General features: G+C 63.8%; 193 protein-coding genes, 2 pseudogenes and 1 riboswitch (1 of these 196 only partly in view). Of the genes and pseudogenes, 106 read left to right on the top strand and 89 right to left on the bottom strand.

Translation table 11 applies throughout. The annotated features are described in order from the left end of the window. Together C84B14_RS05320 and C84B14_RS05315 are read left to right on the top strand one after the other, a co-directional pair. Positions 1 to 1,360: AMP-binding protein (locus C84B14_RS05320; RefSeq protein ID WP_353222411.1), on the top strand; the 1,360-nt coding region annotated here is incomplete at its 5' end. A 133-nt stretch (positions 1,361 to 1,493) separates the two neighbouring features. Beyond that, positions 1,494 to 3,152: an AMP-binding protein gene (locus C84B14_RS05315; RefSeq protein WP_353222409.1), complete on the top strand. Its 1,659-nt coding sequence runs from the start codon at positions 1,494 to 1,496 to the stop codon at positions 3,150 to 3,152. Between the two features lie 525 nt (positions 3,153 to 3,677). On the opposite strand, the gene C84B14_RS05310 is transcribed toward C84B14_RS05315, so the two are convergent. The 4 genes from C84B14_RS05310 to minC are packed head-to-tail and all read right to left on the bottom strand — an operon-like array spanning position 3,678 to position 7,187. After that, positions 3,678 to 5,309 carry a GMC family oxidoreductase gene (locus tag C84B14_RS05310; protein WP_353222407.1) on the bottom strand — a complete coding sequence of 544 codons (1,632 nt, stop codon included), beginning with the start codon at positions 5,307 to 5,309 and terminating at the stop codon, positions 3,678 to 3,680. 36 nt (positions 5,310 to 5,345) lie between these two features. Next, on the bottom strand, positions 5,346 to 5,612 hold the full coding sequence (gene minE / locus C84B14_RS05305) for a cell division topological specificity factor MinE (protein WP_348766823.1): 267 nt from the start codon (positions 5,610 to 5,612) through the stop codon (positions 5,346 to 5,348). A gap of 6 nt (positions 5,613 to 5,618) precedes the next feature. Further along, positions 5,619 to 6,425 (bottom strand): septum site-determining protein MinD, encoded by an 807-nt coding sequence (gene minD / locus C84B14_RS05300; RefSeq protein WP_348766824.1) that lies wholly within the window; start codon positions 6,423 to 6,425, stop codon positions 5,619 to 5,621. A gap of 3 nt (positions 6,426 to 6,428) precedes the next feature. Next, positions 6,429 to 7,187, bottom strand: a complete 759-nt coding sequence (gene minC / locus C84B14_RS05295; RefSeq protein ID WP_353222405.1) for a septum site-determining protein MinC — start codon at positions 7,185 to 7,187, stop codon at positions 6,429 to 6,431. Between the two features lie 406 nt (positions 7,188 to 7,593). Here minC and C84B14_RS05290 point away from each other — a divergent pair, with 406 nt between their 5' ends. The 8 genes from C84B14_RS05290 to C84B14_RS05255 all read left to right on the top strand — a co-directional run bounded on the left by C84B14_RS05290 (position 7,594) and on the right by C84B14_RS05255 (position 17,858). Next, a complete protein-coding gene (locus tag C84B14_RS05290) occupies positions 7,594 to 9,051 on the top strand; it encodes a circularly permuted type 2 ATP-grasp protein (RefSeq protein ID WP_353222403.1) in 1,458 nt (485 codons plus the stop codon). A gap of 2 nt (positions 9,052 to 9,053) precedes the next feature. Further along, positions 9,054 to 9,980 (top strand): alpha-E domain-containing protein, encoded by a 927-nt coding sequence (locus C84B14_RS05285; RefSeq protein WP_353222402.1) that lies wholly within the window; start codon positions 9,054 to 9,056, stop codon positions 9,978 to 9,980. 42 nt (positions 9,981 to 10,022) lie between these two features. Then, complete coding sequence (locus tag C84B14_RS05280; protein ID WP_353222400.1) at positions 10,023 to 11,093, top strand: zinc-binding metallopeptidase family protein; 1,071 nt, start codon at positions 10,023 to 10,025, stop codon at positions 11,091 to 11,093. Between the two features lie 37 nt (positions 11,094 to 11,130). Then, on the top strand, positions 11,131 to 11,484 hold the full coding sequence (locus C84B14_RS05275; RefSeq protein WP_353222398.1) for a hypothetical protein: 354 nt from the start codon (positions 11,131 to 11,133) through the stop codon (positions 11,482 to 11,484). A 34-nt stretch (positions 11,485 to 11,518) separates the two neighbouring features. Beyond that, on the top strand, positions 11,519 to 12,013 hold the full coding sequence (locus tag C84B14_RS05270) for an EamA family transporter (RefSeq protein WP_353222397.1): 495 nt from the start codon (positions 11,519 to 11,521) through the stop codon (positions 12,011 to 12,013). Then, positions 12,010 to 12,891: an alpha/beta fold hydrolase gene (locus C84B14_RS05265; RefSeq protein ID WP_353222395.1), complete on the top strand. Its 882-nt coding sequence runs from the start codon at positions 12,010 to 12,012 to the stop codon at positions 12,889 to 12,891. Before C84B14_RS05270 ends, C84B14_RS05265 begins: the two co-directional genes overlap by 4 nt. Before the next feature lie 500 nt (positions 12,892 to 13,391). Then, positions 13,392 to 16,850: an Ig-like domain-containing domain gene (locus tag C84B14_RS05260; RefSeq protein ID WP_353222422.1), complete on the top strand. Its 3,459-nt coding sequence runs from the start codon at positions 13,392 to 13,394 to the stop codon at positions 16,848 to 16,850. Positions 16,851 to 16,928: 78 nt separating this feature from the next. Further along, positions 16,929 to 17,858, top strand: coding sequence for an OmpW/AlkL family protein (locus tag C84B14_RS05255; protein ID WP_353222393.1), 930 nt, complete (start codon positions 16,929 to 16,931; stop codon positions 17,856 to 17,858). Positions 17,859 to 18,290: 432 nt separating this feature from the next. Here C84B14_RS05255 and C84B14_RS05250 read toward each other — a convergent pair whose 3' ends face one another. From C84B14_RS05250 to C84B14_RS05220, 7 genes are read right to left on the bottom strand one after another with little or no spacing between them, the layout of a single operon-like run. Continuing rightward, positions 18,291 to 18,845: a PqiC family protein gene (locus C84B14_RS05250; protein WP_348766304.1), complete on the bottom strand. Its 555-nt coding sequence runs from the start codon at positions 18,843 to 18,845 to the stop codon at positions 18,291 to 18,293. Then, positions 18,842 to 19,825 (bottom strand): MlaD family protein, encoded by a 984-nt coding sequence (locus tag C84B14_RS05245; RefSeq protein ID WP_353222391.1) that lies wholly within the window; start codon positions 19,823 to 19,825, stop codon positions 18,842 to 18,844. The genes C84B14_RS05250 and C84B14_RS05245 overlap by 4 nt, the downstream gene beginning before the upstream one ends. A gap of 25 nt (positions 19,826 to 19,850) precedes the next feature. Continuing rightward, a complete protein-coding gene (locus tag C84B14_RS05240) occupies positions 19,851 to 20,648 on the bottom strand; it encodes an ABC transporter ATP-binding protein (RefSeq protein WP_353222389.1) in 798 nt (265 codons plus the stop codon). Between the two features lie 3 nt (positions 20,649 to 20,651). After that, the gene (locus C84B14_RS05235) at positions 20,652 to 21,797 is read right to left on the bottom strand and encodes an MlaE family ABC transporter permease (protein ID WP_353222387.1); all 1,146 of its coding nucleotides are present in this window, start codon (positions 21,795 to 21,797) and stop codon (positions 20,652 to 20,654) included. A 31-nt stretch (positions 21,798 to 21,828) separates the two neighbouring features. Further along, the gene (locus tag C84B14_RS05230; protein WP_353222385.1) at positions 21,829 to 23,385 is read right to left on the bottom strand and encodes an efflux transporter outer membrane subunit; all 1,557 of its coding nucleotides are present in this window, start codon (positions 23,383 to 23,385) and stop codon (positions 21,829 to 21,831) included. Beyond that, a complete protein-coding gene (locus C84B14_RS05225; protein ID WP_353222383.1) occupies positions 23,378 to 26,533 on the bottom strand; it encodes an efflux RND transporter permease subunit in 3,156 nt (1,051 codons plus the stop codon). Before C84B14_RS05225 ends, C84B14_RS05230 begins: the two co-directional genes overlap by 8 nt. Positions 26,534 to 26,535: 2 nt before the next feature. Then, a complete protein-coding gene (locus C84B14_RS05220) occupies positions 26,536 to 27,897 on the bottom strand; it encodes an efflux RND transporter periplasmic adaptor subunit (RefSeq protein ID WP_353222382.1) in 1,362 nt (453 codons plus the stop codon). 204 nt (positions 27,898 to 28,101) lie between these two features. Between C84B14_RS05220 and C84B14_RS05215 the strand changes: the two genes are divergently transcribed. Beyond that, on the top strand, positions 28,102 to 28,788 hold the full coding sequence (locus tag C84B14_RS05215; RefSeq protein ID WP_353222380.1) for a TetR family transcriptional regulator: 687 nt from the start codon (positions 28,102 to 28,104) through the stop codon (positions 28,786 to 28,788). Here the strand turns inward: C84B14_RS05215 and C84B14_RS05210 are convergent. The 7 genes from C84B14_RS05210 to tkt all read right to left on the bottom strand — a co-directional run bounded on the left by C84B14_RS05210 (position 28,782) and on the right by tkt (position 36,216). After that, the gene (locus C84B14_RS05210; protein ID WP_353222378.1) at positions 28,782 to 29,585 is read right to left on the bottom strand and encodes a SanA/YdcF family protein; all 804 of its coding nucleotides are present in this window, start codon (positions 29,583 to 29,585) and stop codon (positions 28,782 to 28,784) included. The two genes, C84B14_RS05215 and C84B14_RS05210, sit on opposite strands and share 7 nt — an antisense overlap. A gap of 153 nt (positions 29,586 to 29,738) precedes the next feature. Then, entirely contained in the window at positions 29,739 to 30,917 is a 1,179-nt protein-coding gene (locus tag C84B14_RS05205; RefSeq protein ID WP_353222376.1) for a vWA domain-containing protein, read from the bottom strand. A gap of 30 nt (positions 30,918 to 30,947) precedes the next feature. After that, on the bottom strand, positions 30,948 to 31,793 hold the full coding sequence (locus C84B14_RS05200; RefSeq protein WP_353222374.1) for an AAA family ATPase: 846 nt from the start codon (positions 31,791 to 31,793) through the stop codon (positions 30,948 to 30,950). After that, entirely contained in the window at positions 31,790 to 31,912 is a 123-nt protein-coding gene (locus C84B14_RS05195; RefSeq protein ID WP_348766315.1) for a hypothetical protein, read from the bottom strand. Before C84B14_RS05195 ends, C84B14_RS05200 begins: the two co-directional genes overlap by 4 nt. Positions 31,913 to 31,924: 12 nt before the next feature. Beyond that, positions 31,925 to 33,106: a phosphoglycerate kinase gene (locus C84B14_RS05190; protein WP_353222372.1), complete on the bottom strand. Its 1,182-nt coding sequence runs from the start codon at positions 33,104 to 33,106 to the stop codon at positions 31,925 to 31,927. A 28-nt stretch (positions 33,107 to 33,134) separates the two neighbouring features. After that, positions 33,135 to 34,142 carry a type I glyceraldehyde-3-phosphate dehydrogenase gene (gene gap / locus C84B14_RS05185; protein WP_353222371.1) on the bottom strand — a complete coding sequence of 336 codons (1,008 nt, stop codon included), beginning with the start codon at positions 34,140 to 34,142 and terminating at the stop codon, positions 33,135 to 33,137. Positions 34,143 to 34,215: 73 nt separating this feature from the next. Beyond that, positions 34,216 to 36,216 (bottom strand): transketolase, encoded by a 2,001-nt coding sequence (gene tkt / locus C84B14_RS05180; RefSeq protein ID WP_353222370.1) that lies wholly within the window; start codon positions 36,214 to 36,216, stop codon positions 34,216 to 34,218. Between the two features lie 471 nt (positions 36,217 to 36,687). Between tkt and C84B14_RS05175 the strand changes: the two genes are divergently transcribed. Continuing rightward, positions 36,688 to 37,866 carry a ferritin-like domain-containing protein gene (locus tag C84B14_RS05175; protein WP_353222368.1) on the top strand — a complete coding sequence of 393 codons (1,179 nt, stop codon included), beginning with the start codon at positions 36,688 to 36,690 and terminating at the stop codon, positions 37,864 to 37,866. A 110-nt stretch (positions 37,867 to 37,976) separates the two neighbouring features. Here C84B14_RS05175 and C84B14_RS05170 read toward each other — a convergent pair whose 3' ends face one another. Then, positions 37,977 to 39,128 carry a pyridoxal phosphate-dependent aminotransferase gene (locus C84B14_RS05170; RefSeq protein WP_353222420.1) on the bottom strand — a complete coding sequence of 384 codons (1,152 nt, stop codon included), beginning with the start codon at positions 39,126 to 39,128 and terminating at the stop codon, positions 37,977 to 37,979. A 110-nt stretch (positions 39,129 to 39,238) separates the two neighbouring features. Next, a riboswitch (FMN riboswitch) is annotated at positions 39,239 to 39,384 on the top strand. A 73-nt stretch (positions 39,385 to 39,457) separates the two neighbouring features. Between C84B14_RS05170 and ribB the strand changes: the two genes are divergently transcribed. The 5 genes from ribB (at position 39,458) to C84B14_RS05145 (ending at position 44,025) form a co-directional block, all read left to right on the top strand. Then, a complete protein-coding gene (ribB, locus tag C84B14_RS05165) occupies positions 39,458 to 40,099 on the top strand; it encodes a 3,4-dihydroxy-2-butanone-4-phosphate synthase (RefSeq protein ID WP_353222366.1) in 642 nt (213 codons plus the stop codon). Between the two features lie 66 nt (positions 40,100 to 40,165). Beyond that, positions 40,166 to 40,963 carry a MerR family transcriptional regulator gene (locus C84B14_RS05160; protein WP_353222364.1) on the top strand — a complete coding sequence of 266 codons (798 nt, stop codon included), beginning with the start codon at positions 40,166 to 40,168 and terminating at the stop codon, positions 40,961 to 40,963. A 201-nt stretch (positions 40,964 to 41,164) separates the two neighbouring features. Continuing rightward, a complete protein-coding gene (locus C84B14_RS05155) occupies positions 41,165 to 42,121 on the top strand; it encodes an alpha/beta fold hydrolase (protein WP_353222362.1) in 957 nt (318 codons plus the stop codon). Between the two features lie 10 nt (positions 42,122 to 42,131). Next, positions 42,132 to 43,028, top strand: a complete 897-nt coding sequence (locus tag C84B14_RS05150) for a metal-dependent hydrolase (RefSeq protein ID WP_353222360.1) — start codon at positions 42,132 to 42,134, stop codon at positions 43,026 to 43,028. A 76-nt stretch (positions 43,029 to 43,104) separates the two neighbouring features. Then, positions 43,105 to 44,025 carry a metal-dependent hydrolase gene (locus C84B14_RS05145; RefSeq protein WP_353222359.1) on the top strand — a complete coding sequence of 307 codons (921 nt, stop codon included), beginning with the start codon at positions 43,105 to 43,107 and terminating at the stop codon, positions 44,023 to 44,025. 162 nt (positions 44,026 to 44,187) lie between these two features. Here the strand turns inward: C84B14_RS05145 and C84B14_RS05140 are convergent, their stop codons facing one another. Then, positions 44,188 to 44,859: a TetR/AcrR family transcriptional regulator gene (locus tag C84B14_RS05140; RefSeq protein WP_353222357.1), complete on the bottom strand. Its 672-nt coding sequence runs from the start codon at positions 44,857 to 44,859 to the stop codon at positions 44,188 to 44,190. 154 nt (positions 44,860 to 45,013) lie between these two features. Between C84B14_RS05140 and C84B14_RS05135 the strand changes: the two genes are divergently transcribed. Beyond that, positions 45,014 to 45,826 carry an SDR family NAD(P)-dependent oxidoreductase gene (locus C84B14_RS05135; RefSeq protein ID WP_353222355.1) on the top strand — a complete coding sequence of 271 codons (813 nt, stop codon included), beginning with the start codon at positions 45,014 to 45,016 and terminating at the stop codon, positions 45,824 to 45,826. A gap of 169 nt (positions 45,827 to 45,995) precedes the next feature. Here C84B14_RS05135 and C84B14_RS05130 read toward each other — a convergent pair whose 3' ends face one another. The 5 genes from C84B14_RS05130 to fadI all read right to left on the bottom strand — a co-directional run bounded on the left by C84B14_RS05130 (position 45,996) and on the right by fadI (position 53,916). Further along, on the bottom strand, positions 45,996 to 46,559 hold the full coding sequence (locus C84B14_RS05130) for a thioredoxin family protein (protein WP_353222353.1): 564 nt from the start codon (positions 46,557 to 46,559) through the stop codon (positions 45,996 to 45,998). Positions 46,560 to 46,622: 63 nt separating this feature from the next. Then, positions 46,623 to 47,828, bottom strand: coding sequence for a CaiB/BaiF CoA transferase family protein (locus C84B14_RS05125; protein ID WP_353222351.1), 1,206 nt, complete (start codon positions 47,826 to 47,828; stop codon positions 46,623 to 46,625). A 153-nt stretch (positions 47,829 to 47,981) separates the two neighbouring features. Continuing rightward, positions 47,982 to 50,228, bottom strand: a complete 2,247-nt coding sequence (locus tag C84B14_RS05120) for an acyl-CoA dehydrogenase (protein ID WP_353222349.1) — start codon at positions 50,226 to 50,228, stop codon at positions 47,982 to 47,984. An 87-nt stretch (positions 50,229 to 50,315) separates the two neighbouring features. Beyond that, positions 50,316 to 52,559: a fatty acid oxidation complex subunit alpha FadJ gene (gene fadJ / locus C84B14_RS05115; protein WP_353222347.1), complete on the bottom strand. Its 2,244-nt coding sequence runs from the start codon at positions 52,557 to 52,559 to the stop codon at positions 50,316 to 50,318. 46 nt (positions 52,560 to 52,605) lie between these two features. Further along, on the bottom strand, positions 52,606 to 53,916 hold the full coding sequence (gene fadI / locus C84B14_RS05110; protein WP_353222345.1) for an acetyl-CoA C-acyltransferase FadI: 1,311 nt from the start codon (positions 53,914 to 53,916) through the stop codon (positions 52,606 to 52,608). Positions 53,917 to 54,174: 258 nt separating this feature from the next. Here fadI and C84B14_RS05105 point away from each other — a divergent pair, with 258 nt between their 5' ends. Further along, complete coding sequence (locus C84B14_RS05105) at positions 54,175 to 54,789, top strand: TetR/AcrR family transcriptional regulator (protein ID WP_353222343.1); 615 nt, start codon at positions 54,175 to 54,177, stop codon at positions 54,787 to 54,789. Positions 54,790 to 54,868: 79 nt separating this feature from the next. On the opposite strand, the gene C84B14_RS05100 is transcribed toward C84B14_RS05105, so the two are convergent. After that, positions 54,869 to 55,720, bottom strand: coding sequence for an SDR family NAD(P)-dependent oxidoreductase (locus tag C84B14_RS05100; RefSeq protein ID WP_353222341.1), 852 nt, complete (start codon positions 55,718 to 55,720; stop codon positions 54,869 to 54,871). Between the two features lie 385 nt (positions 55,721 to 56,105). Between C84B14_RS05100 and metK the strand changes: the two genes are divergently transcribed. The 3 genes from metK to metF all read left to right on the top strand — a co-directional run bounded on the left by metK (position 56,106) and on the right by metF (position 59,798). After that, entirely contained in the window at positions 56,106 to 57,281 is a 1,176-nt protein-coding gene (metK, locus tag C84B14_RS05095) for a methionine adenosyltransferase (RefSeq protein ID WP_293627391.1), read from the top strand. A gap of 83 nt (positions 57,282 to 57,364) precedes the next feature. Further along, entirely contained in the window at positions 57,365 to 58,786 is a 1,422-nt protein-coding gene (gene ahcY, locus C84B14_RS05090; protein ID WP_293627392.1) for an adenosylhomocysteinase, read from the top strand. Between the two features lie 136 nt (positions 58,787 to 58,922). Then, entirely contained in the window at positions 58,923 to 59,798 is an 876-nt protein-coding gene (gene metF / locus C84B14_RS05085) for a methylenetetrahydrofolate reductase [NAD(P)H] (RefSeq protein ID WP_293627393.1), read from the top strand. Between the two features lie 43 nt (positions 59,799 to 59,841). Here the strand turns inward: metF and C84B14_RS05080 are convergent, their stop codons facing one another. Continuing rightward, positions 59,842 to 60,330: a MarR family winged helix-turn-helix transcriptional regulator gene (locus tag C84B14_RS05080; protein WP_293627394.1), complete on the bottom strand. Its 489-nt coding sequence runs from the start codon at positions 60,328 to 60,330 to the stop codon at positions 59,842 to 59,844. A gap of 207 nt (positions 60,331 to 60,537) precedes the next feature. Between C84B14_RS05080 and C84B14_RS05075 the strand changes: the two genes are divergently transcribed. Further along, positions 60,538 to 61,491, top strand: a complete 954-nt coding sequence (locus C84B14_RS05075) for a 2-hydroxyacid dehydrogenase (protein ID WP_353222338.1) — start codon at positions 60,538 to 60,540, stop codon at positions 61,489 to 61,491. A gap of 133 nt (positions 61,492 to 61,624) precedes the next feature. Here C84B14_RS05075 and C84B14_RS05070 read toward each other — a convergent pair whose 3' ends face one another. Both C84B14_RS05070 and C84B14_RS05065 read right to left on the bottom strand, forming a co-directional pair. Then, on the bottom strand, positions 61,625 to 62,236 hold the full coding sequence (locus tag C84B14_RS05070; protein WP_353222336.1) for a DUF938 domain-containing protein: 612 nt from the start codon (positions 62,234 to 62,236) through the stop codon (positions 61,625 to 61,627). Further along, a complete protein-coding gene (locus tag C84B14_RS05065) occupies positions 62,233 to 62,874 on the bottom strand; it encodes an O-methyltransferase (protein WP_502949891.1) in 642 nt (213 codons plus the stop codon). Before C84B14_RS05065 ends, C84B14_RS05070 begins: the two co-directional genes overlap by 4 nt. A gap of 87 nt (positions 62,875 to 62,961) precedes the next feature. On the opposite strand from C84B14_RS05065, the gene C84B14_RS05060 reads away from it, so the two are divergent. From C84B14_RS05060 to C84B14_RS05015, 10 genes are all read left to right on the top strand, one after another. Beyond that, entirely contained in the window at positions 62,962 to 63,720 is a 759-nt protein-coding gene (locus C84B14_RS05060) for a metallophosphoesterase (protein WP_353222332.1), read from the top strand. A gap of 517 nt (positions 63,721 to 64,237) precedes the next feature. Continuing rightward, a complete protein-coding gene (thiD, locus tag C84B14_RS05055; protein WP_353222330.1) occupies positions 64,238 to 65,017 on the top strand; it encodes a bifunctional hydroxymethylpyrimidine kinase/phosphomethylpyrimidine kinase in 780 nt (259 codons plus the stop codon). After that, positions 65,014 to 65,631 carry a thiamine phosphate synthase gene (gene thiE, locus C84B14_RS05050; protein ID WP_348766159.1) on the top strand — a complete coding sequence of 206 codons (618 nt, stop codon included), beginning with the start codon at positions 65,014 to 65,016 and terminating at the stop codon, positions 65,629 to 65,631. Before thiD ends, thiE begins: the two co-directional genes overlap by 4 nt. 42 nt (positions 65,632 to 65,673) lie before the next feature. Then, complete coding sequence (gene hemL, locus C84B14_RS05045) at positions 65,674 to 66,996, top strand: glutamate-1-semialdehyde 2,1-aminomutase (RefSeq protein WP_353222328.1); 1,323 nt, start codon at positions 65,674 to 65,676, stop codon at positions 66,994 to 66,996. Between the two features lie 162 nt (positions 66,997 to 67,158). Then, on the top strand, positions 67,159 to 69,204 hold the full coding sequence (locus C84B14_RS05040) for a VTT domain-containing protein (RefSeq protein ID WP_353222326.1): 2,046 nt from the start codon (positions 67,159 to 67,161) through the stop codon (positions 69,202 to 69,204). A gap of 75 nt (positions 69,205 to 69,279) precedes the next feature. Further along, positions 69,280 to 70,248, top strand: coding sequence for a signal recognition particle-docking protein FtsY (gene ftsY / locus C84B14_RS05035; RefSeq protein WP_348766156.1), 969 nt, complete (start codon positions 69,280 to 69,282; stop codon positions 70,246 to 70,248). A gap of 19 nt (positions 70,249 to 70,267) precedes the next feature. Then, positions 70,268 to 70,933 carry a cell division ATP-binding protein FtsE gene (gene ftsE, locus C84B14_RS05030; protein WP_348766155.1) on the top strand — a complete coding sequence of 222 codons (666 nt, stop codon included), beginning with the start codon at positions 70,268 to 70,270 and terminating at the stop codon, positions 70,931 to 70,933. 4 nt (positions 70,934 to 70,937) lie between these two features. After that, positions 70,938 to 71,933 carry a permease-like cell division protein FtsX gene (gene ftsX / locus C84B14_RS05025; RefSeq protein WP_348766154.1) on the top strand — a complete coding sequence of 332 codons (996 nt, stop codon included), beginning with the start codon at positions 70,938 to 70,940 and terminating at the stop codon, positions 71,931 to 71,933. A 117-nt stretch (positions 71,934 to 72,050) separates the two neighbouring features. Beyond that, a complete protein-coding gene (gene rpoH, locus C84B14_RS05020) occupies positions 72,051 to 72,929 on the top strand; it encodes an RNA polymerase sigma factor RpoH (RefSeq protein ID WP_348766153.1) in 879 nt (292 codons plus the stop codon). Positions 72,930 to 73,030: 101 nt separating this feature from the next. Beyond that, positions 73,031 to 74,578, top strand: a complete 1,548-nt coding sequence (locus tag C84B14_RS05015) for an OpgD/OpgG family glucan biosynthesis protein (protein WP_353222324.1) — start codon at positions 73,031 to 73,033, stop codon at positions 74,576 to 74,578. A gap of 35 nt (positions 74,579 to 74,613) precedes the next feature. Here the strand turns inward: C84B14_RS05015 and C84B14_RS05010 are convergent, their stop codons facing one another. The 4 genes from C84B14_RS05010 to C84B14_RS04995 all read right to left on the bottom strand — a co-directional run bounded on the left by C84B14_RS05010 (position 74,614) and on the right by C84B14_RS04995 (position 80,830). Continuing rightward, positions 74,614 to 78,087 carry a mechanosensitive ion channel domain-containing protein gene (locus C84B14_RS05010; RefSeq protein WP_353222323.1) on the bottom strand — a complete coding sequence of 1,158 codons (3,474 nt, stop codon included), beginning with the start codon at positions 78,085 to 78,087 and terminating at the stop codon, positions 74,614 to 74,616. A 197-nt stretch (positions 78,088 to 78,284) separates the two neighbouring features. Next, complete coding sequence (locus C84B14_RS05005) at positions 78,285 to 78,599, bottom strand: hypothetical protein (protein WP_353222321.1); 315 nt, start codon at positions 78,597 to 78,599, stop codon at positions 78,285 to 78,287. Continuing rightward, complete coding sequence (locus C84B14_RS05000; protein WP_353222319.1) at positions 78,583 to 79,701, bottom strand: fatty acid desaturase family protein; 1,119 nt, start codon at positions 79,699 to 79,701, stop codon at positions 78,583 to 78,585. Before C84B14_RS05000 ends, C84B14_RS05005 begins: the two co-directional genes overlap by 17 nt. A gap of 67 nt (positions 79,702 to 79,768) precedes the next feature. Then, positions 79,769 to 80,830, bottom strand: a complete 1,062-nt coding sequence (locus C84B14_RS04995; protein WP_353222317.1) for a ferredoxin reductase — start codon at positions 80,828 to 80,830, stop codon at positions 79,769 to 79,771. Between the two features lie 168 nt (positions 80,831 to 80,998). Here C84B14_RS04995 and C84B14_RS04990 point away from each other — a divergent pair, with 168 nt between their 5' ends. Then, a complete protein-coding gene (locus C84B14_RS04990; protein WP_348766147.1) occupies positions 80,999 to 81,673 on the top strand; it encodes a TetR family transcriptional regulator in 675 nt (224 codons plus the stop codon). Positions 81,674 to 81,711: 38 nt separating this feature from the next. Continuing rightward, entirely contained in the window at positions 81,712 to 82,644 is a 933-nt protein-coding gene (locus C84B14_RS04985; protein ID WP_353222315.1) for a dihydrodipicolinate synthase family protein, read from the top strand. Between the two features lie 18 nt (positions 82,645 to 82,662). On the opposite strand, the gene C84B14_RS04980 is transcribed toward C84B14_RS04985, so the two are convergent. Genes C84B14_RS04980 through C84B14_RS04970 form a run of 3 tightly spaced genes read right to left on the bottom strand, consistent with a single transcriptional unit; the run spans position 82,663 to position 86,858 of the window. Beyond that, positions 82,663 to 83,241, bottom strand: a complete 579-nt coding sequence (locus C84B14_RS04980) for a DUF2059 domain-containing protein (protein ID WP_353222313.1) — start codon at positions 83,239 to 83,241, stop codon at positions 82,663 to 82,665. Continuing rightward, positions 83,210 to 84,958 (bottom strand): assimilatory sulfite reductase (NADPH) hemoprotein subunit, encoded by a 1,749-nt coding sequence (gene cysI / locus C84B14_RS04975; protein WP_348767598.1) that lies wholly within the window; start codon positions 84,956 to 84,958, stop codon positions 83,210 to 83,212. Before cysI ends, C84B14_RS04980 begins: the two co-directional genes overlap by 32 nt. A gap of 58 nt (positions 84,959 to 85,016) precedes the next feature. Beyond that, positions 85,017 to 86,858, bottom strand: a complete 1,842-nt coding sequence (locus tag C84B14_RS04970; RefSeq protein ID WP_353222310.1) for an assimilatory sulfite reductase (NADPH) flavoprotein subunit — start codon at positions 86,856 to 86,858, stop codon at positions 85,017 to 85,019. Positions 86,859 to 87,225: 367 nt separating this feature from the next. Here C84B14_RS04970 and C84B14_RS04965 point away from each other — a divergent pair, with 367 nt between their 5' ends. Together C84B14_RS04965 and C84B14_RS04960 are read left to right on the top strand one after the other, a co-directional pair. Next, the gene (locus C84B14_RS04965) at positions 87,226 to 87,831 is read left to right on the top strand and encodes a transglycosylase SLT domain-containing protein (RefSeq protein WP_348767596.1); all 606 of its coding nucleotides are present in this window, start codon (positions 87,226 to 87,228) and stop codon (positions 87,829 to 87,831) included. Between the two features lie 45 nt (positions 87,832 to 87,876). Then, positions 87,877 to 88,206, top strand: a complete 330-nt coding sequence (locus tag C84B14_RS04960; protein WP_353222309.1) for a YqcC family protein — start codon at positions 87,877 to 87,879, stop codon at positions 88,204 to 88,206. Here C84B14_RS04960 and cyoE read toward each other — a convergent pair whose 3' ends face one another. From cyoE to C84B14_RS04940, 4 genes are read right to left on the bottom strand one after another with little or no spacing between them, the layout of a single operon-like run. After that, positions 88,207 to 89,127, bottom strand: coding sequence for a heme o synthase (gene cyoE, locus C84B14_RS04955; RefSeq protein WP_353222307.1), 921 nt, complete (start codon positions 89,125 to 89,127; stop codon positions 88,207 to 88,209). Then, positions 89,120 to 90,124: a COX15/CtaA family protein gene (locus C84B14_RS04950; RefSeq protein ID WP_353222305.1), complete on the bottom strand. Its 1,005-nt coding sequence runs from the start codon at positions 90,122 to 90,124 to the stop codon at positions 89,120 to 89,122. Before C84B14_RS04950 ends, cyoE begins: the two co-directional genes overlap by 8 nt. Before the next feature lie 14 nt (positions 90,125 to 90,138). Beyond that, on the bottom strand, positions 90,139 to 90,711 hold the full coding sequence (locus tag C84B14_RS04945) for an SCO family protein (protein ID WP_348767592.1): 573 nt from the start codon (positions 90,709 to 90,711) through the stop codon (positions 90,139 to 90,141). Then, positions 90,708 to 91,385, bottom strand: coding sequence for an SURF1 family protein (locus C84B14_RS04940; RefSeq protein WP_353222303.1), 678 nt, complete (start codon positions 91,383 to 91,385; stop codon positions 90,708 to 90,710). The genes C84B14_RS04945 and C84B14_RS04940 overlap by 4 nt, the downstream gene beginning before the upstream one ends. Positions 91,386 to 91,448: 63 nt before the next feature. On the opposite strand from C84B14_RS04940, the gene C84B14_RS04935 reads away from it, so the two are divergent. Then, a complete protein-coding gene (locus C84B14_RS04935) occupies positions 91,449 to 91,655 on the top strand; it encodes a twin transmembrane helix small protein (RefSeq protein ID WP_353222301.1) in 207 nt (68 codons plus the stop codon). Between the two features lie 89 nt (positions 91,656 to 91,744). Here the strand turns inward: C84B14_RS04935 and C84B14_RS04930 are convergent, their stop codons facing one another. The 8 genes from C84B14_RS04930 to bioB all read right to left on the bottom strand — a co-directional run bounded on the left by C84B14_RS04930 (position 91,745) and on the right by bioB (position 100,241). After that, positions 91,745 to 92,623: a cytochrome c oxidase subunit 3 gene (locus C84B14_RS04930; RefSeq protein WP_353222299.1), complete on the bottom strand. Its 879-nt coding sequence runs from the start codon at positions 92,621 to 92,623 to the stop codon at positions 91,745 to 91,747. A 221-nt stretch (positions 92,624 to 92,844) separates the two neighbouring features. After that, complete coding sequence (gene ctaD / locus C84B14_RS04925) at positions 92,845 to 94,476, bottom strand: cytochrome c oxidase subunit I (protein WP_353222297.1); 1,632 nt, start codon at positions 94,474 to 94,476, stop codon at positions 92,845 to 92,847. A 34-nt stretch (positions 94,477 to 94,510) separates the two neighbouring features. Then, entirely contained in the window at positions 94,511 to 95,941 is a 1,431-nt protein-coding gene (gene coxB, locus C84B14_RS04920; protein WP_353222295.1) for a cytochrome c oxidase subunit II, read from the bottom strand. A gap of 9 nt (positions 95,942 to 95,950) precedes the next feature. After that, positions 95,951 to 96,439, bottom strand: a complete 489-nt coding sequence (locus C84B14_RS04915) for a DUF2244 domain-containing protein (protein ID WP_348767873.1) — start codon at positions 96,437 to 96,439, stop codon at positions 95,951 to 95,953. A 94-nt stretch (positions 96,440 to 96,533) separates the two neighbouring features. Beyond that, the gene (bioD, locus tag C84B14_RS04910; RefSeq protein ID WP_353222294.1) at positions 96,534 to 97,217 is read right to left on the bottom strand and encodes a dethiobiotin synthase; all 684 of its coding nucleotides are present in this window, start codon (positions 97,215 to 97,217) and stop codon (positions 96,534 to 96,536) included. Continuing rightward, positions 97,214 to 97,999 (bottom strand): pimeloyl-ACP methyl ester esterase BioH, encoded by a 786-nt coding sequence (bioH, locus tag C84B14_RS04905; RefSeq protein WP_348767871.1) that lies wholly within the window; start codon positions 97,997 to 97,999, stop codon positions 97,214 to 97,216. The genes bioD and bioH overlap by 4 nt, the downstream gene beginning before the upstream one ends. Next, the gene (bioF, locus tag C84B14_RS04900) at positions 97,996 to 99,174 is read right to left on the bottom strand and encodes an 8-amino-7-oxononanoate synthase (protein WP_502949893.1); all 1,179 of its coding nucleotides are present in this window, start codon (positions 99,172 to 99,174) and stop codon (positions 97,996 to 97,998) included. The genes bioH and bioF overlap by 4 nt, the downstream gene beginning before the upstream one ends. Before the next feature lie 8 nt (positions 99,175 to 99,182). Then, entirely contained in the window at positions 99,183 to 100,241 is a 1,059-nt protein-coding gene (gene bioB / locus C84B14_RS04895) for a biotin synthase BioB (RefSeq protein WP_353222292.1), read from the bottom strand. Between the two features lie 70 nt (positions 100,242 to 100,311). Here bioB and C84B14_RS04890 point away from each other — a divergent pair, with 70 nt between their 5' ends. Next, positions 100,312 to 101,016 (top strand): ComF family protein, encoded by a 705-nt coding sequence (locus tag C84B14_RS04890; protein WP_353222291.1) that lies wholly within the window; start codon positions 100,312 to 100,314, stop codon positions 101,014 to 101,016. A gap of 59 nt (positions 101,017 to 101,075) precedes the next feature. After that, entirely contained in the window at positions 101,076 to 102,194 is a 1,119-nt protein-coding gene (corA, locus tag C84B14_RS04885) for a magnesium/cobalt transporter CorA (RefSeq protein WP_353222289.1), read from the top strand. Between the two features lie 48 nt (positions 102,195 to 102,242). Here the strand turns inward: corA and C84B14_RS04880 are convergent, their stop codons facing one another. The 7 genes from C84B14_RS04880 to C84B14_RS04850 all read right to left on the bottom strand — a co-directional run bounded on the left by C84B14_RS04880 (position 102,243) and on the right by C84B14_RS04850 (position 112,064). Then, positions 102,243 to 104,210: a CASTOR/POLLUX-related putative ion channel gene (locus C84B14_RS04880; protein ID WP_353222288.1), complete on the bottom strand. Its 1,968-nt coding sequence runs from the start codon at positions 104,208 to 104,210 to the stop codon at positions 102,243 to 102,245. Between the two features lie 284 nt (positions 104,211 to 104,494). Beyond that, on the bottom strand, positions 104,495 to 106,627 hold the full coding sequence (gene recG, locus C84B14_RS04875) for an ATP-dependent DNA helicase RecG (protein WP_353222286.1): 2,133 nt from the start codon (positions 106,625 to 106,627) through the stop codon (positions 104,495 to 104,497). Continuing rightward, positions 106,605 to 107,000 (bottom strand): RidA family protein, encoded by a 396-nt coding sequence (locus tag C84B14_RS04870; protein ID WP_353222284.1) that lies wholly within the window; start codon positions 106,998 to 107,000, stop codon positions 106,605 to 106,607. The genes recG and C84B14_RS04870 overlap by 23 nt, the downstream gene beginning before the upstream one ends. A 349-nt stretch (positions 107,001 to 107,349) precedes the next feature. Then, positions 107,350 to 109,512 carry a RelA/SpoT family protein gene (locus tag C84B14_RS04865; RefSeq protein ID WP_348766536.1) on the bottom strand — a complete coding sequence of 721 codons (2,163 nt, stop codon included), beginning with the start codon at positions 109,510 to 109,512 and terminating at the stop codon, positions 107,350 to 107,352. Between the two features lie 679 nt (positions 109,513 to 110,191). Continuing rightward, a complete protein-coding gene (gene rpoZ / locus C84B14_RS04860; RefSeq protein WP_348766535.1) occupies positions 110,192 to 110,509 on the bottom strand; it encodes a DNA-directed RNA polymerase subunit omega in 318 nt (105 codons plus the stop codon). A 75-nt stretch (positions 110,510 to 110,584) separates the two neighbouring features. Then, complete coding sequence (gmk, locus tag C84B14_RS04855; RefSeq protein ID WP_353222281.1) at positions 110,585 to 111,193, bottom strand: guanylate kinase; 609 nt, start codon at positions 111,191 to 111,193, stop codon at positions 110,585 to 110,587. A 7-nt stretch (positions 111,194 to 111,200) separates the two neighbouring features. Continuing rightward, entirely contained in the window at positions 111,201 to 112,064 is an 864-nt protein-coding gene (locus C84B14_RS04850) for a YicC/YloC family endoribonuclease (protein WP_353222280.1), read from the bottom strand. Between the two features lie 136 nt (positions 112,065 to 112,200). On the opposite strand from C84B14_RS04850, the gene rph reads away from it, so the two are divergent. From rph to C84B14_RS04805, 9 genes are all read left to right on the top strand, one after another. Beyond that, positions 112,201 to 112,926 (top strand): ribonuclease PH, encoded by a 726-nt coding sequence (rph, locus tag C84B14_RS04845; RefSeq protein ID WP_348766537.1) that lies wholly within the window; start codon positions 112,201 to 112,203, stop codon positions 112,924 to 112,926. Positions 112,927 to 112,932: 6 nt separating this feature from the next. Beyond that, entirely contained in the window at positions 112,933 to 113,550 is a 618-nt protein-coding gene (gene rdgB / locus C84B14_RS04840; protein WP_353222278.1) for an RdgB/HAM1 family non-canonical purine NTP pyrophosphatase, read from the top strand. Next, positions 113,534 to 114,715: a radical SAM family heme chaperone HemW gene (gene hemW, locus C84B14_RS04835; RefSeq protein ID WP_353222276.1), complete on the top strand. Its 1,182-nt coding sequence runs from the start codon at positions 113,534 to 113,536 to the stop codon at positions 114,713 to 114,715. Before rdgB ends, hemW begins: the two co-directional genes overlap by 17 nt. Then, positions 114,715 to 114,903 (top strand): CPXCG motif-containing cysteine-rich protein, encoded by a 189-nt coding sequence (locus C84B14_RS04830; protein ID WP_353222274.1) that lies wholly within the window; start codon positions 114,715 to 114,717, stop codon positions 114,901 to 114,903. Before hemW ends, C84B14_RS04830 begins: the two co-directional genes overlap by 1 nt. A 292-nt stretch (positions 114,904 to 115,195) precedes the next feature. Further along, positions 115,196 to 116,467: a malic enzyme-like NAD(P)-binding protein gene (locus tag C84B14_RS04825; protein WP_353222272.1), complete on the top strand. Its 1,272-nt coding sequence runs from the start codon at positions 115,196 to 115,198 to the stop codon at positions 116,465 to 116,467. Between the two features lie 36 nt (positions 116,468 to 116,503). Further along, positions 116,504 to 117,796: a citrate synthase gene (locus C84B14_RS04820; protein ID WP_348766528.1), complete on the top strand. Its 1,293-nt coding sequence runs from the start codon at positions 116,504 to 116,506 to the stop codon at positions 117,794 to 117,796. A gap of 107 nt (positions 117,797 to 117,903) precedes the next feature. Beyond that, a complete protein-coding gene (locus C84B14_RS04815; RefSeq protein WP_353222270.1) occupies positions 117,904 to 119,163 on the top strand; it encodes a PqiA/YebS family transporter subunit in 1,260 nt (419 codons plus the stop codon). Beyond that, positions 119,160 to 120,806: an intermembrane transport protein PqiB gene (gene pqiB / locus C84B14_RS04810; protein WP_353222268.1), complete on the top strand. Its 1,647-nt coding sequence runs from the start codon at positions 119,160 to 119,162 to the stop codon at positions 120,804 to 120,806. Before C84B14_RS04815 ends, pqiB begins: the two co-directional genes overlap by 4 nt. Beyond that, on the top strand, positions 120,803 to 121,402 hold the full coding sequence (locus C84B14_RS04805; RefSeq protein WP_353222266.1) for a PqiC family protein: 600 nt from the start codon (positions 120,803 to 120,805) through the stop codon (positions 121,400 to 121,402). Before pqiB ends, C84B14_RS04805 begins: the two co-directional genes overlap by 4 nt. A 389-nt stretch (positions 121,403 to 121,791) precedes the next feature. On the opposite strand, the gene rho is transcribed toward C84B14_RS04805, so the two are convergent. Both rho and trxA read right to left on the bottom strand, forming a co-directional pair. Next, entirely contained in the window at positions 121,792 to 123,048 is a 1,257-nt protein-coding gene (gene rho, locus C84B14_RS04800) for a transcription termination factor Rho (protein ID WP_293627539.1), read from the bottom strand. A 374-nt stretch (positions 123,049 to 123,422) separates the two neighbouring features. Beyond that, entirely contained in the window at positions 123,423 to 123,749 is a 327-nt protein-coding gene (gene trxA / locus C84B14_RS04795) for a thioredoxin TrxA (protein WP_348766524.1), read from the bottom strand. Positions 123,750 to 124,082: 333 nt separating this feature from the next. On the opposite strand from trxA, the gene C84B14_RS04790 reads away from it, so the two are divergent. After that, positions 124,083 to 125,396, top strand: coding sequence for a DEAD/DEAH box helicase (locus C84B14_RS04790; RefSeq protein ID WP_353222264.1), 1,314 nt, complete (start codon positions 124,083 to 124,085; stop codon positions 125,394 to 125,396). 73 nt (positions 125,397 to 125,469) lie between these two features. Continuing rightward, positions 125,470 to 126,279 carry a 3'(2'),5'-bisphosphate nucleotidase CysQ gene (gene cysQ, locus C84B14_RS04785; protein ID WP_353222262.1) on the top strand — a complete coding sequence of 270 codons (810 nt, stop codon included), beginning with the start codon at positions 125,470 to 125,472 and terminating at the stop codon, positions 126,277 to 126,279. A gap of 20 nt (positions 126,280 to 126,299) precedes the next feature. Here the strand turns inward: cysQ and C84B14_RS04780 are convergent, their stop codons facing one another. The 3 genes from C84B14_RS04780 to C84B14_RS04770 form a co-directional block, all read right to left on the bottom strand. Beyond that, positions 126,300 to 126,776 (bottom strand): universal stress protein, encoded by a 477-nt coding sequence (locus C84B14_RS04780; RefSeq protein WP_348766521.1) that lies wholly within the window; start codon positions 126,774 to 126,776, stop codon positions 126,300 to 126,302. 317 nt (positions 126,777 to 127,093) lie between these two features. Beyond that, positions 127,094 to 127,729 carry a hypothetical protein gene (locus C84B14_RS04775; RefSeq protein WP_353222260.1) on the bottom strand — a complete coding sequence of 212 codons (636 nt, stop codon included), beginning with the start codon at positions 127,727 to 127,729 and terminating at the stop codon, positions 127,094 to 127,096. 128 nt (positions 127,730 to 127,857) lie between these two features. Beyond that, complete coding sequence (locus C84B14_RS04770) at positions 127,858 to 130,236, bottom strand: penicillin-binding protein 1A (protein ID WP_353222258.1); 2,379 nt, start codon at positions 130,234 to 130,236, stop codon at positions 127,858 to 127,860. A 287-nt stretch (positions 130,237 to 130,523) separates the two neighbouring features. Here C84B14_RS04770 and pilM point away from each other — a divergent pair, with 287 nt between their 5' ends. The 18 genes from pilM (at position 130,524) to C84B14_RS04680 (ending at position 151,565) form a co-directional block, all read left to right on the top strand. Further along, complete coding sequence (pilM, locus tag C84B14_RS04765; protein ID WP_348766518.1) at positions 130,524 to 131,603, top strand: type IV pilus assembly protein PilM; 1,080 nt, start codon at positions 130,524 to 130,526, stop codon at positions 131,601 to 131,603. Beyond that, entirely contained in the window at positions 131,600 to 132,214 is a 615-nt protein-coding gene (locus tag C84B14_RS04760; RefSeq protein WP_348766517.1) for a PilN domain-containing protein, read from the top strand. The genes pilM and C84B14_RS04760 overlap by 4 nt, the downstream gene beginning before the upstream one ends. Further along, positions 132,211 to 132,852: a type IV pilus inner membrane component PilO gene (locus C84B14_RS04755; protein ID WP_353222256.1), complete on the top strand. Its 642-nt coding sequence runs from the start codon at positions 132,211 to 132,213 to the stop codon at positions 132,850 to 132,852. The genes C84B14_RS04760 and C84B14_RS04755 overlap by 4 nt, the downstream gene beginning before the upstream one ends. Then, the gene (locus tag C84B14_RS04750) at positions 132,849 to 133,361 is read left to right on the top strand and encodes a pilus assembly protein PilP (protein WP_353222254.1); all 513 of its coding nucleotides are present in this window, start codon (positions 132,849 to 132,851) and stop codon (positions 133,359 to 133,361) included. The genes C84B14_RS04755 and C84B14_RS04750 overlap by 4 nt, the downstream gene beginning before the upstream one ends. A gap of 14 nt (positions 133,362 to 133,375) precedes the next feature. Continuing rightward, a complete protein-coding gene (locus C84B14_RS04745; protein WP_353222252.1) occupies positions 133,376 to 135,463 on the top strand; it encodes a type IV pilus secretin PilQ in 2,088 nt (695 codons plus the stop codon). A gap of 61 nt (positions 135,464 to 135,524) precedes the next feature. Then, the gene (locus C84B14_RS04740; protein WP_353222250.1) at positions 135,525 to 137,222 is read left to right on the top strand and encodes an Ig-like domain-containing protein; all 1,698 of its coding nucleotides are present in this window, start codon (positions 135,525 to 135,527) and stop codon (positions 137,220 to 137,222) included. 177 nt (positions 137,223 to 137,399) lie between these two features. After that, a complete protein-coding gene (gene aroK / locus C84B14_RS04735; protein WP_293627501.1) occupies positions 137,400 to 137,930 on the top strand; it encodes a shikimate kinase AroK in 531 nt (176 codons plus the stop codon). Continuing rightward, positions 137,927 to 138,436: an RDD family protein gene (locus C84B14_RS04730; RefSeq protein ID WP_353222248.1), complete on the top strand. Its 510-nt coding sequence runs from the start codon at positions 137,927 to 137,929 to the stop codon at positions 138,434 to 138,436. The genes aroK and C84B14_RS04730 overlap by 4 nt, the downstream gene beginning before the upstream one ends. Next, entirely contained in the window at positions 138,433 to 139,542 is a 1,110-nt protein-coding gene (aroB, locus tag C84B14_RS04725) for a 3-dehydroquinate synthase (protein WP_353222246.1), read from the top strand. Before C84B14_RS04730 ends, aroB begins: the two co-directional genes overlap by 4 nt. Before the next feature lie 248 nt (positions 139,543 to 139,790). Then, entirely contained in the window at positions 139,791 to 144,248 is a 4,458-nt protein-coding gene (gene gltB, locus C84B14_RS04720; RefSeq protein WP_353222245.1) for a glutamate synthase large subunit, read from the top strand. Between the two features lie 80 nt (positions 144,249 to 144,328). Next, positions 144,329 to 145,765: a glutamate synthase small subunit GltD family protein gene (locus tag C84B14_RS04715; RefSeq protein ID WP_353222243.1), complete on the top strand. Its 1,437-nt coding sequence runs from the start codon at positions 144,329 to 144,331 to the stop codon at positions 145,763 to 145,765. Between the two features lie 72 nt (positions 145,766 to 145,837). Then, positions 145,838 to 146,557 carry an orotidine-5'-phosphate decarboxylase gene (gene pyrF, locus C84B14_RS04710; protein ID WP_353222241.1) on the top strand — a complete coding sequence of 240 codons (720 nt, stop codon included), beginning with the start codon at positions 145,838 to 145,840 and terminating at the stop codon, positions 146,555 to 146,557. Positions 146,558 to 146,662: 105 nt separating this feature from the next. Further along, positions 146,663 to 147,709 carry a uroporphyrinogen decarboxylase gene (gene hemE, locus C84B14_RS04705; protein ID WP_353222239.1) on the top strand — a complete coding sequence of 349 codons (1,047 nt, stop codon included), beginning with the start codon at positions 146,663 to 146,665 and terminating at the stop codon, positions 147,707 to 147,709. A 92-nt stretch (positions 147,710 to 147,801) separates the two neighbouring features. Beyond that, on the top strand, positions 147,802 to 148,737 hold the full coding sequence (yihG, locus tag C84B14_RS04700) for a 1-acylglycerol-3-phosphate O-acyltransferase, YihG family (RefSeq protein ID WP_348766060.1): 936 nt from the start codon (positions 147,802 to 147,804) through the stop codon (positions 148,735 to 148,737). Further along, positions 148,734 to 149,486, top strand: coding sequence for an SDR family NAD(P)-dependent oxidoreductase (locus tag C84B14_RS04695; protein ID WP_353222237.1), 753 nt, complete (start codon positions 148,734 to 148,736; stop codon positions 149,484 to 149,486). Before yihG ends, C84B14_RS04695 begins: the two co-directional genes overlap by 4 nt. A 280-nt stretch (positions 149,487 to 149,766) precedes the next feature. Then, the gene (locus C84B14_RS04690) at positions 149,767 to 149,964 is read left to right on the top strand and encodes a hypothetical protein (RefSeq protein WP_353222235.1); all 198 of its coding nucleotides are present in this window, start codon (positions 149,767 to 149,769) and stop codon (positions 149,962 to 149,964) included. Between the two features lie 126 nt (positions 149,965 to 150,090). Further along, entirely contained in the window at positions 150,091 to 150,960 is an 870-nt protein-coding gene (locus tag C84B14_RS04685; RefSeq protein ID WP_348766057.1) for a cytochrome c oxidase assembly protein, read from the top strand. Continuing rightward, positions 150,957 to 151,565 carry an SCO family protein gene (locus C84B14_RS04680; RefSeq protein WP_353222233.1) on the top strand — a complete coding sequence of 203 codons (609 nt, stop codon included), beginning with the start codon at positions 150,957 to 150,959 and terminating at the stop codon, positions 151,563 to 151,565. The genes C84B14_RS04685 and C84B14_RS04680 overlap by 4 nt, the downstream gene beginning before the upstream one ends. Before the next feature lie 234 nt (positions 151,566 to 151,799). Here the strand turns inward: C84B14_RS04680 and C84B14_RS04675 are convergent, their stop codons facing one another. The 4 genes from C84B14_RS04675 to C84B14_RS04660 are packed head-to-tail and all read right to left on the bottom strand — an operon-like array spanning position 151,800 to position 156,395. Continuing rightward, positions 151,800 to 153,131, bottom strand: a complete 1,332-nt coding sequence (locus tag C84B14_RS04675; protein ID WP_353222231.1) for an MFS transporter — start codon at positions 153,129 to 153,131, stop codon at positions 151,800 to 151,802. 7 nt (positions 153,132 to 153,138) lie between these two features. Then, positions 153,139 to 154,359, bottom strand: a complete 1,221-nt coding sequence (locus tag C84B14_RS04670; RefSeq protein WP_353222229.1) for a class I SAM-dependent methyltransferase — start codon at positions 154,357 to 154,359, stop codon at positions 153,139 to 153,141. Between the two features lie 4 nt (positions 154,360 to 154,363). Further along, positions 154,364 to 155,137, bottom strand: coding sequence for a DUF1365 domain-containing protein (locus C84B14_RS04665; protein ID WP_353222418.1), 774 nt, complete (start codon positions 155,135 to 155,137; stop codon positions 154,364 to 154,366). Further along, on the bottom strand, positions 155,130 to 156,395 hold the full coding sequence (locus C84B14_RS04660) for an NAD(P)/FAD-dependent oxidoreductase (RefSeq protein ID WP_353222227.1): 1,266 nt from the start codon (positions 156,393 to 156,395) through the stop codon (positions 155,130 to 155,132). The genes C84B14_RS04665 and C84B14_RS04660 overlap by 8 nt, the downstream gene beginning before the upstream one ends. A gap of 271 nt (positions 156,396 to 156,666) precedes the next feature. Between C84B14_RS04660 and C84B14_RS04655 the strand changes: the two genes are divergently transcribed. Beyond that, positions 156,667 to 157,641: a malate dehydrogenase gene (locus C84B14_RS04655; protein WP_353222225.1), complete on the top strand. Its 975-nt coding sequence runs from the start codon at positions 156,667 to 156,669 to the stop codon at positions 157,639 to 157,641. 136 nt (positions 157,642 to 157,777) lie between these two features. Here the strand turns inward: C84B14_RS04655 and C84B14_RS04650 are convergent, their stop codons facing one another. Beyond that, on the bottom strand, positions 157,778 to 157,933 hold the full coding sequence (locus C84B14_RS04650; protein WP_353222223.1) for a hypothetical protein: 156 nt from the start codon (positions 157,931 to 157,933) through the stop codon (positions 157,778 to 157,780). 28 nt (positions 157,934 to 157,961) lie between these two features. Here C84B14_RS04650 and C84B14_RS04645 point away from each other — a divergent pair. Then, positions 157,962 to 158,450, top strand: a pseudogene (locus tag C84B14_RS04645) (FkbM family methyltransferase); the annotation flags it as partial. 34 nt (positions 158,451 to 158,484) lie between these two features. On the opposite strand, the gene C84B14_RS04640 reads toward C84B14_RS04645, so the two are convergent. Continuing rightward, positions 158,485 to 159,384 carry a glycosyltransferase family 2 protein gene (locus C84B14_RS04640; RefSeq protein ID WP_353222221.1) on the bottom strand — a complete coding sequence of 300 codons (900 nt, stop codon included), beginning with the start codon at positions 159,382 to 159,384 and terminating at the stop codon, positions 158,485 to 158,487. Positions 159,385 to 159,428: 44 nt separating this feature from the next. After that, positions 159,429 to 160,190, bottom strand: coding sequence for a glycosyltransferase (locus C84B14_RS04635; protein ID WP_353222219.1), 762 nt, complete (start codon positions 160,188 to 160,190; stop codon positions 159,429 to 159,431). Between the two features lie 131 nt (positions 160,191 to 160,321). Between C84B14_RS04635 and C84B14_RS04630 the strand changes: the two genes are divergently transcribed. Continuing rightward, on the top strand, positions 160,322 to 161,635 hold the full coding sequence (locus C84B14_RS04630; protein ID WP_353222217.1) for a hypothetical protein: 1,314 nt from the start codon (positions 160,322 to 160,324) through the stop codon (positions 161,633 to 161,635). Between the two features lie 27 nt (positions 161,636 to 161,662). On the opposite strand, the gene C84B14_RS04625 is transcribed toward C84B14_RS04630, so the two are convergent. Together C84B14_RS04625 and glpK are read right to left on the bottom strand one after the other, a co-directional pair. Beyond that, positions 161,663 to 162,589: a glycosyltransferase family 2 protein gene (locus tag C84B14_RS04625; RefSeq protein ID WP_353222215.1), complete on the bottom strand. Its 927-nt coding sequence runs from the start codon at positions 162,587 to 162,589 to the stop codon at positions 161,663 to 161,665. Positions 162,590 to 162,642: 53 nt separating this feature from the next. After that, a complete protein-coding gene (gene glpK / locus C84B14_RS04620) occupies positions 162,643 to 164,127 on the bottom strand; it encodes a glycerol kinase GlpK (protein WP_353222213.1) in 1,485 nt (494 codons plus the stop codon). Positions 164,128 to 164,311: 184 nt separating this feature from the next. Here glpK and C84B14_RS04615 point away from each other — a divergent pair, with 184 nt between their 5' ends. After that, on the top strand, positions 164,312 to 165,268 hold the full coding sequence (locus C84B14_RS04615; RefSeq protein WP_353222211.1) for an alpha/beta fold hydrolase: 957 nt from the start codon (positions 164,312 to 164,314) through the stop codon (positions 165,266 to 165,268). A 25-nt stretch (positions 165,269 to 165,293) separates the two neighbouring features. After that, entirely contained in the window at positions 165,294 to 166,124 is an 831-nt protein-coding gene (locus tag C84B14_RS04610; protein ID WP_353222209.1) for a DUF547 domain-containing protein, read from the top strand. 235 nt (positions 166,125 to 166,359) lie between these two features. Here the strand turns inward: C84B14_RS04610 and C84B14_RS04605 are convergent, their stop codons facing one another. From C84B14_RS04605 to arsS, 3 genes are all read right to left on the bottom strand, one after another. After that, entirely contained in the window at positions 166,360 to 167,127 is a 768-nt protein-coding gene (locus tag C84B14_RS04605) for an anti-sigma factor (RefSeq protein ID WP_353222207.1), read from the bottom strand. Further along, positions 167,127 to 167,690, bottom strand: a complete 564-nt coding sequence (locus C84B14_RS04600; RefSeq protein WP_353222205.1) for a sigma-70 family RNA polymerase sigma factor — start codon at positions 167,688 to 167,690, stop codon at positions 167,127 to 167,129. The genes C84B14_RS04605 and C84B14_RS04600 overlap by 1 nt, the downstream gene beginning before the upstream one ends. A 190-nt stretch (positions 167,691 to 167,880) precedes the next feature. After that, complete coding sequence (gene arsS, locus C84B14_RS04595; protein WP_502949890.1) at positions 167,881 to 168,837, bottom strand: arsenosugar biosynthesis radical SAM (seleno)protein ArsS; 957 nt, start codon at positions 168,835 to 168,837, stop codon at positions 167,881 to 167,883. A 108-nt stretch (positions 168,838 to 168,945) separates the two neighbouring features. Between arsS and hemB the strand changes: the two genes are divergently transcribed. Genes hemB through C84B14_RS04580 form a run of 3 tightly spaced genes read left to right on the top strand, consistent with a single transcriptional unit; the run spans position 168,946 to position 171,430 of the window. Then, complete coding sequence (gene hemB, locus C84B14_RS04590) at positions 168,946 to 169,947, top strand: porphobilinogen synthase (protein WP_353222201.1); 1,002 nt, start codon at positions 168,946 to 168,948, stop codon at positions 169,945 to 169,947. Between the two features lie 54 nt (positions 169,948 to 170,001). Beyond that, positions 170,002 to 170,691: a lipopolysaccharide kinase InaA family protein gene (locus tag C84B14_RS04585; protein ID WP_353222199.1), complete on the top strand. Its 690-nt coding sequence runs from the start codon at positions 170,002 to 170,004 to the stop codon at positions 170,689 to 170,691. After that, positions 170,681 to 171,430: an O-methyltransferase gene (locus C84B14_RS04580; RefSeq protein ID WP_353222197.1), complete on the top strand. Its 750-nt coding sequence runs from the start codon at positions 170,681 to 170,683 to the stop codon at positions 171,428 to 171,430. Before C84B14_RS04585 ends, C84B14_RS04580 begins: the two co-directional genes overlap by 11 nt. Before the next feature lie 11 nt (positions 171,431 to 171,441). On the opposite strand, the gene C84B14_RS04575 is transcribed toward C84B14_RS04580, so the two are convergent. From C84B14_RS04575 to C84B14_RS04565, 3 genes are read right to left on the bottom strand one after another with little or no spacing between them, the layout of a single operon-like run. Then, on the bottom strand, positions 171,442 to 172,593 hold the full coding sequence (locus C84B14_RS04575) for a glycosyltransferase family 4 protein (protein ID WP_353222196.1): 1,152 nt from the start codon (positions 172,591 to 172,593) through the stop codon (positions 171,442 to 171,444). Then, a complete protein-coding gene (locus tag C84B14_RS04570) occupies positions 172,593 to 173,825 on the bottom strand; it encodes a glycosyltransferase (RefSeq protein WP_353222194.1) in 1,233 nt (410 codons plus the stop codon). The genes C84B14_RS04575 and C84B14_RS04570 overlap by 1 nt, the downstream gene beginning before the upstream one ends. Beyond that, a complete protein-coding gene (locus tag C84B14_RS04565; protein WP_353222192.1) occupies positions 173,822 to 175,063 on the bottom strand; it encodes a glycosyltransferase in 1,242 nt (413 codons plus the stop codon). The genes C84B14_RS04570 and C84B14_RS04565 overlap by 4 nt, the downstream gene beginning before the upstream one ends. Positions 175,064 to 175,351: 288 nt before the next feature. On the opposite strand from C84B14_RS04565, the gene C84B14_RS04560 reads away from it, so the two are divergent. The 6 genes from C84B14_RS04560 to C84B14_RS04535 all read left to right on the top strand — a co-directional run bounded on the left by C84B14_RS04560 (position 175,352) and on the right by C84B14_RS04535 (position 180,050). After that, positions 175,352 to 176,203, top strand: coding sequence for a hypothetical protein (locus tag C84B14_RS04560; RefSeq protein WP_353222190.1), 852 nt, complete (start codon positions 175,352 to 175,354; stop codon positions 176,201 to 176,203). After that, positions 176,200 to 177,312 carry a lipopolysaccharide heptosyltransferase II gene (gene waaF, locus C84B14_RS04555; RefSeq protein ID WP_353222188.1) on the top strand — a complete coding sequence of 371 codons (1,113 nt, stop codon included), beginning with the start codon at positions 176,200 to 176,202 and terminating at the stop codon, positions 177,310 to 177,312. Before C84B14_RS04560 ends, waaF begins: the two co-directional genes overlap by 4 nt. Further along, positions 177,309 to 178,151, top strand: coding sequence for a shikimate dehydrogenase (aroE, locus tag C84B14_RS04550; protein ID WP_353222186.1), 843 nt, complete (start codon positions 177,309 to 177,311; stop codon positions 178,149 to 178,151). The genes waaF and aroE overlap by 4 nt, the downstream gene beginning before the upstream one ends. A 19-nt stretch (positions 178,152 to 178,170) precedes the next feature. After that, positions 178,171 to 178,665: a manganese-binding transcriptional regulator MntR gene (gene mntR, locus C84B14_RS04545; RefSeq protein ID WP_353222184.1), complete on the top strand. Its 495-nt coding sequence runs from the start codon at positions 178,171 to 178,173 to the stop codon at positions 178,663 to 178,665. Positions 178,666 to 178,669: 4 nt separating this feature from the next. Then, the gene (gene nfi / locus C84B14_RS04540; RefSeq protein WP_502949892.1) at positions 178,670 to 179,368 is read left to right on the top strand and encodes a deoxyribonuclease V; all 699 of its coding nucleotides are present in this window, start codon (positions 178,670 to 178,672) and stop codon (positions 179,366 to 179,368) included. Positions 179,369 to 179,477: 109 nt separating this feature from the next. Then, positions 179,478 to 180,050: a hypothetical protein gene (locus tag C84B14_RS04535; RefSeq protein WP_353222180.1), complete on the top strand. Its 573-nt coding sequence runs from the start codon at positions 179,478 to 179,480 to the stop codon at positions 180,048 to 180,050. Between the two features lie 948 nt (positions 180,051 to 180,998). On the opposite strand, the gene C84B14_RS04530 is transcribed toward C84B14_RS04535, so the two are convergent. The 6 genes and pseudogenes from C84B14_RS04530 to hisI all read right to left on the bottom strand — a co-directional run bounded on the left by C84B14_RS04530 (position 180,999) and on the right by hisI (position 184,144). Continuing rightward, positions 180,999 to 181,775 (bottom strand): EF-hand domain-containing protein, encoded by a 777-nt coding sequence (locus tag C84B14_RS04530; protein ID WP_353222178.1) that lies wholly within the window; start codon positions 181,773 to 181,775, stop codon positions 180,999 to 181,001. A 70-nt stretch (positions 181,776 to 181,845) separates the two neighbouring features. Continuing rightward, the gene (tatC, locus tag C84B14_RS04525; protein ID WP_348766827.1) at positions 181,846 to 182,619 is read right to left on the bottom strand and encodes a twin-arginine translocase subunit TatC; all 774 of its coding nucleotides are present in this window, start codon (positions 182,617 to 182,619) and stop codon (positions 181,846 to 181,848) included. Then, a complete protein-coding gene (gene tatB, locus C84B14_RS04520; protein ID WP_353222176.1) occupies positions 182,616 to 183,038 on the bottom strand; it encodes a Sec-independent protein translocase protein TatB in 423 nt (140 codons plus the stop codon). The genes tatC and tatB overlap by 4 nt, the downstream gene beginning before the upstream one ends. 182 nt (positions 183,039 to 183,220) lie before the next feature. Then, positions 183,221 to 183,359 (bottom strand): annotated as a pseudogene (tatA, locus tag C84B14_RS17995) (twin-arginine translocase TatA/TatE family subunit); the annotation flags it as partial. Between the two features lie 16 nt (positions 183,360 to 183,375). Then, positions 183,376 to 183,717, bottom strand: coding sequence for a phosphoribosyl-ATP diphosphatase (locus C84B14_RS04510; RefSeq protein ID WP_353222174.1), 342 nt, complete (start codon positions 183,715 to 183,717; stop codon positions 183,376 to 183,378). Beyond that, positions 183,710 to 184,144 (bottom strand): phosphoribosyl-AMP cyclohydrolase, encoded by a 435-nt coding sequence (hisI, locus tag C84B14_RS04505; protein WP_348766831.1) that lies wholly within the window; start codon positions 184,142 to 184,144, stop codon positions 183,710 to 183,712. Before hisI ends, C84B14_RS04510 begins: the two co-directional genes overlap by 8 nt. A 208-nt stretch (positions 184,145 to 184,352) precedes the next feature. Here hisI and trkA point away from each other — a divergent pair, with 208 nt between their 5' ends. The 10 genes from trkA to C84B14_RS04455 all read left to right on the top strand — a co-directional run bounded on the left by trkA (position 184,353) and on the right by C84B14_RS04455 (position 193,095). Continuing rightward, positions 184,353 to 185,732 (top strand): Trk system potassium transporter TrkA, encoded by a 1,380-nt coding sequence (gene trkA, locus C84B14_RS04500; RefSeq protein WP_293624581.1) that lies wholly within the window; start codon positions 184,353 to 184,355, stop codon positions 185,730 to 185,732. A 51-nt stretch (positions 185,733 to 185,783) separates the two neighbouring features. Then, positions 185,784 to 187,253, top strand: coding sequence for a TrkH family potassium uptake protein (locus C84B14_RS04495; RefSeq protein ID WP_348766832.1), 1,470 nt, complete (start codon positions 185,784 to 185,786; stop codon positions 187,251 to 187,253). Between the two features lie 28 nt (positions 187,254 to 187,281). Beyond that, positions 187,282 to 187,611 carry a tetratricopeptide repeat protein gene (locus C84B14_RS04490; protein ID WP_502949889.1) on the top strand — a complete coding sequence of 110 codons (330 nt, stop codon included), beginning with the start codon at positions 187,282 to 187,284 and terminating at the stop codon, positions 187,609 to 187,611. After that, positions 187,611 to 188,567 carry a homoserine kinase gene (locus C84B14_RS04485; protein WP_353222171.1) on the top strand — a complete coding sequence of 319 codons (957 nt, stop codon included), beginning with the start codon at positions 187,611 to 187,613 and terminating at the stop codon, positions 188,565 to 188,567. The genes C84B14_RS04490 and C84B14_RS04485 overlap by 1 nt, the downstream gene beginning before the upstream one ends. Further along, positions 188,564 to 189,004 (top strand): D-aminoacyl-tRNA deacylase, encoded by a 441-nt coding sequence (gene dtd / locus C84B14_RS04480; protein WP_348766834.1) that lies wholly within the window; start codon positions 188,564 to 188,566, stop codon positions 189,002 to 189,004. The genes C84B14_RS04485 and dtd overlap by 4 nt, the downstream gene beginning before the upstream one ends. A 111-nt stretch (positions 189,005 to 189,115) precedes the next feature. After that, positions 189,116 to 189,709, top strand: coding sequence for an imidazoleglycerol-phosphate dehydratase HisB (gene hisB, locus C84B14_RS04475; RefSeq protein ID WP_353222170.1), 594 nt, complete (start codon positions 189,116 to 189,118; stop codon positions 189,707 to 189,709). Positions 189,710 to 189,739: 30 nt separating this feature from the next. Next, positions 189,740 to 190,384 carry an imidazole glycerol phosphate synthase subunit HisH gene (gene hisH / locus C84B14_RS04470; RefSeq protein ID WP_293624589.1) on the top strand — a complete coding sequence of 215 codons (645 nt, stop codon included), beginning with the start codon at positions 189,740 to 189,742 and terminating at the stop codon, positions 190,382 to 190,384. A gap of 60 nt (positions 190,385 to 190,444) precedes the next feature. Then, entirely contained in the window at positions 190,445 to 191,200 is a 756-nt protein-coding gene (gene hisA / locus C84B14_RS04465; RefSeq protein ID WP_293624591.1) for a 1-(5-phosphoribosyl)-5-[(5-phosphoribosylamino)methylideneamino]imidazole-4-carboxamide isomerase, read from the top strand. Next, complete coding sequence (gene hisF, locus C84B14_RS04460; RefSeq protein ID WP_348766836.1) at positions 191,197 to 191,982, top strand: imidazole glycerol phosphate synthase subunit HisF; 786 nt, start codon at positions 191,197 to 191,199, stop codon at positions 191,980 to 191,982. The genes hisA and hisF overlap by 4 nt, the downstream gene beginning before the upstream one ends. 402 nt (positions 191,983 to 192,384) lie before the next feature. Continuing rightward, positions 192,385 to 193,095: an SIMPL domain-containing protein gene (locus C84B14_RS04455; RefSeq protein WP_353222167.1), complete on the top strand. Its 711-nt coding sequence runs from the start codon at positions 192,385 to 192,387 to the stop codon at positions 193,093 to 193,095. A 71-nt stretch (positions 193,096 to 193,166) separates the two neighbouring features. Here C84B14_RS04455 and C84B14_RS04450 read toward each other — a convergent pair whose 3' ends face one another. From C84B14_RS04450 to def, 4 genes are all read right to left on the bottom strand, one after another. Then, positions 193,167 to 193,733 (bottom strand): type 1 glutamine amidotransferase domain-containing protein, encoded by a 567-nt coding sequence (locus C84B14_RS04450; protein WP_348766838.1) that lies wholly within the window; start codon positions 193,731 to 193,733, stop codon positions 193,167 to 193,169. A 109-nt stretch (positions 193,734 to 193,842) separates the two neighbouring features. Continuing rightward, entirely contained in the window at positions 193,843 to 195,135 is a 1,293-nt protein-coding gene (rsmB, locus tag C84B14_RS04445) for a 16S rRNA (cytosine(967)-C(5))-methyltransferase RsmB (RefSeq protein ID WP_353222414.1), read from the bottom strand. Positions 195,136 to 195,166: 31 nt separating this feature from the next. Continuing rightward, a complete protein-coding gene (fmt, locus tag C84B14_RS04440) occupies positions 195,167 to 196,087 on the bottom strand; it encodes a methionyl-tRNA formyltransferase (RefSeq protein WP_353222165.1) in 921 nt (306 codons plus the stop codon). 3 nt (positions 196,088 to 196,090) lie between these two features. Further along, on the bottom strand, positions 196,091 to 196,612 hold the full coding sequence (def, locus tag C84B14_RS04435; protein ID WP_348766840.1) for a peptide deformylase: 522 nt from the start codon (positions 196,610 to 196,612) through the stop codon (positions 196,091 to 196,093). 294 nt (positions 196,613 to 196,906) lie between these two features. Between def and C84B14_RS04430 the strand changes: the two genes are divergently transcribed. The 9 genes from C84B14_RS04430 (at position 196,907) to C84B14_RS04390 (ending at position 208,445) form a co-directional block, all read left to right on the top strand. Next, positions 196,907 to 198,043, top strand: a complete 1,137-nt coding sequence (locus C84B14_RS04430) for a LysM peptidoglycan-binding domain-containing protein (RefSeq protein ID WP_353222163.1) — start codon at positions 196,907 to 196,909, stop codon at positions 198,041 to 198,043. A 28-nt stretch (positions 198,044 to 198,071) separates the two neighbouring features. Next, entirely contained in the window at positions 198,072 to 199,193 is a 1,122-nt protein-coding gene (dprA, locus tag C84B14_RS04425; RefSeq protein WP_353222161.1) for a DNA-processing protein DprA, read from the top strand. Positions 199,194 to 199,242: 49 nt separating this feature from the next. After that, the gene (locus tag C84B14_RS04420) at positions 199,243 to 199,713 is read left to right on the top strand and encodes a Smg family protein (RefSeq protein ID WP_353222159.1); all 471 of its coding nucleotides are present in this window, start codon (positions 199,243 to 199,245) and stop codon (positions 199,711 to 199,713) included. A gap of 152 nt (positions 199,714 to 199,865) precedes the next feature. Then, on the top strand, positions 199,866 to 202,385 hold the full coding sequence (locus tag C84B14_RS04415; RefSeq protein ID WP_353222157.1) for a DNA topoisomerase I: 2,520 nt from the start codon (positions 199,866 to 199,868) through the stop codon (positions 202,383 to 202,385). A gap of 30 nt (positions 202,386 to 202,415) precedes the next feature. Further along, complete coding sequence (locus C84B14_RS04410) at positions 202,416 to 203,015, top strand: L-threonylcarbamoyladenylate synthase (RefSeq protein ID WP_353222155.1); 600 nt, start codon at positions 202,416 to 202,418, stop codon at positions 203,013 to 203,015. Positions 203,016 to 203,017: 2 nt separating this feature from the next. Then, positions 203,018 to 203,941 (top strand): oxygen-dependent coproporphyrinogen oxidase, encoded by a 924-nt coding sequence (hemF, locus tag C84B14_RS04405; protein ID WP_353222153.1) that lies wholly within the window; start codon positions 203,018 to 203,020, stop codon positions 203,939 to 203,941. Between the two features lie 36 nt (positions 203,942 to 203,977). After that, positions 203,978 to 204,940: a hydrogen peroxide-inducible genes activator gene (locus C84B14_RS04400; RefSeq protein ID WP_353222151.1), complete on the top strand. Its 963-nt coding sequence runs from the start codon at positions 203,978 to 203,980 to the stop codon at positions 204,938 to 204,940. A 319-nt stretch (positions 204,941 to 205,259) separates the two neighbouring features. Further along, positions 205,260 to 207,209 carry a transglycosylase SLT domain-containing protein gene (locus tag C84B14_RS04395; RefSeq protein ID WP_353222149.1) on the top strand — a complete coding sequence of 650 codons (1,950 nt, stop codon included), beginning with the start codon at positions 205,260 to 205,262 and terminating at the stop codon, positions 207,207 to 207,209. 12 nt (positions 207,210 to 207,221) lie between these two features. Continuing rightward, positions 207,222 to 208,445 (top strand): multifunctional CCA addition/repair protein, encoded by a 1,224-nt coding sequence (locus C84B14_RS04390; protein ID WP_353222147.1) that lies wholly within the window; start codon positions 207,222 to 207,224, stop codon positions 208,443 to 208,445. Between the two features lie 24 nt (positions 208,446 to 208,469). Here the strand turns inward: C84B14_RS04390 and C84B14_RS04385 are convergent, their stop codons facing one another. The 4 genes from C84B14_RS04385 to tsaD form a co-directional block, all read right to left on the bottom strand. Beyond that, complete coding sequence (locus C84B14_RS04385) at positions 208,470 to 209,276, bottom strand: undecaprenyl-diphosphate phosphatase (RefSeq protein ID WP_353222146.1); 807 nt, start codon at positions 209,274 to 209,276, stop codon at positions 208,470 to 208,472. Positions 209,277 to 209,395: 119 nt separating this feature from the next. Beyond that, a complete protein-coding gene (gene folK, locus C84B14_RS04380) occupies positions 209,396 to 209,896 on the bottom strand; it encodes a 2-amino-4-hydroxy-6-hydroxymethyldihydropteridine diphosphokinase (RefSeq protein WP_353222144.1) in 501 nt (166 codons plus the stop codon). Further along, a complete protein-coding gene (gene folB / locus C84B14_RS04375; RefSeq protein WP_348767407.1) occupies positions 209,893 to 210,249 on the bottom strand; it encodes a dihydroneopterin aldolase in 357 nt (118 codons plus the stop codon). The genes folK and folB overlap by 4 nt, the downstream gene beginning before the upstream one ends. Positions 210,250 to 210,374: 125 nt before the next feature. Then, on the bottom strand, positions 210,375 to 211,436 hold the full coding sequence (tsaD, locus tag C84B14_RS04370; RefSeq protein WP_353222142.1) for a tRNA (adenosine(37)-N6)-threonylcarbamoyltransferase complex transferase subunit TsaD: 1,062 nt from the start codon (positions 211,434 to 211,436) through the stop codon (positions 210,375 to 210,377). A gap of 81 nt (positions 211,437 to 211,517) precedes the next feature. Here tsaD and rpsU point away from each other — a divergent pair, with 81 nt between their 5' ends. The 4 genes from rpsU to rpoD form a co-directional block, all read left to right on the top strand. Next, complete coding sequence (rpsU, locus tag C84B14_RS04365; RefSeq protein ID WP_006915178.1) at positions 211,518 to 211,733, top strand: 30S ribosomal protein S21; 216 nt, start codon at positions 211,518 to 211,520, stop codon at positions 211,731 to 211,733. Between the two features lie 88 nt (positions 211,734 to 211,821). Next, positions 211,822 to 212,271 (top strand): GatB/YqeY domain-containing protein, encoded by a 450-nt coding sequence (locus C84B14_RS04360; RefSeq protein ID WP_348767409.1) that lies wholly within the window; start codon positions 211,822 to 211,824, stop codon positions 212,269 to 212,271. A gap of 116 nt (positions 212,272 to 212,387) precedes the next feature. Next, positions 212,388 to 214,151, top strand: a complete 1,764-nt coding sequence (dnaG, locus tag C84B14_RS04355; RefSeq protein ID WP_353222141.1) for a DNA primase — start codon at positions 212,388 to 212,390, stop codon at positions 214,149 to 214,151. Positions 214,152 to 214,205: 54 nt separating this feature from the next. Further along, positions 214,206 to 215,456 carry the 5' portion of an RNA polymerase sigma factor RpoD gene (gene rpoD / locus C84B14_RS04350; RefSeq protein ID WP_353222140.1) on the top strand. 615 nt of this gene lie beyond the right edge of the window, so 1,251 of the gene's 1,866 nt are visible here — the first part of the coding sequence; it begins with the start codon at positions 214,206 to 214,208; its stop codon lies beyond the right edge, outside the window.

Genomic DNA, 215,456 nt, shown 5'->3' with positions numbered 1-215,456 from the left:
TGTGGTGGTCAACATCAACCCGCTCTACCCCGCGCGCGAGCTCGAGCATCAGCTCAAGGACGCCGAGGTACGCCCCCTCGTGGTGATGGAGAATTTCGCCGCGACGCTGGAAAAGATCTACGACGGGGTGCCGGTCGAAACCGTCATCACCACCCAGCTCGGCGATATGCTCTCGCCGATAAAACGCGCCCTGACCAACTTCGTGGTCAAGCGCGTGAAGAAGATGGTGCCCGACTGGAACCTGCCCGGCGCCACCGACTTCAATACGGCTCTCAGCGCCGGACAATCGCAGCAGTTCGAGCCGGTGGAACTGGGCGGCGACGACCTGGCTTTCTTGCAGTACACCGGCGGCACCACCGGCCCGGCCAAGGGCGCCATGCTCAGCCACGCCAACGTGGTGGCCAACGTGTTGCAGTGCCAGGAATGGTTCAAGCCGGAAATGAGCGACGACGGCGAGCTCATCATCACCGCCCTGCCGATGTATCACATCTTCGCGCTCACGGTGAACACGCTGGTGTATTTCTCCGTGGGCGGGCAGAACGTGCTGATCACCAACCCGCGCGACATGCCCGGCTTCGTGAAGACGCTCAAGCAGTACCCGTTCACGGCGATCACCGGGGTGAACACCCTCTACAACGGCCTGCTCAATACCGAGGGCTTCGCGGACCTGGATTTTTCCACCCTGAAGTTCTCCATGTCCGGCGGCATGGCCACGCAGGAACCGGTGGCTCAGCGCTGGGCACAGGTGACCGGCAAGCCCATCATCGAAGGCTACGGACTGTCTGAAACCTCGCCGGTGGTCACCTGCAACCCCCTGGACATCAGCGAGTTCAATCACTCCATCGGGCTGCCCCTGCCCTCGACCGAGGTCGATATCCGCGACGACGACGGGCGCAGCCTGGATGTGGGCGAACCCGGCGAGCTCTGCGTGCGCGGCCCGCAGGTCATGGCCGGCTACTGGCGCAAGGACGACGTCAACGCGGAAGCATTCACCGACGACGGCTTCTTCAGAACCGGGGATATTGCTCGCCAGGACAACCAGGGCCGGTTCTATATCGTCGACCGCAAGAAGGACATGATTCTGGTGTCCGGTTTCAACGTCTATCCCAACGAGATCGAGGACGTGGTGGCCGGCCACCCGGATATTCTGGAAGCGGCCGCCGTCGGCGTCCCCGACGAGAAATCCGGCGAAGCCGTGAAACTGTTCGTGGTGAAAAAGCGGGCCGACCTGAGCCTGGACTCGGTACGCGAGTACTGCCGTGAGAACCTGACCGCCTACAAGGTACCCAAGCACTACGAGTTCATCGACGAAGTGCCCAAGTCCAACGTCGGCAAGATACTGCGCAAGGAATTGCGTTAAAAGCAATAAAAACGCAGCGATCGCGCCGCGATAATGCATTCGGCAATGCATTCGCGGCGCGACTGCGATACCTTAGATTCCATCCGCGTGCTAGCGCGCGCCGATGAATATTGCCGTTCCATGAGGAGAATTCGTGAATAAAATCTGGCTGGACCGCTACCCGGAAGGCGTTGCCGCGGAGATCGACGTCGAATCGAGCCAAACCCTGGTTGACCTGATCGAAGAAGGCTGTCGCGAGTTCAACTCCGCCGTTGCCTTCAGCAACATGGACTGCGAGCTCACCTATGCGGACATCGAGTCCCGCAGCCGCGATTTCGCGGCCTATCTGCAGGACGAGCTCGGTTTTTCCAAGGGCGATCGCGTCGCGATCATGATGCCCAACCTCCTGCAGTACCCGATCGCGCTGTTCGGCATCCTGCGCGCGGGCATGGTGGCGGTCAACGTCAACCCGCTCTATACGGCGCGTGAACTCGAGCACCAACTGTCGGACTCCGGCGCCCGCGCCATCGTGATCGTCGAGAACTTTGCCGCCACGCTAGAGGAAGTAGTGGACAAGGTGCCGTTGGAGGCGGTCATCACCACGCAGATTGGCGACTGTCTGCCTACCGTGAAGGGCGCGATCGTCAACTTCGTGGTCAAACGCGTCAAACGCATGGTGCCCAGCTTCAAGCTGCCGGGCGCGATCAAGTTCAACGACACCCTCGGCAAGGGCGCCAAGCAAACGTTCAAGCCCGCCAGCGTCAAACCCGACGATATCGCGTTCCTGCAGTACACCGGCGGCACCACCGGCCTGGCCAAGGGCGCCGTGCTGCTGCATCGAAACATGGTCGCCAATATCGCCCAGGCACAGACCTGGCTCGACCCTTGGACCGATCCGGGCAAGGAAGTGATCATCACGCCGCTGCCGCTCTACCACGTGTTCGCGCTGATGGCGAACTGCCTGGTGTTCTTTCAGCAGGGCGGCAAGAACGTGCTGATTACCAACCCGCGCGATATCCCGGCGCTGGTCAAGGAATTCGAAAAACACAGCCCGACCGCCTTTACCGGCGTGAACACCCTGTTCAACGCTCTGGTCAACGATGACGGTTTCGCCAAGCTCGACTTTTCCAAGCTCAAGATCACGCTGGGCGGTGGTGCCGCCGTACAGCGCGCGGTGGCCGAAAAGTGGAAGAAGATCACCGGCATCCCGCTCATCGAGGCCTACGGACTGACCGAAGCCTCGCCTGCGGTGTGTATCAATCCGCTGGATCTGGACGACTACAACGGCTCCATCGGCCTGCCCGTGCCCTCCACCGAAGTCTCGATTCGCGACGACGACGGTAACGAAGTGGGCGCCGGCGAGCCGGGCGAGCTGTGCGTGAAAGGCCCGCAGGTCATGGCCGGCTACTGGAACAAGCCGGAGGAGAACGAAAAGACGTTCTTCGGCGAACACCTGCGTACCGGCGACGTGGCCAATTACGACGAGCAGGGCTTTTTCTATATCGTCGACCGCAAGAAGGACATGATTCTTGTGTCCGGCTTCAACGTTTATCCCAACGAGATCGAAGACGTCGTGGCCCAGCACCCCAAGGTGCTCGAAGCTGCCTGCATCGGCGTGGAGAACGAAAAGACCGGCGAGGCCGTGAAGGTCTTCGTGGTCAAGAAGGACGACAGCCTGACCGAGAACGAACTCATCGAGTTCTGTCGCAAGGAGCTGACCGGCTACAAGGTCCCCAAACAGGTTGCGTTCATCGACGAGCTGCCGAAATCGAACGTCGGCAAGATCCTGCGCAAGGACTTGCGCGACCGTTAAGATACTCGGGCTGCCGCGTGCCGGCGGCCCTGCTGTCGATCAGGCCGCCGTGCGTTACGCGCCGGCGGCCTTTTTTGTCGCGACACCGGCAACGCCAGTGGCAACGACGCGCCACGCTTCCGGCCCATCGATAGATGCCTGTCCGGGTGGGACGCTCGCGTATGTAGACATGCCTGCCGCAGCGCGTGAACGCGAAACCGTCGAATACAACCGGGCAAGCCAACTCTTCGGGTTCCGGACTATTTTATCGATCCGGTAACAAAATCGATGACTTTTCCTGATTGGTAGCCCGCGTCGGTGAAAGCACGCGGGCTACAGCCAACGGCCGTGAAGGCATTGGAAGAAACGACGGACAGGTGCCGGCGTTAGTTTTTCGATGCGTTGAAAACAGCCACGTGGCCGGCGGGTTTGGCGCCCGATCAATAGTATCGTGTCAGCACCCACCAAACAGTGACGTGATCGGCCGCCCCAGCCCCACCGCGGGTCGACGCCAAGCCGAACCCGGGCCAAGCATGGCCGCCGTGCTCAGGCCGTGAGGCGATCCTCGCGGATCATATCGGCGGCTTTTTCCGCGATCGCGGTCGTGGGCGCATTCGTGTTGCCGCCAACCAGAGTGGGCATGATCGAGGCATCGACCACGCGCAGTCCCTGCATGCCGTGTACCCGCAGGCGATCATCCACGACCGCTTCGTCGTCGTGCCCCATCTTGCAGGTGCCCACCGGATGGTAGATCGTTTCGGCGCGATCACGTACGAACGCCTCGACCTCGGCATCGTCCTCGACCTTTTCGCCCGGTTCCAGCTCGCGATCGCGGTGGCTACCCAGAGGCTCGGCGCGCATGATCCGCCGGCCGAGCCTGACTGCTTTGACCAACTGGGCGAGATCGTCCGGATGATCGAGATAGTTGGGATCGATCAACGCATCGTCCATGGGGTCGGCGCTTTTCAGGCCGATATGGCCACGCGACTTCGGACGCAGATCGCACACCCGCAGCGTATAGCCGTAATGCTTGATCGTGTTCCAGAGATTGTGCCCGTGATCCTGCTCGATAGTGGCGATGAAGTGCAGCTGCAGATCCGCGCGCTCTTGGCTGTCGTCGCTGCGCGCGAAGCCGCCGGACTCTGCTACGTTGCTCGCCAGCTGGCCACGGCCATGTACAAAATACTGATAAACCGCGACAGGCCCATCGACCAAGAGGAACTTCGGCCCCAGGCGCAGGCTGAGCTTGGTTTTCTCGATATCGATGATGCTGACGTCGAGATGATCCTGCAGATTCCGGCCCACGCCCTTGAGCTCGTGAACCAGCGGAATCCCGTGCGGTTCGATTTCGGACTTCGGACCGATACCCGAAAGCAGCAACAGCTGCGGCGAATTGATCGCACCGCCGCAGAGCAATACCTCCTGCTTCGCCCGCAGCGAACGATCGCCGCCGAACCAGCCCTTTTTGTATGTCACGCCGACCGCTCGCTTGCCTTCGAGCTGGATCTTCTTCGCCCGCGCCCGCGTGATCACCGTGAGGTTCTTGCGATCGGCGACCGGGTGCAAGAACGCATCGGCGTTACTGCAACGACGGCCGTTATTCTGGGCCACGCTGTAGAGACCCACCCCTTCTTCGGTCGCGCCGCCGAAATCGTCGTTGCGCGGCAGACCACAGGCCTGGGCGGCCTCGATGAAGGCATGATTGAGCGGGTTCACATGCCGCGGCGCGCTTACACAATAAGTGCCGTCGCTGCCGTGATACTCGCTCGCGCCGGCCTCGAATTTCTCCGAACGGCGAAAATAACCGAGCATCTCATCGAAGCCCCAGCCACGGTTCCCCAGCTCTGCCCAGTGGTCGTAATCCCAGGCGTTGCCGCGGGTATAGCACTGTGCGTTGATCGAACTGGAACCGCCCAGCGTCTTGCCGCGCGGCCAGAACATCTCGCGCGAATTCATGTGCTTCTGGGGCGCGGTGTAATAGGCCCAGTTGAACATCTTCGACCACATCAGGCCGATGATGCCAATAGGGATATGAATCAGCGGGTTCCAGTCCGCCGGCCCGGCCTCGAGCATGCACACCGAGACATCGGGATCGGCGCTGAGCCGATTGGCCAGAACACAGCCGGCAGAGCCGCCGCCCACGATAATATAATCGAACTCCTGCTCTTTCGTGGGCATGCGGCTCCTCCGGCGGCTTTGGTTTTTCGCTATGGTCTAGTGACGGGCGTCGTCGGGCAGTGTGATATTGAGTTCGAGGACTTCGAGGTCGCCCTCGCGCTCGATTTCCATCTGCACCGCGTCGTCGCCCACCTGAACATACTTGCGCAGAACCGCCAGCAGATCCTGCTGCAACTGCGGGAAATACGCCGGATGATCGCCGCCGCCACTGCGTCGGTGTGCGACAACCACCTGCAAGCGCTCCTTGGCGGTTTGTGCCGAGGTCTTCTTGTCGTTGCTACGAAATACGTCGAGCCAACCCATGGTCCGTTACCTCCCCATCAGCCGGTCGAGAAACTTCTTCTTGGCCTCGGTGAAACGCATCGGCCGATTTTCACCCAGGAATCGTGCGACCAGGTCCAGATACGCCTGGCCGGCATCGGCGTTGTCTTCCATGGCCACCGGCGTGCCCGAGTTCGATGCATTGAGCACCTTCTCGGATTCCGGAATCACGCCCAGCAGCGGAATACCCAGAATATCGTTGATGTCGTCCAGCGAAAGCATTTCGCCCTTGCCCACGCGGCTGGCCGCATAGCGGGTGACCACCAGATGCTCCTTGACCGGCTCGCCGCCTTCCTTGGCCCGCTTGGTCTTGGACGAAAGCATGCCCAGCACGCGGTCCGAGTCGCGCACCGACGACACTTCGGGGTTGGTCACCACCAGCGCTTCGTCGGCAAAATACATCGCCATGATCGCGCCGGTTTCGATGCCGGCCGGCGAGTCGCAGATGATGTAGTCGAAATCTTCCGCCAGCTTGTTGAGCGTACGCTCGACGCCTTCCTGATTCAGCGCATCCTTGTCGCGCGTCTGCGACGCGGCCAGGATGTAGAGATTCTCGTGCCGCTTGTCACGGATCAGCGCCTGCTTGAGGTTGGCCTCACCGCTGATGACGTTGATGAAATCGAACACCACCCGGCGTTCGCAGCCCATGATCAGATCGAGGTTGCGCAGACCGACATCGAAGTCGATGACCACGGTCTTGTTTCCCCGCATGGCAAGGCCGGCCGCAAAAGAAGCGGCGGTAGTGGTCTTGCCGACCCCGCCCTTGCCGGACGTGACGACGATGATCTTTGCCACTCTTTACTCCTGCAATTCGATGCTCAAGTTATCGTTGTCCAGGCGAACCGCTACGGCCCTGGAACGTACCCCCTCTTCAATCGCATCGGCGACTTTATAGCAGCCAGCGATGGCGATCAGATCCGGTTCGAAGCGCCGACAGTAGATTCGTGCTTCTGTATCGCCGGTCGCACCGGCCAGTGCACGGCCGCGCAGCGCCCCGTAAATATGAATATGCCCGTCGGCCAGAACTTCGGCGCCTTCCGATACCGATGTCGCAATCACCAGATCGCCGCCGCGTGCATAAATCTGCTGGCCCGAGCGTACCGGCTTGGTCACCAGCCGCGTGGGCGTGCGCGGCGGCTGTTCGCGGCGCACCGGTTCGCCAGCGTGCTGCGCGTCGGCCGCCGGCTCTGCGGTTGACTCACCGCTCGGCTCGGCTTCGGTGGCGGCCTTGGCCGCCCCGCGCGCCGGCGAGTCCATGGTGGCCATGTCTGCCGCTTGCGCGGCCTCGCGCGCCTGCGGGCCGGGGTCGAGCACGCCGACCGGAATCATGCCCGCCTCGCGAATGATGGCGCTCAACGCGGCCAGATCGGGCACGCTTTCCGGCAGCGACAGCAATACCGGCATACGCTCGAAAAAACCGGGCGCCCGCGCCATTTGTGCGTCAATCTGTTCGGCAATACGTGTACTGTCGGTCTCGCGAATCTCAAGAACCGTGAGGGTCATCATACGACCCTTGAACACGACGCCGGCACCGGCTGCGGTTGTTGTATCCGCCATGCCCGAATAACTCCCGAAAACAAGCCGGGGAGTCTAGCACGCTGTTTAAGGAATCTCTGCATAACCTCTTGCGGCTCGCGTTCGAGCCCTCAACTGCGTTGCGCCACGGCGTGCAAGCGCCGCATCTGCGTTGTGGGCAGATCAAGCTCGGCAACGCGGTCGTACCACTTTCGAGGCCGAACGCCTTCGAGGCCCGGGCTTTGCGCGACCACGACAGGTTTTGCAGAGATTCCTCAGGGCCTGTCGTCGCGGGATATACATCGCATTGCCGGTGCCGGGCGTGTCAGGCAAGACGCGGGCCGCCGATGCGACGGCTTATCTCGTGACGACAGGCTAAGCATTTCGGTCTGTGTCTTGCATGGAAATACGTGGCGCGCGTTGTTTCGCCGATAGGAAGCATCTACTCATGAATGACTTGTGGCGTGATTATCGAAGCCCGGGCTTTTTCGACGAAGCCTTTGACGATACCGGGCAACCACGGCACGCCGCCGAGGCGCTGGTGCGCTATCTCGGCGAATTCGGCCGCGACGAGCTGGAGACGCGGCGCGCGGCCGCCGATCTGGCGATCAAGTCGATGGGCATCACGTTTACGGTGTACTCCGACGCGGGGATGATCGACCGCGCCTGGCCTTTCGACGTCCTGCCGCGCACGATCCCCAAGCAAGAATGGGATCGGGTGCGCGAAGGCCTGCAGCAGCGCGTGACCGCGCTGAACATGTTCGTCGCTGATCTCTATGCCGATCAGCGGATCGTCGCCGACGGCGTGTTCCCCCGCGAGGTGCTCGCACAGTCGGTCAATTTCCGTCCCGAGTGCGTGGGTATGCGTCCGCCCGGCGATATCTGGGCGCATATCTGCGGCTCGGACCTGGTACGCGACGGCGCCGGCGATATCTATGTGCTCGAGGACAACCTGCGGGTGCCGTCGGGCGTGTCCTATATGGTCGAGAACCGGCTGGTTTCCAAGCGCGTGTTTCCGGAACTGTTTGCCCAGCATCACATCCTGCCGGTGGATGATTACGCCAGCGAGCTGCTGGATTCGCTCAATGCCCTGTCTCCGCGCCAGGATGTAACGCCGAATGTGGTGGTGCTGACCCCTGGCGTATTCAATTCCGCCTTCTTCGAGCACGTATGGCTGGCCGGCCAGATGGGCGCCGAACTGGTTCAGGGCAGCGACCTGTTCGTGGGCAACGACGACTGCGTGTATGCGCGCAAGATCGACGGCCCGCAGCGCGTGGACGTGATCTATCGCCGCGTGGACGACGCCTTCATCGACCCCGAGGTTTTCCGGGCCGACTCCCTGCTCGGCACGCCGGGGCTGATGCGTGCCTGGCGGGCCGGCAAGGTCGCCATCGCCAACGCCCCGGGGGCAGGCGTGGCCGACGACAAGGTGGTCTATGCCTTCGTCCCGCAGATCATCCGCTATTACCTCGACCAGGATGCAAAGCTGGCGAACGTGCCCTCGTGGTTGTGCATGAACGACAGCCATCGCGAGCACGTGCTCGCGAATCTCGACTCTCTGGTGGTCAAACCGGCCAACGAATCCGGCGGTTACGGCATGCTCATCGGCCCCCGGTCGAGCGCGGCCGAACGCAAGCAGTTCGCGGATCTGATCCAGCGCAACCCGCGCAACTACATCGCCCAGCCCACGCTCGCCCTGTCCACCGTGCCCACGCTCGTCGAAGGCCGCGCCCGGCCGCGCCATGTCGACCTGCGGCCGTTCATCGTCTCGCGGCCGAACGACGACGCCTTCGTGACCATGGGCGGGCTCACCCGGGTCGCCCTGCGTGAAGGCTCGCTCGTGGTCAACAGCTCGCAGGGCGGTGGTAGCAAGGACACCTGGATTGTCGCGGACGAGGGGCTGTAAGCATGCTTTCAAGACTCGCACAGAATCTGTTCTGGGCCGGGCGCTATATCGAGCGCGCCGAGTCCAGCTCCCGCCTGATCAATGCCACCAGCCTGCTGTTGCTGGACATGCCGCGGGCTACCGCCTTCGACTGGCGCGCGCTGGTTGAAATCGTCGGCGCGGAGGATCTGTTCGCACAGCGCTATCCCGACGACAGCGAGGGCAGCGTCATGCGCTTTCTGGTGGCCGACCGGATGCACCCGAGCTCGATCGCGAGCTGTCTTGCCAACGCCCGCGAGAATCTGCGCAGTGCGCGCGATCTCGTCCCGAGAGAGGTCTGGGAGGATATCAACGGCCTGCACCTGTTCATCGCCGATGAAGGCCAGCACATCGAAAGCCGACTCGCCCGGTCGCGGGTGATGGACCACGTCGTACGCAATGCACGCCACATGGCCGGGCTCATCGAGTCCGGAATGAGTCGCGATGCTGCCTACGACATGTTCATGCTCGGCCTGCAGATCGAGCGCGCGGACATGACCACCCGGATCATCGATGTGCGCAGCGCCGACCTGCTGCACGAAGCGGCCAGCGAGCTGCGTCCCTACCAGACCGTGCAATGGATCAGCGTGCTGAAATCGCTGAGTGCGTTCCAGATGTACCGCCGCCACGTGCGGGTGCGGGTCACGGGTGCCGGCGTCATCCGCTTTCTGCTCGCCGACAGCGCCTTTCCGCGCTCGGTGCGCTTCTGTCTCAACGCGGCGGCCGACCATCTGGCGCGCCTGCCGACGTCGTCGGATTGCGTCGCCGCCATCGACAGCGCCGTGCAGCGACTCGACGATACCGATCCGGGCACCCTGACCGGCTACCGCCTGAGTGAATTCCTCGATCGCATGCAGATCGAACTCAATACAATCGGCGAAACGATCCAAAGCCGTTATTTTCAGCAATGATAGCGATCTGCTGTTCCAGCCGGCGAGGCGGCTTACCAGGCCATGCGTGACTTCTACTGTCAGTGCGGCAACTCGATCTTTTTTCGTAACACCTACTGCCTGGTGTGCGAGCGCACCCTCGGCTTCGCCCCCGAAGCCATGCTCATGACCGCGCTGGAAGCGACCGGCGACGGCCGCTGGCAGGTGCCGGCGTCGGGCAGCGTGAGCGGACGCGTCTATCGCCTGTGTCAGAACTACAGCCAGCACAACGTCTGCAACTGGCTGGTGCCGGACGAGTCGCCGCACCATTTTTGCCCATCGTGTCGTCTCACCCGCACCATTCCCGACCTCGACGTACCGCGCCATCTGGAGTTATGGGCGCGACTGGAAAACGCCAAGCGCCATCTGATCTTCAACCTGCGCCAGCTCGGGCTGCCCATCGTCGGCCGCGATGAAGACCCGGATTTCGGCCTGTGCTTCGACTTTCTGGCCGACGCCGATGCCGAAACCGAGTTCACCGAACCCCTGGCTGGCCAGGCCCAGGTCACGACAGGGCACGCCAATGGCGCCATCACCATCAATATTGCGGAGGCCGATGACGTCGCGCGCGCGCGCATGCGCGAACAGATGGGCGAGCACTATCGCACCCTGATCGGCCATTTCCGGCACGAAGTCGGGCACTATTATTGGGCACGACTGATCGATAACAGCGCCTGGATCGACGAATATCGCGCCCTGTTCGGCGACGAGCGAGCCGATTACAGCCAGGCGCTGCAACGCCACTACGCCAACGGCGCGCCTACCGACTGGCAGGAACACTTCGTCACCCCCTATGCTTCGTCCCACTCTTGGGAGGACTGGGCCGAATCGTGGGCACACTATCTACATATTCGCGATACGCTGGACACCGCGACCGAATATCAGCTGGTGGCGCGTCCGCCCTGGCAGAAGCAGCACCGGGATTTCGACGGGCTCATGCATCGCTGGACGCACCTCGCCATTGGCATGAACGCGGTCAACCGCAGCATGGGCCTGGCCGACGCCTATCCGTTCGTGCTCAATGCCCTGGCCCGTCGCAAGATCGAGTTCATCCACCGCGTGGTCGAGCCTTACGAAACGGCGGCGAACGCGTAGCGGTTGGCGTACGCGTCAGCCATGCCGGCGATCGGCCTTGAGCACACGCGCGCGCGGTATCCTCATCACCGGCTGTGGCGTGCTGGTGCTCAGTCCAGACACCTTGCTCATCCGCCTGCTGGACGCCGACATCGCAACGACCCTGTTCTGGCGCGGAACCGCCCTGGCGCTGGGCTTGGGCAGCTATGTGTTCTGGCGCGAGCGCGGCGCTGCCCGCGCCGCGCTCATGCCGCTGCGCCGACCACTGGGCTGGTGCCTGGGTCTGCTATTCGCGCTCAGCAACATACTGTTCGTGTTTACCGTAGCGCATACCACCACCGCCGATACCCTGGCCTGTCTGGCCACGGCATCGATCTTTTGCTGCGCTTTTCAGCGTCATTTTTCTTCGTGAGCGGGCCCCGCTGCGCACCTGGTTAACGGCCGCCGTGATCGCCGCCGGGCTGCTGCTTATCGCCCTGGGCGGTGCCGGCAGTACCGTCGGCCGGTTGGCCGGTATCGCGACCGCCATGGTTTTCGGCGCCATGTTCGTGGTCATGCGTGCCACCGGCGAGGGCGACACCCTGCCCGGTCTGGCCCTGGGCGGGCTGATGATCGCACTCACGACGGCCGTGTTCGCGCACCCGTTTTCGCTTACCGGGCCAGGCATGGGCGCCCTCGCCGGCCTGGCGATCGTACTGCCGCTGGCCTTTGCCCTGATCGGTGTCGGCCCGCGTTATCTGCCGGCGCCCGAGGTCAGCCTGTTGATGCTGCTGGAAACCGTTTTCGGCACCCTGTGGGCGATTCTCTTTCTGGGCGAGATCCCGACCACGACAACGCTCGCGGCAATCGCGATCATTCTGGGCGCCCTTACGGTTTTCTATTCGCGCCAGGCCTACGTGCATCGACGGGCCACGCGCCATTCGCTACAGGTCGAATCATGAATTCACACGACTCCGTTCAATCGCTGCGCATCGGCGAACTCGATTACGCGATTCGTGACACGGGCGACCCCAACGGTAGACCCATCGTATTGCTGCACGGGCTCATGGATACCGGGGCCAGCTTCGAACCGCTGGTCGAGGCCATGCAAGCCCTGGCACCGGGGCGCTATCGCTATATTGCACCGGACTGGCGCGGCCACGGCGACAGTGACGCGACCCACGACAGCTACTGGTTCCCGACCTACCTGCTCGATCTGGAGCGGCTGCTTAACGAACTGATCGACGGCGACACGCCCGTTACCCTCATTGCCCACAGCATGGGCGGCCAGGTGGCCAGCCTGTATGCCGGCACCCGGCCGACGCGTGTTTCCAACCTGGTCACGCTCGACAGCCTGAACGTACCGGACAGCGACACGCGCGAGGTGCCCAGCCGTTATCGGCGCTGGCTGGACGCCCACGCCACGCCCCCGAGTGCGAAAGTCTACGACGATATCGAAACCGCGGCTTCGCGCATCGCTGCACGCTACCCGGAACTCGACGAGTCCACGACTCGCCGGCTCGCCGAGCAATGGACTGCTGCCATAGACCCACAGGGCAGACGGCGCATACGCGTCGACCCGTGGCATCGGGTGCCCCTGCCTTATGCCTTTCGTGCTGCCGAAGCAAAGTCGCTATGGCGCGAAGTCAGCGCCCGGGTGCTGTGCATCGACGGCGGCGACTCGCCGGCGAAATACTTCTGCGGCGAGGCCGAAATGGCCGAACGCAGGGCCTGTTTTACCGACCTGCGCCATATCGTGGTCGACGGCTGTGGGCATATGCTCCACCTGCAAAAACCCCAGGCCATTGCACGTCATATCTGCACGTTTCTGGACGCCTGATTCTCATCGTGGCCGCCCTGCCCGCGACGTCGCGACCCACGGCGCGCAAGGTTCATCGCACGGTCACGTTCGCAACCACGGCAGATCCCCCTAACGCCACCGGCGGCATTCAAAACAGGGGTTTAGCGCGCCTTTCTCGATACTCTCGCAGAACACCATCGGAAACAGCTATTACCGGCGAGGTTTTGCGCGTTTGCGCGCGTGAAACCGGATTTCACGGCGAACGAGGCGCCCGGCAGCGGCTGCGATAAAACCCGCGCCTGCATAACCCGTGAGTATCGGCAACGGGCTGCAACCCTTGAAACACGTACGATTCGGCAGGGCAAAGGGACACCCTGGCAGCATTGCTGCAATGCCGCAAAAGTCGAGTGTGTTCAATATATTCCCGCGCTGTATGGCGCGCCGTTCCAATCTCGTTTATCGTCCTCGAACGGGGTATTCTAAAAAGAACGCGTGTCGTAATGATGCGCTCACAACTAGGGAGACAAGCCGTGCTATCGATGCATTCTCTTCGGATGCGTTGTGCCGATTCCGTTCAGGACTCGGACACGACGCCCACCGGCGCGTACAACGCGCGCCCACCGCGCCGTAGCCGCCTCGCCGTGGCCGCGCTTTTCATCGCGGCTGCAGCCGTTCTGCCTGCCTGTTCGAGCGGCGGTGGCGGCGACAACGGCGAGTCCAATCCACGAAGCGAAGTCACCGCCGGTGGCTTGAACTTCACCTATCCGTTCAACGGCCAGCAGGATGTGCCGCTGGATACGTTGATGGTCGTCAATTTCGACGGCAGCGTTTCCGGCGACGTGAGCGATGCGCTCGAGCTGCAGGTCGACGGCAACACCGCGCAGCCGGGCATTACGGTGGAACGCGACGCCGACCGACCCAATATTCTGCGCCTGGTGCCCAACGGGCCGCTGTTGCCGAACCGTGACTATTCGGTCGTGGCAACCCAGGCTCTGTCGGGCGGCAATACCCGCTTCGACGCCGGCGCTACGCTGTTTACCTTCCGCAGCCGTCCGGCCGAAGGCCGCCCGGCCGAAGGCGCCTTCCAGGTCACCACCGTGACCCCGGGCGAAACGAACCCCGAGACCAATCGTCAAAGCGTGTTCACGCAGTTCAACGCGATTCGCGTGATTCTTAACGAACCGGTCGACCCCGCCACGGTCAACAACCAGACCTTCACGGTTGAAGGCCCCGACGGCGCCGTGACGGATGCGCGCTTGACCGCGCTCGGCCGCTATATCGTGTTCGATCCCAACGAGGATCTTGCACCTGGCAACTATACCGTCAGCTGGACGGACGGTATTACGTCGGTATTCGGAAAGTCTCTGACCGCAGGCAGCCAGCAGCGTACGGTGCTGACTCTGGGCGATCAGCCGACCGACCAGACGCTGGTCATCGAAGACGACAGCTCGGCCGCTGACGTGGACGATCTGCCCGACAACCTGCTGACCGGCCTGCCGATCAACAACATTGACATCGACTCGCAGCTGATCGGCAGCAACGACCAGCCGGTGCTCGGCTCGGGCGACGCCAACGCCAACCCGCCGATTCGCAACCGCGTTGCCACCACGCTCGCCACCCCGGGCACCGCTGGCTACGGCGACGTCATTCCGGCGGTGATTCGCGCCGGCCAGAAATTCCAGCTCAAGGGCCTCAAGCTATTCCTCGGCGGCGAGGAACTGGGCGTTGAAACCCCGATCGACAGCGGCCCGATCGACGTCAACTTCATTAACGACGTCAGCGTCTATCTGATGAGCAACGACTACCGCAACGTGGAAACCCCCACCGCGGTACAGCTTCGCTTCGATCTGGGTATCGGCACGCTGGTGACCGCCGCCCTGGCCTCGGATTCGCGAAACTTCGTCATTCAGCAGCTGGCCAACGGCGTGTTCAACCAGAGCGTGCTCAATATCCAGGCAGCAGGCCTGGCCATACCGCGCGACAACGGCGATCTGGAAATCAGCACCCTGGGGACCTTCCCCATCAACGTTAACCGTACCGATAACGCCACCGTCAACTTCCAGTTGACGCTTGTCCTGCCGGCCAATCCGACCGATGGCGAAGGCGGCAGTGGCACCGAGGATTCGGTGGGCCCGGTCATCACCGCGCGCTCGCCCAGTGCCTGTCTGTATGCCTTCGGCTCGGCGGGCTATAACGCCATTTACGCGAGCCAGGGCGTCGCGCCGACCGTGTTGCCCGAACCCCTGTGTATCGACGGCAATATCCAGACCGACAACAGCGCGGCGATCAACAGCTTCCCGATCGAATCCAGTCCGGCGATCGTCTTCTCGTCGCCGATCGATCCGAACACGGTCAACGCGCAGAATATTCAGCTCACCGGCGGTGGCACCACCGTCGAGGCGACCTACCGTGTCGAAGGCTTCAGTGTGGTCGTGGGCCCGGTCGGCTTGCTCACGCCGGATACGGACTACACCCTCACCCTCAACACCGCGATTGAAGATCTCGACGGCAACCCGCTCAGCGGCAGCAACGCGGCCGGCCCACGGCTGACCATGAACTTCCGTACCGAGCCTCAGGTGACCACTGACAGCGCGCCGCCGCTGCTCGGCACCCTATCGCCCGGTGTGCCTTGTGCACTCGAGACGGATAACGTGAACGACTCCTTCCTCACGGGTGGCGATACCGCCGGCAACTGCGTGGGCAGCTCGGCCAGCAATGCCGCGTTCAACTACCCGGTGTTCGAAAGCCCGGTCAATGTCCCGGTCGATGCCGTTCTGTCCAAGTTCGTGGACGCGAGCACGATCGTGCTGGCCGACGGCTGCCTGACAGCTGGCAGTGGCGAACCCAACGCCGTGGAAGGCGCGAGCGTTGCCCTGCAGCAGATGGATGCGAACGGACAGTGCGTGGGCGCGGTCGACGCGGCCATCGCCCTGGCCAACCCCGGCGACGCCCAGACCCGCTCCTTCACGATTCGTCCGAACGAGTATCTTGATGAGGGCACGCGCTACTGGATCGTGGTGTGCGGTACCGAAGGCGACCGTTGTACCCAAGGTGCACCCGGCGTGATTACCGACCTCGAAAATGTGGCCGTCAATACCGACCCGCTCAACGGCACCGGGTCGACCGACTCGTCGACCGGCACCGCGGGCGGCCCGGATATCGTCATGCCCTTCGATGCGATTGCGGCCAACAACGACTACTACACCACCCAGTTCACGCTGCCGGAAACCGACACCAACGGTAACGGCCGCGTCGACGCTGGCGAACGGCCGCAGCCGGGTAATCGCACCCTGCTGACGCTGGATGCGGCTGTCGGTACGGTCGAGAACCCGGATCGCCCTGACGGCAAGTATGCGAACTATCTGTCGCTCGCGCGCCCGATTGCCATTCGTGAAGCGACCACAGAATGCGCGCGCGTAGACGCCGTTCAATTCGGCGAGGGCGACACGCCCAATGCCGGATCGGCCGTGGGCGAAACGCCTGAGACGTGTGTACCCGTGTCGTTGCTGCCCGGCGGGATCACCAGCCTGACGGGCGTTGAGGCCACGGCGACAGTCGTCGGTCTGCCGGCGCTGACGATCAACACCGGCCGCATACTGCTGCGCTTCCCGAACGATGAGCAGGCCAATCCGACCGGCACGCCGAATCAGACCGGCTATATCGTAGAACGCTGTACGGGCCAGTTCCCGAGCGGCGTTGAATACGACTTCGAGCCCTGCTTCGCGGCGTCGCTGAATCTGGTGGCCAACGCGCCGGACGGTGACAACGTCAGCCTCGACCAGCAGCAGTTCGTTGCCAACCTGGTAGGGCCGGTGACGTTCGAACAGAACGGGCGGCTGGTCATTTCGCTGCGGAATGCGAACGAAATCGAGCTAGAGGCCGAAGCCAGCCTGGCGGGGTTACCGATTCCCGCAACGGCCACCATCGAGCCTGCTGAACTCACGTTCCAGCTCGTAGGCAATGCGGTCCATGGCGGCCGCGCGTTTCCGAATCGCTAGCAACTGAGTGCCGCCGCGCCGGGGGAGACCGGCGCGGCGCCCTCCAACACGAACAAGAATCTAACAGGGAGACGGGAGATGATTCACCAGAACAAGCCAGCGCGCCGGCGGTTGAGCCAGCACGCGGCAAAACTGCTGGGCGGCGCGAGCCTTATGCTGCTGGCCGGCACTGCATTTGCCCAGACCACAACCCAGAACGCCGAGACCGATACCGTCGACGACAACGGCGGCTTCTTCCACCAGGCGCTGGAGTATACGAAGGAAAACACCTACTACCGCGTCGGCGTACTGCACCTGAGTTATCAAGGCGACAGTTCGCGGTTGAGAATTGATAATGCGAACGGTCTGGCGGCCCAGCCGTTCGGCGTGGGCTCGAGCGAACTCGAAGGCACCGGCTCATCCGTCGGCGACAAGACCACGCTCGGCGGCACCATCGGCATGTATATTCCGAAGACCGGTCGTCACCTGGCCGCGGAAGTCACGCTGGCACCGCCCTTGAAGCTCGACTTCGAAGTCAGCGGCCGCGCGATCAACGAGTCGATCGCACCGGAAACGCAGAGCGGCATTCCGACCGGCGTGCCCGCACTGGGCCGCAAGATCGGCACGCTCAAGGCGCTGCCGCCGAACCTGACGATCATCTACCGGCCGTGGGTGGATACCATGTTCCAGCCCTACATCGGTGCCGGCGCGATGTATCTCTATACCTTCGATACCGACGTCACCAATGAGGTTCTCAACGCCTACGGTAACGAACCTACGCTCAACCTGACCAAGCCGGTGGCCTGTGTCGGTCAGGTCGGCATGGACGTGAATCTCAGCGAGAAACTGTTCGTTACCGCCGACGTGAAGTACGTGGGTTGCGCGGAAGTCGAAGCAACGGTCAACAACGTCGTCGTGAACGCGCCGGCGCTCAGCCCGACGGTCGGCCCGGTCAACGTGGGCTCGGTAAGCTCGACCAACGATTTCAAGGCCGTTCTCTATCAAGTGTCGATGGGTTTCCGCTTCTAATAGAACAGGACCCCACCGGCGAGCCGGTAACAAGCCGCCCCTCGGTCCCGAGGGGCGGCTTTTTTTGTCTGTACCGCCGGCTACCAGCGCGGGCAGCCAGACGTAGAGCAGCCGCAGTGCCACTGAGGCGCAAAGGCCCGAGCTAAGCTATCTGCCTGCGCGCGCCCAGGAACGCGACAGCGCGAAGAGTGACCGGCATTCGGCTGCCCTGCATCTCGCAAGCCTGTGTCGACCGTCATCGACAATACGGTCACTCCCGCGCCCCGAGCCTCCGCGTGCGCCCCGCGCCCTGGCCCATGGTCGCGCAAGCCGAGCTGTACGGCCAGTCTGCCTAGTTGGCAGTCGCGAGCACGGCGACGTCATGCCAGCCAGGCGTCCACCCTCGCCCCGATCAACCGTAGGGTCGATTTGTCCGCCCCCAGGCGGCTCGGCTCAGTGCCGGGTGTTAGCGACGATCTCGAAGGCGAGTTCACGCACCGCGTCCGACATCGCCTGCCCGACCGCCGCGGGGTCGCGCGGTCGCGCCGGCAGGTTCTGCTGGATGACCGTGTTGTCGCGGGCGACCACCGTTTCGCCCTTGGACTCGGTGACCTTCCACCGCGCGGCAAGCACGACCTGGCCCGACGGCTGCGGTTCGAACGCATCGACCGTCACATCCACCTCGTAGTCGCGCCCGCGATTGCCGACGAGTTTTTCATCGATCGTCTGTTGCAGCAGACGGGTCATGGCCACCGGCAGGCGTTCGGCCCATTTCGCGTTCGGCATGCGCGTGAGCACGTATTCGTCGGTACGCAGTTGAATATCGTAGTTATCCAGATACTCCGGCACGCGTACCCGACGCACCTCCCAGCTGCTGGCCTCGCTGTTCGCGCGTGCGGTCTGGGGCGGCGAGAGCAGCACCTGCTGCAGCGGTGCAACGCTGCTGCAAGCCGTCGTAGCGGCTACGAATACCAGGGCAATACTGCCCCGCATGAGCTTTTTGATCATCGCTGGCCTCCACCGAACAGCAGGGCATTGGGGTCGCGCTCGAGTGTTTCGGCAAAGCGTCGCATGGACGACGCACCCGCCGACAGATCCCGAATGGTGCTTTCGAGGTCGCGTCGAGTATCCGAGTTGGGGTCGGTCAGGTTCTCGAGGTTCTGCGAGAGCTGTTGCAGATTGGCGCTGGTGGCCTCGGCGTTGTCGAGTAGCCGCGTGAGCTGCTCGTCACGCGATTCGATCTGCGTATTCACGTTGGTCGTAAGCGCGCGCACGCTTTCCAGCGTTTTCTCGAACTGGCGCGAATTCATGTAGACCGCATCGCGAGCGGCGGCGATCGCCTCGCGGGTGGTATTGGTGGTCTTTTCCAGATTCGGGCCCATGCGCTTGATCAGATCATCCATGCCGTTGGCCAGGGTGACCACCGATTCCATGGTTTCGTTCACCGTTTCCAGCGTTTCCTTCCAGGGCAGGCCGGTGACGGTGTCCTTGATCTGCTCGATCTGTGAGGGCACCGCCGGAATTTCCGGCAGGTCCAGGGTGTCGCGATTGATCGCGAACTGCGGCTCTGTATCAGGCTGGAAATCGAGGTTCACCGCCAGCTGCGAAGTGACATAGCTCCATACCACGAGCTGGGCACGGAGCCCGCGCCGGACCAGCTCTTCGATGCTGAGCTGTTCGCTGGTGGGCGCCCCGTTCATCATCACGGTGTTGTTACCGGCCATTTCGATGGTCACACCGATCCGTGCCTTGCCCACCTGCGGGTCCAGACGCAGCTGCACGTTCTTGACCGTACCCACCTGCACGCCGCGAAACAGCACTTTCGACCCGTTGGTGAGCCCGAGCACGGACTGATCGAAGAAGATGACTGCCTGGCGGCTGTTCGAAAAGATGCGGTTGCCGCCCAGCACGAGAATACCGACCACGGTCAGTACGATCGCGCCGAGCATGAACAGCCCGATCACCGTATAGCTGCGGTTGCTTGCCATTAGAGAACCTCGGGTCGAGATGACGTCACGACGGGCCGTCGTCCGCCGCAATCGGCTGGCGATTGAGAAAAGCACGTACGCGTGCCTGCTCGGCATGCTCGGCCAGCGTACGCGGGTCGCCGTGCGCGATGGCACGCCGACTTTCGTTGTCGAGATAGATACTGTCGTCGGCGATGGTAAAGATGCTGGGCAGTTCGTGGGTGACCGCGATCACGCTCAGCTGCAGCGCATCGCGCAGGTTCATGATCAGGGAATCCAGGCGCTGCGACGTAATCGGATCGAGCCCGGCGCTGGGTTCGTCGAGAAACAGATAGTCCGGATCCAGGGCGATCGCCCGGGCCAGACCGGCGCGCTTCTGCATCCCGCCCGACAGTTCACTGGGCATGCGCGACTCCTGGCCGGCAAGGCCCACGAGCGCGAGCTTGAACGCGACCTGATCGCGAATTTCCGCCGCGCTCAGTCGCGTATGCAGCTGCAGCGGCAGGCCGACGTTCTCGCCCACGCTCATCGAACTCCAGAGCGCGGTGCTCTGGAACAGTACGCCGATCCGTCGCTGCAGCGCGGCGCGTTCGACGCCGTCCTCGGTCCAGAGACGATGGCCGTCGAACACGATATCGCCCTGCTCGGCCTGCTCCAGATCGATCATGTGACGCAGCAGCGTACTCTTGCCACAGCCCGATACCCCCATGATCACGAAGATACTGGCCGGCTGCACATGAAAGGACAGCTCCTGTTGCACCACGGTATCACCGTAGGCCAGCGTGAGGTCGCGTACGGCAATACCACGCTCGGGCAATGGCTGCGTCGAATCAAGTTCGGCCACTGCTCACACCCCCAGCGCGTTGGTGCAGAGCGCGAAAATGGCATCGATGACGATGATCCCGATAATCGAGACCACCACCGTGCGCGTAGCCGCGCGCCCGACTTCGGCGGCATTGCGCCCGGCGCGCATGCCCAGATAACAGCTGGCCAGCGCAATCAGCACGCCAAAACAGACCGCCTTGATGAAGCCGATCACGAAGTGCCGAACGGCCACCGCATCCTGCAGCCGGCCCAGAAAACTCGCCGGCGAGGTGTTAAGCACCAGCTCGGCCACGATCATGCCGCCGCCAATACCAAGTGCTGCCGCATACAAAAACAATAGCGGCATCATCAAGGTCAGTGCGGTCAGCCGTGGCAACACGAGGAATTCGAACGGCGACACCCCGATCATGCGCAGCGCGTCGATTTCTTCGTTCGCCTCCATGGTGGCGAGATGGGCCGCAAACGTCGCGCCGATACGGCCGGCCATAATGAAAGCGGTCATGATGGCAGCCATCTCGCGCGCCACCGCGATACCGACCAGATCGGCCAGATAAAGCCCTGCCCCGAACGTGGCGAGCTGGACCGCGCCGACGAACCCGAGCACCGCGCCAATCAGCAGGTTGACGATGGTAACCACAGGCAACGATGACGCGCCCGTTTCGCGGATGAGTGCCATGAAGTCCACCCAGCGTGCCTGGGCGCGGCCCACGGCCAGCTTGGGCGTGGCGGCAAAGGCATTGCCGATCAGCTCTGCGGTATTGCTCACCGAGCCCAACCGGTTGCGGCCGCGTTCGCCGAGCCGGGTGAGCCAATGTGCACGGCGGACCGTGGTATCCGTGGCGGCCGCGGGACGCGCCAGTGTCACCAGCGCCTGTACGCTCTCCGGCAGCCCTTCGTAGCGCAGCGCGACGTCGCGCTTGCGCAGTTGTTCGTTGACGCCGTACACGAGTGCCGCCACACGCGGGTGCGCGCTGACCAGTTCCCTGCCATCTACGACGGCCTGACCGCTCGCATCGGCGCCGGTAGCGCCGAGCAGCTCATCGACTACGCGTGACGTGGTCGGCAGATGCGTGGCCGCGCCCCAGTCGCCCGCGAGCACGAGCGCGACCCCGTCGGGGCGCGCTTCGATACGATAGAGATTCGAGGTGGGCGACGCGGTTTGCGGCACGAAGGCTCGATAGCGAAACGAACGGATTTCCCTATTCTGACACGTTGCGGGCTTCGGGTTGTGCGCGATCGTTTTGTTCGGGCGCATACGAGTCGCGCACCGCTTCCAGACCCTCGTTCAGCGAATCGCTGTTTTCCGTCCAGCCGCCGCCCAGGGCCTTGAACAAGTCGGCCGTGGCGGTAAAGCGATCACGGATGGCCTCGGCCAGATCCAGCTGTGCCGAATAGAGTTGGCGCTGGGCGTCCAGTACGTCGAAGAACGCGGTCCGGCCGACGTCGTAGCGAATCTGGGCGAGATCCACGGTTTCTCGATAGGCCTCGACCTGCCGTTGCACCGATTCCACGCGCTCGTCGGTGAGATTCACCGCGACCAGCGCATCGCGGACTTCCGAGAACGCCTGTCGCAACGTCTGGCGATAGGAAATCTCGGCGGCGTCCTTCTGGGCGATGGCGGTTTCATAGTTGGCTTGTCGCCGCCCGAAGTCGAGAATCGGTGCCGTGATGGTGCCGGCAATGCTCTGTGTTTCGGAATACGGCTCGAACAGATCGTCCACGTCGATCGCTTCGGTGCCGATCATGGCGGTCAGGTCGAAGGTCGGGAAGAACTGCGCCTTGGCAACACCGATATTGGCGTTCGCAGCAATCAGCTGCGCTTCTGCGGCACGGATATCGGGTCTGCGCTCGACCAGCAGCGACGGGATCACCACCGGCAGGTCGTTGGGCAGATGCAGATCCTCGAACGATCCGTCGCGAATCTCGGCGCCCGCGAGGATCTCGCGCGGCGAACGGCCGGTCAGAATGGCCAGCGCCGAGCGCAATTCGCTGGCCTGCTGCTCGAGCGGCGGCAGCTGGGAACGCGCGGTTTCCAGCAGCGAGCGCGTCTGCAAAAGCGTGAGCTTGTCGATTGCGCCGTACTTGTAGCGCTGCTGATCGAGCTCAAGTCCGCGTTTGCGGGTGTTGATCGTTTCCCGAGTGACGCGAATCTGGCGCTCAACGGCGCGCAGCGACATGTAGTTGGTGACCACATCGCTGACCACGCCCAGACGAATCGAATCCTGCGTATAAGCCGACGACAGCAGCGCGGCGCGCGCCTGTTCGCTGGCACGACGCAGCCCGCCGAATACGTCCAGCTCATAGCTGAGGGTGGCGGCCACCGAGAAGTAGTCGGATCGACGTCCGGCGCTCTGGCTGGCCGCAGAACCACTGCCGCTGCCACTGCCAACACCGGAGCCCGAACCGGCCCCGCCCTGGCCAATATAACTACTCTTCTGGCGGGCCGCCTGCGCCTGCGCGGAAATGGTCGGATACAGATCGGCGTTGGTCAGGCCGAGCTGGGCACGGGCTTCGCGAAAACGCGCGGCCTGCAGGGCCACATCCAGATTGTCGTCCAGCGCGTCGTCGATCAGTTCGTTGAGCACGGGATCGCGATAGCGCGTCCACCAGTAGGCCAACGCATCCTGCTGGCTTTTGCTGAGCAGCGTCGAGTCGAACGCCGAATCCGGCAGGTCGAGCTCCGGGCGCTGGTAATCCGGGCCGAGCGTACAGGCCGAAAGGCCTGCCACCACGAGTAGCAGCAGGGCCTTACGCATTGGGTTTGCCTTCATCATCATGTTTTCTATTGAACAAGCGTCCGACCCGTTCCGAGCCGCGCTCGACCAGATCGTAGAACATCGGCACGAACAGGATCGCAAAGAACGTGGCTGCGAGCATGCCGCCGATCACCGCCGTGCCGATGGCGTTACGGCTGTTGGCCGAGGCGCCGCTGGCCAGAGCCAGCGGCACGCAGCCAAGGATGAAGGCCAGCGACGTCATTACGATCGGGCGAAAACGCAGCTTGGCCGCCTCGTAGGCCGCCGCCGCCGGCGACTTGCCCTCTTCTCGCGAGATCACCGCGAACTCCACGATCAGAATTGCGTTCTTGGCGGACAGGCCGATTAGCACCAGCAGGCCCACGGAGAAGTAGAGGTTGTTGTCGATACCGCGCAGCCATACGGCCACGAAGGCGCCCAGTGCCGCGAACGGCACCGCGGTAATCACCGCCAGCGGCAGCGTCCATTTCTCGTACTGGGCCGCCAGGATCAGAAACACCATGAGCATGCCGAACAGCACCGCGATACCGCCCGAACCGGCGGCCGTTTCTTCCTGATAGGCAGTGCCGGTGAAACTCAGCTGGTAATCGCTGCTGCCGAGCACGTCGGACACCACCTGCTGGATCGCCGCGTTGGCCTGACCGGAGCTGTAGCCGGTCGCTGGCGAGCCGATGATCTTGGCCGCCGGGAAGATATTGAAACGTTCCACCACGTCAGCCGCCAGCCGACGCTCGTAGCTGACCAGTGAGCTCACCGGAATCATGTCGCCGGTGGTATCGGAACGCACGAATACGTCGGCCAGATCTTCCGGCTTTTCCCGGTACGGCGCATCGGACTGGATGTTGACCTGCCAGCTGCGGCCCAAATAGGTGAACTGGTTGACGTAAAGCGAACCGAAGGTGGCCTGAAGCGTGGCAAACAGATCGTTGATCGGCACGCCCAGCGTCTTGGCCTTTTCGCGATCCACGTCCAGACGGTAGCGCGGCACGTTGGTGGTGAGCGTGGTGCGAACCTGCGACAGCTCCGGCCGTTTATTGGCTTCGGCCACCACTTTGCCGGCCGCTTCACGGATTTCGTTGAAGCTGGCGCCGGAGCGGCTTTGCAGATAGCCCTCGAAACCGCCGGTCGTCGACAACCCGATGATCGGCGGCGGATTGAAGGCAATGATCTGCGCATCGGGCATCTGTGCGCCAAGCCCGAACGTCTGACCCACCAGTGAAAACGAGTCCTGCCCTTCGCCGCCGCGTTCGCCCCAGTCCTTGAGCGTCAAAAACGCGATACCCGCATAGGTACGCTGGGCGCTGGCCAGGAAGTCGTAGCCGGCAACGCCGACGATATCCTCAACCGCCGGCATGGATTTCAGGCTTTTTTCGATCAGTTCGTCGCGAACGTCTTCGGTGCGTTGCAACGACGCCGCCGGTGGCAGGGTATAGGTTGCGAAGATATAGCCTTGGTCTTCCTGCGGTAGCAGGCCGCCCGGTACCTGGGTAGACAAGAACCAGGTCGCAAACAATACGCCAACGAACAGCACCAGGCCCAGAATGAAGCGGCGCAACAGAAGGTCGACGCCCCACAGGTAGGCGCCGGTGGCCTTGTTGAACATCGCGTTGAACTTGCGGAAGAACCAGTTCGGCGCCTTCTTGCGCGGCTTGAGAAAGACCGCACACAGCGCCGGAGTCAGCGTAAGCGCAACCAGCCCGGAAATGCCCACCGAAACGGCGATGGTGATCGCGAACTGTCGATACATCTGGCCGGACAAGCCACCCAGAAAGCCGACCGGCACGAATACCGCCGCCAGCACCAGCACCACGGCAATCACGGGCCCGCTGACCTCTTCCATTGCCTTGAGCGCGGCCTCCTTAGGCGACTTGCCCTCCTCTTCCATGATGCGTTCGACGTTTTCGATCACGATGATCGCGTCGTCCACCACGATGCCGATCGCCAGAATCAGACCAAACAGGGTCAACAGGTTGATTGAAAACCCAAGCGCATACATGCCCGCGAAGGTACCGATCACCGATACCGGAATGGCGAGCAGCGGGATCAGCGTGGCGCGTACGTTCTGCAGGAACAAAAACACCACCAGCACGACCAGGATGATCGCCTCGATGAACGTGTGCTCCACGTCCTTGATGGAGGCATCGACGAACTGGGTGGTATCGAAGGGGATCTCGTATTCCATGCCGTTGGGCAGATCCTGGCCCAACTCTTTCATCCGCGAGCGGATACGCTCGACCGTGGCCAGCGAGTTGGCGCCCGGCGCGAGGTAGACCGCGAACGGCACCGCCGGATTGCCCGAGAACGAGCCGCTGGTGCTATAGCTCTGTGCGCCCAGTTCGATACGCGAGACGTCGCCCAGACGCAGCACCTGGCCGTTGTCCTCGGTACGCAGGATGATGTTCTTGAACTGCTCGGCGCTGGAGAAACGGCCCTCGGTACTCGCGGTATAGGTGAAGGCGATTTCGTTGTCGTTGGGCATGGCGCCGAAGCTGCCCGCCGCGAACTGCGAGTTCTGCTCCTGAAGGGCCGCCTGCACGTCCGCCGGGGTCAGCTGGTAGCGTGCCATCTTGTTCGGGTCGAGCCAGACCCGCATCGAATAGTCTTGGGTACCGAACAGTCGTGCGTCGCCCACGCCCTCGATACGCTTGAGCGCGTCGATCACGTTTACCAGGGCATAGTTGCTGATGTACGTCGTATCGAACGTCTGATCCGGCGAGAACAGCGTGAGCACCGTCAGGATGTTGCTCGAGCGTTTGTCGACCTGGACGCCGGTGTTGCGTACGGTCTGCGGCAGCTGCGATAGCGCTGCCTGTACCCGGTTATTGACGTTGATCGTGTTCTGGTCGGGATCGGTACCGATCGCAAACGACACGGATATCTGCAGGGTGCCCGCATCCGACGCCGTCGACGTCATGTAGAGCATGTCCTGAACGCCGTTGATCTGCTGCTCGAGCGGCGCGGCCACCGTCTCGGCGATATCCTCGGCGCTGGCGCCCGGGTAGGTGGCCTGGACCACGACTTCCGGCGGCACGACGTCCGGATACTGCGCGATCGGCAGCCCGCGCATGGCCATCAGGCCGGCGAGCGTGATCACGATCGACAGAACGGTGGCGAATACCGGCCGCTCGATGAAAAAGCGAGAAATCATCTTCAGCTGCCCCGACCGACGTTGGCGGCATAGGCGTCATCGGTGCGATACGCCTGGCGCGCCCCCGACGAAGCACGCGGTTGATTCATGCCCTGGAGCGGTTCGCGCGGGCTCAGGCGCAGGTCCTGCGTGTCGATACCGACCACCGCGTTGTCGTTGTCGCCGTGGCGCACCTCGGCGGACTGGCCCACGGGCTGATCGTCATCGTTCGACTGCGACTTCCCGGCGTCGTCCTTTGCACCCTGGCCCGGCGCATTCGCCGGCTCTTCCTGCTCGGATTTGACCTTGACCGGCGCACCCGGCTTGAGCTGGCCCAGCCCGGAGACGATCACCTGCTCGCCCCCCGACAGACCCGACTCGACCAGGCGGCCGTTTTCCACATCCGGGCCGAGCTGAACCTTCACGGCCTTGGCCTTGCCGTCGTCGCCCACCACAAACACCTGGGTCTGCTGCTCGCCGTCTGATACCGCCACGTTGGGTACCACAACCGCGTTATGACGCGTATCCAGTCGGATGCGTGTGCGCACATAGCGCCCCGGCATGAGCGCATTGTTGGCATTTTCCACCACCGCCCGCAGCTGTACCGTGCCGGTTTCGGGGTTGATGGTGCTCTGGGTGAAGTCCACCACGCCCTTGGCCGGAAATTCATCGCCGTTGGGCAGGATGATTGTGGCCTCGCGGGTTCGTTCGCTGGTGCGCTGCGCGCCCATGGCTGCCAATGCCTTGTTACGGGCGATGGCGTCGTCTTCGGGCAGAGCGAACAGTACCTGCACCGGGTCGAGCTGCGTAATGGTGGTCAGCTGGGTGCCGCTGCTCACAAGCGCCCCCTCGTCGACGTCACGCAGGCTGGTAACGCCGGTCAACGGCGCTTCGACCCGGGTATAGCCGAGGTCGATCTGCGCCGCGTCGAGATTGGCCTGCGCCTGTTCAACCGAGGCCCGCGCCGTTTCCAGCTGCGACAGCGAATCGTCGCGCTCGGCTTCGCTGACCGCGTCCACTTCATACAGGCGACGCACGCGTGCCCAGTTACGCTGGGCCTGATTCAGCGAGGCCTTCGCGCTGGAAAGCTCGGCCTTGCGTTGGTTGACCACGGCCTGAAACGGTCGTGGATCGATCGTGAAGAGCATGTCGCCCTGCTCGACGATCTCGCCTTCGTTATAGAAGCGCTTTTCCAGAATGCCCTCGACGCGTGCACGCACTTCCACGGTACGGCGCCCGCGCACGCGGCCCGGATATTCGGACATGATATCCACGGTGTGCGGAATCACCGTCTTAACGTCCACGGAGACAGGCGGCTGCTGTTGCTGGCCTGCCTGCTGACCGCCGCCTTCGCCGTCACCGCCGCTACCACAGGCAGCGAGCACGCAGGCAAAAACGATTACACAAGAAAAACGCAGGCCAATCGAAGCTCGGCGCGCGGGCGCAGACAGGGGGTAGCGCATAGAGGTATTACCGAAGGGGCCGGAAGAGCTAGCTGAATATAGCATTAAGTATACATACATTCGCGTATGTATGTTCAAAACTTTTCGGGTATGATTTCCATATGATCACGCCGGGATGACGCCCCCATGGCAAGACGGACCAAGGACGAATCGGCCCAGACACGAGAAACTATACTCGACGCGGCCGAAGTCGAGATGCAGGCACGCGGCGTGTCTCAGACCTCGTTGAACCGCATCGCCCGGCGCGCGCAGGTCACCCGCGGGGCGATCTACTGGCATTTTGCCGACAAACGGGCCCTGCTCGAGGCGATGGTCGCGCGCACGCATCTTCCGCTACGAGATCTGCGCGAGTGCCTGAGCCAGCATATCCCGGGCAACGAGCCGTTATGGCTTCTGCGCGAGGTCATGCGTCATGGCCTGGAACGGTTGGGCAACGACCCGCGCCACCGGCGAGTCTGTCATATCGTCATGCACCGCTGCGAGGTCACGGACGAAGGCCATCCGGCCGATGCGCTCATGCGGGCAATGTTCGAGGACGCCCGCGAGGTCATTCTGTCGCTATGCAGCGAAATCGATCAGCTCGACCTGCTGCATCCGCCGCTGTCCGCACGCGACGCCAGCGATATGGTGATGGCATTCGTAGCCGGCCATTACGAGTGCGTGCTGCGCCACCCCGAAACCCATAGGGCCGATCGCGACTGGGCTCCCCTGGTCGACGCGGCGCTGCGTGGCCTTATTACGGAGACCGCAGCGCGAAGGCTGGCCCGAGAGCCGGCGGCCAAGCCCCGGGAACTCGAACCCGCCGATCACTGAGGCGATTGTTCGGCGCGTTCGCGGGGTTCAGTGTCGGCGTTCTCGCGCGCCTGGGCGCGCTGGTCCGGATAGGCCATTGGCGGGCGCGGCACGACCAGAATGCTGGGCCAGTGGCGTGGCACTCCGTAAACCGGCGCGATCTCGTTATCGCGCACGACGAAATCGAACACCGGTTCGGCCTCGTTGATGTCGATATGCCGCTGCGGCCCGAGAAAACGTGGCCCCTTGGCCAACAGGAATAGATCCACCACGGCCTTGAATCGGGCCAGATACTCGCGGGCCTCGGCACGCAGCGGCTGACGCCGATCCTCCTGGGGCCGGATATAGGCCATCGCCTCGACGCCGTTGTAGCGGGCGATGAAAAGCGCCCGATAGACGTGATATCGCTGCGACACGATCACGAAGCGATCGAGCCCGAACACCTGTTGCGCGCGCACGATCGAATCCAGGGTACGAAACCCGGCAAAATCGAACGTCAGCGCAGAGTCCGGCACGCCCAGGCGACGCAGGGCCTGGTACATCTTGCGCGGCTCATTATAGGTGCGATCAGGATTCGCGCCGGACAGCAGCAGATGGCGTACCCGCCCCGCCGCGTACAGTTCGGCCGCAGCCATCATGCGATGGGTAAACAGCAGATTGCGGTTGCCGTGGCGGGTGAACGGGCTCGTACCCAGAACCACGCCCACGTCGTGCACGCTCAGCCGACCCATGTCCTCGACAATGAAGGCACGGGTGGCCGAGACCACCCAGGCGTTGGCGGCGAGCACCAGCAACAACGCCGCCCCGATCGCGCTCAACGCAATCTTGACAATGCGGCGGCCGACACGGCCAAACGATGGCGATTCAGATATGGCGGTCATCACGACGAAAGCAGCGCGCAGGCGCGGGCAAGGATAGCGCGAAAACGATGTCGATAGCGCGACTTATCGACAGTCGCCGAGCCCGCGGCTTCAGTCGGCCAGCTGCTCGATCGCCGCTTCGAGCCCGTCCAGGGTCATCGTGTACATACGATCGTCCATGAGTTCGCGGGTCATCTGGATCGACGGCGTGTAGTCCCAGCGCTGACGCGGCTCCGGGTTCAGCCAGACCGCGTTCGGGAAACTCTCCAGCAGCCGTTGCAGCCAGACCGCGCCTGCTTCGGCGTTCCAGTGCTCTACCGAGCCGCCCGGATAGGCGATCTCGTAGGGGCTCATGGTGGCATCGCCGACAAAGATCGCTTTGTAGTCGGAAGTGTAGGTATGACAAACGTCCCAGGTCGCGTGCTGCTGGGTACGACGGCGACGGTTATCGCGCCACAGCCCCTCGTAGGGGAAATTGTGGAAATAGTAGTATTCAAGATGCTTGAACTCGGCCCTTGCGGCCGAGAAGAGCGACTCGACGGTGGCGACGTGGTCGTCCATTGAACCGCCCACGTCGAAGAAGATCAGCAGCTTGACCGCGTTGCGCCGCTCGGGGCGCATATGCAGATCGAGATTGCCCGCATTCTTGGCGGTCGCACGAATGGTGCGCTCCATATCCAGCTCTTCGTCCGCGCCGGTGCGGGCGAAGCGCCGCAGCTTGCGCAGCGCCATCTTGATATTGCGGGTGCCGATCTCCTGGGAGCCGTCGAGATTGGCGAATTCGCGCTTGTCCCAGACCTTGACCGCGCGCCGATGGCGCGAGCCGTCCTGGCCGATACGGATGCCTTCCGGATTGTAGCCATAGGCGCCGAACGGCGAGGTGCCGGCCGTGCCGATCCATTTGCTGCCGCCTTCGTGGCGTTCGCCCTGCTCTTCGAGACGCTTCTTGAGCGTTTCCATGAGCTTGTCCCAGCCGCCCATGGCCTCGATCTGGGCCTTCTGCTCGTCGCTAAGCTCGAGCTGCTTCATGCGCTCGAGCCATTCGTCCGGAATATCGGTGGTCAGGTCCTCGGTCGCGGCCTGGATACCGTCGAAGTAATGGCCGAACACTTGATCGAAGCGATCGAACTTGGTCTCGTCCTTGATCAGGGTCGCTCGCGACAGATAGTAGAAATTCTCTACGCTCATGCCGCCGACGTGGCGATCCAGCGCCTCCAGCAGCGTCAGGTACTCGGTCACCGACGGCTTGAGGCCGGCGTCGCGCAGTTCGTAGAAGAATTCGATCAGCATGGCAGGCCGCGGATTCGGCGCGCGCGGCTTTTAGCCGCGGCGCGTCATGAACGCCAGGCGCTCGAACAGATGCACGTCCTGCTCGTTTTTCAGCAGCGCGCCGTGCAGCGGCGGCAGCGCGTCGCGGGCATTCTTGGAATGCAGTGCCTCGGCCGGAATATCCTCGGCCAGCAGCAGCTTCAACCAGTCGAGCAGCTCTGATGTCGACGGCTTCTTCTTGATGCCCGGTACGTCGCGCACGTCGAAGAACAGGTCCATCGCATCCGAAAGCAGGTTCTTCTTGATGTTCGGGAAGTGGACATCGACGATTTCGCGCATCGTGCCCTTGTCCGGGAACGAAATGAAATGGAAGAAGCAGCGACGCAGAAAGGCGTCCGGCAGTTCCTTTTCATTGTTCGAGGTGATGATGATGATCGGACGATGACGGGCTTCGATGGTCTGATGCGTCTCGTAGACATCAAAGGCCATGCGATCGATCTCTCGCAGCAAATCGTTCGGGAACTCGATATCGGCCTTGTCGATCTCGTCGATGAGCAATACCGGCTGCGTGTCGCAGGTGAAGCATTCCCACAACGGCCCCGGCACGATGTAGTTGGCAATATCGTGCACCTTCTCATCGCCGAGCTGCGAATCCCGCAGCCGCGAGACGGCGTCATATTCGTAAAGCCCCTGCTGGGCTTTCGTGGTCGACTTGATATGCCACTGGAAAAACGGCTTGTCCAGCGCTGCCGCGACTTCTTCGGCCAGCATGGTCTTGCCGGTACCCGGCTCGCCCTTGATCAGCAACGGCCGTTGCACTGTCGCGGCCGCATTCACCGCAAGTTTGAGGTCGTCTGTGGCGACGTAGCGGTCGGTGCCGGTGAATTGCGTGGTCATAAACGTGAATCGCGGTTGTAAATCAGATCGATCGCGGTAGCGACCAGACCTTCAGTGTCGTGGAAATGAAACGCCTTTTCAATAAAAACGCCCGGCGCAGGGGCCGGGCGTTGCTTCATTGCGCCGGCCGTTCAATCGGCGGCGCGTTGCTCCAGCACAGCGATCGCGGGCAGCGTCTTGCCTTCCAGAAACTCGAGAAAGGCGCCGCCGCCGGTGGAGATATAAGACACCTCCTCTTCGATACGGTATTTCTCGATCGCCGCAAGCGTGTCGCCTCCGCCGGCGATCGAGAACGCTTCGCTGCGTGCGATCGCCCGTGCCAGCACGTGTGTGCCGCCGCCGAACTGGTCGATTTCGAATACGCCCAGCGGCCCGTTCCAGACGATGGTGCCGGCGTCCTTGAGAATCTCGGCGATACGATCCCGACTTTCCGGGCCGAAATCGAGAATCATCTCGTCATCCTCGATCTCGGTCACCGGGCGCACCTCGGGATGGGCCTCGGGCGAAACCTCCGTGGCCGTGACCACATCGGTCGGCAACGGAATCTCGCCGCCGCGGCGACGTATTTCGCGATCCACCATACGCGCCGCGCCCACCAGATCCGGCTCGTGCAGCGACGCCCCCACGTTGTGACCGGCCGCTGCAAGGAAGGTGTTGGCGATACCACCGCCCACGATCAGCTGGTCGGCGACGTTGGCGAGGCTTTCCAGCAGTTCGAGCTTGGTCGAGACCTTGGACCCCCCCACGATCACCACCAGCGGTCGCGCCGGATCGCCCAGCGCCGCCTCCAGCGCTTCCACCTCGGCCGATAACAACGGCCCCGCACAGGCCACCGGCGCGTAACGGGCCACGCCTTCGGTCGATGCCTGGGCCCGATGGGCGGTACCGAAAGCGTCCATCACGAACACGTCGCATAGAGCGGCCATCTTGCGCGAGAGTCCTTCATCGTTGGCTTTTTCACCGACGTTGAAGCGCACGTTCTCGCACATCACGATCTCGCCCTCGCCGACGTTCACGCCGTCGAGCCAGTCGCTGACCAGCGGCACGTCGCGGCGCAACAATTCGCCGAGATAGCGGGCCACCGGGGCGAGGCTATGGTCGTTGTCGGGCTGCCCCTCCTTCGGACGACCCAGGTGCGACATGACCATCACCCGGGCGCCAGCATCGAGCGCGGCCTGAATGGTCGGCACCGACGCCTTCAGGCGGCCGGCCGAACTGACCTCGCCGTTGGCGAACGGAACGTTGAGATCCTGTCGGATCAGCACCCGTTTACCGGCCAGATCCACGTCCTGCATCTTGAGCATGGCAGTCATGTCGCGCTCCTGCGTCTCGTAGTCCTGCTTAACCGGCCTTGGCCAGGGCCAGCGCGGTATCAAGCATGCGGTTGGAGAAACCCCATTCGTTGTCGTACCAGGAGCAGACCTTGATCAGCTTGCCGCCGGCGACCTTGGTCAGCGGGCCGTCCACCGTCGACGAGGCCGGATCGTGGTTGAAGTCGCTGGAGACCAGCGGCGCTTCGCTGTAAGCGAGCACACCCTTGAGCGGTCCTTCGGCAGCCTTCTTGAGCACGGCGTTGACTTCTTCGACCGTGGTGTCCTTGGACACCTGCGCGGTCAGGTCGACCATCGAGACGTTGATCGTGGGCACGCGCACGGCGAAACCGTCGAGCTTGCCGTTGAGTTCCGGAAGCACCAGGCCCACGGCCTTGGCCGCACCGGTGGCGGTCGGAATCATGCTCTGGGTGGCACTGCGGGCACGACGCAGATCCTTGTGATAAACGTCGGTGAGCACCTGGTCGTTGGTATACGAGTGGATGGTGTTCATCAGCCCGTATTCGATGCCGAAGGCGTCGTGCAACGGCTTGACCAGCGGCGCCAGGCAGTTGGTCGTGCAGGAGGCGTTCGAGATCACCTTGTCGTCGGCGGTAATGGTGTCGTGATTGACGCCGTAAACCACGGTGGTGATATCGCCGGCCGGCGCAGAAATCAGCACCTTCTTGGCGCCGCCTTCCAGATGTGCGCTGGCCTTTTCCTTGCTGGCGAACAGGCCAGTGCATTCCATCACGATATCGACGTCGAGCTCGCCCCAGGGCAGATCGGCGGGGTTGCGCTCGGCCAGCACCTTGATCTTGTCGCCGTTGACGACCATGTGCTCGCCTTCGATCGACACTTCGCCCGGGAAACGACCGTGGGCGGTGTCGTACTGGGTGAGATGGGCGTTCGCCTCGGCGTCACCCAGATCGTTGATGGCAACGATCTCGATTTCGCCATTGCGGCCCGACTCATACAGCGCACGCAGCACGTTGCGCCCGATACGACCGTAACCGTTGATCCCGACTTTGACTGCCATAGCTACCTCTTTACTAACGGTCTGGCCGCTTCGGTGCGGCCAGTAAGAACATGAATTGAATACGGGCCGGGCTTCAGCCCAGCTGTGCGCGCACGGCGTCGACCACGCTGTCGACGGTCACGCCCATATCGGCATAGACATCGCCGGCCGGGGCCGACGAGCCGAAATCGTTCACGCCGACCACATGCCCGGTGGCGCCAACAAAGCGATACCAGCTGTCGCTGACCCCGGCCTCGACCGCCACGCGCGCAGCGATCGTCGCCGGCAGCACCGATTCGCGATAGTCGGCGCCCTGGGCATCGAAGGCTTCGATACAGGGCATGGAAACCACGCGTACAGCCACGCCCTCCTGAGCCAGGCGATCGGCGGCAGCGACGGCCATTTCCAGCTCGGAGCCGGTACCGATGATCAGTGCCTGCGCTTCGCCCTCGGGCTCGCTGAGCACATAACCGCCGCGCGCAATGGCGGCCACCTGGGCGGCATCGCGCGGCTGGTGATCGACGTCCTGGCGCGACAGCGCCAACGCGGTCGGCCCGTTCTCGCGCTCGATCGCGGCCTGCCAGGCGACCGCGGTTTCCACATCGTCGCCCGGACGCCAGACATGCAGGTTCGGTATCAGGCGCAGGCTGGCAATATGCTCGACCGACTGATGGGTCGGCCCGTCTTCACCCAGCCCGATCGAGTCGTGGGTATAGACCAATATGTTGCGCGAGCGCATGAGCGCAGCCATGCGCACCGCGTTGCGGGCATAGTCGGAGAACGTCAGGAAGGTCGCGCCGAACGGTGTGAAGCCGCCGTGCAGGCTCAGGCCGTTGGTGATCGCGGTCATGGCGAACTCGCGTACGCCGTAGTAGACGTAGTTGCCGCTGTAGTCGCCGGCGCTGATCGGCACATGGCCCTTGAAATCGGTGCCGTTCGACCCGGATAGATCGGCCGAACCGCCGATCAGTTCCGGCAACAGGGCCGCATAGGCTTCGATAGCCGCCTTCGACGACTTGCGCGTGGCCGTACGCTTGCCCTCGGCCTGTACCTTTTCTATGAAGGCACGGCACTGTGCCGGCCAGTCGCGCGGCATCTGGCCTGCCATGCGACGCTCGAACTCGGCCATGTCGTCGGCGTATTTGGCCGCATAGGCCGCACGGGCGTCCTGCCAGTTCTTCTCGGCGGTCGCGCCTCGATCGTGCTTGTCCCAGGCCGCATAGATATCGTCCGGCACGGCAAAGCGCGTTTCGTCGGCCCAGCCGATCTGCTTACGCGCGGCGGCAATCTCTTCGTCGCCTAGCGCGGCGCCGTGCACGCCGGCGGTGCCCTGCTTGTTGGGCGAGCCCCAGCCGATCACGGTCTTGCAGCAGATCAGGGTCGGACGGCCGGTTTCCTGGCGCGCGGTTTCAATGGCGGTCTTGATCTCGTCGGCGTCGTGGCCGTCCACGTTACGCACCACCTGCCAGCCATAGGCTTCAAAGCGGGCCGGCGTGTCGTCGGTGAACCAGCCCTGGGTTTCGCCGTCGATCGAAATGCCGTTGTCGTCGTAGAAGACGATCAGCTTGCCCAGCCCGAGCGTGCCGGCCAGCGAACAGGCCTCGTGCGAGATGCCTTCCATAAGACAGCCGTCGCCCGCGAAGCACCAGGTGTAATGATCCACGAGCGTCGCATCGGCGTGATTGAAACGCGCTGCCAGCGCGGCTTCACCCAGCGCCATGCCCACGGCATTGGCCAGCCCCTGGCCCAGCGGGCCCGTGGTGGTTTCCACACCCGGGGTCATGAAATTCTCCGGATGACCCGGGGTCTTGGAATGCAGCTGACGAAAATTCTTGATGTCGTCGAGCGATACGTCATAGCCGGTCAGATGCAGTAGCGCGTACTGCAGCATGGAACCGTGCCCGTTGGACAGAATGAAACGATCACGATCGACCCAGTCCGGATTGCCCGGATTGATCTTCATGTAGTCGTTGAACAGCACCTCAGCAATATCGGCCATGCCCATGGGCATGCCCGGATGGCCGGAGTTGGCCTGCTGGACGGCGTCCATCGACAGAATACGGATGGCGTTGGCGAGATCACGGCGTGCAGGCATCGACAATCCTATGACGCGGCTTGACAAAGGCCGTGCATTGTCTATTAAAGCGCCCATGTGGGCAACACAGGATTAAGTGCCCGCACGGGCACGAATTGCCGAGCACCTTGCCCTGCACCGGCGCTGGACGCGGGCATAAATCGCGCAATCGCAGCCATCCCGCAGGCAATCCACGCCCCGTCACGAATATTTAATCGACGCCGAGATGCCTGACGACGCGTCTGCAAAAATCTTAATTATCATGCGCTTGGTAAATAATGCCCAAATGGGCGAGCGTAGAATCGCCTAAAGACAGCACCCGCGCATCCCGCCCTGCCCTCGACTCGCGGATTGGCTGTGCTAGCGTCGGTCATGGGGCTATTGCCGTTACCGTACGCTGACACCCAGAGCAAGTATTAACACGGCGCACGTCGGCCATGCCTTGTCCATCGGTTGCAACACCGATTTCCACAAACCAGAGGGATTCAGCTCATGGCAGACCAAAACGCTAAGACAGAACAACAAAGCCCGGTCGAAATCATCAGCGGCACGACGGGCAAACCCATCAGCAACTCGCGGCGGCGGTTTCTGAGCAATGCCGGCATGTTCTCGGCCGGCCTGGTCGGCAGTTCGCTGCTGGCAGCCTGCAGCGACAACGACGGCTTTGCGAATGCCCAGTCCAACAACGCCGGCAATAACGATCTGTTTGCGAACGCACCCAGCGACGCTGCCGTGCTGCAGTTCGCGCTCAACCTCGAATACCTGGAAGCCGAATACTATCTGGGCGCCGTGACCGGTTCCGGCCTGCAGGCCTCCGATACGAGTGGCAGCGATGGCGGCATGCCCGCCGGTACCGTCACCTTCCCGCAGCAGGGTGCGGTCAACTTCACCGGCGAAGGCCTGATCGGCCGTTATGCCGCCGAGATCGCCTCCGACGAGCTCGATCACGTGCAGTTCCTGCGCTCGGGGCTGTCCCAGGCCGGCGGGCTGATCGCCCGTCCGACGATCAACCTGAGCAGCTCGTTCGACTTCGCCGCAACCGCGGCCCTGCGCGGCGCCGGCGTGATCGGCAGCGGTGCGACCGCGACGTTCAACCCGTACGCCAGCCCGCTTGGCTTCCTTATCGGGGCCTTCATATTCGAGGACGTCGGCGTGACGGCTTACAAGGGCGGCGCCCAGTTCCTGCGTAATCGCGACTTTTTGACCGCAGCCGCCGGCATACTCTCGGTCGAGGGTTATCACGCGGGCCTGGTGCGCACGATTCTTACGGCGCGTGCGGAAGACGGCGAAACCGTGACCTTCAATACCAGCGAAGGCGACCAGACCCTGCCGCTCGGCGCCGTGATAAACGCCATTTCCGGGGCTCGCGACAGCCTCGACGGCGAAGACGATCTCGACCAGGGCATCACCGGTGACGGCGTTAACAGCGTTTCGATCTACGGCATGAATTACGATGCAACCAACATCGTCCCCACCGACGGTAGCGGCATCACGTTCTCGCGCACACCGGCACAGATCCACAATATCGCCTACCTGACGCCCAACAGCGTGAGCCCGATGGCGAACAACGTGCCGTCGACGAGCTTTTTCCCGGAAGGCACGAATATCGCGGCTGCCGAGGCGCTGGAAGCCAGCGGCGGTGCCACACAAAGCAGCAACACCACGACCTGAATTCCTATAACCGCGAAATAAAAACCTCCATACCCGTTCAACGAGGGCGCCCCTCGTGAACTTTAGCCCCGGCCTCGGCCGGGGCTTTTTTATGGGCATGCAAACCGGCTTTATATCTCGATCGCGGCAAGCCGTTGGGCACCGGCGACGAGCGTGGCATCGCTCTTGGCAAAGCACAGGCGCAGCAGGCGCGTGTCCGGAGGCGTTTGAAAAAACGGGCTCAGCGGCACCCCGGCCACGCCGACCTCTTTAACCAGCCATTGCGCGAACGTTGCATCGTCGACGTCGCGCACCGCGGAATAGTCGACCAGCTGAAAATAGCCGCCGGGCACGTCGCGCAGCGTCAACGGCGTGTCGGCAAGCAGCGCCCGGAACCGATCCCGCTTGGCCTGATAGAAATCGGCCAATTCCAGGTGGTGAGCCGGCTCTTCGGCGAGCATGTCGGCCAGCGCCCATTGCGCGGGTGCAAAGCTGGCAAACGTCAGATACTGATGCACCTTGCGCAGCTCCGCGGTCAGCTGCGGCGGCGCCACGCAGTAGCCGATCTTCCAGCCGGTGCAGTGATAGGTCTTGCCGAAGGAGCTGATCACGAAGCTGCGCGCGGCCAGCTCGTCGTGACGGGCCACGCTCTGATGGGCCTGGCCGTCGAAGACCATGTGCTCATACACCTCGTCCGACAGCACGATGATGGACGTATCGCGCAGCAGCTCGGCGAGCCGATCGAGATCGGCCGCACTCATCACCGCACCGGTGGGATTATGCGGTGAGTTGACGATGAGCATCCGGGTACGCGGGCCGATGGCATCGGCGACCCGCTGCCAGTCGATCGCGAAATCGGGCCGGGTAAGCGGCACCCGGATGGCACGTGCGTTTTGCAGTTCGATGGCCGGCACATAACAGTCGTAGGCCGGGTCGAGCACGATAACCTCGTCGCCGGCGCCCACCGTGGCCGCAATGGCAGCGAATATCGCCTCGGTGGCCCCGGAGGTCACCGTGACTTCGGTGTCGGGGTCGGTGGCCCGCCCGTACAGGGCGTTCGTCTTGGCCGCGATCTGCTCACGCAGCGCGGCCACGCCGATACCGGGCGGGTACTGGTTACGGCCGTCGGCCACCGCACGGGCGAGCGCCTCGCGCAGGCGTAGCGGCGGCTCGAAATCGGGAAAGCCCTGGCCCAGGTTCACGGCATTGTGCCGGACGGCGAGTTCACTCATCACGCTGAAGATGGTGGTGCCCACGGCCGGCAGTTTGCTGGCGAATTGCATGCGCATGATTGCAGTGGTTGAACGAGGCGAAATAGTAGGGCCTGTGGATGGCGCATGCGACCCGGCGCCCAACCGATCTGTCGGACAACGGCGCGATCGGCTATACTTGCGGCCGTCTTCAGGGCGGGGCGAAATTCCCCACCGGCGGTATGTCGTTAGCGACGAGCCCGCGAGCGCCTCGACCGATGGTCGAGGGTCAGCAGATCTGGTGCGATGCCAGAGCCGACGGTCACAGTCCGGATGAAAGAAGACGCACGGCGGCCACCGCGCAGGGGCACGCCTATCGCGCCTGTCGCCCTGAAACGTTGACTCAGCAAAGAGGACGTTTCATGCCCCAACACGACTTCCACAACCACCCGCGCCTGGCCGCCGCTATCGCCGCGTTTCGTGCCGGCGACCCGGTGCTGCTGCTCGACGACGCCGATCGTGAAAACGAAGCCGATATCGTCGCCGCCGCCGACAACCTCAAGACCGAAACCATGGTCCGCATGATCCGCAACGGCAGCGGCATTGTCTGTCTGTGCCTGGATCAGGCCAGCGCCGATGCGCTCGAACTCGAGCCGATGGTGCGCGACAACCAGGCACGGCATGGCACCGGCTTTACGGTATCAATCGAAGCCGCGGAAGGCGTGACCACCGGCGTTTCCGCGATCGATCGCGTACGCACGATCACCGCCGCGCTCGAGTCGATCGACGGGCCGCGCCGTATTGTCAGCCCCGGCCATGTGTTTCCGCTGCGCGCGCGCGCCGGTGGCGTGCTGGAACGCCGCGGCCATACCGAAGGCTCGCTGGATCTGGCGATCCTGGCCGGCCTGCGCCCGGCTTCGGTGCTCTGCGAACTGATGAACGACGACGGCACCATGGCCGGCAATGACGATATCCAGCGCTATGCCGAAGCCCATGGCCTGCCGATTCTGACCATCGAGGAAATCGCGGCCTATCGTGCAGCACGCACCGCGCGCTGTGCCTAGCCCGACGCGAGCGCGCTACAGCACGCCGCGGATGACGGCAATCGCCTGCCGGGCTATCCTTTCGTCATGACAAGTGCCTCCAAGACCACCGACGACGGCGAGGCGAGCGACCAGGTGCCGCCGGAATTCTCGATCGACGCACTCGCGCGCGAGACTGGCAGCACCGTGCGCAACATCCGCGCCTATCAGGATCGAGGCCTGCTGCCGCCGCCGGAGCGGCGCGGGCGCAAGGGCATCTACAACGATGCGCACCTGTCGCGTCTTCGTATCATCAACCGTTTGCTGGAACGCGGCTATACGCTGGCCAATATCGGTGAGCTGATCGGCAGCTGGGAACGCGGTAACGATATCGGCAGCCTGCTGGGGCTGGAGACGGCCGTGGCCAGTCCGTGGACCGACGAAGTCCCCGACTACGTCACCATGCCGCAGCTGCTCAAGAAGTTCGGCGGCCAGTTCTCGCGCTCGGCGCTGAAAAAGGCGATCGATCTGGACGTGATCCGCCCCGAGGGCATGCGTTATCGCGTGCCCAGCCCGCGGATGCTGCATGCCGGCGCCGAACTCGTAGCCGTCGGCATTCCGCTGGAAGAAATGCTGGACGTAGTGGCCTACCTGCGCCGCAACGTCGAACAGGCCGCCGACGAAATGGTGCGCCTGGTCGCCATCCACGTATTCGATCGCTACGGCGAAGGCCAGCTGCCGCCCAAGGAAGACATGCCGGAACTCGCCGATATCGTCTGGCGCTTCCGCCCGCTCGTGGAAATGGCCGTGTTGCCGGAGGTCGCCCGCGCCATGGGCAAGGCCGCCGATCGCCACCTGGGCGATCGCCTCGCCCTGCTCATGGAACACCTGCACGACGCGCGATAAGCCCGGCGTTTTACTGGCGCGCCCACGGCCGCGTGCCGGCGCCCCAGGCTGACCTGCAAAGCATTTCCTGATCGATTTGAAACAGCGCGGCCCCGCCGAGGGGTGCTTGCGCTTGTCGGTTCTGGCTGTTGTGCGGGCGTAGTTGCTTTCACCCTGCCTTTGTGACACCGTTTGATGTAACTATTACATCGGACGTGGCCAATGCCGCATCATGACAGCAGCGCCAACAATGCCGACGAACCCGTCTGGGTTCGGGGTGACGGCGTGGATCTGGCCTGCCATGTCGCAGGCCCAGCGGATGCGCCCGTACTCGTGTTTGTGCACGGCTACCCCGACAACCACGCCGTCTGGGACCGCGTCGTTGCTCACCTCGCCGGGGATTACCGCTGTATCCGCTACGACGTGCGCGGCGCCGGGGCCTCGAGCGCGCCGGCAGCGACCCGTGCCTACAGGCTCGACCACCTGTCTGCCGATCTCGCAGCCGTGATCGAATGGGCCAGCCCGAACGCGCCCGTTCACGTTATCGGCCACGACTGGGGCTCAATCCAGAGCTGGGATGCGGCAACCGATCCCGCATTGGCCGCGCGTATCGCCAGCTTCACTTCAATTTCCGGGCCCTGCCTGGACCACGTCGGGCACTGGCTGCGCCAGCAGTGGCAGCGCGATCGCGCCGGCCTGTTCAAGCAGCTCGGCAAATCCTGGTACGTGTTCGCGTTTCATCTGCCTGGCCTGCCCTCGCTGCTCTGGCGTGCGGGTCTGGGGCGTCGCTGGCATTCCATCGTCGAACGCATGGAAGACTCGCAGCTGCCACGCAACCCCAGCCAGGCGAACGACGGCGCCCGTGGCATCGCACTGTATCGGGCCAACGTTGTTGCCCGGCTGCGCGCTCCGCGAGCTCGACATGCCCAGATGCCGGTCCAGGTGATCGTGCCCGAGCGCGACCCCTTTGTCGGCCCCGGATTCGTGGCCGGGCTCGAACGCTGGGTTGACGCGCTCACCGTCAAAACCATCGATGCAGCGCATTGGGCCATTCAGAGCGAAGCCGAAACGATTGCCGCGCACTGCCGCGCATTTGTCGAGTCCAACCACGCCTCGCTGCCGACGGCCGGTCGCGGCAATAGCCACTCGCCCACCGAAGCAGCGCGCGCCCGCGCTTGAGGAGGTTCTCATGAGCCAGACTACTATCGATCTGCAGCAGGAATTTACCGGCTATAGCGGCCCGGTCATGCCGGAGCGGCGCGACCTGCATTTTCTCCCCCCGGGCGATCGGATCTGCGACTGGCATCAGGCCGGTCCGAACGTGACCCAGTTCATGAACGCGCTGAGCCTGTTCTTTCCGGCGGGCGAACGTATGTTCATCGATGCCGTGCGTGCCTATCGCGACGAGATTCCGGACCCCGATCTGCGCAAGGCCGCGACCGCATTCATTGGCCAGGAAGCCATGCACTCGCGCGAGCATATCGAATACAACCGGCTCATGGACGCTGCCGGGCTGCCGGCCAGCGAGCTGGATGCACAGGTCTGGGCGCATACCGAGTACGTGAAGAACAACAGCGCGAAGGTCACGCCGCTGCTGATGACTATCGCGCTCGAGCATTTTACTGCGCTCATGGGCGATACCCTGCTGCGCTACCCCGAACAGATGGCCGGCTCGCAGCCGGACTACGAACGCATGTGGCGCTGGCATGCGCTCGAGGAAGTCGAGCACAAAGCGGTGGCCTACGACGTCTATGAAAAATGCGTCGGCCGCGGCCCGAAGGCCTATGCCATGCGCAGCGCTATCATGCTGACCACCACCGCCACATTCTGGCCGCACGTGATGCTGTTCTACCGGCGGCTGGCCGCGGCCGACCCGGCCTGCGTGAAGGCCGGCTGGCGCGGCCACCTGAAGCTGGCGAACTTCATGCTCGGCCGGCCCGGCTATCTGCGCAAGCTGCTGCCCGAGTATCTGGCCTATTTCAAATACAGCTTTCACCCCTGGCAACAGAACAACGCGCGCCTGCTGGCCGAAATCGACCAGCTTGTCGACGACGCCGAAGCCGCCTATGCCAGCCACGCCGCCTAGTTCGTTCAGGCCTGGCCGGTTTACCAACAACACGCCGTTTCAAACGGCTTAGCGACCCCGATCCAAGGAGGGCACCATGAGCAAGAACGCATCCGATGCCGTAAACAATCCCGCGAGTGCCGCACAGCGCGAATTCCCGCACAGCGAGAATGTCGCGGTCATGCCCGAGCGGCGCGACCTGCACTTTCTGCCGCCGGCCGATCGTATCTGCGATTGGCACAAGCATGGCCCGAACGTCACCCAGTTCATGAACGCAATGAGCCTGCTGTTCCCGGCCGGTGAGCGGATGTTCATCGACGCCGTTCGCAGCTATCGCGACCAGATTCCCGATCCCGACCTGAAGAAGGCCGCGACCGCGTTCATCGGCCAGGAAGCCATGCACTCGCGCGAGCACATCGAATACAACGAGCTCATGGAGCAGGCCGGCCTGCCGGCCCATAAGCTCGACCAGTTCACCTGGAACCTGCTCGACTGGATCAAGCAGCGCAGCCCGAAATCGCTGCCGCTGGCGGCGACCATCGCGCTGGAGCACTACACCGCGCTGATGGGCGACATGCTGCTGCGCTATCCGGAGATGATGTCCGGATCGCAGGAAGATTTCGAACGCATGTGGCGCTGGCACGCGCTTGAGGAAGTCGAGCACAAGGCCGTGGCCTACGACGTCTACGAAAAATGCATCGGCCGCGGCCCGCGCAACTGGGCAGAACGTACCTTCGCCATGACCCTGGCCACCGCCCTGTTCTGGCCGGTGCTGCTCAGCTTCTACTGGCAGATGACCCAGGCCGACGAGAAGTGTCGCAAGGAAGGCTGGCGCGGCCACCTGAAGATGCTCAACTTCACCCTGGGCAAGCAGGGCTTCATTCGCCGGATGGTTCCGGAATGGCTGAGCTATTTCCAGTACAGCTTCCACCCCTGGCAGCAGAACAACGCGCATCTGCTCGCCGAACTGGACGGGCTGGTGGATGACGCCGAGGCGGCCTACGCCACCCACCACTGATTTCACGACCGGTCGCAATACCGGTATCGAGACACAACGGCGCGGTCATAACCGCGCCGTTTTTTTTGCTTACTACCAGTCCGCCACGAGATCGATGAGTGATGGCTTGATGAAGCGCCTGCGCGAACGCAACAAGCGCCGCGGTCCGCGGCGGCGAAGCGATTAGGGCCTGGCGCTACCCTGATCGGCCTGACGCGCCATGGCGACATACAACGCCAGACTCGATTCCACGATCACGTCCAACGGTTCGCTATAGCGATTGAGCGTCCAGTACATGGCGATATGAATGGTCGAGCCCACGAGGCCTGTCGACAGCACGCCGGCATCGGTGCCGCTGTCTTCGCCGAGGACGAAGATATTGCTGACCAGGGCTTGTAGCGTACGCGTGAAGTTCTGCGTGGTTTCCCGATACAGGCGGTCGATCTCGCCGCTGATACCGAAAATCTCGATCAGCAGAATTCGCGCCGTGCCGGGCTGGTGATACATCGTTTCGAAAAACACCCGCAGGCCGGCCCGCGCGGTCGCCTCGGCATCGCTGGGCGCATTATCGATGGCCGCAACGACGTTCTCTTCCAGGCGCTGCACAAGCGTGCGATAAACCTCGGCGAAAAGCGCTTCGCTGTTGGCGAACGACTCGTAGAAATACCGCTCCGTGAGCCCGGCCGCACGGCAGAGCGACTTGACCGTGGCCCCGCGAAACCCGTCACGACCGTAAACGGCGATACCGGCATCGATGAATTGCGCACGTCGCCGGCTGCGACGCTCGTCGAGACTGCGGCCCCCGTAGGCACGTCCGTTGCCGTCGGCAGGCGACGATGAAGATGCATTGCTCATTGCTTCATATTGACATTATTTGTTGTCAAACGTAATTTGACATCGACCGTTGTCAGTTCTCCGGTGGCGCATGCCCATCGTGAGCGCCATACCGGCACGACGCGCGCACAAAGGCATAACGGCCACCGCCGACGGCTCAAGACAAGGAACAGGCATGAAGGATTTGAATAACAAGGTCGTGGTGATCACCGGCGCCGGCTCCGGCATCGGTCGCAGTCTGGCCACCACCTGCGCGCAGCGCGGCGCCCGGCTGGCGCTGTGCGACGTCGACATGAGCGGGTTGGAGCAAACGCGCAGCAAATGTGCCAACGCCGCAGTGCTGACCGCCTCGGTGGATGTATCCGATCGCGCCGCGGTCGAGGCCTTTCGCGACGAGGTGATCGCCGAATATGGTCAGGTGGATCTCGTCGTCAACAACGCCGGCGTCGCCCACTCCCAGACGATCGAAGACGCCACTTACGAAGACTTCGAATGGATCATGGGCATCAATTTCTGGGGCGTGGTCCATGGCACCAAGGCTTTTCTGCCGGCGCTAAAGAAAAACCGGGGCAGCGCGCTGGTCAACGTCTCCAGCGTGTTCGGTCTGATCAGCCTGCCCACGCAAGGCACATACAACGCCACCAAGTTCGCGGTTCGCGGTTTTACCGAGGCATTGCGCCACGAAACCGCCGACAGCGGCCTGCACGTGATGTGCGTTCATCCGGGCGGCATAAAAACCGGCATCGCGCATTCGGCGCGTTTTTATGTGGGGCCCGACGGCAGCGATGATCAGGAAAAGGCCGCCGGCGACTTCGTCAACAAGCTCGCCCGTACGACCCCTGACCAGGCCGCGCGCAAGATTCTCGATGATTTGGCCAAGGGCAAGGGCCGTTGCCTGATCGGGATCGATGCCCAGATTATCTCGGCGATCTCCCGACTCATGCCGGTCAACTACTGGCGGGTGATGAATCGGCTGATGCCCGGCTGAAACCGCCGGAGACTCAAACGCCGGCCCGCGTCGAGCAGGCGCATGCATCGACGCCTGTCGTAAGCCGATAAAAAAACGCCGGTCGCATCAAGCGTACCGGCGTTTTCGCCTGCGACCAGGCCTCACCCGCGACAAGACCCGTTCACGGATGGCCGTTCCTTTCAGAGGATCAGGCGGCCTTCCACTTGATGCTGCAGCCCTGGCTGGGCACCTGGACGTCTTCGGGGATCATGTCGCCTTCGAGCAGCGCATCGAGCGACGCACGCAGTTCTGCGCCCGTGACCGCCACGCCGTTCTTCGGCCGCGACTCGTCGAACTGGCCACGATAGGCGCATTTGCCGTCGCCATCGAAGACGAAGAAGTCCGGCGTACAGACCGCGTCGTAGGCCTTGGCCACGGCCTGGCTTTCGTCATAGAGATAGGGAAAGGCGAACTCGCGGCTTTCGGCAAACACCTGCATCTGTTCCGGGCCGTCCTCGGGACGCTCGGCGATATCGTTGGACGAAATCGCCACAAAGCCGATGCCCTGCGGCTGGTAGTGGTTGGCCACGGCCACGATCTCGTCGATGATATGCAGCACGTAGGGGCAGTGATTGCAGATGAACATCACCACCGTGCCTTTCTCGCCGGCGACGTCCTCGAACGAAACCGTCTGCCCGGAGACGGTATCCGGCAGTGAGAAATCAGGGGCCTTCTTGCCCAGCGGCATCATCGTCGAATCAGTAAGCGACATGAGCGATCCTTGTTGAATAAGTGCTGGCCGGCAGTTTAGCCACTGTGTCCAGCCAACCCAAACCTAGAGCAGCCGCTCGTTGTCCGCGCCGAGCGCAGGACTCGGTGCAAGCGCATCCCGGGCCGTGCCGTCGAAACGCAACGGGCATCCCAACGCATCGCCCTGCTGCATGTCGCGTGCCTGCACCTGTGGGTGGGCCAGCGCTTCTTCGAGCGTAAGCACCGGCGTGGTACAGGCATCGGCGCCGGCGAGCAATTCGAGCCAGGCATCGCGTGTGCGGGTACGAAACAGCGCGGCCAGGCCCCAGTGCACCGGCTTGCTGAGATGGCGCGCCCGGCGCGGATCGGCCAGGGCCGCGTTGATGCGATCAGCCCAGCCGGCCATACGCGGGGCGCGCTTGTTTTTCGGCTTGGCCGAGCTATCCGGTTTCGAGTCGGACCTGCGTGCCTGCCTGTCCCCGACCGGGTTAAGCCGGTCGAGCAGCCGCGCAAAGAATTTGGGCTCCAGCGCGCCCACCGCGAGATAGCGGCCGTCCCGACATTTATAGACCCGATAATTGGGCAGCGCGCCGGTGAGCGTATCGGCCCCGCGTGGCTGGGTCTGGCCGAACTGGTTGCGCGTGGCCATGGCGACCGATTGCAAGGCCAGCGAACCGTCGAGCATGGCCGCATCCACGAAGGCCCCCTGCCCGCTGGCGCGCGCACCAATCACGGCGGACAACACCCCGACCGCGCAGGTGAGCGCGCCCCCGGCCAGATCCGCAATCTGCACATTGGAAATCGCGGGCGGTCCGCCGGCATGGCCGATCTGATCGAGCACGCCCGACAGCGACAGATAGTTCAGATCATGCCCGGCCGCCGCCGCCAGCGGCCCGTTCTGGCCGTAGCCGGTGAGCGCGGCATAGACCAGCGCCGGATTGTTCGCCTTGAGCGTTTCATAGCCGCAGCCAAGCCGCTCCATCACGCCGGGACGAAAGGATTCGATGACCACGTCGGCGTCGGCGACCAGGCGCTTGAACGCCGCCACACCGTCTGCCTTACGCAGATCCAGCGTCACCGATGCCTTGCCGCGGTTGACCTGCTCGAACAACGCGGGCGACAGCGTGCGCGCATAGTCGCCGCCGCCCGGCTCTTCGATCTTGATCACTTCGGCGCCGAGCTGGGCCAGCAGCTGGGTGGCATGCGGACCGGGCAACAGGCGGGTCAGATCGAGTACGCGAACGCCGGCCAGCAGCGTATTCGCGGGGCGAGCCTTCGTGTCGTCTTTCATCCGTGCGCCTGCGTTGCCTTGTTGCATGTCCGAGTCATCCAGGATCGCATCGGGCCGAATCGCCGCCAAGACACGTCGCGCCTATGTGCTTCGGCTCGAATCCGCTCGATGCGGCTGCTAAGCGTGCCATCGTTGCCAGCCGCGGCTATGGGCTCAAGCGGCCTGCCGTCGATCATCGGCCGTCGACTGCTGGGCGCGGTCGAAGAACTGTGCGTCGGTGAACACATCGACGTCGATGGCGGCCAGCCGTGCCTGGCGTGCCGCGGTAACGAGCGCGGCCTCTTCGCCGTCGAGAACACCCACGTCACGCGCGGCATCGGCCAGACTGTCGGGGTCGCCTGCCGGCAGACGGTTTTCTTTCTGTGCAGCCTTGATGCGCTCGACCAGTGGCGCGGCCTCGCTGACCCGATGAAAGGCGTCGAACAGACGCCCGACGCCGGATTGGCTGTTTTCGGGCATGAAAATATCGGCGTTGAGGCGCTCGCTCTGTGCATCCAGCCGTTGAGACACGCCGGCACAGGCCACCGCCAACCGATCGTCGGGCAACCGTGCCAGCCGGTTCACCCGCAGCAGTGGCAATGCCACCCAACGCAGCACCGTGCCGAGCGGCCCCTCGAAGTTTTCATAAATGCCTTCAAACGCGTCCTGGACCCTGGCCAGGCTCAGCCGCAGTGCATAGTCGACGAGCACACGATCTTCCGGCTGGCGGCCTTCGGCCTCGTAGCGCTTGAGCGTGGAAAAGCCCATCAGCATCCATGCCAAGGCATCGGCATAGCGGCCGGTGAGATTGCCGCGCATCTTGAGCTTGCCGCCCACGAAGAACAGCGCCAGATCGGTAAACAGGGCAAAGCGCGAGGCCGCCCAGCCGAGTTTCTTGTAGTAGCGACGGGTCGCCTTGTCGACGTCCGGCACGCGTACGAACAGGCCGCGCGTGAGGCCGTGGCCGAGCGTGCGGCCCATATTGGCGAAGAAGTGGCCGATCCAGCCGCGCATGCCTTTCGCGAAGGCGGCCGAATCGTCGTTTTCGACCGCGTGCACGACATCGAGTGCATGCGGGTGGCAACGGATCGCGCCCTGGCCGAACACCATGAGCGTACGGGTCATGATATTGGCGCCTTCGACCGTAATCGCCACCGGCGCGCTGCAATAGCCGCGGCCGATGATGTTGTTCGGCCCCTGCATCACGCCGGCGCCGGAAAACACATCCATCGCATCGGTTGCGCACTGGCGCGCCAGCTCGGTGGTGTAGGCCTTGAGCACGCCCGAGACCACCGGCGGATTGATGCCGTCGTCGACCGCGCTACAGCCCAGCACGCGCGCGCCCTCGGTCATATAGGCCAACGCGTTGAGCCGCCCGATGGGCGTGGCCACGCCTTCCATACGGCCGATCGCCAGGCCGAACTGTTGGCGCACCATCGAATAGGCGCCGGTGGCGGCCGCCACGGTCCGCATGCCGCCGACCGCCGATGCCGGCAACGACACCATGCGCCCGCCTGCGAGGCTTTCCATGAGCATGCGCCAGCCGCCGCCAGCCTGATCTCTTCCGCCGAGAATATTGTCGGCGTTGACCACGACGTTCTCGCCGATCAGCGGTCCGTTGGGGAACGCCTCGCCGATCGGCTCGTGGCGATCGCCCTGCTTCAGACCCGGCGTGCCGGCATGAATGAGCACCACGGTTATGCCCGGTGCTTCGCCCTTGCCCAGCAGGTTGTCCGGGTCGCGCAGCCGACAGGCCAGCGATATGATATTGGCGACCGGGCCGAGGGTGATATAGCGCTTGGCGAAGTTCAGCCGCAGCGATACGTCGCCGTTGTCGTCGCGAAACGCCTCGGCGTCGGCCGTAATCGAAGCCGCATCCGAGCCGGCCGTGGGTTCGGTCAGCCCGAAACACGGCAGATACTCGCCGCGCGCGAGCCGCGGCAGATAGTGGTCTTTCTGATCATCCGTGCCGTATTCGACGAGCAGTTCCGCTGCGCCCAGCGTGTTGGGAATCACGACATAGGTCGACAGAATCGCCGAGTGCGGCGTGACCTTGGCCATGACCGCCGAGCGCGCCAGCGTCGAAAAGCCCTTGCCCCCGTAGGCCTTGGGAATGATCAGTCCGAAAAAGCCCTGCACGGCCATAAAGTCGATAATGTCGTCGGGCACGCGCCGGCTCAGGGCAATCTCGTTGCAGTCGGCCCGCGAGAGCAGCTCGTTGACCGGGCCATCCATGAACGCCTGTTCTTCGGCGCTGAGCTGGCCATAGCGAGAGTCCAGCATGCGTTTGAAGTCTGGATGCCCGGAGAAAAATTCGCCGTCGATCCATACATCGCCGGCTTCCAGCGCCTGGCGCTCGGTATCGGAAATACGCGGCAACACGTTGTTGGCCTGCATCCAGTGCATGAGTTTTTCAAACATTTTTGGGGCTCCCGAGCCTTGGTGGCGTCGTTGGGTAAAGCGTGTCTGCGCTGATTTCACAAATTGAGGCAACGCGCACAGCGGTGCTTACGGATAAAATCTTTGATGGGAATCGGACGTGGCCTGGGCCATGGTCTTGAGGATGGGCGCCGGCCGAAAACGCGGGCCGTGGCGCTCGGCAAGCGCTTGCAGGCGATCGACGATTCGACGCACGCCCACCGTATCGACATAGCGAAACGGGCCGCCGGTGAACGGCAGAAAACCAAGGCCGAAGATCGCGCCGATATCGCCCTGCATGGGGTCGTCGATAATGCGCTCGGACAGACAGTGCGCGGCTTCGTTGACGAACAGCAGCGTGCAGCGTTCCACGATCTCGGCCGCGCCTGGGGCAGGCCCGCCGTTTTCATCGTCCGCCAGCAGCGTAGCCAGCTCGGCATTGACCGGACGCTTGCCGCCCTGCTTCTTTTTCGCCGTGTAGTCGTAAAAACCCTTGCCGGATTTACGCCCGAGATAGCCCGCATCGATCATCTTGGCCGAGGCATCGGGGGCAGCCATGCGCTCGCCGAAAGCCGCTTCCAGAATGGGGCCCACCTTGACACCGACATCCACGCCCACTTCGTCCAGCAGGGTCAGCGGGCCGACCGGAAAACCGTAGTCGACCAGCGCTTCGTCGATGGCACGAACGCTTGCGCCCTCGGCCAGCAACCGGGCCGCCTCGTTGAGATACGGCGATAGCGTGCGCGTGGTATAGAAACCCGGCCCATCGCGTACCACGATCACCGTCTTGCCCTGGGCCTTGCCGAAGGCGACCGCGGTGGCAATCGTCTTCTTCGACGTCTTGTCGGTAGCGATGATCTCGAGCAGCGGCATCTTCTCGACTGGCGAGAAATAATGCAGGCCGATCACGTTCTCGGGCCGTTTGGCATGGGCAGCAATATCGGCGATCGGCAGCGACGAGGTATTGGTCGCGAAGATGCAGTCCGGGTTACCCCGTGCATCCGCCGCGGCTTCCACATCCGCGAGCATGCTCTGCTTGAGTGCGAGATCCTCGAACACGGCTTCGATGACGATATCCGCGGCCCCGATCCCGCTGTAGTCGGTCGTGGCCGTGACCTGATACAGGCAGCGATCGGCCGCGGCCTGCGTCATCGCCTTCTTCGCCACCCGCTTGTCGTAGAAGGAGCGGACCTGCTGCATGCCACGGGCCAGTCCGTCGTCGCTCACGTCCTTGAGCCGGACCGGCAGACCGGCCTTGTCCACGGTGACCGTGGCAATCCCGGCGCCCATCAGTCCCGCGCCCAGCACGCCCGCGTGGCCCACCGCACGCGGCTTGACGTTGCGGGCCACGAAGCTGGCTTTCTTGAGCGACTCGGTGGCGTGATAGACATGGCGCAACGCCTTGGACACCGCCCCCAAGGCCAGCTCACCCAAGGCGCGCGCCTCGGCCGCATAGCCGGCCTTTATGCCCTGGGCATAGCCGGTCGCGACCACGTCGATGATGCGCTCGGGCGCGGGATAATGGCCGTGCGTCTTCGCACGCAGCGTCTTGCGGGCCTGGTCGAACAACACACGCCGGCCGGCCGGGTTGTCTTCCAGGGCGGCATTCGTCAACCCGCCGAGGCCACCGCTGACCCGGTCACGGGCACGCTGAAGCAGCGAGGCTCGCGCGGTCGACGAACGCTTGCCGGCCATACGAGCCTGTCGTATCGCCTCCAGAAGCAGTGCTTCCGGGGCGACCACGGAATCGACCAGGCCGATTTTCTTGGCCTGCATGGCCCGCAGCTTGCGCCCGGTAAGCATGAGATCGAGCGCGGTCGCGATCCCTACCAGCCGGGGCAGACGCTGGGTGCCGCCGCCTGCCGGCAGCAGGCCGAGCATCACTTCCGGCAGGCCAAGCGTCGTCGCGCGGCTTTCGGCCGCGATACGCACATCGCAGGCCAGCGCCAGCTCCAGACCGCCGCCCAGACAACTGCCCTCGATCGCGGCCACCACCGGCACATGCAGTTTCGACAACCGGGTGAAGCTGGCCTGGCCGCGTTTCGACAAGCCTTCCACTTCGGCCGCGCTTTCGACCTGATCGAACAGACCGATATCCGCCCCGGCCAGGAACGACCCTGGCGTGTCCGAGATGAGCACCACGCCGATCACTTCCGTGTCGTGCTCGATGGCGTCCAACGCACGATCGAAGGAATCGGCAAAATCGGCCGTGATGGTGTTCTGGCGTGCGCCGGGTACCGCGAATCGAAGAATGACGATGCCGTCGTCGCGTTTTTCCAGCGTGAAGACTTCGTCGGTCGCGCTGGACGATACGTGTTGGGGGGTGTTGCTCATGACGCTGTGCTCGCAGTCGTATCGTGGACGGGGGCCGATGGGCCGCTCAGTCGCGTTCCAGAATCATCGCGGCACCGATGCCGCCGGCCGCACAGGCGGTAGTCAGCGCCAGCCCGCCGCCGCGACGTTTGAGCTCGTGCGCGGTCTGAATGAGGATGCGCGCGCCGGTGGCGCCGAACGGATGGCCAAAGGCAATCGAGCCGCCGTTCACGTTGAGGATGTCGCGATCGATCGTGCCCAGCGGCCCGCGCCCGGTCATGTCCTTGAGATAGGTCTTGGATTCCATGCCGCGGATGTTGGCCTCTACCTGCGCGGCAAAGGCTTCGTGCATATCGATGAGCGTGAGGTCGGATAGCGACACCCCGGCCCGCTCGAGGGCCAGCGGCGCGGCCAGTACCGGGCCCATCAACAGATCGAGCTCGGGCGTTTTCGCAGCGAACGCATAGCTGCGGATATAGGCCAGCGGCTCGTAGCCGAGCGCCTTGGCCCGCTCTTCGCTCATCAGAAGCATCGCCGCCGCGCCGTCGGTCAGCGGGCTGGAGTTGGCCGCGGTCACGCTGCCGTTGGCCCGGTCGAATATCGGCTTGAGCCGGTCGTAGCCGGACCGCTCGCTGTTCGTTCGTACCAGGTTGTCCTCGCTGATCGGCACCGTTTTGCCGTTCGCGGCTACGAATGCGGTCATGCGCTGTGCGTCGAGGCGACCGTCCGCCAATGCCGCCGCCGCGTTGCTGTGCGACGCATGGGCCAGGTCGTCCTGCTCGGCACGGGTCACGCCCCAGGTCTTGGCCATCTGCTCGGCGGATTCGCCCATGGTCTTGCCGGTCGAATACTCGGTAATCGAGGGCTTGCGCGGAATGAGATCCTTCGGGCGCAGCCGCGACAGAATACGCAGGCGCTCGCCGTTGCTCTTCGCCTGCGACGCATCGCGCAACGCATCGGCCAAACGCTTGGACAGCGGCACCGAAATATCGGAGGTGGAATCGGTGCCGCCGGTCATCACCACGTTCGCATGGCCGAGTGCGATGGCCTCGGCGCCGCTGGCGGCGGTCTGAAAACTGGTCGCACAGGCACGGGTGATGGAATAGGCATCGGTACGCGGATCCATACCCGACGCGAGCACGATTTCACGGGCAATGAACGGCGCTTCCGGCTTCATGATCGTCATGCCGAAAATCGCCTGTTCGACTTCGCTGGCCGCCAGCCCGGTACGAGCCAGCACTTCAGCCGCTGCCATCGCGCCCAGATCCACCGCGTCCAGATCACGAAACGCGGTCGCGATCCGTGCAAACGGCGTTCGCACACCAGCCACGATGGCAATACGACCGCTGGCGCCGCGTAGGCCGCGCGCCGATTTCACCGATTTCGCCGATTTCGCCGATTTTGATGCAGCCTTCGGCCCGGCGGCGCTCTGTGTCCTGTCGTCTGTCATCGAACTGTTCCGTGTGCAAAGAAGCTATGCATGTAATTTTATTTACACTCTGGCACCACCTCTCGATAGCACCATTCACGTTATACAGTTAGTCTTTGTCATCAGCCGATGTCAACAAAACTTTCACTTTCTATTCTGTCAGGCGTACTTGCGTAATCTCGTGTACACCCTGAAAATGCAGCGCTCATGAGCGATTCCACGTCGTCACCACCAAGCCGGAAGCAACCCGCGACCGCTGCCGCCCGGGCTCGGATCGAGCAGGCTGCGCTCGATCTGTTCGCCGATCGCGCGTTTCATGAAGTGCGCCTCGACGAAATCGCGCGTGCGGCACGCGCCTCGCTGCAGACCATCTATCGCCACTACGGCGACAAACAGGCCCTGCTCGATGCCTGCGTGCTGAATTGGGCGAATGCGCTGGCTGCGCGCATGACCGATCACCTCGTCGGTATCGAGACCTACAAGGACCGGCTGCGAAAGGTGTTCTGGGTGGTGCTCGACTTCTTCGAACAGCATCCGAAGGTCGCACGCATGATTCTGGGCTCGGTCTATCCGGGCGCGATGCGGCGCGACGTCACAGACCAGCAGCGGCGGCTGACCAACCTGTTCCTCGAAGTGCTCGCCGAAGGCCGCGAACGCGGCATTCTCAACGACCAGGTCAGCGAGACCATTCTGCTCGACTATTTCTACGGCGTACTCGCGCGCCTGATCCAGATGCAGAGCCTGCGCCAGCAGGAGCCGCCGCTGACCGACCAGGTCAACGTGCTGTTCGACATGCTCTGGCGGGCGATCGCGAAGCCTTGAACGCATGGGCAACGCCCGGCGTCGCGCAGCGGGCAATGCGGCACCGCCTGCCAGGCGTCGCCGACGTATCGGCACGCGCTCAGTCGCGGGCGGTCGTGGCCGACGGATCCTGCGCGGTGAAACGATTGATGAAACCCAGGCCTTTTGTATAGCCGGTCGGCAACAGTCGTTTGAGCCGCCATACGACACGCGCATCCAACTGCGGCAGCACATAGAGCTGGCCGCGGTCGAGTCCGGCCAGCGCGCTCTTAACGACGCTTTCTGCCGACACCCCGCCCCAGCGCATCAGGTTGTCGGCGATCTTCGACGAAGACGCGCTGATCCGGCCCGCCTTCATGATGTTGGTCTGTACGAACGTCGGGCATAGCGCGGTCACGCGAATCGGCGTATCCGCGAGTTCGGCGGCCAGGGTTTCGGTCACCGCCAGTACCGCGGCCTTGCTCGCGTTATAGGCGCCCATGCGCGGCGCGGCGGCAAAGCTGGCAGTGGAAGCCACGTTGATGATGCCGCCCTGGCCGGCTTCGCGCAGGATCGGAGCAAATACGTGACAGCCGTGGATCACGCCCCACATGTTGATGTCGAGCACCCAGCGCCAGTCGTCCATGGACATGTCGCCGATCGCATCCCCGCCGGCGCCCACGCCAGCATTGTTGATGACCAGATCGGGCCGGCCGTCGAACCAGTCGATCGCGGTGTCGGCAAGTTTTTCGACGTCGCTGAGTCGGGTGACGTCGCAGACCGTGGCCAGCGCACGCCCGCCCGCCGCCTCGATCTGGGCGACGGTGGCCTCGGCCAGTGCGGCATCGATATCGGAACACACCACCGCACCGCCGCGGGCCGCCAGCGCTACTGCAAAGGCCTGACCGATACCGCTACCGGCCCCGGTGATCACGGCATGGGCGCCGTCGGAAAGTCGCTTGGATCGAAACATGCTGCTCCCGCTGGCCGTTGCAACGACCTGTTTATTCTGACATCAATCGATGTCACATTAACCTTAGCGACCGCGGCCCGCAACGCCGCACCTTGCGATGTCGCCACATCCCGAGCCTGCCTATATCCCACCACGAGCCAAAACACCGTTTTCAGCCAACGCTTCGAGCGCTGGGCAGCCCCACGGCCGATCGCGCGCAAGCGCACGCCGTGAAAGCATTTTTTCAAACAAGCAATTCATCGGTGGAAGCCGGGTTGCCACACGCCCACCATGACAACGGCCGAACATCGGCGACGCGCTACGCTGATCGTCGATTTGTCGTGGAAACCGCAATAACGCTTGCGTATACTTTCATCCGTTCATCCGGATAGAGAGATAACGTCTTATGAGCCGATACCTGTTCACCTCAGAGTCCGTCACGGGCGGCCATCCCGACAAACTGGCCGATCAGGTCTCGGACGCGATCCTCGACGCCTACCTGGCCCAGGATCCGAGCGCGCGCGTGGCCTGCGAAACCGCGACCAAAACCGGGCTCGTGATGGTGTTCGGCGAGATCAAGACCGACGAGAAGAAAAACGTCAACGTGCCGGTCGAAAAGATCGTGCGCGACACCGTGCGCAGCATTGGCTACACCAGCTCCGAGATGGGCTTCGATGCCGACAGCTGTGCGGTCATGAACGTGCTCGGCGAGCAGTCGGCCGATATCAACCAGGGTGTGGACCGCGGCGACCCGAAAGAACAGGGTGCCGGCGACCAGGGCCTGATGTTCGGCTATGCCTGCGACGAAACCGATGTGCTCATGCCGGCCCCGATCACCTATGCGCACCGCCTGGCCCGGCGCCAGTCCGAATTGATGAAATCCGGCGAACTCGACTGGCTGCGTCCGGATGCGAAATCGCAGGTGACCTTCGAATACGAAGACGGCAAGCCGGTCGCGATCAACGCCGTCGTGCTCTCCACCCAGCACGACCCGAGCATCTCGCAGGCCGACCTGAAAGAAGCGGTCCACGAACAGATCATCAAGCCGGTGATCGGCGAATGGCTCACCGACAACCCGACCATTCATATCAACCCGACCGGCAAGTTCGAAGTGGGCGGCCCGCTGGGCGATGCCGGCCTGACCGGGCGCAAGATCATCGTCGACACCTATGGCGGCATGGCCCGGCATGGCGGCGGCGCCTTTTCGGGCAAGGACCCGTCCAAGGTCGACCGCAGCGCGGCCTACGCGGCCCGCTATGTGGCCAAGAACGTGGTCAAGGCCGGCTTGGCTTCCAAATGCGAAGTGGCGGTTTCCTATGCCATCGGCGTGGCCGAACCGACCTCCATCTGGGTCGAAACCTTCGGCACCGGCAAGGTCGAGGACGAACGCCTGACCCAGCTCATCCGCGAGCACTTCGACCTGCGCCCCTACGGCATTCTCACCATGCTCGACCTGCAGCGCCCGATCTATGCGCCCACCGCAGCCTATGGCCACTTCGGCCGCTCGGACATCGACCTGCCCTGGGAGCGCACCGACAAGGCCGAAGCCCTGGCCAAGGACGCCGGCCTGCAGGCGGCGTAAACCCGACAACCCAAGGTCGGGCCGTTCAACGCGTGGCAGCACGCGCCGGCTCGACGACTCCCCCGACTTAACAGGAAACGAACATGAGCACCCCCGCAGAAAAGATCGACCAGGACTACGTCGTCGCCGATATTTCGCTGGCCCCCTGGGGCCGGCGCGAAATCGAGATCGCCGAAACCGAAATGCCGGGCCTGGTGGCCCTGCGCGAAGAATTCGGCGAATCGCAGCCGCTCAAGGGTGCGCGTATTGCCGGCTCGCTGCACATGACCATTCAGACCGCGGTGCTGATCGAAACGCTGGTCGCCCTCGGCGCGGAAGTGCGCTGGGCCTCCTGTAACGTGTTTTCGACCCAGGATCACGCCGCCGCCGCGATCGCCGAATCCGGCGTGCCGGTGTATGCGTTCAAGGGCGAATCGGCCGAGGAATACTGGGAGTACTGCCACGCCATCATGGATTGGCACGACGGCGGCCTGCCCAACCTGATCCTCGACGACGGTGGCGATGCCACCACGCTGGCCACCTTCGGCGTGAAGGCCACGCAGGACCCGTCGCTGCTCGACAACCCGACCTCGAACGAGGAAAAAGCCCTGTTCAAGGTGATGAAGAAGCGCCTGGCCGAACAGCCGGACTTCTATACCAAGCTCGGCAAGGCAATCACCGGCGTTTCCGAAGAAACCACCACCGGCGTGCATCGTCTCTATCATCTGGCCAAGGAAGGCGGCCTGACCTTCCCGGCGATCAACGTCAACGACTCGGTGACCAAGTCCAAGTTCGACAACCTATACGGCTGTCGTGAATCGTTGGTGGACGGTATCAAGCGGGCCACCGACGTGATGATCGCCGGCAAGGTCGCCATCGTCTGTGGCTACGGCGACGTCGGCAAGGGCAGCGTCCAGTCGCTGCGCGGCCTGGGCGCGACCGTCTGCGTGACCGAAATCGACCCGATCAACGCCCTGCAGGCGGCCATGGAAGGCCTGCGCGTGGTGGATATGGAAGACCCGGGCGTGGTCGAACAGGCCGACATCTTCGTGACCGCCACCGGCAACTACCACGTGATCAACCACGATCATCTCAAGCGGATGAAGAACGAGGCGATCGTGTGCAACATCGGTCACTTCGACAACGAGATCGACGTGGCATCGCTCGAACAGTACGAGTGGGAAGAGATCAAGCCGCAGGTCGACCACATCACCTTCCCCGACGGCAAGAAGATCATCCTGCTGGCCGAAGGCCGTCTGGTGAACCTCGGCTGTGCCACCGGCCATCCGAGCTACGTGATGTCGAACTCGTTCACCAACCAGGTGCTGGCCCAGATCGAGCTCTGGAAGCATCCCGAACGCTACGAAAACAAGGTCTATGTGCTGCCCAAGCATCTGGACGAGAAGGTCGCTGCCCTGCATCTGGCGCGCGTGAACGCCAAGCTCACCAAGCTGACCCAGGAACAGGCGGACTATCTAGGCGTACCGGCCGAAGGCCCGTTCAAGCCGGATCACTACCGCTACTAAAACGCTAGCGACCCAATAAACCGGGCCCTGAGCAGACCCGGCCCGCCGACCACGCGGGCCGGGTCTTTTCATGTCACGGCAAACACGCCGCAGCAGCCGGTCGAGGGATCGACGCACCGACAGTGGACGTATCGGCATGACGCACGTATCGCAGAACTCTTTCAGTATCGAATTCTTTCCGCCCAAGGGGCCGAAAGGTGCCGCACGGCTGGACAAGGCACGTGCCCGGCTGGCGACTCTTGGCCCGGATTTCTTTTCGGTGACCTTCGGCGCCGGCGGCACCACCCGCTCGGGCACCCTCGAAACCGTGGCCGCAACGATGAAGGCCACCGGTATCGCCGCGGCCCCGCACCTGTCCTGTATCGAAGGCACGAAAGAGTCGATTAACGAGCTGCTCGACAGCTACAAGGCGGCCGGGGTCGATCGTATTGTTGCTCTGCGCGGCGATCTGCCGAAGGGCATGGACGAGCCCGGCGTGTTCAGCTATGCCAACGAACTGGTCGCCCATATCAAGCAGCGTCACGGCGACGATTTCCATATCGAGGTCGGCTGCTATCCGGAATACCATCCGCAGGCGCCCTCGCCCGCTGCCGACATCGAGAACTTCGTGCGCAAGGTACGCGCCGGCGCGGATTCGGCGATGACCCAGTATTTTTACAACGCCGACGCCTATTTCAATTTCGTAGAAGAGGTCGCCGCTCAGGGCGTGGATATCCCGATCGTGCCCGGCATCATGCCGATCACCGACTTCGGCCAGGTATCGCGCTTCTCGGCCATGTGCGGGGCCGATATCCCGCGCTGGATACGCCAGAAGATGGAGGGCTACGGCGACGACCAGACCGCGGTCCAGGCTTTTGGACGCGAGGTGGTGGCACGCATGTGCGAACAGCTGCTGGCCGGCGGCGCACCGGGGCTGCATTTCTACAGCCTCAACAAGGCCCAGCCAACGATCGATCTATGGCACGACCTCGGCCTGCCGTTACCGGCAGGCCGGATCGTCGAAACCGGTTGAAGCAGTCACCTTCGCGGGGCAGCCGCGAAGCTGATCGGGTCGATCAGGCTTCGTTGAGCGCGTCCCGCATGGCGTCGTTGAAGCGGGCGGTCAGCCGTGCGAACTCGGCGCGCTCGGCTTCCGACCAATCGTCGAAACCTTTTTCCACGCGCTCCAGGCGGCGATCACGCACGCGCGCGGCGGCATCGCGTCCGGCTTCGGTGATGGTCACGAAGCCGCCGCGACGGTCGTCGGGGTTGTCGAGCTTGTCGACCAGTCCAGCCTGCTTCATCGCCGCGACCTGACGCGTGACCGTCGACGCATCCAGGTTCACCTGCTCGGCCAGAGCGCCCACCGACTGTCGGTCCTTGCGTTCCAGCAGGATCAACAACAGATAGTGAGCGCGCTCTAGACCGAAATTGAAACGCCGGCGCGCGGCTTCGAGGCGACGCACCAGAAAGGCGAGTTCATATTCCAGCGCTTCCACGGATGGGCAGGTCTGAGGCAGATGCTTGCCCAGAGATTCATCTTGCTGTTCTGTCCTGCGGATCATGTGATTCTTCAGCCTTGGTTGAGAACCCGATAGGGAACAGTCGCGCCACAAAGCGCGAACCCATGCATCTTACACGTTAGGTATAAAACCGCATTTTACTCACAACAAGTCTATGTTGTCCGAGAAAAATCGCTACCCGTACCACGCATAGACGGTTCGTCGGTTAGGCTATCGCTCATATATATCGATAATTAAGAAGGAATTACCATGCGAGGCTGTTTTCTGGATGTCGGCTCGATGGGCGACGGGCTCGACTGGGACGCGCTGACCGGCGCCGTTGACGATTGGCAGTGTCACCACAACACCACGCGTGAACAGGTGGCCGAACGGGTCGCCGGAGCGGATATCGTGGTCACCAACAAGGTGGTACTCGACGCAGACACTCTCGAGAACGCCGACAAGCTCAAGCTGGTCTGCGTTGCCGCGACCGGCTTCAACAACGTGGATGTCGACGCTGCGGCACGCTGCGGCATTGCCGTAGTCAACGTCACCGGCTATGCGACCCCGGCCGTTTCCCAGCATGTGCTGGCGCTAATGCTTGCCCACGCCACCCGCTGGGCCAGCTACGACACGGCGGTCAAGCGCGGCGACTGGGCGGCCAGCGAATTTTTCTGCCTGCTCGACTATCCGATCGAAGAGCTCGCGGGCCAGACGCTGGGCCTGATCGGCCACGGCGAACTCGGCCAGGCGGTCGGCCGCCTCGCCGAGGCCTTCGGGATGAGCGTGCTGGTTGGCGAACGACCGGGGGCAACAAGCATCCGCGACGGCCGGGTGGCGGTCGACGAGCTGCTCGAGCGCTCGGACATGATCAGCCTGCACTGCCCGTTAACCGACGACACCCGCCACCTCATCGATGCCGATGCCCTGGCACGGATGAAAAACACCGCGTTCCTGATCAATACCGCCCGCGGGGCGATCGTCGACAGCGCGGCGTTGATTGCCGCACTCAAGGACGGCGAGATCGGCGGCGCGGCACTGGACGTGCTCGATCAGGAGCCGCCGCCGGCCGATCATCCTCTGCTGGATCCCGCTATTCCGAACCTGATCGTGACCCCGCATAGCGCCTGGGGCAGCCGCGGCGCGCGCCAGCGTATGCTCGAAGGCGTGACCGCCAACATTCAGGCCTTTCTGGACGGCGAGATTCGCAACCGGGTCAACTAGCGGCGCTTTTTGCCCCGGCACGAAACAGATAATGCCCGGGCCGAGCAAGGGCTTCGGCGCACGCTTACGCGCTTTCGCCACGGGCGGCGGGTGGCTGCAAGCGGCTGACATGGACAGCCGCTGCGATGCCGAATCAAAAACTGCGGTCGCCGCTTTTCTGCCAGATCAGCAGGCGGTTGTCGCTGGGCATGGCGATATCGTCGAGCGCCACCAGGCCTTGCTGTTGCGCGAGCGCGTTGAGCGCCTCGATCTCGCGCAATCCCATGGCCGGGTCTCGATCGCGTAGCGCGGCATCGAAAGTCGCGTTTCCGGGCCGGGGCGTTTCACCCCGGCGCAGAAACGGGCCGTAAAGACATAGGCGCCCGGCGGGTCGCAGTACCGTCGCCGCCCCTGCGAACAGCGCTTCGACCGCGGCCCAATCCATGATGTGGGCCACGTTCGCGCCGAACACGGCGTCGTACGGCCCTCGCGGCCAGGCCGCGCGCACATCCAACGCCAGCGGCCGTGGCAGCCTGTGGTCGGCGCTATCGGCCAGCGCGGCCACCAGACGCCGATGATGGCCCGGGGCTTCGCTGGTTTGCCACACACAGTGCGGGAGGCGTTCGAGCGCATAGCGGGCATGCGTGGCATCGCCTGCGCCAACCTCGAGCACCTCGCGCGCGTTGGCGAGATGCTCGAGCAGCGCATCGAATATGGGCTCTTTATTGCGCTCGGCCGCGCTGCAGTCGCCTATTCGTTTGCTCATCGCTTGCGCGCCACGGTCAAACCGTCGCCGATGGGCACCAGGCTCATGTCGATCCGGTCGTCGGCGTGCAGGTGCCGATTGAACGCCCGAATCGCCTGGGTATCGGTGCTGTCGTCAGCGGCATCGATCACGCGCCCGTGCCATAACGTATTGTCGGCGATGATCAGCCCGCCCGCATCCACCAGCGCCAGCGCACGCTCGTAGTAGTCGATATAGTCGGCCTTGTCGGCATCGATGAACATGAAATCGTAGGCGCCTGCCATGCCGGCCGCGATTTCGGCATCGAGGGTCTCAAGCGCCGGCCCGATACGCAGCTCGACGATATCGGCCACGCCCGCCCGGGCCCAGTCGCGCCGGGCACGTTCGGTGATGTCGGGATCGTTGTCGCAGGCCAGCAGGTGGCCGTTGTCGGGCAGACTATGGGCAATCGACAGGCTCGAATAGCCCGCATATACGCCTATCTCGATACCGCGCCGCGCGCCTGCCAGGCGTAGCAACAGGGCGATAAGCTGACCCTGCTCGGGATTGATCTGCAGGTTGGCGTCGGCCGACTGCGCGGTCTCGTGGCGGTTGGCCGTCATGACCGCTGTTTCGCGCAGGCTGACGTTGCGCAGGTAAGAAAGCAGTTCCGTATCCATCATCGGGCGCTTTGGGTCGCTCGTTGTCGTTGCAGTCGTGGCCTGCACTGTGCCACATGGCAGCATACCCCCAGACCAGAAAAATCGATGCCCGCTACATATCAACTCCTTCATCTGACCGATCTGCACCTGCTCGCCGACCCGGAGGCGAACCTGCACGGCTGGCCGGTCGAACGGGCGTTCCAACAGGTGCTCGCTGGCGCGCTCGCCGAAACGCCCCGGCCCGATGCGATCATTCTCGGCGGCGACCTGGTCGATGACGAAAGCGAGCACGGCTATGCACGCCTCGATGCCACACTCGCGTGCCTGTCCTGTCCGGTGCTGGCCATGGCCGGCAACCATGACGACCCGGCCCGTATGGCGCGCATGCTCAAGCACGCCGTGGTGCATGACCGACTCGAGCTCGGCGGCTGGCAACTGATCGCGCTCGACAGCCATATCCAGGGCAGCGACGCCGGCATGCTCGGCCACGCCCAGATCGAGCGACTGGACGGCTGGCTGCACGCCAATACCGCATCCACCCTGGTATGCCTGCACCATCCGCCGGTCGACGTAGGCGCCGCCTGGATCGATGCGATCGGCCTGCGCGATCGCGATGCGCTGGAAGACGTCATCGCCCGTCATTCACAAGTGAACGCGCTTGTCTGTGGCCATGCGCATCAAGCCGCGGAACTGGCGTTTGCCGGACGTGCCTGCCTGATCACCCCGAGCACGATGCGACAGTTTGCCCCCGGCTCTTGCGATTTTGCCGAAGACGCAGCCCGCGCCCCGGGCTACCGGCATATCCAGCTCGACTGCAACGGCCGCATGACGAGCACCGTCCGGCGCGTTCCCTGGCCGACCTAGCCTGTGGATAAGTCCGTGGACAAATTGGGGAAGCGCAGAGCCATCGCATAAAGCCCATGGCGGGGCATCGGACGTTTTTTGTCACCCGAAGAATTTATCTTTTATTATCAAACGGATACAAACCGATCAGCAGTGACTCTGGTCGGCATAACAAACTGCTCCCCCGACGACAAGCGGGTTGACACTGTGTATAACCCGCCGCGTAGAGCAGGCGATTCCTGAAGTAATCGTGCTAAACGATTGAGCGGAAACGCGAAAGCGAAGAAATACACAGAGCCTGTGGATAACTCTGTGGAAACAGTTTCTATAACCCCTCTCAAGCGGCATATATTCAACGGTTTCGCCAAAGCGGCGATTTCGTAACCATACCGACACACACATTTAATATCAGTCACTTGCCTTTGAAGCCGGCCTGGGCAATAGCAGCTGCAAAAAAATTTTTGCAGGCCAATGCACGACCGCATTTTCCGTTGTGCATAACACAAAGCGGTTCGCCACGAATGTTAGACTCGCTTGCATGAAACGACCCAATATTCTGGTCATTGCGGGGCACGATCCGAGCGGCGGCGCGGGCATTCAGGCCGACATCGAGGCGGCAGCCGCACACGGGGTACACGCAGCCACGGTGATTTCCCTGCTCACCTGCCAGGACACACACAATGTGTATGGCGTACAGCCGGTCGCCTCCGACTTCTTTGCGCAGTGCCTGGATGCGGTCGTTGCGGATATGCACATCGACGCCGTCAAGCTCGGCGTTATCGCGAGTGCCGAACATGTTGCGATCGTCGCCAGACTGATGGATCGGCTGGGCGATACGCCGCTGGTGATCGACCCCGTACTGGTCGCCGCCGGCGGCGGCACCCTCGCCGACGACACGGTGGGCCAGGCGCTACAGGACATACTGTTCGAGCGCGCCTGCGCGATCACGCCCAACGCCCGCGAGGCGCGCGCGCTGTGCGCTGGTGAAACCGATCTGGATCGCTGCGGCGAAGCTCTGAGCGAACGCACCCCCAACGTGCTGATTACCGGCGGCGACGAAGGCGGCGTTGAAGTCGTCAACCGCCGCTACGCGCGCGGTCGCGCGATGCAACGCTATCAGTGGCCACGCATCGACGGCGTATTTCACGGCTCCGGCTGTACCCTGGCCAGTGCCGTAGCCGCCCGAATCGCGCTCGGCCACAGCCCCGATGAAGCCTTGCAGCATGCCCAGCAGTACACCTGGGAAACCCTGGAACGAGCCTTTGCCGCCGGCGGCGGCCAGCGTATTCCCGCGCGTATCGTGACTGGAACTCCGTGAGCGTGCGCGGGCTGTATGCCATTTACGACCGCACCACGCTCGCCGACAACGCGCTCGAACGCGTGGAGGCGGTGCTCGCCGGCGGGGCCGTCTGGCTGCAATACCGCGACAAGCGCGCCGGCGCGCCCGATGCCAGGCTGCTCGGCGAGCTACGTGCGCTGACACGGGCCTATGACGCAGGCCTGATCGTCAACGACGACTGGCGTCTGGCCCAGGCCGTCGCCGCCGACGGCGTACACCTGGGCCAGAGCGACGGCAGCCTGGCGAGCGCGCGCGCCGCCCTCGGCGACGATGCGATCATCGGCGTCAGCTGTTCCGGCGCGATCGAACGGGCTCGTGCGGGCATCGCCGAGGGGGCCAGCTATGTCAGTTTCGGTCGCTTCTTCGATTCGGCCACCAAACCCGATGCGCCGCGGGCCGACCCGGCCGTGCTTGCACAGGCGCGCACGCTCGGCGTACCGGTCGTGGCGATCGGCGGTATAGACCAGGAGAACGCAGCCGATATCATTGCCGCCGGCGCCGACCTGATCGCCGTGTCCGGCGCGCTGTTTCATGCCCCCGACAGCGGCGCGGCGGCGCAGGCCCTGGCGGCTCTTTTTCAGCGGGCCGGCTAACCGGTCAGCTCGCATGGTTCAATCTTCGCAGGAGTATTTTCGATGAGCGCATCCGAGACACAGTGGCAGCGCCCCGGTCCGCGTTCAGCCCAACTGTTCGAACGCGCCTCGCGGGTAACGCCCGGGGGCGTGAATTCGCCGGTGCGCGCCTTTGCCGGCGTCGGCGGCACCCCCGCCTTCATCGAGCGCGCCAGAGGCGCCTATATCTACGACGTCGACGGCAATGAGTACGTCGACTATGTAGGCTCGTTCGGGCCCATGATTCTCGGCCATGCCCATCCCGACGTGGTCGACGCGGTACAAAAGCAGGCGGCCAAGGGGCTGTCCTTCGGCGCGCCCACCGGTCTGGAAACCGAACTCGCGGAACTGGTGTGTTCCATGGTCGACTCGATCGAGTCGGTACGCATGGTCAACTCCGGCACCGAAGCCGCCATGACCGCCCTGCGCCTGGCGCGCGGCTATACCGGCCGCAAGAAGATCCTCAAATTCAAGGGCAACTACCACGGCCACGTCGATGCCCTGCTGGTGGATGCCGGTTCCGGCGCACTCACGCTCGGCATTCCCGGCTCGCCGGGCGTGCCCCAGGCGGTGGTCGAAGACACCCTGTCGGCGACCTATAACGATCTGGATTCGGTCGTACAGGCATTCGATGCGCACGGCGACGATATCGCCTGCGTGATGGTCGAGCCGGTCGCCGGCAACATGAACTGCGTGCCGCCGGCCGAAGGCTTTCTCGAAGGCCTGCGCGAACTGTGCGATCGCTACGGCGCGCTGCTGATCTTCGACGAGGTCATGACCGGCTTTCGCGTGCATCCCGGCTGTGCCCAGGCACATTTCGGCGTCACCCCGGACGTGACCGCGCTGGGCAAGATCGTGGGCGGCGGCATGCCCGTGGGCGCGGTCGGCGGCCCGACCAAGGTCATGGAAACCCTGGCACCGACCGGTCCGGTCTATCAGGCCGGCACGCTGAGCGGCCATCCGCTCGGCATGGCCGCCGGTATCGCCACGCTGTCGCGACTCAAGGACGGCGCCGTCCACAATGCCATCGAGCCGCAGCTGGACACGCTGCTCGCCGGCCTCGACGAACGTGCGGCCAAGCACGGCATCCCGTTCATGACCCAACGCGTCGGGGCCATGTTCGGCATGTTCTTCACCGACGCCAAGCAGGTCAGCCGCTTCGACGACGTGGCCGCCTGCAATACCGACGCCTTCTCGCGTTTCTTCCACGAAATGCTCGATCACGGCGTATATCTGGCCCCGTCGGCGTTCGAGGCGGCCTTCATCTCGCATGCCCATGACAACGTTGCGATCGCGCGTACCCTGGATGCGGCCGATGCAGCGTTCGCCGCGCTCGCGCGCGATTGAACGGGCCGGCATCCTGAAATGTCGCGCATGGGCGCTGCCTGGTTAACGGCCGTCTATAAACCGGCACAGCCCAGGCACAGGCGAGCCGGCGACCGGCCGCCGATTGGCCGGTCGCGAACTATAAGGGACGGTTTTTTGCGCTCGGCTGGCCGGGGCTGACGCATGGGGCACGAGTTGTTTGCCGCCCTGCTTGCCTGGGTGCAGGCCCATCCGCTGGCCGCACTTGCACTGGTTTTTGCAGTTGCTCTCGGCGAGTCGCTGTTTCTGTTTGGCCTGCTGGTGCCCGGCGCGCTGTTCATGTTCGCCTTCGGCGCCCTGATCGGCGCCAATCTGTTGCCGCTGGGCGCCACCTTCGCGGTGGCCATCATCGGCACGCTGGTGGGCGACGGCACCAGTTTCGCCCTCGGCCGACGCTATCGCGGGCGGATATCGTCCCTGCCCGGCTTCGCGCGTGCCCCGACGTTGGTGGCACGCGGCGAACGTTTTCTGGCCGATCATGGCGGCAAAGCCATCATCATGGGGCGACTGATCGGCGCGCTGCGTCCGGTGGTGCCCACCGTGGCAGGCGCGGCAGGGCTGTCGACGACCCGCTTCGTAATCATGGACCTGATCGCGACCGCGATCTGGGCGCCCTGCTATATCCTGCCGGGCGTGGTGTTCGGCGCATCGCTGGATCTGGCTGCCCAGGTCGCCACGCGCCTGGCGATCCTGCTGGTTGCGGTGGTCGCCATCGTGTGGATCACCACCGTCGGCGTACGCTTCGTGCTGGTCGCCGGTCGTGTGGCCCTGCATCGCTACGCCGGCCGGCTGCTTGCCTGGAGCCGGCGCCATCGACGACGCGGGCGCCTGGGCAACGCCCTGGCCGACCCGCGCCAGCCCGAGATCCCGGCCCTGGCAATCGGCGCCGGCGTGTTGCTTTTGGCGACCGCCCTGGCCTATCTGCTGATGTGGGGCTGGCAACGCCCGGTCTACCCCGGCCGCTTCGATGCGCTGGCTTTCTACATCGTTCAGAGCCTGCAGACACCGATATCCGACCAGATCGCCTTTGCCATCGCGCAGATGGGTTCGCCACTGATCTATGTGCCTTTCGCGATGGTACTGGCGGCGGTGCTCGCGGTGATGGGCAACGGCCGTGCGGCCACCCACTGGGTCGTGGCACTGGGCTTTTCGGCGCTGGTCACGCTGGGGCTGCGCTGGTGGCTGGCCATTCCGGCCCCCAGCGATTATTTCCACGGCGATGCAACCGACCCGCTGTTTCTGGCCGGCGGCGGTCAGGATCTCATCCTCTGTGCCACCGTCTACGGCATGGCCGGGCTCATGATTGCGGCCGGCCAGCCGTTGACCGCACGGCCCTACTATCACTCGCTGACCGTGGCCGGCGTGGTGCTGCTGGCCCTGGCACGCCTCTATCTGGGCCTGGACTGGGCCAGCGATCTGCTCATCGGACTGGCGATCGCCTTCGTCTGGCTGAACATGCTGGTGCTCAGCTATCGCCGCCAGCGCCCGGCACGCGTCGGCGGTGCGCCGGTACTTACCGTGCTCGCCGGCTTTGGCATGATCGCGGTGGTCGCCGGCATTCTGCCGGATACCACCTATCGCGCCTGGGCCAAGGCCGAAGCCCAACGCACCCCCGATCTGGTGGCGCGCTGGGATATCGACGGGTATCACCAGCTTGAGGCCCGTATCAAGGATATTGCCGGACGCGACAGCGCGCCCCTGAATGTGCAAGTGGCCGCGCATGCGCCGGAACTTCGCCGCCTGCTCGGCAAGGCCGGCTGGCAGCCCGCGCCCGCACTGGGCATGAGCCAGCCGTTGCACTGGCTGGTCAGCGATAGCGATATCCGGCAGTTGGCGGTGCTACCGCGTATCCACGAGGGGCGACAGCCGACGCTGACGCTGGTACACGACGCGCCCGATACGCAGCACAGCCGCCGGGTTCTGCGGCTCTGGCCGACCGGGCGCGAGCGGGACTCCGACCGGCGGCCCCTGTGGGTGGGTATGACCGATATCCAGCGTGTCACCCAGCGCTTTCACCTACTCGCCACCGCGGCCGACCAGCATCGCTATGCCGCGGCCCAGGCCGCCCTGGTCGCCGATCTCGACGCGGCCGGCGTAGAGTCACGGGTCGTCAAAACCGATGAAGACACGATCGTACTCATCGACACGCCCCGAGCCGCGGGCGATGCTAAAGTAACGCCCGATCCGTAACCTGCGCCGTCGTTGTTCGCAGCGATTGCGTGCAGCGTTTCGTCCACGTTTCACAGCCCAAGCAGCGCATTCTCCATGGCCAACGTCGATCCCAAGGCGCGCAAGTCCTCCAAACTCAAGCAACCGGGCTTTTTCACCCGTATGCGAGCCAGCCTCAACAAGGGCGACTCGTGGCTGACCTACGACCTGCGCAATCTGCTGCCCGGCGAAACCGTCGACCAGGACGCGCTCGACGAACTCGAAACCCAGCTGCTGCTGGCCGATGTCGGCGTCGAGGCCACCGGTCAGGTCATGCACCGCCTGCAGGTGATGTTCGACGGCGGGCGCCTGCGTACCGGCAAGGATCTGGGCAAGGCGCTGCGCGAACACCTGGGCGCGATTCTCACCCCCTGCGAAGAGCCGCTGACCATTCCCGAGCACACGCGCCCGTTCGTGATCCTCATGGTGGGCGTCAACGGCGTGGGCAAGACCACCACCATCGGCAAGCTGGCCAAGAAATTCCAGGACGCCGGCCAGTCGGTGATGCTCGCCGCCGGCGATACCTTTCGCGCGGCGGCGGTCGAACAGTTGCAGGGCTGGGGCGAGCGCAACCATGTGCCGGTGGTCGCCCAGGGCAGCGGCGCGGACTCGGCTTCGGTGGTGTTCGACGCGTTCGCGCGCGCCAAGGCGCGCGGTATCGACGTATTGATCGCGGATACGGCCGGACGCCTGCATACGCAGGGCCACCTCATGGACGAGCTCAAGAAGATCAAGCGTGTGCTGGGCAAACAGGACGAATTCGCCCCGCACGAGGTCATGCTGGTGGTGGATGCCACCACCGGCGGCAATGCGTTGCAGCAGGCGGTCGCCTTCCATGAAGCGGTCGGCCTGACCGGCATTACCATCACCAAACTCGACGGCACCGCCTCGGGCGGCATCGTGTTCGCGATCGCCAAGCGTCTGGGGCTGCCGTTGCGTTTCATCGGCATCGGCGAGAAAGTCGAGGATCTGGGGGTGTTCGAATCCGAGCACTTCATGGACGCCCTGTTCGATCGCAGCAAGTAGCGCTGCCCGTGTTTCGCCCATGACCGATATCGTCGCCTTCAAAAACGTCGTCAAACGCTATCCCGGCGGCAAGATCGCGCTCGATGGCATATCGCTGCATCTGGAGCGCGGCGAGATGGCGTTTCTGACCGGCCATTCCGGGGCCGGCAAATCGACGCTGATGAAACTCATCGGCCTGATCGAGCGTCCGACGCGTGGCCAGGTGGTGATCAACGGTACCAACCTGGCGGCGGTCAAGCGTCGTCAGATCCCGCGCTATCGTCAGCGTCTGGGCCTGATCTTTCAGAACTACAATCTGTTGTTCGATCGCACCGTATTCGACAACGTGGCGCTGCCGCTGGTCATTCGCGGCCTGGGCCGTGCCGATATCGCACGGCGGGTGCGAGCCGCGCTCGACACGGTCGGCCTGCTCTCGCACGAGCGCAAGTTCCCGATCACGCTTTCCGGCGGCGAACAGCAACGGGTGGGCATCGCCCGCGCCGTGGTCGACCGGCCCTATCTGCTGCTCGCCGACGAGCCGACCGGCAATCTGGACCCCGCTCTGTCGGCCGACATCATGCGCCTGTTCATGCGCCTGAACGAGGCCGGCACCAGCATCATGATCGCCACCCATGCCATCGACCTGGTCGAACGCATGGGCCATCGCCGGATTCGCCTGGATCACGGTCACCTGGAGGACGGCTAGCCCCATGGCACGCAGCAGCGACCAACCGACCCGCAGCGCGGCCCAGAGCAACCGCCGGCGCAGCCTGCCCAGCACCCTGGCCGCACCGGCACAGGGATGGATGAGTTCGCATGCGCGCTGTCTGATCGAAAGCCTCGGCCGGCTTTACCGGCGCTGGCTGGCAAGCCTGCTCACGGCCACCGTCATCGGTATTGCCCTGGCCCTGCCGGCCGGGCTGTACGTGCTGATGAGCAACCTCGACACGCTCTCCCAGAGCTGGCATCGCGCGGTACAGGCATCGCTGTATCTGCAGGACGATCTGTCGATCAGCGACGGGCAGGCCCTGGCCGAGCGACTGGGCGCGCGCGACGATGTCGATGCCAGTACCTATATATCCGCCCAGGCGGGCCTGGAGCAATTTCGAGAGTCGTCCGGCTTCGGCGCGGCCCTGGATGCGCTCGAGGACAACCCGCTACCGGCCGTGATCACCATCAATCCGCGTTCGGATATGTCGCGCGCCGAGATCGGCGCACTGCTGGTATCGCTTGAGGACGAACCCGGCGTGGCCCGCGCGGAACTCGATCAGGCGTGGCTCGAGCGCCTGTATGCCATTCTGTCCGTGATCGAGCGATCGGCCTGGGTGATCGGCCTGCTGCTGTCGGCGGCAGTGCTGTTCATCGTTGGCAACACCATTCGGCTGGATATCGAAAACCGGCGCGAGGAGATCGAGGTCATGAAACTGCTTGGCGCCTCGGATGCCTTCATTCGGCGGCCGTTTCTCTACAGCGGCTTCTGGTACGGGCTGATCGGCGCCGTGCTGGCACTGGTGCTGCTGGGCATCTGTTTTCTTGCCCTGGCCCAGCCGCTGGGCGCACTCACCCGCTCCTACGACGGCGCCATGGCGGTGCACGGACTGGGCTTCGATGGCGTGCTGATGCTGCTCGGCATCGGCGTGGCCCTCGGCTGGCTGGGCTGTGTGCTCACCGTGAACCGCCGTCTGGCGGCAATTGAGCCGCGATAGAGGGAACCTAACGTTTGCGCCGAGGTCTTAACGTCATTCCTATGATTGCAGCATCAACAGCCGCCAATTTTTGCTAGACTGGCTGTAATACGCAAAAGTCCCAAGGAGGCTTTGCACATGGCTAACGATATCTCTCTTTCCCCCGCAAAGATGAACCTGCCGACGCTTTCGTCGGGCAGTATCGATTCCTACCTGCAGGCCGTTTCGAGTATTCCGGTGCTGGAGGTCGACGACGAGCAGCAGCTCGCGCGCAAGCTGCGTGACGACGGCGATATCCAGGCGGCCCAGAAGCTGATTCTGTCCAACCTGCGTTTCGTGGTACACGTTGCCCGCGGCTACTCGGGCTACGGCCTGCCGCTGGCCGATCTGGTCCAGGAAGGCAACATCGGCCTGATGAAGGCAGTCAAGCGCTTCGACCCGGACGTCGGCGTACGCCTGATTTCCTTCGCCGTGCACTGGATTCGTGCCGAAATCCACGAGTTCATCCTGCGCAACTGGCGTATCGTCAAGGTCGCCACGACCAAGGCCCAGCGCAAGCTGTTCTTCAACCTGCGCAGCTCCAAGAAGCGCCTGGGCTGGATGAACGACAAGGAAGTCCAGGCCGTGGCCGGCGATCTCGGCGTCAAGCCGGAGACCGTGCTGCAGATGGAGCGTCGCCTGTCGGGCGGTGATACGTCCTACAACGCGCTGCCGTCGGCCAACGATGAAGACAGCTACGCGCCCGAGGACTATCTGGCCGCCGACGACGGCTACGACCCGGCTTCGGATATCGAGAACGGCGACTGGCAGACCTACCAGCACGCAAATCTGTCGCGCGCCATGACCCAGCTCGACGATCGTAGCCGGGACATTCTCGAAAGCCGCTGGCTGCGGGAAGACGGCAAGATCGGCCTGCAGGAGCTTGGCGACAAGTACCAGGTCTCGGCCGAGCGTATCCGCCAGCTCGAGGTGGCGGCAATCAAGAAGCTACGGGGCGCGATGGTCACTGCGGCCTAGTTGCCCGATACGGCCTTCGTGCCGGGCCCGCACGCATGACAATTGATCGCAGCAGAAGACGCCTGCTTGTGTCGGCAACGGCACTCGCAGGCGTTTCTTTTTTGCCAGCCTGGGCCGGGGCCGACCCCGTGGCGGCGCTGCCCGCTGACGGCGAAGCCTTCGATTTCGAGGCCCTGGTTGCGCATGCACGCGCCCTGTCGCAGCAGCCGTATCACGCGCCCGAAGAGCGCTATGGGCAGCTGCTGGACGAGATCGGCTATGAAGCCTTCATGGGTATTCATACCCGCAAGGAGGTCGCACTCTGGGCCGATGCCGCGACGCCGGTTACGGTCGAATTTTTCCATCTGGACCAGAACGCCCGCACGCCGGTGGCGATCCATGTGGTCGAGTCCGGCCGCAGCCGACGTATTGCCTACGACAGCGATCTGTTTCGCTACGACGACCCGGCGCTGGCCGAACGCCTGCCGGCCGATCTCGGGTTCTCGGGCTTTCGCATGCTCGGCCGCGGCGATCCAGCCGGCGAATGGCTGGCGTTCAAGGGCGCCAGCTACTTTCGCAGCCCGGGCGGCCTTGATCAGTATGGCCTGTCGGCCCGAGGCGTGGCGGTCGATACCGGCTACGGCAATGACGAGGCGTTTCCCGACTTCAGCCAGTACTGGCTGATAAAACCGGAGCCGAACGCGATGACCATTACGATCTGTGCGCTGCTCGAAGGCGAGCACGTCACGGGCGCGTATCGCATCGTGCTGAGCCGGCCGAACGACGTGATCCTTGATATCGAGACCCGGCTGTTCCAGCGTCGCGATGTCCAGCGCCTGGGCATTGCCCCTTTGACCAGCATGTTCTGGTTTTCCGAAACCAACGCCCGCCGCGGCGTCGACTGGCGCCCGGAAATACACGACAGCGACGGGCTTGCTATGACCACCGGCGACAACCAGCGACTCTGGCGTGCCCTGGTGAATCCTCCGCGCAGCCAGTACAGCGCTTTTCAGGACAACAGTCCGAAAGGCTTTGGCCTGCTCCAGCGCGATCGCGTGTTCGATCACTATCAGGATCCGGACGTCGCCTTCGAAAACCGCCCCAGCCTCTGGGTCGAGCCGCTGCACGACTGGGGCCGTGGTCATGTCGGCCTGCTCGAACTGCCCACGGACGAAGAGGTCTACGACAACATCAACGTTTTCTGGGTACCGGCGGGCAAGGCCGCAGCGGGCCACGCGTGGCATTTCGACTACCGCCTGTACTGGGGCGCCGATCAGCCCGATCCGCCGGCCCTGGCCCGGGTCATGGCCACACGCACGGGCCGGGCCGGCGCCCCGGGCACCTATGAAGACCAGTCGGTGCTGGCGCGCAAGTTCGTCATCGATTTCGCGGGCGACACACTCGACGAGCTTAGCGACGACGACCCGCCGCAGCCGAGCGTGCATGCCAGCCACGGGCGGATCGAGAATCCCTATGTCCAGCATGTCGAGCAAACCGGCCGCTGGCGGGTATTCTTCGACTGGAAAGGCGCCCTGCCACCCGACAATACCCCGGTCGATCTTCAGGCAACGCTACGCTACGGCGATCGCCAGATCGCCGAAACCTGGTTGTATGCCTACTATCCGGAGGCGCTGCCTCGCCAGCTTCATTCCGAAGACGCCACCGGCTGACGCGCGTCTGCCCCGGCCCCGCCCTCTGAGACGGCTCAGCGACTACCGCGGGGCGTCGGGTCGTTCTGGTACGCCTCCGACGATGACGCCTGGGCCTGCGGCGGCCCCTTGAACACCTTGGCAAAGGAATCGTCGACCGAGCGCAGGTGCAGATCCTGCTGCGGAAACGAAACCACCACGTCGTTGGCCCGAAACGCGGCGTGCATGCCTTTGTAGATGGCATGCTGCAGCGGCAGCAGGTTGTACAGATCGTGGTAGAAGATACGCGCTTCGTAGATGAGCGCGCTGTCGTCGTAACCCACGAAAAACACCGTGGGCGCAGGATTCTCGAGTGCCACCGGCTCGTCCTTGATGACGTCCATGATCAGCCTCTCGGCGAGCTCTGTGTCGGTGTCCAGAGCCAGATGCACGCGCAGGATCAGGCGCGTGATGTCGTCGGTGAGCGTCCAGTTGATCACGGTTTCGGTGATGAACGTCTTGTTGGGGATCACCACTTCCTTGTTGTCCCAGTCGGTCACCGTGGTGGCACGAATACGGATACGCGACACCGTGCCCGTGAGCGTGCCGACGGTCACGGTGTCGCCCACCCGCACCGGGCGTTCGAACAGAATGACGATACCGGAGACGAAGTTGGCGAAGATTTCCTGCAAGCCGAAACCCAGGCCCACGCCGACAGCCGCCACCAGCCACTGAATCGACGACCAGCGAAAGCCGATCAGCGCAACCGCGCCGAGCATGCCGATGATTACGATCGCATACTGGAAAAGCGTGGCCATGGCATAGCGACTGCCCGCGTCCATGGAAAAGCGCCGCAGGACCGTGATTTCCAGAAAACCCGGCAGGTTGCGCCCCGCCAGCGCCGTGACCACGCCCAGCGCAAGCGCAAGCAGCAGCGCGCCGAGGGTGACCTGGGTGAGCTGGGTCCGCCCATCGACCTCGTTGGCGTACTGCCACAGGGTGACGTTATCCAGCAGCTGGAGGGCCGGCAGCGTATCCGACCAGATCAGCCATAGCGCGGCCATGGCCAGTAGTGCGATCACCACCTTGATCAGGCCACGGGTCTGCTCGCTGATCTGGACGAGATCGATTTCCAGCGTATCGAGGTTCTCCGGAGTGCTCTCACCGGCCGCGGCGGCGGCATCGCGGGTGGCCCTAGCCTCCCGTGCTTCTTCACGCCGGCGTAGCGCCCGCGTGAGTGCCAGGCGGCGCTCGGCGACCGTCAGCCAGCGTACGATCAGCGCATACAGCACGAAGCCGCCGCCCAGCAGACCTGCCGAATAGAAGAAGCGACTTTGTAGCTGTAACGCGGTGTAGTAGTAGCCCATGCCCGCCAGCCCGAACAACAGCAGCGGCAGCCCCACCGCGATCGGCAACCAGAGATAGCCGAGTCGCCAGGACGAGCCCTCTTCCGGATTGATCACCCCGGCGAGTTCACCGCGGGTGGGATGCAACAGGCGCCACGAGAAGGCCGCGATCATCAGCGAACTTGCCATGAACGCACCGCGGCCGATCGTTTCACGCTTGCTGTCGTCGTCGAAGGCTTCGGTAAAGCTGATCAGCATCGTGGGAATGAGCAGCATCGCCAACAGCCAGCGCAACATCCGATACAGGCCGTGCCGGGCCTCTTCCGGCCACTGGAAATGGCTCTCGGCCAGACCGTACTTGCGACAAACCTGGGCAAAGGGCTCGAGAAAGAGCACCAGAATCGCGACCCGAATGAACACTTCCGCCACCGCGGTGGTAAACACGTCACCGTTGGCGGATGTGCGCACCAGATAACCGGCCAGCAGGAGCGTCGCCACTGGCGGTATGAACAGCAAGACGGTGGCAAGCGCCGCGCGCAGCGTGACCCAGAAGGTATCGTGCTGGACCTTGCCGACCGGCTCGGCCAGGCGCCGCAGACGGCTGCGCAGCGGCCTGCGCAGCAGCAACAGGGCAACGATCAGCGTCGCGCCGATCGCGGTAACGAACGGCCGCGCCCGGACACCGTCGACCAGCCGTTGCAGCACCCCTGCCCAGGACGACCATTTGAATGCCCAGGGCAGGTCGTTGATCGCGCGGCCGAACCAGTCGAGGCCCAGGGTGCCGAACGACGGTAGCCAGAACAGACGCTCGTTGAGCAATCGGTTGAATGAGTCGACGGTCTGGTTGTATTCCGACGACAGCCGTCGCAGATCCCGTCCGATCTCGATGAAACGACCTTCGGCACTGATCAGCAGATCAAGAATCTCGCGCCGATGGCGTAGCAGCGCGGCCAGCGATTCCTGCTCGCCTTCGCTGAGATCGGGGTTTTCGGCTATGAGCTGGGCCACACGCCGGTCGATATCTTCCAGATCCGCGCGCTGCTGCTGCAGCTGAAAGCGCTGCAGTTCGGCCGAGGCGATCTGCGGCTGGGTCGTATCCGTCGTGCTACGACTGGTCGCCGAGAGCAGCCCGGGGCGCGCGACTTCACGGCGCTGGGCACGCAGGACGTCGCCCAACGCCACCGAGGATCCGCCTATCTCCAGCTGGCGCTGAACCAGGCTCAGCCGCCGCTGGATATCGTCGACCCGGGTGTGCTGCCGCACCTGTTCGTTGGTCAGCGACTCCGTTTGCGTGGTCAGCTGAGTCAGTTGGTCGGCAAGCTCGACGTTGCGCTGCGCGGCGTTGCTGACCGGCTCGGCGGCGGTACGCAGCTCGCTGAGCTTGTCTTCGCTGGCCGAGCGCAGCTCGATGGCGCTTTGATTCTGGCGCTGGCCGAGCGCCAGCTGAAGCGAGGCCAGCAATTCGGTGTCGTAGGCCTGACGCGCTTCGGTGAGCGCGCGTCGCGCTTCGAGTTCGCGCTGGCGCTCATCCTGGCTGCTGATCTCCTGCTGAAGGCGCTCGATTTCGGCGGTCAGCGCTTCGCGACGCGCGGCCAGTGCCGCGCTCTTGGCCTCCACCAGCAGACTGGGTTGGTCGCGCTCGATGGGGCTGCTTTCGCCGTCCAGCGACCGCAGCGCCTCTCGTGCGTCAGCGAGTGCTTCGCGCGCGGCATCCGGGCGCTGCGCAATGCGATTGAGCTGGTCACGCAGATCGGTCAGTCGCGCCTGGTTATCGGCCAGGCGTGAACTGGTCGCATCGACCCGGCTGGACAGCGCGCTGGCCGACAGGTCGCTGAGCGTTTCGCTCGCCGGCGGCGTCTGGATCTGCTGGAGTTCGTCCGTCAACTCGCGAATACGTGCCGGGGCCTGTTCGGCCTGGGTACGCATACGTCGCGTTTCTTCTCGCGCGTTGCGCGCGGTTTCCAGCGACGAGATCGCCTCGCGGTAGGTATCCACCACCTGCTCGCGCAGCGCGGCATCCATATTGGTTTGCGAGGGCACGGTATCGACGCGGCTGCGCAGATCGTCGATTCGCTTGTCGATGCTTTGCTGGGCGTCGGCAACCTGGGCGACGGCAGACGCTGCCATGCACCACAACAACGCGCACAGCACGAGCCCGGACAGCCGCATGGCCCCGTATCGACGCTTAAACACCGTTATCGCCATTGGGGTTCCCGCTCGGCTATCACTGGCGGGCGATTTTACGCGTTCGCATGCAGCACCGCGAACCGAAAAGCGCTCACCCTTTGGTTGCGCTTTTCGGCGTGGCCCGCCGACGTGTTCAAACGGCGCGCCGCGAGACAGTCGCCGCCAACGCCGCGCAATCTACGCCGAAGCCGCACGCCTGGGCCTCTGCTTGACGATCAGTCGTCGCGGTCCGACGACTTCGAGGACGCCTGCTTTTCTGCCTCGCGACGGGCACGGGCATCGTCGATGATCTCGAACATATCGGTGCCGAACTCTCCGATTTCCCGGTTCACGCCGCGAATCACATCGTAGATGCTGACGTCGTCAGGGCTTTTCGCCGGTGTCGCTTCGGACTTTGTCTGGCCACGCAAACGCCGCGCCCTCGCGCCGACGTAACCGCCGATCAGGCGATGCACGTTTTCCACGCGCAAAGCGGCCGAGTCGAAGCTCGACTCGGCCGAGTCCTTGAGTGTTTCAAGCAGCTTCAGCATAAACCGGCGCATCCGTGGATGTCGTTGGCTCCAGCGTATTGCGTTTACGACGATGCGGCAACGACATGCGCAGAATGCGCTTGACCACGCCGCCGAACTGCTTGGTGAGCGGTCCGGTGTTGTAGTTCAGGCCATAGCGCTCGCAGATTTCCTGAATCTTGGGCGCGACCTCGCGATAGCGGTGCGACGGCATGTCAGGGAACAGATGATGTTCGATCTGATAGCTCAGATGGCCCGACAGGATATGAAACGGCACGCTGCCGGTCAGGTTGGACGAACCGAGTAGCTGGCGCAGATACCACTGGCCGCGGGTTTCGTCGCGCGTTTCTTCCACGTCGAACATTTCCACCTCGTCGGTGAAATGGCCGCAGAAGATGATCAGAAACGACCACAGGTTGCGGTTCAGGTTGGCGGTAACATTGCCTGCCAGCACCGGCGCGAACATCGGCCCGGCCAGCGCGGGGAACAGCAGATAGTCCTTGAGCACCTGCTTGCGGGCCTTGGCCCAGATCTCGCGCGCCTGAACGGCGGCTTCCTTGAAGGTCTTGTCCTTGCCCAGGCGCTCGACTTCCAGATCGTGCAGCGCAACGCCCCACTGGAAGAAGGTGGCCAGCGTGGCCGCGGTCAACGGCTGGGCGAGATGCTGGGGCCGCCAGGCCTGGTCCTCGCTCATGCGCAGAATGCCGTAGCCGACATCGCGATCCAGATCGACGATGTTGGTGAAGGTGTGGTGCATGTAGTTGTGCGAATGCTTCCACTGATGGGCCGGGCAGGTGTTGTCCCAATCGTAGGTCGCCGAGTCGATGGACGGATCGTTCATCCAGTCCCACTGACCGTGCATCACGTTATGCCCGATCTCCATGTTTTCGAGAATCTTGGACAGCGACAGCAGTCCGACGCCGCCGAGCCATGCGGGCGGCAGGAAACCCGCCATCAGCAGCGCCCGACCGGCGACTTCGCTATAGCGCTGGGTCTTGAGAATATTGCGGATATAGCGGGCATCGCGCTCACCGAGATCATTCATGACCTCGTCACGAACCGCATCGATTTCGCGGCCGAAGGCTTCGATATCGGCCTTGCTCAGGTGTGTGGGCTTACCCATGTGATACTCCATGACGCCGTGGCGTCGATCGTGAGAATTAGTTAAAAACCGCGGCCGAACGCGTGATCTAGAGTTCGACCGCCACGTCGCCCGCGGCGGCGTGGATACAAAGCTGTATGTCGCTGTCGCGTACGTCGCGAATCCGGTTGGTGCGCAGATCGCGCACGCTGCCTTCGGCCACGCGGCACTTGCAGGCATGACAGATGCCCATGCGACAGCCATAGTTCGGATTCAAGCCCGCGCCCTCGGCCACTTCCAGCAGCGAACCGCTTTCGCCCGAGGCGGCGATGTCGCTCTTGAGAAAACGCACCGAACCTTCGCCGTGGGCGGCTTCGCGACGGGTCGCCGCAAACTGTTCGCGATGCAGCGGCCATTCGCTGGCGGCTGCCACCAGCGGGTCGGCTACGTCCATGAAGCCCGCCGGGCCGCACAGCCAGGTTTCGCGCGTAGCCAGATCGGGAACCAGCCGCCGCAGCGACGCTGCGTTAATCCGGTCGCCCCCGTCGGCGGTGAATACCGTTTCGACCCGCAGCCCGTGCTGGCGCTGTGCGAGCGCTTCGAGTTCAGCCGCATAGATCATGTCCGTGCGCGTACGGGCGTAGTGAACGAAGACCACATCGCGCAGCCGGTCATTCGCGATCCAGTGGCGCAGCACGCTCATCACCGGGGTAATGCCGCTACCGGCGCTGAGCAGCAGGGCCGGCTGGGCCGTGCCCGGCTCGGGATAGAAGTCGCCCTCGGCCGGGCTTAAATAGACCAGCTGACCGCGCGCGGCGTTGTCGACCAGATAGTTGCTCACCCGACCGTCGCCGTTACGCTTGACCGTAATTTCCAGCGTTTTCTGATCCGGCGCGCTGACCACGGAAAAACAGCGGCTGTGGCGCACGCCGTCGAGATCCACGCCGAGCAGCACGTGCTGACCCGGCCGATGGCCTTGCCAGTTGTCGTTCGGCTCGATGTACAGGGTCACGCTATCCGGCGTCTGGCGCACGGCATGGATCACCCGACCCCGGGGCTCGGAGAGCGACAGCCGCTCGTCGATGAGGGCCAGATAGTCATCCACGGACAGCGGGCTGGTCAATGCACCGACCACCGAGCTACCGAGGACCTTCTTCACGACCGGGTTCATCGACGCTTCCTCATGAATGTGAACAGGTGTACACTTTAGGTCGGTCGCCACCCCAAGTCAACACTTGTTCACAACCCGTTCTGCGATTCTGTTCAAACGCGCCGCTGGCTGCTGTTTTCAAGCGGCCCACAAGCGGCTAAGGTCGCTCCCCATGCGCGTAATGCATCCATGCCCCGACCCTCGCCCGTCATGAGCCGCGACGAGAAAGTGCCCTATTCACGTGCGCGCGGCGCACCGCGTCGCGGCGAAGCGCGGGAAGCGCTCATGCACGCAGCCCTCGAGCTCGTCTCCAGTGAAGCGAACTTCTCGGCCATTTCCCTGCGTCGTATCGCACGCCAAGCCGGCGTGGTTCCTACCGCTTTCTATCGGCATTTCGAGGATCTTGACGCGCTCGGTCTGACCCTGATCGAGGACACCTTCCGTTCGCTGCGCCAGATTCTCGGGGATGCGTCGCTCGCCTCCATGCCGCTGAAAGGGCTGGTACGCTATTCGGTGGAACTGTTCGCCCACTACGTGCGCGACAATCGGCTGCTGTTCCAGTTCGTGGTCAAGGAGCGATTCGCGGGCACGGTGGCCATGCGCGAGGCCATTCACAACGAAATCGTGCTGCTCACCCATGCCCTGGCGTCCGATCTGGCCCGCTTCGACGAGTTTTCGCATATTTCGCAAGACGACCTGCGCGTGATCTCGGACCTCGTGGTCAATACGGTCATCACCCTCTCCGAGCGCATTCTCGACGTCGACCCGGACAATGCGGAAGACGATGCCCTGATGCTGCGAGCAGAGAAGCAGCTGCGGTTGATCTTCATGGGTGTCGGTCGCTGGGAAAGCCAGCCTGGCTGAACGCCCGCATCAATGAGCCTATGCAACGAGGCCCGCGCATGGACACGCGGAATCGCAATGGCAGGCATACCGATCGCACCGCAGGTGTTTTCGAAGGTCTGATCGCTTTTCCCATCACGCCGCTGGATCGTGCGGGCCGGGTGGATACCGAGGCACTCGCGGCGATTATCGAGCCACTCGTCCAGTCCGGTGTCGATGCGATTGGCGTATTGGGCAGCACCGGATCCTACGCCTATCTGAATGCCGGGCAGCGCCAGCACGTCATCGAAACGGCCGTAGCGCATGTGGGTGGGCGCCTGCCCATCATCGCCGGTATCGGCGCCCTGACCCAGGCCGACGTTCACCATCACGCGCAACAGGCATGCGCGCTCGGCGCAGACGGTCTTCTACTGGCGCCGGTTTCCTATATCCCGTTGCGCGGGGTGGAGGTCGAGCACCTTTTCCTGGCGGTCGCCGATGCCGTCGATCGCCCGATCTGTATCTATAACAATCCTAGTACGACCGGGTTCGACTTCACCACGACCTTGCTCGCACGGCTGGCCGAACACCCGTCTATCACCGCGCTGAAACAGCCGGCACCGTCGCATGATGCACAGGCGGGTCATCTGGCCCTGCAAAAGCGGTTCGGCGAGCACCTGCAAATCGGTTACAGCGGCGACGAACTGGCCCTGGAGCCGCTGGTCGCCGGTGCCCGCAGCTGGTATTCGGTCATGGCAGGCGTATTCCCCGGTGCGTTCTGTCGAATCATGCAGGCGATCCAACAGGCCGATTACGCGACCGCCCGTTCCTGCCATGCCCGGCTGCAACCGTTTTGGGATGCATGTCGCGCCTATGCAAGCTATCGGGTGGCCCATGAGGCCATCGCCCTGATCGAGCGCGCGGCGCCGGTCATGCCGGCGCCACTACAGCCGCTGTCGACCGACGAACGTGAAACAGTACGGCGCGCACTTGCAGCCAGTCAGTTGCTCTGAACAGGTTCGAGCCGAGGGCTACTCGGACAGACGCGACTGCACGCGTTCCATGATCTCCGGCACCAGCGACAGGCCCCATTCGCGGCCGAGCGCGAGTGATTCCGTGAGCAGCTCGGGCGATACCCGTACCAGTTTCTGGCCCACGGGCGACTGATAGAACTCAACCAGCTGGTTGAGCTCGAAGATATTGAAGTGCTTTTCGTACACCGGGTAGAGCACGGAATACAGCGCATCGCCGGACTCGATACGCTCGCGGATGACCGCCGTGGCTTCCTGGCGGATCACGCGCATGGTGGCCGGGTCCATATCCGGGCGAAACAACGCCACGGCGTTGGCCACGCGATCGATGAACTGGCGCGAGAAGATCGCCTCCAGCTGCTCGGCATCGGTGAGCGCGATCAGCTCACGGATGACGTCGTCCTTGTCCTGTTGCGCGGCCGCGCTGCCCGAGGAGGGCGCATGGCCCGCCGCCGGGGTTCCGCTCTGGGCCAGCACGGGCGGCGCACACAGCAGCAGGAACAGCGCGGGCGCCAGCCATCGGCCCACGCCGCGCGGACGATGGGTGCTAGGCAGCTTCAGGGGAGCCGACGTTTTCATGGAAGAATCGTCCTTCGGTGGTTTCGGCAATAATACCGGCCCGAATGACGAAATCCCCGAACGGTTCGCCGGCCTCGCGCTCGGCGGCGTACTGCTCGATGATCGGAGTCAGCTCCGCCAGAATTTCCTGCTCGTCGATGTTCTCGCGGTAGAGCTTGTTCAGGCGCGCGCCATCATGACCGGCGCCGAGATACAGATTGTATTTGCCCGGTGCCTTGCCCACGAAACCGATCTCGCCAAGGAAGGGGCGCGCACAGCCGTTCGGGCAGCCGGTCATGCGGATGACGATCGGCTGATCCTTGATGCCGGCATCGGTGACGATCTTCTCGATCTTGGTCACCAGTGTGGGCAGATAGCGTTCGGACTCGGCCATCGCCAGCGCACAGGTCGGAAACGCCACACAGGCCATCGCGGAATGACGCAGCGTCGAATATTTCTGGCCGTCGTCGAGGCCGTAGTGGGCCACCAGTTCCTCGACCGCGGCCTTGTCCTCGGGCTTGACGTTGGCAACAATCACGTTGTGATTGCCCGTCAGCCGGAATTCGCCGGTATGAATCTTGGCCAGTTCGCGCAGCGCGGTCATGAGCTTGTAGCCGGGCGGGCCCTGATACTGACCGTAGTGGGCAGTGCCGTTGTCGTCGAAATCGGCGATACGGCCATTTTCGATGAACAGGGTGAGGTGCCAGTTGCCGTTATCGCCCTCGGCCCAGCCAAGCGGATCGCCGTTGCGCTCGAACTTGTACTCGCGTGCCGGCTTGAGCTTGATGCCCGCGCGTTCGTCGAGCTGCTCGTGGATCCAGCCCAGGCCGTGGTCGTCGATGGTGTACTTGAACCGGGCATGCTTGCGGTTGACGCGATCGCCGTGGTCGCGCTGGATCTTGACCAGTTCCTCGACCACCTCGAGCGTGTCTTCCGGCGTGGCGAAACCGATCACCGAACCCAGGCGCGGATAGGTCGCCTCGTCTCCGTGGGTCGAGCCCATGCCGCCGCCGATGGCGATATTGAAGCCGACCAGCTTGTCGTTATCGACGATGGCGATCAGGCCGATATCGTTGGCAAAGACGTCGACATCGTTTTCCGGCGGAATCGCAATGGCGATCTTGAACTTGCGCGGCAGATAGGTCGTGCCGTAGATCGGCTCGTGGTCCTCGCCCTGCGGCGGCTGCTGCAGGAAGATTTCTTCATAGGCACGGGATTTCCAAGCCAGATGTTCGGAAATCTTCACCGACCAGTCGTGCACTTCGCGATGCAACGCGGACAGATCGGGGTTGGCCGAGGCCATGACGTTGCGATTGACGTCGCCACAGGCACCGCGGGCATCCACGCCTACCTCGTAGGCGCCCTGGAGCAACGGCCGCAGGTGCTTCTTGAGCACGCCGTGGTACTGAAACGTCTGACGGGTGGTCAGGCGCAGCGTGCCATTGGCGTAGCGATGGGCCAGTTCGTCAATCTTGAGCCACTGCTGACCCGTGACCACGCCCGCCGGTAGACGCAGACGCAGCATGAACTGGTAATGCGGCTCCAGCTTGGAGGCCTTGCGCTCGGAGCGCAGGTCGCGATCGTCCTGCTGGTAGAAGCCATGGAACTTGGTCAGCTGGGTATCGTCTTCGGCGATCGAACCCGTGAGTTCATCGGCCAGCCCTTGCGCGATGGTGCCCCGCAGGTAGTTGCTGGCGATCTTGATGTGTTCGACGGCGGACAGTTCTTTATCGCTCATGATGGCACTCGGAATCGGTGGTGTCGGTAAAGCAGAGCGCGTAACGCGCGGGCGCTGCTTAATAGACGTCGCGCTGGTAGCGTTTTTCTTTCTGCAGGTTCTTGAGATAGTCGGCGGCGCCGTCGGCGTCGAGACCGGCGTTCTCGCCGATCAGCTCGAGCAGCGCTTCATGCACGTCGTGGGCCATGGCATTGGCATCGCCGCAGACATACACGGTCGCGCCGCGCTCGATCCACTCGAAGACCTCCTTGCCGGCGGCCCGGATCTTGTCCTGTACGTAGATCTTTTCTTCCTGGTCGCGAGAAAACGCCACGTCCATGCGCGTAAGCAGGCCTTCCTTGCGCCAGCGCAGCCAGTCGGTCTGATAGTAGAAGTCGGTCAGAAAATGCTGGGCGCCGAAGAACAGCCAGTTGTCGCCGCCGGCCTCGCGCTCCTCACGCTCTTCAAGAAAGGCGCGAAACGGTGCCACGCCGGTACCCGGGCCGATCATGATGATCGGCGCATCGTCGTTGTCCGGCAGCTTGAAGTTCTTGTTGTGATCGATATAGATCGGCAGCTTCACGTCTTCGCTGCGATCGGCCAGCTGGATCGACGCCACGCCGCTGCGGGCCCGTCCGAAGGTTTCGTAGCGCACCGCCGCCACGGTGAGATGGATCTCATCGGGGTTGGCGGCATGGCTGGAGGCGATCGAATACAGCCGGGGCGGCAGTTTGCGCAGCAGGCGTACGAAATCCTGGCCGGTCATGGCCGCAATCGGGTAGTCCTCGACCAGATCGATCAGGAATCGCCCGTGCATGTACTCCGCCAGCGCTTCGCGCTGATCCTCGGCGAGCAGTGCGTCCAGCGATTCATTCTGGGCCTGGACGGCATACTTCTCGATCAGCGGGCGGGTAAGCGTGGTGATTTCGTACTGATGCGTAAGCGCGTGCTGAAGCGTGACTTCGCCATCGATCCCGGTGACCTTTTCCTCCGGCGACAGATTCAGCGCGGCGATCAGTTCCTCCACCACGGCCGGGTCGTTCTCGGGAATGATGCCCAGCGAATCGCCCGGCTCCCAGACGAGGCCGGAGTCTTCGGTGTCCATCTCGATATGATGGACTTCCTTGTCTGACCCACGGCCGTTGAGGACGACGTTCTCGAGCACTTCCGCCGAGTACGGGTTCTTGCGCGAATAGCTCGTCGTGCCGGCATCCGGGGCCGCAATGGCGCCGGGCATGGCCGTAACCGTGGGATGCGGCGTCTCGCCGCCGCCCAGCTCCTGCTTGTACTTGTCGATCGTGCTTTCGATCCAGGCTTCGGCGGCCTCGTCGAAATCCACGTCCAGATCCACGCGATCGGTCAGGCGCGTACCGCCCAGCTTCTCGAGCTGGGCATCGAAATCCTTGCCGGTCTGGCAGAAGTGCTCGTAGCTGGTATCACCGAAGGCCAGCACCGAAAACTTCAGGCCGTCGAGCTTCGGCGCCTTCTTGCTATAGATGAAGGCGTGCAGCTCCTCGGCGTTGTCCGGCGGATCGCCTTCGCCATGGGTCGAAACACAGACGATGACGTTCTTCTCTTTCTTGAGATCCTTCGGCTTGTAGTCGAGCATGTCGTAGGCGGTGGCATTCAGCCCCGCCGCCTCGGCGCGCTCGCGCAGGGTCTCGGCGATGTCTTCGGCGTTACCGGTCTGCGAACCATAGAGAATGGTCAGCGGCTCGCTGGCATCGCCCTGGGCTGCGGGCGCGGCGGCCTGCGCCGGCGCTGCCACCTCGCCGGCGACGGCGGTGGCGTTAATGCCGGCCAGATAACCGCTGATCCAGGTCACCTGCATCGGCGTAAGCGTCTCGATCAACGCCGACAGTTGCTGGGCCTGCTGGGCATCGAGCGGGCTGGTGTGTTCTTGAATGGGGGTGACCTTCATCAACAATCCGCAAAAGGTGGGTTCTTCAGACCGCCGGCCTGAGCCGCGCAGGGTAGCCGGCTGCGATCTATCTTAAAACGTCTGAATTTTTATTTTCTTATAACTTTTCAACATAGGCATACCTGCCGCAGTCGTGCTCGCTGCTCGCAGGGCGCCGCATTATACCCGTCGCGGCCCTCTCGGTCTTAGTGTGGGCACGCAGGGGGCGTGCCCAGGCTGACACGCGAGCGCACGGCCGGTAGATGCAGGCCCGGCCCACCGCAGCGCGTGCTCAACGCGACGGCTGCCGGCGCGCGGGCGCGTTCCCGGGCTGTGCCGCGCTGCGCCACGGGCGACCTGTGCCCCACGGCTCTGCTACGCTTCGCGCATGCACCGTCTTGTCCTGATCTGCGTGGCCGTCGTACTCAGCGGCTGTGTCACCGCGCCGCCGCGCTCGCCCGGCAACGTCTGCGATATCTTCTACGAGAAGAACGGCTGGTTCGATGCGGCGGACTCCGCCTTCGATCGCTGGGGCGCGCCGATTCATGTCCAGATGGCGATCATCTATCAGGAATCGGCCTTTGTCGGCGATGCACGCCCGCCGCGCCGGCGGCTGCTGTGGTTCATTCCCTGGACGCATATCACCTCGGCCTACGGCTACACCCAGGCGCTCGACAGCACCTGGGACTGGTACAAGACCGACACCGGCAACGGCTGGGCCAGTCGCGACGATTTCGGCGATGCGACCGACTTCGTAGGCTGGTACGTGGCCAAGAGCAACGCCATGCTCGGCATTTCCAAATGGGATGCGTATAGCCAGTACCTGGCGTATCACGAAGGCCAGACCGGTTTTAAACGCGGCAGCTATCGCCGCAAACCGTGGCTCGAGCGTACCGCCGGCCGGGTCAACGCCCGCGCCGATCGCTATGCCGGCCAGCTGCGCGGCTGTCGCGCCGATCTGGAAAATCCCGGCCACTGGTGGTGGCCTTTCTGAGCCGGGTCCTGCCCGATCTTGCCTGCCCTTATGCCAGAAAACGATATGCAGCAATTACACCAGTTGGCCGACCTGATGCTCGCGATCGAACAGAGCATGCGCGCCGCCGATCTCTGGCATGCGAACGCGCCCTCGCCGGCCGCAATGGCCAGCCGTACGCCGTTTTGTGCCGATACGCTCGCGTTCAGCGAATGGCTGCAGTTCGTATTCATTCCGCGCATGCGCGAAATCATCGAACACAACGGCCAGCTACCCGGCGTGAGCGCAATCGCGCCATTGGCAGAAGAAGCGCTTGCCGAACAACCGGGCAAGCAGGCGGTGGTGGATCGGCTGCGCGAATTCGACCGCGCCATCGGCGGGCCGGAACGGGCCTGATCAGACGCCGAAGATTACCGGCACGTAGTGGTCGACGAGCAGCGCGCTGAACAGCGCCATGAGATAGAGAATGGAGTAGGCGAAGGTACGCATCGCCAGCCCCGGCTTCGGCGCGTACTTGAGCCGAATTGCATAGACCAGAAACCAGCCCGATAGCCCGATCGCGCACAGCAGATACAGCGGACCGCTCATGCCGGTCACGAAGGGCAGCAGCGACACGATGAACAGCAGCACGGTGTAGAGCAGCACCTGCGTACGGGTGTACTCAAGACCATGGGTGACGGGCAACATCGGAATATCCACTTCGGCATATTCGCGGTGGCGCTCGATCGCCAGCGCCCAGAAGTGCGGCGGCGTCCAGATGAAGATGATCAGAAACAGGATGAGGGCATGCGCGTCGACGCTGCCGGTCACCGCGACCCAGCCCAGCAGCGGCGGCGCCGCACCCGCAGCCCCGCCGATCACGATGTTCTGGGGAGTGGCACGCTTGAGATAGACCGTATAGACGCCCGCGTAGCCGACCAGCGTGACCAGCGTAAGCCAAGCCGTTAAGGGGTTGACCAGCCAGAGCAGAATCGCCATGCCCAGAAGGCCGATCGCAGCGGCGAAGCGCGCCGACTGGGCCATGTCCAGATGGCCGGTAACCAGGGGGCGCTTGCGCGTTCGCGCCATGCGCTGGTCGGCTTTGCGATCGAGCATCTGATTGACCGCAGCCGCCGAGGCGGCCATCAGTCCGATGCCGAGCGTACCGAACAGCAGCGCATCGATCGGCACCATGCCGGGCGTGGCCAGGAACATGCCCACCATCGCCGTAAACACGATCAGCAACACCACGCGCGGCTTGCACAGCTCGTAGTAGTCCGACAGCCGCTGGGACAGCGTCGAACGATCGAGCGTTGTTGAGCCGGAGGAGCTAGACATGAGCGCGCGCTTTCCAGACTGCGTGGTTGATGGCAACGAGCGTCAATAATAACAGGGCAGCGCCTCCGTTGTGGGCCACGGCCACCGGCAGCGGCAGGTGGAACACCACCACTGAAATACCGATCGACACCTGCAGCGCCAGCGCCGCGATCAGGGTCGCGGCCATACCGCGCCAGCGCCGGTCGACCCTGCCCTGCTGCCAGAGCAGGCCGGCGAGGCCCAGCATGACCACGGTGATGGCGACTGCGCCCAGCCGATGCGCCCAGTGAATGGTTGCACGCGGCACGCTGTCGAGGATGCCGTATTCGTAGTTGATCCCGAGGCCGTGCCAGAGGGTGAAGGCGGTAGACCAGTCGGTCGGCGGCCACCAGTAGGTCTGGCAGGTCGGGAAGTCCGGACAGGCCATGGCGGCGTAGTTCGTGGAAGTCCAGGCGCCGAGGAATATCTGGCCTATCAGCAAAGCCAGCGCGGCGCCGGCCGCGACACGCAGACCGCGCCGCATGGCCAGGCCATAGCCTTCGAACAAGGCGCCCTCGCGAAACAGGCACCAGCCCAGCAGAGCGAACGTCGCCATCCCCCCAAGCAAGTGAGCGGTCACAATCAACGGCTTGAGCAACAGAGTCACGGTCCACATGCCCAGCAGCGCCTGAAATACCACAAGCGCGAGAATCACCCAGGGCAGTCTTCGTTGCTGGTGCGGGTTGCTCGTGCGTTTGAGGGTGAGCAGCGCCATCGCCAGAATCAGCAGACCGAGGGTGCCGGCCGCATAGCGGTGAATCATCTCCTTCCAGGCCTTGGGCGCCTCCACGGGGCGATGAGCAAAGCGTTCATTGGCCCGGGCGACGTCGGCCTCGGCGGTCGGCACGTCGAGATGCCCGTAGCAGCCCGGCCAGTCCGGACAACCGAGCCCGGCGTCGGACAGCCGCACGAAAGCGCCAAGCGTCACCACGACGAAGGTCAGGCAGATCGTAATCAAAGTGAGACGAAAACGCGTCATGACAGTGTCCCGGTCTAACCGATATGGGAGAGCTTGAGCAGGTGCTTGACGTCCTTGAACAGCGCCGAGCCATCGCCGCCGGGCGGATAGTAAAGCATCCAGTTGCCCAGCGGATCGACCAGGTAGACCGTGCCCGGCGTGGCTGCATCCTGGCTTTCGAACATCGCACGAAAGTCATCCAGCGGCCCGCGATAGAGACTCAGGTCGGGCTGTTCCGGCATGGCCGGCAGGGTCTGTGAATCGGTAAGCAGTATCCGCTGCACCCGCGTGGCGCGGCGGTGCAGCAGCGCGCGGATCTGGCGCGTTTCCTTCAACGACTCGACGCATGCATCGTCGCAGCCACCGGGGGCGACCTGCAGGATCGTCCATTTCTGCTCGAACAGGGCACCGCTGGGCACGGTTTCGCCGGCCGCATCCGTAAGCGTGATGTTGGGCACGCGCTTGGCCGGGTCGATCAACGTACCGCCGTTGGTGCCCGCCGCGCCATACGACAGGCCGTAATAGAGCACATAGGCCAACGCCAGCGGGCCCACGAAAACCATCATCACGCCAAGCAGCTTGAGACGCGCGCGTGTCTTTGTCGTCATCGGATACGCCTTAAATTCAGAACCACGAAAATCACCGCCACCGCGCACGCCATGGCGAACCACTGCAGCGCATAGCCAAAATGACGCACGGGCGGCATCTGCTCGAACTGGTTCTGCCAGTTGCGGGCAAATCCGCGCGGATCCGCCTCGTCGAGCAGCAACAGCCCGTTGGCAACATCGCCTTCGTACTGGCAGCGCAGCTGCTCGATGTCGGGATAGTTGAGCACCCGGGGCCAACCCTCGAGCCGACACGCCGCGTCGCCGCCCAAGCGCATGCCCGGCCGCGGCAGATCGCGCCAGACACCCTTCATCGTGACTTCACCGGCAGGCGCCGCCGGATCCGGGGGCTCGGCGCGCCCGCCGGGGCCGAGCGGCACCCAGCCGCGGTCGACCATCACCCGTCGACCGTTGGCCAGTACCAGCGGTGTCCACACGTGATAGCCGATTCGCTCGTTGCGCACCTGATTATCGAACAGCACCTGCCGGTGCGCATCCAAACGCCCGGTCAGCGTGTAACGAAGCCCATAGGCTGGCGTCGCGCCGTCCAGGCCACGCTCGACCTCAAGAAAGTCCCGTGCCGGGCTTTTGCCGGCAGCCTGGCGCTGCGCTAGCATCGCCTGCTTGCTCTCGCCGCGCTGTATCTGCCAAATGCCGAGGCTGGACAACGCGGCCATGCCTAACAGTACGATCACCCAACCCCACAAAGGGGGCGCGAACCGATAGCGCCCTAAGCGCATATGGTCAAGATATTCATCGTCGTGTTCCTGTTCGCCATCATCGCGGCCCTGGGGTCGGGACTGGTGTTTCTCGTACGCGACAGCGGCGATACCAGACGCACGGTCAAGGCCCTGACGTGGCGAATCGGCCTGTCGCTGGCGCTGATCGGCCTGCTGGTGCTCGGTTATTTAACCGGTATCGTACAGCCGCACAATCTCGGCCAGTAGCCGACCTTGCATCGCAACGACAACGGGCGGCCCGCGTCGGGCCGCCCGGATCAGGCTGCGATTGCTTCGGCGAGGTTCGCCCTATCCGTTCAAAGGATATAGACGAAGATAAACAGGCCGAGCCAGACCACGTCGACAAAATGCCAATACCAGGCGACGGCCTCGAAGCCGAAGTGGTCATGGGAACTGAAGTGGCCCTTCAGACAGCGCAGAAGAATAACGATGAGCATGATCGTGCCCAGCGTCACATGCATGCCGTGAAAGCCGGTCAGCAGGAAGAAGGTCGAGCCGTAGATGCCCGAACCCAGGGTCAGACCGAGATGCTCGTACGCCTCGATATACTCGACCGCCTGCCAGTACAGAAAGAAGGCGCCTAGCGCGGCCGTGGCAGCCAGGCCCAGGCAAAGCTTCCAGCGGTTGTCCTCTTTCAGGCCCCAGTGGGCCCAGGTGATGGTCACCGACGAGGTCAGCAGCAGCAGCGTATTGATCAGCGGCAGGTGCCAGGCGTTGACGGTTTCGAACTCGCCGCCAATATTGCCCGGGCCGTTGGTCGGCCATGCGCCCTCGAACTGGGGCCACAGATAGACGTTGGTGAAGAACTTCTCGCCCTCGCCGTTCAGCCACGGCAGCGCGATCATGCGGGTATAGAACAGGGCCCCGAAGAATGCCGCGAAGAACATCACCTCGGAGAAGATGAACCACATCATCGCGTAGCGGTAGGTACGATCTTCCTGGACCCCGTAGGCGCCCGTGCGGTTTTCATGCACGACGTCCCGAAACCAGATGAACACCATGACCAGCACCATCGCCAGGCCAATGGCGGCCAGGTATGGCGCCACCCCGGTATGGCCGTTCAGCCAGAAGCCGGCCGCGCCCAGCATGAGGAACAGCGCAACCGTGAGCATGAACGGCCACGGCGACGGTTCCGGTACGTAATACTTGTGGTGTTCGCTGGTATGCGTGGCCATAACGATCGATCCTTGCTTCTATTCTTGCTGCCTTACGCCCGGTTGAAGGGCTCGGCCGTTGCAGGGCACGCCGCAGCGCGCCCCTCTCCCCTGACTACTTTCGGCTAGCGTGCCGCCATCTCGAAGAAGAAGGCGACGTACACGCCGACCGCGATGCCCGCCAGGGCGATCGCGAGCAGCGCGTTCTTGCGTTTGGGCGACATGACGAGCAGCCCGCCCGCTTACGCCAGCTCGCGCGGGTCGATCTTCGGCGGCTGCTCGAAGGTGTGGTACGGCGCCGGCGAGGGCACCGTCCACTCGAGCCCGCGGGCGCCTTCCCAGACGCGACCCGTGGCTTTCTTACCCGAACCACGCATACACATGATCATGTTGTAGATGAACACGAACTGCCCGAGAAAGAACATCAGCGCGCCGATCGACGAAATGACGTTGAAGTCGGTGAACTGGGTGGCGTAGTCCGGGATACGGCGCGGCATGCCGGCCAGACCCAGGAAGTGCTGCGGGAAGAACAGGACGTTGATCCAGATCGCGCTCCACCAGAAGTGGAACTGGCCGAGCTTTTCGTTGTACATCACGCCGGTCCACTTCGGAATCCAGTAGTAGATCGCGGCGATGATGGAGAAGATCGCACCCGGCACCAGCACGTAGTGGAAATGGGCCACCACGAAGTAGGAATCGTGATACTGGAAGTCCACCGGCGTGAGCGCGAGCATCAGCCCGGAAAAGCCGCCGATGGTGAACAGCACCACGAAGCCGAGGGCAAACAGCATCGGCGTTTCGAAGGTCATCGAGCCGCGCCACATGGTGGCGACCCAGTTGAACACCTTCACGCCCGTGGGCACGGCGATGAGCATGGTCGCGAACATGAAGAACAGTTCGGCCGAGACCGGCATGCCCACCGTGAACATGTGGTGCGCCCAGACGATGAACGACAGGAACGCGATCGAGGCCACGGCATACACCATCGAGTCATGCCCGAACAGCGGCTTGCGCGCGAAGGCCGGGATGATCGTGGAGACAATGCCGAAGGCCGGCAGAATCATGATGTAGACCTCTGGGTGCCCGAAGAACCAGAAGATATGCTGGAACAGCACCGGGTCGCCGCCGCCGGCGGCGTCGAAGAAGGTGGTGCCGAAGAAGTGATCGGTCAGGATCATGGTGACCGCCCCCGCCAGCACCGGCATGACCGCGATCAGCAGATAGGCGGTGATCAGCCAGGTCCATACGAACAGCGGCATCTTGAGCAGCGGCATGTCCGGCGCGCGCATGTTCAGGATGGTGACCACGATATTGATGGCACCGGTGATCGACGAAATACCGGCCAGATGGATGGCGAACACCATCAGCGGCAGCGCGTTACCGGTCTGCATGACCAGCGGTGGGTACATGGTCCAGCCCGACGCCGGCGCCCCGCCGGAGACGAACAGCGTACCCAGCAGCATGGTGAAGGCGAACGGCAGGATCCAGAAACCCCAGTTGTTCACGCGCGGCAGCGCCAGATCGGAGCAGCCGATCATCATCGGCACCATCCAGTTGGCCAGGCCCACGAAGGCAGGCATGACGCCGCCGAAGATCATCACCAGCGCGTGCAGGGTGATCATCTCGTTGTAGAAACCGGGATCGACGAACTGAATGCCCGGCGCGAACAACTCGGCACGAATCACCAGCGACATCAGGCCGCCGATAAACAGCATCGTGAACGAAAAGATCAGGTACAGCGTACCCAGATCCTTGTGGTTGGTCGTACCGATCCAGCGCTTCATCCAGGGCCACACGCCGTCGGCCAGGGTAACCGGACCGTGGTGGTGATCGTGATGATCGTGGTGGGTATCAGTCGGATTGACAGTGCTCATCGCAAACTCCTGAACCGCCGTGCGGGCGGTCTACTTATCGCTGCGCCGCAACCTGGGAAGGCTGCACCACGTCGCCGGTATCGTTACCAAATGCGTTGCGCTCATACGTCACAACCGCTGCTATCTGCTTGTCGTCGAGCGTGCCCTTGTACGGCGGCATCGCGCCCTTGCCATTGAGAATCTGACTAATGTGCGTGTCGACATCGCCGGTCGCGACCGCACTGCCCTTCATCGCCGGGAAACCGGCCGCGGGCATGCCGCTGCCGTCCGGCTGATGACAGGCGGCACACAGGTTGCCGTAGACTTCCTTGCCCTGGCTCATGAGCGCATCGCGCGACATTTCGTCGCCCGCGGCGGCCGAGCCATCCTGCTGTTCGCTATCGCTCGCCGACGACTGGTCCTCCTGATCCGGATCCGGCACCTTCGGCGAACCACGGTCGTCGGACGCTTCGGCCTCGCGTGCTTCGGCGTCGTCGGCACCTTCGTTATCCGATTCGCCGGTGCCGACGATGCTCTCTTCGGCGGCCTGCGGATCGTTGGTGCTGCCGTCCTCGGTCCGCGCTTCGGTCGCATTGCCGGCGGTCGCACTTTCGTCGGCCGAAGTCTGCGCCTCGGCGTTGGCTTCGTTCGTGCTCGGCTGACCGGTGGCAAGCTCGGAATCGGAATTCGGGTTACCGCCCTGTTCACGTACCCAGGCATCGTAGTCGCTCTGCGATACCACCTTCACCACGATCGGCATGAAGGCATGGCCGCGGCCACACAGCTCGGCGCACTGACCGCGGTAGACGCCCGGCTTGTTGGCCTGGAACCACATATCGTTGATATAGCCGGGGATGGCGTCCTTCTTGCCACCGAGCTCCGGCACCCACCAGGAGTGGATGACGTCGCTGGCGGTCAGCAGCAGGCGCACCTTGGTATCGACCGGCACCACCATCGGGTTGTCGACGTTGCGAAGGTAGTTCTCGACCGTGTTCGGATCGATACCGGAGTTGAGACGACGCGCGTTGTCGCTATCACGGTCGAGACGGCTGAAGAAATGCACGTCGGCATCGACGTAATCGTATTCCCACAGCCACTGATGGCCGGTCACACGAATCGTCATGTCGGGATTGCTGGAATCCTCGATCTGAAGCAGCGTTCCGGCGGCCGGGATCGCCACCGCGATGAGAATGATGAACGGCACGACGGTCCAGGCGATTTCCACCACCGTCGACTCATGGAAATGCGATGCCTCGAAGCCGCGCGACTTGCGATGCACGATCACCGAATAGAGCATCACGCCGAATACGCCGATGCCGATGACCACGCAGATCCAGAAAATCAGCATGTGCAGGCCAAAGACCTTGCTCGTCAGGTCGGTCACGCCCTCGTTCATGTTGAGCGTCCACGCCGCATGCGCCGGCGACATGGCCAACGCCCCCAGCGCGACCAGGCCCGATCGAGACAGAATGCTGATTTTATTCATAATCGCTCTCTATAAAACACGTTGCCGGCGGTCGTCGCGCGATGACGACAGCTGCGGCGCGGTCACCCACGACTTGAGCCTCTGGGCAACCTTCTCCCGTTCTTCCTCGCTCAGGCAGCGACCCAGCTCACAGCCGTGGCCATGACGGGTTAACAGCAAGCGTGACGGACTGTTCCGATACACGCCCGGACTCAGCCGGACTTGGGTCAGCAGGCGCGGGAACTCCCAGCGCCGCTCGGGTTCGTTCAGGCCAGCTTCGACCTCGATACGATCCTCGAATACCGATATGACCTCGCGGTAACCATTGTCGCGCAAACTCAGGTAAAGACCCGCCCCAAGCGCGGCCATCTCCAGCCCGGCGAACGGCCATATCAGCCATAAACCGAACACTGTCATGAAGGCCGCGATACCGAATGACACGCTACACATGCCGATAAAAAACCATTGAGCCTGCGCGACCGACAGCGACCCGTTCGGGGCGATGACCAACCGGCGCATGGGTTCGTTGGTTTCGTATCGACTCGACATCCCGCCGTGTCCTCCGGCCGAGAGTTTATGCGAAGCGCTATTGTGCTGGCAAACGATTCAGCCTTTATTCACGCTCTCTCATACGCACGAGCCACGGCAAGGGATTCAGCGCCAGATCAGCGCGCGGATCGCAGGCCACGCGCGCGCAAAGCGGCGCGGTGATCGCCTGTTCCAGGCAGGCGATGTTTTCTTCGAGGCGAGGCTGAATCGGCGGCAACGTATTCGCGACCCAGCCCACCAGCGGCGTAGCGGCGCCGATCGCACGGGCGCTGAGCACGGCATGATTGACGCACCCCAGGCGCATGCCGACCACCAGAAGCGTCGGCCAGCGGTGGCCGCTCACCCATTCGGCGAAATCGGTATGCGCGCCCAGCGGCACGTGCCAGCCGCCCGCGCCTTCGACCACCACCCAGTCGCTGGCCGCCGCCAGACGCGCGTGGCCGTCGTCCAGTACGTCGCTATCGATCATCACCCCGGCATCGGCCGCGGCGATATGTGGAGCAATGGGCTCGGCGAGCGCGATCGGATTGATGGCGTCGTAGCCCCAGCCCGGCGTGCTCGCGGCCTGTAGCGCCAACGCGTCCTCGTTGCGCAATCCCGCGGCCGTGGCTTCACAGCCGCTGGCCACCGGCTTGTAGCCCACCGCAGAAAAACCCGCGGCCCGCAGCCCGTGCAGCAGGGCGACCGCGACACGCGTCTTGCCGATACCGGTGTCGGTGCCGGTCACGAACAACGTTTGTGCCGTCATTCGGCCTTCTCGCCGTCAATGCAGGCATCGACAAACGCAGACAGCCGCTCGGCAAACGGTTTTTCGTGCGAGATGAACGGCGCATGCGCGGCGCGCTGCACCCGCCAGAACCGTGCATTCGGCATGGCATCGGCCATGGCAGCCATGCCGTCGGGGTGGGCCATGCGATCACGCGCGCCGGCGATCACCAGCGCGGGCGCATCGATAGCGGCCAGCGCATCACGGAAATCGGCCTCGAAGAGAATATCCAGGCCGCGCTCGAGTGCGGCCTGTGCCGGCGGCTGGTCCATGAGATCGTTGCGCAGGCTGCGCACCGCGCGTGCCGCCCCCGGCTCGCCGAGCACCTGCTGCATCAAGAACTCGCTCAACGTGGTCGAAAAATCCTCGCTGAGCCCGCGGCGGGTGGCTTCGATGGCACTTTGCTTCATGCCGTAGTCGTTGCCCGGCTCACGAATGAAGCGTGCCAGGGTGGCCACCAGTACCAGCCCCTGGACGCGTTCGGGGTGGCGACGCGCGGCCCCCATGGCGACGAGGCCGCCCAGCGACCAGCCCACGAAAACCGCAGGCCGGTCGATCTGTTCCATTACGGCGTCAACCCAGTTGTTGAGCCCGGCCGGGCCCACCGCGCTTTCGCCGTGACCGGGCAAATCCACCAGATGACAACGAAAACGGCTCTTGAGCCGCCCTGCCAGCGATTCCCAGATACGCGACGACAGCCCCCAGCCGTGCAGAAAGACGATATCGGGGCCCTGCGTACCCACGCTTTGTACATGCAGGCTCATGCGCTGCGCCGGCTATCGGCTGCGGGCCGCACCGCCGCGAGCGCGGCCAGCAAGGCATCGACCTGTGCTTCGTCGTGGCCCGCAGTCAGGGTGATACGCAGCCGCGACGTGCCGGGCGCCACGGTCGGTGGACGAATCGCACCGACCAGAAAACCCCGCGCCAGCAGTGCATCGCTGACCGCCAGGGCCTGGGCTTCGTCACCCAGCATCAGCGGCTGAATGGGGCTGTCCGACGGTTCGACCGGCAGCCCAAGCTCAAGCGCGCCGCGCCGAAAGCGCTCGATCAAAGCCATGAGATGTCTACGCCGCGCGTCGCCCGCCCGCGCCAGCGCCACGCCTTCGCGTGCGGCAGCGGCGAGCGCCGGCGGCGGCGCGGTCGAAAAGATCAGCGAACGCGCGCTTTGCAGAATCGCTTCAATCACGTCATCGTCCCCGGCCACGAAGGCGCCGGCCGCGCCCACCGACTTTCCCAGGGTTGCCAGCAGCAGCGGCACGCGATCGCTGCCCAGCCCGGCCTCGGCAACCCGCCCGGCGCCCTGGGCACCGAAAACACCCAGGCCGTGGGCATCGTCGACCGTCAGCCAGGCGCCGCGCACCGCGGCAAGTTCGGCCAGCGCACACAGCGGCGCGGTGTCGCCGTCCATTGAAAACACGCTGTCGGTGAGCAGCATACGATTGCCGCTATCGCAGGCGGCGAGCTTGTCGGCTGCGTCCACGGCATCGGCGTGGCGATAGACATGCTTGGAGGCGCCCGATAGCCGGGCGCCGTCGATCAACGAGGCATGATTGAGCGCATCGGCGACGATATGGTCGCCGCCTGTCATCAGCGCACTGACCACGCCCACATTCGCCGCGTAGCCGGTCGAGAATACGAGCGCGCGTTCGCGCCCGACCCAATCGGCCAGTTCGGCTTCCAGCGCTGCGTGCTCGACGTTGTGGCCGGTCACCAACTGGGAGGCGGCGCTGCCGGTGCCCAGGCGTTCGCCGGCACGGGCCATTCGCTGCGCCAATGCCGGCTCTGCGGCCAGCCCCAGATAGTCGTTGCTGCAGAAATTAACGCAGCGCTGGCCGTCTGCGACCACTTGCGGCGCATGCGCGCCCTCGATCACGCGCCGACGGCGAAAGCGCTCGGCCGCCCTGACCGCGGCCAGCCGTTCGCGACAATGCGCTGCCAGCGTCTGCGTCACGATGCGCCGGCCGTTGCCGCCGCTCGGCAGCCCTGCGGTGCGGCTTCAGCGCTGGGCGCCTGCCCGGCCTCGATATCGCTGTATTTGGGCGAAGCCTCCGGCTTCATGCCAAGCTTTTCGAGCAGCGCGAGATCCTTCAAGTGGGCCGGATTCGACGTGGTCAACAGCTGATCGCCGTAGAAGATCGAGTTCGCGCCGGCCAGAAAGCACAGCGTTTGGGTGGCCTCCGACATCTGCTCACGCCCGGCGGACAGCCGCACATAGGAAGCCGGCATCATGATCTTGGCCACGGCGATCGTGCGCACGAAGTCGAGCTCGTCGATGGGATCCACGCCGTGCAGCGGCGTGCCTTCAACCTGTACCAGATTGTTGATCGGCACGCTCTGGGGGTGTTCCGGCAGGTTCGCCAGCTGGCACAGCAGCTCGGCGCGATCCAGCGGTGTCTCGCCCATGCCCACGATGCCGCCGCAGCAGACCTTGATTCCCGCGTCGCGCACGTGCCCGAGCGTATCCAGCCGATCCTCGTAGGTCCGCGTGGTGATGATGTCCTGATAGTACTCGGGCGAGGTATCGAGATTGTGGTTGTAGTAGTCGAGCCCGGCGGCCTTGAGTTTCTCTGCTTGGCGGGCCTTGAGCATGCCCAGCGTCACGCAGGTTTCCAGGCCTTCGTCCTTGACCGCCTGCACCATGTCGATGACCTTTTCCAGGTCGCGATCCTTGGGGCTGCGCCAGGCCGCGCCCATGCAGAACCGCGTGGCACCGGCCGCGCGTGCGCGCTGGGCCGCGTCTCGGACCTGCTCCAGCGGTAACAGCGCCTCGCGCTCCAGTCCGGTGTCAAAACGCACGCTCTGCGGGCAGTAGGCACAGTCTTCCGGACAGGCCCCGGTCTTGATCGACATCAGCGTCGACAACTGCACCTCATTGGCGTCGAAATGCGCGCGATGCGCGCTCTGGGCACGATAGATCAGGTCCGCGAACGGCAGCGCGAACAAGGCCTGTACCTCGTCGGCGCGCCAGTCGTGGCGAAGAACGGCGGTATCCGCAGATTCGGGCATGGCAGTATCGACTCAGGATTCAAGAGCGTAAAAGGGTTGGCCAAGCGCCAGCCACTGTCAAGCAGGAAAAATGCCTTTCCTTTACAGATGGTCACAAAATATACAGTCACTTCTGCTCGGGCCGGCCTGCGTGCTGTGCCATGCCCCGGCATCGCTGGAACAGGATATCTGTGTGGAGTGCAAGGCCGAACTGCCCTGGCTTGGCTCGGCCTGCCGGCATTGTGCGCTGGCGCTATCGGAGCTGACCGCTGATCGGATATGCCCGGATTGTCGAAAGCGTCCGCTGGCCGAACGTGCCATCGCGTCGCTGCACTATCGCCCCCCGGCGGACTGGCTGGTCACCCGGCTTAAATTCAGTGCGCGTATGCCGCATGCGCGGCTTTTGGGCGATCTGCTGGCCGAGCGTATCGGGGCAGCCGACATGTGCCGTCCCGACTACCTCGTGCCCGTTCCCCTGCACGCAAAGAACCTGCGCAAACGCGGCTTCAATCAGGCCGAACGAATCGCCCGCCGTCTGGCCGAGCCACTGGCCGTGCCGATCGCGGCACGCGGTATCGAGCGACGCCTGGCCACCGAGCGTCAGAGCACGCTGGCGGCCAGCGCGCGCCGTGCCAACGTGCGCAACGCCTTCGTATGCCGTCGTGGCTTGCACGGTGCGCATGTCGCCATCGTCGACGACGTGGTCACCACCGGACATACCGTGCGCGCCCTGGCCGCCTGTTTGCGCCGCGCTGGCGCGCAGCGCGTTGATCTGTATGCGGTCGCACGTGCATAGGCGGCGTGCGCGAACTCTGGCACTTGACGCGCGCGCGGCGGCATTGAAGGCTTGGCGCCATGCTGCGCCATATCCATATACGCCACCCCAAGCCGGGTACGCGCCCCGGTGCGCTCGTCGAACATGCCGACCCGGCCAGCAACGATACGCTGACGGTTCATGCCCTGTCGCTTGACGCCGGCCGGCCGACCCGTGAACGCATGGCCACCACCCTGGACGAAGCGCTGGGCGCCCTGGTCGAGGGCAGCGCGCTGCACTGGCTGCATTTCGAGGGCGACGTGCCGCCCGCGGATCTCGCCCGCCTGGGCGAGCGCTTTCATCTGCACCCGCTCGCCCTGGAAGACGTTCACAACCACGGCCAGCGGCCCAAACTCGACCCTTATCGCAACCTCATCTTCATTACCCTCGCCTTGCCGGTGGTGCCGGCAGCCAGCGGCTACGGCCAGCCGGAGACCCGGCTGACCATCGAGCAGGTCAGCCTGTTCATCGGCGACGGCTTCGTACTGAGCTTTCATGCCGGCCGGCACGATCTGTTCGCCCCGGTGCGCGAACGGATGCGCCTGGCGACTGATCCAATCACGATGGGCCAGAGCAGCGCCCGCGCCGAGCATCTGGGCCATGCGCTGGCCGATGTCGTGGTCGACAGCGCTTTCGACGTGGTCGCGGCCTACGGCGAGCGCCTCGATCGCCTGGAAGACGAAATATTCGAAACGCGCACGCACGATCTGATCGGCACCATTCACGACCTGCGCCGTGCCCTGAGCACGCTGGGCAAGACGATGCGTGCCCAGAACGAGATGATCCAGCGCTGGCTAACCAGCGACCACCCCGCGATCCATATCGAAAACCGGCCCTATATCCGGGACATACAGGACCACGCCCGACGCGTGGTGGATCTCATCGACAGTTATCACGATGCCACGGGCGCCCTGCTGGACACGCATCTGTCGTTGGCCTCCATGCGGCTCAACGACATCATGCGCGTGCTCACGCTCATTGCCACCGTCTTCATGCCGCTGTCGTTCATCGTGGGCGTCTATGGCATGAACTTCGATACCGCCAGCCCCTGGAACATGCCGGAGCTGGGCTGGCGCTACGGCTACCCGATCGTGCTCGGGCTCATGGGCGCGCTGGTGGTCGGCATGCTGGTATTTTTTCGGCGCAGGCGCTGGCTCTGAGCAGCGATGACGCCAACCCGGGCGTGCAATGCGGCCGACACGGCTCGCCTAACCCACCTCGCCAGTGCTGAGCGCCGCAGCCGGCACCGCCAGCACCACCAGTTCGTCGCCGGCCTTGAGGTTTAGCGGCACATGTTTATCGCGCACGTTGAGCTGCAGCCGCGGCTGAGCCGTCTCCGGGCCACGCATGACGCCGAGCAGAATTTCGTCTTCGCCGGCGCGGGCACGGCGCAGCGTTTCGAAACTGTCCTCGCCACCCGCCAAGCCCAGACGGGACGCGTCGCGAAATACCACTTCGGCGCCGCCCGCGCCGAACAGCTCTTCCATCACCCAGTGCAACTCGCGGCGTAGCGCTACCTGGGTCAACAGGCTGGACTGAATAGCGGGCGAGATCAGGCGCTCGACGTGCGGCGCATCGAACAACGCCGCGTTCTCGGCCGACATGGTTTCGACCAGCGTAAACGGCGGCTGATCGACCTTTTCGAGCTGTTGGGCCAGCACCAGATAGCCCATGACCATACGCGCGTCCGCGGCCTCCGCCGACCCCAGCCAATCGCTGGCCAGCAGGATGATGTTGTCGTAGTCGGCAAGCGAGAGCCGACCCAGGTCGTGGTAGGACGTGAAATCGCCCTCGATCTGGCGCACGCTGGCATGCGCGAACCGTACCCCCTGGCGGGCCAGCAGCGTTTCGCGCTCGGCGATCGGGCGCAGCGAGAAGACATCGATGGTCACGCTTTCCCGCCGATAAGCCTCGAACTCGGCCAACAGCGACGGCAGCTTGCGGTTCCAGCCCAGCACCAGCACGCGCCGATGGCCCCGGCTGCGCGCGGCCCGCTCGCGCCGCTCGACCGGGCTGGCCGTAATCACCGTCTCCGGCGCGCCGGTAGGCGCGCAGTCATCGAAGGCGCGGGCGATAAACGCAAGCCGGTCGCCGTCGCGAACGCGTTCGCCATCTTCACGATGAACCGGGATGAGCGCACCGTCGCGCGCCGCGCCGAGTAATACCGCCTTGTCGAAACAGCCGGCCACGTCGACCAGGCGCTCGCCGACCAGACTTGGGCATTCGCGCACGAATATCTGTTCATCCTTGCCGTTGAGCAATTCGCCATAAACCCACGACAGGCCGCGATTACGGGTGTTCTGGGCGAGCAGTCGGGCGACGATGCGCCCGGCGCCGATGAGCTCGGCTTCGCCGGCATAGGCACGGGCCGCGGTGGCCAGATGGTTGGCGTCGAAGACTTCGGCCACCACCAGCGGCAGCTTGTCTTCGCTGCTGCCGGTGGCGTTGATCAGGGTCTTGATGGTGGCTTCGTCGCCCGCGCCGTCGCCGTCGAACTCGCGGCCGGCAAGGATGACCGCGGCGGCATGCTCGAAATCGACCCGACGCAGATGATCGGCCCGCAGCGGCGTACCCGACCGCAGCGTGATGCGCCGCGCGTCGTAGCGCCGCCCCAGGCGGTCCTTGAGCTCCTGGGCCATGCCGGTATTGACCCGCTCGGCCAGAATCACGATATGCAGACGGCCACCGCCGTGCCGGTCCAGAAAGCGCTTGACCCGCGCCTGTGACTGCACGAGGTTCTCGACCATACCCGCGGTACGACTGCTCCAGCCGAGAATGAGGATATGGTTGTTCTTGGCAATGGGCGTATAGCCGGCCTCGAGCGTTTCGATGGTGTCGTCGAGCCACTGCGTCATGGTCGCAATCAGCGCACCGACAAACAGCACCACGCCGAGTATGGTGAGCGTGGTCGACACCGTCCGCAGCAGGGTTCCTTCGTCATCGCCGAGATAGCCGGAATCGGTGAGCCTTAGAAACGCCCACCAGATTGCGGAACCGGGATCGCCCTCTTCGCCGGCCTCGCCGATATGCGGCACGTTGTAGACGAGCAGCCCGGCGCTCACGGCGATAAGCACCATCGCACAGGCGATGACCAGCAGCCGCGAGAGCACCCCGCGCAGCATGAATTGCTCGAGCTGGAACTGAAGCAGATTACGTAGGCGAACGAGCAGTTTCACGCCGGGCTTTTCCCGTCTCGATTATGGCTAAAGGGGAGTATGGGCTGCAGGCGCGGGTTGCCCACGCGCCAGCCTATCCGCGGTTTCGATTATGAATGAAACGCCGTCGGCTGTGTTCAAGCAGGCAGGGTGTCCGGCAAGGAATACGAACAAGACGACAGACCGATCGTTCGATGGCCAGGTGGCTCGATGCTCACGCCGCATGCTGAACTCTTTTCATAAACAAGTCTTTGCTTTAACGCGGCCGGCTGCGTTTCAGGTGCGCTCATGTATGGCGTAAGTTGTCAGACGCCGGCATAGCCACCGCGACCGCCCGCCCAGCGCTCGATGAGCGTGGCCGCCTCGCGGGGGTGATAAGCCAGCACATCGTCGGCTGCGGTCAGCGCTTTTTCTACCCACACCCCGTCGCGTACCAGATCGGCAATACGAAAACTCGCCGCTCCGGTCTGGCGCGTGCCCAACACCTCGCCCGGCCCGCGCAGCTCCAGGTCGGCCCGTGCAATGGCAAAGCCGTCACCGGTTTCACGCAGCGCGGACAGGCGTTTGCGCGCCGTCTCCGATAGCGGCGGCTGGTAGAGCAGCACACAATGACTTTCCACCGAGCCCCGCCCTACGCGCCCGCGCAGCTGGTGCAGCTGGGCCAGACCGAGTCGTTCGGCGTTTTCGATGATCATCAGCGAGGCATTGGGCACGTCCACGCCCACCTCGATCACGGTGGTGGCCACCAGTACATCGATCGCACCTTTCTTGAAGGCCTGCATGGCCTTTTGCTTGGCCGCGGCCTTCATACGCCCGTGCGCCAGCGACACCTGCACCCCCGGCAGGGCCTCGGACAACGCCTCGGCCGCCGCTTCCGCCGCCTGGGCCTCGAGCTTGTCGCTGGCCTCGATGAGCGTACATACCCAATAGACCTGGCGCCCGTCGGCGACCGCGCGGCCGATGCGTTCGACCACTTCGTCGCGGCGGGTGTTGGGAACGGCCACCGTCACCACCGGGGTACGCCCGGGCGGCAGCTCGTCGATCACCGAGGTATCCAGGTCGGCGTACGCGCTCATCGCCAGGGTGCGCGGGATGGGCGTGGCGGTCATGATCAGCTGATGCGCGGTCAATCCGCCGGCGGCGGCCTTGTTGCGCAGGGCCAGGCGCTGATCCACCCCGAAGCGATGCTGTTCGTCGATCACGCACAGGCCCAGCCGCCCGAAATCCAACGACGCCTGAAACAGCGCATGGGTGCCCACCACCGCCACCGGCTCGCCGTCGCGTATGGGCGCGAGCAGCGCGTCATCGCGGCGGCGCCGGCCGGTCACCAGCAACACCTGTACCCCGAGCGGCTCCAGCCAGCCGGCCAGATTCGCATAGTGCTGTTCGGCCAGCAGTTCGGTCGGCGCCATGAACGCCGCCTGCCAGCCGTTCTCGATCGCGGTCAGCACCGCGGCTGCAGCGACCACGGTCTTGCCCGAGCCGACGTCGCCCTGGATCAGGCGCAGCATCGGATGGGCCACGGCCATATCGGCCAGAATTTCGCCAATCACCCGGCGCTGGGCATTGGTGGGCGAAAAGCCCAGCTGCTCGAACAGCGGGCTCAGCCCGCGGCCCGCATCGCCGAGCACCGGCGCGCGTTCGGTCTTGACCTCACGGCGTCGGCTGCGCAGCCCCAGTTGATGGCCCAGCAGTTCCTCGAATGCCAGCCGGGTCACCGCCGGGTGGCGGCCCTCGATCAAGGCGGCCAGATCCTCGTTCGGCGCGGGCCGATGGATACAGCGCAGCGCCGCGGCGATATCGATATCGATTCCCGCCGCGGCCAGCTCGCGACCCAGATCGGCGGGTAGCGCATCGGGCCAGAAACCGGGCGTATCCAGCAGGGCCAGCGCCTGGTCGGCCATATCACGAAGCCGCGGCTGGGTGACCCCGGCGGTGGCCGGATACACCGCACGCAGCTCGGGCGTGAAATCGTGGCCCGCGGCTGCGTCGTCCACGATCTGGTACTCGGGATGCACGATCTCGAGGCCATATACCCCGGGGCGCGGCTCGCCGAACACGCGCAGCCACGTGCCGGCCACCAGCCGCGCCTGCTGGGCCGGCGCAAAATGAAAGAAGCGCAGCCACAGGCGCGCCTGCCCGTCGGTGGTACTCACCAACAGGCTGCGCCGGCGGCCGTGGCGCACCTCGGCGGCCTCGATACGAACCACCGCTACCACGGGCAGGCCCTGCGCGATCATCTCGCCCACCGGGGTGACGCGGGTACGGTCTTCGTAGCGCGTCGGCCGGTGCAGCAGCACATCGCCGATACTGGCAATACCCAGCGTCGCGAGCTTGTCGACGAGCTTGGGCCCGACGCCGTTCAGGCGTTTGCAGGAATCGCTCGCGCTGTAGCGCGTTTTCTTGGCGGCCTTGTCAGCCGAGCACGAGGATGGCATCGGCCTCTACGGCAGCGCCCTTGGGCAATGCAGCCACGCCTACGGCAGCACGGGCCGGATAGGGCTTGGCCAGCTTGCGCTCCATGACCGCGTTCACGGCGCCGAAGTTGTCCATATCGGTCAAATAGATGGTGAACTTCACCACGTGCGCGAACGTACCGCCGGCCGCCCGGGCCACGGCTTCGATATTGTCGAATACCCGCTCGATCTGGGCTTCGATATCGCCGTCGACCAGGTCGCCGGTCGCCGGATCCAGCGGAATCTGGCCGGAGATATAGACCGTATCGCCGGCCTGCACGGCCTGCGAATAGGCGCCGATGGCACCCGGTGCTTCTTCGGTCTTGATGATCTGATGCGTGGCAGGTTGAATCATGACGTCGCACGGTTGAAAAGCCTGACCGGCATTGTCCCACAGCGGCGCGGCTGCGCGGCAGCCCCGGCGCCCTAGGGAAGCTCTGCATAAACCTCTCACGGATCGCGTTCGAGCCCTCACAGACGGTGCGGCAAGGCGTCCAAGCGCAGCGCCTGCCTTATTGGCAGGTCAAGCTTGGCAACGCGGCCGCGGCGTCTGTGAGGCCGAACCCCTTGCGGGCCGGGGCTTTGCGCGCGCTTGATCGGCGTCAGTGTTCGCTACCGTGCAACGAGCACGCTACGCTCTCACTTCCTTGTCAATCACGCGCAAAGCACGCCGGCGCGACCGTGACAGGTTATGCAGAGCTTCCCTAGCTGCGCTCCACTCTCTCTACCGCGTTGATGCGCCGCAGCCGCCGGATGATGTTGGCCAGATGGTGGCGATCGCGCACGTCGATGAGAAACCGAATGGTGATCAGCGCACCGCTGCTTTCCGGGAACACGATGTTCTGGATATTGGAGTCGGCGTCGGCGAACTTGGCGGTGAGCGTGGCCAGCAGCCCGCGCTTGTTCGAGGCGGTCACCCGCAGCTCTACGTCGTATTCGCCGGTCACGTTATCGGCCCAGGTCAGCTCGACGCGATCGGCCGAGGCGCCTTTACGGGTGGAATAGGCACAGCCGAAGCGATGTACGACCAGGCCGCGGCCGAGGCTGGCCTGGCCATGGATCGCGTCGCCGGGCACCGGGTGACAGCATTTGGCGAACTCGACCACCAGCCCTTCGGTTCCCTCCACGGCCAGCGGCTTGGCCCGCCGGCCCTTGGCCACCGGTGCGTCGCCGGCCAGAAAATGTCGTGCGACCAGCGGCGCCAGGCGCCGACCCAGGCCGATGGCGGCATACAGCGCGGGCAGGCTCGGTTCGTCCATTTCCGCCAGCCCGCGGTCGATATCCGAGCGCGACAGACGGCGCAGCGACAGCCCCAGGTCGCCCAAGGACTTGTCCAGCAAACGCTCACCCAGGCGCTGCGCCTTGTCTTCGCGCTGGTTCTTGAGGAAGTTGCGCACCCCGGTGCGCGCTTTCGCGGTCTTGAGAAAATGCAGCCAGGCCGCGTTCGGGCGCGCATGCTTGGCGGTGATGATTTCGACTGTCTGCCCCGACTGGAGCTGGCTGTTGAGCGGCGCCAGATGGCCTTCGACACGCGCGGCCACGCAGCGATCACCAAGCTCGGTATGCACCGCATAGGCGAAATCGACACAGGTCGCGCCCTTGGCCAGGCGGATGATCTGGCCCTTGGGCGTGAATACATAGACCTCGTCGGGAAACAGGTCCATGCGCAGGTTGTCGACGAAGCGCAGCGAATCGCGCTCGCCTTCGTGCATTTCGGCCAGATGCGCCAGCCATTCCTCGGCGTCGAGATTGCCAAGCTTGCCGGCCTTCTCGCCGAGCTTGTACTGCCAGTGCGCGGCGATGCCGGATTCGGCAATCTGATCCATCTCGCGGGTCCGAATCTGGACCTCGAACTTGATCCCGCCACGTGCCATTACCGTGGTATGCAGCGACTGGTAGCCGTTGAGTTTGGGGTTGGCGATGAAGTCGTTGAACTGTTCGGTGATCGGGCGATAGCGGTGATGAACGATGCCCAGCCCGCGATAGCATTCGTCCACCGCGTCGACGATCACGCGTACGCCGTAGAGGTCGAACACATCCAGAAAACGGCGGTGCTTTTCGCGCATTTTCCGATAGATGCTGTAGAGATTCTTGCGCCGGCCTTTCACGATCGCGCCGATTCCCTCGGCGGCCAGAGCCCGCGACAGCGTCTCCTCGATTTCGCGCAGCAGGCTGCGCCGATCGCCGGTCACCGATTGGCTGGCGCGGCGCAACACCTCGTAGCGGCGCGGGTACATGTTCTTGAAGCCGAGTTCCTCGAGCTCCTGACGCATGCTGTTGATGCCCAGCCGTCGGGCGATCGGTGCATAGATCTCGAGCGTTTCGCGGGCAATCGAAGCCCGCTTTTTCGCGGTCATGCCTTCGAGCGTGCGCATGTTGTGCAACCGATCGGCCAGCTTGACCAGAATGACGCGAATATCGCGCGTCATCGCCAGCATCAGTTTGCGAAAACTTTCGGCCGTGGCCTGCTCGCGGCTATGGAACTGGGCCTTGTCGAGCTTGCTGACACCGTCGACGAGATCGGCCACTTCCTTGCCAAAGCGTCGGGCCACCTCCTCACGGGCGGCGTCGGTATCTTCGATGACGTCGTGCAGGATTGCGGCGATCAGCGTCGTGGCGTCCAGCCGCATCTCGGCCAGAATCCGGGCCACCGCCAGCGGATGATAGATATAAGGCTCGCCGGTCTTGCGAAACTGGCCACGATGCTGGTGCTCGCCAAACTCGTAGGCAGCCCGCACCCGCGCGATCGCCGGCTCCGGCAGATAACTTTCCAGATGCTCGGCGAGCGTATCGATACCGAACTCGCGCGAAATACGCGAGGTCCGAATACGCGTTTGCAGCCGATTGATACCGCTTGGCAATTCCATGATCCAAGAGTACTGCTAAAACGCCGTTTTGACGACTCGCTACCCGGTTCGTCCTCGCTTGCGAAAATTCGCCCACGCGACCGGTCACCCGGCCGGCATTTCGCGCGCAAAGACATGTACCAGGTAACTGCGACCCAGACGGATAGCCCACCTTGCCCATAATCAGGAATACCGACCGGCGCCAAGACCGCCGTGTAATCGCGAGTTTTTCTATCGGTTTGAAGGCAGAAACCGCAGATTACGCTGATTGCGCAGATGTATTGATTCGGCCGTGGTGGGCGATCGATACCATCGTTGCTTCGGCTTCGGTGGTCGTCGCCGGCCGGAGAAAGATCGAAAGATCAACGCAGCTCAAAGACAGGAGATCGCGGTCGCTCGCTCTCGTCCGGCGCATGCGCCCGCGCGCTTCCTCATCTGTTTAATCTGCGAAATCTGCGGTTGTTCTTGAAGAACGTCGCCATCAGACGCTCGATTACCGAATCCGCATCGAGCGGAGCCTGTCTGCAAACCGCCTTGAGCGCCCGGCGCGAACATAAACTTGCCCAGCCTTTGGGCGATCGGTCCTTTGCCTTTGTCGCGTTTATTCGCGTACAACCGGCTTGCAAGCATCCGACACAAAAAAAGCCGCTGAAGACAGCGGCTTTTCGTAACGCGTGCCGGCGTGGCCGGCTACGTTCGCTTATTCGTCGGCGTCGGCCGCGGGCTTGGCGGCTTTCTTCTCGCCTTCGGCTTCCAGATCTTCTTCGCTCGGCTCGGCCGGCTGCGGCGCATCCATGCCGGTGCTCACCGGCGGCAGGTCCGGCTCGTCGAGAATGGCGATGGTGACTTCACCAGCGGCGATCTCGCGCAGTGCCATCACCGTGGGCTTGTCGTCCTCCCAGGGCAGGCGGGCGTTGGCGCCGCGGGCAAGCTGGCGGGCGCGCTTGGCCGCGATCGTGGCCAGTTCGAACTTGTTGTTGACGTGCTCAAGACAATCTTCGACGGTAACTCGGGCCATGACGATACTCTCGCGACGAGGGTGGCAAACCGCGCAGTATAACCATGCGCATCCGCGTCGGCCAGCCCTGTGTTGCTACGATGCGCCCTGCGCGCCCGGGTCGGTGGCCCAGAAGATCTGTTCGAGCGCCTCCACGGCATCGTCGAACACATCGTTGACGATCTGATAGTCGTATTCGTCGGCGCGGGCGAGTTCGTCGTCGGCTTCCGCCAGCCGGCGCTGGATCTGGGCGTCGTCATCGGATGCACGCGAGCGCAGCCGCCGCTCCAGCTCTTCGCGCGATGGCGGTCGGATGAAGATGGTGACTACGTCTTCGCTACGGGCGCGCACCTGTCGGGCGCCCTGCCAGTCGATATCCAGCACCACGTCCTGTCCGTGCGCGAGCCAGCGCTCGGTCTCGGCCGCCGACGTGCCGTAATGGCGATCGAATACGCGGGCGTGTTCCAGAAAGGCGCCCACCGCGATCATGGCCTCGAAGTCGGCCACCGACACGAAGTGATAGTCCTCGCCGTCGACCTCGCCCGGCCGCGCCGCGCGGGTGGTATAGGAGACCGAAAACCGGGCCTTGCGCCCGCGCGCGGCCAGGCGCTCGATCACCGCGTGGGTGAGGCTCGTCTTGCCCGCGCCCGAAGGCGCGGAGATCACGTACAGCTGTCCACGGCGTTGGCTTTGGCAATCGTTCACGCGTGCCCTATTCGATGTTCTGAACCTGTTCGCGCATCTGCTCGATGAGCACCTTCATCTCGACCGCATGGGCGGTGAGCTGCGCGTCCTGCGATTTAGAGCCGAGAGTGTTCGCCTCTCGATTGAATTCCTGCATGAGGAAATCCAGCCGACGACCGATCGGTTCCTTTTTCTCCAACGCTTTCTCAAGCGCCTCGACATGGCTGTGCAGGCGATCGATTTCCTCGGCCACGTCCATGCGCTGGGCGGTGAAGATCAGTTCCTGCTCGACGCGGGCGGGGTCGGCCTCGCTGTCCAGTTCGGCCAGACGGGCTCGCATCTTGTCGTACCAGGCATTGCGTGCCTGGGGTACGCGCTCGGCGGCGGCATCGGCATGCTCGCGAATCTGGCGGGCGCGTTCGACCAGCATCGTGGCCAGGCGACCGCCCTCGTCCTCGCGCATGGATTGCAGCTGCCCTAGCGCCTCTTTCAACGCAGCCAGCGCCTCACGCTGGATGGCGTCGGTGTCGGGCTCGCGCTCGCGCTGCACGCCCGGATAGGTCAACAGCCGCAGCGCGTCCGGCGCACGACAATCGATCACCGTGGAGCGAACCTGCGACAGGGCCTCGCCCAGCGCGGCCAGGCGCTGTTCGTCGATCTCGATGGCCTGGGTATCGTCGGTGGTGACGAGCTTGGCGCCAATATCCACCTTGCCGCGCGACACCACCTTGGCCACCGCTTCGCGAATCGACGGCTCCAGCGCACGCAGGGCATCCGGCAGACGCAGATGAATATCGAGATAGCGGTGATTGACGCTGCGCAGTTCCCATACCACTTCGCCCCAGTCGCCCTGGGCCTGGCTGCGCGCGAAACCGGTCATGCTCCGGGTCATGGACTGTCCGTGGTCGTCATCGATATGGCAAGCCGCGCAGTATCGCACAGCCATGCGCGTTCACGCTGCCGCCGGGCATGCCGCAGGCGCCACGCTGTTACACTGCACGGCCAGTTTATAGACGACCAAAGGCCCGATCTTGACCACGCGACCCAGCGCACGCGCCGCCGACGAACTACGCGACGTACGCTTCGAACGCCATTTCACCAAGCATGCCGCCGGCTCGGTCCTGGTGAGCTTCGGCGATACCAAAGTGATCTGTACCGCCAGCGTGGAAGAACGCGTGCCGCCGTGGCTGCGCGGCCAGAACAGCGGCTGGCTGACGGCCGAATACGGCATGCTGCCGGGCGCGACCGGCAGCCGCAACGGCCGTGAAGCCGCCCGCGGCAAACAGGGTGGACGCACCGTGGAAATCCAGCGTTTGATCGGGCGCAGCCTGCGCGCGGTGGTCGACATGAACGCGCTGGGCAGCCGCACGGTCACCATCGACTGCGACGTGATCCAGGCCGACGGCGGTACCCGCACCGCGTCGATCACCGGTGGCTATGTTGCCCTCGTCGACGCCATGGATTCGCTGGTCAAGGCCGGCAAGCTCAAGAGCAGCCCGATCCATGGCCAGATCGCGGCCGTGTCGGTCGGCATTTATAACGGCATGCCGGTGCTCGATCTCGACTATGCCGAGGATTCGCAGGCCGAAACCGATATGAACGTGGTCATGAACGAGGCCGGCGGCTTCGTCGAGATCCAGGGCACGGCCGAGGGCCATGCCTTTGCGCGCAGCGAACTCGACGCCCTGCTCGGCCATGCCGAAAAAGGCATCGGCGAGCTCATCGAGGCCCAGCGCGCGGCCCGCGAAGGATAACGCCCCATGGCTTCACCGCATCGACGCTGGGTGCTGGCCTCGGGCAATGCCGGCAAGCTCGCCGAAATGCGCAGCCTGCTGGAAGTGCTCGACATCGAGCTGGTCAGCCAGAGCGAATTCGACGTGCCCGATGCCGAGGAAACCGGTATCGGCTTCGTCGACAACGCGCTGATCAAGGCTCGCCACGCGGCCGCACTGACCGGCCTGCCGGCGATCGCCGACGATTCCGGCCTGGCCGTGGACGCACTCGACGGCGCGCCCGGCGTGTATTCGGCACGCTATGCGGGTAGCCACGGCGACGACGCGGCGAATAACGCCAAGCTCGTGGCAGCTCTCGACGGGCTCGCCCCGGCGCGGCGGGGCGCTGCGTTTCACTGTTGTCTGGTCGCCACCCGATCGGCCAGCGACCCGGTGCCGGTGATCGCCCACGGCGTATGGCGTGGCCGCGTTCTGGAAGCAGCCCGCGGCGAACACGGTTTCGGCTACGACCCGTTGTTCTGGGTGGAAGAAGAAAACGCCAGCGCCGCCGAAATGGGGGCCGAGCGCAAGAATGCGATCAGCCATCGCGCCCGCGCCATGCACCAGCTCGTCGAGCAACTGCGCGCCGATGAGCACGACGGCTGAACAACCCGCCCCGGCGAGCGCACAACGCAGCGGCATACCGTTATCGGTGTATGTGCATCTGCCCTGGTGTGTGCGCAAATGCCCCTACTGCGACTTCAACTCGCATCGAGCACCGGCCGAACTGCCGGAAACCGCCTATATCGACGCCCTGCTCGCGGACTGGGCGCTCGCCGCGGCCGACGAAAAGCGGCCGATCGACACCGTATTCTTCGGCGGCGGCACGCCGAGCCTGTTCTCGGCGGGAGCGATCGGTCGAATACTCGCCGCGCTGGACGCCAGGCTCGGTTTGTCGAGCGACTGTGAAATAACGCTCGAGGCCAACCCGGGCACGACCGAACGGACCCGCTTTGCCGATCTGCGGGCGGTGGGCGTCAACCGGCTTTCGCTGGGTATTCAGAGCCTGGACAACGACTGCCTGAGCGCGCTCGGACGCATCCATGGCGCAACCGAGGCCCTGGCCGCGATCGACGATGCCCGCGCCGGCGGCTTTACCGCGATCAACTGCGATCTGATGTTCGGGCTGCCCGGCCAGACCCATGCCCGGGCCATGGCCGATATCGACGGCATCATCGAACGCGAGCCGGGCCATATCTCCTATTACCAGCTCACTCTGGAACCGAACACGCCGTTCTATCGACAGCCGCCGGCCCTGCCGGACGACGATGCGGTGGTCGAGATATTCGAACACGCTGGCGAGCGGCTGCGTAGCGCCGGTTACACGCAATACGAAGTCTCGGCCTGGGCACAGCCCGGCAAGGCCTGCCGCCATAACGAAAACTACTGGCGCTTTGGCGACTACCTGGGCATCGGCGCGGGCGCCCATGGCAAGCGCACGCGCGTCGACGGTCATATCGAACGCAGCGCGCGCCAGCGCTGGCCCACGGGGTACATGAGTGTGGCCGGCAGGCCGGCATCGATCGCCGAGTCCCGCCTGCTCGACAAAGACGACGCCTGCTTCGAATTCCTGCTCAACGGCCTGCGACGGCGCGCGGGCGTGACGCGTAACGATTACGAACAGCGCACCGGCCTCGACTGGCAAGCCCTGGGCACGACCCTCGCAGAACCGATCGCCCAGGGACTTGTAGCCTTCGATCGGCAAACGCTGCGGGCCACCGAGCGCGGCTGGCGGTTTCTGGATACGATTCTGGCCGAGGTACTGCCCTGATGCTCGAAGAACAGACGGTAACCTGTCCCTACTGCGGCGAGCCGATCGTGATGGTGGTCGACTGTTCGGTCGGCGATCAGACCTACACCGAAGACTGTTTCGTGTGTTGCCAGCCCATACTGGTGAGCGTGAACGTCGCCCCCGACGGCAGCCTGGCGCATATCGATACCGCGGCCGAAAACGACTAGCCCGCCCTGCGCTATTGCCTTGTATGCAGCCCTCCCGGGCGCCCGGCGCGCCGATCGCGGCTCGACTGCCAGACTGGCTGAACGGGTCCTGGACAAGCCTCGAGTTCGACGTTCGTCGTAGCTGTTTCGATAAAAAAACGGCGTCGTGACAGCGACTTGCCGGGGCAAAGCCGCGCTATCGCTGGTCGCAGGGCCAACGCGCCGGTATACTCGCGAATTCATCGATCAATGCCCGGGTGCGCCGGATAGCGCACCGGCGGGCTCCTTACGCTTCAACGCAAAGCCAAGCTGCATGGCCGATTACTCGCGCAAACAGGAAGCTCTGGACTACCACGCAAAGCCCAAGCCCGGGAAACTTGCGATATCGGTCACCAAGCCTTTCACCACCTACGAAGAGCTGTCGCTGGCGTATACGCCCGGCGTGGCCGAACCGGTAAAAGAGATACGCGACGATCCGGAAGCGGCGTTTCGCTACACCTCGAAAGGCAATCTGGTCGCGGTGATTTCCAACGGCACCGCAGTGCTGGGGCTGGGCAATACCGGCGCGCTGGCCAGCAAGCCGGTGATGGAAGGCAAGGCGGTTCTGTTCAAGAAGTTTGCCGACGTCAACGTCTTCGATATCGAAGTCGATGCCGACAATCCCAAGGATTTCATCGACACGGTAGTGCGTATCGCGCCAACGTTCGGTGGCATCAATCTGGAAGACATCGCGGCGCCGCACTGTTTCGAGATCGAGAACACGCTCATCGAGCGTCTGGATATTCCGGTCTTTCACGACGACCAGCACGGCACCGCGATCATCGTCGCGGCCGGGCTGATCAACGCGCTTGAGCTTCAGGGCAAGCGTCTTGCCGATGCGAAAATCGTATGCATGGGCGCAGGCGCGGCCGGCGTGGCCTCGATGAACCTGCTGCTGGAAATGGGCGCACAGCTCGAAAACGTGTTCATGTGCGATCGCAAGGGTGTGATTCATTCCGATCGCGACGACCTGTCCGAGCAAAAGGCCCAGTTCGCCACCAAGACCGACCTGCGCAGCGTCGACGACGCCATGAAGCAGGCCGACGTATTCATCGGCCTGTCCGGCCCGGGCACGGTGTCGGCCGAACAGATCGGCATGATGCCGGCCAAGCCGGTGGTATTCGCGCTGTCGAACCCGACGCCCGAGATCACGCCGGAAGAAGCCAAGAGCGTGCGCGACGACCTGATCATGGCGACCGGCCGCAGCGACTACCCGAACCAGGTCAACAACGTTCTGGGTTTTCCCTATATCTTTCGCGGCGCGCTGGACGTGCGCGCCCGCCGCATAAACATGACAATGTGCGTGGCTGCGGCCCGGGCCATGGGCGAACTCGCCCGTCAGCCGGTGCCCAACAGCGTACTCGAGGCGCACAGCCAGGACGCGATGTCGTTCGGGCCGGACTACATCATTCCGAGCCCCTTCGATCCGCGCCTGATCGATTTCATACCGCCCGCCGTGGCACAGGCCGCCATCGCCACCGGCGTTGCGCGGACCGAATACCCTTCGCATTATCCGCAGCCGGTCGTCGAGCCCGACCAGGGCTGAAAAGACTTGAGACGGACAACACCCGGGAGATCGTAGATGAGTCAACCCTTCAAGATCAGCAATCCGCAGGACGACAGCAGCACCGAGCTGCCGCTCGTCGAAGGCACGCTCGGCACCCCCGGCGTGGACGTGCGTGGCCTGAACACCAAGCAGGGCGTATTCACCTACGATCCCGCGTTCACGGCGACCTGCAGCTGCAAGTCCGATATCACCTTCATCGATGGTGAGAACGGCATCCTCATGTATCGCGGCTATTCCGTACAGGAACTGGCCGAGAAGTCGAGCTACCTCGAAGTCTGCTACCTGCTGCTCAACGGCGAACTGCCCAACCCCACGCAGATGGAAGACTTCCGCCACTCGATCACGCATCACACGATGCTCAACGAGTCGCTGGTGAAGTTCTACGACGGCTTCCACTACGACGCGCACCCGATGGCCATCCTCACCGGCATCGTCGGTTCGCTGTCGGCCTTCTATCACGACACCACCGATATTCGGGATCCCGAGCATCGCGCGATCTTTGCCCATCGCATGATCGCCAAGATGCCCACGATCGCCGCGGCTGCCTACAAGCACTCCATCGGCCAGCCCAAGATCGGGCCGAAGAACCATCTCGATTACGCTGCCAACTTCCTGCGCATGTGCTTCGCCGTGCCGGCCGAGGAATACGAAGTGGATCCGGTCGCCGCCAAGGCCCTGGACGTGCTGTTCATCCTGCACGCCGACCACGAGCAGAACGCCTCCACCTCGACCGTGCGCATGGCCGGCTCCACCGGCGCCAACCCCTATGCCGCGATTTCCTCGGGCATCGCGGCCCTTTGGGGGCCCGCGCATGGCGGCGCCAACGAAGCCGTGCTGAACATGCTCGCCCAGATCGGCGACGTGTCCCAGGTGCCGAAGTACCTGGAAAAGGCCAAGGACAAGAACGATCCGTTCCGCCTGATGGGCTTCGGCCATCGCGTCTACAAGAACTTCGACCCCCGTGCGAAGATCATTCGCGGCTACTGCCACGAGATCCTCGAGCACTACGGCATGCAGAACAACAAGCTCTTCGAGCTGGCGCTGGAGCTGGAACGCATCGCCCTGGAGGACGAGTACTTCGTCGAGCGCAAGCTGTATCCGAACGTCGACTTCTACTCCGGCATCATCTATCAGGCGCTGGGCATTCCGATCAACATGTTCACCCCGATGTTCGCCATCGCGCGTACCGTCGGCTGGGCCGCGCACTGGTCGGAAATGATGGCCGACCCGGGGATGCGCATCGCGCGGCCGCGCCAGGTCTATACCGGTTACGAACTGCGTGACTACGTCGATATCGACAACCGCTGAGCGTAACGGTCGCTAAGGCGATCGCTGGCATGCGATGAAAGCGGGCTGCGGCCCGCTTTTTTTTGCTGCTGCATCTACCGCCGCGCCCGCAGGCTATGGTTGACGACATGAGTAACGAACAGGTCATCGGCGAAGCCGTCGCCGTATGCGGTGAATGCGACTGGGTCATGCGTGTACCGCCGCGTGCCGCCGGCGAAGCCGCTCAGTGCCCGCGCTGTGGCCATCATGTCGCCCCGCCGGCGCAGCCCGATCACCAACGCCCGCTTGCCTGGGCGCTGGCGACGCTGGTGATGCTCGGGCTGGTGTTTGCCTTCGACTTCCTGAGTTTTTCCACCCGCGGCGTCGCCCACAGCATGAGCTTCTTCGATGCGGCACGGGCGATGTCGGGCCACGACTATCCGAGCCTGGGCGTGCTGTTGTTCATGACCACCGCCGGCCTGCCGGCGGCGTATCTGCTGGCGCTGGTTTGCCTGCTCGTCCAGGCTGCACGCCGCCGGTCGGGCGCCATGTCCCGAGCGCTTGCGCGCACTCTGCGCCCGCTGGAACCGTGGATGATGGCCGACGTATTCATCGTCGGCGTGCTCGTGAGCCTGATCAAGATCGTCACCCTGGCCGATGTCGCTATAGGCACCTCGTTCGTCGCCTTCTGCATTTATGCCCTGCTGCTGTTGCGCACCTTCACGCTCATCGACTGGGTTTCTCTCTGGCAGGATCTCGCCCCCATGCCGGTAAGCGATCCCCATCTGGAAACCGCCCGTACCGGCGCGAGCCAGAACGCCGTGGCCTGTCGCGGCTGCGGCATGGCCTACCAACCACACCGACATGGGCGCTGCCCGCGCTGCAACCGGCGCCCGGTCAGCAACGCATTGGATCGTATTCAACTGACCTGGGCGCTGCTGGTCACCGCGGTCATCCTGTATATTCCCGCCAATATCTATCCGATCATGTCGACCACCAGCCTGGGGTCGACCGACCCGCAGACGATCATTGGCGGCGTCCTGCATCTGGCCCATACCGGCTCGTGGCCCATTGCCACGGTCATCTTCGTGGCCAGCGTGGTGGTGCCGATCAGCAAGATCGCAGCCCTTGCCTGGCTGTGCCTGGCCGCCACCCACGGCTGGCACGACGACTCGCGATCCCAGATGCGCCTGTACCGGATCACCGAGAAGATCGGGCGCTGGTCGATGATCGACGTCTTCGTGGTCGCGGTGCTTGTGGCGCTGGTGCGCGCCGGCGCACTGATGGCCATCGAACCCGGCCCGGCCGCGCTTTGTTTTGCCGCCGTCGTGATCATTACCATGGTGGCCGCGCACACCTTTGATACCCGCCGGCTTTGGGGCGCGACTTTCGAACGAGACAGCCCATGACCCAAGATCCGAACACTGCCGTCACCCATGGCCCGCGGCGCCGGCGCATTTCGCCGGTATGGTTCATTCCACTCGGCGCGGCGTTGATCGGCCTGTGGCTGATCTATCAAAACGTCATGTCACGGGGCCCGGAAATCACGCTCGCGCTGGATACCGCCGACGGTCTGGAGGCCGGCAAGACGCTGGTCAAGGTACGCAGTGTCGAGGTCGGACATCTGGAATCGGTGCGACTGGCCGACGATTACGAGGGCGCGGTGGCAACCGTGCAGATGAACCCGGACACCTCCGAACTGCTGGTCTCCGACAGCCGTTTCTGGGTGGTCAAGCCCCGTGTCGGGCGTCAGGGCATCAGCGGTCTGGGCACGATCCTGTCGGGCGCCTATATCCAGCTCGAACCGGGCAACGCCGACAAGCACCGGCGCGAGTTCAAGGTTCAGGATACGCCGCCGGCCACTTCGTCCAGCGAGCCGGGCATCGCGGTGCGACTGACCAGCGACGGCGACAATTCGCTGGCGGTCGGCGATCCCATCATCTATCAGGGCCAGACGGTCGGCCAGATCGAGGACAGCAAGTTCGTCGTCGAGGACCAGCACATGCAATACCGGGTGTTCGTGCGCGAGCCCTATGCCCAGCTGATCACCCAAACCACACAGTTCTGGCTGCGTTCGGGCATCGATTTTCATCTCGGCTCGGACGGCGTGGACGTGCATACCGGCTCGCTGCAGAGCATCCTCGCGGGCGGGGTCACCTTCGGGCGGGCCGATGGTGTCGAGCCGGGCAAGCCGGCCACCGCCGGTCAGGCGTTCAAGCTTTATGCCACCCGCAGCGCGGCCAATCAGGATCGCTTTGATGAGAAAATTCGCTACGTGATCTTGCTCGACGACTCGGTGCGCGGCCTGTCGCCCGGTGCGCCGGTCGAATATCGCGGCCTGCGTATCGGTACGGTCGAACAGGTGCCGTTCTTTCGCGACGACTTCAACCTGCAACGCCTGTCCGATTTCAAGATCCCGGTGCTGATCTCCATCGAGCCGCAGCGTCCGGCCAACAGCTGGGCCGACTGGAGCGACGCCGAGTGGCGCGCCAACAACAAGCGCTTTTTCGCCAACGGACTCCGCGCCACTATCAAGTCGGGCAACCTGCTGACCGGCGCGACCTTCATCAACCTGCAGTTTGAGAGCAACGCCGACGACTACAAGCCGATGACCCTCGGCGAATACGAGGTCTTCCCCAGCGTGCCGAGTAGCATCACCAGCATTCAGAGCCAGCTGTCGGACCTCATGGACAAGCTCAACGCCATCGACGTGCGCCCGATCGCCAACGACCTCAAGCATACGCTGGAAACCTCGAACGCCACGCTCGACGAGCTGCACCGCGCCACCCGCAATATCAATCAGCTGCTCGAAGCCCAGGACACCCGAGAACTACCGGGCACGCTGCGCGCGACACTCGCCGAGCTGCAGGACACGCTCGACGGCTTTCAACAGGGAGCGCCGGCCTACGGCGAATTCAGCCGCTCGCTGGACCGCCTCAATCGCGTACTCGACGACGTCGCGCCGCTGGCGCGTACCCTGCATGACCGCCCCAACGCGCTCATCTTCGGCCGCCCCGAAGACGGCGATCCGACCCCGAAGGCCGCCCGATGACAACACGTACTCTGTTCTACCTCGCCCTGGCCGTCTTGGTGACCGGCTGCGCCGGCAGTGCTTCATCGCCGTCGCTGTTCGTGCTCGATCCGGGGACGGCCCGCCAACCCATGCCGGCCGCAGCCGCGGCGCGTACGCAGCTGCTGGTCGCGCCGGTCGAGATCGCGCCGTTGCTCGACGAACGCGGCATCGTCTATCAAACCGACCCCCACCGGGTGGTCATCGCCAACCACAATCGCTGGGCCGCGCCGCTGGGCGAACAGCTGCGCGAATCCCTGGCTGCGACGCTCGCCGGCGCGCTCGACGATGTTCAGATCGTACGCCGTGGAAACGCCGGCACCGCCGATCGCTATACCCTGCACACCCGCGTCGATCAGTTCATGGGCCATTACGACGGCCATGCCCATATCGCGGGCGAATGGCAGCTCGAAGATCCAGACGGGCATACCGTGGCACGCCAGCGTTTCGCGCGCGAAGTGGCGCTTGCGAATGACGGCTACGAGGCGCTGGTCGAAAGCCTTTCCGAGGGTTGGCAGGCCACAGCCCAGGGTATCGTCCCTGCAATCAGCAGCGCCACGGCCGCTCGGCAACGCTAGGGCGTGTTACAAGCCCGGCAGCAAAACAGCTGACTGCGTCAGCTGTTTTCAACGCCATCGAAATCGCTGCGCCGCCGCACATTTTTGTGCGACACAATGCGCGCTGAGCGGGGTGCCACTTTGCGACATGAGCGCGCTGCAATACCGGATTGCGCGCCTTGCATGATGACGCGCTGGGCTCGCCTGCCGACGGGTTGCGTGCGACAAATCCACCATGCCGCGTTGCGCGTCGTTCATTTGCCTTACCCAACGTCTCGGCTGGCGCCTTGCCGGGCGAATTTCTACAAGGCAACGCCACGAGTGGCGTTCGCGTTACCAGGCCCTGACGTCCGCCCATAAAAAAGCGGGCCACGAGGGCCCGCTTCTGTATACCGCTTTCGAATTCAGCCCTAACGCTTCATCGATTCGAAGAACTGGGCATTGGTCTTGGTCTGCTTCATGCGATCGATGAGCAGCTCCATGGCTGCCAGGTCGTCCATGCCGTGCAGGAGCTTGCGCAGCACCCACATGCGCTGGAGCTCGTCCTGGGGCACCAGCTTTTCCTCGCGGCGCGTGCCGGAGCGATTGACGTGGATGGCCGGGTAGATGCGCTTTTCGGCAATGCGGCGATCCATATGGACCTCCATGTTGCCGGTACCCTTGAACTCTTCGTAGATGACCTCGTCCATCTTCGAACCGGTTTCGATAAGCGCGGTGGCCAGAATGGTCAGGCTGCCGCCCTCTTCCACGTTACGGGCCGCGCCGAAGAAGCGCTTGGGTTTCTGCAGCGCATTGGCGTCGACGCCACCGGTGAGCACCTTGCCCGAGGACGGCGCCGTGGTGTTGTAGGCACGGGCCAGACGGGTCAGCGAGTCGAGCAGGATGACCACGTCCTTCTTGTGCTCGACCAGACGCTTGGCCTTCTCGATCACCATGTCGGCGACCTGCACATGGCGCGACGCCGGCTCGTCGAAGGTCGACGACACCACTTCACCGCGCACGCTGCGCTCCATCTCGGTGACTTCTTCGGGCCGCTCGTCGATGAGCAGCACGATCAGATGACACTCGGGATAGTTATGCGCGATCGACTGGGCGATGTTCTGCATCATCATCGTCTTGCCGGCCTTGGGCGGCGACACGATCAGGCCACGCTGGCCCTTGCCGAACGGCGCCACCAGATCGATCGTACGTGCGGTGATGTCTTCGGTGGAGCCGTTGCCCAGCTCCATGACCATACGCTCGGTCGGGAACAGGGGCGTGAGGTTTTCGAACAGTACCTTGCCCTTCGACTTCTCCGGCGGATCGCCGTTGATCTCGTCGACCTTGAGCAGGGCGAAATAGCGCTCCGATTCCTTCGGCGGACGAATACGCCCGGAGATGTTGTCGCCGGTACGCAGCGAAAAGCGCCGGATCTGGCTGGGCGAGACGTAAATATCGTCCGGCCCGGCCATGTAGGACGATTCGTTCGAGCGCAAAAACCCGAAGCCGTCCGAGAGAATTTCAAGCACACCGTCGCCGTAGATGCGCTCGCCGGATTTCGCATGCCCCTTGAGCATGGCGAAGATCAGATCCTGCTTGCGCATGCGCGAGATGTTCTCGAGCTCCATCTCCTGCGCCATATCCATGAGCTCGGCAGCGGTCTTCTGCTTGAGCTCACTCAGGTGCAGAATCGGCCCGTCGCCGGCGACACCCGCATAGGCCTCGAACTCGGCCTCGTCGATGTCCTCGTTGGGCGGATTGTTGCCGCCCTTGTTCGGGCCGCCGCCCTTGCCACGGTTGTTGCCGCCGCTGTTGCGCGGCTTGTTCGGCCCATTCGGATTCTTGCGGCGCCGGCCGCGGCGGTTGTTATTCCCGCCGTTGCCATTGTTGCTGCTGTTGGAATCCTTGGACTGGCGTTCGTCGACTGTTTCTTCAGACACGGCTATCTATGAGTTGCAGCGAAACCAGCGCCAGACAGGCACCTATTCGCAGTGGGAAGGCGTTCGACTTCTTGCAAGTCAAACGAAGACCGCCGGCAGATACGCCGGCGGTCTGGAGCGGATCAAATATGTTGATCGACGAATTCGGTCAGCTGGGTCTTGGAAACCGACCCGACCTTGGTGGCCGCCACTTCGCCGTCCTTGAACAGCATCAGCGTCGGAATGCCCCGAATGCCGTATTTGGGCGGCGTATTGGGGTTGTCGTCGATATTGAGCTTGGCGACGGTCAATCGGCCGTCGTATTCGTCAGCGATTTCGTCGAGGACCGGGGCGATCATCTTGCAGGGGCCGCACCATTCGGCCCAGTAATCGACCAGCACCGGTCCGGAGGCAGACAGCACGTCCTGTTCGAAGCTGTCATCGCTGACTTTAACGATATTTTCACTCATGAGCGTCCTCGAAAGAATACAAGCGGGACAAATGAAGGTTCACGCGCATCGACACTGGCCGACACGGCGCCGCTGAGCCGGTAGTTAAGGGCGCGAAAAGATGTTTGCAAGCTGCGCGAAAGGTCGCGGCCCGACAACCGTGGAGACCACAAGCTGTTATAGTGCGGGCTGCAAAAAAACAGTGCCGGAATGCGAGTCGACCTGACTCGGGCAGTGCAGCGAATATCCGTATTCGCAACGTTCGGGCTATTGGAGCCTATCTCGGCGCGTTTTTCAACCCCTGTGTGAACCGGCCGCCATCGACGCGATCTTTCACCTTTTCCAAGGGCCAATATGACCGAAACCGCATCCGCCAGCGACGCCGCCCAGCAAAAGCTACTCACCGATACCCGTCTCGACGCGCTGGGTCTTCACGACACCATTCTTTCCGGCCTTATCAAGCGTGGTTTTTCCCATGCCACGCCGATTCAGGCTGAAACCCTGCCGCTCGCGCTCAAGGGCGAGGATATCGCCGGCCAAGCCCATACCGGCACCGGCAAGACCGCGGCCTTTCTTCTGGCGACCATGCACCGGCTGCTCAAGGACGACCCCGAGCCCAGCGACGAGGCGCCCAAGGGCGCGAGCCAGCCGCGCGCTCTCATACTGGCGCCGACGCGGGAACTCGCGGACCAGATCTATAAGGATGCCCTGCCCCTAGCGTCGGGGACCGGCCTTAAATGTGTGGTCTGTTACGGCGGCACCGGCTACGAGGAACAACGCCAGGCGATTATCGACGGCGTGGACATCCTCATCGGCACGCCGGGGCGGCTGATCGACTACTACAAGCAGAAGGTCTATACGCTCAAGGCGATCGAGGTGGCCGTACTCGACGAAGCCGACCGCATGTTCGATCTGGGCTTCATCGACGATATCCGCTACATGTTCCGCAAGATGCCGGCACCGGAAAATCGTCAGAACCTGTTGTTTTCGGCAACGCTCAGCCACCGCGTGCTGGAACTGGCCTACGAGCACATGAACAGCCCTACGCTGGTGCGCACCGATACCGAAACGGTCAACATCGGCGCGATCACGCAGAAGCTCTATCATGTATCCAAGGACGACAAGCTCGCCCTGCTGGTAGGCACCCTGCGCCGTATCGAGAACGGGCGCACGCTGATCTTCATCAATACCAAGCGTACCGCCGAGTTCATCGAGGACGGCCTCAACGCCAACGGCTTCACGGCTGCCACCCTGTCCGGCGACGTGGCCCAGAACAAGCGCCTGCGCCTGCTCGAAGACTTCAAGACCGGCCAGCTGCCGATCATGGTCGCCACCGACGTGGCCGCACGCGGGCTGCATATTCCCGACGTCACCCACGTGATCAACTACGATCTGCCCCAGGACGCCCAGGACTACGTGCATCGTATCGGGCGTACCGCGCGTGCCGGCAATACCGGCGACGCGATTTCGTTCGCCTGCGAGGAATACGTCTATTCCCTGCCGGACATCGAAGCCTATATCGAGCACAAGATCGACGCCGAAATGCCGCACGGCGATGATTTCGCCGACGACGTGACCGTGCCGGCACGCCGCAAGCGCAAACCTCGCGGCGGCGGCCGGCGCAACGGCGGGGGCGGCGGTCGCGGCAAGCCGCGCTCCGGGCGATAGCACGCCTCGGCAGCAACGGTCTGCGCGCATCGAAACGGTATGATGCGCGCAACGCCCGACCCAACCGACGCTCATGCAAATCAACCGCGAACTGCTCGACCACGTCTGCGATATAGCGATCTCCGCCGGCCAGAAGACGTTGCCGATCTATAACAGCCACTTCGAAGTCGAAACCAAGGACGACGACAGCCCGCTGACCCAGGCCGATCTGGCCGCGCATCGCAGTATCAAGCAGGCGCTGGAAGCGCTCACGCCGGATGTCCCCCAGCTCTCCGAAGAAGGCGCGGATATCGATTTTGCCACCCGCAGCACCTGGTCGACCTACTGGCTCATCGACCCGCTCGACGGTACCAAGGAATTCGTGAACAAGAACGACCAGTTCACGATCAATATCGCGCTGATCGTCCATCACGAACCGGTACTGGGCGCGGTGTATGCGCCGGTGCTGGATACGCTGTGGTTCGCGGCTCGGCCGCTCGGTGCCTTCCGGCAGCAGGGCCAGACCGCGGCCGAACCGATCGCCACGGTGCTAGCAAAGCGCGACAAGCCGCGCGTGCTGGTATCGCGCTCGCACCGAACGCCCGACATCGATGCCCTGCTCGACCGGCTGCCCGACTACGAACCCGTCACCATGGGCTCATCGCTCAAATTCTGCGTGATCGCCGACGGCGGCGCCGATTTCTACCCCCGCCTGGGGCCGACCAGCGAATGGGATACCGCGGCCGGGCATGCGGTGCTCGCCTGCGCAGGAGGCCAGGTCACCGATCTGGACGGCGAGCCGCTACGCTACAACGTCACCGAAAGCGTGCTGAACACGCATTTCCTCGCCTTCGGCGACGTCACCCACGACTGGCGCGCCTATGTGCCGGAGTCGGCCGCCTAGCGCGCTCGATCCGCCGATGGTCAGGGCGCAGGGGCGTCGGCGACGCCCTGTTCGTCCTCGCCGGGCGCCTGTACGACCAGCAGGCTGCAGGTCAAGCGATCGAGCAGCGATGCGCCGACCGAGCCCTGCCACCAGCGCGCAAGTACGCCGCGGCGCTGATGGCCGACGACCACAAGATTCACGGCCAGATCCTCGGCAAGCTTGGCGATCTGGTGGGCCGGCTCGCCCGCTCGCAAATGGCCCTCGGCATCCACGCCGCGACTCTTGAGCAGAGTCACGCCTTCATCGAGGATGTTTTCGATACGTTCGCGCTCGGCTTCGTACATGCTTTCGGTATAGAAGCCCTCGGCCGCGGCGACCGCGCCGGTCAACGGCACCACCGCAAGAAGATGAACTTCCACCTCACCGGCCCCCAACAGCGGCAGCGTGCGTCGTAGCGCGATACGACCGTTTTCACTACCGTCGTACGCCAGCAGAACCTTTTCGAAGTTTTCCATAAACACCCCCATCCGGGCAGCAGATTTGACCCGCGGCGCCACGCCGCTCGGCCCAATGAAGGGCCTACCGGCGCCCCGTGTCAACGGCAATCGGGCACCGACCGCGCCACAAGCCTATTCTACAACCGACCCCGCGCCGATGCGCCAGTCATACAGGCCCTGCTGACACAACGGGTTTGCGAGCGTGCCATACCCGCCTTATTCGGATCGCGGCACGCTTGCTGCGTGCGTGCGGTTACCCCTTCCCACTGCGCTACGACCGCATCCTACGACGCCCAGCCGGCGCGCCCGGGCCGGTGTATTCAACAGCCGAGCGATCAAAGGCCGGCGAGGCGGGCTTCCAGCTCTTCGTCGGCGATGAGCCGCTCGACCTGTGCCAGGCTCGCGCGCGGCATGGGCTGACCATCGACCAGGCTACGCGGTGCCTCGCGAATTTCGGTCGCCGCGAATAGCGTCGCCTCGAAGCGGTGCTCGCCGGCAACGAAACGAAACGCAGGATAGAACCGATGCGCATCGCGAGCGACCTTGTAACGCCGCTCGACGATTTCGAAGGGAATACCCTGCGCCTGCAGGAAAAAGTCGAAGCTTTCCGAGTGTTCGGCGAATACGTGCAGCTGAATATCGGAGTGGCCATCTGCCAGACCGGAAAGTACGTCGCCGACCAGACGCGGCTTGAAGTCGGCAAACAGCGCCATCGCCTTCAGTGCGGCTTCGCGCATGGCGCGCAGCTGGGCCGGCTGCTCATCGCCGGCAAACAGGCGCTGGTGTTCGGCGAGCGCCGCTTCGATTTCGCTGTTCTTGGGCAGAATGCTGTTGCGCACGTCGATACCCAGATGCTGCGCGGCTTTCTGCTTGGCAATACGAAAATCGCGAATGCCCTGCTCGGCCATGAGCCGGGCCGCCAGCTGGGCCATATGCTGGCGCTGTGCGGCCTGTTTGCGTGCGCTCGCCATGGCGCTGTTCTCCGGGGCGGTCCCTGCGACTCACCCAGCTGAATAAACCCACACACGACAGCGCGCCGGGCAGCCTGCGGGCGGCACGACCAGAGCACCGACCCGCGCCGTGTCCGGCGCTCCGACGACTAGAAAAGCTGCTCGACCTCGTTGGACGGGGCATTCTTGCCCGAGCGGCGTGCCTCTTCCACCGACGGCACGTTGTCGGACCGGAAATACTCGGTCACGCCCTCACCATCGAGCGCGCGCTGGCCCGACTCGGGGTCGATAGTCACCGCCACCAGATCGGACGGACGCGGCGGAATGGCTTCCGGCGTGCCCTTGAGGGCGACGCGCATGAAGTCGATCCACATCGGCAGCGCCGCCTGGCCACCCGTTTCGCTATGCCCCATGGGCGTGAGCTTGTCGAAGCCGACCCAGCTTATGCCTACCAGGTCGGCGTTGAAGCCGACGAACCAGGCATCGATCTGGTCGTTGGTGGTGCCGGTCTTGCCGGATAGATCATTGCGCCCGAGCGTCATCGCGCGCTGGCCGGTGCCGCGCTTGACCACGTCGCGCATCATGTCGCCTACAAGCCAGGCGTTGCTGGCATCGACCACGCGCTCGGCCAGGCGCGACGCATCACGCTGGCTGCCGGTGTTTTCCAACGCCGGGCAGTTGCTCGTGCTGGCACAGGCCACCTTCGGCTCGGCCTCGAACTCGACCTCGCCGCGCCCGTCCTCGATCTTGGCAATGTAATAGGGCTTGACCTGAAAACCGTCGTTGGCGAACACGGCATAGGCCTGTGCCATCTGCAACGGGGAGAACGATGCGCTGCCCAAAGCCATCGACAGATTGCGCGGGATCTGATCCTTGGGCAGCCCGAATTTGGCGATATGCTCGACCGCGGCATCGATGCCGATGCTGCGCAACAGCCGGATCGAAACCAGGTTGCGGGAATGCACCAGGCCCTCACGCATGCGCGTGGGCCCGTAGATGCGCCCGCTGTAGTTCTGCGGGCGCCAGGCATCGCTTAGATCCGGGCTGTCGTAAACCACCGGCGCGTCGTTGATCAGAGAAGCCGTCGTGAACCCGTGTGCCAGCGCCGCCGAGTACAGAAACGGCTTGAACGAGGAACCGGGCTGACGCTGGGCCTGTACCGCGCGGTTGTACTTCGACAGCGAGAAGTCGAAGCCGCCGGCAAGCGCTTCAATACCGCCGGTATGAGGATCGAGCGCGACCATGGCGCCCTGTACCTTCGGGATCTCGGCCAACGTCCAGGCCTTGTCTTCCTCCTTGCTGCCGGTATAGGCCAGCCGCACCACATCCCCGCGCGAGACAAGCTTGCTGGCCGGGTCGTTGCTGCCCAGCCAGGGCATCTGCTGGGCGTTCAGGGTGACCTCGCCGTAGCGTTCCGTCATCAGCGTGGCGCTGCGACGTGCCACGTCCGTCACCACTGCAGGCACGAGGCCGCCGGCGACCCGCATTTCCTCCAGCGCGGCCGTCAGCGCCTTGGCGTCATCGAGCGTGGCGCTATCGAGCGTATCTTCGGGGCCGTGCCATGCATGGCGGCTGTCGTAGGCCAGCAATGCCTTGCGCAGCGCGTTGTTGGCAGCGCGCTGGCGTTCGGCATCGAGCGTGGTGGTGACATCGAAGCCAGAGGTATAGGCCTTGTCACCAAAGCGCGCCACCATGTCCTGACGCACCATTTCGGCCACGTAGTCCGCTTCATAGCGGTCGTCGGTAACGCGCGCGGTGGCCGTGACCGGCGCCTCGCGAGCACTGTTGTAGGTTTCGTCGTCGATTTCACCCAGCGCATGCAGCCGCGACAGCACATAGTTGCGCCGCTGTACCGCACGCTCGGGGTTGGCCATCGGGTTGTAGCGCGAAGGCGCCTTGGGCAGGCCGGCGATCATCGCCATCTGCGCGATGCTGAGCTCGTTGAGCGGCTTGTGGTAATACACCTCGGCGGCCGCGCCCACGCCATAGGCTCGGTTGCCCAGGTAGATTTTGTTCAGGTAGATCTCGAGGATCTGTTCCTTGGTGAGCTTCGACTCCAGGCGCAGCGCAAGGATGATTTCCTTGATCTTGCGCACATAGGTTCGGTCGTTGGTGAGATAGAGATTGCGCGCCAGCTGCATGGTGATGGTGCTGCCGCCCTGGGTCTTGCGCCCGGTGGTGGCCAGCACATAGGCCGCACGCGCGATACCCTGATAGTCCACGCCGGGATGCTGGAAAAAGCGGTCGTCCTCGGCGGCGACGAAGGCCTTGACCAGCGCCGGCGGAATTTCGTCGTAGGTGCGCGGCAGCCGCCGCTCCAGGCCGAACTCGCCGATCAGCTTGCGATCCGCGGTATAGACGCGCAGTGGTTCATTAAGCTCGGGGTCGCCGATATCACCCGCGCTGGGCAGCTGCGGGCCGAAATACAGGTAGACGCCCGCCACCACCAGCACCGCGAGGGTCGCGGCCGACAGCAAACCGGCAAACAGAAATACAATAATACGGGCGGCGCGCGGCATCGCTTTCATCGAGAATGCGCGGCTCGCGGGCCGCGGGTCGGGAAAAACTGGGGTCATGATACCGGCCCCAATCTTTTTTTGCCGGAGACGTTGCGGAATCGCGATAAGCTGCCGATAACCGTTAGACACGCGGATTCAAACGCTTAAACCTGCAATCATGGATTGCCAAGCGGGCCGCCATGAGTATAGTTAGACCCGGCATTTCGCGCCGCGGCCAACACCGGGCCGAGGGGTAGCGGACACGGGGGTGTTCCGCAGGCCTGAAACCGTTGCGTGGGCCGATCAGGGGGAGTCGGATGGGGCGATTCGAGCAAATCTTCAAGCCGAGAACGCGGCCTTTTCTGGGCGTGGACATCAGTTCCACGCGGGTGAAGGTGCTCGAACTCGACGGCAAGCCCGGCGCCTATCGCGTACTCAGCTATGCCAGCGAGGCCCTGCCCGCCGACGTGGTGGCCGACGACCAGGTCGTCGACCCCGAGGCGCTGGCCGCCACCATGACCCGCGTGCTCGAGCGCGCCGGCACCCGTACGCGCGACGCCGCGATCGCGGTATCCGGGCCGACCGTGATCAGCAAGATCATCGACATGCCGGCCGACCTGTCCGACGAGGACATGGAACAGCAGATCGGCTTTGACGCCGAGCAGTACATCCCGCACGCCATCGATGAAGTGAACCTGGACTTTCAGGTGCTCGAACGCGACCCGACCAACCCGGACGTCAACCGGGTTCTGCTGGTTGCCTGTCGTCGCGAGAACATCGAAACCCGTATCGGCGCGCTCGACATGGCCGGGGTCAAGGTCAAGATCGTGGACGTCGAGGAATACGCGCTCCAGAACGCCTCGACCCTGCTCATCGAGCAGACGCCCGCCCTGGCGCATGATGCCAGCGTTGCGGTGTTCGACGTCGGCGCGCATCAGACGCGGCTGAGCGTTCAGCATCGGGGCCGCCATGTCTATTCACGCGAGCTGTCGTTCGGCGGCCATAGCCTGGCCACGCGCCTGATCGAGCACTACGAACTCAAGGACACCGACCAGCTGCGCGCACGTCTGCGCACCGGCGAACTGGACGGCGCCGCGATTGCCGGCGACGTATCGGACTTCGCCGAACGCCTGGCCGGCCAGATCGAACGCGCGCTGCAGTTCTACATTTCCGCCAGCTCGCGCGACGAGGCGGTCGGCCAGGTGGTGCTCGTAGGCGGGGCAACCCTCTACCCCGGCCTGGAAAGCGCGGTGGCACGGCATATGTCCCGGCCGGTCGCCCTTGGCAACCCGTTGGCCGGCATGCTCGCCAGCAGCCGAGCCCGACGTAACCACGTCGATCACGAAGCCGCATCGTTGATGGTGACCACCGGTCTGGCGTTGAGGTCGATCCGATGAGCGCTTTGATTCGAATCAATCTTCTGGACTGGCGCGCCGCCGCGCGCGAACGTCGGCGCAAGCAGTTCCTCGGTGCGCTGGCCCTGGCCGCACTGGCGAGCCTGATGCTCGTGATCGTGCTGCCGACGCTCTACTACGATCATCTCACCGATATCCAGCAATCGCGCAACCGCTATCTCGAAGAACAGATCGCCATCGCCGACCGCCAGATCGTGGAGATTCGCGCGCTGCAGAAGACGCGTGAAAGCCTTATCACGCGCATGCGCATCATCGAACAGCTGCAGCAGTCACGCTCCGGCATCGTTCATTATTTCGACGAACTGGTCGACACCATTCCCAACGGCGTCTATCTCACCGCCCTCGCCCAGAAAGGCAACGTCACCAACCTCGATGGGGTCGCCGAATCGAACGCGCGCGTGTCCGACTACATGGTCAACTTCGACGCCTCCGACTGGTTCACCGACCCGCGCCTGATCGTGATCAAGTCCAGCGAGAATGGCCCGCAGCGCTATGCCGACTTCACCCTGAATGTCCGGGGCGATAGTCCCCAGAAGAATCCGAACGACGACGTCCAGGCCGATACCACCAACCCAGTGGCGCCGCGCTCATGAAGAGTCTCAGTGAATACGTCGAAGAGCTGCGCAGCCTCGATCAGAACAATATCGGCAGCTGGCCAACCTGGGCCTACGGCTTCGCGATCGCGCTGGTCTGCGCGGTCATTATCGGTATCGGCACCTGGTATTTCGTACTGCCCAAACAGGAAACGCTTGAACGCGTGTCGGCCCGCGAGCCTGAGCTCAAGCAGACCTTCGAAGCCAAGCAGCGCCTGGTCGCCAATCTCGATGCCTACCGCACCCAGCTGGAGGCCATGGAGCTGCAGTTCGGCGCCCTGCTCCAGCAGCTGCCCAGCAAGACCGAAGTACCCAGCCTGCTCAACGACATTTCGCAGACGCGAATTGCCAGCGGTCTGGAAGAGGAACTGTTCAAGCCGCGTGCCGAGGTACCCCAGGACTTCTACGCGATTCTGCCGAACGACCTGATCGTGACCGGCACCTATCACGAACTCGGACGCTTCGTGTCGGGGGTGGCCGCGCTGTCGCGCATCGTCACCATCGAAAACGTCGAGATCAAGCCGATCGAAGAAGGCGATGACAGCGGCGATCTGCGCATGAGCATGACCGTGAATACCTATCGCTATCTTGAGGATGCCGGCGATACCACCCAGCCCGCCGGGAGCCAGTCACAATGAGGGCATACAAGCGAGTGGGTGCGATCGCCGGGCTGTGTCTGGTGCTCGCAGGCTGTGGCGGCGACGATCGCGACCTTCGGGATTTCGTGGCCGAGGTCAAGCAACGCCCGGCCCCGCCGATCGAACCGATACCGGAAATCGCGCCCTATACGCCGTACAGCTACGAACCCGGCGGGCGACGTACGCCGTTCACGCCCACCGCACCGCGCCGCGACTTCGATCGCAACAACGATCTCGCGCCCGACGTGGATCGCCCGCGCGAAGCGCTGGAAGCATTCCCGCTCGATGCGCTGCGTCTGGTCGGCACCATTTCCAGCGGCGGCGTGACCTACGCGCTCATACAGGCGCCCGATGGCGTGGTGTATCGCGTGACCCATGGCGCCCATCTCGGCCAGAACTACGGCGAAATCGACGGCATTTCCGAAAACGGCGTCCTTCTAACCGAAATCGTACCTGACGGTCTCGGCGGCTATATCCGTCGCCCGGCCACGATCGCCCCCTCGCGGTGAAAGAGAACCAGACTATGAGCAGACCGATTGCACGCATTTCCTCGCTCACGCGTCGGGTATCCCGGCAGTGGCTGGTCCTTGCCCTGCTGTGTGCCGGGGCCACAACAGCACAGGCGGCAACGAACACGCTCACGGCCGTCGATGCCGCTTCCACCGGGGGCAGTCAGGTCAGCATCCGTCTGACGATGGCGACAAGCGCGCCTATTCCTTCGGTATTTACCGTCAATGAGCCGGCCCGTCTTTCCATCGATCTGCCGGACACCGAGCTCGGTGTCGATCAACGCTATCAGCGCATCGACCAGGGCGCGGTAGAGGCCGTCGCGATGGCCGAAGGCGACAACCGCACCCGCGTGGTCATCGAACTCACCTCAATGACCGACTACACCGTCAACCGCGACGGCAATGCGATCGTGATCGGCGTCGGCGGCGACGTTGCCCCCCAGACCGCGTCGGCGGCCGCACAGTCGGCGGGCAACAGCAGCTATCAACCGGCTCCTGCCTCGGTACGCGGGCCGCGGGTGCGCGATATCGATTTTCGTCGCGGCGAGGACGGGGCCGGACGCGTCGAAATCGCGCTGGACGGGGTCAACGGCGCGGTGGACGTGAGCGAACGCGGCGGCCAGGTCATCGCGACCATACCCGGCGTACAGCTGCCGGCCGCCCTCGAGCGCCGCCTGGACGTGCTGGACTTCGCCACCCCGGTTAAAACCATCGACGCCACGCAACGCGACGGCGACACCCGTATCGTGATCACCCCGGTATCGGGCGCGGATTTCGAACAGGTGGCCTACCAGACCGGCGACCGGTTCTTCATTGAGCTCCAGCCGATCACCGCGAGCGACAAGGCCGAAAGCGAAGCGCAGGAGCCCCAGTACACCGGCCAGCGCATTTCCCTGTCGTTTCAGAACATCGACGTGCGCGCCGTGCTGCAGATCGTGGCCGACGTGGCCGACGTGAACATGGTCGTCTCCGACAGCGTGAGCGGCAATATCGCGCTGCGCCTGGAAGATGTGCCCTGGGATCAGGCGCTGGATATCATCCTGCAGGCCAAGGGCCTGGGCATGCGCCGTGAAAACAACGTGATCACGGTCGCGCCGCTGGCCGAGATCGCCGCCCGCGAACAGGCCGAACTCGCCGCCCAGCAGGCCACGACCAACCTCGCGCCGCTGCGCTCGGAAATCATCCAGATCAACTACGCCCGGGCCGGCGAACTCGCCGCCCTGTTGCGCAGCACCACCGGCGAACTGTCGCTGCTCTCCGACCGCGGCCAGGTCACTGTGGACGAGCGCACCAACAGCCTGCTCATCAACGAAACCCGCGACAAGCTCAACGAGATACGCAACGTCATCAACCGCCTGGATATCCCGGTCCGCCAGGTGCTGATCGAATCGCGCATCGTGGTCGCCAACCGGGAATTCTCGCGCAACCTGGGCGTGTCGTCCTCGGCCACCGACAACGCCGCCTTCGAATCATCCAGCGGCGGCAACTATCTGGTCGACAACGGCTATACCATCAACCTGCCCGTCACCAACCCGGCCGGCACGATCACCACCAGCATTGTCGGCGACACCTTCAACCTGGATCTCGCCCTGTCGGCGCTGGAATCGGAAAATCGCGGCGAAATCATCTCCGCGCCGCGGGTGATCACCGCCAACGCCAAGGAAGCCAAGATCGAGCAGGGCGTGGAAATCCCCTACCTCGAAGCGGCCTCAAGTGGCGCGGCCACGGTCCAGTTCAAGGAGGCGGTGCTCGGCCTGACCGTCACCCCGCAGATCACGCCCGACGAGCGCGTGATCATGGATCTCTACGTCACTCAGGATACCCAGGGCGACACGATCGCCGTGCAGGGCGGCGGCAGCGTGCCATCAATCAACACCCGCAGCCTGACCACCCAGGTGCTGGTCGATAACGGCGATACGGTGGTGCTCGGCGGCATCTACGAACAAGAGAACCGCAACCAGGCGGATCGGATTCCGATCCTGAGCGAGATTCCGCTGGTCGGCGGTCTGTTCCGTCGCACCCAAAGCCAGCGCGACAAACGCGAACTGCTGCTGTTCGTCACACCCAAGATACTCAAAGAGCAGCTATCGCTCGGCAACTAGCCGCGCTGCGGGCCGAATGAACCGATAGCGGTTACGATTTCAATATTTCTAGGGGGAATACATGTCGGGGAAAACCATTTACCAACTGCTCGCCGTCACGGCGCTCGCGGCTACGCTCGCCGCCTGCGGCGGCTCCACGTCCGGCGGCGACGACGACAACGGCGGCGGTTCGTCGGGCGGCGGCTCGGGTAGCGGTGGCGGAGGAACGACCAATCCTGATAATCCATCGTCTACCACGCGTATCGGTTCGTTCGATGGCAATGGAAACTTTCAGGAAGGCGTTATAAACGCTTCATCCCGCCAACTTGTTTCTGGGGCGACAAGCGAATTACGCGTCGCGCTGGTCGATGGGCAAGACAATCGGCTTGCAAGCGACGTCGATGTGCGATTCACCTCACCGTGTATTGCGGATGGCTTGGCCGAGGTGGATCCTGCTAGCGCAAGTACCACCGGCGGCTCGGCTCGCACTACATACACGGCGCGTGGATGCGATGGTGCCGATACCGTGACCGCGTCCGCGGTCATCGAACAAACAACTTACCGTGCAAGCACTTCAATCGAAACCGAATCGGCAGCTCCGGGCACCCTGAGCTTTCAGTCGGTGAGCAATACGCTACTCGGGATCCGCGGCGCAGGAAGCTCGCTACCCGAGCAGTCGGAAGTCTCATTCCAAGTGACCGATGATAACGGCAACGCAACGCCGAACCAGTCGGTGAACTTTTCTCTAAGTAGCGATACCGGCGGGATCTCGCTTGGCGCCCAGTCAAGTCAAACCGACACGAACGGGATCGCTCGAACTACGATCACTTCGGGGACAGTGGCTACGACCGTACGCGTCAGGGCTACCGTCACTACAACTGGCGGCCGGGACCTAACCTCCCAGTCCAGCAGACTTTCGATTACCACAGGCGTTCCCGATAACGGCAGCATGACGCTAGGCGCCGAAACCCTGAATATCGAAGGCCTCCGGTTCGTTGACACACCCACCACTCTGACCGCCTTCCTAGCCGACCGATTCAACAACCCGGCACCTGACGGCACCTCGGTCAATTTCACCAGCGAAGGCGGAACTGTGGAAGGAAGTTGCGAAACCGAAGGCGGATCATGCTCGGTTTTGCTGACCTCGACGAACCCAAAACCGGCAGACGGTCGGGTCACCGTGCTAGCGACCGCTACAGGTGAAGAGGACTTCGTGGATACCAACGGCAACGGCCGTTTTGATTGCGATAGCGCAGATACGTTCACTGATCTTGGCGAAGCGTATGCGGACGAGAACGAAAACGGCCGCTATGATTCCGGCGAGTTTTTCATAGATCTAAACGGCGACAACAGCTATTCGTCCGGCGATGGTCGTTACAACGGTATTTTCCGCGGCGAAGGGTGCCCCGATAGCGGAGCTTCTTCGGTTAACGTGCGCGACTCAGTCGTAATCGTATTTTCAGGCTCCAGCCAAACAATCAACATCTCTCCAGCAAACATAGCTCTCTCGGATACTCCGGTCACAGTGCTGGTGTCCGTAGTAGATCAAAATGGTCAGCGCCCGCCTGCGCAGACGACGATTGCCGCGACTACATCGCAGGGTGAGATCGACGGGCCAACCAGCTACACTGTCGACAGTTCCAACGCGCCTGGGCCATACGTTGCGAACTTCACGCTTGAGCCGGGTACGGAAGGCGGAACTGGAACGTTCCGGATCGCTGTGACCACACCGCGTGGGATCGTGACCCGCTCGAATACCCAAGTAACCCAGGAAAACTAAGAGCTGGCTAATATAAGCCGCCCTCTCAGCAGGGCGGCTTTTTGTTGGCCGCATTTTTGGTACCGCGGCGCGCAGCATCGGACTGCGTTACACTAACGTACTGGCCACTCTATTCGCCGTCAGCCAGGGCGGATGACGGCGTCGCGATCTGTTTTCTACCGAGATTCAAGTCGTTCAATGGCAGCAAACCCAAACATTTATCTCGTCGGCCCCATGGGCGCCGGCAAAACGACGATCGGCCGGCGCATCGCCGAAATCAAGGGCATGACCTTCGTGGATTCGGACCACGAGGTCGAAAAGCGCACGGGCGTCGATATCTCCTTCATCTTCGATATGGAAGGCGAAGACGGCTTTCGCAAGCGCGAACGCGAGATGATTGCGGAGCTGTCGGAGCAACCGAACACGGTCATGGCCACGGGCGGCGGCGCGATTCTGGATGAATCCACCCGCGACCTGCTCTCGGCCCGCGGCGTGGTGGTCTATCTGCAGACCTCGCTGGAACAGCAGATCGCGCGTACGCGCAAGGCCAACAACCGGCCGCTGCTGGAAGGCAGCGACGATGTCGAGGCCACCCTGGCCCAGCTCATGGAAGAGCGCGATCCGCTTTATCGCTCGATCGCCGATGTCGTGGTCGCCACCGGCGACCAACAGGCACGCCGGCTCGCACGCGAGATCGTCGAGCAGCTCGAGGCCATCGGCACGGCGTGACGGCCCCGGCCGCCAACGCGCCGGCCTATGCCGGCTTCTGGATACGGGTATTCGCCTCGCTGGTCGACTCGATCCTGATCGCCTGCATCACCGCGCCCATCATGCGCCTAGTCTATGGGCCTGCCTTCTTTGCCGCTGAAGGGCCGTTGATCATGGGCCCGGCCCATGTGCTGGTCGTCTACGTACTGCCCGCGTTGGCCGTGGTTCTGTTCTGGATCTATCGCCAGGCCACGCCCGGCAAGATGATGTTGGGTATGCGCGTGGTCGACGCGCGCACCGGCGGCCGGCCTGGTAACGGCCAGCTGGTGATTCGTTACCTGGGCTATTTCGTTTCCTCGCTGCCGCTCGGCCTGGGCCTTCTCTGGGTCGCTTTCGACCCGCGCAAGCAGGGCTGGCACGACAAGCTCGCCAAGACCGTGGTCATCCGCGAGCAGACGGGCAGCGGCCAGGCCGATGACGAAACCGTTCACGGTCAGTTACAACAATCGGAGCGCTGGCAGGCATGAGCGTCGCAATCGAAAACACCGGGCGTGCCGAGCTGCGCGTCGATCTGGGCGAGCGCAGCTACGAGATCGTCATCGCTCGCGGCATCATCGAACAGGCCAGTGCCTACGCCGGCGCGATACGCGGCCAGCGCGTGCTGATCGTGACCAACGAAACCGTGGCCCCGCTCTACGCGGCTGCCATGGAAAAAGCGCTAGCGGCCGAACACGACGTCGATACGCTGGTATTGCCCGACGGCGAGCAGTACAAGACGCTGGCCACGCTCGACAAGATCTACGACCGGCTGCTTGAGAACGGCTACGGCCGCGATGCCACCATCGTGGCGCTGGGGGGCGGCGTGATCGGCGATATCGCCGGCTTCGCGGCGGCAAGCTACCAGCGCGGCGTCGATTTCGTGCAGCTGCCTACCACCCTGCTCGCCCAGGTCGATTCGTCGGTAGGCGGCAAGACCGGCGTCAATCATCGCCTGGGCAAGAACATGATCGGCGCCTTCCACCAGCCCACCCGCGTGCTCGCCGATGTGGGCGTACTCGACAGCCTGCCAAACCGCGAATTCGCCGCCGGCATGGCCGAGGTCATCAAATACGGTCTGATTCGCGACCGCCCGTTTCTGGACTGGCTGGATGCGAACATGGCCGCGATCAATGCCCGGGATGCCGATGCATTGATCGAGGTGATCCGGCGTTCCTGTGCCAACAAGGCCGAAGTCGTGGCGGCCGACGAACGCGAGGCCGGCCAGCGCGCCCTGCTCAATCTCGGCCATACCTACGGGCACGCGCTGGAGGCCGAACTGGGTTATGGCGAATGGCTGCACGGCGAAGCGGTCGCGGCCGGCATGTGCATGGCCGCCGACACCGCCCGCCGGCTGGGCTGGCTCGATGAGGGCCAGTGCGAACACATCGAGCGCATCATCGCCGCTGCCCAGCTGCCGACAGCACCGCCGCGCGAACTCGAGCGCGCGCGTATTCGCGCGCTCATGGCGCGCGACAAGAAGGTCACCGCCGGCACGCTGCGGCTCGTGCTCATGCGCGATATCGGTCATGCCGTGGTCACGCGCGACTACGGCGACGCGCTCGATGAAACCCTGAAACGGTATTTCGAAAATTAACCGTTTCTATAACGTTTCTTCGTCGTTGCCTGTGCGGGCCGATTGATTGCGCATCGGCCGCCTTTTATACTTTTGTTCAACGTGGGTTCGTTACCGGCGCTCGAAACGGGCTGCGACATCAGAACGGCCCGTTGCGCCGTATAGTGTGACCATCCAGGCGGCGAAAGCCGCGGCACATGATTTCCGATACGGCATTCGGCATCCGGGAATTGCCCTCGATCGCGCCGAATCTGACCCGAGGACTTAAAATGCACCAGTTGAAAGGCGGACTCTATTCTCCGGAGTTCGAGAGAGATGCCTGCGGCTTCGGCCTGATCGCGAATATGGACAACCAGCCGAGCCATTGGCTGGTCGAAACCACCATCGGCGCGCTCGAACGGCTGACCCATCGCGGCGCGGTCGCAGCCGACGGCAAGACCGGCGACGGCTGCGGCATCCTGATGAAAAAGCCGGATGCCTTCCTGCGCACCATCGCAGCCGAAGCCGGCATCGAACTCGCGGATCATTACGCCAGCGGTATCGTCTTCTTGAACCCCGACGCCGAGCTGCGCGAGGCCGCCAAGACCGAGCTGGGCCGCCAACTCGAGGCCGAGGGGCTGAAGGTTGCGGGCTGGCGCGAGGTGCCGATCGATGCACAGTCCGCCTGCGGCAACGAGGCCCTGGAAACGCTGCCGCATCTGGAGCAGCTGTTCGTGAACGCGCCGGCCGATATGGACCACGCGCTGTTCGAGTCCAAGCTGGTCTTCTCGCGTCGGCGTACCGAAAACGCCCTGCCCGACGACGACGTGTTCTACGTGCCGTCGCTGTCCGCGCATGTGCTGTCGTACAAGGGCATGGTCATGCCCAGCTATCTGCCGGTGTTCTACAAGGACCTGGCCGACGAACGCCTGGAAACCTCGCTGTGTGTTTTCCACCAGCGTTTTTCCACCAATACGCTGCCGCAGTGGCGTCTGGCCCAGCCGTTTCGCTATCTGGCCCATAACGGCGAGATCAACACGGTCACCGGCAACCGCAACTGGTCGACCGCGCGCGCTAACAAGTTCGCCTCCGACAAGCTGCCCGATCTGGAATCGATCCTGCCGCTGGTATCTACCACCGGCTCGGATTCGCAAAGCCTCGACAACATGCTCGAGGTGCTGCTTGCCGGCGGCATGGACATCTTCTATGCCATGCGCCTGCTGATGCCGCCGGCCTGGCAGAACGTCGACTACATGTCGGCCGACCTGCGCGCCTTCTACGAATACAACTCCATGCATATGGAGCCCTGGGACGGCCCGGCCGGCATCGTGCTCACCGACGGACGCTATGCCGCCTGCTGCCTGGATCGCAACGGGCTGCGCCCGGCGCGCTATGTGATCACCGAGGATCGCCATATCACCCTGGCGTCGGAAATCGGCGTCTGGGACTACAACCCGGCCGACGTGGTCGCCAAGGGCCGCCTCAAGCCCGGCGACATGATCGCCGTGGATACGGAAAACGGCGAACTGATCAAGCCCCAGGAAATCGACCGTCGCCTGGCCAGTCGTGCGCCCTACAAGCAGTGGCTGAAAAAGAACGCGCGCATGCTCGAATCGCGGTTGGCCGACACCCGCGACGAAGCCTGGATGGAGCGCGAGCAGGTCAAGGTCTACGAAAAGCTGTTCCATGTCTCGTTCGAAGAGCGCGACCAGGTGCTGCGTCCGCTCGCCGAGGCCGGCCAGGAAGCCACCGGCTCCATGGGCGACGACACGCCGTTCCCGGTGCTCTCGCGCGTGGACCGCGTGGTCTACGACTATTTCCGCCAGAAGTTCGCCCAGGTCACCAACCCGCCGATCGACTCGCTGCGCGAGCGCATCGTCATGTCGCTGGAGACCTGCTTCGGTCGCGAACGCAACGTGTTCGAGGAAAACGAGGAACGCGCCAAGCGCCTGGTCGTGGACTCGCCGGTGCTGTCCACGGGCAAGTTCCGGCGCCTGCTGTCGATCGACGACGAAGACTACGCGCACACCCTCATTGACCTGAACTACGACGCGAACACCGCACTGGCCGACGCGATCGCGACCATCTGCGATCAGGCGGTGGATGCGGTCAAGGCAGGCAAGACGGTCATCGTGCTCTCCGATCGCGAGATCGAACAGGGCAAGCTGCCGATTCAGGCGCTGCTGGCCACGGGTGCGATCCATCATCGCCTGACGCGCGAGAATCTGCGCTGTGACGCCAATCTGGTTGTGGATACCGCGAGCGCGCGCGATGCGCACCACTTCGCCTGCCTGATCGGCTACGGTGCAAGCGCGATCCATCCGTATCTGGCCTACGAAAGCCTCAACGATCTTGTGCGCTGCGGCCAGGTCGACAGCCGCGACCCGGACGAGCTCTGTGCGACCTATCGCAAGGGCATCAACAAGGGTCTGTACAAGATCATGTCCAAGATGGGCATTTCCACGGTCACCAGCTACCGCGGCGCCCAGCTGTTCGAGATCGTCGGCCTCGATGAAGAGGTCACCGAAACCTGTTTCAAGGGTACGGTCAGCCGTATCTCGGGCGCCGGCTTCGCGCATCTGCAGGCCGATATCGCGCGCCTGGCACAGAACGCCTGGAATCCGCGCGTGGCGATCAACCAGGGCGGGCTGCTCAAGTTCGTGCACGGGCAGGAATACCACTGCTACAACCCGGACGTGATCGCCACCCTGCACGACGCTGTATACACCGGCGACTACGACAAGTATCGCGAGTACGCCGATATCGTGCAGGGCCGGCCCGTGTCGGTGCTGCGCGACCTGTTCAAGCTGCGCGACGATATCGAGCCGATCTCCATCGACGACGTCGAGCCCATCGAAGACATCACGCCGCGCTTCGACTCGGCCGGCATGTCGCTCGGTGCCCTGTCGCCGGAGGCGCATGAATCGCTGGCCCAGGGCATGAACCGCATGGGCGGGCGCTCGAACTCGGGCGAAGGTGGCGAGGACGCGGCCCGCTACGGCACCGATAAGATGTCGAAGATCAAGCAGGTGGCTTCGGGCCGTTTCGGCGTGACGCCGCATTATCTGGTCAACGCCGAAGTGCTGCAGATCAAGATCGCCCAGGGCGCCAAGCCCGGCGAAGGCGGCCAGCTGCCCGGGCATAAGGTCAACGAAATGATCGCCCGCCTGCGCTATTCCAAGCCGGGCGTGGCACTCATCTCGCCGCCGCCGCATCACGACATTTACTCGATCGAGGATCTGGCACAGCTGATTTTCGACCTCAAGCAGGTCAATCCGCAGGCGCTGGTATCGGTCAAGCTGGTGTCGGGCCCCGGTGTGGGCACGATCGCAGCCGGTGTGGCCAAGGCCTATGCCGACCTGATCACCATTTCCGGCTACGACGGCGGCACGGGCGCCTCCCCGCTCACCTCGGTGCGCTATGCGGGCACACCGTGGGAGCTCGGCCTGTCCGAAACCCAGCAGACGCTGCGCGCCAACGACCTGCGCGAAAAGGTGCGGGTGCAGACCGACGGCGGCCTCAAGACCGGCCTCGACGTGATCAAGGCCGCGATTCTGGGTGCCGAGTCGTTCGGCTTTGGCACCGGCCCGATGGTCGCCCTCGGCTGTAAATACCTGCGCGTGTGCCATCTCAACAACTGTGCGACGGGTGTCGCGACCCAGAACGAGGTGCTGCGCGAGCGCCACTTCATCGGTATCCCCGAGATGGTGCAGAACTTCTTCGGCTTCATCGCCCAGGACACCCGCGAACTGATGGCCAAGATCGGCGTGCGCTCGCTGGGTGAACTGATCGGGCGTACGGACCTGCTCGAGATCCTGCCCGGCGAAACCGCCAAGCAGCAGGGTCTCGATCTGTCGCCGATCCTGTCTAAGGGCGGCCTGGCCGACGATATCCCGACCCAGTGCCTGGATCCGCATAACGAACCCTTCGACAAGGGCGAGTTGGCCGAACAGATGGTCGCGGATGCGCTGGATGCGATCGAAAACAAGACCGGTGGCACCTTCGAATACGAAGTGCACAACAACAACCGCTCGCTTGGCGCGCGGCTGTCCGGGGAGATCGCCCGCCGCCACGGCAATCTGGACATGGAGGACGCGCCGATCACGCTCAAGCTTACCGGCACCGCCGGCCAGAGCTTCGGCGTGTTCAACGCGGGCGGCCTGCATATGTATCTCGAAGGCGACGCCAACGACTATGTCGGCAAGGGCATGGCCGGCGGGCGGCTGGTAATCCGCCCCTCGCGGGATGCCGGTTTCGTGGCTCGCGATGCAGCCATCATCGGCAACACCTGCCTGTACGGCGCCACCGGTGGCGCGCTTTATGCCGCCGGCATGGGCGGCGAACGCTTCGGCGTGCGCAACTCCGGCGCAACGGCCGTGGTGGAAGGCATCGGCGATCACGGCTGTGAGTACATGACCGGCGGCTGCGTGGTCGTGCTCGGCCATACCGGCGTGAACTTCGGTGCCGGCATGACCGGCGGCCTGGCGTACGTGCTGGATGAGAAGCGCGAGTTCGTCGACCGCTATAATCATGAGCTGATCGATATCCATCGGCTGGTTTCCGAAAACATGGAAGCCCATCGCCACTACCTGCGGGAGATGATCGAGGCCCATGTGGCCGAAACAGGTAGCGCCTGGGGCGCGGAAATCCTCGAGGATTTCCGCGACTACATTGGCCAGTTCTGGCTGGTGAAGCCCAAGGCCGAAAGCGTGGAAACGATTCTGGATACGCTCAATCGCGCGGCCTGATCACGCCGCAGACACAAGGCCTGGACGCGCCTGCCCCAGGGCAGGCGCGGCGCGGGCTGCGTAACGACTAAAGGTTAGCAATGGCAAAGAATCATTTGCAGTTTCTCGACATGCCGCGCCAGGACCCGAAAAAGGTCGAGGTGCCGGTACGCATCCACGAATTCGCCGAAATCTACGGCCAGTTCGACAAGGAAACGGCGTCGCAGCAGGCCGGACGCTGTATTTCCTGCGGCAATCCCTACTGCGAATGGAAATGCCCGGTCCACAACTACATTCCGAACTGGTTGAAGCTGGTCAATGAAGGCAACCTGTTCGAGGCCGCCGAGCTGTCGCACGCGACCAACACCCTGCCCGAGATCTGTGGTCGTATCTGTCCGCAGGATCGGCTGTGTGAAGGCGCCTGCACGATGAACGATGGCTTTGGCGCCATCACCATCGGCTCGGTCGAGAAATACATCACCGACGAGGCCTTCAAGCAGGGCTGGCGCCCGGACGTCTCGAACGTCGTCTGGACCGACAAGAAAGTCGCCGTAATCGGCGCGGGCCCGGCCGGCCTCGGCGCGGCCGATATCCTGGTACGCAGCGGCGTGAAAGCCGTGGTGTTCGACAAGTATCCGCGTATTGGCGGCCTGCTGACCTTCGGCATCCCCCCCTTCAAGCTCGAAAAGGACGTGGTCGAGACCCGTCGCGAAGTCATGGAAGGCATGGGCGTGGAATTCCGCCTGGGCTGCGAAGTGGGCAAGGACGTCCAGATCGAAGACCTGATGGAGGAATACGATGCCGTGTTCCTCGGCATGGGCACCTATACCTACATGAAAGGCGGTTTTCCCGGCGAGGATCTCGACGGCGTGCACGAAGCGCTGCCCTTCCTTGTGGCCAACATCAACCGCGAGCTGGGTCTGGAAAAGAACCCGCGCGACTTCATCGACATGCGCGGTGAGCGCGTGGTGGTGCTCGGCGGCGGTGATACCGCCATGGACTGCAACCGCACCTCGATCCGCCAGGGTGCCAAGAAGGTCATCTGTGCCTATCGTCGCGACGCCGAAAACATGCCCGGCTCCGCGCGGGAGTTCCAGAACGCGCGCGAGGAAGGCGTGGAGTTCATGTTCAACCGCCAGCCGGTGGAAATCGTCGGCGACACTCAGGTCGAAGGCATCAAGGTGGTTACCACCAAGCTGGGCGCACCGGACGAGCGCGGCCGGCGTCGGCCCGAGCCGGTGCCTGGCACCGAAGAAGTCATAGAGGCGGATCGCGTGATCATCGCCTTCGGCTTTCGCCCGAACCCGCAGGAATGGTTCGATACCCACAGCGTGGATATCGACGACGGTGGGCGCGTGATTGCCCCCGAGAAGGGCCGCTTCAAGTACCAGACCACCAACCCGAAGATCTTTGCCGGCGGCGATATGGTGCGCGGCTCCGATCTGGTGGTTACCGCCGTGTTCGAGGGCCGTGAAGCCGCCAAGGGCATCCTCGACTATCTGCAGGTGGGCGTCGGCGAATCCGGCAACGCGGCCTGATCGATCGCCTTCTGAGGCGGCGCGTCGGCTTTGCCACGCGCCGCAGACTAGACCGCTGACCGGAGCACGCCCGTGCGCCCCATTGCCGATACCGATCGCCTGATCTTCGCGCTCGACGTGCCCGACGTCGAGGACGCGCGCTCGCTTGTCGACCAGCTGGGCGACGCGGTGAGCTTCTACAAGGTCGGGCTGGAACTGGCCATGGCCCCGGGCTATTTCGAGCTGGTCGACTGGCTCAAGGCCCGTGGCAAGAAGGTCTTCGTGGACGTTAAGCTATTCGACGTGCCGGCGACGGTGGCCGCCGCGGTGCGTCGCCTGTGCGCGCGCGATATCGACTTCATCACCGTGCACGGCAACCAGCAGGTCATGGAAGCGGCCGCCGAAGCACGCAGCGGCGACTCGCGTATTCTCGCCGTCACCGCGCTGACCAGCCTCGACCAGGGCGATCTCGACGATATGGGCTTTGCCTGCGATATCGAGTCGCTGGTGCTTTCGCGCGCTAAGCGTGCGCTCGAGGCCGGCTGCGACGGCGTGATTTCGTCCGGCATGGAAGTCGCCAACCTGCGCGCCCATGCCCCCGAGAAGCTGATCGCGGTCACGCCGGGCATCCGGCCCGTGGCCAACGACGAACGCGTGCCTGATGATCAGAAACGCGTGATGACACCCACCGCCGCGATCGCTGCCGGGGCGGATTACCTGGTGGTCGGCCGCCCAATTCGAAACGCCGACGATCCACGCGCCGCGGCGCTGGCGATCCAGGACGAAATAAGCCAGGCGGTCGCGGCGCGTTAACCTCCCCTGCCCGCCTGCGCGGTATGCCCCGCCGGGCCAAGCCGTTAAACTGCGCGGCGTCCCATTCTTCGCGCGGCCGAACGTCGCGTGCGTTGCGAGTGCTTTATGTCCCACGATCGTCTGCTGCGTGCGCTCAAGCGCGAACCCGTTGATGTCACCCCCGTCTGGCTCATGCGTCAGGCCGGGCGCTACCTGCCGGAATACCGCAAGCTGCGCGAACAGGCGGGCAGTTTTCTCGACCTGTGTCAGAACCCGGAACTGGCCTGCGAGGTCACGCTGCAGCCGCTGCGACGCTTCCCCCTAGACGGCGCGATCCTGTTTTCGGACATCCTCACGATTCCGGAAGCCATGGGCCTGGGCCTGCATTTCGTCGCCGGCGAAGGCCCGCATTTCCACCATCCGGTGCGCACGCCGGACGAAATCGCGAAACTGCGCGTACCCGATATCGAGGACAGCCTCGGCTACGTACCCGCCGCCGTGCGCCTGATTCGCCGCGAGCTCGACGGCAAGACGCCGCTGATCGGCTTTGCCGGCAGCCCGTGGACGCTGGCCACCTATATGGTCGAAGGCGGCCCGTCGAAAAACTATCAGCACATCAAGGCGCTGATGTATAACGCGCCGGCGTCCCTGCATCAGCTCATGGATATTCTCGCGCGCTCGGTCGCGGCCTATCTCAATGCACAGATCGCGGCCGGCGCGCAGGCGGTGCAGATATTCGATACCTGGGGCGGCGTGCTGACCCCCGCAGCCTATCGCGAATTCTCGCTGGCCTACATGCAGCGCATCGTCGAACAGCTCGAGGACGCCCCGGACGGCACCAAGGTGCCCGTGATCCTGTTCACCAAGGGCGGCGGTCCTTGGCTGGAAGCCATGGCCGCTACCGGCTGCGATGCGCTCGGCCTGGACTGGACTATCGATATCGACGAAGCGCGCGCACGCGTCGGCGACCGGGTTGCCCTGCAGGGCAACCTCGACCCGGCCATGCTCTATGCCAGGCCCGAGGTCATCCGTGAAAACGTGGCTGACGTGCTCAACCGTTTTGGTGATCACCCGGGGCACGTGTTCAACCTCGGCCACGGCGTGACGCCACAGGTCAATCCCGACCACGTCGCCGCGCTGGTCGACGCTGTCCACGAGTTTTCGGCGCGCTGAACGCCCGCCCCGGCGTGCCGCTGGCTTGGCCTTGTCATCGGCAACCGTTACATTGCCGACTTCGTTGTCCGAAATTCGTCTAATACGCCTGTATGAAGCGCGCGCTACAAAACATTCGCGGTGTAATCGCCGTCATCGGCATGGTGCTGGTCACCCTGCTCGGCTTCATTCCCCTGTTGCCGACCAGCCTGGCCAAACTGCTTGCGCCCTGGCCCGCGGTGAAAAAACCGGCCACGCACGCGGTGCTGTGGGTGGCGCGCTGGTGGGCACGCGGCATCAACGCCTGCATTCTCGGCATGGGCCGGACCCGGGTCAGCTACGAGCAACAGGTACCCGACGACCCGCACGGGCGCTACGTGGTGATTTCCAATCATCAGTGCTGGGCCGATGTGATGCTGCTCTGTCATGTGATCGAGCCGCAACTGCCCTTCCCGCGCTATTTCATCAAGGAACAGCTGCGCTGGCTGCCGGTCGTCGGCATGGCCTGCTGGGCGCTGGATTTCCCGTTCATGAAACGCCATAGCCGGGCCGAGATCGAAAAGAACCCGGCCCTGCGTACCCGCGACATGGAAACCGTGCGCCGCTCCTGCGAGACCTTTCGCGACTGGCCGGTCACCATCGTCAACTATGCCGAAGGCACGCGCTCCAACGCTGCCAAGCGCCGGGCGGTGAACTCGCCCTATGAAGCGCTGATGCCGCCCAAGGCCGGGGGTACCGCCTTTACCCTCAATGCCATGCACGATGTGCTCGACGGCGTGCTCGACATGACCGTGGCCTATGTGAACACGCCGGAGCCGAAGTTCTGGGACATGCTCTGCGGGCGGATCGACGAAGTGGTCATTCGGGTACGCCGTCTCGACGTGCCCCGCGACCTGCTCTCCGGCGATTACATGGGCGATGCCGATTACCGCCGGCGCTTCAAGCAGTGGCTCGAACAGCGCTGGGCTGAAAAGGATATCGAAGTGGCTGCCCTGCAGGACCCGCGGCGTTCGGCTACCCGGTTCAGCCAGGTCGGCAAGAGCGCATGAAAAGGCAGGGGCTGATCTGGATCACCGGCGCCAGCTCGGGCATCGGCGCAGCCCTGGCGCGGGAGATGGCCGCGGCCGGCTGGCGAGTGGCCGCCAGCGGGCGCAACCGCGAGCGACTGGATGCCCTGCGCGCCGACGCGCCCGAGGACATTCATGCCTTCGTGCTGGACGTAACCGATACGAAGGCCAACGAGCGCGTCGTGGTCGAAATCGAACAAAAGCTGGGGCCGATCGATATCGCCGTGCTCAACGCCGGCGTGGGCAGCCAGTTCAACGCCACACGCTTCGATGCGGCCGATGTGCAGGACCGCATGACCGTCAACTATGGCGGTACGGTCAACGGCATCGGCGCGGTGTTGCCCGGCATGCTCGAACGCGGCCGCGGCCAGATCGCCATGACCGCGAGCGTGGCCGGGTTTCGCGGCCTGCCCGGTGGGGCACCCTACTCCGCCTCCAAAGCCGCGATGATCGCCCTCGCCGAGGGTCTAAAGCTCGATCTGGAAAGTCACGGCATCGCGATCAGCGTGATTACGCCCGGCTTCGTACGCACCCCCATGACCGACAAGAACCGCTTTCCCATGCCGTTCATGATCGACGTCGAGGACGCAGCACGGCGTATTCGACGCGGGCTGGAGGCCAAGCGTTTCGAAATCACCTTCCCGCGGCGCCTTTCCTACTCGGTCAAGCTGTTGCAGCGGCTGCCCTATGCCGCCTATTTCCCGATCATGCGTCGCTTGGCGAGGTTATAGAGCCATTCGCCCGGCATAGCAGCGCCGCGTCGTTCATTAGGCTCACCCCACATCTCGCCTCGGCTGGCGAATTTCCGGAAGGCAACGCGACGATTGGCGTTAGCGTTAACAGGCCCTCGATTCTCATGGGCGACACAACACTTCTGGACAAGCGCTGTTTTCGGGCAATACAGTGCCCTGGCGCGCCGCGCGAACACACGGCGCCGCGCCCACTACGCCTCACCTTGCCGCCAAACAGCGCTTGGCGCGTACCCGAATAAAGCGTCAACAGGCCCTAGCCATGAACACCGTAATCTGGATCGTGATCGTACTTGCGCTGCTCGTGGCCGCGTTCGGCATCGTCAACTGGGTGCGCACACAAATCGCCGCCAGCCGAGAAGATCTCAAGCACGTGGATCGCAGCAAGCTGCGTGATCTCGACAAGGACGCATGGGCCGAGGAAGAGCGCGAAAAACAACGGGAAAAGGACGACTGGTAAGCGGCGCCAGCGCCGCGGCGATTGCGCGGCTTCATCGTTTTCCGACGCCCGTGCGTAAAATGAGCGACTAACCAGCGGGCCGGCCCGCATTTCACGCTTTCGGCATTCCCTTTAACCGGCAACGGCATGATGGACGAGATCATTCTCTGGCTCACGCCCTGGGAGCCGCAGCCGCTGCTTATCGCGCTATTCGCGATCGTTGCATGCTGCTACGCCCGCGGGCTGGCGCGCCGACGCCGTCTGCGCGATATCGCCCCGGCGATCGCATTCGGCCTGGGGCTGATCAGCATGTATGTGGTCATGCAGACGCATGTTGATTACTACGCGCAGTACATGTTCTTCATCCATCGCGCCCAGCATCTGATTCTGCATCATCTCGGGCCGTTTCTGATCGCGCTGTCCATGCCCACCGCCGTGCTCGCTGCCGGCGCGCCGGCCTGGCTCAATCGCGGCGTGCGCGGGCTCGGCGAACTACCGCCGGTCGCGGCCTGCTACCGCTTTGTGCAGCACCCGTTCATCAGTGCACTGCTGTTCGTCGGCCTGATCTATTTCTGGCTTACGCCGTCGATCCATTTCACTGCCATGCTTTCGGCCCGCGACTACTGGCTGATGAACCTGTCCATGGCGGTCGATGGCCTGCTGTTCTGGTGGTTCATGCTCGACCCGCGCGCGCCGGGCACCACGCGTACCACCTACTCCACCGGCCTGCGCATTATCGTGCTGTGGGCGGTCATGCCGCCCCAGATCGCGCTGGGCGCCTATATCGCGCTCGCGCCCGATACCGTCTACGACGTCTATGCCGTCTGCGGGCGGGCTTTTCCGATCTCGCCCATCGTAGACCAGCAGCTGGGCGGCCTGATTACCTGGATACCGGCCGCCATGATGAGCGTTGTGGCAACGCTTATCCTGTTGCGCTTCGGCTTCATCCACGAGCGCAGCAAGCCCGAATCCGCTGACCGACCGAGCGCCTCGCCAGTCAAGGAACCCGTGACATGACCCTGCACAAGATTCTTCCCCGCGTGCTTCTGGCTGTTGGTATAAGCCTGGGCCTCGCCTTGAGCGGCTGCTCGGGCGGTCCCGATTACACCGCGCACGACATCACCGGCGTGATGCCGGACCTCGAGTTCAATCTGACCAACGAAAAGGGCGAGGCGGTTACCGCCGACGATTACGACGGCCGCCTGAAGCTGCTGTTTTTCGGCTATACCAACTGTCCGGATATATGTCCGGCCACGATGGCTCGCATTCGCGCAGCGCTGGGCGGTCTGGATGCCGACACGCGTGACGATATCGATGTCCTGTTTTTAAGCGTGGACCCGGAACGCGATACGCCCGAGCGCCTGCAACGCTTCACATCGAGCTTCGGTGACGGGGTGGTGGGCCTGACCGGCACCCAGGAGCAGCTCAAGGCGTTAAGCAAGCGTTACCGCGTGACCTACGGCTACGGCGAGCCCAACGACAACGGCTTCTATCTGGTGTCGCATAGCAGCGCGATCTTCGTGTTCGGCCCTGACGACCGCGCGCGGCTGCTGATCAACCAGCAGCAAAGCGTGGATGAAATCACCGCCGACCTTAAAACCCTGCTCGGCCAGCTAGACTGAGCGGCTCTGCGCCAAGGCCGGGGATTGTGAACGGTCGCTGCGTTGCTTTAAGGCCACGGTAGATTGAACAGAGTGCGTAACGGCTGAAGTTCGCCGCCTGCGAGCTGACTCAGCAGCAGTGCATGCCGACCCCGGGGTTGCGTCACATAATCTGCGTTGAGCTGCGCAATCTGCGGTTCCCGTCTTCTTTTCGAGTACGGCAACACCACGCGAACACGAAATCGCGCCGAGGTTCTAGCCCGCTGCCCGTTCGCTACGCCCGATGCGCTCCTGTAATTCGGCATGCCGGCGCCGGTCGAGCGGGAAGTTCCACATCATGCCCACTACGCCGAGCTTGATCGCCACCGGCAGCAGGCCGTAGAGCACGGCCAGCGTCCATAGCGCGACGGCGTCGTTGTCCTGGCCGGCGTCGAAGCCTGCCAACCACAGCACCGGATAGGCGATCCCGAGGGCGATCGCGAAGGCCAGTTTCGTGGCCATGCCCCAGAGCCCGAAATACAGCCCCGCCCGACCGTCGCCGCCGGCGGCGGTGTCTTCGTCGATGACGTCCGCCTGGATCGAGGCGGCAATGGCCTGATCCACGCCCAGACAGGTCCCGCCCAGCACGCATATCAGGCCGTAGCCGATATAGTCGCCCTCGCCCAGCGTAAGCGTGAAGATGAACACGAAGCTCACCCACAGCATCGAGGCACACCAGAGCCGGTGCTTGCTCCAGTTGCGCCCGATCTTCAGCCACAGCGGCAATCCGAGCACGGCCGACAGGAAATAGATCGCCAGGAAAATGCCGCCGGTGATTTCGCTGCCACCCAGGATGGCGGTCACGAAGAACAGGAACAGCGCGGCCGGCAGGCCGTTGGCGGCCCCGTTGAGCAGGTAGGCGATCAGCAGCCGGGTAAAGGGGCGATTGGACTTGAGCAGATCGAGGCTTTCCCGCCAACGGATCTTCGAAGCGCTGGCGCCGTCCGGTTCGCGTACCCGCCAGAGAAAAAGTCCCGTGGCGATGGGCAGGGCCACCATTAGAAATACCGCGATCGCGGCCAGACCCGCCGCTGCGCCGCCGATAAAGCGCTGTGCGAGGGCCGGTAGCATGATGGCCACCAGCGTACCGAGCACGAAGAATCCCTCGCGCCAGGCGGTGATTCGGGAGCGCTCGTCGTAGTCGGCCGACATTTCCGCCCCGAGCGTGGTGTAGGGCAGATAGATCAGCGTCCAGCCCAGATACGCCAGCATGCTCCATACCAGCAGATAGGCAGCGCCTGCGTTGTCGGGCGGCACGAACAGAAACCACGCCGCGAGCATGAGCACCGGGGTGCCGGCCGCGATCCACGGCCGCCGACGGCCGAACCGGGTCTGCAGCCTGTCCGAGGCGCTGCCGATCAACGGGTCGGTGACCACGTCAAAAAGACGCGCGGCGAAGATCAGAACCCCGACCAGGCCGGTATTCAGGCCCGGCATCTGCGAGTAAAACGGGGGCAGATACACCGTCAGGGGCAGGCCCAGCGCGGCCAGCGGCAGGCCGAGCAGCCCGTAGGCGGCCAGGCGATCCATGCCGGTACGTGTACTCATAGGCGTATCAGTCCCGCTGGAGGGCGATCTGCATGAGATCGATATTGCCGGAAGTAAAGCCGGCCGCGCAGTAGGCCAGATAATACCGCCACATGCGGTAGAACGACGCGCCGCGCTCGGTGATGATGGAATCGGACGCCGCCCGTACCGCATCGTCCCAGCGCATCAGGGTGCGTGCATAGTCTGCACCGTAGAAGTCGGTTTCGCGTACGTGCAGGCCCTTGGCTTCGGACTGCGCCTGGAACACGCTGGGCGAGGCCAGCATGCCGCCCGGAAATACGTACTCCTGGATGAAGTCGACGTTGGCGCGGTAGTAGTCGAAGCGCGAGTCGTCGATGGTGATCGCCTGGATCGCCGCGCGCCCGCCCGGCTTGAGGGCATCGTGAATGGCGGCGAAATAGGTCGGCCAGTAGGCTTCGCCCACCGCTTCGTACATCTCGATCGAGACCACGTGGTCGTACTGTGCGCTGACATCGCGATAGTCACGCAGCTCGAACGACACGCGATCGGCCACACCGGCGGCCTGCGCACGCGCCTGGGCAAAGCGCAGTTGTTCGGTGGACAGAGTCAGGCCGGTTACGCGGCAATCCGCATGGGTCGCCGCGTAACGGGCGAAGCCGCCCCAGCCACAGCCGATTTCGAGAATATGATCGCCCGGTTGCACGTCGAGCCGCGCCAGAAGACGGGCATATTTGCGTTTTTGCGCGGTCTCCAGCGGTTCGTCTTCGTGCTGGAAAATCGCGCTGGAGTAGGTCCAGGTTTCGTCCAGCCACTGGGCATAGAAGTCGTTACCCAGATCGTAGTGGTAGGCGATGTTGCGCCGGGAGCCGCGTTTGGAGTTGCGCCGAAGCCGATGCCGGATCGCGCTCATCAAGGTATACAAATGCTGCAGCCGCGAAAAATCCGGCTCAAGCGCGTCTTCGTTGAGGTGTAGCAGATAAATCAGCGTGGCGAGGTTGTCGGCATCCCATTCGCCGGCCATATAGCCTTCGGCAAAACCGATGGACCCGGCCTTGAACAAACGCGTGACCATGGCCGCAGAATGCATGTACAGCCGTGCCGACGGCCCCTCGCGATCGCCGGCAAAAATCGCTAGCGAACCGTTGGGCAGGCGCACTTCCAGACGCCCGGTATGCATACGATCCAGGCGTTTTACCACCTGACGCTCGCGCCAGTTGCTGGGTTCGCCGGCTTGAATCGTCGCGCCCTTGTCACGTTGCATGGTCATCGTTTCAGGAGACATTCTCGCGGTTCTGCTCGGGTTTACGGTGGAATACGGCGCCGCGCAGCCAGAGCTTGAACGCCTGCCAGTGGATCGCCGCGACGACCTTGATCGTCATGAACGGTACGCCGCAGACCGCTTTCAGGATGTTGGCCGTATTCAGCGCGCGGCGCTCGCCGGTCAGCGTGGTGGTAATACGCAGACGCTGGCCGTCGGCTTCGAACAGGCGGATACCCACACCCAGCTGCGCGCCCGGTTCGGCGAAATGAAACCGGTAGCCGCCGCTGCGGTCGAAAAACGGCGATACGTGAAAGGCCTTGGCCTTGCGTTGCGCCGCACGCCAGTTCATGGGCGCGCCCTGCTCGTGCAGCACATAGAAATGGTGCTCGCCGAAGGTGTTATGAACTTCCACCACGATGGCACGCAGCGAGCCGTCGGCATGGTGGCAATAGAACACGCTTATCGGATGAAAACCGTAGCCGAGCACGCGCGGCATGGTCAGCAGCTGTACACGCCCGCCGGCCAGGTCGACGCCGTGTTCAGCGAGCAGCTCATCCAGCCAGACGCGCAGGTTCACGCGCGCATCGTGCGGGCCATGCTCGGCATCGTAGAACGACAGGACATTGAAGCGGTTGCGGGACAACAGCGGCGATACGGCACAGGCGTCATCGATCGCATCGATATCCAGCAGCAGATAGAAGCTGCGATAGTTGAAGCGATAGCGCGGCGGGCCCGGTCGCCGATGCATGACCCGACAGCGATAGAGCGCGCCCGCACTAACCATCGCGCCCACGCCAAGGCACGTCGATGCCCAGTCCGCGGGCCACGCGCACCGCCGAGGCCAGGCCGTCTTCATGGAAGCCGTAGCCGCACCAGGCGCCACAGAACCAGGCCCGATTATGGCCCTGGATCTCGTCCAGCCGGCCCTGCGCGGCGATCGCCTCGCCGTCGAACACCGGGTGGTGATACTCGATTTCGCGGATGACGTGGCGGGCGTTGGGCTCGACGCGCGGATTGAGGCTGACCACGTATTGGCGCTCGCCGCCGATGGACTGCAGCCGGTTCATCCAGTAGCTCACGGTGACGCGCTGATCCTCGACGCCGTCGCGATCGGCCAGATAATTCCAGGCCGCCCAGACACGCCGGCGCTGCGGCAACAACGCGATATCGCTGTGCAGGATCGCGCGGTTGGGCTGAAAGCGAAACGCCGACAACAGCGAGGATTCCAGCGCGCTGGCATCCGCGAGCATCGCGCGGGTCTGATCGGCATGACAGGCGAACACCACCTGATCGAACGTCTCGGTCTTGCCGTTGGCCAGGGTCAGATGGGCGCCGTCTTGATCGCGGCGTACGCGCTCGACCGGCGTGGCCAGGCGCAGACGCGCGCCCAGGTGCTTGGCAATGGCCTGCACATAGCGCTGGCTGCCGCCGACGATCGTTTTCCACTGCGGCCGGTTCGACAGTTCCAGCAGCCCGTGGTTGTCGAAGAACCGCAGGAATGCACCGACCGGAAAGGCGCGCATGTCCGCCGTCGGCGTGGACCAGATCGCGGCCGCCATGGGTAACAGATAGCGCGCGGCAAAGGCATCGCTATAACCATTACGATCAAGAAACTCGCCCAGCGACACCGCGGGTAGCGCATCGGTCTCTATGAGCTGGCGGGTCTGGCGGTTGAAGCGCAGGATATCGGCGATCATGCGCCAGTGGCGTGAATCCAGCAGCCGGCTTTTCTGGGCGAACAGCGTACGCCAGCTATCGCCGGCCCATTCGATCGCGCCGTCGCCGATCGACACCGCAAACGACATGTCGCTGGACCGTGTCTCGACCGCAAGCTCGGCCAATAACGACTCGAAAAACGGATAGTTACGATCGTTTAACACGATAAAGCCGGTGTCCACCGGCTGTTCACCGGCCATTACCGTATTGGCATGCCCGCCGGGCCGATTGGCGGCTTCGAAGACGGTGATCTCGGCGCTGCCATCGAGTAGCCATGCCGTCCCCAGCCCGGCGATGCCGCTGCCCACGATAGCGATTCGCTGCATGTCGTCCTTTTTATTGAAGCGTACGGGCAAGTCGAACGCATGGCTACGCCTGCGGACCGTGCATAGATGCACGGTGTTTTTACCCGTTTTGGTGTTTCGGCTATGCTCTGCGACCGACTTTTGAAACGACGTGGACACAAAAGCCGCTGGCGTCGCGCGATCGCCTCTAGTCTATCGAATTCGGGCATCGTTGCCGCGGTATCTGTCATAAGACACGGCAAGCTGTTGTTCGCGTCTGTCTTCAAACCTTTCCATTTACAAGGAGCGCACCATGAAAGAACCCGTACGCGTAGCCATTACCGGCGGCGCCGGCCAGATCAGCTACTCGCTCATCTTCCGTATCGCCGCTGGCGACATGCTCGGCCCGGATCAGCCGGTCATCCTGCAGCTGCTGGAAATTCCGCCGGCGATGGATGCGCTCAACGGCGTGATGATGGAAGTCAACGACTGTGCCTTCCCGCTGGTCAAGGACATCATCGGCACCGACAAGCCCGAAGAAGCCTTCAAGGATGCCGACATCTGCCTGCTCGTCGGCGCCAAGCCGCGCGGCAAGGGCATGGAGCGCTCCGACCTGCTCAAGGCCAACGCCGATATCTTCTCGGTGCAGGGCAAGGCCATCAACGACCACGCCTCGCGCGACGTCAAGGTGCTGGTTGTCGGCAACCCGGCCAACACCAACGCCCTGATCGCGGCCAGCAACGCGCCGGACCTGGACAAGGGTCAGTTCACCGCCATGATGCGCCTGGACCACAACCGTGCCCTGTCGCAGCTGGCCCAGAAGACCGGCACCCAGGTCACCGATATCGACAAGATGATCGTCTGGGGCAACCACAGCGCGACCCAGTACCCGGATATCAGCCAGGCGACCGTCAACGGCAAGCCGGCCCTGGATCTGGTCGACCGTGACTGGTACGAAAACGACTTCATCCCCACCGTGCAGAAGCGCGGCGCAGCGATCATCGAAGCCCGCGGCGCCTCCAGCGCGGCCTCGGCCGCCTCGGCCGCCATCGACCACATCCACGACTGGGTGAATGGCTCGAAAGGCATCGTGTCGATGGGCATCCCCGCCGACGGCAGCTACGGCGTCGAGGAAGGCATCATGTTTTCCTATCCCGTGACCTGCAAGAACGGCAAATACGAAATCGTCCAGGATCTGGAAATCGACGAGTTCAGCCGCGAGCGCATGAAGGCCACCGAAGACGAGCTGCGCAGCGAGCGTGAAGCGGTGTCGGCTCTTCTCGGCTAACGCCGTCCTCTAGTCCCCTCGATATAGACTCGAAAGTGGGGCTCATCCAAGGGCGAAGCGCGGTACCGGTTTGTTCTGTCGGCTCATCGACAGCACGAGCTGGTACCGCGTTGAGTTTCTCGACAAGAAATCGCTGTTAATCGTAGATACCGAACGCGAAAGAAACGCCTGGCCGTGCAAGCGCGCCCAGCTGAACTCGCTGCTGAACCACCTGGGTGTTGATGTTGTCGTCGATGTCGGCGCCAATACCGGTCAATTCGCGCACAAGCTCCGCGATTATTATTCGGGTCAATTAATATCCTTCGAACCCGCGCCTTCAGTGGTTGAAAACGCTGAAACACCACGCGCAAGGTGATAGGCACTGGCACGCCTATAATTGCGCGCTTGGTAGCGAAGATGGCGAACAAGAGATTTACGTCTCGCGGGATAGCGTATTCAGCTCTTTACTGAAAGCGAGCGAGTACGCTCTAAGTCTCTTTCGCAACCGAGTGAATGCCGACGAGAAGGCGTCGGTTGTAGTGAGTCGTTTAGACTCGTTTCTGGAACGGGAACGCTTCAACGCCGATGAGCGCAAGATATGTCTGAAGCTCGATACGCAGGGCTACGACATGCAAGTCGTCGAAGGTAGCTCGCAAGTCCGGCGAAATATCGAAATCATACTTGCCGAAGTATCGGTTAAAGCGGTCTACGAAGGCCTGCCTCATTGGACCGAGAGCCTGACGTTTTTGAGAGCCGCGGGTTTTGTGTCGCCGGCATGTCCCCGGTCAGTCGCGACGGTTGGCAACTTATCGAATACGATTGCCTGCTAATAAGAACTTGACGTCTTGCCAGGCCAAACGCGGTTCAGCCTTTAACACGCAGCTGGTCTACATAGCCCAAACGATAGAAGTATTTGGTTCCAAGTTCGTAGTAAACCAGCGCATCTGTGCGAGACGCACATCGAAGCCGAAGCCATTGCTTTATCAGGCGAACCCAGAGTTTAATCGGCACCCCTGAGATGCTGGGGCCGCCGCGTTCGGGGCGCAGATAGCCGTTCTTGCGCCCGCGTCGATACACGCCCTGAAATAGGCTCTCGAAGCTCAGTTGTTCAGCGTAGGCGTGGTGGCCGACAATTGCATTCGGAACGAATACGCAGCGATGACCACGCTGCATGAGGGCGATGTTGAAATCGGTATCGCCGCCCTTGATATAGTCGCTACTACCGTCGGGCCCGACGTTCTCGTCGAAGCGGATATCCCCCAGTACCCGACGGCGCACTGCCATATTGGGCCCGATCGGCGGGGTATCGGTATAGCCTTCATCCTCGCGCGGCCGGTACTCGGCGCAATGGCGCGCCACGATTTTCTGTCCGTTCTCGCCCTGCAGCCAGTCCGGCGGGTCGCCGATCAATTTCACGCGAATCGCGCCACCGAACAGGTCGGCGTCGGGCCAACGCTGTGCGGCGCCCCAAAGCGCTTCGAGCCAACCGGAATCTACCGAGACATCATCGTCGGTAAACACCACCAGCGCGCCGACGACCTGCTCGAGCGCCAGATTCTGCGCCCTGCATTTGCCGGGCCGATCGAGCGTCAACATGCGGATGGGCAAGCACTTGCTGGCTTCTGCGATGACCGCCGCGGTGGCATCGCGGCTGCCGTTATCGACTATCAACAGTTCCCAGTCGAATCCCTCGCTGCGCAGCCGCGCGAAGTCTTCCAGCGTCGCCGCCAGCCGGTCCGCCCGGTCGCGCGTGGTCAACACCACGCTGATGTCTAGCTCACTCATGCGGCTCGATCCGTATGTATCAATCAGCGGTGGGCCTTGCGCTCGCGACGGGCGCGTCGACGCCGACGCAATTCAACCTTGATCCGTCGATACAACGACTCGCCTACATCCGAGACGTGGTGGCCGGCGCCGATATGTCGCGTGGCTCCCTCTTCGAGTACGACGCCATGAAAGCCGAGATCGTGATACGCGTAGTTTATCTGGAGCTCATGACCGACGGCCGCAAAAGGCTTGATAAGCTCGTAGTCCGCTCGCCGCCGCAAGCCTGGATTGAAAGTAAAGCCGTGCCACGTTTCCTTGTGGGAAACCTTCGGCAGCACCTGGCGATACATCACGTTATCGGGCGTGTATTGAATGCGCTCGCCTAGCTTGTGTTTCTTGCAGTCCCAGAGATGGCGCATCCATACCGTGATCGCCTTCGGATCATGCTTGAGTACGGATAGCGATTCCTCGACGAAGCCTTCGCGAAAGAATTCGAAATCGTCCTCGCAGTGGAAGATATACGGCGTATCCACAATCGAATAGGCGCGGTCGACGCTCTTGATCTGCCCCAGGCGTGGTTCGTTGAACAGGATCCGATCGAAGAACGTGCCGTATTCGCGCTCCAACCAGGCCCGCATTTCATCGTCGCCCGAATCCTCGATTAGCACGTAGCGCGCGATGGGATAGGTATTGTGCTCGACGAACGTTTGTAACGTCCGGGACAGCAGTTCGGGACGGCCACAGCTTGTGACTACGAAAGTGACTCGATCGTCTTGAGCAGGCGTCGCATCCATGGTGGCCATAGACTTCGGCTTTCCTATACAGCGATGGTCGGCAAGTTTAGCAACACAGAGGGTCGTGAAACGATATGGCTATCGTGCCGAAGAAGCTGTCGTACAATCGCGGATTACTGAAGTCTTCTCCCAATATCGGCATGACGCAACGAAACACGGTGGATTTATCGGCCTTGGGCCAGGCCCTGCACTACGGCTCGATCATTCGTAGTCCAAGCGTCCAGCCAGCGCTACCGTTTTCGACCGAGACCCTCATCGAGGCGCAACAGCGCAAGCAGCGCCGCAATGACGATCCACCGCGCCTGCTCAAAGAAGGCGCAGAGCTGTGGAGGAACGTCTGCCTTCGGGTCGTCGAACGCACTGAAAAACCACTGATCGTGCCCCTGAGTGCAGGCCTGGATTCGCGCGCGGTTCTTGCCGGCTTGCGGGCATGCGGCGCGGACGTGCGTGCTGTTACCTACGGTATTCCGGGCGCCTTCGATTACGACCTCGCGCTACCGGTCGCTCGAGCGACCGGCGCGCCAATCGACCGATTCGATTTACGCAAGATCGAAGTCAAACGTGCCGACCTGCTGTCGTTGGCCAAGCGCTCACCGCGCCCCTCGGTCCTTCTGGATATGTTCTACAACGATCATATCGCGCAGTATTTCGGCGACGGCTATACCTATGCCAACGGTTTTATCGGCGACGTACTCGCCGGCAAGAATCTGGGCAAGGCCGGCGGGCTTAGCTGGGACGAAGCACGCGCCCAGCTGGCTGCATGGTGTCGGCTCAGCCGCACCGCGACCCTGACGGCCCCCGGCACGGATCCGCTGGATGCTCTGCCTGATGCGCCCTTCGTTTCGCTTGATCTGCTGCCGGCCATACAACAGCTCGATTACGGCGTTCGCCAGCAGATGCTCGTTCGCCCGATCGTCTGCCCGCCCGGCTTCGATGTCGTCACCCCGTTTCTGGATCCGCAATGGTGCGCTTTCATGCTCGGGCTACCCGATGACATCCGCAAGAACCGGGCATTCTTCATCGAACTGTTCCAGTACGCCTTTCCGGAAGTCTTCGCGCTGCCGACAACAGCCAGCGGTGGCCTGCCGCTCGGCGCCGACGAGAGGGCCATACGGCACCACAAGAAGCGACTGAAGCGGCGCCGGCGCATGCGTCGTAACCTCAGTCGGATATTACCCTGGGTGGATGTGCCCCCCGCGAACCGGAGCTGGCAGTATCTCGACTTCCGCCAGCTACTCCGAGACCGCAGCGATTTTCACGCGATGTACGCCCAGGGCATGCAGCAGCTGGACGAATCACAACACATACCGTGGCTTGAGGCGACGGCATTGCTCGACGAACATCGTGCTGGCGGCGCAGACCATACCAAGGCGCTGCACGCGCTGTTCAATATCAGTCTGCTGCTCGAGGCGCGCCCGGATCTGTTCGGCATCACGGATAGCGCGCGGGCCTGAACAGGCTGCGACCGTAAAGCAGGCGCCTCAGGCAGTCGAGCTGTAATCCTTCAGCCGTTGCTGAAGTTCGCCCAATCGCAGCTGATAGGCGATGCCCTTTTGCAGACGCTCGCGTTCGTTGGCTCTTAGCGTGGCCAAACGATAGCGCAGCCAAGATCGCGACACCGCGAGCCACAGCTTGAGCGGTGCGCCCGCCAAACGAATGCGCCGTTTTTTCTTGTTGCTCGGTAAATAGACCTGGCCGCGCCCCTTCTTGTTGGCCCGTGCCAGCAACCAGTCGGCATGCACCTGCTCGGGTCTCACCACGTGGGCAACGCGAGCCTGGGGGACATAAATATAGCGGTGTCCCTTGGCATGCAGGCGACGCAGGAAATCCGCCTCGCCACCCATCGCATAGCTGCCGCTTTGCGGACCGAGCTGTTCATTGAAGCACATGCCCTCGAAAGCCGAGCGACGCACGGCGAAGCTCGGACCATAAGGATGGCGCCGCACCGGCCCTTCCTGCGCCGCCGGCTGGTAACGCGCGAAGGCGGTGGTCGAGAACTCGAAGTCCGGCGACTGCATCCAGTCCGGGGTACCGGCCGGGAAGCGGGGTTCGATACGCGCGCCGAATACGACATCGTCGGACCAGCGTTGCGCCGCATCGATATAAGCGCGTATGCAGTCCGGTTCGGGCAGCACATCGTCGTCGGTGAAAACGACGAGCGATCCGCGCAGCTGCGGCAACATTTCGTTGAGCGCCCGATTCTTGCCGACACCGTGAAACGTCGAGCATACGATCGGCAAATGATCGCGCATGCGCTCGATCACATCGGCCGTGGCGTCCGTGCTTGCGTTGTCGACGATCAGTAATTCCCACTCGAGACCCTGCATGTCCAATGCACGGTAGCTGGCCAGGGTTTGCTCGAGCTGGGCGGCACGATTGCGCGTCGCGAACAGAATGGATATATCCATGGGCAGGCAGTCTGGCTGAGTTTAGCGGGTGCGGGCAGCGGTGCAGATTAGAGTCATCCGCGCACCCTCGCCACGGCTTCACACCAGCCTTCGTAGAGCGCATCGACTTCGGCCGCGCTCTTCTCGACCTCGAAGTGCCGCTCGGCGCGCCACAGCTCGGCGATCGCATCGAGCGAGTCGTACAGCCCAACCTGCAGTCCCGCCATATAGGCCGCGCCCAGGGCCGTGGTTTCGATCACTTCGGGGCGTTCCACCGGCGTTTGCAGAATATCGGCAAGACAGCTGCACACAAGGTCGTTTGCGGCCATGCCGCCGTCCACGCGCAGCTCGCGCGGTGGCTCGGCATCGTCGCCGATCGCGTTCACCAGGTCGCGGGTCTGATAGCAGGTCGACTCGAGTGCCGCACGCACGATCTGTTCGATGCCGGTATCGCGTGTCAGCCCCAGGATCGCGCCGCGCGCTTCCGGGTCCCAGTACGGTGCGCCCAGGCCGGTGAACGCCGGTACCAAATAGACGCCGCCGGTATGATCGACCGATGCCGCCAGCGCCTGGGTCTGCTCGGCCTTTTCGAACATATGCAGGGCGTCGCGCAGCCATTGAATAGCCGCGCCCGCGACGAAAATCGACCCCTCCAGTGCGTAGGTGGTCTTGCCGTGGATGCGATAGGCGACGGTGGTCAACAGCCGATGCCGCGAAGCAAGCGCCTCTTCACCGACGTTGAGCATGAGAAAACAGCCGGTGCCATAGGTCGACTTCGCCATGCCGGGCTTGAAGCAGGCCTGACCTACGAGGGCCGCCTGTTGATCGCCTACCATGGCGGCAATCGGGATCTCGGCGCCGAGCAGGTCTTTGCGGATAGTGCCGAAATCGCTGGCGGTATCCCGCACTTCGGGTAGCAGGGCGCGCGGGATGTCGAAAAACGACAGCAGTTCGTCGTCCCAGGCCTGATCGCGAATATTGAACAGCAGCGTACGCGAGGCGTTGGTGGCATCGGTGGCATGCACAGCGCCGCCGGTCAGATGCCATAGCAGCCAGCTGTCGATCGTGCCGAACGCCAGCTCCCCGGCCTCGGCCCGCGCGCGTGCACCGTCCATGTTGTCGAGCAGCCAGGCCACCTTGGTGGCCGAAAAATACGGGTCGAACAACAGCCCCGTCTTGTCCTGCAACCAGCTTTCGGTTCGCTCGTCGGCGAGTTCGCGGCAGCGCTCGGCGGTGCGTCGATCCTGCCAGACGATGGCGCGCGCGATGGGTTCGCCCGTCGCTCGCTCCCAGACCACCGTGGTTTCACGCTGGTTGGTGATCCCGCAGGCACAGATATCGCTCGCCTCGAGGCCAGCCTCGGCAATGGCTTCGCGGCAAACGACGAGCACGTCGGCAAGAATATCGTTGGCGTCGTGCTCTACCCAGGCTTCCTGTGGGAAGTATTGCTGGAATTCACGCTGTGCACGGCCGCGAATATGGCCCCGATCGTCGAATACGATGGCCCGACTGCTGGTCGTGCCCTGGTCGATAGCCAACAGGTGACGGGAACCGCTCATGAGCACAGGACCTTGACTTGGTTCATATACGTCTTTCGCTTTTAGGGCTTAGGATAAACGCGATTAAGATCGGGCAGCGTCCGAGTCCATTGGCACTATAGCCTCGCAGCGGGCGCTACCGGATCGTGCGATTGCCTCCCGGACAGGATGCAGCTTCCGTGCACCAGGCCATACAGGTCAACTATTGACGTACGAAACACAGCAGGTCAGCACCGACAGCGCCACGCGCCTGGTCGCCTATCGCTGGCCGGCCCGGCTTGAAACGCGTGCCGCTCTCGTCATCGTGCATGGCATGGCCGAGCACGCCCGCCGTTATGCGCGGCTGGCCGAATATCTCGCGGCGGCCGGTATCGACGTCCACGCCTTCGATCTGCGCGGTCATGGCGCGACCACCGCCGCCGTGGACCACGGCAATCTCGGCGAGCGCTGCAACTGGCAAACGCTCGTCGACGACGTAGAGCGCGTTCGTCAGCGGGCTGCGCGCGATGCGGGCAACGTTCCGATATTCCTGTTCGGACACAGCCTCGGCTCGTTTATCGCGATGAGCGTACTTCAGCAGTACGGCGATGCGTACGCCGGTGGCATTCTCAGCGGCACCGATCGACCCGGTCGCATCCGGTGCCGCGCGGCAGCACTGCTCGCCCGCCTCGAGTGCGCGCGCGTCGGTCCGGACGGGGTCAGCAAGCCGTTACAGTCGCTCATCATAAGTGCCTATGACCGGCGCCTGTCGCGCTATTACGGTTCGGTGCGCGAGAACGCATGGCTGTCTAGCGACAGCGCGGCTGTCGACGCCTACAACGGCGACCCCGACTGCGGCTTCCCCCTGCGCGCGGGTGCCTGGCACATGGTTCTGCGCGGTATCGCGCGCAGCAGCGGCGCGCATCGACAACGCCAGCTGCCGATACGCCTGCCGCTACTCATCATAGCCGGCCGCGACGACCCGATGGGTGGCTTCGGCCATGGCCCACAGCGCGTGGCACGGGCGCTCGACGGCGACGGCCAGCGCGCGCTCGAGCTGCGCCTTTACGACGGCCAACGCCACGAGTTGCTGCAAGACACGGGCGCCGATACGGTTATGGCCGACATGCGTTCCTGGCTCGATCGCTGGGCCAGCCACCCCGAGGCAGGCACGCCCGATTAGCGCCCTGTTTCATAGGAGTAAGCCTATGCGTCGTCTCGTCGCCGCGTTCATCGCCCTGTCTTTTATCACGACCGCGGCGTTTGCAGCCCCGAAGGCCGATCTATGGCCCCATTGGCAGGCACATGATGAAAACGCCACGGCTACGATCGACCACAGCGCCTACGATGCATTTCTGCGCAAATATGTCGTCGCCCACGAACACGCGCCCAACGGCGTGCGCTACGGCGACGTCAGCGCGGCCGATCATACCCGACTCAAGAACTATATCGAGGCCATGCAGCAGGTCGACATCGCTGCCTATAACCGCGATGTGCAGCGCGCCTACTGGATCAATCTCTACAACGCCCTCACTTTGGATCGGGTGCTCGACGCCTACCCCGTCGATTCGATCCGCGATATCGGCGGCAGCCTGATTTCATCAGGGCCCTGGAAGAAGCGATATCTCACGATCGACGGCGAAAAACTCAGCCTCAACGATATCGAACACCGGATCCTGAGACCCATCTGGCACGACGGGCTGACCCACTACGGGGTCAACTGCGCGTCGATGAGCTGCCCGGATCTGAGTACGCAGGCATATACCGGCGACAACGTGTATACCCTGCTGCGCGAGAACGCCCGCGACTACGTCAACAGCCCTGCCGGCGTTCGCTTCGACGATGGCGAGCTGGTGGTGTCGAGCATCTACGACTGGTATGGGCAGGATTTCGGCGGTAACGATCGCGCCATCATCAGCCATTTGCGCCGCTTCGCCGACCCCGCGCGCTCGACGCGCCTGGATATGCGGGACACCATCGACGACTATGAGTACAACTGGGCCTTGAACGACGAAGCCGACATGCCTGACGACCGCTAGTGCTGACCGGGCGAACGTTTGTCCGGTTGCCCCCAGGCCTGTCTCGGCCATCTGCCGGCTCTGGGCATGAACAGCGCTAACAACCAAACTGCCGACATACGCGCGCACGCCGACAGGTTGCGACGCGCCTGGGGAATACCAGGGTCGGCGGCAGGCGCCTTGCCTGGCATGATTTCGATCAGCAACGCGGCGATTGGCATTGGTGTCAACAGGCCCTAAGACCTGCGCGGCGCGCTCAACCGGTGCGCCGCGCGATGGGAGACGTCCACATCAGCTTGCCGTTCGGCGTCGACGCCCCGTTGGCAGCGCCTGCATCCTCCATTGAAACCATGAGCTTCGCCGGCTGGTTCATACATTCGGCGGCGGCATCGGATACCGTCATTTCATGGTCGCCGTGCGTGTTCGGCCATTTGCCGAGCAATACCGGCTCGCCGTGTTCCGGCTTGAGCCAGGCGCGCAGCACCTTGCCTTCCGGCACGTCGTAGTCGCCCATGGCAACCACCGACATCTTGTCGGTGCCGGCATGTGCGGTCACCAGCCAGATCATGCCCGTTGGTTCGTCGTAGACCACGCTGGCATAGGCCGGCGCCGAGGCCGCGTCAGGCGTGGCCTCGCGCTCGGTCGAACCCGTGAACAGCAGCGCGGCCATGACCAGCGCCGCAACCGAGGCGACCAGGGCCAGGCCCTGCCATATACCCGGGCTGTTGTCGTTCGCGGCCGGACGATTGTGGGTGCTGGATTGTTCGCGGCTTGGTGCGACCGGTGTGGCCCGTTCGAGCCCGAGTTCGTGCGTGACACGATCCCAGACCGCTGCCGGCGGTTCGGCCGCCGGCACGGCCAACCCGAGCTCACCGAGCCGCGTTTCCCAATAGGCCAGTTCACGTCGCGCCTCGGCGTCGTGCATCAGCAGGGTTTCATAACGGCTGCGTTCACGCGGGTCGAGCGTGCCAAGCACGTATTCCGCCGCCGTCAGACTGCGCTGTTGCTGTTCGGACTCGCCCATTACGCACGCTCCGCCAGACATTCGCGCAGCCGCAACAGCCCGCGACGGATCCAGCTCTTGACCGTTCCCAACGGCGCGTCCAGGCGCTCGGCGAGCTCTTGGTGGGTCAGGCCTTCGTAATAGGCCAGCAGCACGCTATCGCGCTGTTCGGGCTGCAGACTTCTCAAACAGACCTGAATCGCTTCGAGCGACTGCTGGTTTTCGTTTTCCTGCAGCGGCGACAGCGACTGTTCGTCTTCCAGCAGCGTTGCGACCATATCCGGCTCTTCGGGCATGGCAACTTCCGGGCGTTTGCGCCGAAGCACGTCCAGGGCACGATAGCGGGCGATGGACAAAAGCCAAGTCAACGGCGCGCCGCGCTCCGGCGCGTAGGTGTCGGCTTTCTGCCATACCCGGACATAGGCATCCTGCAGGGCGTCCTGGGCACGCTCGGGGTTGCGCAGTATACGAAGTAGCAGCCCGTAGAGTTGCGACGACGTCGCCGCATAGAGCCGCTGAAACGCCTGCTCGTCGCCGCGCGCGGTCGCCACCAGCCACTCGGCCAGCTGTTCTCGCTCAGCCATGGGCATGCAACCGGACGACGGCCGGCCCGCGCACAGCGCGCAAGATACCGATGGCGACATGCGGCGCGTCGGAACGAACAGCGTAAACGCTTGCGCTACTCATGCATGGACTCACTATTAGCCTAGCCGCCTAGTCTGGCGGGAAAGTGGGCGCGGCTCAACGCCGCGCAATCCGAACGATGGCACGCGCTCAGTTGAGCGCGCCGCCGCAGCTGCTGCCCTGCCCGGCGGTACAGCCATAGCAGTGATCGCCCACCGCGATCGGTCGCCGGGAAAAATCGCTGTCGATCAACGCACTCAAGTGGGTCGCGCCGGCCCCGGCCAGCGGCATATCGAGCATCTGGTTGAAATCGCAGTCGTAGACATAGCCTTGCCAGTCCACGCTGATCAGCCCACGACACATCACGTCGGCCACGTTTTCGGTGCGGTGCGCACTCCGTAGCAGCTGCATGTATTCGCCCATGCGCTTTTCACGCAGCAGCATATGCGCATAGCGTTTGATCGGCATGTTCGCCAGCGTGAACAAGTGGTCGAAAACAATACCGAACTGGTCGGCCAGGAAGCGCTTGTAATCCTGTTCGAGCGTGTCCTGTGGCGGCGGCAACGACGGTGAACCCGGGTTATAGACCAGGTTGAGGGTCAGCTCGCTGTCCGGATGGCCATAGCCCAGCGCATTGAGTTTCTGCAGCGCGGCGATACTGTCGTCGAATACGCCCTTGCCGCGCTGGGCGTCGACGTTGTCGGCGGTGTAGCACGGCAGCGAGGCCACCACTTCCACTTGATGTTCGGCAAGAAACGCGGGTACCCAGTCATAACCCGGCTCTTCGATAATGGTCGGGTTGCAGCGATCCATCAGGTGTACGCCCAGGGCCTTGGCCTCGACCATGAACTCACGAAAGCGTGGATGCATTTCCGGCGACCCGCCGGTCACGTCCAGCGTCTGGATACTCTGGGCGGCGATGAATTCCAGCGCCGTATCCATGGTCGCGCGATCCATGAGCTCGGTACGCTTGGGCCCGGCCTCGACATGGCAATGGGTACAGGCCAGGTTGCATAGATAGCCCAGATTCATCTGTAGGGTGTGCAGGCGCGCACGCCGTATGGGCGGAAAATCGGTCGCAAGCTCGGTATGTTTCATGGGGCGCATGGTCGTCGCCTCGCGCTTGATTATGTTGCACGCGATCTTAGCAGGTGTTGAAAGCCGGGCCCGGGATACGCATATCGGTGACACGAATCGAACTGCCTGCCGACTGTCATGCCTGAAACCTTTCCCGGCCATTATCCTGCAACACGTCTGCGTCGCGGGCGTGCCACCGACTTCGCCCGGCGCCTGTCGCGCGAAACGCGACTGTCGGTAGATGATCTGATCTACCCGGTCTTCGTGACCGAAGGCGAGCCGGTCAATGTGACGGCGATGCCCGGCGTGCAGCGACACACGCTTGAAGGGCTGCTGCGTGAAATGACGGACGTTGTCGCCCTGGGCATTCCAGCGGTCGTGCTGTTCCCCGTAATCGACGCCGACAAGAAGACGCCCGATGCGCAGGAAGCAGCCAACCCCGATGGGCTGGTACCGCAGGCAATTCGTGCGATCAAACGCGAATTCCCGCAGCTGGGCGTTATGACCGATGTCGCGCTCGACCCCTATACCAGCCACGGCCAGGATGGCGTAATCGACGACAACGGCTATGTGCTCAACGACAAGACCATCGAGATCCTGGTGCGCCAGACGCTGGCCCATGCCGATGCCGGCGCGGATATCGTTTCGCCCTCGGACATGATGGACGGGCGCATCCAGGCGATGCGCAATGCGCTGGAAGACAAGGGCCATGTGAACACGCTGGTCATGTCCTATGCCGCCAAGTTCGCCTCCAGCCTGTACAACCCGTTCCGCGAGGCGGTGGGCTCGGCGGCCAATCTCGGCAAGGCCGACAAGCGCACCTATCAGGTCGACCCCGCCAATACCGACGAAGCCCTGCGCGAGGTCGCGCTGGATCTCAAGGAAGGCGCGGACATGGTCATGGTCAAGCCCGGCCTGCCGTATCTCGATATCATTCATCGCGTGAAGCAGACGTTTGGCGTGCCGACCTTTGCTTACCAGGTGTCCGGCGAGTACGCGATGCTCAAGGCCGCCATCGACAACGGCTGGCTCGACGAGCGCTCTGCCGTGCTCGAATGCCTGGGCAGCTTCAAGCGGGCCGGCTGCGACGGCATATTGACCTACTTCGCCAAGGACGCAGCGCGCTGGCTGGGCGATTGAGTGACGCAGGCGGTGCAGCGTCAGCAAGCGGTCAAACCGCGGATCAGACGATCGATGGGGCCTGCGGCCGGGCTATGGCGGGTGCACGGCGAGCCGGCGCTGCGAATTCCCCCGACAGAGGCCTGGCGGCCTTTCAAGCAAGGGCCCCATTCCGCTCTGTTCCGGATCGAAGCCGATCCGCCGATCCTGGCCAAGCTGGCTTACCCGCGCAGCCAGCCGAGAGACAGCCTGCGCAAATACATAAACGCCCAGGCGCGCCGCGAGTATCTGAGCGCCCACCGACTGCAGGCGGCCGGTCTGGCGACACCGACAGTGCACGGCTGGGGCGTTTCGCTGTCTCCGTTTGCGGCCTATGAATCCGTGCTGTTCATGGCCGAGATACCGCACTATCGCTCATCGCTGGTGTTCATACGCGAAAGCAGCGACGATACCGCCCGCTACCGGTTGTTCGAGCGCCTGGCCGCGGATATGGCCCGCCTGCACGGGCACGGGCTGATTCATAAGGACGGCCACTTCGACAACATCGGCTGGATTGAGCAACAATCGCTGGTCTGGATCGACAACGACATCCGTCGTGCCGCGCGACCGGCTGCACTGCGTGCGGGCTTCCGGCACATGCAGCGCATGCTCCGAAGCACCGCGCGAGACGCCGTTCACCCACGCGAGTGGCACTATTTCAACGACTGCCTGCGGCATGAATTCGCCCGCTGGCCCAAGGCCCGGATACTCATCGATGAAGTTTAAACAGGCTGCTTCGCTGCTCGACAAGGTGCCGCATATCTCCCGGCATTCGGCACGAATTCTCTACGACTTCCTGCTCACCGAGAAGCCGCGGGACTGCCTGGAACTGGGCTTCGCCCACGGCGCAAGCAGCGGATATATTGCCGCCGCCCTCGATGAGATCGGTGCCGGCACGCTTACGAGCGTCGATTTGGAGAGCAGCGCGGAATTTGAAACCACCATCGAGCACACCCTCGAGCGGCTCGGCCTGGGCGCCCGCGTAGAGATCGTGCGCGAGGTCAATTCGTACAATTGGTTTCTGAAAAAACAGATCGAGGCACAGACGAAAGACGGAATCTGTGAACCCTGTTACGACTTCATCTTCATCGATGGCGCCAAGAACTGGACCATCGACGGGCTGGCCTTCTTCCTGGCCGACAAGCTGCTGCGCCCAGGCGGCTGGATTCTGTTCGACGACTACGGCTGGCGTTATGCCGACGCCATCGAGCGCGGCAAGACGCGAAGCGACGGTGTGACCAACCGCGAACTCTCGGCCGATCAGATCGCCGAAGCCAATATCGCGGCCGTGTTCAATCTACTGGTGGCCCAGCATCCGGCTTATGGCGATCTCAAGGTCCAGGACGAGTCCTGGGCCTGGGCGCACAAGAGCGGTAATTTGCCTGGGCCGGGTCGAGCTCAGGCAGTTCGCCGCGAGCGCAAGTCGTTATTGCGCAGCCGCTTGCAACGCTGGCGCGCGAAGTAGCGCCCCACGCGCTAGCGATCGACGGGGATATCCAGCCCCGCCTGACGATACACCTCGAGCGTGGCCCGAAAGTTGGTTTCTGCGGTATTGCAGCGCACCTGCTCGATCATCTGTGCCGCAATGGCCTGACGCTCGTCCTCGTTACGAATCAGGCGATCGAGCTGGGCGCTGATGTTGGCGGCCGTGGGGGCGTCGGGCAAGGCGTCATACAGATTCTTCGGCAGCAGTTCCGTTGCTCCGACGCGCTTGCTGGTGACCACGGGCACTCCACAGGCAAAGGCCTCCTGGACCACCTGACCGAATTCCTCGATCCGTGCCGGGTGCGCACAGATATCCAGGGCATGGAAATAGCGATGCGGGCTGAGCGTGTGGGGGACGAAACGCATGCGATCGGCGATGCCCAGCGCGCGCGCTTCGGCAATGAAAAACGATGCACTGGCCTGCTTGCCCAGCACCAGCAGCAGGCTCGACTGCTTCTGGCTCGCGTCCAGAGCCGCATAGGCGTGCAGCAGGATATCCAGTCCGCGCTTGTGGTAATCGCCCGAGGTGATCAGACCGATCAGCGTCGTATCCTCGTCGCAGCCGAGCTCTTCGCGCACGCGCGCCCGGTAGCGCTCGCGATCGCCGCGGTTGAACTGCTCGGGGCGATAACCGGGATAGATCACCGGCAGTCGTTCACGGGCCACGCCGTAGCGGCGAGACAGATCCTCTCGCATGAGTTTGGAATTGCAGATACACAGACGAAAACCGTCTTCTGCAAAGATACGATCGTGGATCTCGGCCAGGGTGCCGCGCGGATCGAGAGCGCCGCCGTGCAGCATCTCATGCGCCAGATGCAGGCAGTTGTGCATGGACAGCACATGCTGCCGATAATGGTGGCCATGGCCGGCCACAAAATCATAACCCTGCCGGTCGATATGGCGCTGCGCGCGGGCAGCAAACCAGCGCCACTTGTAGCGGCTGAGCACAGGCAGCCGCTGAATACGCACGGCACGGCCCATATCGGGCGTCACCCCGCCCTTGTGCACCTTGCCGCCGATCAGGTCGACCTGATGACCAAGCTGCTGAAAATAGCGGGCGTGGTCGGTAATGGTGTTGTTCGTGCCACCGATATCGCCGATCCCACGAAAGGCGATCGCGATGCGTTTTGCGCGCTCGTCCATCACCACGCCGGGGCCAGACGCCCGGAGTTCCGGAAAGACTCGATCGAGGCCAACGCATCACGCACGTGGTTATCGAACACGAAACGCTCGCGCGCAGCCCGCAGGCCCGCTTCGCTCATGCGCGCATAGCGCGTGTCATCGTTGCAGATCTGCATAATAGCCCGGCATAACGTTTCTGGATCCAGCGCGCGCGGTGCAGCGATCGTATCCCGTGCGGGATCATAGACAAACGGCGGCAGGCCGGCGTCATCCCCGCCCAGCGCACGATAGTCGGCCGCATCGAGCGTGGGCTCGATACACAGGCCGGTGCGCTCGTGTTCGATGACCTCGACCAGGCCATCCACCGCGCTCACCACCGCCGGCACACCATAAGCGCCGGCTTCGACCGCGATCTGGCCAAACGGTTCACGCAAGGCAGGATGCACCAGCAGATCGATGCGCGCGTAAAAGGCGGCCATGTCCGCAACCATCCCCTCGAAAACCACCCGATCGGCAATGTTCAGCCGTTGCGCGAGCGCACGCAAACGTGCGTGCTCGGGCCCATCGCCGGCAATACGCAGTGTGGCGTCGTAGCCGCTGGCGATAAGTCGGGCGAGCGCATGCAGTGCTACCGCTACGCCCTTGATCGATTCCAGACGTGCGACCACGCCGAGCGTGAGCGCATCCTGGCCGGCGGATCGCCGAGGCTCAGGCGCCACCGCAGGCAACAACGACGGCCGAAGCGCATTGTGAATGACCCGCACCTGGCCTGCGTATCCCCAGCGAAGCTCGAGCATGCGTTGGGCGGCATGAGAATTACAGATGATCGCGGGCACCGCCGCCAGAAAATCGCGTTTGGCCGGGCTCTCGCCGGCAAACCAGCTCGCGCCCCGCTCCCAGTAGATACAGCGCTCGGCGCCGGCAGCGGCAAGCGTATCCAGGCTATCCCGCAACCGATTCCAGATCAGCACCACATCCGGTCGGTTACGTTCAACGATATGACGCTGGCGTTGACGACGCAGAGCCCGTGGCCATTTGGGCAGCTTCACGCCGCCGGCATACTTTTCGAATACGACGGGCACGTCCTGATCGAGCCGCGCCGCGACCAGCGGATGGACGCCTTGACCGCAGGCAACGACCGCGTGCCGCGCGCGACTCCGCTGCCGCGCGGCGTGTACGAAGTCGACGAACTGTTGTTCGACACCGCCCGCCCCGTCGAGGCTGACGTAATGCAACAGGCGCTCGAGACTCATTGACCCGGCTCGAGCGTCCCGGTGGCGTGATATTCCTTCACCGCATTCATGACGTCGTCAACGTGGCTATCGAAATTGAAGCGCTGTGCCACCCGCACCATCGCCCTATCGCTCATGGCGGAAAAACGCTCTGCGTTTGCGGTGACTGACTCGACCGCATCCGCCAGATCCTGCGGCTCGCAGACTTTTGGCGTATCGATCATGTCGTGGCCCGGCATATACACCGCCGCGGGCAAGCCGTCACTGCTGCCGCCGAGTTCACGATAGCGCGCCAGGTCGGCCGTCGGCGCCACGCACAGGCCGGTCTGCTCGTGGTCGACCACCTCGGGCAGACCATCGACCGCGGTGCAGACCACCGGGCAGCCCATGGCGCCGGCTTCGGCAACGACCACCCCGAATGGCTCCCGCAGTGCCGGGTGCAGCAGCAGGTCGATTTCGGAAAAAAATAGCGCCATGTCCTTCACCACACCCAGAAAACGCACGTGGGTGGCCACGTTCAGGGATCGTGCCAACTCTTCGAGCTCGGCCCGCAGTGGGCCATCCCCGGCAATCGACATGGCGGCCTTGATACCGCGACGGTGTAGCGCCGCGAGCGTATGCAGGGCAAGACACGTCGCCTTGACCGGCACCAGCCGGCCGGCGACGCCGATATGCAGGGCGCGATCGCGGGGCAGCTGCTTGAAATCCTTGACCGTATGACGATTGCGCATCCCGTTCGGGCAGACACGCACCGCGCCCTGATACCCCCAGCGCAGCTGGAGCATTCGTTTGGCCGCATGCGAGTTGCAGATTACGGCAGGCACGCGGGAAAGCACGTCGGCCCGGGCTTCATCATCGCCGTGCAGCCAGGCCGAACCGTGTTCCCAATACAGGCACCGGCGCACGCCCAGCGCATCGATAACGCGTGCCTGCTGATCGAGACGGTTCCAGAGCAAGGCGACATCCGGTTTGAACCGACGACCCAGCCAGCGATAGCGCATCCGACGCAACGCCGCTGGATGCTGGCCGACCTTGAAACCGAACAGCTTTTTCTCGTAGCGCCAATCCTCGAAATTCGGCAGCAGCTCGCGATGGTGCGCATGAACCTTCGTGCTGCATACCACGACAGACTGTTCAACCGCGTGTCGGCGCGCCGCACGCGCGGCAAAGGTGACGAACTGTTGTTCTACGCCGCCAAATCCGCTCAAGCTCACATAATGCGTCAAGCGCAGCCCCTGACGGCCCTTGTTGCGCCCCATAAACTGATCTCTGGTAGATTCTCGCAGGCTAGACGTGCATGCCGACGGCCCAACGCAGTTGTCGGCCGCGCTTGGCTTAACCCGCCTGCATCAATATGACGCGCGGGGCCTTCCCAACGAGTACACAGCGCTAACCAGACAATGACTAAATCAGGATGGATTATAACAATCGCTGCTATCGCGGCGGCGACTTTCGTATTCGCCGGCGCCTGCGCGCTGGGTTGGAACGTCGGTTACTGCGTTGACAAAACCGCGACCCTGGCACCGTTTATCGGCACCGGTGAGTTCATGCTGACCGAGGTGGTGTCTCTTGTGGCCTGCCTGCTCGGCCTGTTGATCGCCTATCACGGCTACACGGCCAGTGATGGCGCCCAGGTGCGCTTGGCGTCGTTGTTCATCGTGTTCTTCGTGATTTCGATGATCAGCGAGAACAACCTCATGCGCGACGATATCCGGCCCCAGTTCCTGATTATTCTGCTCGTTTGGATCACCGTCGAACTCCTGATTGCTCGGTCGTTCGTACCTATCGTTCTGCTGATATTCGGCGTGGCTATCCCAATGGTCGGCCAGCTTGGCGACCATACGACACATATTCAGTTCGAGAACGTCTTCGGCCACGACATTTCGCAAAGCATACTCGCGCCCTGGGCCGACTCATTCGGCGCCCTTGAAGAACCCTTCGAGCTGGCCGGATGGCTGTTGTTCGCGGCGGCGGCCGCGGCAGCACTGAAAACCCACATCCTGGCCGAAGGGCGCGCCCGACTCATGACGCTCGCCGTGCTCGCGATTCTCGCAATCGCCGTTGGCAATTCCTTCCTGCACTTGCGCGATAACAACGAGTTCGAAAGCTTTCGCAAGCTCGGCTTGTTCTGTTCGGTGGCGGGCGTCGCCTGCCTGGGGGCGGCGGTGCTATTACAGCACGGTCGGCGCGACATGCTCGCGCGCGCCTACTGCCTGTTGTTCATCGTGGTCGCTTACTGGATCGCGGTGTACGCGCCGGCGGTCTACCGTCATGAACACAGCAAGACGATAAGCTCCTGGATCTGGATATTCCCCGTGTTTGCCGGCTACTACACGCTGGTGAGCTGTCGCCGCAGCTATCTACGCGCATCGCCCACCCGCGCTCACGAAACCTCGTGACCGAAACCGACCCGGTCCCACATCGCGTGCTCGTCGTCGGTCCCAGCTGGATCGGCGACATGGTCATGGCACAGAGCCTGTTCATGCTGCTGCGTGAGCGTATGCCCAACGCCGTCATCGACGTGCTCGCCCCGTCGATCACCGCCAGCCTGCTGGCACGCATGCCCGAGGTCGATAACGCCGTACGCATGGAAATCGGCCATCGCGAAATCGCGCTGGGCAAGCGCCGGCAAACAGCACGCGCGCTTGCCGAACGCGGCTATGACCAGGCCATCGTGCTCCAGCGCAGCATCAAGGCCGCGCTGGTGCCCTGGCTCGCCGGCATACCGCAGCGCACCGGTTATCTCGGCGAGATGCGCTACGGCCTGATCAACGACGTGCGCTCTCTGGATAAAGACCGCTATCCGCGCAAGGTCGAGCATTACGCCCTGCTGGGCCTCGCCCGCGAAGGCGAGGCGTTGGCCGAACTGAAGCACCCGGAATTACGTATCGACACCGCCCGCCGCGCCGAACTGGTAGACGCGCTCGGGCTCGAAACGAACCGTGCTGCCATCGGCTTTGCGCCGGGCGCGGCGTACGGCGGCGCCAAACAATGGCCGGCCACGCATTTCGCGCGGCTCGCGGCCGAGCTCGACCAGCGCGGGATCGCATGCTGGATTTTCGGCAGCGCGGCCGACCGTCAGCTCGCCGCCGATCTCACCGCCGCTGCGCCGAAGCACGGCGTCAACCTGTGCGAACGCACATCCCTGGTCGATATTGCGGATATCGCCTCGCTGACCGACGCCTTCGTGGGCAACGACACCGGCGTAATGCATCTGGCGGCCGCGGCCGCGCCACGGGTGCTGGCGATCTACGGCTCGACCCACCCCGACTACGCACCGCCGCTGTCGAATGCCGAAGCGCGCTTCTGGCTCGAGCTCGCCTGTGCGCCCTGTCGCAAGCGCCAGTGTCCGTTGGGACACAATGCCTGCATGCGCGATATTCCGGTCGCGGACGTACTACGCGCCTGTCTCGACCCGGCGGCGCGCGATATACCCTCCCTGCACTACGCCAGCGGCGGGGCGCCCGCCCCGCGCACTTCGTTACCCGAAACCAACGCCTTGTCATGACTGCATTACCGGATCGCTATGCCGTGATCGGCCACCCGGTCGAGCACAGCCGATCACCCGATATCCACGGCGCATTCGCCCGCCAGACCGGTCAAAACCTCGTCTACGAGCGCCTGCCGGCCGCGCCCGACGCGTTCGCGCCCACCGTGGCCGATTTCTTTGCCGCAGGCGGCGCCGGGCTCAACGTCACCCTGCCGTTCAAGGGCGAAGCCGCCGCCTATGCCGATCGGCTGACCGATCGTGCCCGGCGCGCGGGTGCGGTGAATACGCTCGCGCGCGACCACGACGACAGGCTGCTGGGCGACAACACGGACGGCATCGGTCTGGCCCGCGATCTGGAGCGTCAGCTACAGATGCCGCTCACCGGAAGTCGAATCCTCATTCTGGGCGCCGGCGGCGCGGTGCGTGGCGTGATCCCGGTCTTGTTCGAACATGGCGCGGCCGCCATCCATGTCGCCAACCGCACCGCCGCGAAGGCCGAGGCCATCGCCGCGGATTTCTCCGACCTGGGTACGATACGGGCCAGTACGCTGACAGGTGCCTCCGGCGGCTGGGATATCGTGATCAACGCGATATCGGCGGGGCTGGCCGGCGAAACGCCGGATGTATCGCCCACCGTTCTCGAGGATGCGCGCGGCGCCTACGACATGATCTATGCCGATAAGCCCACGCCGTTTCTGCGCTGGGTGGCCAGCCACGGTATCGAACGCCGCTGCGACGGCTTCGGCATGCTGGTCGAACAGGCGGCCGAATCGTTTGCGCTGTGGCGCGGTGTACGCCCGCAGACCGCAGAGGTCATCAAAGCACTGCGCCCCGGCGGCGACCGGCAACCGTCATAACCGTTATAATTGTGCGGTCATGAGCGCACACGAATCTCTGCAAAACCTCGACCACGTTCTGCGTGGCGACACCTCGGGCGAGCTGCTGCACCCCGAGGATCACGCGCGTCAGTACAGCCACGTGCGCAAGGCGCACGAAACCGAGCTGGTAGAGGATTATGTCGAGCTTATCGCCGACCTGATCGACGCCAAGGGCGAAGCGCGTGCGGTCGAACTCGCCCAGCGCATGGGCGTCACCCAGGCCACGGTCGGCAAGATGATTCGCCGCATGACCGATGCCGGGCTGGTGACCAGCGAACCGTATCGCTCGATATTTCTTACCGACTACGGCAAGCAGGTGGCCGCCGAATCACGCGACCGGCATATCGTGGTGCTGCGTTTCTTGCGCGCGCTGGGCGTGTCCGAAGCCACCGCCCGCAAGGACGCCGAGGGCGTAGAACACCACGTAAGCGCGGAGACGATCGATATCATGCGCGCCTTCGTCGATCGCAACGAATCGGGTGACAATGCCTGAAAGCCTGCCTGAGGTTCGTCTCGTCGAGGCCGGCCCGTTTGGGCACCCCGCTGTCGAACACGACTGGCCGCAGCAGGCAGGTCCCTGCCGAGCTCTGCAGAAAGCGCTGTCCACGTACGTGAATACGGTAGACGATCTGCCACCGGTACGCCGGCTCGGCGGTGTGGATATCGGCTTCGAGGACGGGGGCCGGATCACGCGGGCCGCCGCGGTGGTACTCGATGCCCAGACGCTCGAAGTGATCGATACCCAGCTGGCACGGGTGCCCACGCGCATTCCCTATATCCCCGGCCTGTTGTCTTTTCGCGAGATTCCGGGGGCGTTGGCCGCGCTCGAACGACTGGCCACCCTCCCCGATCTCATTCTGGTCGACGGCCATGGCATTGCCCACCCGCGCCGGCTGGGCGTCGCCACGCATCTGGGTCTGGTCACCGGGCTGCCAACGATCGGCGTGGCCAAGAAGCGTTTGACCGGCAGTTACGAACAGCCGCCGGATGAGCGCGGCGCCTGGGCCGAACTTCAGGATCGAGACGAAACGATCGGCGCAGTATTGCGATCGCGGGTCGGCGTTAAGCCGATCTTCATCTCGCCCGGGCATCGTATCGGCCTGGAGAGTGCGCTTTCGTTCACGATGAGCGCACTCACGCGGTATCGTCTGCCGGAAACCACGCGAGTGGCCGATAAACTCGCCTCGAATCGATGAATCGGGGTCGAATCGGCCGATTTGCAGATTTTGAGGGCTTTCTACGGCACTGATAGGCTTAGCCGCGGTCACAGACAGTTCAACGACATTCGCACAACGGATTAACTCTATGATCAAACGCGCAACCACCATCACGGCGCTGGCACTGGCCGCGCTGACCTTCGGCACCGTGCCCGGTCTGGCGACAGCGCAGGGCAACGGCGCCACGGCGGATCAGCAGCAGGCCCAGCAGCTCATGCAGCAGTACCGGCAGAAGGCGTCGAAGCTGCAGCAAATCCATGAAGAGACGATCAAATCGCATCCCGATCTGGCTTCGCAGCAGGAAGACTTCGAAGAGCAGGTTCGCGACGCGGTCGAAGATCAGGGCTACGACGTCGACAAGGGCCAGGAACGCGTACAGCAGATGGCCCAGAAGCTGCAGTCGGGTGATCTGAGCGACGACGAGCGCAAGGCCGTGATGAAGGATTTCCAGGCCGAACGCCAGCAGATGGTGCAGGCCCGCGATGCCGCACTGCAGAAGCCGGAAATCCGGTCCGCCGGCGAAAAGCTCCAGCAAGACACGCTGGCCGCGATGAAGGATCAGGATAGCCAGACCAGCAAGCTGCTCGACGACATGGACGAGCTGCGCGGCAAGCTGCGTCAGCAGATGCCGGCGGCTGCGGCTGCGGGCGGCAACGGCTAAATCAGCCGGCCAAGCCACGTACGTAAAAGCCCGGCCAAGCGCCGGGCTTTTTTTGTGTGTGTCCAGGGCCTGTTAACGCGAACAAAACTGCCGCGCCGCGGCCCATGTTCGTGCAAGAAAATGCAGTGTCACTTTGCGACATGAGCCAGCGGCAAAGCCCGAACAGAGGGGCCCGCGTGCCGGCGGCTTGCGTCCGAAAAATCCACCGCGCAGCGCGGCGGGTCGTTCATTTGGCGCACCAGACACTGGTGATCACGCCTCGCCTGGTGGATTTCTGGATAGCACCGCGACGATTGGCGTTAGCGTTGACAGACGCCAGTGAAAGCCATGCCCGGCGCGCTCCTGCCCTTGGGCCAGCGTTATCGCCAACGCGCCGGCTGCGTTATTGCGGTTGAGCCGCGGCCACGTAAAACCATCTCTTTCATACCGGGTGGGTAAGCCTACGCGCTAGCCTGTCCAGGCCACCCGAACCCAGCCGCTTGCCGCGCGAGCAGGTTTCCCAGCGAGCACAGCCGTGCTCAACCACGGCTCGATCGACAACGCGGCCCTGCGCGCACGCCATCGCCGGCATGGCTATTCGACCCCATACGACAACCTCCAGACGAGTGTTGCCGCTAGAAGCCGCGCCATGCGCGCCGTGGCCTACCGGCACGCAGCACTGGCTGGAACAAAATGATTGCCAAGCGATCACCGACGCTCGAGAAGGCGTCGTGAACGACGACGATGGCCACAGTCGCCAAACGGTCAGCGGTATGCGTAGTGGAGTGCGTCCAAGGGGCCCGGTCGATCACCGCGACCCCGGAAACGTTCGACTTGTCGACGTAGCATGCGGCGCCCGATCCGCCGCATGAAAAAAAACCCCCGTACCCGAAGGTACGAGGGCTGCCCCTTGCGCGGTTTCTGGAAGGCGCTGGCGTCGAGGGTCGGCCTATCGGCTGCGACTGACGGCTAGTTGTCCGAACGCTGAATCGAGCCGTCGGTTTCGACCGTGCCCTGCGCATTGGCGCCCTGCGGGCCATAGCGGGTCTGGCCTTGCGCGCTGCCCTGGCCCTGAACCTGGCCACGTGCACGTTGCTGCATTTCGCCGGCGTTGCGCTGGGCGCGATCCCGCTGGCTCTGTATTTGGTCACGGCTTTCGGTCATGCCGTCTTGCGCCCGGTTCTGCATCGATTGCGACTGCTGCTGCATACGCTGTTGCTGGCTCCGCGCTTCGGCGCCCGCCTGATTGGCCGTGCCTTGAGCGGCCCCGGCAGCAGACGATGCCGCACGCCCAGCGCCTTCGCGCACGCCTGTGGCGGCACTCGATGCGCCCTGCTTGAGCTGGCGCGTACCGTCTCGCATGATCGTATAGGTTTCACCACCCGATACCGCAGGCCCGAAGCTGCCGGACCCGGAAGAAGCGGCCTGCATGCCGGCCTGGAACTGTTCGCGGCTAATGCCGTCGGGCATGCTCTGCTTGTCGCGATCTTCGATCGTATCGGCGGTATTCATGGAGTCGTAGAGCGCCGATACGCGCGGATTCGCTTCGGCCTCAGCACGGCTGAGCACGCCGTCGCCGTTGGTATCAAGGGCATCGAACTGGGTATTGATCGCGGCTTCGGCATCGATGCCGGCGCCGGACTGCGAGGCGTTGGCATGAGCGCTGGCGGCGGCGCCGTTCTGGGCGGCGATGCCCAGACTCGACACCATGGCCAGACCGAGTGCGATAGCGGTTTTCTTCATCATGGCGTTTGGTTTCCATAACGGATGAAAAGGTCGCTCCACCCTAGGCCCGCGCCATGAACCCTGACTTAATCTAGGGCCCACCCGATTGCTCGTCCTGCTGGGCCTCGACTTCACGCATGCCGGGCACGAACAAACGCGCCATGACGATACCGATTTCGTACAACAGGTAGATCGGCACTGCCAGCAGGGTTTGCGAAATTACGTCCGGGGGCGTCAGCAGCATGCCCGCCGCAAAGGCCGCCACGATGATATAGGCCCGATAGCTGGCCAGTTGTCGGGGCGTGACAAAGCCGGCCCACACGATCAGGAAGATGCCCACCGGCAGCTCGAAGGCGATACCGAAGGCCAGGAACATGCCGAGCACGAAGTCGAGATAGGCCGAGATGTCGGTCATCACCGCGACCCCGGCCGGGGCCACCGAGATGAAGAAGCCGAACACCACGGGAAAGACCACGTAGTAGGCGAACGCCATCCCTAGATAGAACAGCCCGGTGCTGGAAATAAGCAGCGGCGTGACCAGACGTCGCTCCTGGGCATACAGACCGGGGGCGACAAACATCCAGACCTGATACAGCGTCCAGGGCAGCGAAACCGCCACGGCCAGCAGCATGGACAGCTTGAACGGGGCAAGAAAAGGCGCCGCCACGCCGGTTGCAATCAGGCTGTTGCCTTCCGGCATGTGCGCAAGCAAGGGCCCGGAAAGAAACGTGAACAGGTCGCGGGCGAAATACGCCATCGGCAGGAACACCAGCAGGATGCCGATGACAATGCGCAACAGCCGTGTGCGCAGCTCCAGCAGATGCGCGATTAGCGGTTGTTCTTCGCCTAGTTGATCGTCGCTCATGCGTTGCGTTCGTTATCGTTGGCGCGCGTATCCGCCTCGGATTTCGCGGTCGGCTCGGTCGGCTCACCAGCCGCATCGGCGACCGGATTGGCGCTGTCGCCGGCCTGAGTTGTGTCCGCCTTGGGCGCCTGCGTGTGGCGCGGCGCACGGTTGGCCTCGCGCGGATCGACTTTACGTACGGAATCGACGGTATCGCGCGTGCCCGCCTCGATCCGCTCGCGGGTGCGGCGGACTTCAGAACGCAGATCCTCGACGTTGACCTCGCGCTCGAGCTCGCTGGTCAGACCGCGTACATAGCCTTTCGCGCGGCCCACCCAGGTGCCGAGCGTGCGGGCGACCACCGGCAGCCGCTCCGGGCCGAGCACGATCAAGCCAATGACCGCGATGACGGTCAGTTCCCAGAAACCGATATCGAACATAGGGAGGGTCCGGCTGGATCAGTCCCGCGTGTCGTCGGTTTCGTTTTTCTGCGCGTTGCGACGCTGCGCCTCTTCCACTGGCCCGGTATTGGGTTTGGTCTTGCCCAGATCGTCGACCAGCTGCGGGTCTTCCGGGCGCTTGCGTGCGTCCTGGGTCGTTTCGTCGTCCTTGTCGGCTTCGCTGTCCTTCATCGCGCCTCGGAAATCCTTGAGCGCGGAACCCAGGTCGCCGCCCAGGTTACGCAGGCGCTTGGTGCCGAATATCAGCACCACGATCACCAGGAGAATAAGCAACTGCCAAATGCTGATACCACCAATCATGTCTACCTCGTTTCAATCAGTTAGCCGACGTATCGGCACGGCCGCGACCTGCTTTTTCCTCAATGCCCGACACCCCGAAACGACGCGCCAGTTCTGTCTGTACCGCGCTGGCGTCCAGCCCACGCGCCTGTAGCAGCACCATGGTGTGAAACCACAGGTCTGCCACCTCATGCACCAGATGCGCATCGTCTGCCTCGGCGGCGGCTTCTACAACCTCGGCGGCCTCTTCGGTGATCTTGGCCGTGATGGCCGCGGTACCGCCTGCATAAAGCGACGCCGTATAGCTGCTGGCCGGATCGGCGTTGCGGCGCTTGGCCAAAGCCGTATCGAGCTGGGCCAAGATATCGGAATTACTCATGCAGACCGTACATTTCGCTGGGATCGACGAGCACCGGGTCGCGTGTGACCCAGCGGCCGTTGTCGTAAACCTGGAAAAAACAGGATTCGCGCCCCGTATGACAGGCGACGCCGCCGATCTGTTCAACGATCAGCAGCAAGGCGTCGTTATCGCAGTCCAGCCGCACCTCGCGTATGCGTTGAAGATTGCCCGACGACTCGCCCTTGCGCCAGAGCTTGGCACGCGAACGTGACCAATATGTTGCAAAGCCGCTTTCGAGGGTCGCTGCCAGCGATTCACGATTCATCCAGGCCAATGTGAGCACGCGATGGGTGTCGTAAGCCTGGGTAATGGCCGGCACGAGGCCCTGCTCGTTCCAGGCGACCTGGTCGAGCCAGTCGGCCGATCGATCATCCGCGGGGTCTAAGGTTGTGTTGTCCTGAATCACGGTTGCAACGCTCTAAACTGTAGCTCGCCATCCTACGCTTTCGCCGATCGCAAACCCAGAGCGAAAAAAAATTCATGAGCCAGACCCGGCGCCTGGCGCGATCGTTCGGGCTTTCGGCCGCGGCCGCCGGATGCGGTGCGCGCACGCAAGGCGTGGTTTCTGGCAGGCTTTCGCAGGATCACCGCTTGGATAGACTACACTACCGCGCATGAAGATCATCATTCTGGGGGCAGGCGAGGTCGGCGCAACGCTGGCAGAAAACCTTGCCCACGAATCCAATGACGTAACCGTCGTCGATACCGACGAAGCCCTGTTGCGTCCGCTTCAGGACCGCCTCGATATTCGCGCCGTGCACGGCTATGCCGCGCATCCCGACATCCTGCGCAGCGCCGGCGCCAACGATGCCGACATGATCATCGCGGTCACCGCCGCCGACGAAGTCAACATGGTGGCCTGCCAGATCGCGTACACGCTCTTTCATACCCCGACCAAGATTGCGCGCATCCGCGCGGCGGAGTACCTGATCGAGGATCGGCTGTTCCATCAGGACGCCATCCCGATCGATATGAGCATCAGCCCGGAACAGCTGGTTACCGAACATATCAAGCGCCTGGTTCAGTACCCGGGCGCGCTGCAGGTGGTGGATTTCGCCGACGGCCAGGTCCAGGTGGTGGGCGTTAAGGCCTATTACGGCGGGCCATTGGTGGGCAAGGAGCTGCGTGCGCTGCGCGAGCATCTGCCCGAGGCGGACACGCGCGTGGTGGCCATCTATCGGCGCGGCAAGCCGATGATCCCGGAAGGCGACACCGTGATCGAAGCCGACGACGAGGTCTTTTTCGTGGCCGCGCGTCGCAACATCAAGAAGGTGATCGGCGAACTGCGCAAGATCGACCGCCCGGTCAAGCGGGTGATGATCGCAGGCGGCGGCAATATCGGTCTGCGACTGGCCCTGGCGCTGGAGAACCATTGCCAGGTCAAGATCATCGAGAACAACCCCACGCGCGCTGCCTGGCTGTCGGAGAAGGTCAACCGCTCCATCGTGCTCAAGGGCGATGCCGCCAACGAATCGTTGCTGGTCGAGGAGAACATCGAATCGGTCGATGTGTTCTGTGCGATCACCAACGACGACGAGGCCAACATCCTCTCGGCGATGTTGGCCAAGCGTCTGGGCGCGCGCAAGGCGATGTCGCTGATCAATCGGCTAGCCTATGTGGACCTCATCGAGTCCTCGGGCACGCAGATCGACATTGCGATCTCGCCCAAGCAATCCACCATTTCCGCGCTGCTCGCCCATGTGCGCCGCGGCGACGTGGTGCGCGTGCATACCCTGCGGCGTGGGGCGGCCGAGGCGATCGAGGCCATCGCCCACGGCGAGCGTTCCAACTCGCGCGTGGTGGGCCGGCGTATCGACGAGATCAAGCTGCCGCCGGGCACGACCATCGGCGCGATCGCACGCGGCGACGATGTGCTCATCGCCCATCACGATACGGTGATCGAGTCCGGCGACCACGTGATGTTGTTCATCATCGAAAAGAAGCATACCGCGGACGTGGAAAAGCTCTTCCAGGTCGGCGTGTCGTATGTATAGCGCGGCGTTGCGTTCGCCCATCGTGCCGGTTTCGAAACCGCCTTCCGCCGTATGAAACTGTCGCTGAACTACTACTTCGCGGTCGTCCAGCGGGTGCTCGGTATCCTGCTGATGATCTTTTCCACGAGCATGCTCGTGCCGATGATCATGGGCCTGGCCTACGGCGACGGCGAAGCCGACGCCTTCGCCATTGGCTTCGTCATCACCCTGCTCACGGGCCTTGTCGCATGGTTGCCCGTGCGCCACGTGCGCCGCGAACTCAAGATCCGCGATGGCTTTCTGGTGGTGGTGCTGTTCTGGCTGGTGCTGAGCCTGTTCGGCGCGGTGCCGCTGTATCTGGCCGAACGCCCGGATATCGGCGTAACGGATGCCGTGTTCGAAGCCGTCTCCGGCCTGACCACGACCGGGGCCACCGTGCTCGTGGGCCTGGATACCCTGCCCCACGCCATTTTGTTCTGGCGCCAGCTTCTGCACTGGATGGGGGGTATGGGCATCATCGTGCTGGCCGTGGCGGTGCTGCCCATGCTCGGCGTGGGTGGTATGCAGCTCTATCGAGCGGAAACACCCGGCCCGGTCAAGGATTCCAAGCTTACACCGCGTATTCGCGAAACCGCCAAGGCGTTGTGGTACCTCTACCTGTCGCTGACCGGCGTCTGTGCGCTCGTATTCTGGATTGCGGGCATGAGCGTCTTTGACTCGGTCAGCCACGCCTTTTCGGCCATCGCGACCGGCGGTTTTTCCAACCACGACCTGTCACTGGGCCACCACGACGATGCCATCATCGAGTTGGCCGCGATTATCGCCATGATCGTGGGCTCGATCAGCTTCGGCATGCATTTCGCGGTCTGGCGCAGCGCCAACCCGATGACCTACTGGCGCGACTCGGAAACCCGCACCTTTTTGATCATGGTCGTCGGCGCAACCCTGCTTGGCTGTGCCGTGCTGCTGATTGCCGGCACCTATGTGTCGCTGCCCAACGCGTTCATCAAGGCGATGTTCCAGGTGGTGTCAATCGGCACCACCACCGGTTTCACCACCACCGACTATTCGCTGTGGCCGAGCTTTCTGCCGATGTTCTTGCTGCTGGGCAGCTTCGTGGGCGGCTGCGCAGGCTCGACCACCGGCGGCATGAAGGTGGTCCGCTTCATTCTGCTGGCCAAGCAAGGCTCACGCGAGATCAGTCGCCTGGTCCATCCCAACGCGGAAATCCCGATCAAGATGGGCGGCAAGGTCATTCCCGACCGCGTGATTCAGGCGGTCTGGGGTTTTTTCGCGGTCTATATCACCGTGTTCGTGGCGATGTTTCTCATCCTGCTGTCCACCGGCCTGAGCGAACTCACCGCCTTTTCGGCGGTGGCCGCCTCGATCAACAACCTGGGCCCGGGCCTGGGGGAAGTGTCGTCCAACATGGCCGGGCTGCCGGGCCTGGCCAAATGGGTGCTGTGCATGGCCATGCTGCTCGGCCGTCTGGAGATCTTCACCCTGCTGGTGATCCTCACGCCGGCCTTCTGGCGCCGATAACCCAGCCTGTATCGGTACACTGGGCGTCATGGCGATGAAAGACCAACTCGAAAAGATGCTTGCCGCCGGCGAGGACAACGCGCTGCTGCGTTTCTCGCTGGGCGAACTGCTCTATAAGGAGGGCCACTACGCGAAAGCGGCCACCCATCTGGCCGAAGCGGTGGCCCACGACCCGGACTATTCCGCGGCCTGGAAGCTCTACGGCCGGGCGCTGGTCGAAGCCGGCGATATCACCGCCGGCCTGGACGTGCTCGAACACGGAATCACCGTGGCCGAGGCCCGGGGCGACAACCAGGCAGCCCGCGAAATGCAGGTCTTCGCCAAGCGTGCACGCAAACAACAGGCCACGGATAGCTGATGTCGGTCTATACACGGGTAACCGAAGACGATCTACGCAGGCTGCTGGCCGACTATTCGATCGGCGAACTGGAGGATTTTCGCGGGATCACCGCCGGGATCACCAACACCAACTATTTTGTCGATACCTCTACCGGCCGCTGGGTGCTGACGCTGTTCGAACAGATGGACAATGGCTCGCTGCCGTTTTTCATGCAGCTGATGGATCACCTGGCCGGGCACGGGGTGCCCGGCGCCCATCCGGTGGCCCGCAACGACGGCGGCTTTCTTAGCCGTGTACAGAATCGCCCGGCCGCGCTGGTGTATCGGCTCGCCGGCGCGAGTATCGAAACGCCGAGCACCGGCCAGTGCGCATCGCTGGGCGGCGTGGTCGCGGAAATGCACCGCGCGGTGCGCTCTTTCCGCGAGGCCCAGCCCAATCCTCGCGATCTGGCCTGGATCGCCCAGGCGCGCGATCGCCTGGCCGAGCGCCTCGACGCAGACACCGCAGCCCTTCTCGACGACGAGATCGCCTTCCAGCGGGAGCGCGCGTGCACCACCTATCGCGGCCTGCCCGAAGCCGTCATTCATGCCGACATGTTTCGCGACAACGTGCTGTTCGAAGACGATCGCGTTTCCGGCGTCATCGATTTCTACTACGCCTGCCACGATTACCTGCTGTTCGATCTCGCGGTAATCTGCAACGACTGGGCCTTCGACGACGACGGGGATTATCGAAGCGGCCACTGGCAGGCATTCATCCGCGCCTACCATCGTCGTCGCGCGCTCACCGACGCCGAGCACGGCGCCTGGCCTGCCATGCTGCGTGCCGCGGCGCTGCGCTTCTGGGCCTCGCGGTTGATCGACTACCACTTCCCGATGGACGGCGACGTCACCCATATCCACGACCCGGGCCCGTTCGAGCGGCTGCTGCGCGCGCATCGCGAAGCGCCACCGGCGCTTTTCGAAACACCGTGATCGCGCTCATTCAGCGCGTGACCCGCGCCGCGGTCGACATCGACGAAAACACGGTGGCGGCAATCGGCCCCGGCATACTCGCCCTGGTCGCCGCCCAACCCGACGACACCCCGGCCCAGGCCACACGCCTGGCAGAACGCGTACTCGGCTATCGCATATTTGCCGACGAGCGCGGGCGCATGAATCACGGCGCGCTCGAAACGGGACGTGCAGTGCTGGCGGTACCGCAGTTCACCCTCGCCGCCGACACCCGGCGCGGCAACCGCCCCGGTTTTTCCTCGGCCTGCCCGCCCGAGCGCGCTCGCACGTTGTTCGACACCTTCCTGGACGCCTTGAACGCCCGCCACCCCGGGCTTATCGAACAGGGCGTGTTCGGCGCCGACATGCAGGTTTCGTTGCGCAACGATGGCCCGGTGACCTTCTGGTTGCAGGCATAGCCGACTACGCAGCAGCGCACGGCGACAGCCTCGGGGCGCGGCGTTCGCGTTGCCCAATCAATGGGCGTATTATTCCGCGTCTCGGGGTGATGGAAAGGCTCTATTCAGCCAATGAAGGCACGCAGCGCAACGATCGCACGCCAGACCGCAGAAACCGATATCCAGGTCACGCTGGATCTCGACGGCAATGGCGTATTCGCCGCCGAAACGGGCGTCGGCTTCTTCGATCACATGCTTCACCAGATCAGCCGCCACGGCATGATCGACCTCGACTTGCGCGCGACCGGCGACCTGCATATCGACGACCACCACACGGTCGAGGATGTCGGCATCTGTATCGGCCAGGCCTTGCGTGAGGCCGTGGGCGACAAGCGCGGCATCACCCGCTATGGCCATGCCTACGTACCGCTCGACGAAGCGCTGTCGCGCGTGGTCATCGACTTGTCAGGCCGCCCGGGCCTGTTCTTCAGCGCGGACTTCACCCGCGACAAGATTGGCACCTTCGATGTGGAACTGGTGCGCGAATTCTTCCAGGGCGTGGCCAGCGCCGGCGCGCTGACCCTGCACATGGATGCGCTCAAGGGGCACAATGCCCACCATATAGCCGAAACCCTGTTCAAGGCGTTCGGCCGCGCCCTGCGCATGGCCGTATCGGCCGATGCCCGCAGCGGCGACAGCATGCCGTCCACCAAGGGCAGCCTCTAAACCCCTTTCTTCTTCGTACACGATCACACTATGGCAACCGTCGGCATCATCGACTACGGGATGGGCAATCTGCACTCGATTGCCAAGGCCTTGCGCTACGTCGCATCGGACGAGCAGATCGAGGTCAGCTTCGACCCGGACGTACTCGCGCGCATGGACCGGCTGGTATTGCCCGGCGTAGGCGCGATCGGCCACTGCATGGACGAACTGCATCGCCTCGAGCTCGATGACATGCTGCGCGAACAGCTCGGCAAGAAGCCGCTGATGGGCGTCTGCCTGGGCATCGAAGCGCTCATGGGCCATTCCGAGGAATCCGGCGGTGTGGAATGCCTGGGCGCCTTCCCCGGCGACACCGTGCACTTCGCCGCCCCCGATGCGCAGCCGGACGGCGTGCGCCGCAAGATTCCGCATATGGGCTGGAACCAGGTCCGCCAGGAGCGCCACCATCCGCTCTGGAAGGATATCGCGCCGGCCAGCTGGTTCTATTTCGTGCACAGCTATTACGTGGTGCCCAGCGACGAGCGTCATATCGCTGGCACCACCGACTATGGCGTGCGCTTTGCTTCGGTGATCCTGCGCCCGAACGTGTTCGCGGTGCAGTTTCATCCCGAGAAAAGCCAGTCCGCCGGCCTCCAGCTGCTGGCCAATTTTCTGGAATGGGACGGCGCCGCCTGAGCGCCCTTCGCAAGCATCCAGTCGTTTCGACCATTCAAGCCGTAGACGAGGATTATCGGCGTGCTACTCATACCTGCGATTGATATCAAGAACGGCCAGTGCGTACGCCTGCGCCAGGGCCGCATGGACGACGTCACCGTCTTCGACGAAGATCCGGTGGCCGTAGCCGAACGCTGGCTGGCCGAAGGCGCGGATCGAATCCACGTCGTCGATCTCGACGGCGCCAAGGCCGGCTATCCGGTCAACGACCGCGTGATCGGCCAGATCGTGTCGGCCTGTGGCAACGTGCCTGTCCAGGTGGGCGGCGGCATCCGCGACGAGGCCGCGATCGAAACCTATCTGGAGCGTGGCGTGGAGTACGTCATCCTCGGCACGCGTGCCGTGTCGGAGCCGCACTTCGTGGCCGATGCCGGCGTGGAATTTCCGCGCCACATCATCGTCGGCCTCGATGCCAAGGACGGCATGGTGGCCACCGACGGCTGGTCCAAGCTGTCGAACAACACCGTGGCCGAAATGGCACAGCAGTTCGAGGACGACGGCGTGGTCGCCATCATCCATACCGATATCGGCCGCGACGGCATGATGCAGGGCGTCAACGTCGAAGCCAGCCGCGCCTTGGCCGCCGAACTCACCATTCCGGTGATTGCCTCCGGCGGCGTGACCCGCCTCGACGATATCGAGGCCCTGCTCACCGCCGAGGAAGACGGCGTGACCGGCGCGGTCATCGGCCGCGCGCTCTACGAGGGTACGATCGATCTGGCCGAAGCACGCAAGCTGGTCAACGACCGTCAGTCCAAGTCGAAGGGGTCCGCGTGAGCCTGGCCAAACGCATCATCCCCTGTCTGGATATCGACAAGGGCCGGGTCGTCAAGGGCGTCAAGTTCCTGGAGATCAAGGATGCCGGCGATCCGGTCGAGATCGCGCGGCGCTATGACCAGCAGGGCGCCGATGAACTCGTCTTTCTCGATATCACGGCAAGCCACGAAGACCGTGGCACGCTCATGGAAGTGGTCGAGCGCGTGGCCGGCGAGGTATTCATCCCGCTGACCGTCGGCGGCGGCGTGCGGACCCTGCCCGACGTACGGCGCCTGCTGTCGGCCGGTGCCGACAAGGTATCGATCAACACGGCCGCGATCTCGGACCCCAATTTCGTGGCCGAGGCCGCCTATCGCTACGGCTCGCAGTGCATCGTGGTCGCGCTCGACGCCAAGAACGTGGCCCGCAAGGGCGAAGCGCCGCGCTGGGAAATCTTCACCCACGGCGGGCGCAAATCCACCGGCATCGATGCGATCGAATGGGCCCAGAAGCTGGTGTCGCTCGGCGCCGGCGAAGTGCTGCTGACCAGCATGGACAAGGACGGCACCAAGTCCGGCTTCGATCTCAAGCTCACCCGTGCCATCTCGGAAGCCGTGGACGTGCCGGTCATCGCCTCGGGCGGCGTCGGCAACCTCGAACACCTGCACGACGGCCTGGAAATCGGCGCCGCAGATGCCGTACTCGCCGCCTCGATCTTTCATTTCGGCACGTACACGATCCAGCAGGCCAAGGGCTACCTCGCCGAGCGCGGCGTGGTCGTACGCGACCCGATCTACCGCTAGCGCCATCCGACGCCGGGTCGCCGCAGGGTCGCCCTGCCCTCCCGGCGTCGGCGATTCAGCGCGACCCTCATGCCTGTTCTGTAGGCGATCCGCCGACCCCGCGGCTCTAAAGACATCGTGCCTAGACTTGCGGCTCGCCCGATGCGTTCAGCTTGACGGCGAAAAGCGATCCCCTGGCCCCAATGACCATCTGAGCGCGCCTGCGTCGATCGGCGACATCTGCAGCCGCCCTTGTTGAAACGGTGTCGGAAGCCGGATGGATCGCTCGGTACGCAAGCTCGGCCAGCGGGTGCACCCGAATCTGCCGCTCACGCATGCGCGTTTGTGCCGATTGCTTAAGCCAGCCGTAAGCTTGGGCGCTCGATACTCGGCCTGCTTGTATCAACACCGTCGGCTTATTCGATGAAGAACAATATCCTGGCCGCTGCCATTCTCGGCCTGTGTCTAGCGATTGGGCTGATCGTGGGCGGCAGCTATCTCAAGAGCGCGGCCATTCAATGGAAATCGGCCGAGCGCGCGGTCACGGTCAAGGGGTTGGCCGAACGCGAGGTGCGAGCCAATCTTGCCCTCTGGCCGCTGCACTTCACGGTCACCGGCGACGAACTGGGCGCGGTACAGGATCAGGTCAATCGCCAGGCCGACATCATCCGCAGTTTCCTGACCGATGCCGGCTTCAAGGCCGATTCGATCTCGCTCACCTCACCTCAGGTGACCGATCGCTATGCCAACAGCTACGGCGACCAGCGCCCGCCGACGCGTTATTCCGCCGAAGCCACGGTGCTGGTGCGCACGCCCGAGATCGACACGGTCAAGCAGGCCATGCCGCGGGTGGGCGAACTGGTCAGCCAGGGCGTGGTGCTCTCGCCCAACTATGAATATCGCACCGAGTTTCTGTTTACCGACCTGGAATCGATCAAGCCGGAAATGATTGCCCAGGCGACCGCCGATGCGCGCAAGGCCGCACGTCAGTTCGCGGAGGATTCGGGCAGTCAGGTCGGTGCCATCCGTTCAGCCTCCCAGGGCTATTTCTCGATTGAAGACCTGGACAGCTACACGCCGGACGTCAAGAAAATTCGCGTCGTAACCACTATCGACTACGCGCTCGAAGACTAGGGAACGGCGGACACAAAAAAGCCCGGGTCGAAGCCCGGGCTTTGTCTTGCACATGGCAGTGCGCCGCTCGATCAGGTGGTCTGTTCTTCGTGCTTGCCTTCGGCGATCTCTTCGATCGTCTTGGCACAGAAGGCATCCAGATCATCCGGCGTGCGGCTGGTGACGAGCGCTTCGTCACAGACCACCTCGCGGTCCTCCCACTTGGCGCCCGCGTTCTGCAGGTCCGTCTTGATGGAGGGGAACGAAGTCACGGTACGGCCCTTGAGCACGTCGGCTTCGGCCAGCAGCCACGGTCCGTGGCAGATGGCGGAGACCGGCTTGTGCTGGGCGAAGAAATCCCGCACGAACTGCACGGCCTTGTCGTTCATGCGCAGCGTGTCCGGATTGGCCAGACCGCCCGGCAGCACGAGGGCGTTATAGTCCTTGGCCGATACCTGATCGACGGTCTTGTCGACCGGAATCGGATCGCCCTTGGGCTCGCCGCCGCTTTCGCCCTGGATCTTGCCGTTTTCGAGCGAAATCAGTTCGACCTCGGCGCCGGCGGCCTTGATCTCGTCCCACGGCTGGGTCAGCTCCGAATACTCGAAACCGTTCGTGGCCAGAAAGGCGACCTTCTTGCCTTTGAGTTCGTCGCTCATCACAACTCCAATTGGTTGGTGAATCAGTACACCACCGACTGTGCGGCTGTGCGCGATCGTTTCAACTCCGTAATGCTACCTACCGAGCACGGGATACAAGGGGTCCCGATCAACCGCGGTCGCGTTCGAGCACCGCGTAATAGAAGCCATCGAAGCCGTGCATGCCCGGTGCGATACGCCGCCCGTGGCGTTCGGCAAAGCCCCAATGCGCATCGATGGTGAGCTCGCGCGCCTCGGGCGTGCGCTTGAGAAAGGCATCCATCACGTCGACGCCTTCGGCGCGCAGGATCGAGCAGGTGGCATAGACCAGCCGCCCGCCGGGGGCGAGCGTTTGCCAGAGGCCGTCCAGCAACTGGTTCTGGCGCTCGGCCGCGGCCGCGATATCGGCCGGCCGACGCAGCCATTTGATATCCGGATGGCGCCGAATCACGCCGGTACCGCTACAAGGCGCATCGAGCAGGATGCGATCGAAGGCGCGGCCATCCCACCACTGATCGATCGCCGCGGCGTCGGCGGCCTTGACCTGCGCGCTGGCCCCCACCCGCGCCAGCGTTTCGTTGAGCGTGTCGAGCCGCGCGGGGTCGATATCGAGCGCGAGCAGATCGATATCGGCGCGTTCGAGCAGATGCGCGCTCTTATTACCGGGCGCCGCACAGGCGTCGAGCACGTAATCGCCGGCGCGGGCGCCGACCAGGCCGGCGGCGAGCTGGGCGGCGCCGTCCTGTATCGAGACGTCGCCGCTGGCAAAACCGGGCAGCTCGCGTGCCGGTATCGGCGTGTCGAGGGTGAATACGCTGTCGCATACGCGAACCGCTTCGCTTGCGATCCCGGCCTCGGCCAGACGTTGCATCGCGACATGGCGATCGCAGCGCCGTGCGTTGGCGCGCAGATGCATCGGTGCCGGCCGGTTGCCGGCTGCCAGCACATCCGGCCAGAGACGGCCCCAGTCGGTTTCAACCATGCGCACCAGCCAGTCGGGGTAGCCGTAGCGCACGCCCGGCGCGAGCTCGCCCGACCCGGTGTCTGCGCCCTCGCGCTGATGGCCCCGCAGAATGGCGTTGACCATGCCCCGCGCCTTGCCGAGCTTGAGCATCGCCGTGGCCGCCACCGTCGCATGCACGGCAGCATGGGCCGGAATACGCATGGCCTCCAGCTGCAACAACCCGACCAGCAACAGTGCCCGCAGCAGCGGCTGCGGCTTGCGCGACAGGCGCGGTGCCAGCAGGGTTTCCAGGCGGCGATAGTCTCGTAACACGCCGTAGGCCAGCGCCGAGGTCAGCGCCCGGTCGGCGCCGCTCATCTGCGGCGGCAGCTCCGACAGCGCCGCGTCGAGGCTGCGACGATCATTCATTACGGCCGAAACACAGCGTGCGGCCCAGCCGCGGGCGGCTGCGCCTTCCACCGGGGCCGGCTGCCTGTCGCGAGGTCGCGATTTACTCAAAACGCTGACCGACCCAGTCGCGCCCGTTGACCGCCGCGGCGGCGTCCATTCGCTTCTTGCCCGGCAGCTGCAGCTCCGTGACCCGCAGGGTGCCGGCGCCGGTGGCGATATCGATACCTTTCGGGCTCGCCGCGACCACCGTCCCCGGTTCGCCGCTCGCGCCTGCGGCAGGAGCCGCCCGCCAGAAACGCACCGGCTGACCGTTCAATTGCGCATGGGCCACCGGCCAGGGCACGAAAGCACGCACCGCGCGCGCGATTTCGTCGGCGCCGGCCCGCCAGTCGATCGCGGCCTCGCCCTTGTCCAGCCGCCGCGCATAGCAGGCCTGGGCGTCGTCCTGTATTTCACCGCTCACGCCCTGCTCGACGCGGCCGAGCAGTTCGGCAAGCTCGGTCGCACCCAGCGCCGCAAGCCGGTCGTGCAGCTCGCCCGCGGTGGTATCGCTATCGATAGGCACCGCCCGGCGCACGAGCATGGGCCCGGTATCCAGCCCCGCGTTCATCTGCATGAGGGTCACGCCGGTTTCGCTATCGCCGGCGAGAATGGCACGGGCGATGGGCGCGGCCCCGCGCCAGCGCGGCAGCAGCGAGGCATGCACGTTGATACAGCCATAACGCGGCAGGGCCAGCACCTTCTTCGGCAACAGCAGCCCGTAGGCGACCACCACCATCAGATCGGGTTCAAGCGCGGCGAGTTCGTCGAACGCCGCCTCCTTCTTGAGCGACAGCGGTTGTTGTACGGGCACGCCGAGTTCCAGCGCGCGTTGTTTGATGGGCGATGCCGCGAGCTTGCGGCCGCGCCCGGCGGGCCGATCCGGCTGGGTGAGTACGCCGGTCAGACGATGCGAACTGGCGGCGATCGCATCCAGACAGGGCAGTGCGAATTCGGGCGTGCCGGCAAAAACGATGTTCACGGGTTATGCGTCGCTTTCGGTCGCCGGTTGCTGGCGGGCCGCCTTGGCGAGCTTGCGGCGAATACGCTCGCGCTTGAGCCGGGACAGCTGGTCGATATAGAGCCCGCCGTCGAGATGCGCCAGTTCGTGCTGCACACACTGGGCAAGCAGGCCTTCGGCCTCCATCTCGTAGCGCTCGCCGTGGCGGTCCTGGGCCGCAAAGCGAACGCGGGCATAGCGTTTGACCTTGTCGTAGTGGTCCGGCACCGACAGACAGCCTTCGTCGACGGTTTCCAGATCCTCGGCGGATAGGATTTCCGGGTTGCACATCACGATCTGTTCGTTGCGCTCTTCCGAGCAGTCCATGACCGCCACGCGGCGCGTATCGCCGACCTGGGTCGCGGCCAGGCCCACGCCGGGTGCGTCGTACATGGTTTCGAACATGTCGTCGATAAAACGCGACAACGTTTCGTCGAAAACCGTGACCGGCTCGGTGCGTTCGCGCAGCCGGGGATCGGGGAAATGCAAAATCTCTAGAATCGCCATATTCTATCGGTGGTGTGCGTCACAAGTGGGCCGGCCATCAATAAACGATCTGACTGGCCGATAACGAAAAACACGTGGCATGGCACGTTCGAGCGCTATCGATCCGACAGGAAAACACTTTCCATATCGGCGCAATAGCGCGAGTATGCACAGGCAGGCGCGTCGCAGCCAGCGGCCGCTAAGCCTGCAAAAACAAATGCCGGGCAGAAGCCGGCATCTGTTTGTGCAGGGGTTGCAGGGCAGCTGACCGTCAGCTGTCTTGGTATGGGGTCAATCATTGGGGGCGCGTCCTGGATGCGAGAGTATAACGATTTGAAGCAGGCCATGAAGTGTGCCGGCACCGGTCTGACCCTGGCCCTCGCGGCCGTCTTGAGCGGCTGCGCTCATCAAAAGGCCGAGCCCGAACTGGCCCCCGCCCCGTCCACGCCGCTGCCGGAACGCGCGGCGCCCGTCGTGCAGGAAAACACGGTCAACCAGCAGCTACGCGCGGATGCGCCGCTGCGCTATGTGGTCAAGAAGGGCGACACGCTCTGGGATATCGCGGGCTACTACCTGCGCGACCCCTGGTACTGGCCACAGCTGTGGTACGCCAACCCGGATATCGCCAACCCGCATCTGATCTATCCGGGCGATGTGCTCATTCTCACCCGCGACGCCGATGGCAACTTCCAGCTGCGTCGGGCCGGCACCAAGGTGCTCTCGCCGCGCATCCGTGAAAGCTCGCTGGAATCGATCGCCACCATACCCATGGATGCGATCCGGCCGTTCATTACCGGCCCGCGCCTGGTAAGTGCCGAAGAGCTCGCCGACGCCCCCTATATCGTGTCCTTCCTGGACGAGCACCTGGTCGGCGGCAAGGGCACCGTGAGCTACGTGCGCGGCGTGGATACGCAGGGCCAGGATGACGGCCGATTCAGCCTCGTTCGCGATGCCGGCCCGTACAAGGATCCCGACACCGGCGAAATCATCGGCCAACAGGCCGTGCCGGTGGGTGAAATCCAGATCATCGAACCCGGTCCGGTCGCCAAGGCCCAGATCACCAAGAGCTATCGCGAAGCGCTGGTGGCCGATCGGCTGCTGCCGCTGGAAACCGAGGATCTGGTGCGCGATTTCTATCCGCATGCGCCCGATCACCGTGTCGAAGGCCGCATCATTTCGGTGTACGACGGCGTATCGGCCATCGGCCAGTATCAGGTAGTGACCCTGAGCGTGGGCCGCAGCGACGGCATCGAACGCGGCCACGTGCTGGATATCTTCGAAGCCGGTCGCGTGGTGCTCGACCCGGTCAAGGGCGGCCAGGTGCGCCTGCCCGAACTCAAGTCCGGCGAGCTGCTGGTCTTCAAGACCGACGAACGGGTGAGCTTTGCAGTGATCATGCGCGCCGAGCGCGCGGTGCATATCGACGACTTCGTGCGCACGCCGGCGCGCTAGCGCCCGCGTGCGGGAATCGAGCCGGGCCATGATCCCGCGTGCCGAGCTGCAGCTGGCGTGTACACCAGGCATCGGTGCGACCCTGGGCAGCCGATTGATCGACCATTTCGGCAGCGCCGAACGGGCGGTAGCGGCCGGCGAGCGCGCCTGGCGCGAACTGGGCGTGCCGCGCGCTGCCTGTGCCACCCTTGCGGCGGGCGACAACGCCCGCGTCGCCGAAACCGAGCGCTGGCTCGACGCGCCGAACCGTCATTTCATCACCCGCGCTCATCGCCACTATCCGAACGCGCTGGCCGAGCTCGATCCGGCCCCGCCCTGGCTGTACGGCGTGGGCGATACCGAACTGCTCAACTACCCGGCAATCGCGATCGTGGGCAGCCGCAACCCAAGCCCCGCCGGGCTGGAAGCAGCGCGCGAGTTCGGGCATGCGCTGGCAAGCGCCGGGCTCGTGGTCGTCTCGGGCCTGGCCCGGGGTATCGATGCCGCGGCACACGAAGGCGCACTCGCCGCCGACGGCATGACCATCGCGGTCTGTGGCACGGGACTGGACCGCGTCTATCCGGCCATGAACCGGGATCTGGCCGAACGCATCGTCGCCCAAGGCCTGATGCTCTCCGAGTTCGGTCTGGGCACCGAGCCTGCCCGCGGCAATTTCCCGCGCCGAAACCGCATCATTGCCGGCCTGTGTACGGCCACGCTGGTGGTCGAAGCCGCACGCGCCTCGGGCTCGTTGATCACCGCAAGGATGGCCAGTGCCGCCGGGCGCGAAGTGTTCGCCCTGCCCGGCTCGATTCACAATCCGTTGGCGCGCGGCTGCCACCAGCTCATTCGCGACGGGGCCAAGCTGGTCGAGACTACCGAGCATATCCTCGAGGATATCGCCGGTGTGCTCGACGGCTATCGTCGGCCGGCTTCGTATCCGTCTGATCATGAAAGCGAAGACGCCGAAAACACCGCTGGAGCGCCGGCCGAGAACGACACGCATGCCGCCTTGTTGGCTGCCCTTGGCCATGGCCCGGCCCGGGTCGACGATCTGGTCGCCCGTACAGGCTGGTCGGCAGATGCGGTATCATCGAGTCTGCTCATCCTGGAACTGGAAGGTCGTGTCCAGGCCGGCCCGGGCGGTGCCTATACCCGCACCGTGTCATGATCGCGGGGCTGGATGAACGCTACGGTTCACATACGACGGATCTGCGCCGATGAACGAAAACCTGCTCGACGTGCTGCTCTATCTGTTCGAGAACTTCTCGCTGGCCGATGCCGAGCATATGTCCAGCGTGCGCGACGATCTGGGCGATGCCGGCTTCTTCGACGACGAGATCGACGACGCCTTTGCCTGGATTCGGGCCACCGATCCGGCCGGCCAGTCCATGGCCGACACCCCCAGCGACGACGCCATCCGCGTGTACGCCGAACGGGAAATGCAGGTTCTGGACGCCGAATGTCGCGGCTATCTTGAGTCGTTGCAGCAGGCCGGCGTGCTCAGCGCCACGGCCCGCGAGATCGTGATTGATCGGATGATGGCGCTGGCCGAGGATGCCTTCGAAGGCGCCGAGATCGAGCAGCTCAAGTGGGTGGTGATGATGGTGCTGTCGTCCAGCGGGCAGGATCAGGCCTACGCTCGCATGGAAGCGATGATCCATGCCGAATCCCCCGGCGCCAGCCACTAGCTAAGCGCGCCGGTTCGATAAAGGCCCGAAACGAGCCTCGAACGAGCCGTCGCGGTTGACGCGCCTCGGTCGCGCATGCTTCAAAGGCTATGCTAGTGTGCAGCGCCCTGCGCATGAGTGCAGGCCTCAATCCTTAAATATAGCGTGAATCGATGAGTCGCAATCTCGTCATCGTGGAATCGCCGGCCAAAGCCCGGACGATCGAAAAATATCTCGGCAAGGACTACGAGGTGCTCGCCTCGTATGGCCATGTGCGTGACCTCGTGCCCAAGGAAGGCGCGGTCGATACCGAGCACGACTTCGCGATGCGCTACGACATCATCGACCGCAACGCCAAGCAGGTCGACAAGATCGCCCGCTCGCTCAAGAAGTCGGACGCCCTGCTGCTGGCCACTGACCCGGATCGCGAAGGCGAAGCCATTGCCTGGCATCTGCTGGAGCTGCTGCGCGAACGCGGCCTGCTCGAAAACAAGGAAGTCGCCCGCGTGGTCTTTCACGAGATCACCAAGAAAGCGGTCGGTTCGGCCGTGGCCAACCCGCGCACCATCTCGGACGACCTGGTCAACGCCCAGCAGGCACGTCGCGCGCTCGATTACCTGGTGGGTTTCAACCTCTCGCCGCTGCTCTGGCGCAAGGTCCAGCGTGGCCTGTCCGCCGGGCGCGTACAGTCGCCTGCCCTGCGCCTGATCTGCGAGCGCGATGCCGAGATCGAAGCCTTCGTGCCCCAGGAATACTGGAAGATCGAAGCCCAGGTCGAAAAGGACGCCCAGCCGTTTTCCGCGCGCCTGTCGCAGCTGGACGGCGAAAAGGTCGAACAGTTCACGGTCAACAATCAGGGCAGCGCCGATGCGGCCCTGGAAACGCTCACCAGCGCCGCTCAGGGCCAGCTGCGGGTGGTCAAGGTCGATCGCAAGCAGCGCAAGCGCAACCCGGCACCGCCGTTCACCACCTCGACCCTGCAGCAGGAAGCCGCGCGCAAGCTCGGCTTCACCGCCAAGCGCACCATGCGCACGGCCCAGAGCCTGTATGAAGGTGTATCCATCGACGGCGCCGAGGCGACCGGCCTGATCACCTACATGCGGACCGACTCGGTCAGCCTGGCCGCGGACGCGGTCAGCGAACTGCGCTCGATGATCGGCAAGCGCTACGGCGACAAGAACCTGCCGGACGCGCCGCGCAGCTTCAAGACCAAGTCCAAGAACGCCCAGGAAGCGCATGAGGCCATCCGGCCGACCGAAAGCGCGCGCATCCCGGACGAAATCAAGTCGAACCTGACCAGCGACCAGGCGCGTCTTTACGAATTGATCTGGCAGCGCACCGTGGCCAGCCAGATGATGCATGCCCTGTTCGATACCGTCTCCGCGGATCTCGCCGCCGGCGACGATGCGAAGCATCTGTTCCGTGCCTCGGGCCGCACCCTGCGCGAGCCGGGCTTTCTGGCGGTTTACAAGGAAGGCAAGGACGACGACAAGGGCGACGACGACGCCGACAAGCGCCTGCCGCATCTGGAAGAAAACGAGCTGCTCAAGCTCGCCGAGATCGTACCCACCCAGCATTTCACCGAGCCGCCGCCGCGCTTTACCGAAGCCGCGCTGGTGAAAACGCTGGAGGAATACGATATCGGTCGGCCTTCGACCTATGCCTCGATCATCTCGACGCTGCAGGATCGCGAATACGTCGAAATGGACGGCAAGGCGTTCATGCCCACGCCGCTGGGCAAGATCGTCAACAAGTTCCTCACCGATCACTTCACCCGCTATGTGGACTACGAGTTCACCGCCAACCTCGAAGACCGGCTCGACGCCGTCTCGCGAGGTGAAGAGCAATGGCAGCCGTTGCTGAGGGAATTCTGGGATCGTTTCTCCGAGCAGATCGAATCCAAGCAGGATTTGTCGCGCGAGGAAGTCGCCCAGGCCCGCGAGCTCGGCACCGACCCCAAATCCGGCAAGCCGGTGATCGTGCGTATCGGCCGCTTCGGGCCGTTCGTGCAGATCGGCTCCAAGGACGACGAGGAAAAACCCAAGTTCGCCGGCCTGCGCAAGGGCCAGGACATGGACAAGATCACCCTCGACGAGGCGCTGTATCTGTTCAACCTGCCGCGCGATCTGGGCGAAACCCCCGAGGGCGAGGAAATCCAGGTCAATATCGGCCGCTTCGGCCCCTATGTGCGCTTTGGCAAGAAGTTCGCGTCGATCAAGGAAGACGACCCGTACACCATCTCCAAGGAACGCGCGCTCGAGGTCATCGCCGAAAAGAAGGAAGCCGACGCCAAGAAGCTGATCAAGCACTTCGAGGCCGAAGGCATCAAGGTCCAGCACGGCCCGTTCGGCCCGTACATCACCGATGGCAAGAAGAACGCCAGCGTGCCCAAGGATCAGGAGCCGGCCGACCTCACCCTGGAACAATGCCAGGAAATCATCGCCAAGGCGCCGGAGAAGAAAAAGCGTGGGCGCAAGGGCGCGGCTGCGAAAAAGGACAGCGCAAAGTCCAGCGCCAAATCGACGACGAAGTCGAGCGCCAAGACCGCCAAGAGCACCACGGCCAAGAAAAACGGCGCGGCCAAGACTGCGACCAAGGCCAAGAGCACGGCCAAGGCGGCCCCCAAGAAAACAGCGGCCAAGAAGGCGCCGGCCAAGTCGAGCACGAAAGCCGCCGGCAAGGGCGATGCCTGAGCCGCGGCTGCCTGATTCGATCGAATATCTATGAGCCGTCATCCCCAGCGCGCCGGTGTGCGCGTGAGTGCCCATCGCCTGCGCCGCGCTGCGCGTATTCTTCATGATGGCGGCGTGGTTGCCCATGCCACCGAAGGCGTCTGGGGGCTGGCCTGTGACCCGTTGGACCCGGCCGCCGTACTGCGGCTGCTCACGATCAAGCGTCGCAAGATCGATCGGGGCCTGATCTTGATCGGCGCCGACAGCGACCAGCTTGCGCCCTTCGTCGCCGCCGACGCGGCCCAGGCATGGAATCGTGCCACCCAAAGCTGGCCGGCGGCTCTGACCTGGCTGTTGCCCGCCGCCGACGATACGCCCTGGTGGCTGACCGGCGCGCACGACACCATCGCCCTGCGCCAGACCGCCCATGCCGACAGCGCCGCGCTGTGCCGGGCCTTTGGCGGCGCACTGGTTTCGACCAGCGCGAACGTCAGCGCACGACCGCCGGTCCGCAATAGCTGGCAGGCGCGAGCGCGCTTGAGTCAGCCGCATGACGGCGTCGACATGATTCTGGGCGGCGTACCGGATACGCCCGGTCGCGCCAGCACCATTCGGGATGCGCGCACCGGCGACACCCTGCGCGGAGGCTGAGCATGAGCGCCGATAGCATCGATTCCGATCGCGTCATCGCCTGGTTTCGCGAACTGCAGGACCATATCTGCCAGCGCCTGGCCGACCTGGAACCGGGTCTGGATTTTCATATCGATGCCTGGCAGCGCCCGGCCGGCGGCGGCGGCGACACCCGCGTGCTCGCCGAGGGCGACACCTTCGAGCGTGCGGGCGTGAATTTCTCGCGGGTCACCGGCGACAACCTGCCGGCCTCGGCTTCCGCACGCCGCCCCGAGCTTGCCGGCCGTTCGTTCATTGCCACCGGCGTGTCGGTGGTCATCCACCCGCGCAATCCTTATGCGCCCACCGCGCACGCCAACGTGCGTTTTTTCGTCGCCGAAAAAGACGGCGAGGACCCGGTGTGGTGGTTCGGCGGCGGCTTCGACCTGACGCCCTATTACCCCTTCGAAGAAGACGCGATTGCGTGGCACGAGGCCGCGCGCGATGCCTGTGCGCCGTTTGGCGACGATCTCTATACTCGCTTCAAGGCCTGGTGCGACGAATACTTCTATTTGCCGCACCGGGAAGAAACCCGCGGCGTGGGCGGCCTGTTCTTCGACGATTTCGACGAGCTCGGCTTCGAGGACAGCTTTGCGTTCATACGCAGCGTCGGCCAGGCGTTTATCGATGCCTATGTGCCGATCGTCGAACGCCGTCGTGACCACGCCTACGGCGAGCGTGAGCGCGATTTCCAGCTCTATCGGCGCGGGCGCTATGTCGAGTTCAACCTCGTCTACGATCGCGGCACCCTGTTCGGCCTGCAATCGCGCGGGCGTACCGAGTCCATCCTGATGTCGATGCCGCCGCTGGCATCGTGGCAATATGGCTACAAGCCCATACCCGGCAGCCCCGAAGCCGCGCTCTACGAGGATTTTCTTCGCCCTCGCGACTGGCTCGGCGAGAATTAAGCCGTAAGCCGGTCGAAGGATGAGATTCGTCACGCGATGCATATCACGCTCACCGAACTGCGCTATCTGATCGCGCTCGACAAGGAACGCCATTTTGGCCGGGCCGCCAAGCGCGCCTTTGTGAGTCAGCCCACGCTGTCGGTGGCGGTCAAGAAGCTCGAAAGCGAGCTGGGCGTCACCGTATTCGAACGCAATCGCGGCGAGGCCCGGGTCACGCCGATCGGCCGCCGCATCATCGAACAGGCCTATCGGATTCTGGGCGAGGTCAGCGCACTGGAAACGGTGGCCGAACAGGGCCGCGACGAGCTCAAGGGACCGCTGCGGCTGGGCGTGATCTATACCGTCGGCCCTTATCTGCTGCCACACCTGATTCCGGCACTGCGCGAAAGCACGCCGGACATGCCGTTGATCATCGAAGAAAACTTTACCGGCGCGCTTACCCAGCAGCTGCGTAACAACGAACTCGACGCGGTAATCGTGGCCATGCCCTACGAGGTCGGCGGTTTGGCAAGCTGGCCGTTGTACGACGAGTCGTTCGTCGTGGTTATGCCACAAACGCACCGCTGGACCCGGCGCGACGAAATCGATGCCAACGAACTCGCCGAGGAGGATCTGCTCCTGCTCGGGCCAGGGCACTGTTTTCGCGATCAGGTGCTCGCGCTATGCGAGGACTGTCGCGACCGCGAGCGCGAACGTCAGCCCCATTCCGGCTCCAGCCTGGAAACCATTCGTCACATGGTCGCCAGCGGCCTCGGCGTGACGGTACTACCGCGCTCGTCGATCCCCGGCCTGTCGGAAGAGTCGCGCCTGCTGGAAACACGCCCCTTTGCCGGCGATGCGCCCATGCGCCGTATTGCCATCGCCTGGCGCAAGAGCTTTCCCCGCCCACGAGCGATTACGGCCCTGCACGATGCGGTCATGCAGTGCGACCCGAGCGGGGTTACGCTGCTGCCCGACGCGGTGGCCGTCAACGTCGACGACGATACGCAAGCGAACTAAGGAAGCTCTGCATAAACCTCTCACGGATCGCGTTCGAGTCCTCACAGACGGTGCGGCAAGGCGTCCAAGCGCAGCGCCTGCCTTTTTGGCAGGTCAAGCTTGGCAACGCAGCCGCGGCGTCTGTGAGGCCGAACCCCTTGCGGGCCGCCGGCTTTGCGCGCGCTTGATCGGCGTCAGTGTTCGCTACCGTGCAACGAGCACGCTACGCTCTCACTTCCTTGTCAATCACGCGCAAAGCACGCCGGCGCGACCGTGACAGATTTATGCAGAGCTTCCCTAACGCCCGCCAGGCTGCCCGCCGTGCGTTACACTCGCGGCTGTGAATAGCTCCAACGCCTCCATCACCATGCGCCTGTGTTTTCTGGCCGTACTATTGCTCTGCGCGGGCACGAGCGTGGCCGCCGACGGCTCTCAACGGGCAGTCTTCCGTGATGCGCTCGCCGCCGCCCAGCAGGGCCGCCTCGACGCGCACCCGGACCTGCGCTCCCAGCTGCAAACCTACCCGCTCTACAACTACCTGAGCGCGGCGGAGTTGCGCTACCGCCTGGACACGAACGCCAACACGGCGCTCGACAGCCAGATCCAGTCGTTCATCAGCGCCAACCCGGACCTGCCGCCAGCTGAAAGCCTGCGCCGCAACTGGCTGCCGAGCCTCGCGCGCCGCGGGCGCTGGTCGATGCTGCTGGCCAATACGCGCGACAGCGACGGCACAACGGCGACCTGTCGCGCCGTCAACGCCCGTATCCAGATGGGCGAAAACCCACGCGACGACGCGCTCGCGCTCTGGCGGGTCGGTCGCAGCCAGCCGGACGCCTGCGACCCGGTATTCGCCTGGCTCGAGCGTCAGGGCCTGCTCGGCGCGGATGAAATTCTCGAACGCGCACGCCTGGCCGTGCTCGCCGGCCAGTATGGGCTGACCCGTTATCTGGCGCGCCAGCTGCCGGCCGATCGGCGCACACAGACCGAACAATGGCTCAACGTGGCCGAAACCCCGGCGAATCTGAACCACGCCTCCGCCGGGCTCGACGGCGATATCGCCGTCTATGCGTTCAAACGCTATGCCCTGCGCAACCTGGACGGCGCGGCCGATCTGTTCACGCCGCTGGCCGACCGCCTGCAGCTCGACGAAGCCCAGCGTCACGACATGAAGCGCCAGCTGGCCCTGCTCTATGCCCAGGGCCAGAAATCGCAGGCCCTGGTCTGGTTCGCGCGCATGGACCATAACCGCATGCGCGACGACGAGCATGCGCTCGGCTGGGAAATCAGGGCCGCGATCTACAACCAGCGCTGGCCGCTGGTGGTCGATGCCATCAACGATCTGCCCCCTGCGATCGCCGACGACGAGGAGTGGCGCTACTGGCACGCCCGTGCACTCGAGGCCATGGGCCGTAGCGAACAGGCCCGCGCGCTGTATGCGCCGCTGGCGAAAGAGCGCAGCTACCACGGCTACCTCGCGGCCGACGCGCTCAACCAGGATTACAGCCTGAATGAACGCCCGCTCGCGGTTGATCGCGCCGTGCGTGCCCGTGTCGAAGCCAAGCCGGCGTTGGCGCGCGCCAACGAGCTGCGCGCGCTGGGCATGGACCATGCCGCCGGACAGGAATGGAATGTCGTAATCGACGGTCTCGACCCGGCCGCGCTCGGCCAGGCCGCACGCATCGCACATGAATGGGGCTGGCATTCGCGCGCAATCATCACCCTCGCCAGGGCCGACTACTGGGACGATCTGGATATCCGCTATCCCACGCCCTACAGCGATGCGGTACGCCAGTTCGCCGACAATAACGACCTCGACCCGGCCTATGTGTTCGCTATCATGCGTACCGAATCGCTGTTTCAACCCGCGATCCGCTCGTCTGCGGGCGCCGTCGGGTTGATGCAGCTGCTGCCGGGCACGGCGCGTCTGGTCGCCCGGCGCATGAACGCGGCCGCGCCGTCGAGCAGCGCGCTGACCGTGCCGGAAATCAATATCCAGCTGGGTACGGGCTATCTCGCGCAGATGCTCGAGCGCTGGGATGGCAACATCGCCATGGCCACCGCCAGCTACAACGCCGGCCCACAGCGCATTGCGCGCTGGCTACCCGATGACGACATGGACCCGACCATCTGGATCGCCAATATCCCCTATACCGAAACCCGCAATTACGTACAGCGGGCGATGTCGCACATGACCGTTTTCCAGTCGCGCCTGCACGAAAACATCGTGCCGCTGGACGACCGCATCGACGACATCAAACCCGGCTACGGCGAACAGACCGCCAGCCGCTAGCGCGCCAAGGCCATGCAACGTTATCTGGTAGGCGGTGCGCTGCGCGACGAATGGCTGGGGCTACCCGTATCCGATCGCGACTGGGTGGTGGTAGGCGCCACCCCCGAGCAGATGAGCGCGGCCGGCTATCGGCCGGTGGGGCGCGACTTTCCGGTCTTTCTCGATCCTGAGAGTAATGAAGAGCATGCGCTGGCCCGCACCGAACGCAAGCACGGGCACGGCTATCACGGCTTCGTGTTCCATACCGGCGCCGACGTCAGCCTCGAAGACGACCTGGTTCGACGCGACCTGACCATCAACGCGATGGCGCGCGGCGAAGATGGCACCGTGGTGGACCCCTGCGGCGGCCGGGCCGACCTTGAAGCACGGGTGTTGCGCCATGTCTCACCGGCGTTCGTCGAAGACCCGGTGCGGCTGTTGCGTCTGGCCCGCTACTACGCACGCTTTGCGCCGCTGGGCTTTCGCGTGGCCGACGAGACGATGACCCTGCTACGGGACATGGTCAGTTCGGGCGAAGTCGACCATCTCGTGCCCGAGCGGGTCTGGGCCGAGACCGAGCGCGCACTCATGCACGACGAACCGCATTTGTTCTTCTACCTGTTACGCGAATGCGGTGCGCTGGCGCGGCTGTTTCCCGAACTGGATGCGCTGTTTGGCGTGATTCAACCCATACGCCATCACCCGGAGATCGACTCCGGCGTGCATACACTGCTGGTTCTTGCTCAGACCGCCGCCGCCAACGAGCCACTTGCAGCGCGCTATGGCGCGTTATGCCACGACTACGGCAAGGCACGCACGCCCACCCGTATTCTGCCCGGCCATCACGGCCACGAAGCCGCGGGCGTGCCGCTGGCCCAGGCCTGCAGTCGTCGGCTGGGCGTACCCAAGGCCGTGCGCGAAGCCGCGGCCGTGGTCACGCGCTGGCATACGCATATCCATCGCATGCACGAACTGCGTCCGGCCACCATGCTGGAGGTGTTCGAAGGTATCGATGCGTTTCGCCGGCCGGAACGACTCGACGTGCTGATCGCCGTGTGTGTGGCCGACGTACACGGTCGCCTGGGCTTCGAAAAACGCCAGTACGAACAGCCGAAGACCGCGCGCGCCGCGTTCGCCGCCGCCCGCTCGATCGATGCCGGCGAGCTCGCCGCGAGCGGGCTGCGCGGACCGGAGATCGGCGCCGCACTCAAACGCGAGCGCGTACGTGCGATAGCCGAGGCGATCGGGCGACGCTGATTACCGGCGGTCACCTCGACCGCGTCAGCCGTTCCATCCAAAGATCGCGAACAGGGCGATGCCCAGAAGCACGCGATAGACCACGAACGGCATCATGCCAACCGATTGCAGCATGCGCAGAAAATAGTGGATGGCGGCAAACGCGCTGATGCCGGCAAGCACGGCGGCCATGGCCATTGAGGCCCAGGCATCCTCCGCAGGGGTTTGCAGCAACAACACCGTTTCGAACGCAATCGCGGCTGTGGTGATCGGAATCGCAAGATAGAAGGCAACGCGCGCCGCAGCCTGACGATTCAGCCCGCATGCACGCGCGCCGAGTATGGTCATACCGGAACGCGAGGCCCCCGGAATCAGCGCGATCGCCTGTGCCAGACCGATGGCCAGATAGGCACGCCAGCCGATCTGATCAGGTTCGCGCGTGCGGGGCGCGCGCGAATCCACCCACCCCAGCGCGATACCGAACACAATGCTCGTGGTCGCGATCACACCGGGGATGCGCAGCATGGATTCGCCGACAAGGCCCAGGACCAGCCCGAACGCGATGGCCGGCATCGTGGCCAGCAGCAGCCCCCAGGCCATAGCGACGTCGCCGTCGCGCCGGCCACGCGTCATGGATTGAACCCAGGCCTGCCAGAGCCGAGCCACGTCGTGCCTGAAATACGCCAGCACTGCGACCAGCGTGCCCAGATGCATGGCCAGATCGAAGCCGAGACCCTGATCGGGCCAGCCAAGAAAATGCGGGACCAGAATGAGATGGGCCGAACTCGAAATCGGCAGAAATTCGGTGATGCCCTGCACGATCGCAAGCACCACCATCTGATACCACTCCATAGACTCGCCCCGGGCAAGGAAACTGTCGGCTGCGTATGTGCGCCTATCGGCCGTAAAGAGCGCGCACTATAGCGTGCGCATGTTCATGCAAGCGTTACGTTTTGGTTTCGGGTGCGTGGTCAGGGCGTCAACGGCGCATCGCGGCTTAGCGCGATGGGCTCGAGCCTGATCGAACGCGCCGCCATTTGCGCCCATAGCGCATCGTAGCGACGGCCGCATACCGGATGACGCGCGGCAGGCAGCAATTCGGCCAAGGGGCCGAGCACGAAGGCGTGGGCAAGAATATCGGCGCGAGGTAGCTCGGGATCGCGCTCGCGTACCGTGTTGCCGAACAACAGCAGATCAATATCGATACACGGCGGCGTCTGGGCGGCCGCTCGATCCCGCCCGCAGGCGGCTTCGATATCGCGCAGCTGAGCGCACAGCTCGGCAAGCGGCGCCGCGGTTTCGAACCGGGCCACGAGGTTCAAGAAATCCGCCCCGGCCATGCCGACCGGCGGGCAGCGATAAACCGACGATGTCGATAATGGGCCGAAGCTCTGTTCGAGAATATCCAGGGCGAGCGCGATGTGGGCATGCGGCGACACGTTGCTGCCGATGCCGACCACCGCCGGCGTCATGCTTCGCTAGAACGCGTCACCCGGACCCCGACATTGGCAGCCTGGTCTATCGCACCCGGCTTGCTGACCCGCACGGTCACCTTGAACGCCTCGAAATCGGCGAGCAGCAAGCGCGCGATTTCCTCGGCCAACGTCTCGATCAGGTGGTAGCGGCTCGCACTCACGAACGCATGGACGCGCTCGGCGACCGCCTGATAATCCAGGGTCTGGTCGACGTCGTCGTCGGCGGCAGCATCGCGGATCGAAAACCCGATATCCAGATCGATGAACAGCCGCTGGGCGGCCTCACGTTCCCAATCGTAGACGCCAATCACGGCATCCACCGCGAGCTGTTCGATGAAGATCGTGTCCAAATCGCCTCCCGAAAACCTGCCTACCGCGGTCTATGCACGGCGGCTACCGTCGATCACGCGCAATAGTATCACCGGTCACCCAACCGCTCGCCAGCAAAATGCCGATCGCGCCGCCCTGCGTGTCGCTATGCGCTCTGCACGCCGGGCACCGTCAGAGTATCCAGCGGCCAACGCGCCACGGCATCGGCACTGGCGATGCCGCTATGCATTTCTTCGGCGCGCAAACTCCCCGCCAGCGCAATCATGGCTGCATTATCGGTACAGAATTGTGACTGCGGGAAATACAGCTCGAATCCGTCCCGCTCGCCGCGCTCGGCCAGCGTGTCCCGCAGGTGGCGATTCGCGCCGACGCCCCCGGCCACCACCAGTCGAGACAATCCGGTCTGTTTGAGCGCACGCGCGCACTTGGCGACCAGCGTATCTACCACCGCCTGCTCGAAGCTCGCCGCGATATCCGCGTGGGCCTGCGGCGTGTCGTCGGCGGCCTTGACCGCGAGCATGACCGCGGTCTTGAGTCCGGAGAAGGAGAAATCCAGCCCGGGGCGCTTGAGCATGGGCCGCGGAAAATCGTGGGCATCGCGCCGCCCGTTCGCGGCAAGCTCGGCCAACGCCGGCCCGCCGGGATATCCCAGCGCCAGCATCTTGGCGCATTTGTCGAAAGCCTCGCCCACCGCATCGTCGAGGCTCTCGCCCAGCACGCTGTAGCGGCCCACCCCGTCGACCCGCACGAGCAGCGTATGGCCGCCGGACACCAGCAGCGCGACAAACGGAAAGGCAGGACGACGTTGTTCGAGCAGCGGCGACAGCAGATGGCCCTCCATATGATGCACGCCCAGCACCGGCAGGCCGCGACTCATGCCCAGCCCCGCGGCAATCGATGCGCCGACCAGCAGCGCCCCAACCAGACCGGGGCCGCGGGTATAGGCGATCCCGGTGAGCTGCGGCGCCCCTGCTTCGTGGGTGACCTGTTCGATCAGCGGCATGAGTTTGCGGATATGATCGCGCGACGCCAGTTCCGGCACCACGCCGCCATAGTCGGCGTGCAGCGCCACCTGGCTGTGCAGCGCATGCGCGAGCAGCCCGTGTTCGCTGTGATAGATCGCCGCTGCGCTTTCGTCGCAGGAGCTTTCGATACCGAGGATGACGTTTTTTCTTTGCAAAGCGCGCGCGCAGGGATTAGACTTCATCGCCTTATTCTAGCCGTCGGGCCACAGCATGCCCATGGCTGGATCGACAAACCGCCGATTTTTCCGGAGAGTGATTGCTCAATGCCTAGCGTACGCGTCAAAGAAAACGAACCGTTCGAAGTCGCCCTGCGTCGATTCAAACGCAGCTGCGAGAAAGCGGGCGTTGTCACCGAAGTACGCCGTCGCGAGTTTTTCGAAAAGCCGTGCCAGACCCGCAAGCGCAAGCGCGCTGCCGCGGTCAAGCGTCATGCCAAGAAGCTCCAGCGCGAGCAGCAGCGTTTCACGCGTCAGTACTAAGCACGGCTTTCGATATCGACGCATATAACAGCGGCCGCAGAGCCGCTGTTTTTCGTTGCAGGGACGCTATTTCGACAGGAGAACGCGCTTGAGCCTAAAAGCCCAGCTACAGGACGACATGAAATCCGCCATGCGCACCCGCGACAAGGAGCGCCTTGCCGTGATCCGCATGCTCATGGCCGCAGTCAAGCAGCGCGAAGTCGACGAGCGTGGCGACCTCGACGATGCCGACGTGCTGGCGGTCGTTGAAAAGATGGTCAAACAACGTCGCGACGCCGAACAACAGTATCGCGATGCCAACCGGCCGGAGCTGGCGGACGCCGAAGCCGCCGAAATCGCGGTGTTGGAAAACTACCTGCCGACCCAGCTGTCCGATGCCGAAATCGATCAGGCCATCGACAAGGCAATCGCCGAAAGCCAGGCAGAATCGATGCGCGACATGGGCAAGGTCATGGGCCTGCTCAAGCCGCAGCTGCAGGGCCAGGCGGATATGGCCGTGGTCAGCCAGCGACTCAAGGCCCGACTGCAGCCGCAATAGCCCGGGCCGGTCGTCTCGCCGACGACCCCCCTCGATCGTGTATCAGCGCCGCGCGTTCGGCGGCGCATGGCAAAAGGGCCGTATCGTTACCGGGATCAGCGGAGGTCTGACCTGTCATGGCGCGCATCCCCCAGGATTTCATCGACCAGCTACTCGAGCGCACGGATATCGTGTCGCTGATCGACGCGCGCGTGCCGCTGAAAAAATCCGGCGCCGAATACGCCGCCTGCTGCCCCTTCCACGACGAGAAGACGCCCTCGTTCACCGTCTCGCCAACCAAGCAGTTCTACCACTGCTTCGGCTGCGGCGCCCACGGCAGCGCGATCAGCTTTCTCATGGAATACGATCGGCTGGAGTTTCGCGACGCCGTCGACGTGCTGGCCCAGCACGCCGGGCTGGAAATCCCGCAGGATGCCCAGGACAGCGCCCCGGCGGGCCCGCCCCGCGATCCCCTGTTCGATGCCATGAGCCTCGCCGATCGTTTCTATCAGGCCCAGCTGCGCCGCGATCCGGGCGTGATCGACTATCTCAAGCGCCGCGGCGTGTCCGGCGCCATGGCCAAGCAGTACGGTCTCGGCTTCGCCCCGGACAGCTGGGACGGACTCGCCCGTGAGCTTCGCGACCAGGCCGCCGCGGCACGCGCCGGGCTGCTGATCGAACGCGACAGCGGCGGTTTCTTCGATCGTTTTCGCAACCGGCTGATGTTCCCCATTCGGGATACGCGCGGGCGCACCATCGCCTTTGGCGGGCGTACGCTGGGCGATGACAAGGCCAAATATCTCAATTCGCCCGAGACGCCGCTGTTTCACAAGTCCGACCACATGTACGGGCTGTTCGAAGCACGCCAGGCGATGCGCGAACTGCCGCGACTGCTGGTCGTGGAAGGCTATATGGACGTCATCGCTCTGGCCCAGCATGGCTTCGCCAATACCGTGGCGACCTTGGGCACGGCGACCACCGCATCGCATCTGACCACGCTGTTCAGGCATACACAGGAAGTGGTGTTCTGTTTCGACGGCGATGCAGCCGGCGTGCGTGCCGCGCGCAAGGCGCTCGATCAGAGCCTGCCGGTCATGCGCGGCGCACGGCGCGTGCGCTTTTTGTTCGTGCCCGAAGGCGAGGATCCGGATTCGATGGTACGCGGCGAAGACGGCATCCAGCGTTTTCAGGCCGCGATAGACGCCGCGCGACCCGCCTCGGCCGTGTTGATGGATGCGCTCACGGATGGTCTGTCGCTGGATTCGCCCGACGGCCGGGCCACACTCATCGAAAAGGCTCGGCCGTACGTCAACGCCCTGCCGCCGGAAGCATTTCGCACCGAACTCATTGGCGAACTCGCACAGCTGGCCCGCCTGCCGGCGGACGATCTGCGCACGTTGTACGCGGGCACGCCTTCAACCTCGAATACCGCGGCCGATAAAGGCCGTATACAGCAAAAAACCCGAGTGACCCCGGTGAGCCGCGCGCTGAGTCTTTTATTTGCCGATACCGCGCTTGCACAGCGCGTACACGAGAGCGCGGCGCTGCGCGAAACCGACGCCCCGGGCGCGACAATTCTCGCCGAGGCGATTGAGTTTTTCGCACAGACCCCAAACGTATCGGTATCGCAGTGGTTGGAACGCTACCGCGAACACCGGTTTTTCGACCGGCTGCAGGAACTGGCGGCCCTGACGCCGCCAGGCGATCCGGACAGCCGCGCACAGGAGTTCGATGAGACCGTTGCACGACTGGGTTCGAATACCGCATCGCTGGCGTCGTTGCGCCGGCGCTACGACGAACTGGTCGACCAACAGAACCGCGGCCCGCTGGACACCGCGGCCGCGAACGAAATGCAGCAGATACTTCTGCAACTCAGACGTTATCGCCAGCAAACCGGTTAGAACGAGGCCGGTCACCGGGCCCACAAGTCGCCGCAACGGGCGCGAGTTGTTACCATGGCCGGTTACCGCAGCGTTCGCCACGCCCCACGAGCCCAACATACGCAGCAAAATCACATGAGCAAAGACAAGAAATCTCAGCTTCGTCTATTGATTGCCCACGGCAAGCAGAAAGGCTATCTGACCTATGCCGAGGTCAACGATACGCTGCCCGACGATATCGTCGATCCCGAACAGATCGAAGATATCGTCAACATGATCAGCGACATGGGCATCACGGTGCATGAATCCGCACCGGAAGATGACAGCCTGCTGATGAACGAGAACACCGTCAACGAAGACGATGACGACGATGCGGAGGAAGCCGCGGCCACGCTGGCCGCGCTGGATCCGCAGTTCGGCCGCACGACCGATCCGGTGCGCATGTACATGCGCGAAATGGGCACGGTCGAGCTGCTCGACCGGCAGGGCGAAATCCGGATCGCCAAGCGTATCGAGGAAGGCCTGGCGGAGATGATGTTCTCGCTGGCCTATTTCCCGGCCACCACCGGGCGTCTGCTCGAGCTGTGGAGCCAGGTCGAATCCGACGACAAGCGCCTGAGCGATGTGCTGGTCGGCTTCGTCGACCCCGACACCGGCGATCCCGTGGTCAACGAGGATGAGTCGGCCGATAGCGACGACGACGACGAAGGCTCGGCGCCGGCCAACGACGGCCCGGACCCGGAAGAAGCCAAGGCCCAGTTCAAGCAACTCAGGAGCCTGCACGAAACCGCGGTTGCCACGCTCGAAAAACACGGCCGCGAACACGAGTCCACGGAAGCAGCGCTCAACGCGCTGGCTACGCACTTCATGCGTTTCAAGCTGGTGCCCAAGACCGCGGACGACCTTACCCTGCAGCTGCGCACCACGATGCTCGATATCCGCAGCATCGAACGCGAAATGCTGGCCATCTGCGTGACCGAGGCCGGCATGCCGCGGCGCGACTTCGTACGCCAGCTGCCGGATAACCTCACCAGCGAAGTCTGGCTCGACAAGCTCATCCGTGCCAAGCGTCGTTATTCGTCGACCATTGCCGGTCGTCGCGAAGACCTGGTGCGTGCACAGGGCCGTATTCGCGAGATCGAGGCCGAGAACGGGCTCAACGTCAATCACATCAAGGAAATCAATCGCAAGATGTCGATTGGCGAGGCCAAGGCTCGTCGCGCCAAGAAGGAGATGGTCGAGGCCAACCTGCGCCTGGTGATTTCGATCGCCAAGAAGTACACCAATCGCGGGCTGCAGTTCCTGGACCTGATCCAGGAAGGCAAC

This window comes from Salinisphaera sp. C84B14 (assembly GCF_040361435.1).
Lineage (GTDB): Bacteria > Pseudomonadota > Gammaproteobacteria > Nevskiales > Salinisphaeraceae > Salinisphaera.
This window is presented reverse-complemented; position numbering and strand designations above follow the sequence as displayed.

Coding starts and splice junctions, on each gene's coding strand:
- C84B14_RS05310 (WP_353222407.1), bottom strand. CDS start 5,309: ATGCCCACGAAAGAGCAGGAGTTCGATTATATTATCGTGGGCGGCGGC.
- minE (WP_348766823.1), bottom strand. CDS start 5,612: ATGGGTTGGCTCGACGTATTTCGTAGCAACGACAAGAAGACCTCGGCA.
- minC (WP_353222405.1), bottom strand. CDS start 7,187: ATGGCGGATACAACAACCGCAGCCGGTGCCGGCGTCGTGTTCAAGGGT.
- C84B14_RS05290 (WP_353222403.1), top strand. CDS start 7,594: ATGAATGACTTGTGGCGTGATTATCGAAGCCCGGGCTTTTTCGACGAA.
- C84B14_RS05285 (WP_353222402.1), top strand. CDS start 9,054: ATGCTTTCAAGACTCGCACAGAATCTGTTCTGGGCCGGGCGCTATATC.
- C84B14_RS05280 (WP_353222400.1), top strand. CDS start 10,023: ATGCGTGACTTCTACTGTCAGTGCGGCAACTCGATCTTTTTTCGTAAC.
- C84B14_RS05265 (WP_353222395.1), top strand. CDS start 12,010: ATGAATTCACACGACTCCGTTCAATCGCTGCGCATCGGCGAACTCGAT.
- C84B14_RS05260 (WP_353222422.1), top strand. CDS start 13,392: ATGCATTCTCTTCGGATGCGTTGTGCCGATTCCGTTCAGGACTCGGAC.
- C84B14_RS05255 (WP_353222393.1), top strand. CDS start 16,929: ATGATTCACCAGAACAAGCCAGCGCGCCGGCGGTTGAGCCAGCACGCG.
- C84B14_RS05250 (WP_348766304.1), bottom strand. CDS start 18,845: ATGATCAAAAAGCTCATGCGGGGCAGTATTGCCCTGGTATTCGTAGCC.
- C84B14_RS05245 (WP_353222391.1), bottom strand. CDS start 19,825: ATGGCAAGCAACCGCAGCTATACGGTGATCGGGCTGTTCATGCTCGGC.
- C84B14_RS05230 (WP_353222385.1), bottom strand. CDS start 23,385: ATGCGTAAGGCCCTGCTGCTACTCGTGGTGGCAGGCCTTTCGGCCTGT.
- C84B14_RS05225 (WP_353222383.1), bottom strand. CDS start 26,533: ATGATTTCTCGCTTTTTCATCGAGCGGCCGGTATTCGCCACCGTTCTG.
- C84B14_RS05215 (WP_353222380.1), top strand. CDS start 28,102: ATGGCAAGACGGACCAAGGACGAATCGGCCCAGACACGAGAAACTATA.
- C84B14_RS05205 (WP_353222376.1), bottom strand. CDS start 30,917: ATGCTGATCGAATTCTTCTACGAACTGCGCGACGCCGGCCTCAAGCCG.
- C84B14_RS05200 (WP_353222374.1), bottom strand. CDS start 31,793: ATGACCACGCAATTCACCGGCACCGACCGCTACGTCGCCACAGACGAC.
- C84B14_RS05195 (WP_348766315.1), bottom strand. CDS start 31,912: ATGAAGCAACGCCCGGCCCCTGCGCCGGGCGTTTTTATTGAAAAGGCG.
- C84B14_RS05190 (WP_353222372.1), bottom strand. CDS start 33,106: ATGACTGCCATGCTCAAGATGCAGGACGTGGATCTGGCCGGTAAACGG.
- gap (WP_353222371.1), bottom strand. CDS start 34,142: ATGGCAGTCAAAGTCGGGATCAACGGTTACGGTCGTATCGGGCGCAAC.
- tkt (WP_353222370.1), bottom strand. CDS start 36,216: ATGCCTGCACGCCGTGATCTCGCCAACGCCATCCGTATTCTGTCGATG.
- C84B14_RS05175 (WP_353222368.1), top strand. CDS start 36,688: ATGGCAGACCAAAACGCTAAGACAGAACAACAAAGCCCGGTCGAAATC.
- C84B14_RS05170 (WP_353222420.1), bottom strand. CDS start 39,128: ATGCAATTCGCCAGCAAACTGCCGGCCGTGGGCACCACCATCTTCAGC.
- ribB (WP_353222366.1), top strand. CDS start 39,458: ATGCCCCAACACGACTTCCACAACCACCCGCGCCTGGCCGCCGCTATC.
- C84B14_RS05160 (WP_353222364.1), top strand. CDS start 40,166: ATGACAAGTGCCTCCAAGACCACCGACGACGGCGAGGCGAGCGACCAG.
- C84B14_RS05155 (WP_353222362.1), top strand. CDS start 41,165: ATGCCGCATCATGACAGCAGCGCCAACAATGCCGACGAACCCGTCTGG.
- C84B14_RS05150 (WP_353222360.1), top strand. CDS start 42,132: ATGAGCCAGACTACTATCGATCTGCAGCAGGAATTTACCGGCTATAGC.
- C84B14_RS05145 (WP_353222359.1), top strand. CDS start 43,105: ATGAGCAAGAACGCATCCGATGCCGTAAACAATCCCGCGAGTGCCGCA.
- C84B14_RS05140 (WP_353222357.1), bottom strand. CDS start 44,859: ATGAGCAATGCATCTTCATCGTCGCCTGCCGACGGCAACGGACGTGCC.
- C84B14_RS05135 (WP_353222355.1), top strand. CDS start 45,014: ATGAAGGATTTGAATAACAAGGTCGTGGTGATCACCGGCGCCGGCTCC.
- C84B14_RS05130 (WP_353222353.1), bottom strand. CDS start 46,559: ATGTCGCTTACTGATTCGACGATGATGCCGCTGGGCAAGAAGGCCCCT.
- C84B14_RS05125 (WP_353222351.1), bottom strand. CDS start 47,828: ATGAAAGACGACACGAAGGCTCGCCCCGCGAATACGCTGCTGGCCGGC.
- C84B14_RS05120 (WP_353222349.1), bottom strand. CDS start 50,228: ATGTTTGAAAAACTCATGCACTGGATGCAGGCCAACAACGTGTTGCCG.
- fadJ (WP_353222347.1), bottom strand. CDS start 52,559: ATGAGCAACACCCCCCAACACGTATCGTCCAGCGCGACCGACGAAGTC.
- C84B14_RS05105 (WP_353222343.1), top strand. CDS start 54,175: ATGAGCGATTCCACGTCGTCACCACCAAGCCGGAAGCAACCCGCGACC.
- C84B14_RS05100 (WP_353222341.1), bottom strand. CDS start 55,720: ATGTTTCGATCCAAGCGACTTTCCGACGGCGCCCATGCCGTGATCACC.
- metK (WP_293627391.1), top strand. CDS start 56,106: ATGAGCCGATACCTGTTCACCTCAGAGTCCGTCACGGGCGGCCATCCC.
- ahcY (WP_293627392.1), top strand. CDS start 57,365: ATGAGCACCCCCGCAGAAAAGATCGACCAGGACTACGTCGTCGCCGAT.
- metF (WP_293627393.1), top strand. CDS start 58,923: ATGACGCACGTATCGCAGAACTCTTTCAGTATCGAATTCTTTCCGCCC.
- C84B14_RS05080 (WP_293627394.1), bottom strand. CDS start 60,330: ATGATCCGCAGGACAGAACAGCAAGATGAATCTCTGGGCAAGCATCTG.
- C84B14_RS05075 (WP_353222338.1), top strand. CDS start 60,538: ATGCGAGGCTGTTTTCTGGATGTCGGCTCGATGGGCGACGGGCTCGAC.
- C84B14_RS05070 (WP_353222336.1), bottom strand. CDS start 62,236: ATGAGCAAACGAATAGGCGACTGCAGCGCGGCCGAGCGCAATAAAGAG.
- C84B14_RS05065 (WP_502949891.1), bottom strand. CDS start 62,874: ATGGATACGGAACTGCTTTCTTACCTGCGCAACGTCAGCCTGCGCGAA.
- C84B14_RS05060 (WP_353222332.1), top strand. CDS start 62,962: ATGCCCGCTACATATCAACTCCTTCATCTGACCGATCTGCACCTGCTC.
- thiD (WP_353222330.1), top strand. CDS start 64,238: ATGAAACGACCCAATATTCTGGTCATTGCGGGGCACGATCCGAGCGGC.
- hemL (WP_353222328.1), top strand. CDS start 65,674: ATGAGCGCATCCGAGACACAGTGGCAGCGCCCCGGTCCGCGTTCAGCC.
- C84B14_RS05040 (WP_353222326.1), top strand. CDS start 67,159: ATGGGGCACGAGTTGTTTGCCGCCCTGCTTGCCTGGGTGCAGGCCCAT.
- ftsY (WP_348766156.1), top strand. CDS start 69,280: ATGGCCAACGTCGATCCCAAGGCGCGCAAGTCCTCCAAACTCAAGCAA.
- ftsE (WP_348766155.1), top strand. CDS start 70,268: ATGACCGATATCGTCGCCTTCAAAAACGTCGTCAAACGCTATCCCGGC.
- ftsX (WP_348766154.1), top strand. CDS start 70,938: ATGGCACGCAGCAGCGACCAACCGACCCGCAGCGCGGCCCAGAGCAAC.
- rpoH (WP_348766153.1), top strand. CDS start 72,051: ATGGCTAACGATATCTCTCTTTCCCCCGCAAAGATGAACCTGCCGACG.
- C84B14_RS05010 (WP_353222323.1), bottom strand. CDS start 78,087: ATGGCGATAACGGTGTTTAAGCGTCGATACGGGGCCATGCGGCTGTCC.
- C84B14_RS05005 (WP_353222321.1), bottom strand. CDS start 78,599: ATGCTGAAGCTGCTTGAAACACTCAAGGACTCGGCCGAGTCGAGCTTC.
- C84B14_RS05000 (WP_353222319.1), bottom strand. CDS start 79,701: ATGGGTAAGCCCACACACCTGAGCAAGGCCGATATCGAAGCCTTCGGC.
- C84B14_RS04995 (WP_353222317.1), bottom strand. CDS start 80,830: ATGAACCCGGTCGTGAAGAAGGTCCTCGGTAGCTCGGTGGTCGGTGCA.
- C84B14_RS04990 (WP_348766147.1), top strand. CDS start 80,999: ATGCCCCGACCCTCGCCCGTCATGAGCCGCGACGAGAAAGTGCCCTAT.
- C84B14_RS04985 (WP_353222315.1), top strand. CDS start 81,712: ATGGACACGCGGAATCGCAATGGCAGGCATACCGATCGCACCGCAGGT.
- C84B14_RS04980 (WP_353222313.1), bottom strand. CDS start 83,241: ATGAAAACGTCGGCTCCCCTGAAGCTGCCTAGCACCCATCGTCCGCGC.
- cysI (WP_348767598.1), bottom strand. CDS start 84,958: ATGAGCGATAAAGAACTGTCCGCCGTCGAACACATCAAGATCGCCAGC.
- C84B14_RS04970 (WP_353222310.1), bottom strand. CDS start 86,858: ATGAAGGTCACCCCCATTCAAGAACACACCAGCCCGCTCGATGCCCAG.
- C84B14_RS04965 (WP_348767596.1), top strand. CDS start 87,226: ATGCACCGTCTTGTCCTGATCTGCGTGGCCGTCGTACTCAGCGGCTGT.
- C84B14_RS04960 (WP_353222309.1), top strand. CDS start 87,877: ATGCAGCAATTACACCAGTTGGCCGACCTGATGCTCGCGATCGAACAG.
- cyoE (WP_353222307.1), bottom strand. CDS start 89,127: ATGTCTAGCTCCTCCGGCTCAACAACGCTCGATCGTTCGACGCTGTCC.
- C84B14_RS04950 (WP_353222305.1), bottom strand. CDS start 90,124: ATGACGCGTTTTCGTCTCACTTTGATTACGATCTGCCTGACCTTCGTC.
- C84B14_RS04945 (WP_348767592.1), bottom strand. CDS start 90,711: ATGACGACAAAGACACGCGCGCGTCTCAAGCTGCTTGGCGTGATGATG.
- C84B14_RS04940 (WP_353222303.1), bottom strand. CDS start 91,385: ATGGCCGCGTTGTCCAGCCTCGGCATTTGGCAGATACAGCGCGGCGAG.
- C84B14_RS04935 (WP_353222301.1), top strand. CDS start 91,449: ATGGTCAAGATATTCATCGTCGTGTTCCTGTTCGCCATCATCGCGGCC.
- C84B14_RS04930 (WP_353222299.1), bottom strand. CDS start 92,623: ATGGCCACGCATACCAGCGAACACCACAAGTATTACGTACCGGAACCG.
- ctaD (WP_353222297.1), bottom strand. CDS start 94,476: ATGAGCACTGTCAATCCGACTGATACCCACCACGATCATCACGATCAC.
- coxB (WP_353222295.1), bottom strand. CDS start 95,941: ATGAATAAAATCAGCATTCTGTCTCGATCGGGCCTGGTCGCGCTGGGG.
- C84B14_RS04915 (WP_348767873.1), bottom strand. CDS start 96,439: ATGCGCCGGTTGGTCATCGCCCCGAACGGGTCGCTGTCGGTCGCGCAG.
- bioD (WP_353222294.1), bottom strand. CDS start 97,217: ATGACGGCACAAACGTTGTTCGTGACCGGCACCGACACCGGTATCGGC.
- bioH (WP_348767871.1), bottom strand. CDS start 97,999: ATGAGCCTGCATGTACAAAGCGTGGGTACGCAGGGCCCCGATATCGTC.
- bioB (WP_353222292.1), bottom strand. CDS start 100,241: ATGCCCGAATCTGCGGATACCGCCGTTCTTCGCCACGACTGGCGCGCC.
- C84B14_RS04890 (WP_353222291.1), top strand. CDS start 100,312: ATGCCTTTCCTTTACAGATGGTCACAAAATATACAGTCACTTCTGCTC.
- corA (WP_353222289.1), top strand. CDS start 101,076: ATGCTGCGCCATATCCATATACGCCACCCCAAGCCGGGTACGCGCCCC.
- recG (WP_353222286.1), bottom strand. CDS start 106,627: ATGCCATCCTCGTGCTCGGCTGACAAGGCCGCCAAGAAAACGCGCTAC.
- C84B14_RS04870 (WP_353222284.1), bottom strand. CDS start 107,000: ATGATTCAACCTGCCACGCATCAGATCATCAAGACCGAAGAAGCACCG.
- C84B14_RS04865 (WP_348766536.1), bottom strand. CDS start 109,512: ATGGAATTGCCAAGCGGTATCAATCGGCTGCAAACGCGTATTCGGACC.
- rpoZ (WP_348766535.1), bottom strand. CDS start 110,509: ATGGCCCGAGTTACCGTCGAAGATTGTCTTGAGCACGTCAACAACAAG.
- C84B14_RS04850 (WP_353222280.1), bottom strand. CDS start 112,064: ATGACCCGGAGCATGACCGGTTTCGCGCGCAGCCAGGCCCAGGGCGAC.
- rdgB (WP_353222278.1), top strand. CDS start 112,933: ATGGCTTCACCGCATCGACGCTGGGTGCTGGCCTCGGGCAATGCCGGC.
- hemW (WP_353222276.1), top strand. CDS start 113,534: ATGAGCACGACGGCTGAACAACCCGCCCCGGCGAGCGCACAACGCAGC.
- C84B14_RS04830 (WP_353222274.1), top strand. CDS start 114,715: ATGCTCGAAGAACAGACGGTAACCTGTCCCTACTGCGGCGAGCCGATC.
- C84B14_RS04825 (WP_353222272.1), top strand. CDS start 115,196: ATGGCCGATTACTCGCGCAAACAGGAAGCTCTGGACTACCACGCAAAG.
- C84B14_RS04820 (WP_348766528.1), top strand. CDS start 116,504: ATGAGTCAACCCTTCAAGATCAGCAATCCGCAGGACGACAGCAGCACC.
- C84B14_RS04815 (WP_353222270.1), top strand. CDS start 117,904: ATGAGTAACGAACAGGTCATCGGCGAAGCCGTCGCCGTATGCGGTGAA.
- pqiB (WP_353222268.1), top strand. CDS start 119,160: ATGACCCAAGATCCGAACACTGCCGTCACCCATGGCCCGCGGCGCCGG.
- C84B14_RS04805 (WP_353222266.1), top strand. CDS start 120,803: ATGACAACACGTACTCTGTTCTACCTCGCCCTGGCCGTCTTGGTGACC.
- trxA (WP_348766524.1), bottom strand. CDS start 123,749: ATGAGTGAAAATATCGTTAAAGTCAGCGATGACAGCTTCGAACAGGAC.
- C84B14_RS04790 (WP_353222264.1), top strand. CDS start 124,083: ATGACCGAAACCGCATCCGCCAGCGACGCCGCCCAGCAAAAGCTACTC.
- cysQ (WP_353222262.1), top strand. CDS start 125,470: ATGCAAATCAACCGCGAACTGCTCGACCACGTCTGCGATATAGCGATC.
- C84B14_RS04780 (WP_348766521.1), bottom strand. CDS start 126,776: ATGGAAAACTTCGAAAAGGTTCTGCTGGCGTACGACGGTAGTGAAAAC.
- C84B14_RS04775 (WP_353222260.1), bottom strand. CDS start 127,729: ATGGCGAGCGCACGCAAACAGGCCGCACAGCGCCAGCATATGGCCCAG.
- C84B14_RS04770 (WP_353222258.1), bottom strand. CDS start 130,236: ATGAAAGCGATGCCGCGCGCCGCCCGTATTATTGTATTTCTGTTTGCC.
- pilM (WP_348766518.1), top strand. CDS start 130,524: ATGGGGCGATTCGAGCAAATCTTCAAGCCGAGAACGCGGCCTTTTCTG.
- C84B14_RS04760 (WP_348766517.1), top strand. CDS start 131,600: ATGAGCGCTTTGATTCGAATCAATCTTCTGGACTGGCGCGCCGCCGCG.
- C84B14_RS04755 (WP_353222256.1), top strand. CDS start 132,211: ATGAAGAGTCTCAGTGAATACGTCGAAGAGCTGCGCAGCCTCGATCAG.
- C84B14_RS04750 (WP_353222254.1), top strand. CDS start 132,849: ATGAGGGCATACAAGCGAGTGGGTGCGATCGCCGGGCTGTGTCTGGTG.
- C84B14_RS04745 (WP_353222252.1), top strand. CDS start 133,376: ATGAGCAGACCGATTGCACGCATTTCCTCGCTCACGCGTCGGGTATCC.
- C84B14_RS04740 (WP_353222250.1), top strand. CDS start 135,525: ATGTCGGGGAAAACCATTTACCAACTGCTCGCCGTCACGGCGCTCGCG.
- aroK (WP_293627501.1), top strand. CDS start 137,400: ATGGCAGCAAACCCAAACATTTATCTCGTCGGCCCCATGGGCGCCGGC.
- aroB (WP_353222246.1), top strand. CDS start 138,433: ATGAGCGTCGCAATCGAAAACACCGGGCGTGCCGAGCTGCGCGTCGAT.
- gltB (WP_353222245.1), top strand. CDS start 139,791: ATGCACCAGTTGAAAGGCGGACTCTATTCTCCGGAGTTCGAGAGAGAT.
- C84B14_RS04715 (WP_353222243.1), top strand. CDS start 144,329: ATGGCAAAGAATCATTTGCAGTTTCTCGACATGCCGCGCCAGGACCCG.
- hemE (WP_353222239.1), top strand. CDS start 146,663: ATGTCCCACGATCGTCTGCTGCGTGCGCTCAAGCGCGAACCCGTTGAT.
- yihG (WP_348766060.1), top strand. CDS start 147,802: ATGAAGCGCGCGCTACAAAACATTCGCGGTGTAATCGCCGTCATCGGC.
- C84B14_RS04695 (WP_353222237.1), top strand. CDS start 148,734: ATGAAAAGGCAGGGGCTGATCTGGATCACCGGCGCCAGCTCGGGCATC.
- C84B14_RS04690 (WP_353222235.1), top strand. CDS start 149,767: ATGAACACCGTAATCTGGATCGTGATCGTACTTGCGCTGCTCGTGGCC.
- C84B14_RS04685 (WP_348766057.1), top strand. CDS start 150,091: ATGATGGACGAGATCATTCTCTGGCTCACGCCCTGGGAGCCGCAGCCG.
- C84B14_RS04680 (WP_353222233.1), top strand. CDS start 150,957: ATGACCCTGCACAAGATTCTTCCCCGCGTGCTTCTGGCTGTTGGTATA.
- C84B14_RS04675 (WP_353222231.1), bottom strand. CDS start 153,131: ATGAGTACACGTACCGGCATGGATCGCCTGGCCGCCTACGGGCTGCTC.
- C84B14_RS04670 (WP_353222229.1), bottom strand. CDS start 154,359: ATGACCATGCAACGTGACAAGGGCGCGACGATTCAAGCCGGCGAACCC.
- C84B14_RS04665 (WP_353222418.1), bottom strand. CDS start 155,137: ATGGTTAGTGCGGGCGCGCTCTATCGCTGTCGGGTCATGCATCGGCGA.
- C84B14_RS04660 (WP_353222227.1), bottom strand. CDS start 156,395: ATGCAGCGAATCGCTATCGTGGGCAGCGGCATCGCCGGGCTGGGGACG.
- C84B14_RS04655 (WP_353222225.1), top strand. CDS start 156,667: ATGAAAGAACCCGTACGCGTAGCCATTACCGGCGGCGCCGGCCAGATC.
- C84B14_RS04635 (WP_353222219.1), bottom strand. CDS start 160,190: ATGGCCACCATGGATGCGACGCCTGCTCAAGACGATCGAGTCACTTTC.
- C84B14_RS04630 (WP_353222217.1), top strand. CDS start 160,322: ATGACGCAACGAAACACGGTGGATTTATCGGCCTTGGGCCAGGCCCTG.
- C84B14_RS04625 (WP_353222215.1), bottom strand. CDS start 162,589: ATGGATATATCCATTCTGTTCGCGACGCGCAATCGTGCCGCCCAGCTC.
- glpK (WP_353222213.1), bottom strand. CDS start 164,127: ATGAGCGGTTCCCGTCACCTGTTGGCTATCGACCAGGGCACGACCAGC.
- C84B14_RS04610 (WP_353222209.1), top strand. CDS start 165,294: ATGCGTCGTCTCGTCGCCGCGTTCATCGCCCTGTCTTTTATCACGACC.
- C84B14_RS04605 (WP_353222207.1), bottom strand. CDS start 167,127: ATGGGCGAGTCCGAACAGCAACAGCGCAGTCTGACGGCGGCGGAATAC.
- C84B14_RS04600 (WP_353222205.1), bottom strand. CDS start 167,690: ATGGCTGAGCGAGAACAGCTGGCCGAGTGGCTGGTGGCGACCGCGCGC.
- arsS (WP_502949890.1), bottom strand. CDS start 168,837: ATGCGCCCCATGAAACATACCGAGCTTGCGACCGATTTTCCGCCCATA.
- hemB (WP_353222201.1), top strand. CDS start 168,946: ATGCCTGAAACCTTTCCCGGCCATTATCCTGCAACACGTCTGCGTCGC.
- C84B14_RS04585 (WP_353222199.1), top strand. CDS start 170,002: ATGGGGCCTGCGGCCGGGCTATGGCGGGTGCACGGCGAGCCGGCGCTG.
- C84B14_RS04580 (WP_353222197.1), top strand. CDS start 170,681: ATGAAGTTTAAACAGGCTGCTTCGCTGCTCGACAAGGTGCCGCATATC.
- C84B14_RS04575 (WP_353222196.1), bottom strand. CDS start 172,593: ATGGACGAGCGCGCAAAACGCATCGCGATCGCCTTTCGTGGGATCGGC.
- C84B14_RS04570 (WP_353222194.1), bottom strand. CDS start 173,825: ATGAGTCTCGAGCGCCTGTTGCATTACGTCAGCCTCGACGGGGCGGGC.
- C84B14_RS04565 (WP_353222192.1), bottom strand. CDS start 175,063: ATGGGGCGCAACAAGGGCCGTCAGGGGCTGCGCTTGACGCATTATGTG.
- C84B14_RS04560 (WP_353222190.1), top strand. CDS start 175,352: ATGCTGACCGAGGTGGTGTCTCTTGTGGCCTGCCTGCTCGGCCTGTTG.
- aroE (WP_353222186.1), top strand. CDS start 177,309: ATGACTGCATTACCGGATCGCTATGCCGTGATCGGCCACCCGGTCGAG.
- mntR (WP_353222184.1), top strand. CDS start 178,171: ATGAGCGCACACGAATCTCTGCAAAACCTCGACCACGTTCTGCGTGGC.
- C84B14_RS04535 (WP_353222180.1), top strand. CDS start 179,478: ATGATCAAACGCGCAACCACCATCACGGCGCTGGCACTGGCCGCGCTG.
- C84B14_RS04530 (WP_353222178.1), bottom strand. CDS start 181,775: ATGATGAAGAAAACCGCTATCGCACTCGGTCTGGCCATGGTGTCGAGT.
- tatC (WP_348766827.1), bottom strand. CDS start 182,619: ATGAGCGACGATCAACTAGGCGAAGAACAACCGCTAATCGCGCATCTG.
- tatB (WP_353222176.1), bottom strand. CDS start 183,038: ATGTTCGATATCGGTTTCTGGGAACTGACCGTCATCGCGGTCATTGGC.
- C84B14_RS04510 (WP_353222174.1), bottom strand. CDS start 183,717: ATGAGTAATTCCGATATCTTGGCCCAGCTCGATACGGCTTTGGCCAAG.
- trkA (WP_293624581.1), top strand. CDS start 184,353: ATGAAGATCATCATTCTGGGGGCAGGCGAGGTCGGCGCAACGCTGGCA.
- C84B14_RS04495 (WP_348766832.1), top strand. CDS start 185,784: ATGAAACTGTCGCTGAACTACTACTTCGCGGTCGTCCAGCGGGTGCTC.
- C84B14_RS04490 (WP_502949889.1), top strand. CDS start 187,282: ATGGCGATGAAAGACCAACTCGAAAAGATGCTTGCCGCCGGCGAGGAC.
- C84B14_RS04485 (WP_353222171.1), top strand. CDS start 187,611: ATGTCGGTCTATACACGGGTAACCGAAGACGATCTACGCAGGCTGCTG.
- hisB (WP_353222170.1), top strand. CDS start 189,116: ATGAAGGCACGCAGCGCAACGATCGCACGCCAGACCGCAGAAACCGAT.
- hisH (WP_293624589.1), top strand. CDS start 189,740: ATGGCAACCGTCGGCATCATCGACTACGGGATGGGCAATCTGCACTCG.
- C84B14_RS04455 (WP_353222167.1), top strand. CDS start 192,385: ATGAAGAACAATATCCTGGCCGCTGCCATTCTCGGCCTGTGTCTAGCG.
- C84B14_RS04450 (WP_348766838.1), bottom strand. CDS start 193,733: ATGAGCGACGAACTCAAAGGCAAGAAGGTCGCCTTTCTGGCCACGAAC.
- def (WP_348766840.1), bottom strand. CDS start 196,612: ATGGCGATTCTAGAGATTTTGCATTTCCCCGATCCCCGGCTGCGCGAA.
- C84B14_RS04430 (WP_353222163.1), top strand. CDS start 196,907: ATGCGAGAGTATAACGATTTGAAGCAGGCCATGAAGTGTGCCGGCACC.
- dprA (WP_353222161.1), top strand. CDS start 198,072: ATGATCCCGCGTGCCGAGCTGCAGCTGGCGTGTACACCAGGCATCGGT.
- C84B14_RS04420 (WP_353222159.1), top strand. CDS start 199,243: ATGAACGAAAACCTGCTCGACGTGCTGCTCTATCTGTTCGAGAACTTC.
- C84B14_RS04415 (WP_353222157.1), top strand. CDS start 199,866: ATGAGTCGCAATCTCGTCATCGTGGAATCGCCGGCCAAAGCCCGGACG.
- C84B14_RS04410 (WP_353222155.1), top strand. CDS start 202,416: ATGAGCCGTCATCCCCAGCGCGCCGGTGTGCGCGTGAGTGCCCATCGC.
- hemF (WP_353222153.1), top strand. CDS start 203,018: ATGAGCGCCGATAGCATCGATTCCGATCGCGTCATCGCCTGGTTTCGC.
- C84B14_RS04400 (WP_353222151.1), top strand. CDS start 203,978: ATGCATATCACGCTCACCGAACTGCGCTATCTGATCGCGCTCGACAAG.
- C84B14_RS04390 (WP_353222147.1), top strand. CDS start 207,222: ATGCAACGTTATCTGGTAGGCGGTGCGCTGCGCGACGAATGGCTGGGG.
- C84B14_RS04385 (WP_353222146.1), bottom strand. CDS start 209,276: ATGGAGTGGTATCAGATGGTGGTGCTTGCGATCGTGCAGGGCATCACC.
- folK (WP_353222144.1), bottom strand. CDS start 209,896: ATGACGCCGGCGGTGGTCGGCATCGGCAGCAACGTGTCGCCGCATGCC.
- tsaD (WP_353222142.1), bottom strand. CDS start 211,436: ATGAAGTCTAATCCCTGCGCGCGCGCTTTGCAAAGAAAAAACGTCATC.
- rpsU (WP_006915178.1), top strand. CDS start 211,518: ATGCCTAGCGTACGCGTCAAAGAAAACGAACCGTTCGAAGTCGCCCTG.
- dnaG (WP_353222141.1), top strand. CDS start 212,388: ATGGCGCGCATCCCCCAGGATTTCATCGACCAGCTACTCGAGCGCACG.